Raw genomic sequence first — 230686 nt, 5'->3', positions numbered from 1 at the left:
GGTACCAAGCATTTGATCGCACAATTAGAAGCCTCATTAACAACAGGAGAATCATATCATTTTCAAGTACAGGCTACGGGTGACCTTATTCGCTTACGGGTACTTGGTGATCAGTTGAAAAACCAGATGCAGCAAAACGTTGAAAGTTTACTAAAAAAATTGGGGCTAAAGGCTACAAAACAACATGTCGCTCTTTTAAGGTTACTCATGACTGAAAAGATTCCGTTTGACAAAGAACAACTAGTAAAAGCATTTCAATTAATAGAAGCCACGAATAATAAAATCCCAGCTCGACAAATTGCTAAAGAAATGATCGCGCATAAATTGCCGCTAACAGATTCCGTTTTCCAAGCCTTATATACGAATCGTACAAGTGGATATTCTGATCAAATGAAGGCATTGTTGTTTCAGCTAAAGCAGGATACGAACCAAACGCCGTTACAACACCAGCTAATGGAACAACTATCTTCCATGACTGAGCGTCCAACTGATGGAAGGGCTGCTTTTATGAAACATATCATGAATGAGGTAGACCAAAACAGGCCGCAATTTTTTAATGTGTTAAAGCAAGCCGGAGTGGTGGACACGGAAGTTAGTTTTGCATCATGGAAAACGGAATGGAGGAAGGTTAATGAACAACCTAATCGAACTGGTAATTTAACATTTCCATTCCGAATGGATTACGAAACAAGCATAAAAAAATTAGACGCATTTAGTAAAAAAATCGGTCAGGATGTACAGCAGTTTCTAAAAAGCTGGACAAACGTAATTGGTCAGGCACAGCAAAACCATACCAACTTAACTCAGAATGAATTCGCTGTACTAAAACAGCAAATAGAGAAAACGTTGTTACCAGTACTTACGAGTAAACAAGCACAACAAATTCAAAAGCATGTACAAAATAACCCGGAATCACTTCGGCATCTTTTAACCGCTTTTGAGTCAATGAACAATGATCAAGTCAAAGCGAAAGTGGATCAATTGGTAGCGAATGCAAAACGAAATGAAGTTTTATCCTTACGAAATCCAAGAGATCAATTTTTACAACAGATTCGGCAAGTGTTGAACTTTACCGGTCTTAATTACGAAAATCAAATTCAAGATGAAAACCAATCAACGACAATAAAGTCAATGTTAATTCAACTGTTGCAACACAGTGATGGTGTGACCCATGATCGATCTCAACAGTTACTCCATTTCATCAATGGTATGCAAATTAACTCCGTTCATGATTCAGCAAATTTTATCCAGGCAAGTATCCAATTACCAGGTGAAAAATTAGCATTAAATCAGGATGTGCAACTTGATTTTACGGGAAAGAAAACAGAAAAAGGAGAAATTAGTCCGGATTATTGCCGAATCTTATTTTATTTGGATTTAACGAATTGGAAGGAAACGGTTATTGACATGAACGTACAAAAGCGATCCATAGCTATAACCATTTATAATGATCATAATCAGCTAAATGATCAAACACAAGCACTGAAACCGATATTAAAAGATTCGCTAAAGGAACTGAATTATCATTTATCGACAGTTACGTTTAAACCATTAAAAGGAATGAAATCAACAGATAGCATAACAAATAATCAATCGTTATCTACTCAAGGGGTGGATTTTCGCATATGAATACAAAACGAAAAAAGGCTACTGCATTGCGATATGACAAAACTCAAGATCATGCTCCTAGAGTTACTGCTACAGGAAAAGGTTTAACCGCGGAGAATATAATTGAAAAGGCGAAAGCGAACAATGTGCCAGTTCAAGAGGACGCCTCGTTAATCGAGTTGTTGTCTGAATTGAATATTAATGAAACAATACCAGAGGAACTGTATCAAGCAGTTGCGGAGGTTTTTGCATTTGTATATAAAGCAGATCAAAGTGCTGGCAATGCTAAGAAGGAATAATGCCTTCCGCTTTTGTGATTTTGTTCCTTATTCTTGTGAAATGTGTCGTTTTTTTATACAATGGGAATGCAGTGATTTTTGATGGGAGGATGAAGGATGAACATTCATGAGTATCAAGGCAAAGAAATTTTGCGTGGATATGGTGTAAACGTTCCAAACGGCCATGTCGCGTATACTGTAGATGAAGCTGTTGAAGCTGCAAAAAAATTAGGCACATCTGTAACAGTAGTAAAAGCACAAATTCACGCTGGTGGCCGTGGTAAAGCAGGCGGGGTTAAAGTTGCTAAAAATTTAGATGAAGTGCGTACATATGCTGAAGAAATTTTAGGTAAGACACTTGTTACGCATCAAACAGGTCCAGAAGGTAAGGAAGTTAAACGCTTGCTTATTGAAGAAGGCTGCGATATTAAGAAAGAATATTATGTAGGAGTTGTCTTAGATCGTGCTACTTCCCGTGTCGTTATGATGGCATCAGAAGAAGGCGGTACTGAAATTGAGGAAGTTGCTGCAGAAACTCCAGAAAAAATATTTAAAGAAGTAATTGATCCAGTTGTTGGCTTGTCTCCTTATCAAGCTCGCAGACTAGCATTTAACATCAACATTCCGGATGAATTGCTATCCAAAGCCGTTAAATTCATGACTGGTCTTTACCAAGTGTTTGTTGAAAAAGACTGTTCCATTGCGGAAATCAACCCACTAGTTACAACTGGTGATGGACAAGTTATGGCGCTTGATGCGAAATTAAACTTTGATGATAATGCAATTTTCCGCCAAAAAGATGTCCAAGAATTTCGTGATTTGGACGAAGAAGACGAAAAAGAGATTGAAGCATCTAAATATGACTTAAGTTATGTTGCGCTAGATGGAAACATTGGCTGTATGGTTAACGGTGCTGGACTTGCAATGTCAACAATGGACATTATCAAACATTCTGGCGGCGAACCTGCAAACTTCCTTGATGTTGGGGGCGGTGCAACTGCTGAAAAAGTTACCGAAGCATTTAAAATTATTTTGTCCGATCCACATGTAAAAGGAATTTTCGTTAATATTTTCGGTGGAATCATGAAATGTGATGTTATCGCTGAAGGTGTTGTCGAAGCTACAAAACAAGTTGGCTTAGAAATGCCATTAGTTGTGCGTTTAGAAGGTACGAATGTTGATTTAGGTAAGCAAATTTTAAACGAATCAGGCTTAAATATTACTTCTGCTGACTCAATGGCTGACGGAGCAGAAAAAATCGTTTCTATGGTTAAATAAATAAGGCTAACTAAACAAGAGATTAAACGTATGAGGATTGCGTAGAAAGGACGGACGAGAATGGGTGTATATGTAAATAAAGATACAAAAGTAATTGTCCAAGGAATCACTGGCGGAACAGCTAGATTCCATACAAAACAAATGCTTGAATATGGTACAAAAATCGTTGGTGGCGTTACACCAAAAAAAGGCGGTACAGAGGTTGAAGGCGTTCCTGTATTTAATACAGTGCAAGATGCAGTTGATGCAACAGGTGCAACTGCGTCCGTAATCTATGTGCCGGCTCCATTTGCTGCAGACGCAATTTTGGAGGCGGTAGACGCAGAACTTGACCTTGCCATTTGTATTACTGAACATATTCCGGTTATGGATATGGTTAAAGTAAAACGTTATATGGAAGGTAAGAAAACACGTCTAGTAGGACCAAACTGCCCAGGTGTTATTACTGCAGACGAATGTAAAATCGGTATTATGCCAGGATATATTCATAAAAAAGGACACATTGGCGTTGTTTCACGTTCAGGAACATTAACATATGAGGCTGTGCATCAATTAACAGAGGCAGGCTATGGCCAAACAACTGCTGTAGGTATTGGTGGAGATCCTGTTAACGGAACAAATTTCATTGATGTCTTATCAGCATTTAATGAAGATCCAGAAACAGAAGCTGTTGTTATGATTGGTGAAATTGGTGGTACTGCTGAAGAAGAAGCTGCTGCATGGGTAAAAGCAAACATGAAAAAACCTGTAGTCGGCTTTATTGGCGGCGCGACTGCACCTCCAGGAAAACGCATGGGTCACGCTGGTGCTATTATTTCTGGTGGTAAAGGTACTGCAGAAGAAAAAATCCGCGTGATGAACGAATGCGGTATTAAAGTTGCAGAAACACCTGCTGTAATGGGAGAAACGATGATTGAAGTACTAAAAGAACATAACTTAGATGAAAAATGTAAAACACATTAATTTTAGGAGGGGGTTATTGCCCCCTCTTTGTCTATAATGGAAAAATAAAGGATAGGATGTGATTGGTAGTGAATCTGAACAATTTACGAAAAAAATTAATTCACTTACATCGTTGTCGCGGGATTACTAGACGTACGATTGGAAAAATGCTTCTTTACGATTCCTCTTTGTCAAACATCTATAAGTTCTCCTCGACACAACTCAGTCAGCTTTATGGTTTACCTCAAAAGAACGCCCAACAGCTCTACACAGACCTTCATAACCAACAAGTTCATCAGTCGATTAAAAAGGATATAGATAACTATATGGTTTTAACGATAGTTGACGAGAACTATCCAACCATGTTAAAAACAATTAAAGATCCGCCATTGGTGCTTTACGCATTAGGGGATACATTTTTATTAAACCATAAACCCGCCTTAAGTGTTATTGGTACGCGGAAACCTTCACAACATGCATATAGGAAAATGGATTTTATTTTAAACCCATTAATGGAGGAAGATTGGCTTCTGGTCAGTGGAATGGCAAAGGGAATTGATAGTTATGCACACCAACTGGCATTGAGGAATAAAGGAAAGACCATTGCGGTTTTAGGTGGTGGCTTTCACCATATTTATCCGCAACAAAATACATTATTATTTCAGCAAATTGCTCAAAACGGATTAATTCTGTCCGAATACACGCCGAATACAACCCCAAAGCGATTCCATTTTCCTGAAAGAAATCGAATCATAAGTGGTCTTGGATTTGGTACACTGGTAATCGAAGCGACTGAACGCAGTGGAACATTGATTACAGTTGATCAAGCATTGGATCAGGGGAGAGAGGTATATGCTGTACCTGATTCTCCACTAATACCTCAAACGGTTGGCTGTCATCGAATGATCCAAGATGGGGCGAAACTCGTCCGGACTGCAAATGATATTGCCGAGGACTGGGAATCATTGAAAGATATTCAACTGGAAAAAATGTAAGAAAAAGTTTCGAATAAGAGAAAAATTATCTCAACATGTTTGACAAAAAGAAACTATATATTTAATATTAGTGAAGATTTCTCAGTTGAATTATGGTAACCTCATTTTGGGAGGAAAGATATAAATGTCAGATTATCTTGTAATCGTTGAGTCGCCTGCAAAGGCAAAAACGATTGAACGATATTTAGGAAAAAAATATAAAGTAGAAGCTTCCATGGGACATGTTCGGGATTTACCGAAAAGCCAGACGGGGGTCGATACAGAAAATGCATTCAAACCAAAGTATATTACCATTCGCGGTAAAGGTGATGTACTAAAGAATCTTAAATCAGCCGCAAAAAAGGCGAAGAAAGTCTATCTCGCAGCCGACCCCGACAGAGAAGGGGAGGCTATTGCATGGCATTTAGCTCATAGCTTGAAAATTGATGAGAATTCAGATTGTCGGGTTGTATTTAATGAAATTACGAAAGACGCAATTAAAGAGTCATTTAAACACCCACGTTCCATTGATACGGATTTAGTAGATGCACAACAGGCGAGAAGAATTCTTGATCGGTTAGTTGGTTATAACATTAGTCCCTTGTTATGGAAGAAAGTGAAAAAGGGTCTTAGTGCTGGCCGTGTTCAATCGGTTGCAGTGAAAATGATTATTGACCGTGAGAAGGAAATTGAAAACTTTAAACCAGAAGAATATTGGTCGATTGAAGCAAACTTTACGAAAGGTAAAGAAACTTTCGAGGGATCCTTTTATGGAATCGATAACAAAAAGCATGAATTAAAAACGGAAGATGATGTAAAAGACATCCAGAAGAAATTAAAAGGTGACACTTTTACGATTGATAAAGTAAAAAAACGTGAACGTAAGCGTAATCCAGCTTTACCATTTACAACATCATCACTGCAACAAGAAGCTGCTCGTAAGTTAAATTTCCGTGCTAAAAAGACAATGATGGTAGCGCAACAGCTCTATGAAGGTATTGATCTTGGTAAAAAAGCTGGCGGTATAACAGGTTTAATAACGTACATGCGTACAGACTCTACACGTATTTCCGAAACCGCAAAAGAAGAGGCAAAGGGCTATATTGAAGAGAAGCATGGCAAGGATTATTTAGGTCAAGCTAGAAAGACGAAACAAAAAGAAGGTGCTCAGGACGCCCATGAAGGGATTCGTCCCACTTCCGTCATGCGTGATCCAAAATCCTTAAAAGCCATTTTATCCCGGGATCAAATGCGTTTATACAAATTAATTTGGGAACGTTTCTTGGCAAGTCAGATGGCCCCAGCAGTTATGGATACGATGACTGTCCATCTGTTAAATAACGGGGTGGAATTCCGCGCAACAGGATCAAAGGTGAAATTTAAAGGATTCATGTCGGTTTATATTGAAGGAACAGACGATAAAAAAAATGAGGACGCTAAATATTTGCCAGATTTGCAGGAAGGTATGGAAGTGAAAGCAAATGAAATTGCACCGAATCAACACTTTACCCAGCCGCCACCAAGATATACAGAGGCAAGACTTGTAAGAACAATGGAAGAACAGGGACTTGGCAGACCTTCCACTTATGCACCAACACTTGATACAATCCAACGCAGGGGTTACGTTAGCGTTGATAATAAGCGATTTATTCCGACAGAACTAGGCCAAATCGTGACAGGGTTACTACAGGAGTTTTTCCCAGAGATTATCGATGTTGACTTTACAGTAAAGATGGAAGAGGACCTGGATTCAATCGAAGAAGGAAAAACGGATTGGGTTAGTATTTTAGATGAATTTTACCAAGGATTTCATAAACGGCTGGAAACTGCCGAAGAAGAAATGGAAAAAATTGAAATTAAAGATGAACCCGCTGGTATTGATTGTGAGAATTGCGGGCATGAAATGGTTTATAAAATGGGACGCTACGGTAAGTTTCTCGCATGCTCAAATTTCCCGGAATGTCGTAACACCAAACCAATTTTAAAAGAAATCGGTGTTAAATGTCCAAAATGTAAAGAGGGCAATGTAGTTGAACGTAAGTCGAAGAAAAAGCGAACATTCTATGGTTGTGACAGGTACCCTGACTGTGACTTCGTTTCTTGGGATAAACCAATTGCTAGACCGTGTCCTAAATGTGATTCACTATTGGTGGAAAAGAAAAGTAAAAAACAAACACAAATACAGTGTACAAATTGTGACTATAAAGAGAAAACGCAAGATTAAATGTGAACTGCTCGTAACTGCGGGCAGTTTTTTCTGTGACAATATTCGTAACGTGTACATGATCTCCACCTGCAAAGTTTTACTAACATGAAAAAGGGTATTATGTAAATGTGGAAGGAGGAAGACATGAAGATGGAACGAAAAACTTATTTTGTTACTGTTGATACAGAGGATATCCGTGAAGTGTCGGTTCCTGAAAGTGGAATTGAATATGAAATAAAAGCAACCCAAGAAGAAATAAAGGAAATTCAAATGCTATTTTCAAAAAAAGATAAAAACGCAAAAAATGCAGTTAAATATTTAGGAAAACCGTTTGATGAATGGGGCGCCGATGATGAACGAACAAAATACGGTAATCATTTATTTTCCATTTATCGCAAGTTGTATACATTAGGGACAGAAAAGACAAAAAAGAAGATAAATGAATTGAACTTATTTTAATGTGTTAGCTATACAATTTTTTGTCCATACTAAAATAAAAATATATTTGAATTCTTCAATTGTTGTTTGTTGACTATTTAATTTGGAAAAGCTATAATTACCTCTTGGTAAGTTTATTCACTTGACAGTGTTATGTATTAAAGTGAAGATAATCTTAGTGGTTAATATGGTCAATTCAGAATTTTATTACAATTTTGTTAAGTTTATTGCTTTCCGGATTATAATATGATATGATTTATTCGCTGTTTAGGCGAGGTGAAAATTTGAATAACTTTTCAACTAGTAGCGAGGCATTTGTAGAGTATTTGCAAATTGAAAAAAATGCCTCGCCGTATACTGTGGAGTATTATCTGAATGATCTGGAAACGTTCTTCCGCTTTTTACAACGAGAGGGGATAAATAACTTACAAGAAGTTGATACTCAAGTTGTACGTCTTTTTTTAACTACGCTTTATGATGATAACCTAAGCAGGCGGTCTGTATCCAGGAAAATTTCTAGTTTACGAAGCTTTTATAAATTTTTGGAACGTGAAGAAAAACTAACAACAAATCCTTTTCTTCATGTAACACTACCAAAAGCACAGAAGCCAATTCCAGGGTTTTTATATATGGAAGAATTAGAAAAACTATTTGAGATCAGTGATCTGACAGACCCAATAGGCCAGCGTAATCAGGCTATGTTGGAGACGTTTTATGCAACGGGAATGCGTGTAAGTGAGTGCCAAGGATTAAAAATTCAGGACATTGATTTTTCGATTGGTACCGTGTTTGTAAAAGGAAAAGGCAGGAAAGAGCGCTATATTCCTTTTGGACGATTTGCAGAAATAGCACTGGAAACTTACATAAATGAGGGGAGAAAACAACTTCTTGCTAAAGCAAAAACAACAGCAGATAATGTATTTCTTAACGCCAGAGGCACACCGATAACAACAAGAGGAATGCGGGGAGTGCTAAATAAGATGGTAGAGAAGGCAGCATTGACCGTTCATATTCACCCACATAAATTACGGCATACATTTGCAACACATTTGCTAAATGCTGGGGCGGATCTTCGTACTGTGCAGGAACTACTCGGTCATGAAAACTTATCATCTACGCAAATATATACACACGTTACCAAAGATCACTTGCGTAACGTTTATATGAACAGCCACCCTAGGGCTAATGATCAAAAATAAGGTCAAGAGGTGATGATCGTGAATAATGAAATGCATGCAACGACTATTTTTGCAATTATGCACAATGGACAATGTGCAATGAGTGGAGATGGGCAAGTAACATTGGGAAATGCAGTGGTAATGAAACATAAAGCGAAGAAAGTTCGTACATTATTTAACGGGCAGGTTTTGGCTGGTTTTGCTGGATCTGTCGCAGATGCATTTACATTGTTTGAAAAATTTGAAGGTAAACTGGAAGCCTTTAACGGAAACCTTGCTCGCGCTGCAGTTGAATTGGCACAAGAGTGGCGGAGTGATAAAGTACTTCGGAAATTGGAAGCAATGCTGATCGTGATGAATAAAGATAATATGTTTTTGGTTTCTGGGACTGGTGAAGTGATTGAACCAGACGATGGTATCTTGGCTATCGGGTCTGGGGGTAATTATGCATTGAGTGCCGGTCGAGCATTAAGAAGACACACTGAAAACTTAACCGCAAAGGAAATTGCCCAATCAGCATTAGAGATTGCAGGTGAAATCTGCATTTACACGAATGATCACATCACATTAGAAGTACTTGATTAATAAGGAGGCCTTATTAACAATGGGAATTGATTTAACTCCAAAGCAAATTGTTGATCAGTTAGATAATTATATAATTGGTCAGCACCAAGCGAAAAAATCTGTTGCTGTTGCACTTAGAAATCGTTATCGTCGAATGAAACTGGATGAATCGATTAAAGATGAGATCGTACCAAAAAACATTTTGATGATGGGCCCTACAGGGGTAGGGAAAACAGAGATTGCCAGAAGGTTAGCTAAACTTGTTGGTGCGCCATTTGTAAAAGTAGAAGCAACTAAATTCACGGAAGTAGGCTATGTTGGTCGTGACGTTGAGTCGATGGTTCGTGATTTGGTTGAAATGGCTATACGGATGGTAAAAGAGGAAAAAATGGAAGAAGTAAAAGGTAAAGCAGAAGTGGAAGCAAATAAGAAACTTGTACAGCTTTTGATGCCTCAAGCTAAAAAACAATCCAACATGAAAAATCCGTTTGAAATGCTTTTCTCTAATGGATCCGAAGACGATGATGATAATGATGAAAAAGATCAAGATAAAAGCGAGGAAATTAGAAACAAGCGAAAACGGATTGAACACCAACTTGCCCTTGGAGAAATGGAAGACCATATTGTAACTGTGGAAATCGAGGAACTTCCTCCTTCCATGTTTGATATGCTGCAAGGTTCGGGTATGGAGCAAATGGGTATGAATATGCAGGATGCACTTGGTCAATTTATGCCGAAGAAAAAAAAGAAACGAAAGCTCCCGGTTTCAGAAGCTAGAAAGGTATTAACGCTGCAAGAGGCACAAAAGCTTGTTGATATGGAAGAAGCTGCCCAGGAAGCAATTGAACGGGCTGAGCAATCCGGTATTTTGTTTATTGATGAGATTGATAAGGTAGCTGGTAAACAGGATAACCAGGCTAATGTATCACGAGAAGGTGTGCAGCGGGATATTTTGCCGATTGTGGAAGGGTCTACTGTTGTGACCAAGCATGGTCCGGTAAAAACCGACCACATGCTGTTTATTGCTGCGGGTGCTTTTCACATGTCAAAACCTTCTGACTTAATACCAGAATTGCAAGGAAGATTTCCGATTCGGGTTGAATTAGAAAAGTTGGTTGTAGAAGATTTCAAACGAATTTTACAAGAGCCATCGAACGCATTATTGAAGCAATACCATGCATTGTTGAAAACAGAAGGTATAAATGTTGCGTTTACAGACGAAGCTGTGACTAGACTAGCAGAAATTGCCTATCAGGTGAACCAAGAGACAGATAATATCGGAGCAAGACGATTGCACACGATCTTGGAAAAGCTACTTGAAGATTTATCATTTGAAGCACCAGACGTTACGATGGAGACAGTAAAAATCACCCCGGAATATGTTGATAAAAAATTAAGTACAATCGTAAAAAATAAAGATTTAAGCCAATTTATATTATAATTTAAACAATTGAAATGGAGGATTATCATGGAACTTTTAGATCGCGCAAGAAAAATTAATGCAATGTTACAGAAAGCAACAGGGAAATCAGTAAACTTTAATGAAATGTCGGCATCATTGAGAGACGTAATTCGGGGTAATGTATTCATCGTAAGCAGAAGAGGGAAATTGTTAGGATTTGCTATTAATCAGGAAATCGAAAACGAGCGTATGAAATCAATGCTTGAAGAACGTCAATTCCCTGAAGAATATACTAGAGGATTGTTCAATATTCATGAAACAACAGCGAACTTGGATATTGATAGCTCCTATACAGCATTCCCTGTAGAAAATCGTGAATTATTCCAAAATGGTTTAACAACAATCGTACCTATCATTGGTGGTGGGGAGCGACTTGGAACACTTGTACTAAGTAGATTAACAGAAAGCTTTAGTGATGATGACTTATTACTTGGTGAATACGGCGCTACTGTAGTTGGAATGGAAATTCTTCATGAAAAAACAGAGGAAATTGAATTGGAAGCTAGAAGTAAAGCGGTAGTTCAAATGGCAATCAGTTCACTTTCCTATAGTGAACTAGAAGCAATCGATCATATCTTTGAAGAATTAAATGGAAATGAAGGTCTATTAGTGGCAAGTAAAATTGCTGATAGAGTAGGTATTACCAGATCAGTTATCGTTAACGCACTTAGAAAATTAGAAAGTGCCGGTGTAATTGAATCCCGTTCATTGGGAATGAAAGGAACATTCATTAAAGTTTTAAATGATAAATTCCTTGTAGAACTAGAAAAGTTACGTTCTAGATAAGATAAAGGAAAAAAGACTAGCGGAGCGCTAGTCTTTTTTTTATGGCAGATTATTAACAAAGTCCTATATCAACTATCAAAACTCGACAAAATGTGATAAAATACTCATTGTTGCATAACTTTTTGATATAATATTCCAATGATGAGTGTTTTTTCGAGACTTAAATCCTAGTTATTTGTAACTATTTTATTTTCCTAAGTCGGAATATGTCGAAATAACATAGACATTGTTCGTTGGATAAATTACAATATTCGTATGGATAATATAGTTTATGTCCGTTAGAAAGGTTTCCATTAAATGAAGGAGGAATTGTAATGGATTTGTTTGGTGGAACATTCCGAACACTTGAAAATTCGCTTGATTATGCAAGTGTTAAAAATAGTACGATATCAAATAATATCGCGAATGTAGATACTCCGAATTATAAGGCGAAAGATGTAACCTTTAAAAATGTATTACATAAAGAACTGGGGAATTCATTAGCGGCAAAACGCACAGATCCAAGACATTTGCCATTTAACAATGGAACATCACAAAATTCCTATCAAATTAATACAAAGAACGATACCATGTACAATCATAACGGTAATAATGTTGATATTGATAAAGAAATGGCAGAACTTGCAGAAAATCAAATCTATTATCAATCATTAGTTGACAGAATGAATGGTAAGTTCCGGGATTTGCAAACAGTTGTTAGAGGGGGAAGATAATAATGTCGATTTTTAACGCGCTAAATACGAGTGCAAGTGCATTGACGGCTCAACGATTAAGGATGGATGTTATTTCTTCAAATATTGCCAATGCTCAAACGACGAGAGCCACTGTTAATGAGGATGGCGAATATGAGCCGTACCGTAGAAAAATGACCGTTGTTGAACCGAAAGAAAAAAGCTTTCAATCATTTCTACAAAAAGCATCAAATACAACTTCGTCACCAGGTTCGGGTGTCAAAGTTAGTGAAATAGTGGAAGATGATGAACCGTTCAAACTTGTTTATAACCCCAACCATCCAGATGCGAATGAGGCTGGTTATGTTGAATTACCAAATGTGGATCCCCTAAAGGAAATGGTTGATTTAATGAGTGCAACCAGATCATATGAGGCGAACATCACCTCGGTAAATGCAACAAAAAGTATGTTAATGAAAGCTTTAGAAATAGGCAAATAGGGATTAGGGAGCGTTTATTATGAATCAAAGTATAACTGGTATAGCACCATCATATTTACCCGCTAAAGCAAGCGCCAAACCTAAAATTCCAGCTGGAGAGGCACAAGCTGATTTTGCGAATACATTAAAAGCGGCAATACAGCACGTTAATGACACACAAGTCGCTTCAAATCAAAAAACGGAAAGCTTAGCAAAGGGTGAAATTAACGACTTGCATGATGTGATGATTACTGCGCAAAAGGCAAGTATTACGTTAGAAACCTCTGTTCAAATTCAGCGAAAAGTAATTGATGCCTATAACGAAATCATGCGGATGCAAGTATAGTGATTGGACGCTAGAAATAATTGTGACCGGGTCTTAACACAAACTAGTAATATAGGTATTGTATGCTCTAATAGATTTTGAATTTGGCGGGGGAATATATGAAAGAGAAAATTTTACAAATTAAAGATAAAACAAAATCTTTTTGGACAAATCGATCAAAAAGTCAAAAAGGTATACTTTTGGGTTCCATCGCTATCGTTATTGCTTTGATCATCGGTATTGTAATATTTTCATCGAATACGAAAATGGTCCCGTTGTATAATAATTTATCATTGCAGGAAGTTGGTCAGATTAAAACGGAGCTTGATACAAGAGGAGTTCCATATGAATTGGAAGATGCAGGGAAGACCATAACCGTTCCGGAAGAACAGGTAGATTCATTGTTGGTAGATCTTGCTGGTCAAGGGATTCCTAACAGCGGCAACATTGATTATTCGTTTTTTAGCGACAATGCTTCCTGGGGTATTACCGATAACGAGTTCGACATGATTAAATTGGATGCTATGCAGACGGAATTAGCCAACTTAATTAAGGGCGTTGATGGAATTAACGATGCAAAAGTAATGGTTAACATGCCTGAAGAACCGGTGTTTGTTAGTGATAATGCAGAAGAAGCGAGTGCATCAATTGTTATCAACACTCAACCAGGACAACAATTTCAAGGCAACCAGATTGATTCACTTTATCGGTTAGTTTCCAAGGCAGTACCAAACCTACCTGCTGAAAATATTGTTATCATGAATCAGTATTTCGAATATTACGACCAGGATAAGCAAACAGTTTCTGGTGGCCAAGATGCGTACACATCACAACAATCGATCAAAAAGGATATCGAACGTGATATCAAGAGAAGAGTACAGCAAATGCTTGGTGCCATGGTTGGTCCGGAAAATGTTATCGTTTCGGTCACTTCAGACATCGATTTCACGGAGGAGAACCGTGTTGAAGAAATTGTTGATCCGGTAGATGTCGAAAATATGGAAGGTGTACCAGTTAGTATCGAAACGGTTCACGAAACATATACAGGAGATAATCCTCCGGCTGGTGGTGTTGCAGGAACTGGTGAAGAGGACATAACGAACTATCAAGCCGAGGATAATGATGGAGACGGTGAGTATGAACTTGTAAAAGAAACAGTGAATAATGAGTACAATCGTATTCATAAAGAGATCGCTGAGAGCCCATATAAAATTCGTGATTTGGGCATTCAAGTTGCTGTGGACAATGTGAAAGATAAAGATGGAAAAGATGTCCAATACCTTAGTCAGCAAGAACAGAATAGTGTACAAGATGGGATATCTTCTATTTTAGATTCCATTATTACAACATCAATCGACAAAGAATATGGTGAAGTACAACAACCGGATGAAAAAGTATCGATTGTTTTCCAAGAATTTAGTGGTGACACTGCATTTCCAGAAACACCGCAATCTGCTATTCCAATGTGGATGTATATTGCTGGGGGTATTTTATTAGTCATCATTATCATTCTAGTTATTATGTTAATTCGCAGACGAAAAGATGACAGCGAAGAAGAAGAAATAGAAGAAGAGACGGTGGCAGTAGAAGAAACAGCTGCAGAAGTACCAGAACTAGGTGGAGAACCAGATACAGAATCCGTGGTTCGACGGAAGCAGTTGGAGAAAATGGCAAAAGAAAAACCAGAAGACTTTGCTAAACTTTTAAGAAGTTGGATTGCGGATGATTAGGAGGAACTATTTATGGCAAGACAAAAAGGGGAATTAACCGGAAAACAAAAAGCAGCAATTCTCTTAATTTCCTTAGGTCCAGACGTATCCGCTCAAGTATATAAGTATTTATCTGAAGAGGAGATCGAGAAGTTAAGTTTAGAGATTTCTTCAGTTAAAAAAGTAGAATCAAATTTAAAAGAGGATGTGCTAGAGCAATTTCAGCAACTTGCACTAGCACAGGATTATATTGGACAAGGTGGAATCGGCTACGCGAAGACAGTTCTTGAAAAAGCGTTTGGCTCACAAGAAGCATCCGATATTATCAATCGGCTTACATCATCACTGCAAGTTAGACCGTTTGATTTTGCGCGTAAAGCTGATCCACAACAAGTATTAAATTTTATCCAAAACGAGCATCCGCAAACGATAGCACTTGTCTTAAGTTATCTTGATGCCGAACAGGCTGGTCAAATTTTATCTGAATTGCCACAGGAAATGCAGGCGGATATAGCAAAAAGGATTGCGACGATGGATTCGACATCACCGGAAATTATTAACCAAGTTGAACAAGTGTTAGAACGCAACATATCCTCAGCACTGACAGAGGATTACACACAAACTGGTGGTATTCCAGCTGTTGTGGAAGTATTGAATGGTGTTGATCGTAGTACAGAACGAACCATTTTAGATGCATTGGAAATTCAAGATCCAGAACTTGCTGATGAAATCAAAAAACGCATGTTTGTCTTTGAAGATATTGTTATTCTTGACAATCGTGCCATTCAGCGTGTTGTTCGTGAAGTGGATAATGAAGATTTACGACTTGCACTTAAAGTTGCTAGTGATGAAGTGAAAGATATTGTCTTCAAAAACATGTCACAACGAATGGCAGAAACGTTTAAAGAAGAAATGGAATATATGGGCCCTGTTCGATTGAGAGATGTTGAAGAAGCGCAAACGAGAATTGTTTCGGTTATTCGCAAATTAGAAGAAATTGGTGAAATTGTTATCGCTCGTGGTGGAGGTGACGATATTATTGTCTAATAGCAACTCTTACAATGCGGTAAATGGCAAAGAGATTAAAATTAAACCGATAGAACAAATTAGACAGACGGAACCTAAACAGAACGATGATAATTCACTAGAAAACGAGCAGATTACATTACAACATAAATTGAATGACATGCGTGCTGAACTGAAACAGCTTGAAACAAAGAAAGTACAAATCCTCCAAGAGGCACAACAAACGATTGAACAAGATAAGGAAGAATGGGAAAAAACGAAAGAAACCTATAGGAAACAGGCGCAGGAAGAAGGATATAATGAAGGTTTTGCAACTGGAAAGCAAGAAAGCTTGGAACAATATCAACAATTGTTAGACAAAGCAAACCAAATTATTTCTTCTGCAACTGTGGACTATCACGCTACCATTGAACAAAGTGAAGAAATAATAATCGATTTGGCAATTCATACGGCCGAAAAGATCATCAACCAAACGTTAGTAGATAGTCCGGAAACATTTTTATCGATTGTAAAAGCAGCTATAAAGGAAATTAAGGATCAATCCGTTATTACTGTAAATGTAAATCCGGATAATTATGAGTTTATTGTCCAGCAAAAAGATGAATTATATCAATTGTTGCCTGAAGATACAAAACTAACGGTACATTTAACAGAGGAATTAAATCCGGACAGTTGCATTATTGAGCATCCATTCGGACAAATTGATGCAAGTGTTGATACGCAATTAAAACAGCTTCGAGAAATTTTACATGAGCTTACACTGGAGAATGAACAATGAACCTAGGAAATTATTTGGCAGCTATTGAACAAGCGGACACATATAAACGTTATGGAAAAGTACTGCGTGTGGTCGGGCTTATGATCGAATCACAGGGACCGGATGCAAATATTGGAGAAGTTTGTTTTATCCATGCATCTTCAGCGAAACAGCGTACGGTAATGGCTGAGGTTGTTGGGTTTAGTAATGAAAAAATCATTCTTATGCCATATGCGGAAGTAACGGAAATCGGACCAGGTTGTCTGGTCGAATCTACCGGAAGTGCCTTAACAATAAAAGTTGGCCGTGGTCTGATTGGTAAAGTAGTAGATTCACTAGGTAGAAGTTTAGACAATACAAAATTGCCAAAAGGATTAACAAACTATCTAACCGAGCAATCTCCACCAAATCCGTTATCCCGACCGCCGATTGATGAACCAATTCAAGTTGGTGTGAAGGCGATTGACTCCTTGTTAACAGTTGGTAAGGGACAGCGAATTGGGATTTTTGCGGGAAGTGGTGTGGGTAAAAGTACATTGCTAGGTATGATTGCTAGGAACAGTGGAGCAGATATAAATGTGATTGCCCTTATCGGTGAACGTGGTCGAGAAGTTAGAGAATTTATTGAGAATGATCTAGGTGACGAAGGATTGAAAAAATCGATTGTCGTTGTTGCAACTTCTGATCAACCAGCTCTAATGCGGATTAAAGGTGCATATACAGCAACAGCAATTAGTGAATATTTTCGTGATTTAGGTTTTCAGGTAAATTTGATGATGGATTCGGTGACAAGGGTGGCGATGGCTCAAAGGGAAGTGGGTCTTGCGACTGGTGAACCACCAACAACGAAAGGATATACACCATCTGTATTTGCTACGTTGCCAAAATTGTTAGAACGGACAGGGACAAGTAGTAAAGGAACAATTACTGCGTTTTATACCGTGCTAGTTGATGGGGATGACATGAACGAACCGATTGCTGACACTGTTCGTGGTATTTTGGACGGGCATTTTGTATTAGATCGAAAGTTAGCTGAGCAAGGTCAATTTCCTGCCATTAATACGTTAAAATCGATTAGTCGTGTAATGAATCAAATAGCAAATAAAGAACATTTAGAAGCTGCTCAAGAATTGCGCTCGCTAATGGCGAAATATGAAGAAAATAGTGAACTCATTCAAATCGGTGCATATAAGCGGGGAACAGACCATGAAATTGATAAAGCTATCGCCTATTATCCAAAAATACAACGCTTTTTAAAGCAGGCGATTTTTGAGTATATCACACTCGATGATTCGATTAAACAAATGCAAAAGCTGCTTAATGGAGGTGCTGATTGATGGCAGAAACTATGGCTTTATCTAAAATTCTGCATGTTCGAGAGCAGGAAAAAAATGACGCACATAAAGCATATCGTAATTCCATGGAACTTTTTGAAAAAATTGCCACGAAACTATATACACTGTTGCGAAAAAAGGAAGCGGCTGAAGAATCATATGAAAGTTATCTTCAGCAAACTACTCCGATTGATCAATTAAAGGAGCAAGTAAGATATATTGAAATATTAAACAAACAAATTGTTACCTTACAACATTCCGTTCAGCAGGCAAGAAGAGAAATGGAAACGAAACAAGAGAAGTTAACGAGTGCACATGTGGAAGTAAAAAAGTTTGAAAAAATCATCGAACTAAGGCAAAAGGAACAAGCGGAAATTATCCTTAAGCAAGAAAAGCAGTCAATGGACGAAATATCTATCCAGCAGTTTTTAAGCAGGAAAAATGGGTGACAGGTATGGCAAATCAATCAAAAAAATCAAAGGCACAATCAGAACATAAGACAAAAACAAATCCGATTTTATGGTTCTTCTTTGCAATTGTTATTCCAATCATTGTTGCGATTACACTAGCGATTATTATTTTTTCCGTAGCAGGGGTAAATGTCATTGACTGGGTTAAAAAGACTGGAAATGACATCCCAGTGGTATCGTCGTTGATTTCGACCGATGAAGAAAAAAATGTTCAACAAACGGAAGAAAAAATGAAAACTACTATCAAAAATAAGAATGAAGAAATTGACCAATTAAACCAAAATGTAACTGATCTTGAGGCAACAATTGATCAAATGGAGCAAGAAATTACCAAACTTGAAAATCGGACAACGCCTGATGAAGCCAATACGGCAGAAAGTGAAAACAAAGATGAGGAACAAGATACGGTTAAAACAATGTCCTCATCATTCAAAGATATGGATCGTGAACAGGCTGCATTGATTTTTCAAAACATGGACAACGATTTAGCGATTTCTATCTTAAAAGAAGTACCAAATAAAGTTCGCGGTGAAATTTTTGCAGAAATGGATCCCAAATTAGCTGCCAAATTAACAAAACTGTTTGTTAATAGTAATTAGTGGCAGAGAAACTTGAAAGGAGGTGAGAATCGTGAACGCGATCGGAATGATTTCGCAGCAAGTGACACAAGCAGGAAATATAGGGCCAAAAAACACGGGGAATAAGTCTGATAAATCATCTGTTTTTCAAGGGCTTTTAACCAATGAACAATCTTCTGTATCACCAAAGATGCAAGGATCAAAGCAGAAGGATAATGATCAACTAAACATTGCGGATTTACTAGCATTGCTTAATGGTTCATTGAAAATGATGGATTCAGAAGGTAAAGAAAAGGAACAGTTAAACATAGCAGATTTACTAGCTGTGCTTAATCAATCATCAAAAGTGCAAGGGCTTGAGAAACAAAAAGAAGGTGTGCTGAACATAGAAGATTTGACAGCACTACTTAAGGACTTACCCGGAATTGGTGAGCAGTTATCAGAGAACATATTAGACTCGGCCGATATTCAAGGTTTGAGTGGTATTGATGCATTAGGAAAGATAATCAATAAGCTTGAAAAATTACTTGGTCAAACTGCAAACGAACAAGATCATACGGAAAGTTTGACTATTAACCCTGAACTTATGAATATCCAGATGGCAGTTGCAGTAAATGATGGCACTATTGAGCAACAATTAGCAGCCATTTTCAAACAAGCGAAAGAAGTTTTAGGACACGTAACAAGCGGTGAATCTATTTCGAAAACCGATGCTTCCGCTCTATTGAAATTATTGGAACAATGGACATCATTGGCAAAAAAGCTACCGGGAGACAAAGCTGCACTTGATACACTCGTATCTGGAAAAGGTACCAGTGGAACAAAAGAACAAGCAATGTGGCGCGAATTGGTTCAGTTTTATCAAAAGCGCAACCAGTTTGTTACCAATCAGCAATATAACACCAATGCAAAAGTAACCAGTAATGATGTGGCAAAGTTATTACAGAAAGTGTTGAATGATCAAACACAGGTTGATAAGGCCCCATCACAATCACAACACATGACGGCTTCATCTATGCCAATGTCAAAAGTCGAACAATATGTTATCTATATGAATCAGAATCAAGGTTCCCAAACAGTTGATCAACAATTGATTGAACAGTTTCAAAAAGTAATGAAAACAAGCAAATTTTTCTCAATGAATAATGGGACATCACAATTATCAATTGCCTTAAAGCCAGATAATCTTGGCGAGATGATGGTTAAATTAACCCAAATCAATGGGGAAATGACTGTGAAAATCATGGTAACATCACAAGCAGCCAAAGATATGCTGGAGTCCAACATGCATCAACTGAAACACATGTTTTCGCCACAGCAAGTTGTAATTGAAAAACAGGATTTGAGCACGAACCAGGCGCAAAACTTTCAAGGTGAACAAGAGAATCAATCGATGAATGATCAAGAACAAGACCAGGGACAAGCACAGCATTCAAATGACGAAGATTCAAGTGGACAAGAGCAGAATGATTTTGAAACGCAATTCCAAGAAGTATTAATGAATGAGAAAGTGTAGGTGAGGAATGTGACGAAAATTGATCCATCGTTGTATTTACACAATCAACCTGATGCTAGAACACCAAGTCCAGATCTTGGGAAAGACGAATTCATGAAAATTTTAATGACGCAATTACAAAATCAGGACCCAACCAACCCAATGGATGACCGTGAATTTATTTCACAAATGGCCACTTTTTCATCGCTAGAGCAGATGATGAACATGACGAATTCCATTGATAAACTTGTGCAAAATCAAATGGAATCGCCAGTAGTTAAGTATAGTCATATGATTGGGAAAGAGGTTTCGTATCAAGCCTATGATCAAGAAACAGGTGAAAAGCTTGACGTAGAAACAAGTAAAGTAGCTGCAGTCAGTCAACAAGACGGATGGGCTATTCTGGAGCTGGAAAATGGTGAGAAAATATACGCAGATTCTATCTTACAAGTGAGCGATCCAGAAGCAGAGGTTGATACGGACAATACTGAAGAAAAAGTAGCAGGTCCTGAACCATCTGAAGGAAGTGAATAACATGGATCATCGCATCCATCAAACACAAGTAAATAAGCCTTTATTTCCGACCGTAAACAGGCCAGTAACAAAGCAAAGCTCTTCAGCCAACTTTAAAGATATATTATCGGATGTTCAGGTGAAAGTAAGCAAACATGCAAAAGAACGTCTGAACGAACGTAATATAACCATTCACGAAAACGAGTGGCAACAAATAACAACTAAAATGGCTGAGGCAAAACAAAAAGGTGTCACCGACTCACTAGTTCTAACAAAAGATGCTGCATTACTGGTCAGTACAAAAAATAATACAGTCGTTACGGCAATGAATCGGGATGAAGCAACAAGCAAAATTTTTACAAACATTAACGGTACGATTTTAATTAATGAATAGGCTGGACCCTTATGGGAAGCCAAATGACTGTTGAATGATCGATACAGCCAAAATGATAAAAACCAAAAAAGGGGAGAAATTATATGCTACGTTCCATGTATGCAGGTATTTCAGGAATGAAAGGTTTTCAAACAAAATTAGATGTTATCGGTAATAATATTGCCAACGTTAATACGTCAGGCTTCAAAAAAGGTCGTGTTACATTTCAGGATATGATGAGTCAGATGACATCAGGTGCGCAAGGTGCAACAGACACACGCGGTGGTGTAAATGCTAAACAGGTTGGGCTAGGATCGCAGTTGGGTACGATTGATAACATTCATACACAGGGTTTCCGTCAAACTACGAATAATCCTCTAGATTTTGCTTTAGAAGGTGACGGGATGTTTGTTGTTGCGAGTGATATTGGGGAAACGCTAGAAGAAACAAATGTGTCTTACACAAGAGCGGGAAACTTTTATTTAGACGAAGAGGGGGATGTTGTTAATCCTCAGGGGTTGTACTTAATAGCTTATGATGTTGATGATGACGGGAACCCAATTGTTGAAGATCAAAGCACAGATCCAGCCACTCAATATACGGTTGATAAAGACGGGAATTTGCTGGATTCAGCAGGCGAACCCACTGGAAATACGGTTGATGATACAGATGTAACTTATTTATATAAGCCTATCAACATACCCGACACTGCACAAAGCTTTAGTGTACAAACAAATGGGATTGTAAATTATATAGACGCTAATGGAAATACAGAAGTTGCTGGACGAGTTGCTTTAGCTAATTTTTCCAATCAAGCAGGTTTACAAAAAGACGGTAGCAATCTTTTCTTAAATACAGAAAATGCAGGATACAATGGTTTGGCTTTACCGGAATCAGACGGTGTAGCTTCCATTGTCAGCGGTGCTCTTGAAATGTCCAATGTTGACTTGTCTGAAGAATTCACGGAGATGATCACAGCCCAACGTGGGTTCCAGGCAAATACGAGAATTATTACAACATCAGATGAAATTTTACAAGAATTAGTAAATCTAAAACGATAAATAAGGGGGTAGGGGGTGCTGCTTAAGAAGCTAGCCCCCACCATAACATGATTCAACTGACACGATTAAACGATGAAACATTTACGTTGAATGCATGCATGATTGAACAAATCCAATCCCATCCGGATACAACAATTACATTATTAAATGGCAAGAAATTAGTTGTAAAAGAATCAGAGGCAAAGGTAGTAGATTTAGTAACCTATTATTACCGGGACATTGGGGTTCAACGCGTGTTAAAAGAGGCAGGTGAAGCTAATGAATAAGTTGGCTAAAACGATGATAGCAACTCTGAGTATCTTGTTAATTGCAGGTGTCGCAGCATTAATCGTTGTGTTAAATGTAAAAGATGACGAAAACAACAGCAGTGCGCAAACTTTAGATGACATGGTTGAATATTCCTATCAAACATCGGAAATTACCACTGATTTAGAAGATGGTAGCTTTGTCCGTATCCAATTCCAAATTATTACCGATAGCAAAAAGGCAAAAGAGGAAGTAGGAAAACGGGAATTTCAGTTGAAAAATATTCTCATAAAAGAATTAGCAAAAATGGAAGAAGAGGACTTTAAAAGTGGGCTTGGTTCTTTAGAAGATGTCATCAAGTTAAAGTTAAATGAAAAGATGTCAGAAGGTAAAATTACAGATGTTTACACAATCAGTAAAATTTTACAATAGCTTTAATTACTCCACAATGGAGGTGAGGATTTTTGGTAGAAGAAGTACTTTCGCAAAATGAGATCGACGCTCTGTTATCTGCTATATCATCAGGTGAGATGAATGCGGATGAATTGAAAAAAGAAGAAAAGGAAAAGAAAGTTCGGGTCTATGATTTTAAACGTGCGCTCCGATTTTCAAAAGATCAAATTCGTAGTTTAGCTCGAATTCATGAAAATTACGCACGATTATTAACAACTTTTTTCTCCGCACAACTACGAACATATGTCAATATATCGGTTGCGTCGGTTGACCAAATTCCTTATGAAGAGTTCATACGATCTGTTCCGAAAATGACAGTATTAAATATTTATAGTGTCGCCCCTCTGGAAGGTAGAATTTTAATGGAGGTTAACCCGAACATTGCATATGGAATGCTTGACCGTGTTCTTGGCGGTAAGGGGACTAGCGTTAACAAGGTTGATAATTTAACAGAAATTGAAACAATGCTGATGTCACAGCTGTTTGAGAAGGCCATTGTTAACCTTCAGGAAGCTTGGTCATCTATTGTAGAAATTGATCCGGTTTTAGAAGACTTTGAGGTGAATCCTCAGTTCTTGCAAATGGTCGCACCGAACGAGACTGTAATTGTTGTTTCGTTAAATACGACAATTGGGGAAGCAAGTGGAATGATCAATATTTGTATTCCGCACATTGTATTAGAACCGATCATCCCAAATCTTTCCGTCCATTATTGGATGCAAACAACAACGAAGAATCGAGATCCTGAGGCATATGAGAAGTTAACTAAGAATATTCAGCAAGCTAAAGTTGAGGCCAAGACATTGTTAGGAGAAACTAATATTTCCATTCAAGAATTCCTACAGCTAAATAAAAGTGATGTTATTGGTCTAGATCAAGCAATCGATCAACCGTTGACGCTGAAAATAAATAACGAACCGAAATTCCATGTACAGCCAGGTAAATTTAAAAATCGAATGTCTGTGCAAGTATTAGAGAAAATTATAAGGGGGGACGATGACGATGAATGATGGAATGCTTTCTCAAGAAGAAATTGATGCACTATTAAATGTTGGTGCAGACGAAGACGAAGGGGAAGAAAGTCAACAAGGTGAGCAAACAGAACAAACAGAGCAAACAGATGTAAATGATTATTTATCCTCCCTGGAAATCGATACGTTAGGCGAGATAGGTAATATTTCGTTTGGTAGTTCTGCTACAACATTATCAACGTTATTAAATCAGAAAGTGGATATTACCACACCAACCGTTTCCGTGATAAAAAAAGCAGATATAACGGATGAATTTACTTTTGAGCATGTCAGTATCCAAGTAAACTATGTGGAAGGTTTTAGTGGACAAAATGTTTTTGTCATTAAATCTGAAGATGCTGCAGTAATCTCAGATATAATGCTCGGCGGCACTGGAGAATCTCCGGATGATGAATTAAATGAGATTCACTTAAGTGCAGTACAAGAAGTGATGAATCAAATGATGGGTGCTGCAGCAACAAGTATGTCTACTATTTTTTCCAAGCGAATTGATATATCACCACCATCTATTAAACTGATTGACTCGGGCAGTGACGAAAATACCGAAACAATACAGGATACGGAAGTTTTTGTAAAAGTTTCTTTCCAATTAAAGGTAGGGAATTTAATCGATTCGAACATCATGCAATTAATTCCGGTTCCATTTGCTAAACAGCTGGTTGATCAATTGTTAAACGGACCTGAAGAGGAAGCACAGGAAGCACAGGAAGAAGTTGCTGCTGCTGTTGATCAATTGGACAAGCCTAAGGAAGAGGCACCTGTACAAAATATACAAACCAGTGAGCCTCAAAATGGTTCCCCACAATATTTAGGGGATCGTGTTGACCAAAAAAGTTCAACGGTTCAGCAAGCGAATTTTTCTAACTTTGAGCCCGTTGAATTGAACAAAAATGAACAACGTAATCTGGATATGTTATTAGATATTCCGTTAAAGGTTACTGTTGAACTTGGTCGAACTAAACGGACAATTAAAGACATACTGGATTTATCATCTGGATCTATCATTGAACTGGATAAACTAGCAGGTGAACCAGTCGATATTTTTGTCAATGAGAAATTAATTGCTACAGGTGAAGTAGTTGTTATTGATGAAAACTTTGGCGTAAGAGTTACCGATATTATTAGTCAATCTGCTAGATTAATGAAACTAAAATAGGGGGCGTATTAGATATGGCACAAAGTATTTTAATTGTTGATGATGCAGCATTTATGCGAATGATGATAAAAGATATTTTAACGAAAAATGGTTTTAATGTTGTTGGTGAAGCACAAGACGGAGCACAAGCAGTAGAGAAATATAAGGAATTAACGCCAGATCTAGTGACAATGGATATTACAATGCCGGAAATGGATGGCATTACAGCCTTAAAGGAAATTCAAAAGGAAAATCCTAGTGCAAAAATAATCATGTGTTCAGCAATGGGACAACAGGCAATGGTAATTGATGCCATTCAAGCCGGTGCGAAGGACTTCATTGTGAAACCATTCCAGGCAGACAGGGTAATTGAAGCTATTCAGAAGGCCCTAAGTTAAGAAACGAGTGAGTATGGTGAATAAAAAGATTTGGATAACGATCGGACTCGTTCTATTAATGTTTACAACATTTTATCAGCATGCCTATGCCGCATCACCAAATGTTAAGGACTGTATGGAGGATAAGGCAGACTGTTCTAAAGAAGAAGGGTCGACATCTAAGAAAACAGAGGATTCGGATGACACTTCATCTGACTCTTCTAGCATCAAAAATGACAATGGGTCGTTACTATTTGAATTAGTTAAAATGGTGTTTGCATTACTTTTGGTTATCGCACTCATTTACGTACTACTAAAGTTTTTGAATAAACGTAACAAACTTTTTTCGCAAGTCAAAGCTTTAGAAAATATTGGTGGTATCTCGGTTGGTCAAAATAAATCGATTCAAATCGTTCGGATTGGGACAAAAGTATATATTATCGGTGTTGGCGATAATGTCGAGATGCTCCAAGAGATAACAGACGAAGAAGTGAAAAATGATTTATTAAAAAGTAATGATACGAAAGACTTTCAAGCAGGTAATCTCGTAACATCACTTTTTCAAGCTAAATCAGATGAAGATCAAACTTCTGCTAAGCAAAAGAAAAACGAATTCAAAAAACTATTTTCTACTGAACTGGATAGATTGAAACAGGGCAGGAAGAAAATGATCAATCAATATGAACAGAAGGAAGATAAACATGAATGAATTTGTTGATATGTTTTCTGGTTCAGATCCTTCATCTGTCGCAACATCTGTAAAACTTTTATTATTAATGACCGTTTTATCACTGGCTCCGAGTATCCTTATTTTAATGACTAGCTTTACAAGGATTATCATCGTGCTGTCGTTTGTGAGGACATCGCTTGCAACACAGCAAATGCCACCTAACCAGGTTTTAATCGGGATCGCCTTGTTTTTAACATTTTTTATTATGGCACCAACATTTAACCAGGTTTATGATGATGCATTACAGCCACTCTTTGATGAAGAGATTACGTTAGATGAGGCATATGATCGTGCTAGTGAACCAATGAAAGATTTTATGGCAAAACATACAAGGCAAAAAGATTTGGCATTATTTATGAACTATGCGGAAATAGAAAAACCTGAAACAGTACAAGATATTCCAATAACTACTTTAGTGCCCGCTTTTGCAATCAGTGAATTAAAAACTGCTTTCCAAATGGGTTTCATGATATTTGTACCGTTCCTAATTATTGATATGGCTGTCGCAAGTGTTCTGATGTCGATGGGGATGATGATGTTGCCACCGGTTATGATATCTCTGCCATTTAAAATTTTATTGTTCGTTTTGGTAGATGGCTGGTATTTAATCACCCATTCTTTATTAGAAGGCTTCCAGTAGAAAGGGGTGTGTTTGTTTGAATAGTGAATTTGTTTTAGAACTAGCAGAAAAAGGAATTTATACAATTTTACTAATTACAGGTCCATTGCTTATTTTGGCACTTGCTGTTGGGCTTCTTGTTAGTATATTTCAGGCGACAACACAAATTCAAGAACAAACGCTTGCCTTTATTCCTAAAATAGTCGCGGTATTAGTTGGATTGGTGTTTTTCGGCCCATGGATGTTAACAAGAATGATCGAATTCACTGTCGATTTATATCAAAATTTAAATCAGTTTGTAGGGTAAAGCATGTTAGATATCATTAATTTAGCTAGTGTACCGGTTTTTTTGCTTATATTTGTACGTGTTGCTGCTTTTTTTGTAACATTACCGTTATTTTCCTATCGCACCATTCCGATGCAGTTTAAAATCGGATTTAGTTTTTTTCTCGCTTTAACCATGTTTTATACAGTTGATGCAACAGGAGTGGCGCTTGACGAAACTTATTTTTTATTACTTATTAAAGAAGTGATTGTTGGCCTTTTGATTGGTTTAATCGCTTATATCATTCTCGCTGCAATCCAAATTGCTGGTGGGTTTATTGATTTTCAAATGGGATTTGCAATTGCGAATGTGATAGACCCTCAAACAGGTGCACAAAGTCCATTAACAGGTCAATATTTTTATATAATTGCACTTCTATTTCTATTATCGGTCAATGGACACTATTTGTTAATAGACGGAATCTATTATAGTTATAATTTAATTCCAATTGATGCATTCGTCCCATTTCAAGATGAATCGATTATTGATTATGTAATTGATGCGTTTAATCAAATGTTTCTGATTGCATTTCAAATGTCCATCCCAATCGTTGGCTGTTTGTTTTTAGTCGATGTTGCTTTAGGAATTATCGCTAGAACAGTGCCACAGCTAAACGTTTTTGTTGTAGGTTTACCGTTGAAAATCGTTGTCAGTTTTGTCGTTATTTTGCTCTTTTTAAGTTTATATATCATGTTGGTGAAAAGTTTGTTCGCTACCATGTTTGATACGATGAGGGGTTTAATGCAATTATTCGGAGGTGTGTAACTTGCAATTAAAATTAGATTTACAATTCTTTGCAGGTGAAAAGACCGAGAAAGCAACCCCTAAAAAACGAGAGGATTCGCGGAAAAAGGGACAAGTTGCCAAAAGTCAGGATATTAACACGGCGTTTCTATTGTTGTTCTGTTTTTTGATTTTATTTGTTTTTGGCAGCTTTATGAAAGATAGCCTGGTCTCAATTTATCAGCATGCTTTTACCGAGTATATTCAATGGGATGTTACAGAAAGCACGGTTCATCAGGTTTTTACAGAATCTACAATAGAAGTAGCAAAAATGTTGGCACCAATTATGTTAATTGCTATTATAGCCGGCTTGGCTGCTAATTTTACGCAAATTGGCTTTTTATTTACAACAGAACCATTAAAGTTTGATTTAAAAAAACTCGACCCCATTAAAGGTGCAAAAAAAGTTTTTTCAGCGAGAGCGTTGGTAGAACTTGTTAAATCGTTATTGAAAATTACTTTTATTGGAGTTATTACATTTTCAATTATATGGATTTATAAAGATGAAATGATGATGCTATCCTTTAAAAACATTGATAGTGCATTAGCTTTTTTTGGCAGAGTTACGATTATTATGGGAATAGCAGCTGCCATTGCGCTACTATTCTTAGCCGTATTTGACTATACCTATCAGCGATATGATTTTGAAAAGAACATTAAAATGTCAAAACAGGATATTAAGGATGAGCACAAAAACATGGAAGGCGATCCTTTAATTAAATCAAAAATAAAAGAGAAACAGCGGCAAATGGCAACCCGAAGGATGATGAGTGAAGTTCCGACTGCGGATGTAGTCATTACGAACCCAACCCATTTCGCCATCGCGATTAAATATGATGAAGAAACAGCCAGTGCGCCGTACGTCGTTGCAAAAGGGGTCGACCACACGGCATTTCGTATCAAGGAAATTGCTAAAGCGAATGACGTAATCACAGTAGAAAACCGACCATTAGCACGAGCGTTATATGACGCTATTGAAATAGGTGACGTTATTCCAGAAGAATTTTATCAAGCGGTAGCAGAAATTTTAGCATATGTCTATCGCATGGAGAACAAAGTTTAAGCAAAAAGGGTGACATCGATGAAGGCACGTGATTTATCTGTTCTATTAGGAGTAATTTTAATAATTGTTATGTTAGTTGTGCCGCTTCCGGGATGGCTCTTAAGTATTTTGATCTTGTGTAACATATCACTTGCACTTATTGTTATTTTAGTTTCTATGAATACACAAGATACATTGCAATTTTCCGTTTTTCCAACTTTAATTTTGCTGTTGACTTTATTTCGCCTGGGACTTAACGTTTCCACAACAAGGTCAATTCTGTCAGAAGGGGAAGCTGGTGGCGTTGTTGATACATTTGGTTCATTTGTTATTGGCGGTAATCCATTAGTTGGATTTGTGGTATTTGTTATTTTGGTTATCATTAACTTCCTGGTCATTACGAAAGGATCGGAACGTGTTTCGGAAGTAGCTGCTCGTTTTTCATTGGATGCAATGCCAGGAAAACAAATGAGTATTGATGCAGATTTAAATGCTGGATTGATTTCGGAACAACAAGCGAAAGAAAGACGTGAAAAGGTAGAAGCTGAAGCAGATTTTCATGGTTCCATGGATGGTGCCAGTAAATTTGTTAAAGGGGACGCTATCGCCGGAATTATCATTGTATTAATCAATATCATTTTTGGGCTAATTATTGGGATCGTTCAAATGGATTTGTCATTCCAAGAAGCAATCAACACTTTTATGCGACTTACTGTTGGCGATGGTTTGGTTAGTCAAATTCCAGCATTGCTAATCTCGACGGCTACAGGAATTGTTGTAACAAGAGCTACAAGTGAAGGAAATTTAGGCACAGAAGTAACGGGGCAACTTTTGCAATATCCGAAATTGTTATATATTGCTGCCGGAGCTATTTTTCTGCTTGGATTAACACCGATAAACTTTTTTATTACGACTACACTCGCTGCATTATTAGGACTTAGTGGTTATTATTTACAGAAGCAATCGAGTGAACCGGAAATACCGGATATAGAGGAAGAAGAGGAAACCGAATCATCAGAAATGAAATCGCCGGAAAATGTTATCAATCTATTAAACATGGATCCAATCGAATTCGAATTTGGTTATTCTCTTATTCCACTAGTAGATACAAGTCAAGGCGGTGATTTACTTGATAGGGTGATCATGATACGAAGGCAGCTGGCGATCGAGCTTGGAATGGTTATACCGGTTGTACGGATTCGTGATAATATCCAGTTAGACCCTAATGAATACTGTCTAAAAATCAAAGGAAATGAAGTCGCCTCAGGGGAATTGTTATTGGATCACTATTTGGCCATGACACCAGATATGGATGAGGACACATTGGAAGGTATTGAAACAAAAGAACCAGCGTTTGGCCTTCCAGCAAAATGGATAAGTGAGGAATATAAGGACGAAGCTGAATTATCTGGCTATACGGTGGTAGATCCTCCATCTGTTGTATCTACCCACATTACGGAAGTAGTCAAACAACATGCACATCTATTACTTGGTCGACAAGAAACGAAGCAGCTTATTGATCACTTGAAGGAAAATGATCCAATTCTGGTTGAAGAAGTGACACCGGAACCACTTGCAATTGGTGAAGTTCAAAAAGTTCTTGCCAAGTTATTACGAGAAAATGTATCGATACGCAATTTGCCGATAATCTTTGAGACACTTGCAGATTTTTCAAAGCTGACAAATGATACTGAATTGCTCGGGGAATATGTAAGGCAAGCATTATCATCGCAAATTACGAAACAATATATAAATAATGATGTATCTGTAAAAGTAATCACGGTTTCAGGCAAGGTCGAGAAATTAATTGCAGAAAGCATCCAACAAACAGAGCATGGAAATTATTTATCCATGGATCCAGAAACACAACAGACAATTATTAAAACGATACATGAGGAAGTTGAGAAGCTGGCATTACAAGAGGAAACAGCAATTGTTTTATGCTCACCAGCAATCCGGATGTACGTAAAACAATTAATTGATCGCTTTTTACCACAGGTTGTTGTCTTGTCATATAATGAATTAGAACCAAGTGTACAGGTTCAAAGTGTTGGGGTGGTGAATGTAGCATGAAGGTAAAAAAATATGTAGCACCAACAATGCCGGAAGTAATGCAACAAATTCGTAAAGAGCTTGGTCCTGATGCTGTCATCCTTAATTCAAAGGAAATCAAACAGGGTGGGATTTTTGGCCTCCTTAAAAAACGAAAGATTGAAGTGGTGGCTGCGCTTGATCCACAGCCAAAAAAACCAAAGCAAGAAAAGCCGATCAAGCCAGTTGTTAAAGAAACTTCCTCTACAGCAGCATCGGGTAAGACGGATCATGAGGTTTTGCAAGAAATTCAACAGTTAAAAAAAATGATCGAACTGCAATCAGCGCAAACAAAAACAAATTTTTCACCGGAATACCAGGTAGTCTATCAACATTTGCTTGATCAAGAAGTCACAGAAATGCTTGCAACCGATTTGATAGACAAAATCATTGAACAACATAATGGTAATAGTGCAACGCCAGCGATTGAACAAATTTTCCGCGATACAAAGCAGGAAATTACTAGAAGATTGCATGATTTATCATTTACTGGTGTTACGTATGATAAACAAATTATTCACTTTGTTGGTCCTACTGGTGTTGGAAAAACAACAACACTAGCAAAAGTTGCAGCATCGTGTATGTTGAATGATCACAAAAAAGTTGCTTTTATCACAGCGGACACATATCGGATTGCAGCAATAGAACAGCTAAAAACGTATGCCCGAATTTTAGATGTACCAATTGAGGTTGCTTATAATAATGATGATTATAAAGCAGCAATCAACAAGTTTTCAGATTACGATTTAATTCTTGTTGACACAGCAGGTCGAAATTTCCGTGATAAACAATATGTCGAAGAATTAAAAAAGAGTATCAATTTTGACCAAAATGTGGAGACATATCTTGTCTTGTCACTGACGGCAAAACCTAAAGATATTCTTGATATTTATGAGCAGTTTCAGCATATACCGATTAAAGAGCTGATTTTCACAAAGTTAGACGAAACAAGACAATATGGCAGTATGCTGAATGTGATGTTAAACAAGCAAATTGGGATTGCCTATCTAACAAATGGTCAAGGTGTTCCGGATGATTTAACAAAACCTTCTGCTGACGTTGTTAGTAAGCTCATAGTGGGTGAAAACGGTGAAGCATGACCAAGCAGCAAGTTTACGTCGAAAATTAACCATTGCCCAAGACCCAAAACAAGCAAAAACAATTGCCATCGTAAGCGGAAAAGGTGGCGTTGGCAAGTCTAATTTTGCGTTGAATTTTTCGTTGGAGTTACGAAATAATCAAAAAACGGTTCTCCTATTTGATTTGGATGTTGGAATGGGAAATATTGATATTTTATTAGGACTACAGTCAGAAAGAACGATAGTCGACATGTTTAACGATCGATTATCGATTCATGATATTATTGAGGAAGGTCCAAACCAACTTCACTATATTGCTGCTGGTTCTGGGTTGTCAGACTTTTTTACAATGGATCAAGCCAAAATAGATTTTTTTCTTGATCAATACAATGAACTAGTACAAATGTATGATTATATTATTTTCGATATGGGCGCTGGCGCTACCCATGATAGTCTTCAGTTTGTCATGGCTTCAGATGAGTGTATCGTTATCACAACACCAGAGCCGACATCGATTACCGACGCATATGGTATGATTAAACATATTTTAAACAATAAGCAAAATATGCCGATATATGTAGTAATGAATCGATCACTGTCAACAAAACAAGGGACGAAAGCACTAGAACGATTCCAACGTGTCGTATCACAATTTTTACAGGTTAATGTTTCACTTATGGGTGTGCTACCTGATGATAAAACAGTAACTACAGCGGTAATAAGGCAAATTCCATATGTGTTACTAAATGAAAAGGCTGCTATTTCGAAAGCGGTGAAACAAGTTGCGGCTAATTACCTAGCAAAGTCATTCAGCTTAACGAAAAAGGAACCATTTTCTTTCGTACAGAAGTTAAAACAATTAATGATCGAGAGGTAACGTAAAATGAAACCCATTCGTGTTTTAGTTATTGACGATTCAGCATTTATGCGGAAAATGATCGCCGATATCATTAATAGTGATAGTCGTTTGGATGTCGTTGGTACTGCACGAAATGGAGAGGATGGAATAAATAAAATAAAGGCTTTATCACCTGATGTTATCACATTAGACGTGGAAATGCCGATCATGGATGGAATAACAGCACTAAAGATGATTATGAGTCAAACGCCACTACCTGTTGTAATGGTATCAAGTATAACAAAGGAAGGTACAACCAAAACAGTGGAGGCTATTTCAAACGGTGCAGTTGATTTCATTACAAAACCATCTGGCTCCATATCGTTAGACATTACGAAAGTGAAACAAGAAATTATTAACAAAGTGGTTACTGCAGCACATGCGCAAATGTCTAAAAAAACGGGTACAGTTACTGATTCTGTTCAACAAACAAGAACAGACCGGATAACCCAGCAGCATGCGAAGACAGTCGTTGCCATTGGGACGTCTACAGGAGGCCCAAGAGCACTACAGCGAGTGTTAACGGATTTGCCTAGCGATATTCAGGCACCGATTTTAATTGTCCAGCATATGCCAGCGGGTTTTACTAAATCATTAGCAGAACGATTAAATACACTGGCAGGCATTCATGTGAAAGAAGCAACACATGGTGAAATACTCCAACAGCATACAGCTTATATTGCGCCAGGTGATTTTCATATGAAAATACGCCAAGTAGGTACTTCACTTGCGATTGAATTAACGCAGGAAGACGGGCTAAACGGACACAGACCTGCTGTTGATGTTTTGTTCAAATCATTAGCTACAATCAATAACGTAAACAAAATTGCGGTTGTGTTAACTGGTATGGGCCATGACGGTTCAGAAGGTGTTAAACAGTTAAAAGAAATGGACAAGCAAACAATCGTAATTGCTGAAGCTGAAGAATCATCAATTGTATATGGTATGCCAAAATCAGCCATCAAAACAAACTGTGTTAACCATATTACACATTTGCACCAAGTAGGAGATACGATTACACAGTTGGTAAAAAGCTCAGGGGGGATGTAACATGGATACGACAGAATATTTAGATGTATTCATCGACGAAAGCACAGAGCATCTGGAATCATTATACAAACATTTACTAGAATTAGAGAAAAATCCGACTGATAAAACAATCATTGATGAAATTTTCCGTGCTGCCCACACATTAAAAGGCATGTCTGCTACGATGGGGTATAGTGATTTAGCGAATTTAACACATAAGTTGGAAAATGTTTTTGATGGAATTCGGTATGATAAAATAAAAGTTCAAACAGAAATGATGGACGTATTATTTGATGCAGTTGACCACTTGAATGCAATGGTAGAGGATATTGCAAATGAAGGTGATGGCAGTAGAAATGTTCGTGAAGTAGTTGATCAATTGGAAAGAATCGAAAATGGGGAAGAAACAGGTCAAGCAAAAAGCGAACAACCACAGCAACAGCTAGATACAGCTGCTTCGCTGGAAAAAGTTGCTACATTAAATGAATTCGAATTATCTATCTTAAATGAATCGGCTGATCGGGGATTCTCCAATTATGAAATAACGGTTGAACTGCGCGAAGATTGCCTATTAAAAGGTGCCCGCGTGTTCATGGTATTTGAAGTACTAGAAAAACTCGGTGAAGTAATAAAATCAGAGCCTACGGTAAATGATTTAGAAGAAGAAAATTTCGAAAATTCATTTACAGTGTTGCTCGTTTCCAATTTCGAGCAAACGGAAATAGAGGAACGAATTTGGAAGGTATCTGAGATTAATCAAGTTACCGTAAATCATTTCTCTATTTCAGCCTATAATCAAGAACAAGAGGAACAAAAGGAACAGAAGAAACAGCAAGCTGAAGTGGAACAAGAAGCAAATACGCCAGATGATCAAAATTCAGACAAACAAGTTAAGCAAAAAACAAAAGGATCAACAAGTAAAACGATTCGAGTAAATATTGATCGTTTGGATGTTCTAATGAATTTGTTTGAGGAATTAGTTATTGATCGTGGACGATTAGAACAAATTTCCACGGAATTGAATCATAATGACTTACAAGAAACGGTTGAACGAATGACGCGAGTTTCAGGCGATTTACAGAGCATTATTTTAACAATGAGAATGGTACCAATTGATCAGGTCTTTAATCGCTTCCCTCGAATGATACGGCAATTAGCACGGGATTTACAAAAGAACGTTGAAGTCGAGATAATTGGTGCAGAAACGGAACTGGACCGGACAGTTATTGATGAAATTGGGGATCCGTTAGTACATTTAATCAGGAATGCGATGGATCACGGGATTGAAACCCCTGATGTTCGTAAACAAAAAGGCAAGCCTGAACAAGGTACAATCCAACTGGAAGCTTATCATAGTGGAAACCACGTCTTTATTGAAATTTCCGATGATGGTGCTGGAATCAACCGAGACAAAGTATTGGAAAAGGCAATAGCTAATGAAGTAGTAAGCCAAAGTCAAGCGAATTCTTTAACAGATAATCAAGTTTATGAACTTATCATGGCAAGCGGTTTTTCTACTGCAGAGAAAATCTCCGATATTTCTGGCCGCGGAGTTGGGTTGGATGTAGTAAAAAATACAATTGAATCGTTAGGTGGAAATATCTCAATTGATGCCAAAATGGATAAAGGATCGACTTTCTCGATTCAATTACCATTAACGTTATCGATTATATCTGTATTGCTAATTGAATTGCAACAAGAAAAATATGCTGTTCCATTATCATCCATTATTGAAACAGCTATTATCCATAAAGATAAAATCATGCATGCTCACAATAAAAAGGTAATTGATTTTCGTGGAAACGTAATACCGCTTGTATTTCTTAAAGATATTTTTGCTGTACCGGCAGAGGATGCGCAAGAGAATGATTACGAATCCATTGTAATCGTTCGAAAAGGGGATAAACTAGCCGGTCTTGTTGTTGATTCCTTTATCGGCCAACAAGAAATCGTTTTAAAATCACTTGGGAATTATTTAACAAACGTGTTCGCCATCTCCGGAGCGACAATCCTTGGAGATGGACAAGTAGCATTAATTATTGATTGCAATGCATTAATTAAATAAGGCTGTTTGCCAAAAGATTGGGACTGCGATACTCGCCCCATCGAAAATATTTGTTGTTTTTTATACAAAAGATATAAACTGCTACATAACTGCTGGGCTCTTTTCTATAAGTATGTGCATTTCTCGTCGTCCGGGATCGCTCCGGGTGGATGCTTTCCGCGGGCACGGCCTCAGCCTCCTCGAGAAAACCACTCTGCGGGGTCTTCGGACACGTGCTGTTCCCGCAGGAGTCACCACCCCACCGCTCACCCGGACTAGTGAAGTGGTAGGATACTTTATAGAACACTTACTACTACGGTTAATGATAGTAAATACAATACCAGCGGAGGAAATACACGGAGACTCCGGCGGGAGGAAAGGCCTAGGTGAGACCCCGCAGAGCGACGAGCAAAACTCCCACCGAGTAAGCTTCGAGTTGCGAGGAACGCTACTTCATCGAATTTCCTGCTACGCGACGAGCACCCCAGCTCGAGGAGGCTCAACAGCCGCCCGCGGAAAGCGTAGTGTATTTCCGGAGCGGGTAGACGCACCAACCATCATTTCAAGTTGTGTCGCAGTTTATATCAACTACGCCTTAAATAAAAGGTCAATATCGGACACTATGTAGGAAAAATGGAAGCGAATTTTGATAAAGAAGCTAATGGAGGGATTATGATGGAAAATGAAACGGTAATGGATCATAAGGTGATTGTATTTCAACTAAAAGATGAGGAGTATGCTGTTTCGGTACAACAGGTTGGTTCGATTGAACGGATTGAACCAATCACCAGAGTTCCACAAACCGCTGATTTCGTAAAAGGTGTTATTAATATGCGTGGGGTTGTAACGCCAATTATTGATTTACGAAAACGATTTGGAATAGAAGAAACAGAATTTAGTGATTCAACCCGAATCATTATTGTATATATGGATGATATCGAAGTTGGCTTAATTGTTGATGCAGCCAATGATGTTATCGATATTCCAGAAAGCGCAATTGAACCAGCACCTGAAGTAGTAGGGTCGGTAGATGTTGACTATATCCAAGGAGTTGCAAAACTTGAAAATCGCTTATTAATTTTATTAGACCTTCAAAAAGTTTTATCAAAGAATGAAATGAATGAGTTGAAAACAGTGGAAGGATAATGCTATATGGAATTTAATAATCGTTTATCCTATGTTCAATTGGATGTTTTACGTGAGATTGGGAATATTGGCGCAGGGAATGCAGCAACATCGATGTCAAAACTGCTTGATACGAAGGTAGATATGCAAGTCCCTGCTGTTGAAGTCGTTGCCTTTGACGAAGTTATGGATATGATCGGTGGTCCAGAAGAATTGATTGTAGCGATTTTTATTCGTATCCAAGGCCCAGCACCTGGTACGGTTTATTTTATTCTGACAAAAGATGAAGCCGAATATTTAGTTAGAGCAGTGACATCAGACCCTGAATTTATTCTTAACGATGTGGAACAGCCAAATGAATTAGCGATTTCAGCTCTGCTGGAAGTGGGAAATATTTTAGCGGGATCATATCTGTCGGCATTATCTGATTTCACAAATATCAATATGCAGCCGTCAGTTCCTTCCCTTAGCATAGATATGGCTGGAGCAATTTTGACAGTGGGATTACTCGAGTTGTCACAAGTAACAGATTATGCCATTATAATCGATACGAAAATAAATCAGCAATTAGCAGAAAACGGAATTCGTGGTCACTTTTTGTTGTTACCTGACCCGTCATCGTTTGGGAGAATTTTTGCAAGTTTAGGAATTGATGACCATGAATGACACACAAACTGTTGTCAAGGTCGGAATTGCTGATTTGAATGTTGTACGTGCACCAAATACAATTCGTACGTCAGGGCTTGGTTCATGTGTAGGTGTTGTTATTTATGACTTGCCAAAACAGTTGGCTGGTCTTGCCCATGTCATGTTACCGGATTCAAAAATGGCAAAACAAAAAACGATCAATAAACATAAATATGCAGATACTGCAATGGATATATTAATGGAGAGGCTATATTCCATGGGTGCAAGAAGATTTGAATTGAAGGCAAAACTAGCTGGTGGAGCACAAATGTTTCAATTTACATCTACAACAGAAATTATGCGAATTGGTCCGAGAAATGTCGAAGCTGTTGAGCAGAAGCTTCATGATTTTCATATTCCAATTGTTGCAGCAGATGTAGGTGGGAATTGTGGAAGGACGATTGAATTTGAGCCAAGTACGGGTGAATTAAAGATACGTAAGGTGAATCAGGGGGAATCATTCATATAACGTGTAATACCGAGAACATGTTGAGGCTTTGAAGGTAACTCTTACAACTTCTTAAAGTAATGATGAGAGGAGCGAGTGATACAATGACAGCAAACAAATCTCCTCTGGAACAAAAATTATGGCATAACTGGGTAGAAAATAAGGATAATGATGCAGCAAATGAGTTAATCCAAAATTATATGTACCTGGTAAGTTTTCATGTGGAACGAATTGCTAGTCATTTGCCAAGTAATGTCAGCAAAGATGATATTAAAAGTTTCGGCTTAATGGGTTTATTTGATGCGCTAAAAAAGTTTGATCCAAATCGTGATTTAAAATTTGACACATATGCATCGTTCCGAATTCGTGGTGCTATTATTGATGGATTAAGAAAAGAGGATTGGCTCCCTAGATCTATAAGAGAAAAAACGAAAAAGATCGAAAAAGTGTCCGTGGAATTAGAACAAAAACTTCACCGCTCTCCAACTTCTGAAGAGATTGCCACCAAGGTAGGATTGGAAGCAAGGGAAGTGGAAACATTGATACGTGATACGCTATTTGCTAATGTCTTATCAATTGAAGATAAACCAAAGGAAGCAACTAATGAACATAAAGAAGGTATTGGTTACATCTTACCTGACGAGGCATCCGTTTTACCGGATGAACAAATGATGCAGTCAGAGCTAAACCAAGAATTAGCACAAGGTATTAAATCCTTGAACGAAAATGAACAAATGGTAATTAGCTTATTCTATCATGAAGAATTAACGTTAACAGAAATTGGTCATGTTTTGGGGTTAACAACATCAAGAATTTCACAAATTCACCGAAAAGCAATATTTAAATTGCGAAATACATTGCAAAAAATACATGCTTAAACAGATTCAATTCTTTTGATTCAAATGATATTATCTAATGAAGCGATTTCTGTAAAGGAGAATTAGTAGTGGGGGACTTGCAAGACTATTTTTATATCAAAATGACAACTGATCGTATGACGGCAGAATTATACCGAACAGATAAGCTAGAAGATACGAACTTCAAATGGACCGAAAATACATGGCGTGATTTTTTAATTAAAGATAAGATTCAGCAAGGTATTCTCGAAGATGCTGTTCAATCACTTGTTACGAGGATTGAAGACATTGATTTCCCAACCATGATTGCAAAAGGAGTTCCTGCTAAGCATGGAAAAGATGGAGAAATTCAATATGCGTTCAGTCTTAATCCAGAGTTTGATAAATCTGTTGAATGGAATTTTCGTGATGTGATGCGGATCCCATCTGTTCAAAAAGGTCAACGTTTAGCAACGGTCTACATGCCCACCGAGGGGACAAACGGGATAGATGTATATGGTAATGAAGTTCCGGCGTATCCTGGAAAACCTGTGTCAATTAAATCGGGTGAAAATGTAGTATATAATCAACAGGATCACTCTTTTTATGCGATAGCAGATGGGCAGGTGAGTGTAGATAGACGTTATATTATGGTTCATAACGTCTATCAAGTGAATGAAACCCTGTCAATGAAAGATGGCAATTTAGATTTCGTCGGATCGATTGTCATAAATGGAGATGTTCCAACAGGATATACGGTGAAGGCTAAAGGTGATATTAAAATATTCGGTATGGTAGAAGCAGCAACCCTAATTGCTGATGGTTCCATTTTTATTTCTGGGGGAATTGCCGGTTTGCAAAAGGGAATTGTCGAAGCAGACGGCAGTATTCATGTTGGTTATATTAATCAAGGTATTGTCCATGCAGGTAATGATTTATTTGTAGAAAGCTCTATTTTACATAGTGAATGTACTGCGAGAAGTAATATCTATTGTCAAAAAGGTAATATCATCGGTGGTGAATTATCAGCGGGTAAATCAATGGAAGCAAAAGATATTGGAAATCGAATGAGTACGCAAACAGAGATTGTATTTGGGTTAGATAAACCAATTGCTGAAAAAGAAAAAAAGTTATTTGAGGAAAAAGAGGAATTACAAGCGACGCTGGAGAAATTAGTGGTACTCGGTAATAAATTAGCTGATCAAGACGACACGCAAAATTCAAAAATACGGATCACCAAATTAAAACAACGACATTCCTACAATCAAACAGCTGAACGATTGGCAGAAGTTGATGAAGAACTTCATCAACTAAATGCGCATATAGGCAAGGAACAAGAAACTAAATTAATAGTTCGCGGACAACTTTACAGTAATGTAATGGTTGCTTTTGGTAAGTATAAGCGGAAAATAGATACGACAAATCAGCATGTACAGGTGAAGTTAGTTAACAATGAAATTACGATTCAACCACTCTAAACACGCACTTTTAGAATAAGGGAAGTGATCATTTGGGCTGGAAATCAATCGAAATGCAGGTAGCGCTTCCGAGAACACAAGATGCGGGGAAACTTCAAGATCAAATGACAAGGCAAAATCAACATTCTCAGGAGTCACTTATTGCGAATCAATTAAAGCAGGATGAACAAAAGCGAAAACGTGTTAATGAATTTGCCGAAACAGATAAAGTGAAAGTAAAAAAAGATCAAGATCACTCCAATCAGACTTCCCAAGATCAACAACAAGAAGAACAGAAACAAGAAGATCAGTTTATTGACCACCCGTATTTAGGCAATAAAATTGATTTTTCAGGATAGAAGGGGTTTTATGACAGCATTTATATTTTTAATTAGTTTTTTATTACACGTTATTACGCTTGCAGCAATTTATCAGTTATTAAAACAAATCAAGCAACTAAAACAACAAAAGCAAAATAACACGAGCGAAGTGATGGAACTATTTGATACGTATTTGCAGGAAATTAAAGAAGAAAATAGAATGCTTGAAGCCAGACTTGGCAATAATGATAGGAAGGATTTAGGTGAAGCCCAACAAGCAACAATGCGTAAAAATACACCAGATCCGATTAATCAAATGGAATATGCAGATACAACCCCTGATTTGCCAGAGGCTGAAGCCGATGACAGCTTTGAAACCTCTTTACAAGCACGGATTTTACAACTGTATGATCAGGGTTACTCACATGAAGAAATAGCTAGCAAACTCAACTGTGGAAAAACGGAAGCAGAGCTCGTTATAAAATTGCACGGAAAAAACACATAAAAATGCTTGCTTGTATGGGTACCATATGATATATTTATTTTTGGTGTAAATGCTATGTTTACTTAAAATAAGTGAGCAAGTTTAATCACACACGTTTGCTGATTTGCGTAAGGGGTGCCATACTTATTGATGGTCCTTAGCAAAAATGATTCAAACGGAGGAAAAAACCAATAGGAGGAATTTAATATGTCAGTAATTTCAATGAAGCAACTGCTAGAAGCTGGTGTACATTTCGGACATCAGACACGCCGTTGGAATCCAAAGATGAAAAAATACATCTTCACGGAGCGTAATGGCATTTATATCATTGACCTGCAAAAAACAGTTAAGAAGGTTGATGAGGCGTACAAATATGTAAAAGAACTTGCTGCTGATGGCGGCACTATTCTTTTCGTTGGTACTAAAAAACAAGCACAGGATTCTGTTCGTGATGAAGCTACACGTTCAGGTATGTTCTATATTAACCAACGTTGGTTAGGTGGTACATTAACAAACTTCCAAACAATCCGTAGACGTATCAATCGCTTGAAAGATATTGAACGCATGGAAGAAGATGGGACATTTGACGTACTTCCGAAAAAAGAAGTTGTTGGATTGCTAAAAGAAAAAGACCGTCTTGTGAAATTCTTAGGCGGAATTAAAGAAATGAACAAGCTTCCAGATGCTATGTTCGTTATCGATCCTCGTAAAGAACGGATTGCGATTGCAGAGGCTCATAAATTAAACATTCCGATTATCGGAATTGTTGATACAAATTGTGACCCTGACGAAATTGATTATGTTATTCCAGCGAATGATGATGCTATCCGCGCCGTTAAGCTACTTACTTCAAAAATGGCTGATGCTATCCTTGAAGTTAAACAAGGGGAAGAAACAGAAGTAGTAGAAACGGAAGAAACTGCTGCTGAAGCTGAAAAAGTAGAAGCAACAGAAGAGTAATTTTTAAGAACAAAGGTGCAGGCCGGACGTGGCCTATTATGCTGAAAGCTTAATAGCACCCCGAATATTATACTTTTTCATTTTTAAAAAAGGACAGGTGATAAGGGGATTAGCCTTTTATCACCTTTTTTAAAGAACTCGCAATCACAGCTAAAATTGAATAGTTTAAGGAGGATTTATTATGGCAATTACTGCTAAAATGGTAAAAGAACTTCGTGAAAAAACAGGTGCAGGTATGATGGATTGTAAAAAAGCACTTCAAGAAACAGAGGGAGACCTTGAAAAAGCAATTGACTTTTTACGTGAAAAAGGAATTGCGAAAGCTGCGAAAAAGGCAGATCGTATTGCTGCAGAAGGTTCCACACATATTGAAATCGACAATAATACAGCGGTGCTTTTAGAAGTAAACTGTGAAACCGACTTCGTAACAAAAAATGACCAATTTAAGCAATTGCTATCTGAATTGGGACAGCATATTGTAAAATTAAAGCCAGCTAGCGTTGAAGAAGCATTGCAACAAAAACTTCATGGTGAAGGTGATACAGTTGAAACTTATATCAAATCTGTAATAGCTAAGATTGGTGAGAAAATTTCGTTGCGCCGTTTTACTGTATTAACGAAGACAGACAATGATGCATTTGGTGCATACCTTCACCTAGGTGGTCGTATTGGTGTATTATCACTTCTTGAAGGTACAACAGATGAATCGGTTGCTAAAGATATAGCAATGCATGCAGCAGCTGTAAATCCACGTTATGTATCACGTGATGAAGTTGCTAAAGAAGATGTCGATCACGAACGTGAAGTGTTAACAACACAGGCATTAAATGAAGGAAAACCAGAGAAAATTGTTGAAAAGATGGTTGAAGGTCGATTAGGAAAATTCTTTGAAGAAGTTTGTTTATTAGAGCAAAGCTTTGTAAAAGATCCAGATCAAAAAGTCAAAAAATATGTAGCTGATAAAGGCGCTTCCGTCAAAGCGTTTGTTCGCTATGAAGTTGGCGAAGGTATGGAAAAACGTGAAGAAAACTTTGCGGAAGAAGTTATGAGCCAAGTGAAAAAGTAATGTAATGGTGGATAGGGGACACGAGTTGTTCCCTATTTCTCTAGAACTTATCTGATCCTCTAACTTCGTAAAATCAGCAGAAAAATAAACTTTCTCTGGAGGTTATTATGACAACAGCACGTTATCGAAGAATTGTGTTAAAATTAAGTGGAGAAGCACTCAGTGGGGAACAGGGCTATGGCATTGAACCGCAAGTCATTCAATCGATAGCTTCACAAGTAAAAGAAGTAGCCGAATTAGGTGTTGAAGTGGCCGTTGTTGTTGGCGGCGGAAACATTTGGCGTGGTAAAGTCGGCAGTGAAATGGGCATGGATCGCGCAACGGCTGACTATATGGGCATGTTGGCGACAATAATGAATTCTCTGGCACTTCAGGACAGTTTAGAAAATATTGGAATACCAACTCGTGTGCAAACGTCAATCGAAATGCGCCAAGTTGCTGAACCATACATACGGAGAAAAGCAATTCGCCATTTGGAGAAAAAACGGGTCGTTATTTTTGCGGCAGGCACGGGAAATCCTTATTTTTCAACCGATACAACTGCTGCCTTACGCGCTGCAGAAATTGAAGCTGAAGTAATTTTAATGGCCAAAAATAATGTTGATGGTGTGTACACCGATGATCCAAAAATCAATAAAGATGCGCAAAAATACGAAAATCTTTCATATTTAGAAATGTTAAATGAAGGTTTAGGAGTAATGGATTCAACAGCGTCATCATTGTGTATGGACAATGATTTACCGTTGATTGTTTTTTCCATCACGGATGAAGGAAATATTAAGCGAGTTGTTCTTGGTGAAACAATTGGTACAACTATAAGGGGGAAATAACGATGGCAAATGATATTCTGAAGCAAATGCGTGATAAAATGGCACAGGCTGTCCAAGCATTTTCCAAAAACTTAGCCACTGTACGGGCAGGTCGTGCAAATCCATCTTTGTTAGATAGTATTTATGTAGATTATTATGGTGCTTCTACTCCGCTCAATCAATTGGCTTCCATTTCTGCACCAGAAGCGAGATTGTTAGTCATTTCACCATTTGATAAATCATCTGTTGGTGATGTTGAAAAAGCAATCCAAAAAGCAGACTTAGGATTATCACCGTCAAATGATGGTCAAGTTATCCGGATTAATATTCCTGCTTTAACAGAAGAGCGTCGTAAAGAATTAGTTAAAGTGGTTGGAAAGTATGTGGAAGAAGCACGTGTGCAAGTGCGAAATATTCGCCGCGAAGCAAATGATCAGCTTAAAAAGGCGGAAAAAAATAGCGACTTGACTGAAGATGAACTACGTAGTGAGCAAGATGAAGTACAAAAAGAAACAGATAATCACATTGCAAAATTAGATGACCTTGCGAAAGAAAAAGAAAAGGAAATTATGGAAGTATAAATGTATCGGTGTATATGCAGAATCGTGAACAAAAAACGATCTGCTATCACTTGAAATTTTTATTTTTTAACATGTAAAATAAGAAGCAACCGCCCTCTTGTTTAAGGGGGCATTTGTTTTTTTATGGTAATCTAAATAATTAACTGTACCTAACGGGCGCTCGACTTTTGTTCACACGAAAATAAAAATCGTGCTATAATGAAGATTCATCTTATTAGTGGTTCCTAACTAACCACAATAAAGTCATATAATTCTTTTTTCCTTCATATTGATTATAGTTGAAAGGATTGTATAGGATAATCAACCGTACTCGGAGGACAAAATATGTCAATGAAACTTCCTTTTTTCAAAAAAAAACAAAATGATATAAATAGCCAATGTGATATTGAAGAAAAAAACATCCCAAAACACGTTGCAATTATTATGGACGGGAATGGCAGATGGGCAAAAAAACGAGGTCTTCCGCGAATAGCAGGACATAAAGAAGGTATGAATGTTGTAAAAGAAATAGTAAAGGCTGCAAGAAATAATCACGTAGAAATTCTAACGTTATATGCATTTTCTACTGAAAACTGGAAACGGCCAAAAACAGAAGTTGATTTTTTAATGAGGTTACCTAAAGAATTTTTACATATTTATTTACCTGAGCTAATTGAAAATAATGTCAGAATTGATACAATCGGTAATTTTACTGATTTACCGAACCATACAAAAGAAGCGATCCAATATGCGAAAGACAAAACAAAGAATAATAATGGATTATTATTAAATTTTGCTTTAAACTATGGTAGTAGATTTGAAATTATGCGTGCGATCAAAGAGATCACGATGGACATTGACTGCAGTAAGTTATCAATCGATGCACTAGATGAAAAGGTGTTTTCTGAATATCTTTACACGACTGGATTAAGAGATCCTGATTTATTGATCCGAACGAGTGGTGAGCAACGTCTGAGCAACTTTTTACTGTGGCAAGTAGCATATTCGGAATTTTGGTTTACGGATGTATTATGGCCTGACTTTAATGAGGAAATTTTTAGGGAGGCCCTCCATGATTATCAGCAGCGTAAAAGGCGCTATGGAGGTATATAGGTGTTGAGACAATTATGAAACAACGAATTATAACTGCAATTATCGCATTACTTGTATTTGTTCCATTTATATTGTACGGAGAATTACCGTTTACTTTATTTGTTTACTTAATGGCTACAATTGGTTTAATCGAGCTGATTAAAATGCGTGAAATGAGTAATTTTCTTATCCCATCACTTTTAGCAATTGTTTTCCTATGGATTATGTTGTGGGATTTTGATACCTATAGCATTCCAGCTATTGGATTGGAAAAATCAGAAGTAATGATGCTGTTTGTTATGTTATTATTAACATATACTGTTTTCGCTAAGAATACATTTAATTTTGAAGATGCTGGGTTTATGTTTTTGTCTGCAGTCTATATTGGAATAGGTTTTTACTACTTAATTGTGACAAGAGATGCAGGACTAAATTACATTTTTTATGCATTGCTTGTCATATGGGCGACAGACACCGGAGCATATTTTTTCGGCCGAGCTTTTGGAAAGAAAAAATTATGGCCAAAAATTAGTCCAAATAAAACAATCGAAGGGGCTGTTGGCGGAATTTTACTTGCCTGTCTTGTTGGAATTGTGTTCCAATTAGTTGATCCTTTCCCACATACAATGTTCTACATGATTGTTATCACCATTTTAGTATCCATTTTTGGACAAATTGGTGATCTTGTTGAGTCAGCATTCAAACGGCACTTTGGTGTGAAAGATTCGGGGAAATTATTACCTGGACATGGTGGAATCTTGGACCGATTAGATAGTTTGTTATTTATTCTACCGTTATTGCATATCATGTATTTTGTGTCCTAACGAATTGGACGAAGGATTTGAATTATGTATCTCAAAAAGGTTACACTTTAAATTAGTATTACAGCTCTAGGCGATTTTTTGCTTATTGGGAAGACAAGTGTTTAATCGACTCAGATTAAAGGAAGGTGCCCCTTTTGACAACAGTTATCGCGTTTATATTAATGTTTGGTTTACTTGTGTTTATTCATGAGTTCGGTCATTTAATTTTTGCAAAACGAGCTGGCATGCTGGCGCGTGAATTTGCAATTGGATTTGGACCGAAAATATATTCTTTTAAAAAAAACGAGACCGTGTATACGATTCGATTACTACCTGTTGGTGGGTATGTGCGTGTTGCGGGTGACGATCCGGAAATTGTTGAATTAAAGCCAGGACATCATATTGGGCTGGAGTTTAATGAACAAGGCAAGGTAAACAAAATTATCGTTAATCATAAATCCAAACATCCAAATGCACGAGTTATCGAAGTAGAGTATGCCGATCTGGATCATAAATTAATTATCGAGGGTTATGAAATTGATGAGGAAGATCATAAATTACAGTTTGAAGTAGATCAGAAGGCTTTTTTTGTGATGGATGAAAAAGAATCTCAAATCGCCCCATTTGATCGACAGTTTGCGTCAAAAAGCGTTGGGAAACGTGCCATGCAACTGTTTGCTGGCCCGATGATGAACTTTATTCTCGCCATTGTAATCTTCTTTATTCTTGGACTTATCCAAGGTGTTCCAGTTGATCGGGCAATTATTGACCAAGCGAAGTCTGGAACCCCCGCTGCTGAAGCTGGATTTGAGCATGGAGATGAGATTGTTCAAATCAATGGGAATTCAATCTCAACATGGGATGAATTTGATAAAATTATCAAAGAAAATCCAGAGGAAGAATTGACGATGACAGTGAAACGGGAAAATGGAGAGACAGAAGAGCTTGCTGTTGCACCAGCTAAGCAAGAGGCTCAAGGGCAGGTGTATGGTCAGCTTGGCGTTACCCGTGCCTTTGAAAAATCAATAACTGGTACATTACAATTTGGATTTGTACAAACATATGATACAACAAAATTAATTTTAACAAACTTAGGAATGTTAGTTACCGGACAGTATTCAATTGAAATGTTATCAGGTCCTGTTGGTATTTATGATGCGACAGATCAAGTTGTTCAAACCGGTTTTATGAATCTCTTAATGTGGACAGCAATTTTAAGTATTAACTTAGGAATTGTAAATTTAGTACCATTACCAGCACTTGACGGTGGCAGATTACTGTTTGTCGGAATTGAGGCTGTGCGTGGGAAGCCAATCGATCCACAAAAAGAAGGAATTGTCCATTTCATTGGTTTTGCTTTATTAATGTTATTAATGATTGTTGTCACGTGGAACGACATTCAGCGTCTGTTTTTATAAAAAGTTAGTGGTGTGTTCAATCTGGGAACCCTTGTCAGCAGACAAGGGTTCCCACGTGATTGTACTATGAATTTTCGTGTAATAGGAGGGTATGCCATGGCGATATCAAATATAGAGAAAATGAATCTATTGCTAACACAGTTGCATATGCCAGAGGAATATATGGAACATTTTCAAGATAGTCAAATGCTGCGATTAGAGGTTTTCAAAAAAGAACAGATGTGGCATTTTCATATACAAACCAAGAATGTATTGCCGAGTAGTATTTATCAAATTTTGTATGCCAACTTACAGCATACATTTAATCAGATTGCCAAAGTAGACCTTACATTATATACAGAAAATAAAACATGTGATGAGAAAACAATTTCTGGTTATTGGAAAAGTTTTATTCAATCGATTTCCAATTTGTCTCCTGCTTACAAAGATTTAGTGCATAACCAGGTCCCTAAAGTCGCCCATAATAATATTATGTTAACTGCGAGAAATGAAGCCGAAGCTAGTGCGTTAAAAAAGCGACTAGATGAACCGTTTCGCACCTACTGTAAAAAGGTTGGTGTACCATCCTATTCGCTTGTAATTGATGTTAAAACGGAAGAAGCTGATTTACAAAAGTTTAGGGAACAAAAGGCACAGGAAGATCAGCAAATTATTCTAAAAACCGTTCAAGAGAAGGAAAAACGGGAGCAAAATAAGCAAAATGAGGACCATGCTAAACCGTTTGCAATTGGTTATGGTATTCAGGATGAAGCTCTCATGATGCAAGAAATTCAGGATGAGGAACGTCGTGTTACTGTTCAAGGCTATGTATTTTCGGTTGATATTCGAAAATTGCGCTCCGGAAGAAGCTTGTTAATCGCCAAGGCTACTGATTACACCGACTCCCTCCAAATAAAAATGTTTTCCAAAGGTGACGACGATGCTGATAAGTTCGAACAATTGAAAACAGGGATGTGGATCAAAGCGCGCGGAAGCATCCAGACTGATATGTATACGAATGAATTGGCAATGATGGCGAATGACATGCATGAAGTACAAGTGGAAACTAGAAAAGATACGGCTCCTGATGAAGAAAAACGAGTCGAATTACATGCACACACCACGATGAGCCAAATGGATGCGGTTGTTTCTCCATCGCGTTTGGTTGAACAAGCTGCTAAGTGGGGACACAAAGCTGTTGCGATTACGGATCATGCCGGGGTACAAGGCTATCCTGAAGCACATGCAGCAGGTCAGAAGAACGGAATCAAGGTTTTATATGGAGTTGAAGCTAACCTTGTTGATGATGGTGTTCCAATCGCCTATAATGAGCAGGATGTCGAACTAGAGAACGGGACATATGTTGTATTTGACGTGGAAACAACTGGATTGTCGGCTGTTTATGATACAATCATTGAACTTGCAGCGGTAAAAATACATCAAGGTGAAGTTGTTGATCGGTTTGAGTCATTTGCTAACCCACATCATCCATTATCACAAACAACAACAGATTTGACAGGTATTACCGATGAAATGGTAAATACTGCTCCTGAAATTGATGATGTATTAAGAGATTTTCAAGGATGGGCTGACGATGGCATTCTGGTTGCCCATAATGCAAGTTTTGATATTGGATTTTTAAATGCAGGCTACAAAAAAATTGCTTACGAAAAGACGAAAAATCCTGTAATTGATACATTAGAACTAGCAAGGTTTCTATTTCCAGAGTTGAAAAACCACCGTTTGAATACTTTGTGTAAACACTTGGATATCGAATTAACACAACACCATAGGGCGATTTATGATGCCGAGGCTACTGGTTATTTGTTATGGAAACTAGTACAGCGACTACTGGAAAAGGATATTCGAAATCATGCCCAGTTGAATAATCATATGGGCGAAGGAAATGCATATCAGCGTTCTCGCCCGTTTCATTGTACATTAATGGCCAAGAATCAAGAAGGCTTAAAAAATATTTATAAGCTTGTCTCACATGCGCATATTGACTATTTTTACCGTGTTCCAAGGATCCCGCGTTCTAAACTACAAAAGTTTCGTGAAGGAATTTTGGTTGGGACAGCATGTGATAAAGGTGAAGTTTTCGAAACAATGATGCAAAAATCAGCTGAAGAGGCAGAAAAAGTCGCTGAATTCTATGATTATATCGAAGTTCAACCACCTGCAAACTATGTGCACTTGGTTGAAAAAGAGCTTGTCCAAAATGAAGCACAAGTATTAGATATCATTGCTAAATTAGTAGATTTAGGAAAGCGTATGGGCAAACCCGTTGTAGCAACAGGAAATACGCATTACATTGAGGAACATGATAAGTTGTATCGACAAATCTTAATTGCATCACAGGCGGGTAACCCTTTAAATCGACAAACATTACCTGATACACCATTTCGAACAACAAATGAAATGCTCGATTGCTTTGCTTTTTTAGGTGAGGAAACTGCAAAGGAAATTGTCATCACGAATACACAGCAACTTGCTGATGGCATAGAGGAAATTTCTCCTGTTAAAGATGGACTTTATACACCAACAATTGAAGGTGCGGACCAAGAGATGCGCGATCTGTGCTATACAAGAGCCAAAAAAATATATGGTGAACCAGTTCCGCAAATTGTCGTTGATCGGCTAGAGAAGGAACTGGAAAGTATTATTGGTCATGGGTTTGCGGTTATTTATTTAATCTCACATAAACTTGTTAAAAAATCATTGGATGATGGCTATTTAGTTGGCTCAAGGGGATCAGTCGGGTCGTCACTCGTTGCGACAATGTCGGAAATAACAGAAGTGAATCCATTGCCACCACATTATGTTTGTACAGAATGTCACCACCACGAATTTATTACCGATGGATCGGTCGGTAGCGGATTTGATTTACCGGATAAAGATTGTCCTAATTGTGGGGTTCCGTTAACGAAAGACGGACAAGACATTCCATTTGAGACATTCTTGGGATTTAAGGGTGATAAGGTCCCCGATATTGATTTGAACTTCTCTGGGGATTATCAACCTCGGGCACATAATTATACAAAAGTTTTATTTGGTGAAGATAATGTTTATCGCGCTGGTACAATTGGAACCATCGCGGAAAAAACAGCGTATGGCTACGTAAAAGGGTATGCATCAGACAAACAGCTTGTTTATAAAAATGCTGAAGTAGATCGGCTTGTCCAAGGATGTACAGGTGTAAAACGGACAACCGGCCAGCATCCAGGTGGAATTATTGTGGTACCGGAGGATAAGGAAATTTTTGATTTTACTCCGATTCAATTCCCGGCTGATGACCGAAAAAGCGAATGGCGGACAACACACTTTGATTTCCATTCGATTCATGATAATTTACTAAAACTAGATATTCTTGGACACGATGATCCAACAGTCATTCGGATGCTTCAGGATTTAAGTGGAATTGATCCGAAAACAATTCCAACAGACGATGCTGAAGTAATGAAAATATTTTCTGGACCAGAAACACTGGGTGTAACAGCGGAGCAAATTAATTGTAAAACCGGTACATTAGGAGTACCAGAATTTGGAACAAAATTTGTTAGGCAGATGCTTGAGGATACGAAGCCGACTACGTTTGCAGAACTTGTAATAATATCAGGTCTTTCACACGGGACGGACGTGTGGTTAGGTAATGCCCAGGAATTGATTAATGATGGCATATGTGAATTACCAGATGTTATCGGTTGCCGTGATGATATTATGGTATATCTCTTGCATAAAGGATTAGAGGCATCGCTTGCGTTTAAAATTATGGAATTTGTCCGTAAAGGGAAAGGATTACAAGATGAGTGGATTTTAGAGATGAAGAAACACGGCGTGCCGGATTGGTATATTGAATCATGTAAAAAAATAAAATACATGTTCCCGAAAGCCCATGCTGCAGCATATGTGCTAATGGCGATCCGAATTGCGTATTTCAAAGTTCATCATCCAATTCTTTTCTATGCAGCATACTTCACTGTAAGAGCGGATGACTTTGAACTAGATACAATGGTCAAGGGCTCGCAGTTGATAAAACAGCGAATCGAGGGCATTGTAGCTAAAGGAAATGAGGCACCGCCAAAAGAAAAGAGTTTATTAACTGTATTGGAAATTTCACTTGAAATGTGTGAACGTGGCTTTTCGTTTAATAAGGTTGATCTTTATAAATCAAGTGCAACAGAGTTTATCGTAGATGGAAATTCGCTTATCCCACCATTTAATGCGGTAGATGGACTTGGAACAAACGCAGCACTTAATATTGTGAAAGCACGTAAAGAAGGGGAATTCCTGTCAAAAGAAGACCTTCGTGAACGCAGTAAGATTTCGAAAACAGTTTTGGAATACCTTGATAATCATGGGTGTTTAGAAGGAATGGCAGAAAAAAATCAACTCTCCCTATTCTAGGTTTGGAAATTGATTTTTAGCAGTTGCTATTTGGTATGAACAAAAAATAGTTAGATGCTATGAGCAGTTGCAATATACGTAGACTCCCGTGGAAAGCTAAGTGAATTGCAACTGTGGCCCTAAGTAGCAACAATCATACATAAGCGCCTTGATTTAAATAGAACACGATAACCGCTCCGCCTTGCAAGATTATTTTTCTTATGATATAGTTTTTATTGGTAAGTATTGATACGAACGGTCAAAAGAGTGGGTGAAACCCACTCTTTCTTCATACTTCTATGATTTCTGCTGAGTGAAACTTCCCCCTTGCCACAACTTTCAGGCAGGGGTTTTATATTGAAAAGCAGAAACACGAGCCAATAAAGCACTCAAATGAAATTAAGTATGATTGTTCATAATAAGGAAAACGACAATTGAATAAAGGAGGATTACTTTTGAGTTCGCAAGTAATTAAAACAACGGAAGAATTAGTCCAGCCTATTTTGCGGGAAAATAATCTTGAATTAGTTGATATTGAATACGTAAAAGAAGGCAAGAATTGGTTTTTGCGAGTTTACATCGATAAAGATGGTGGCATTGATATAGCGGAATGTGGTCAGGTTTCTGAGCAATTAAGTGAAAGATTAGATGAAATCGATCCCATTAAAGAAGCCTATTTTCTTGAAGTATCATCACCAGGTGTTGAGCGGCCATTGAAATCAGAAGAAGATTTTACAAATAACGTAAATAATAATGTTTATGTAAAGCTATATGAACCAATAGATGGTGAAAAGGAATATGAAGGTATTTTAAAAGACTTTACCGATCATGTGGCAACGATTGAATATAAAATAAAAACGCGAAAAAAACAAGTGGAAATTCCATTCAATAAGATAGCAAAAGCAAGGCTTGCTGTAACATTATAAAGGGGGAAAAGAAAAGTGAGCAGTCAGTTGTTTGACGCGATTGATTATTTAGAAAAAGAAAAAGGCATTGATAAGGATATATTGTTGGAGGCTTTGGAAGCGGCTTTAATATCTGCTTATAAGAAAAATTTTAAGTCGGCAACAAATGTGAGGGTTGATCTTGATGAAGAAGCAGGTTCAATGCGTGTGTTTGCCAGAAAAACAGTTGTCGATGAAGTAGAGGATTCCCAACAAGAACTTACGTTAGAGGAAGCAAAAAAAGTCAATCCGAATTATGAATTGGAAGATGTAATCGAGGTTGAGGTAACACCAAAAGATTTTGGGAGAATTGCTGCTCAAGCTGCTAAACAGGTTGTAACACAACGAATTCGTGAAGCAGAACGTGGGGTTATTTTTAGCGAATATGCAGATCGTGAAGAAGATGTCATGACTGGTATTATTCAACGAATGGATCCACGCTTCATTTACGTGAACCTTGGTAAGATTGAAGCGAAATTAGCAGAAGCAGAGCAAATGCCAACGGAAGATTACCATGTGCATGATCGTCTTAAAGTATTTGTGACAAAAGTGGAAAACACAAGTAAAGGGCCGCAAATTTACGTATCAAGGTCACACCCTGGCCTATTAAAACGCTTATTTGAAATGGAAGTTCCTGAAATATATGATGGTACGGTTGAGATCAAGTCTGTTTCAAGGGAGGCAGGAGATCGTTCCAAAATATCTGTCCACGCGGATGACCCGGAAATCGATCCGGTTGGTTCATGTGTTGGCCAAAAAGGACAGCGGGTGCAAGCAATTGTTAACGAACTAAAGGGTGAAAAAATTGATGTGGTTGAATGGTCAGAGGACCCAGTTGTCTATGTTTCCAATGCACTAAGCCCATCTAAAGTAGTTGAGGTACTTGTGAACGAAGAAGAAAAAGCAACAACCGTAATTGTTCCTGACTATCAACTTTCTTTAGCTATCGGTAAACGGGGACAAAATGCTCGTTTAGCTGCTAAATTAACTGGCTGGAAAATAGACATTAAGAGCGAATCAGAGGCTAGAGAAGAAGGCCTGTTAACAGATGAGTTTGTCGGAGAAGAAGATGATGATGATACCTATCCTGACAATATGGACGATTTGTTCGAATAAGGGGGCTATCTGATGGCACAAAAGAGAAAAATCCCGCAAAGGAAATGTATTGTAACAAACGAAATGAAGCCTAAGAAGGATCTTATTCGGATTGTTCGTACAAAAGAGGGCGACATATTTGTTGACGAAACTGGAAAGAAAAATGGTCGTGGCGCATACTTGTCAAAGGATAAAGCAGTAATTGATAAAGCTGAAAAAACGGGTGCTTTAAATCGTCAGTTAAATGGAGAAGTAGATGCAGCTATCTATGATGAACTCAGAGAAATAGTAGATGGTAAGAAAGCATGAAAAATAATTACTTAAATATGATTGGTTTAGCTTACCGAGCCAGAAAGTGCTCGCTCGGAGAGGAAACGATTGTCAAAGATATTCAACAAAATAGAGCTAAACTAGTCCTTTTGGCGAATGATATTGGTGCCCAAACAAAAAAGAAATTAACAGATAAATGTAAGACATATGATATACCTTTTGCAATAGTTGATGATCGAGAAACGCTGTCGAAAGCTATTGGAAAAACACAGAGAGTAGCTATTGCTATTTTAGATGCAGGATTTGCCACTAAGATTAAATCGTTACTCGGGTAAATAAATTCGGGGGTGAACGTATGACTAAAATGCGTGTATATGAATATGCCAAGAAAAATAATGCAACAAGTAAAGATGTGATTGGACACTTAAAAAAATTAAATGTAGAAGTATCTAATCATATGTCCACTATTTCAGATGATGTTATCACGAAATTGGATGAGAGATTCAGCAAGAAATCATCTGATCAAAAACCAAATAAGCAAACGACAAATAAACCGACTTCCAAGAAACAAGCAAATACACAAAATAAAACAAAAAATACAAATCAGAAAAACAATAATAACAGTGGAAATAACAAAAATTCGAACCAAACATCGCAACAATCAAGACCAAAAAAGAATAATCAGCACCATACGAAGCAACAAAGAGGTAAGAAAGGAAGAAATAACAATAAAACATTTCAATCACCTAAGCAACCAGTGGTGAAGGAAACACCAAAAGAAATCAAATATAGTGGAACACTTACGGTAAGTGATTTGGCAGGAAAATTAAATAAAGAGCCATCAGAAATAATTAAAAAGCTTATGTTCTTAGGTGTAATGGCTACAAAAAACCAAGACTTGGATGATGATGCGGTTGAACTAATCTGTGAAGAATTCAATGTAGCTGTTGAAAAGGAAATTATTTTAGAAGATACGGACTTTGATAAATATAAACAAGAGGATGATGAGAAGGATTTAATTGAGCGGCCCGCTGTTGTAACCATTATGGGACACGTTGACCATGGTAAAACAACACTGCTTGATTCCATTCGCCATACAAAGGTAACAAGAGGAGAAGCTGGCGGTATTACACAGCATATTGGAGCATACCAAGTAGAAAACAATGGAAAAAAAGTTACGTTTCTTGATACTCCAGGGCACGCAGCGTTTACAAGCATGCGGTCACGTGGTGCACAGGTAACAGACATTGCTATTTTAGTTGTTGCAGCAGATGACGGCGTAATGCCACAAACAGTTGAAGCAATTAACCATGCAAAAGCAGCTGAAGTGCCGATTATTGTAGCAGTTAACAAAATGGATAAAGAAGGTGCTAACCCAGATCGTGTTATGCAAGAGTTAACGGAATATGAGTTAATTCCAGAAGATTGGGGCGGCGATACCATTTTTGTTCAACTTTCTGCAGTCAAAGATGAAGGTATTGATGACCTGTTGGAAATGATTTTGCTTGTTTCCGAAGTGGAAGAATTAAAAGCAAATCCGAACAATTATGCTTTTGGAACTGTTATTGATGCAAAGCTTGACAAAGGAAGAGGATCCGTTGCAACATTGCTTGTGCAAAATGGAACACTTCATGTTAGTGACTCCATTGTTGTTGGTAATACATTTGGACGTGTTCGTGCTATGGTCAATGATTTAGGACAACGGGTTGAAGAAGCTGGACCATCAACACCAGTCGAAATTACCGGACTTAATGAGGTACCACAAGCAGGTGATCAATTCCTAGTTTTTGCCGATGAGAAAAAGGGACGTCAAATTGGGGAAGCACGTCAACAAAAATTTATTCAGGAAAATCGTACAGAACAAACAAAAGTCAGCCTTGACGACTTGTTTGAACAAATTAAGCAAGGTGAAATGAAAGAGATTAATATCATTATTAAAGCCGACGTACAGGGTTCAGCAGAAGCAATGGCATCTTCTCTACGTAAAATTGAAGTAGAAGGTGTTAAAATTAAAATCATTCATACTGGTGTTGGAGCAATAACCGAATCAGATATTATTTTAGCATCAGCATCTAATGCCATCGTTATTGGGTTTAATGTACGTCCAGATGCAAATGCTAAGAAAGCAGCAGAATCGGAAAAAGTTGATGTACGGCTGCACCGAGTAATCTATAAAGTTATTGAGGAAATCGAATCAGCAATGAAAGGCATGCTTGATCCAGAGTTTGAAGAGAAAATCATCGGTCAAGTTGAAGTACGGGAAACATTTAAGGTATCTAGAATTGGTACGATTGCTGGTGGCTATGTAACGGAAGGTAAAATCACCCGTGACTCTGGTGTTCGCCTGATTCGGGATGGTATTGTTCAATTTGAAGGTGAAATTGATACACTGAAACGTTTTAAAGATGATGTGAAAGAAGTTGCACAAGGCTATGAATGTGGTATTACAATTGAAAAATTTAATGATATCAAAGAAGGCGACATTATCGAGGCATTTGTGATGGAGGAAATTGAACGCAAATGATTGGTTTTGTAGAGGTAGAGTGTATGTTGTATGAAGGCCATTCATTAAAGCAAAAACGATCTGTTATAAAACGCGTGATGGCAAAACTTCGCAACGACTTCAATGTTGCCATAACTGAACTTGATTTTCATGATTTATGGCAACGCACAAAGTTTGGAATTGTAACAATTTCAACTAGCAAAACACATGCTGACCAAATTATTCAGGAAGTGTTACGGGTTATTGACACGTTCTCAGAATTAGAGCGAACCATTACAAATGTTGAATGGTTATAATGCTGGAGAATATGGATGAAAAATCGACCTTGTGTCGATTTCGGTTAATCCGGATTTGGCGCGATTAACTTTCTAGAATGTACGTGATAACGTCTTCTAATAATGAGGTGATCTTAATGAGTGATTTACGTGCAAATCGTGTAGGAGAGCAAATGAAAAAGGAACTCGGGGATATTTTAAACCGAAAAATAAAAGATCCTCGGGTTGGCTTTGTGACGGTAACGGATGTGGAAGTGACAGGAGATTTACAGCAAGCGAAAATATTCATTTCCGTTCTTGGTGATGAACAGCAAAAGCATGATACATTAGTTGGTCTTGCTAAAGCAAAAGGATTTATTCGATCAGAACTGGGACAACGGATTCGCTTACGTAAAACACCTGAATTATCCTTTGAATTTGATGAAGCATTGGAACAAGGAAATCGAATTGAGACAATTTTACGTGAATTAAATAAAAAATAATGCACAAAATGCAAAAAGCGCTTCCCGCGTAAAGTAGCGGTTGGGAGGAGTAAGGAAATCTGACTCTTGAGATACGAGTAAGAGAGTCAGATTTTTCCTTGCTTTATAAAATTAGCTTATTAGCTTGCTGGAGGAAATTGGTATGGATGGTATCATCCCACTATGGAAACCAAAAGGATTAACATCACACGATTGTGTAGTTAAAATACGAAAATTATTACGCACAAAAAAAGTTGGACATACGGGTACACTTGATCCGGAAGTAGAGGGCGTTCTACCTATCTGCGTTGGACAAGCTACAAAAATTGTCCCATTTTTAACAGATACAAAGAAAACATATATAGCAGAAGTAACACTAGGTATCTCAACAGAGACAGAAGATGCAACAGGAGAAATTGTTGAACAAAAACCAGTGGAAATTCAACCAACAAAAACAAATGTTGAGGATGTCTTGCAATCTTTTATGGGTGAATCAACTCAGATTCCTCCAATGTATTCGGCTGTAAAAGTGAATGGGAAAAAATTATACGAATATGCTCGAGCAAATGAAATGGTCGAGCGTCCAAAGCGTACGATTACTATTTCCGAACTCACATTTTTGGAACATACAAGTGAACAATCTTTTCTTATTAAAGCCGTTTGTTCCAAAGGTACATATATACGAACATTGTGCGTTGATATTGGGGCTCAATTAGGTTATCCTGCACACATGTCGCATTTAATTCGGACGCGAACAGGAGCAATAAAACAGCAAGATACGGTAACGTTTGATAAGATAGAAGAGGCTATAATAGACGATCAATTGGATGATGTGCTCTTACCCATCGCCAATGGTTTAACCCATCTGGAGAGTGTGAGGGTGGATGAAGATACAAAGAAAAAAGTACTAAATGGACAAAAACTGGCAAAAACAAATATCATAAAGACGACACAACCATTTGTGATGATGCACAACAACCAAGTATTAGCAATCTATCAGATACACCCTGATCATGACGAGCAAATTAAACCTGTACGTGTATTTTCATAACATAGATGTAATAATGTAAACATATTGGATTAGGATTTTTTATTTTTAAAAAGTGTAGGTGAAATGGCTTGCGAACAATTAAATTAACATATCCTCATACATTAGCATTGGAAGAATTGCCAGAAACTGTAGCTGCTATTGGTTTTTTTGATGGTATCCATCTTGGACATCAAAATGTAATAAAAACAGCTGTATCAGAAGCAAAAGAAAGAAATATGGAAAGCGCGGTAATTACGTTTCATCCCCATCCGTCTGTTGTTTTGAAAAAAGATGTCCAACATGTTCAGTATATTACACCATTAAAAGAGAAACAGGAAGTATTACAAAAAATGGATGTGGATCGACTATATATTATTACCTTTAACAAAGAATTATCATCGTTGTCACCACAACAATTTATTGATCACTTTATAATAGGATTAAATATCAAACATTTGGTTGCAGGCTTTGATTATTCGTTTGGACATAAAGGGAAAGGTAACATGAACAATATTGCAGAATATACAAGGGAAGAATTTACATTTACAACAATCAAAAAAGTGGAATTAGATGATGAAAAGGTTAGTTCGACAAAAATCAGAGAACTATTGCACAGTGGTAAGGTGGAAGCTGTTAAATTATTGTTAGGACGACCATTAACGGTGAGTGGTATTGTAATTGAAGGTGATAAACGAGGTAGAACAATCGGCTATCCGACAGCAAATTTACAGTTGGATCAGGATGCACTGTTGCCGAAACCAGGTATTTATGCGGTAAAGGTAATTTATAAAAATGAAGCGTATGAAGGTATGGCGAGTTTAGGTACCAATCCCACGTTTACAGCAAATCGAAAGGATCTTTCATTAGAAGTAAATATTTTAGATTATCAAAATGATCTCTATGGGGAAGAATTGCAAATGGAATGGTGTAAATTTATCCGTGATGAGTTAAAATTTGACAATGTCGAGGCATTAATAGATCAAATTGCAGACGATGAAAAAGTTATTCGAGCGTATTTTTCAAACGAGCGCTAGAGAAATTACACTTGCAATTTTTATTGAAAAGATGTATTCTTAACAACGTAAAACCTTCGCTTGGCAAATCGAAACTCCGACGTTTGCTAGGGGACAGGGGATATGAACATGATATTAGGAGGTGAACAGGATGGCTATTACAAAAGAGCGTAAAAACGAAATTATTTCTGAATACAAAGTTCATGACAATGATACTGGTTCTCCAGAAGTACAAATCGCTGTCCTTACAGAGGAAATCACAACATTAAATGAGCATTTACGCGTTCACAAGAAAGACCATCATTCACGTCGTGGTTTATTGAAAATGGTTGGTAAACGTCGTAATTTACTAAACTATTTGCGTAACAAAGACGTTACACGTTATCGTGAACTAATTAAAAAATTAGGCTTACGCAGGTAATTGCAAAAAAAAGCAGGAGTAATCCTGCTTTTTTTGCAGTTATAGCTACATAAAATTTACATTTGCATCGATTAACTATAAAATGAAATGTGGAATGTTTTATTGAAAGGAGTATGAAAACGAATGGCAGAAGAAAAACAAGTATTCTCCACTGAAATTGCCGGTAAACCGTTTATCGTTGAAATTGGAGAATTAGCAAAACAGGCAAACGGCGCATGTATGATCCGTTATGGTGACACGTCTGTATTGTCTGTAGCAACCGCATCGCAGGAACCGAAAGATTTACCGTTCTTTCCACTTACAGTAAATTATGAAGAACGCTTATATGCGGTTGGAAAAATACCTGGAGGCTTTATTAAACGTGAAGGTCGACCAAGTGAAAAGGCAATATTAGCTTCACGATTAATTGACCGGCCAATTCGTCCGCTTTTCCCCGACGGCTTTAGAAATGAAGTGCAGGTAATTAGTACAGTTATGAGTGTTGATCAAGATTGTTCAACAGAAATTGCCGCAATGATTGGATCATCCATTGCTTTAAGTGTTTCTGATATACCATTTGAAGAACCAATTGCTGGTGTACATGTTGGACGAGTAGATGGTGAATTTGTTATCAATCCAACTATTGAACAGGAAGAGAAAAGCGATATTGATTTAACAGTGGCAGGTACGAAAGATGCAATTAACATGGTTGAGGCTGGCGCACAAGAAGTTCCAGAAGAAGTGATGCTTGAAGCCATCATGTTTGGACATGAAGAAATCAAACGCTTAGTCGCATTTCAGGAAGAAATTGTAAAAGCGGTAGGTCAAGAAAAATCAGAAGTAACGTTATTTGAGGCTGACGAAGCATTATCAGAAAAAGTTATTGATCAAGCAAAAGAGAAGCTGGTTTCAGCTATTCAAGTAAAAGAAAAACACGCTCGAGAACTTGCGATTGATAGTGTGAAAGATGAAATTGTCGCGTTATACGATGAGGAAGATGAAGATGTTGTTAAACAGGTAAAATCCGTCCTGGACAAAATGGTAAAAGAAGAAGTTCGTCGTTTAATTACAAAGGAAAAAGTGCGTCCAGATGGTCGTAAAATTGATGAGATTCGTCCTTTATCATCTCGAGTTGGTGTTTTGCCAAGAACGCATGGCTCAGGATTGTTTACACGTGGACAAACACAAGCATTAAGTATTTGTACACTTGGAGCATTAGGGGATGTGCAAATTTTAGATGGGTTAGATTTAGAAGAATCAAAACGGTTTATGCATCATTATAATTTCCCGCAATATAGTGTTGGTGCAACAGGCCCAATTCGTGGACCAGGCCGACGTGAAATTGGACATGGAGCATTAGGCGAACGAGCGCTTGAGAAGGTTATTCCATCGGATAAAGATTTCCCTTATACAATTCGTCTTGTTTCTGAAGTATTGGAATCAAACGGTTCAACATCACAAGCAAGTATTTGTGCAAGTACATTGGCGATGATGAATGCAGGCGTTCCAATTAAAGCTCCAGTGGCCGGAATTGCGATGGGTCTTGTGAAATCTGGTGATGATTACACGATTTTGACAGACATCCAAGGAATGGAAGACGCACTCGGTGATATGGACTTTAAAGTAGCTGGAACAGCAGCTGGTGTTACAGCATTACAAATGGATATCAAGATTGACGGTTTATCAAGAGAAATCTTAGAAGAAGCATTGACACAAGCTAAAAAAGGTCGTATGCAAATTCTTGATTCTATGCTGGCAACGATTAGTAAGCCAAATACGGAACTTTCTCAGTATGCACCGAAAATTTTAACGATGTCCATTAAGCCAGACAAAATCCGTGATGTTATTGGACCAAGTGGAAAACAAATTAATAAAATTATCGAGGAAACCGGTGTGAAAATTGACATCGAACAAGATGGAAGCGTGTTTATTTCATCAACAGACGCAAGCATGAACAAAAAGGCAAAACAAATTATTGAGGATCTTGTTCGTGAAGTGGAAGTTGGACAAACTTATTTGGGTACTGTTAAACGCATTGAAAAATTTGGAGCATTCGTGGAATTGTTCAAAGGAAAAGATGGGTTGGTTCATATTTCTGAATTAGCGGAAGAACGAACAAATAAGGTAGAAGATGTCGTATCAATTGGCGATAAAATTATGGTTAAAGTGAAAGAAATTGATAATCACGGCCGAGTTAATCTTTCACGAAAAGCTGTTTTAAAGGAAGAAAAGGAAAAAGCTGAAAAATCAAGTTTATAATTAGAAAATCAAGAAGCTGGCTAACCAGTTTCTTTTTTAATTTGGCTATTTTCTATAAGATTGCTGTTTTTATACAAAAGATATAAAATGCGACATAGTGAAAATCTTCTTTCATAACGCTTTCTGGTTCTAATGATGATTGTGCTTGGACTTTCGCTCCGTCAGAATACTTCGCTTTCCGTGGCACGGCCTCAGCCTCCTCAGAAGCAAAGAACGCTTCTTCCGGGGTCTTCGGACACGTGCTGTTCCCACTGGAGTCTACGTATTCTGACTCCGCTGGTTGTGGTGCTCTGATTTATCGACAGGAGAAATGCCATGGCTTTTAACGTTACACGGACTTTTTCTCCCTGAACCAAGAATTCACTCAACCAATAGCTGAATGTAATGAGTTTTTTAATTACAACACCAGTGGAGGAAATACACGTAGACTCCTGCGGGATGAGAGGCCTAGGTGAGACCCCGCAGTGCGTTAGCACGAGGAGGCTCAACAGCCGCCCGCGGAAAGCGAAGTGTATTTCCGGAACGGCAGTCCAACCACCATCACAACCTACGTCGCATTTTCTATCAACTATGAAATCAAACAGCAACAAACATTACGAAAAAGTCCCAGCCTGCCAGTACTGTTCCGCCTTCGTAGATCCTCCATCATTTCTTAGTCGGTAGTTTTTCTTCGCATACCTTGTCCCTCATTCTCATATAGATGATGGAGGGGGGATTTGGATGTACCGAAATCGAATAATTCATTTTTGTGTATTTATCATTATCGTTGCTATCTCTTTTAATAATGAATACAATCCGTTTATTATGAATGATACCCAAATGTTTTCTAACTCCGTTGCACATGTATCCAAACAAGAAGACAAATTATACAAGGAAATACAGGCAAAAAGTGACACATTTTCAATAGCTCCTCAAGATGCAACTATTGATAAAGTTTGGAAGAAAACACCTGGGAGAAATGGAGTGAAGGTAAACGTAAAAAAATCATATCAGCAAATGAAGAAAGATGGAATATTTGATAAAACGTTACTTGTCTATGATCAAGTGTCGCCCGAGGTTTCGCTCGCGGATTTGCCACCATCTCCCATTTATCGCGGGCACCCTGAAAAACAAATGACCGCATTCTTAATAAATGTTTCATGGGGGACCGAATATATTCCAACGATGTTAAACGTATTGAAAGAGAAAAATGTTAAAGCAACATTTTTTATTGAGGGAAAATGGGCGAAGGAAAATAGCGAATTTGTGGAAATGATTGATGAACAGGGACACGTGATTGGTAATCATGCCTATAATCATCCAGATATGGCACACCTGTCTAACCAAGAAATGACCGAACAAGTCAAACAAACAAATGAAATTATTAAAGCGATAACAGGTAAAACGCCAAAATGGTTTGCTCCCCCTAGTGGAAGTTTTAATAATCAAGTAGTAAAAATAGCAGATAATATGAATATGCAAACTATATTATGGACAGTTGATACAATTGATTGGAAGAATCCAACAGTATCTGTTATGGTGAATAGGGTAAACTCCAAACTTCATCCTGGTGCAATGGTATTAATGCACCCCACTGCTGCAACAGCAGAGGGGCTTGGCTCATTGATCACCACGGTTAAAGAAAAGGGATATAAAATAGGAACAGTTGATAAATTACTAAGTGAAGAACGATAAAAAAACGTCAATGTTAGACATAATTAGGAGGAAAAAACTTGATTCAGAAGCATACAAGCAAGAATGGTCTGCGAATTGTATTAGAGAATGTACCCGCAGTCCGTTCCGTAACAATTGGAATTTGGGTATTAACAGGTTCTCGTAATGAAACAGAACAAAATAATGGAATTTCCCATTTTTTAGAGCACATGTTTTTTAAAGGAACAAAAACAAGGTCAGCAAAAGATATTGCGGAAGCATTTGACGCTATTGGTGGACAGGTGAATGCTTTTACATCAAAAGAATACACTTGTTTTTATGCAAAAGTACTTGATACACATAAGGAATTGGCATTAGATATTTTGGCTGATATGTTCTTCCATTCTGCTTTTGACGAAGAAGAAATGGAACGAGAGAAAAAAGTAGTACTGGAAGAAATAAAAATGTACGAAGATACACCGGATGATATTGTGCATGATTTATTGGCACGTGCTTCCTATGGAGATCATCCGCTTGGATACCCTATTTTAGGGACAGAAGGACATTTAAAAACATTTCAACCAGATACACTTAGAACGTATATCAAACAATGCTATACACCTGAAAATGTTGTTGTATCAGTTGCTGGTAATGTGGATCATTCATTTATTAGCAAGGTTGAATCTTATTTTGGTTCCTATCAGTCCGATTATAAACGAGCAGAAATTTCAAAACCTGCTTTTATTGCAGGAAATATTGAGCGAAATAAAGATACAGAACAGGCACATTTATGTTTAGGGTACGATGGGTTACCAGTTGGCGATGAAAATATGTATAGTTTAATTATCATGAACAATGTACTTGGTGGAAGCATGAGCTCGAGATTATTCCAAGAAGTACGGGAACAACAAGGACTTGCATATGCAGTATTTTCTTATCACTCCTCTTTTCGAGATAGTGGTCTATTGACAATTTATGCGGGAACAGGCAAGGAGCAGTTACCGTTACTTCAGGATACCATCAAACGAACAATGGATACATTGATTACGAATGGCCTAACAGACAAGGAATTAAAGAATAGCAAGGAACAGTTAAAAGGCAACTTGGTATTAAGTTTAGAAAGTACGAACAGTCATATGAGTAGGAATGGAAAAAACGAATTGTTGTTAAATCATCATCGTACTTTGGATGAAATGATTCAGGAGATAGATGCAGTTAGCCATGAATCCATCCAAACTGTTATTGAACGCACCTTTAACCAATCCTCTGCCAAGGCATTGATTGCACCTAAATCTGATCAATAATAAGATTTAACAGCAGTGATCCACTATGCATAGGCTGTATTTTTAATCATAAGATGATAATACATACGGAGGTGTGTGCCTGTGCGGTATAAAGACATTAGCGGAAAAGAAATTGTTAATATTAACCAAGGATCAAGATTGGGTATCTTGGGACAAACAGATTTGGAAATTAATGAGAAGACTGGGAAAATCGAGTCCTTTATTATTCCTAATTACAAATGGTTTGGGCTTAAAAAAGAAGGAGAAGAAACAAGAATTCGTTGGAGCTCTATCAAAAAAATTGGTGAAGATATGATTATGATTGAATCTGAATAATTGTTTGCTCATATTTAAGGCTAGTGTCACTTCTTGTGAAACTAGCCTTTTTTTGTGTATAGGTAAAACTCCTAATCACTAAGATTACTTCCCGACATAAGCTATAACGAATAGTTAAAATTAGTTTTTATTTACATGGTGAGGGGTGTATTACTAGCATGAGTCAATCAATAGCTGTATTAGGAGGAGATGGACGATATCTTGAACTGATTCGTCAATTGCAGGAATTGCCTGATACAACGATATTCTTAGTCGGCTTTGATAAATTGGAGCAAGGCTTTACAGGATCAAAGCAAGTTGATTTTAATGATTTAGAACCTGAAAAATTAGATGTTGTTATTTTGCCGATCACGGGTACGAATCATCAAGGCGAAATTGATACGGTTTTTTCTGACCAACAGATAAATCTTTCTAAAGCATGGTTTAATCAATTACGACCATCAACATTAATTTTTACTGGTATAACGAATGATTATTTAACGTCGCTTACAAATGAATTGAATTTGCAATTAGTCGCCTTGTTTGATCGTGATGATGTTGCGATCTATAACTCAATACCTACAGCAGAAGGTACGATTATGATGGCTATCGAACATACAGATTTTACGATTCACTCTTCCCGTGTTATTGTCGTCGGTTTTGGTAGAGTCGGAAACACGGTCGCCAACAAATTTTCAGCCTTAGGAGCAAAAGTCTCTGTTTGCGCCCGCAGTATTAAAGACCTCGCTCGCATTACAGAAATGGGTTTGACAGCTATCCCATTATCGAGGCTGCATGAATACTCCGATGAATGTGATTTACTAATTAATACAATACCAGCTCAAGTTGTTACAAAAGATTCCATTCAGCAATTACCATCCCATGCATTAATTTATGATTTGGCCTCTAAACCAGGAGGAACAGATTTTGATTATGCAAAGCAGCGTGGTATTAAGGCGATATTGGCTCGAAGTTTGCCAGGAATTGTTGCGCCTAAAACATCAGGGAAAATTCTTGCCGATGTGGTTAAACAGTTTTTGAATAATGGAAAGGAGCAAAATTAAATGACTTTGAAAGGAAAACGAATTGGGTTTGGTATAACAGCTTCACATTGTACGTACGACAAGGTATTTCCTGAATTGGAGAGGTTAATGGAATTAGGTGCGGAAGTAGTTCCAATTGTTACGTATACAGTAAGAACAACAGATACGAAATTCGGAAAAGCGGCAGACCATATTAAAAAAATAGAATCCATTACTGGAAAACGTGTTATCACAACAATGCCTGAAGCTGAACCATTGGGTCCGAATTATCCATTGGATTGTATGGTAATCGCACCGCTAACAGGAAATTCAATGAGTAAATTTGCCAACGCATTGACCGATTCCCCAGTCTTAATGGCGGCAAAAGCAACCATGCGAAATCAAAAACCTGTTGTATTAGGAATATCAACGAATGATGCACTCGGTTTAAACGGAGTAAATTTAATGCGGCTAATGGCGAGCAAATATATTTATTTTATCCCATATGGGCAAGATGATCCTTATAAGAAGCCGAATTCATTAGTGGCAAAAATGGATTATTTAGCCAAAACAGTAGAAAAAGCACTTGATCATCAGCAACTTCAACCTGTTATAATACCGTATGAGGATTAAAATATGTTAAAATAGAAGAAATATTAGAACAGAAAATTTCAGGTGAGCTGAATGGAATACGAAGGGAGAACTTTTAATGGCTAATAAAACAGTTTATAATGTAGCAGTGGTTGGAGCAACAGGTGCAGTTGGGGAAAAAATCATACAAATTTTACAAGATAAGAAGTTCCCAATCGATAAGATAAAACTTTTATCTTCAAAACGGTCAGCAGGTAAAAAAATAATGTTTCATAATCAGGAGATTACCGTGGAAGAAGCTACTCCAGAAAGTTTTGCTGGGGTAGATATTGCCTTATTTTCTGCTGGTGGGTCTGTTTCGAAAAAATTAGCACCAGAAGCTGTAAAACACGGTGCAGTTGTAATCGATAATACAAGTGCTTTTCGAATGACTGAAGGTGTACCACTTGTTGTACCAGAAGTAAATGAGATTGATTTAAAATCACATAATGGGATTATCGCGAATCCAAATTGTTCTACAATCCAAATGGTTGCAGCATTAAAACCGATCCAAGAGGCTTACGGCTTAAATCGCGTTATTGTTTCAACCTATCAGGCAGTTTCTGGGTCTGGTATCGAGGCATGCAATGAATTGGAGAACCAATCTAAGCAATATTTAGATAACCAAGAGATGACTGCGGAAATATTACCGGTAAAAGGGGATAAAAACCATTATCCGATTGCGTTTAATGCGTTGCCGCAAATCGATGTATTCCAAGACAATGGTTATACGTTTGAAGAAATGAAAATGATTAATGAAACGAAAAAAATTATGCATGCTCCTGAATTGCCAGTTGCTGCAACATGTGTACGATTACCATTTTTTACATCGCATGCTGAGAGTGTTTATGTTGAAGTAGATAAAGCGGATGTAACGGTGGCTGATTTATGGAAAGCCTTGGATGGGGCTGATGGAGTCGTGTTAGAAGACGATCCAAGCACACAGACATATCCAACACCATTAAGTGCATCAAATAAAGAAGAAGTATTTGTTGGTCGCGTTAGAAAGGATTTAGATACAGCAAACGGGTTCCATTTATGGGTTGTTTCTGATAACTTAATGAAGGGTGCTGCCTGGAATACGGTACAAATTGCAGAACGTTTAATCCAGAATAACTGGTTAGTAAAATAAAATATATAATCAAATTCAATAGACTACGTAAGAGGTGTGATAATGCAGGTATTAATTCAAAAATTTGGTGGAACATCTGTACAAACAACAGAAAATAGAAATCATGTTATCAGACATATTAAGGATGCAATAATAAAGGATTATAAAGTCGTTGTCGTTGTATCTGCATTAGGAAGAAAACCGGATCCATATGCGACAGATACGCTGTTGGATCTGGTTGGCTTTCCCGCAAATCATAATTCTACAAGGGAATTGGATTTATTGATGTCTTGTGGTGAAACAATTGCTTCTGTTGTATTGTCAAACGAACTACAAAAAAATCATATAGCGGCGACAGCATTAACTGGTGCACAGGCTGGTTTTGTAACAAGTGATGATTTTAATCATGCAAAAATTAAAGAAGTTACACCAACTCGTGTATTACAAGAATTTAAGAATAATGATGTCGTGGTTGTTGCCGGCTTTCAAGGGCAGACAGAGGCCGGAGAGATAACGACAATTGGCAGGGGTGGAAGTGATACGAGTGCTGCGGCATTAGGAGCTGCACTGGAAGCGGAAGAAATAGAAATTTTTACAGATGTGAATGGGATTATGACGGCCGATCCGCGTGTTGTGAAAAGTGCTCGACCCTTGGATGTTGTCACCTATACAGAAATTTGTAATTTAGCATATCAGGGTGCCAAAGTGGTGCATCCGCGGGCAGTTGAAATTGCTATGCAAGCAAAAATACCAATGCGCGTGAGGTCTACTTATTCACAAGATCAGGGCACATTGGTTACTTCATCGAGAATTAGGGAATTAGGTAGTGATATTCCTGATCGACTAATTACTGGCATTGCCCACCTTGATAAGATTACTCAAATTAGAGTTCAATCAAAGGATGAAGCGCACAGGCTTCACTCTGAAGTTTTTAAAGCAATGGCTGAGGCTGGTATATCGGTCGATTTCATCAATATATCCCCGACAGGAGTTTTATATACAGTACCAGAAGAATTCACTCAAAAAGCAGTGCATATTCTGGAAACACTCGGATTTCAACCGGAGATAACCGAGAAATGTGCGAAAGTATCAGCGGTTGGTGCTGGAATGACCGGTGTTCCAGGGGTGGCTTCCAAAATCGTGCAAGCATTAACAAGTCAGGATGTGCAAATACTACAGTCGGCAGATAGTCATACTACAATTTGGGTGCTTATTCACGAAAAAGACTTAAAGACTGCAGTCAATGCATTACATGACGCATTTGAACTAAGCTTGGTTAAAGAAGCTAAGGTACTGTGAAAAACCATTGATCGTTTGGGGTAAGGGAGTGAGTTAAATGAATTTTGGCAAGGTATTAACCGCGATGGTAACTCCTTTTGACTCAGAGGGAAACATCGATTACGATCAAACATCTCTTTTAATTGATTATTTACTTAGCCATGGAACAGAAGGGTTGGTTATTGCAGGTACAACTGGCGAATCACCTACACTGTCGATGGAAGAAAAAATAAACCTTTTTACCCATGTCGTTAAAGTTGTTAACAAGCGAGTCCCAGTTATTGCTGGTACAGGAAGCAACAATACCGCTGCCTCTATTGCACTGACAAAAGAAGCCGAGGCCTGTGGGGTTGATGCGATTATGCTTGTAGCACCATATTATAATAAACCAAACCAACGTGGGTTATTTGAACATTTTAAAGCGATTGCAGATGAAACGTCATTGCCAGTTATGCTCTACAATATACCGGGGAGATCAGTTGTGCAAATAAGTGCTGATACGATAATCAAATTGAGCGAGATTGAGAACATTGTCTCCGTCAAAGAGGCAAGTGGTGATCTGGATCAAATAGCAACGATTATTGAAAATACAAGCGATGATTTCACTGTATATTCAGGTGAAGACGGGTTAACATTGCCGATGCTATCGATTGGTTCAATAGGTGTAATATCCGTTGCTTCCCATGTTGTTGGGGATGATATGCAAAAAATGGTTCAAGCTTTTTATACCGGTGATGTACAAAACGCGGCAGCAATTCACCGTAATATTCTACCAATTATGAATGGACTATTTATGGCCCCTTCACCTGTACCTGTTAAGGAAGCACTAAAAATGAACGGAATCGATGTTGGATCTGTTCGTCTTCCATTAGTGCCCCTTACAAAATCGGAACAACAAGAATTAAAGGAATTAATCAACAGGTAAATCGGCTGCTGCTGATTTACCTGTTTTTGTGTTTTTAAGTTAGCGTAAGAAGATTGCTCACGATATGATGAACACTTCTCCTTTCGATGCATGTTACACTTCTGTTTCGTTCATACTACAGATAGTATAAACGAAAAACAAAGGAGTGTTACGAAAATGAATAAGGATGTCTCGAAAAAAGAAGGGGAAACGCAAGATGATCAGCAAAATGGATCATCGTTGGTTCAAAAAATACAACAACTTGGGCAATCAAATGTTCCGCAAGCCCCTGATTCAAATATTCATGTTCTCTCGATTATTGGACAGGTTGAGGGTCATGTGCAATTACCACCACAAAATAAGACGACGAAATATGAACATCTTCTGCCGCAACTTATTGCAATTGAGCAAAATCCCAAAATAGAAGGGCTTATTATCTTGCTAAATACCGTTGGTGGTGATGTAGAAGCAGGCCTAGCCTTATCGGAGATGATCGCATCATTATCTAAACCAACTGTATCTGTTGTTTTAGGTGGTGGCCATTCAATTGGCGTACCAATCGCAGTTGCAACTTCACATTCGTTTATTGTTCCTACAGCTACAATGACCATCCATCCAATTCGGCTAACCGGTATGGTGATTGGTGTCCCGCAAACATTTGAATATATGGATAAAATGCAGGATCGGGTGATCAATTTTGTTGTCAATCATTCCAATATAAAGGAAGAGAAGTTTAAAGAACTTATGTTTGCCAAAGGAAATCTAACACGGGATATTGGTACGAATGTTGTCGGTACACATGCGGTTGAATATGGATTAATTGATGCGGTTGGAGGCGTCAAAGAAGCTATGGTTAAATTAAATGAATTAATTGAGGAGAACAATGGCAGAGAAGAGCAGGTGATCCAATAATGTTATATACACCATTATCGGAAACAGACATATTCCCTATTTCAGAAGAGGAATTTTCCAATCGACAATGTGTTACGTATCAGGGAAAATCATTATATGTCGAGCAATTAAATGATGGTAGCTATCAGTTGTTGCAGTTACTTTCCACGGATCCCCAAGATTTTTTAGATTCGACCTACACCCCTGGTACGATTTTACGATAATTGGTAATATCTATCGCAAATCTATGCTATAATATGGATGAAAGAGCTTGTCCGTTCTGTTAACCCTTGCCAATTTTCATGGCAGGGGTTTCTAATTCATCAAATTCCAAAGTCCAGGATGGAGGTGAACAAAGTGGCAAAGAAAAGAAAAAAGAGAAAGAAACAGCTGAAAAAACAGGTAAAATATGAATTATTAGGCTTATTATTTATTTTCTTAGCTATTTTCGGCAGTGGGGCCAGTGCTATTAGTGATGGTGCGATTCCTGGCTTTTTAGAAAATATCTTTCGTTTCTTTTTAGGAATCTGGTATTTTATAGCTTCTATATTTTTATTGATAACAGGTGTAATCCTACTAGTTAAACGACGCTATCCAGATTTTACGCATAAGAAAATAATTGGATTTTATATTATCTTTGCAGGAGTACTCCTATTAACCCAGATTCAAACATTTGAACGTTTGTTGCTGCTAATGGAAGATTCATCCATTATAAAAGCAACATGGGATAATTATTTTCTTTATTTGAATGGTGAAGGTACGGCAGCGCAAACAGGTGGCGGAATGATTGGAGCACTTCTCTTTGCGTTTTGCTATTTCTTATTCTCTGCTGTTGGTGCAAAAATTGTCGCTGTATTTTCGATTATGGTCGGTATTATATTTCTAACTGACTTCTCTATTGGTGATTTTTTCACAAATACAACAAAAAAACTAGGTTCGATGTTTCAGAGACTAAAAGCCCGTTTGGAAGATTCACGTGAGAAAAAGCAAGGTTTAAAGGATGAACAAATTTTAGAAGCTCACGAATCGATAGAGGATTCACCTCATGAAGATGAGCCAGTAATCCAGGATTTTACAGACGTTGCTTATTCATTTGAAACACAGCAAACAAATCCTGATCCAAAGCCAGCTGTTCAAGAGCCAGCAGAAGTAGATCAACATGGGTCGGAGGACATTGACCTTGCAACAATGCCAATGACTGAAACGGAAAACTATGAATATATATTACCGTCCCCTGATTTGTTAGCTGAACCAGCACATAATTCACAACAACATGAGAAATCACACATACAAGCTACTGTTAGAAAACTAGAAAGGACATTTCAAAGTTTTGGTGTGAAGGCAAGAGTAACCAAAGTACATGTTGGACCAGCTGTAACGAAATATGAAATATACCCTGAAGCTGGTGTGAAAGTAAGTAAAATTGTTAGTTTACACGATGACCTTGCACTAGCATTGGCCGCAAAAGATATTCGTATTGAAGCACCAATTCCTGGTAAATCAGCGGTTGGTATTGAAGTGCCGAACCAAGAAATAGCTATGGTTTCATTACGGGAAGTATTGGATTCATCGATGAAACAAGCTACAAAACTATTATTCGCATTAGGTAGAGATATATCAGGCGACGCAGTAGTTGGTGAACTGAATAAAATGCCACATCTATTAATTGCTGGTGCTACCGGAAGCGGGAAAAGTGTCTGTGTGAACGGCATTATTACAACGATATTAATGCGGGCTAAGCCGCACGAAGTAAAAATGATGATGATTGACCCGAAAAAAGTGGAATTAAATGTGTATAATGGTATTCCACATCTCTTGGCACCTGTTGTAACAGATCCTAAAAAAGCATCGAGAGCATTGAAAAAGGTAGTTGCTGAAATGGAGCGTCGTTATGACCTTTTTTCTGACACGGGAACAAGAAACATAGAAGGATATAATGAATACATTCGTAAATACAATCAAACGGTTGAAGAGGAAGATCATCAGCCGAATTTACCTTATATCGTCGTTTTGGTCGACGAATTAGCGGACTTAATGATGGTGGCTTCTAATGATGTTGAAGATTCTATCACTAGACTTGCGCAAATGGCTAGGGCAGCTGGGATTCATTTGATTATTGCAACACAACGACCATCTGTTGATGTCATTACGGGTGTCATTAAGGCAAATATTCCATCTCGTATTGCTTTTAGCGTGTCATCACAGACTGATTCTCGTACGATTTTGGATTCAGGCGGTGCAGAAAAATTACTAGGTAGAGGTGATATGCTTTACATGCCCGTTGGCGCTTCAAAACCTACTAGGGTACAAGGAGCATTTTTATCGGATGAAGAGGTAGAACGAATCGTTGACCATTGTATCGATCAGCAAAAAGCATCGTACCAGGAAGAAATGATTCCAGAAGATACAGCCGAGGTTAAATCGGAAGTGGACGATGAACTATTTGATGATGCCGTTCAACTTATAACTGAAATGCAAAGTGCTAGTGTTTCCATGCTGCAAAGAAGATTTCGCATCGGTTATACAAGAGCAGCTCGATTGATCGACGCAATGGAAGATAGAGGGATTGTTGGACCATATGAAGGAAGTAAACCAAGAACAGTCCTAATTTCCCAAGCCTCGGAAGAAAAATCATCTTAATGGTAACTTTGTAAAGCATAAAATGCAGGCAGCAATACCTAGATAATTGCTAGGTTTTTGCTGCTTTTTTTTAGACGTTCAGCTTTTTTTGCCAACATAAAAGATAATTTTTAAGAATTTTGTCCTATAACTGTTTATTTATCTTCAGAAAAATGGTATATTAATTTTCGGATATACGAGTCATACGTCAGAGGTCAGATCACAAGCTGAATTTTTCTGTGTTGCGTATGAAGGCGCTTTCTTTTTTACATAAGACCAGGTTTACAAAGGGGGGTAGTCATGTCAATCAAAATGGATTCGCGTCATTTGTATTTACAAGTAATTGATGAGGTTAAGCGTGATATTGAAAGCGGTAAGTATAAAGAAAAAGAGAAGCTCCCATCTGAGTTTCAATTATCAAAGCAATTAGGTGTCTCACGTGCCACATTACGGGAAGCACTTCGCATTTTAGAAGAGGAAAACGTGGTGACAAGACGACATGGCGTCGGTACATTTGTTAATCCCAAACCTATTTTCTCATCTGGGATAGAACAGTTAAATAGTGTTACGTATATGATTAGACAGTCGGGAAAAACTGCTGGATCTGAATATATATCAACAGAGTTCATTGAACCGACTGAAGATGATCGCAATCGATTTGCACCTAAAAAAATTCAAAAACTCGCAAAAATCGAGCGTGTTCGGACAGCGGATAATGACCCTGTTGTGTTTTGTGTTGACAAAATACCGGAGGGCCTTATTCCACTAGAACACGTTCATGAAGAAGACTCATTATTTAAACTTTTGGAGACCCACGCAAATAAGCGAATCACCTACGCCATTACGTATATTGAGCCGATCAGTTATCATGATCGGATATACGATATTTTGGACTGTGACCCTGAGCAATCATTGCTGCTACTAAAACAAGTACATTATACAGCAGAAGATGAAGCAGTATTATATTCTATAAATTATTTTCGCTCGGATGTATTTAGTTTTTATGTTTTGCGGAAACGCTTGTAAGGGGTATCATAAATTAGCGCCTTTGGGAGGTGATCGTGAGAACTATTAGCTTGTGATATTCTTATTTAGTTGTTAGCAAAATTCAAAAATAGGGGGTTTTTTGATTGAAAAATCGTAAATTTATTGTACTATTTGCTTTAATTTTAAGCATTGGAATGGTACTAGCTGCATGTGGCAGTTCGGATGACGACAGTAAAAGCAATGATGAAAAATCTGGTGATGAAGCAAGTAGCGAAGATTCAGATTTCAGCGCGGCAATGGTAACTGATATTGGTGGTGTAGATGATAAATCATTTAACCAATCAGCATGGGAAGGTTTGAAAGCATGGGGAGATGAACATGGATTTTCCAAGGGGGATGGAATTGATTATGCTCAATCAAATGATCAATCAGAATACATGCCTAACCTTACTCGTCTAGTCAAACAAGATTACAATTTAATCTTCGGTATCGGCTTTAATTTAAAAGAAGGTATTACCAAGGTTGCCAAGCAATATCCGGACACACACTTCTCAATTGTCGATGATGTTGTCGAGGAACCAAATGTTGCAAGCGTTACATTTAAAGAACATGAAGGATCATTCTTAGTAGGTGTTGCTGCAGCAATGAAAACGAAATCAAATAAAGTTGGATTTGTTGGTGGGGTTGATTCTCCGCTAATCAACAAATTTGAATCTGGTTTTATAGCAGGTGTTAAATCAATAAATCCGGATATTGATGTTGATGTACAATATGCCGAATCTTTCGGTGCTGCTGATAAAGGTAAATTAATTGCAACAAATATGTACAACAATGGTGTAGACATTATCTACCACTCATCTGGCGGAACTGGAAATGGTGTATTTGCTCAAGCAAAGGATATTAAACAGAATAATCCGGATAAAGATGTATGGGTAATTGGTGTTGATCGTGACCAATACGAAGAAGGACAAATTGACGATTACAATGTAACACTAACATCAATGGTAAAACGTGTAGATGTTGCAGTCCAAGACTTATCCAATAAGTCCATGAACGGCGAATTTCCTGGTGGTGAAGTATTAGAATATGGCTTGGAAGATGAAGCTATTAGTGTAGCAAAAACAAATGAGGATGCACTAACAGACGAAATTATTAAAGCTGTAGATGAATGGAAAGAAAAAATCACTAACGGAGAAATTGACGTTCCAAAAACACGTGAAGAAACGGAAGAATTCGTGGATGCACTATAAAAGTTAGGTAAAAATGGCTGGAATTACCAGCCTTTTTTACCCTTAAATTGGTAAAAATCTCTAAATGAAGGGATACATTATTTTCCAGCCTCTTCATTTGGTGATTTTCATGAAACCAGCATATTTTGTAAAAGAGGGGTGAAGAGAAGTGGATTATGTAATTGAAATGCTTCATATACGTAAAGAATTTCCAGGAATCGTTGCAAATGATGATATAACGATACAGTTAAAAAAAGGGGAAATTCATGCATTATTAGGCGAAAATGGAGCTGGAAAATCCACCTTAATGAATGTGTTATTTGGCTTGTACCAGCCGGAAAAAGGGGAAATACATGTTCATGGTGAAAAAGTGGACATTACCAATCCTAATATTGCTAACGATTTGGGAATTGGAATGGTCCATCAGCATTTTATGTTAGTTGATACATTTACGGTTACTCAAAACATCATCCTTGGCAGTGAACCGACCAAGAAAAGTGGAAAAATTAACCTGAAAAAGGCAGAAAAAGAGGTTCAGGAACTTTCGGATCGTTATGGTTTAAAGGTAGATCCTACGGCGAAAATAAGTGATATATCGGTTGGGATGCAACAACGTGTCGAAATCTTAAAAACATTATATCGTGGTGCTGAAGTTTTGATATTTGACGAACCAACTGCAGTTCTTACCCCACAGGAAATTAATGAGTTGATTGAAATTATGCGTTCGTTAATAAGAGAAGGTAAATCTATTATTCTAATTACACACAAACTAAAGGAAATTATGGAGGTTTGTGACAGGTGTACTGTGATTCGCAAAGGGAAAGGAATTCGTACAGTTGATGTTAAAGATTCAAGTGTTACGGAATTGGCTTCTTTAATGGTCGGCAGGGATGTTAGTTTTAAAACAGACAAGCAGATAGCAAACCCGAAAGACGTCGTTCTCGAAATTGAAAATTTGTTCGTTAAAGATGCTAGAAAAGTAGATTTGGTGAAAGGCTTAAATCTCGAATTACGTGCTGGTGAAATTGTTGGTATTGCCGGTGTTGATGGTAATGGACAGTCAGAATTAATTGAGGCTATAACTGGACTAACTAAATCAGAATCAGGAACAATTAAATTAAATAATAAAGACATTACGAATCTGTCACCACGAAAAGTAACCGAGAGTGGTGTCGGGCATATACCGCAAGATCGTCATAAATATGGTCTTGTGTTAGATTATCCGATTGGTGAAAATATGGTGCTGCAAACCTATTATCAAAAACCATATTCGAAGGGTTCCATTTTGAACTACAAAGAGATTTATAAAAAAGCAACCCAATTAATTAATGAATATGATGTTCGTACACCTAGTGAATATACGAAAGCGCGTGCACTATCAGGAGGAAACCAGCAAAAAGCAATTATAAGTCGAGAAGTAGATCGCTCGCCGGATTTATTAATTGCTGCACAGCCTACAAGAGGTTTAGACGTTGGGGCAATTGAATTTATTCATAAAAAATTGATTGAAGAAAGAGATAAAGGAAAAGCCGTTTTACTCGTTTCTTTTGAGTTAGATGAAATTATCGATGTAAGTGATCGCATTGCCGTAATGTTTGACGGTAAAATAGTGGCCAATGTGAAACCTGAAGAAACAAATGAGCAAGAACTAGGGTTGTTAATGGCAGGTAGTAAGCAAGAAAGTGCAGGTGATGAATAATGGCTTCTAACAAAATGTTTAATATACTAGTTCCAATCATTTCTGTATTATTAGGGTTGATCTTTGGAGCGATTATCATGCTGGCATTCGGCTACAATCCGATAAAAGGATATGCTGCACTCTGGCAAGGTTCGTTTGGTGATTTGTACTTCTTTGGTGAGACATTACGGAAAGTTGCTCCATATATCCTTACCGGTTTAGCTGTAGCATTCGCTTATCGTGCCAATTTGTTTAACATTGGTGCGGAGGGACAAGTAATAGTAGGCTGGCTAGCAGCGGTTTGGGTTGGTTTGGCTGTAGATGCGCCAATGTATATACATTTGCCGTTGGCTGTGATCGCTGCGGCAGTTGCAGGTGCAGTATGGGGATTTGTGCCTGGTTTACTAAAAGCAAAATTGGGTGTACATGAAGTAATTGTTACGATTATGATGAACTATATTGCGTTATATTGTACAAACGAAATAATCAGAAGTGTTCTAACAGATAATGCAGAAACGACAGATCAGATATCTGGAACAGCTTCATTGGCATCTGAATGGTTGCAAGGTTTAACGTATTTTTCCAGACTGCACTATGGAATTTTAATCGCATTATTTGCTGCAGCTGTTATGTGGTTTATTATTGATCGAACAACAACTGGTTATGAAATTAAAGCAGTTGGTTATAATCGGCATGCATCAAAATATGCTGGCATGAACGTTAGTAAAAACATTATCTTATCAATGGTTATATCTGGAGCCTTTGCGGGACTTGCTGGGGCTATGGAAGGACTAGGAACGTATGGAACTATTTCCGTTATGTCTGGTTTTACCAATTTAGGTTTTGATGGGATAGCAGTTGCACTACTTGGTGCGAATTCTGCCATTGGCGTTGTGCTTGCGGCGTTCTTGTTTGGAGTATTGAAGGTAGGAGCGGTTAACATGCCTACCGTTGCAGGTGTACCGACTGAACTTGTTGATATTATTATTGCGTTAATTATCTTCTTTGTTGCATCAAGTTACATCATTCGCTGGGTATTACTTCGCTTTAAAAAGGAGGAAAAGTAAATGGGAATTGTTGATCTATTACAATCCATTATTACACCTGCACTGTTCTTTTCAGCACCTCTTATTTTTACGGCGTTAGGTGGCGTATTTAGTGAAAAATCTGGTGTTGTCAATATTGGTCTCGAAGGTTTAATGGTAATGGGTGCCTTTGTTGGTATTGTGTTTAACTTAACATTTTCGGATGCATTGGGTGCTTGGACACCATGGATCTCCATTCTAGTGGCAATGGTTGTTTCCGCAATATTTTCCATTATTCATGCTGTTGCATCTGTATCCTTTCGAGCTGATCAGGTTGTTAGTGGTGTGGCAATAAACTTTTTAGCACTTGGTTTAGGTGTCTTTTTAACTAAACAATGGTATGGAAAAGGACAAACAGATATGGTCGATGAGCCGTTTTATACAACAGATGTGCCCATATTAGGCGATATTCCTGTGATTGGGCCAATATTTTTCCAGCATACGTATTTAACATCATATTTGGCCATTATCTTAGCATTTGTTGCATGGTATGTACTTTATAAAACACCTTTTGGATTACGTTTGCGTGCGGTTGGTGAACATCCGATGGCAGCTGATACAAACGGAATAAACGTTTATAAAATGCGTTATATTGCGGTAATGATTTCTGGAGCGATGGGTGGTTTAGGTGGTTCAGTATTTGCGTTAACAATCGCCTTAAATTTCTCACATTCAACGATTGTTGGACAAGGATTTATGTCACTTGCTGCGGTCATTTTCGGTAAATGGCATCCACTTGGTGCTATGGGAGCTGCCTTATTCTTTGGATTTGCACAAAGCTTAAGTGTTATAAGTGCAGGGGTTCCATTCCTTGATAACGTACCACAAATTTATTTGCTAATTGCTCCTTACGTTCTAACAATTCTCGCATTAGCTGGATTCATTGGACGTGCCGATGCACCAAAAGCAAATGGTGTACCATATATTAAAGGAAGCAGATAGAATGATTAAGTCTTAAATAAAAACTGATCCATAAGGGTCAGTTTTTATTTTTGGTAAAAATAGCCTATAATAATAACTAGAATAGAATAAACTAATATTGAGATAGTAAAAAGGATGGAAAAGTTTAGCAACATACATAAAATAGGAGGAAATCGAATGAGCAATGTTGCCGAAGAAGTTTTTCAAGAAAATGGATTTCATTTACATGTCATACCGAACAAAAAGCATAAAACGATTGCTTTTGTAGCAAAACTGAAAGCACCCCTGGATAGAGAAACAATTACCAAAAGGGCTCTACTTCCGTACGTATTGCAGCAAGGAACGAAATCGTTTCCAAACAGCACATCTTTGCAAGCAAGACTGGACGATTTGTATGGGGCAGTATTGTCCATTGACGGTGGAAAAAAAGGAAATAATCATATCATTAGTATTCGGTTGGAAATAGCAAATGACAAGTTTATCGCTGATGAATCCTCTGTAATTGATAAAGGGATTGCACTATTAAATGAAGTTATTTTTCAGCCTAATGTTACGGCTAACTGTTTTGATGAAAGAATTTTGGCGCGAGAAAAAGAAACATTACACCAAAAAATAAATGCGATCATTGATGATAAAATGAGTTACGCCAATATGAGGCTGATTGATGAAATGTGTGCTAACGAAGTATACCAATTACATGTTCATGGTTATCAAGAAGATCTTGACACCATTACGGCTGAGAATTTATATGACTATTACCAAACAGTAGTGGAAAAAGATCAATTGGATATTTATGTTTCTGGAGATATTGAAAGCCGCGAAATCAAAGAAAAAATAACAACACAATTGGGACGAAATGAGGTAGATCATCATACCGAGCAACAAACAGAATCAAAAAAAGAACGGATAGAATCGAATACAGTAATTGAAAAACAAGCAATCCAACAAGCAAAACTACATCTGGGCTATCGCACCAATATTACGTATTCCGATGATGATTACTTTGCATTACAAGTATTTAATGGCATTTTTGGCGGGTTTCCAAGCTCCAAACTCTTTATCAATGTTCGGGAAAAGAATAGCTTAGCATATTATGCTGCGTCTCGTTTTGAAAGCCATAAAGGGTTATTGCTCGTCTTCAGCGGAATCGCTCCACAGGATTATGAGCAAGCAAGAGAAATTATTGAACTACAAATGGAAGCTATGAAAAAAGGTGAATTCGCGGAAAATGAAATCGAAGAAACGAAAGGATTAATTGTTAATCAACTATTGGAAACGATGGATCATCCACAAGGAATCATTGAAATGTTGTATCAACAAGTAATCGGAAACAAAAAATTGCCACCGGAACAATTAATCGCTGACATTAATCAAGTTAAAAAACAAGATATTGTTGATGTCGCCAATAAACTGGAATTAGACACGGTTTACCTTTTAACAAAGAACGGGGGGAATTCGGATGAATAGGCAATCTTATCAAGATATTGAAGAGACAATTTATTCAGAGAAACTTGATAATGGATTAACTATATTTTTACTACCGAAGCAGGAAATGGCCAAAACGTACGGCATTTTTTCAACGAATTACGGTTCGATTGATCAAACGTTCGTACCTATTGATCAAGATGAGCAGGTTACAGTTCCAGAAGGTGTCGCACACTTTTTAGAGCATAAGATGTTTGAAAAAGAGGATCGAGATGTGTTCGCTGATTTTGGAAAACAGGGTGCTTCAGCCAATGCCTATACATCGTTTACAAAAACAGCATATTTGTTTGCAGCTACAGATCAAATCGAGAAAAATGTAGAAACGTTAATTGATTTTGTACAGGATCCGTTTTTCTCGGAACAATCGGTGGAGAAAGAAAAAGGGATTATTGGTCAGGAGATAAAAATGTATGATGATCAACCTGATTGGCAAGCGTTTATGGGAACAATTAAAGGTATGTTTCAAGAACATGCTGTAAAAGTTGATATTGCCGGAACAGTGGAGTCGATCAATTCGATTACGAAAGATGATTTGTATACGTGCTACAATACGTTTTATCATCCTGAAAATATGACATTGTTTATCGCCGGAAATTTTGACGTTGACAAGATGACAAAATTGATCAAAACAAATCAAAGCAAAAAAAAGTTTGCTAAACTGGAGAAAATTAAACGAAATTATCCGCATGAGCCCGAGGAAGTGGCAATGGCTGAAAATAAGATTGTAATGCCAGTTTCAGTTCCAAAATGTACAGTAGGTATTAAAGAATCGGCCAAAGAAATGAGTGGGGATGAATTCTTAAAGAAAGATTTATTGCAAGGTATGGTAATTGACCATTATTTCTCAAAGGGTGGACCATTTTACCAAGAGTTATATGATCAAAAACTAATTGATGCCAGTTTTTATTTTGAAACCAATTTAGAGAAAAACTTCGGCTATTCATTGATTGGCGGTAATACAGGTGAACCTGATCAGTTTGCCGAAAAGGTCAAGGAAATGCTGATGCGTACAAATAAAGCAACACTAACTGAGGAAGAATTTACGCGAATGAAAAAGAAAAAAATTGGCCAATTATTACGGGCTATGAACTCTTTGGAATTTATCGCCAATAAATTTATCCACTATCACATTGTAGGAATTGATTTGTTTAAGTTGATTCCAACCATTCAGTCTTTAACGTTAGATGAAGCAAATAATTTTATCCAAAACTGGATTAAGGCTGAGCGTTTATCGGTTTGTAAAATAGTTGCGGAGTAAGAGTAGGCGATATTATGGGGAGAAATATACTAATTGTTGGAGCAAGTGGCGATATTGGGATCGCCATCGCAAAGCGTTTAGCAACAGATGGAAACCAATTGATTTTACATTACCATAAAAATAAGCAAGCTATTGATCAATTGCGAAATACCGTAAAACGAGAACAAATTCTGCTGGAGGTTCAAGCAGACCTCGCAACGGTAAATGGGATTGATAGGTTGCTCAATCAATTGGTTTTTCCTGTTGATGCGATTGTTTTTGCTAGTGGTAATGCGCATTATGGCCTGTTTCAACAAACAACTGTTGAAGAGATGGATGACATGTTAACCTTACATGTAAAAGCACCTTGGATCATTACAAAGCAACTATTGCCGTCCATGATTCAACAACACTTTGGTTCCATTATTTTTATTACGTCGATTTGGGGAAATGTTGGAGCTAGTAATGAGGTCATGTATTCTTCGGTCAAAGGAGCACAAAACAGTTTTGTGAAATCGTTGGCCAAGGAGGTTGCTCCAAGTGGGGTCTCGGTTAATGCAATTAGTCCGGGCTTCATTGATACGAAAATGAATGCGAATTTATCACCAGCAGAAAAGGAAGAAGTCATCGCCCAGATCCCTATGAACAGGGCCGGGAAACCAGAAGAAATTGCACATACTCTCAGTTTTTTGCTGGATGAACGATCGAACTATATTCAAGGGGAAATTATTGAAATAAATGGTGGTTGGTAACGTCTTTAGGCCGGCATCGCTTCCTACATGTATAAACAATCGATGGTAAAACTTGTGCAAAATGAAGGAAATTTACATTAAAAATCTTTATAATAAAGAAGCTGAGGAGATAAGTCGGCTTCTTTATTTTTGTGTAATATGTTCATTAAATAATCTGAAAGTAACTTTTTGAACAACCTCTTTTAGCATATTTTTCTAGGAATCTGCATTTATATTGTTAATCTCCTTTTCACAATACAAAAAATCATTTATTATAGAGTAGGATGTAATTTTTAAGTATGGATTAAAAGGAGCGTACTATGGAGAAAACAGAATGGTATTTTGAATATGAAATTCAATACAACCGTCCTGGATTATTAGGTGATATTTCCTCATTATTAGGTATGTTATCCATCAATATCATTTCAATCAATGGTGTTGAAAATTCACGACGGGGTATGCTGCTTCTTTCAAAAAAAGATGAACAAATTACGCGGTTAAAATCAATTTTACAAACAATGGATACAATAAAAATAACAAAACTGAGGAAACCTAAGTTACGGGATAAATTAGCGGTTAGACATGGAAGGTATATTCACAGTGATGTTGATGATCGGAAGACATTTCGTTTTGTCCGAAATGAATTAGGTTTACTTGTTGACTTTATGGCAGAATTATATAAAAAAGAGGGACATAAATTAATCGGGATTCGTGGAATGCCACGTGTAGGTAAGACGGAATCGATTGTTGCAGCTAGTGTTTGTGCAAATAAACGCTGGTTATTTGTTTCGAGTACTTTATTAAAGCAAACCATCCGGAGCCAATTAATACAAGATGAATACAGTAGTGATAATTTATACATTATTGATGGTATTGTCTCAACACGTCGTGCCAATGAAAAACATTGGCAATTAATACGGGAAATTATGCAGCTTCCTGCTGTCAAAGTCGTGGAACACCCTGATATGTTCGTTCAATCTACTGAGTATGAGTTGGATGATTTTGACTATATTATCGAACTGCGGAGCAATGAAGAGGAAGAAATAACATACGAACCAGTTGAAAGATCCCAATTTAGTCAAGGAAACGGCTTTTCTATGTTTGATTTTTAAAATGGATGGTGTTTACGAATGGAAATAGGCACAAGACTAAAAGAAGCAAGAATGGAAAAAGAGTTGTCGTTGGATAGTGTACAGGAAACAACGAAGATTCAAAAACGATACTTAATGGCGATTGAGGAGGGCAATTTTCATATTTTGCCTGGTAAGTTTTATGCTAGAGCATTTATTAAGGAATATGCTAATGCTGTAGGATTAGATCCGAATGAACTATTGGAAGAGTACAAAGAAGAAATACCCGAAACAGATGAAGATAGCACTGCACAATATACCCGAATTCAGCGATCAAGAAAAGAGAGTAATTCAGCTAAAAATTCAGCAGTTTTTTCATTAATACCCACTATAATTGTTGTTTTGCTAGTGATAGGTATTGTTTTCGCTGCTTGGTATTTTTATAAAGAAGCAATCTCAAAGGACAATTCAGATCCTGTTGATAAACCAGATGACAATGAAATCATTTATAATCCGGATGACGAAGATCAAAATAAAGAAGCTTCAGAAGACGATACAGCTGCAGATGATGATGCAACACAGACTGAAGAAGATCAGGCGGACAATAGTGATGAGAAAACAGATACAGATACAACTGAGGCGAAGTTGACAGTCGTTGAAACTGGTACAGGCGCTAGCCCTGAATCAACACTGGAATTAGAGAATGCGGGGGATGATGTAACAATCACATTTGAATCAGAGGGTAATTCTTATCTTGGTGTAAAAAACGGGGATGGAAAATCATATTATGAAAAACCATTCACTGCTGAGGAGTCGCCAAAAGAAATTGATGTTTCCGAAGATGAACGTATTTATTTGAACGTTGGGAATGCCCCGCAACTAAAAATAACTATAAATGGTGTTGAGTTAGAATATCCAGTAGACCCTGCAGACACAGTTCACCAAAAACTTTGGATAAATTTAAAACCAACATCAGAATGACAAGAAATAGTTGGATGTAGCACAAAACCCTTCCCTCATTCCATGTGGAAGGGTTTTACAACTTGTTATCATACATAGGAGGCCAAAGCATTATGAATATACCAAACAGAATCACACTTTCACGTATTTGTCTGATCCCAATTTTTATTATCCTGCTCAGCGTTCCATTTGATTGGGGAGAGTGGCAAATCGGAGCTTCCGAATTACCGGTTGTTGACTTTGTAGCGGCATTATTATTTATCATAGCATCTACAACAGATTGGATTGACGGACATTACGCTCGAAAACATAACTTAGTTACGAATTTAGGAAAGTTTCTTGATCCATTAGCGGATAAATTACTCGTTTCGGCGGCACTCATCTTATTAGTTGAAATGGGGTTAGCTCCAGCATGGATCGTAATTGTTATCATTAGTCGTGAATTTGCTGTGACAGGTTTACGTCTTGTTGCAGCTGGTGAAGGAATTGTTCTTGCTGCTAGCAAAATGGGAAAGTTAAAAACAGTTACACAAATCGTTGCAATAGCGGCACTGCTGCTTCACAATTTTCCATTTTCCTATATGAGCTTTCCATTTGCTAGCGTCATGTTATATGTTGCGTTATTTTTTACGGTTCTTTCTGGGTATGACTATTTCGTTAAAAATTGGAATGTAATGAGGGATTCGAAATAATGGGACAAATTAAATCAGAAATAATAGCAGTTGGAACAGAACTTCTATTAGGGCAAATTGCTAATACGAACGCCCAATGGATTTCCGAACAATTGGCATTACACGGAATTGATATCTATTATCATTCCGTTGTCGGTGATAATTTACATCGCGTGCAGGAACAATTTTCACAAGCATCTAAACGCTCTGATGTTATTATTGTTACAGGGGGACTAGGCCCAACAGATGATGATATGACTAGAGAAGCATTTCAACGTATTTCTAATTTGGAAATTGTGGAGCACAAACCATCAATGGAAAAAATAATGGCTTATTTTACAAAACAAAATAGTACCATGACACCAAACAATAAAAAGCAAGCACGTGTATTCGCCGGAGCAGATGTGATCGAAAATCGTGTTGGGATGGCACCTGGGATGATAGTTACGCATGAAGGAAAAACGTGGGTTTTCCTTCCGGGGGTTCCAAAAGAAATGAAGGCAATGGTATCTGATCATGTTCTTCCATTTTTAGCTGAGCGGACTGGAAGCAACATGGTTATTCAATCAACGATGCTTCGGTTTACCGGTATCGGTGAATCGCGTTTGGAGCATGAATTACAATCGATTATCGCACAACAAACAAATCCAACTATTGCACCGTTAGCGCAGACTGAGGGTGTCGCTATTCGTTTAACAGCAAAGGCTAATACACATCACGCCGCAATTGAATTGATCAATCATACAAAAGAGAAAATCCTCAACAAAGTAGGAGAGTATTGTTACGGTGTTGATAATGAAAAACTGGAGGAAAAGGTTTTTCAGCTGTTACAGAAAAAAGGTTGGACATTGGCAGCTGCTGAAAGTCTAACTGGTGGGATGTTTTCTGATCGATTTGTAGCAATCCCGGGTGCTTCTACTGTATTTGCTGGAGGCATTGTTTGCTATGATACCAAAGTAAAAGAAAATGTGTTGCGCATCTCTTCTGAAACCATCCAGGAAAAAGGAACGGTTAGCTATGAGTGTGCAAGTGAAATGGCCACAAATATTTCGAAACTTTTAGATGCAACAATCGGGATAAGTTTTACTGGTGTTGCGGGGCCAGATACGGTAGAAAGTCAGTCAGCTGGTACCGTTTTTATTGCTATTTCTACTAAAACAGGTCAACAAGTAGAAAAATTCACTTTTCAAGGTGATAGAAAAACGGTAAGAAGCAAAACTGTAATGAAAGGGTATGAATTATTATTTCAATCGTTGAAATAATAAATTTGTCCTCAATTATCGATGAAAATTTATTTTTGAGCTGGTACAGCGTATGAAATACTAGTTTTAGACCAGTAATTTGTTGTAAAAAACAAGAACATTTATTCGGACTTTTCTTGGCAAATAACAAAAAACAATGTATGATAGAATTAGTTAATTAAAGGAGGTAAACTCGTTGAGTGATAGAAAACAAGCTTTAGATATGGCGTTAAGACAAATAGAAAAGCAGTTTGGGAAAGGTTCAATTATGAAATTGGGTGAGCAACCCCTGCAAAAGATAGAAACGATCCCTAGTGGCTCATTAGCGTTAGACGTAGCACTAGGTATAGGTGGCTACCCTCGTGGACGTGTTGTAGAAATTTATGGTCCAGAATCATCAGGTAAAACGACTGTGGCACTTCATGCAATTGCCGAAGCACAGCGAAAAGGTGGGCAAGCGGCATTTATCGATGCCGAACATGCGCTCGATCCAACTTATGCCCGTGCCTTAGGTGTTAATATTGAAGATTTGCTTTTGTCACAACCAGATACAGGTGAGCAGGCGTTGGAAATTGCGGAGGCACTTGTGCGTAGTGGTGCTGTAGATATTTTAATCGTGGACTCTGTTGCGGCTTTAGTTCCAAAAGCAGAAATTGAAGGGGAGATGGGAGACTCTCATGTAGGTTTGCAAGCACGTTTAATGTCGCAAGCATTGAGAAAACTATCAGGTGCCATCAATAAATCAAAAACGACTGCTATTTTCATTAACCAAATTCGGGAAAAAGTAGGCGTGATGTTTGGAAATCCAGAGACTACCCCTGGCGGACGTGCGCTTAAATTCTACTCATCTGTACGATTAGAAGTGCGGCGCGCAGAAACACTTAAGCAAGGAAATGAAGTGGTAGGAAATAAAGCTAGAATAAAAGTTGTGAAGAATAAAGTAGCACCTCCTTTTAAACAGGCGGAAGTAGATATTATGTATGGAGAGGGTATTTCCAAGGAAGGTGAAATACTTGATATTGGCTCCGATTTGGATATTGTTAACAAAAGTGGCGCCTGGTATTCTTATAATGAAGAACGTCTCGGACAAGGAAGAGAAAATTCTAAACAATTCTTGAAAGAAAATGAGGATATGATGGCAGAGATTCACGATGCCATTCGGGCCCATTATAATTTAGATGCAACGGATGATGAATCCGAGGAAACATTAGAAGAACAAGGAAGTCTTGATGTTTGATAATAAGTAAATACCCGTAGTCCTTTGCTAATTCACCTGCAAAGGATTATTTTTTTATTTATTTTTAACACTTAAGGGAAGTAAATTACTAGGATCTAAGTAAAAACTTTCACTCATTATGGAAGATAGGTTCAATGTCATCCATTTCTAAACAAATTTGCTTTAATTGTGACGTTTCCTTGACATTGGTTAACTTGGGAATTAAAATTAATATGTATAATTTTATAATTTTTGTTATACGATTTTTGGTTATTTATTCATTGAACATGGTACATGCCGACAATAATGAATTGTACAATTTTATAGCAATAGGAGGTGAATTCCGTGGATATTACTTTGATCATCTCCATTTTGCTTACCCTAATCGTCGGTATTGTTGTTGGTTATCTGATTCGTAAATCTATTGCAGAAGCTAAAATTTCTAGTGCAGAAAATTTAGCAAAGCAAATAGTTGATGAAGCACATCGAAATGCAGATGCCGCTAAGAAAGAGGCACTTCTTGAGGCGAAAGATGAAAATCATAAACTTCGCCAGCAGACAGAGGATGAATTACGAGAAAGACGAAACGAAATGCAAAAACAGGAAAATCGTCTGACACAAAAAGAAGAGAATCTGGACAGGAAAAGTGAAACACTGGACAAGCGTGAACTCTTGATGGAGAAAAAGGAACAATCGCTTACAGAAAAACAACAACAAATTGAAGAAATGGAAAGCAAAGTGGAAGCTATGATACAAGAGCAGCAAACGGAGCTTGAACGCATTTCAGGATATACAACTGACCAGGCAAGACAGGTAATTTTAGAGCGTATTGAACAAGAGGTGACACACGAGTCAGCATTAATGATAAAAGAAGCTGAAAATCGTGCTAAAGAAGAAGCTGATAAAAAAGCAAAAAGTATTCTTTCCCTTGCGTTACAACGTTGTGCTGCAGACCACGTTGCTGAAACAACCGTATCTGTTGTAAACCTTCCAAATGATGAAATGAAAGGACGTATTATCGGACGTGAAGGTCGTAATATACGTACATTAGAAACGTTAACAGGAATCGATTTAATCATCGATGATACACCGGAAGCAGTTATTTTATCAGGATTCGACCCAATTCGTAGAGAAACTGCTCGTATGGCTTTAGAAAAGCTCGTACAGGATGGTAGAATTCACCCTGCAAGGATTGAAGAAATGGTGGATAAAGCCAGACGCGAGGTTGATGAATATATACGGGAAGTTGGCGAGGAAACAACATTTGAAGTTGGGGTGCATGGTCTACATCCAGATTTAATTAAAATTCTTGGTCGTTTAAAATACCGTACAAGCTATGGTCAAAATGTGTTGAAGCATTCTACTGAGGTGGCATATTTAGCTGGGCTGCTTGCTGCAGAATTAGGTGAAGATGAAACACTTGCAAGACGTGCTGGCTTGCTTCATGATATCGGTAAAGCGATTGATCATGAAGTAGAAGGTAGCCACGTAGAAATTGGTAAAGAACTTGCAATGAAGTATAAAGAACATGAAGTTGTAATCAATTCGATTGCTTCCCACCATGGCGATGAGGAACCTACTTCAATCATTTCTGTCCTTGTAGCTGCAGCAGATGCACTTTCTGCAGCTAGACCTGGAGCAAGAAGTGAAACGCTTGAGAACTACATTAAGCGCTTGGAGAAATTAGAAGAGATTTCAGAATCGTTTACAGGTGTAGAAAAATCGTTTGCAATTCAGGCAGGAAGAGAAATTCGTATAATGGTTAAACCTGATGAAATCGACGACATTGAATCGGTACGAATAGCACGGGATATTCGCAAACGGATTGAAGGGGAACTCGATTACCCAGGGCATATAAAAGTAACGGTTATTCGAGAAACAAGAGCAGTTGAATATGCAAAATAACAAACGTGGAAGCGATAATCGCTGAAACTGGATAAAAAATAAAAGTGGTCATGTGACCGCTTTTATTTTTTATCGTTAATTTTGACAAAGACATATTTGTTATGAAACACTTATAATACTTATACTAGATAGGATGAATGCGACTTATGAAAATATTATTTATCGGTGATGTAGTAGGCTCACCAGGACGAGATATGGTACAAGAATACTTACCAAAATTAAAGGAAAAATACCGCCCGCACATGACAATCATTAACGGAGAAAATGCGGCATCCGGGAAAGGGATTACGGAAAAAATTTACAAGCAGTTTTTAGAATGGGGTGCACAAGTGATTACAATGGGTAATCATACTTGGGACAAAAAAGACATATTTGAGTTTATTGATGATGCCAAATATATGATACGTCCAGCTAACTTTCCAGAAGATACACCTGGAAAAGGTATCGTTTTCTATAATTTAAATGGTACGGAAATAGCTGTCATTAACATGCAAGGACGGACTTTCCTGCCGCCTCTTGATGATCCGTTTCGAAAAATAGATGAATTAATAGCGGAAGCACAAAAACGGACGAATATCATCTTTCTTGATTTTCACGCGGAAGCAACAAGTGAAAAACAAGCAATGGGCTGGTATGTTGATGGGAGAGTTAGTGCAGTCGTTGGTACACATACACATACACAAACAGCAGATGACCGCATTTTACCTCAAGGTACTGCATATATTACGGATGTAGGGATGACTGGACCATATGATGCTATTTTAGGTACAGAAAGGCAAGCAGTACTGAGTAAGTTCCTCACAAATTTGCCTGTGCGTTTTGAAGTCGATAAAAAAGGGAGAACACAATTAAATGGATTTTTAGTGACTATTAACGATAAAACAGGTTTTGCGTCCAACGTAGAGCGTATTTTAATTAATGATGACCATCCTTTTTTTAGTTGAAATTTGAATTATTTGAATTCTTCCTGCATAATAAGGTAATAAGCTATCATCTCCAAGAATATAGTAGCAGTAGAACTACATTAGCAAATGAAGGAGGTACTAGTAATGGAAATATTAAAAGTGTCAGCTAAATCAAGTCCAAATTCAGTAGCAGGTGCACTCGCAAACGTCTTACGAGAACGTGGCTCAGCGGAAATTCAAGCAATCGGCGCAGGTGCATTAAACCAAGCCGTGAAGGCAGTAGCCATAGCTAGAGGATTTGTAGCACCAAGTGGGGTTGATCTGATTTGTATTCCGGCATTTACCGACATTATGATCGATAATGAAGAACGTACAGCAATTAAACTGATTGTAGAACCTAGATAATTAATTCATTATAAGGAGTTGTTCAAAAAGATACCAAATAATAAGTGGTGAATCGCTTCGTTGGCTTGCTTTTTCGCTCCTTTTGTACCTTTTTATTGTACATTCCGGGGCCCAAAGCTACGCCGCATCGATCTGCTTGCTTCTAATTTGGCAATTTTTGAACATGATTTATAACATAAGTGTTGCGTTTAATGCGTAGCACTATTTTTATGTGCATTTTTTTGCAGCCTTCTACTTTGCAAAAGGTTTTTGTTTGCGATCATTGTTCATGTATTGTTTAATTTAAGTATAAGCTTTATACTGTAATAATGTACGAAAAATGATGGTAAATGCGTTTTTTATATAAAGAAAGGAGTCTCGTTATGAATGAACAACAACGAAAAGAGCAGGCGCAAATTAAACAAGTAGATGCCGCGGACAAAAAATCCGGACAGGACAAACCATTAAGTGAAAAAACAAGTGTGGATTTTGCGAAATACTTTGAAACAACCTATGAACCACCAAACCTTAATAAAGCACGTAAACGAGGTCGAGATAAAGTAAACGTGCATTATGATTTTGGCATTCCAGAAGACATGGAGAACATTGGAAAAGGCAAAAAGTTTCTTATCCGTACATATGGCTGTCAAATGAATGAACATGATACAGAAGTTATGGCAGGTATTTTAACAGATATGGGCTATGAGTCAACTTCTGATACAAATGAGGCAGACATTATTTTGTTAAATACATGTGCGATACGGGAAAATGCCGAAAACAAAGTATTTGGCGAGATCGGTCATTTAAAACCGTTAAAGCTGGAAAAACCAGATTTGATTTTAGGTGTTTGTGGATGTATGTCACAAGAAGAATCTGTTGTGAATAAAATCATGAAGAAGCATCAACATGTAGATTTGATTTTTGGAACGCACAACATTCATCGCCTTCCACAGTTAGTGAAAGAAGCCATGTTTGGCAAGGAAAAAGTTGTCGAGGTATGGTCCAAAGAAGGCGATATTATTGAAAACCTTCCAAAAGCACGTAAGGGAAAAATTAAAGCATGGGTAAATATTATGTATGGCTGTGACAAGTTCTGTACATATTGTATTGTACCGATGACCCGTGGTAAAGAACGCAGTCGCAGGCCAGAGGATATTATTCAAGAAATTCGCCATCTGGCTGCACAGGGCTATCAAGAAGTGACATTACTTGGTCAAAATGTGAATGCTTACGGAAAAGATTTCGAGGATATGATGTATGGGCTAGGGGATTTAATGGATGATATCCATAAAATTGATATTCCACGAGTTCGTTTTACAACGTCACACCCGCGTGATTTTGATGATCGCTTAATCGAAGTACTTGCCCAAGGCGGTAATTTGCTTGATCACATTCACTTACCTGTCCAATCTGGTAGTAGTGAAGTGTTGAAGAAAATGAACCGTAAATATACCCGGGAAGACTATTTAGAATTGGTCCGTAAAATCCGTAAGGCCATGCCAAACGCTACATTAACAACCGATATCATCGTTGGCTTCCCAAATGAAACAGAGGAACAATTTGAGGAAACAATGACACTTGTTGAAGAAGTTGGTTTTGAAGCGGCATATACATTTATTTATTCACCTCGTGAAGGTACACCAGCAGCACGCAAAAAGGATGATGTGCCGGAAGAAGTGAAGAAGCAGCGTCTCTATCGTTTAAATGACCTTGTGAATAAACAATCAGCCGAATCAATGAAACAATACGACAATAAAATCGTAAAGGTACTTGTAGAGGGTGAGAGTAAAAAAGATCCGGATGTTCTTGCCGGCTACACGGAAAGAAACAAATTGGTAAACTTTAAAGGGCCAAAATCAGCAATCGGAAAAATCGTTGAAGTGGAAATAACAGAAGCGAAAACATGGTCATTAAATGGTATAATGGTAGAAAATACAGTTGAGGTGAATTAAACATGGCTGAATATACACGTACGCAAATATTGGACCAAGCAAAAAAATTAGCTGGAATGCTTGCTAACACTGAGGAAATTGATCGTTTTAAACAAGTTGAAGCTAAGATTAATGAAAATAAAAAAGTACAACGATTGATCAATAAGATTAAAACACTGCAGAAACAAGCAGTTAATTTTCAAGCATATGAAAAAAAGGAAGCATTAAAAAAAGTAGAGGAAGAAATTGATCGTCTACAAGAAGAGATTGATGAAATCCCTGTTGTACAAGAATTTAAAGAAACACAAATTGTTGTAAATGATGTGTTACAACTTGTTACTGGTACCATTGCCAGAGAAGTAACCAATGATGTCATTGAATCAACTGGTGGTGACCTGCTTTCAGGTGAAACTGGTTCCAAGGTGAATAACGGCTCTGCATGCAGCCATTAAATTAGAAATCCAAGCGAGTTGCAGTCACACTCGCTTGGAATTTTTGTTCATAACCTTTCCCCGTTGTACCGTTCTTTTTGCTTTCATAGAATCAGTTATGCACTTTAGGTATTTGTCTTGCATAAAATGACTATGAGAAAAAGGAGGTATACGTAATTATGAGTTTTCTTGATCAAGAATATAGAGAAATCATTACGAAAGCCGTTTGTGGAAAGGGACGTAAATTCACGCAAGCAACGCATTCTGTAACACCATCACATAGGCCATCAAGCATACTCGGTTGTTGGGTCATCAATCATTTGTATAATGCCAAGAAAAAATCGGAGGATACGGTTGAGGTAAATGGTAGCTACGATATTAACATTTGGTATTCGTACAATGATAATACAAAAACAGAAGTCGTGACAGAGCGAGTAACTTACTGTGATTATATTCCGTTATCTGTTAAGGATGACAACTGTTTAAACGATGACTATGATGTAATTTGCAAAGTGGTACAACAGCCTAACTGTTTAGAATGCAAAATTGCGAATCAAGGTCACAAAATCGTTGTTGAAATTGAGCGTGAATTTGTTGTGCAAATCATTGGCGAAACAAAAGTCAACGTTCGAGTAAGTCCAAAAGGGCACGATTATGATGATGACGATGATTGGGGTTTTGATATTACGGATGATGAACTTAGTGATGTGAATCCTGATTTCCTAAACGAAAGCAGTAGTAGTAAAGACTAGATAACTTACGAGGGATAAATTCTCTCGTAAGTTTTTTCTTTTTGAACAATCTCTTATAACCCGGTGCATGTTATCCAGTCGCTTCAAACTTGCAATTTATGCTATAATGGAACAATATATATTCGGTTTTTGGAGGATTAATGATGGCAAAATATACACCAATGATGGAACAATATTTACAAATCAAGGCTGAGCATAAGGATGCTTTTTTGTTTTTCCGGCTAGGTGATTTTTATGAAATGTTTTTTGATGATGCAACAAAGGCTGCAAGGGAGCTTGAGATTACGCTAACAAAACGGGATGCGGGACAGAAAGAGCCAATTCCAATGTGCGGTGTACCCTATCATTCAGCGGATAATTACATAAAAAATTTAATTGAGAAAGGTTATAAGGTAGCAATATGTGAGCAAGTGGAAGATCCGAAAGCTGCTAAAGGTGTAGTGAAACGGGAAGTTGTGCAGTTAATAACACCCGGAACAGTTATGGAGACGAACATGCTGAGTGAACGGGAAAATAACTATATTGCTAGTCTATCCCATTTTCAGGATGGTACATTCGTCATTGTCTATAATGATTTATCTACTGGCGAAAACCGGTTGGCAATGGTTACACATGGATGGGAAGCGGTTATTCACGAATTATATAACCAACCAATTAAAGAGATTGTTATTTCGTCTAATCTCCCCGGGAATTGGCAGCACGATTTACAAGCAAAACTAAATGTAACATTATCTTTTCAGGATGAGATCACTTTTAACGGGGAATATCGCAACCTATGTGATGATTTAAATGATGAGCGTTTGATGAAGGCGTTCAGTCGGCTGTTAAATTATATCCAGCACACACAGAAACGTTCACTTGATCATTTACAGCCTGCCAAAGTGATCGAGCTAAACGATTATTTGTCATTGGATATGTACTCCAAACGCAATCTGGAATTAACGGAAACAATTATTAAAAAAGGGAAACATGGAAGCCTGTTGTGGGTATTAGATCGAACAGTTACAGCAATGGGATCGAGACTATTAAAGAAATGGTTGGAACGTCCATTGATTAATCAGCATCTTATAGATGAGCGCCTTGAGATTGTTGATGGATTTTATCAAGGATTTATGGAACGTGATTCATTACGGGAATCATTAAAGTCCGTTTATGACTTAGAACGATTAGCAGGAAGAATCGCCTATGGAAATGTGAATGCACGTGATTTAATTCAACTTAAGCAATCACTTAATAAAATCCCTGAATTACAAACTATTTTACAACAATTTCCACAACCACAGATCAAGGAATTATGTAACGCCATTCGTTGGCCAGAGCAAATTGTCACCATGCTGGAAGGTAGTTTAGTAGATGATCCGCCTATTTCAATCAAAGAGGGTGGCATCATTAAAGATGGTTATAACGAAATGTTAGATACGTATCGTGATGCATCACGGAATGGGAAAAAGTGGATTGCTGAATTAGAACAAAAGGAAAAGCAGGAAACAAACATCAAATCGTTAAAAATTGGCTATAATCGAGTGTTTGGCTATTATATTGAAGTTACAAAAGCTAACTTACATTTATTGCCTGAGGGAAGATATGAGCGTAAACAAACCTTAACAAACGCAGAGCGCTACATTACACCTGAATTAAAGGAAAAGGAGCAGCTTATCCTGGAAGCGGAAGAAAAAAGTGTTGAACTGGAATATAATTTGTTTATTGAAATTCGTGAACAATTAAAAGAACAAATCCCTGTATTACAAGAATTGGCAGATGTTGTTAGTCGAATTGATGTATTACAAGCATTTGCAACCGTTAGTGAGGAAAATAATTATAAACGTCCGCGGTTTGTTGAAAATAACCTGTCGATAAATAATGGCCGGCATCCGGTAGTGGAACAGGTCATGAAAGATGGCTCATTTGTACCAAATAATATTAAACTTGATAAGGAAACAGAAGTACTTCTTATAACGGGACCAAATATGTCCGGAAAAAGTACGTTTATGCGACAACTGGCATTAACTGTTATCATGGGACAAATTGGCTGTTTTGTACCATGTGATGAAGCTGATTTGATTATTTTCGATCAAATCTTTACTAGGATTGGAGCGGCGGATGATTTAGTCTCCGGTCAAAGTACTTTTATGGTTGAAATGCTTGAAGCGAATCATGCCATTGCAAATGCAACTGATAAAAGCTTAATCTTATTAGATGAAATTGGGCGGGGTACAAGCACTTATGATGGTATGGCATTAGCCCAAGCTATCGTAGAGTATATTCACAACAATATTCATGCGAAAACCCTTTTCTCCACCCATTATCATGAATTAACAGCGTTGGAAGATTCCTTGGATAAGTTAAAAAATATTCATGTGCGAGCAGAAGAACATGAAGGAAATGTCGTGTTTCTTCACCAGATAATGGATGGGGCAGCAGACGAGAGTTATGGAATTCATGTCGCAAAACTTGCCAATTTACCTGAAGCATTAATTAATCGAGCAAGTATGATACTGCGTGAATTTGAGGATGTTGATCAAGGGGAACAAACGGCAAAAATTCATGATTCCAATCAATTATCATTTTTTGTTGAAGAAAATCAGCCTGCGAAAAAGAAAGACATAGAAAAGCAGGATTCTGCCGTAGAGCAAGCATTAGCAAATCTAGATTTGTTTGATATGACACCATTAGATGCTATGAATGAATTATACCGATTGCAAAAGCTAACGAAGCAAAACTAAAGTGGAGGATTACGGAGTTTGGAATGCTTGAGAAAGGATAGGTAGTATGAAGATAACTCAAATGCCTGATGCGCTAGCAAACAAAATAGCAGCTGGGGAAGTAGTAGAACGACCAGCATCTGTCGTAAAAGAGCTAATTGAAAATAGTATTGACGCGAATAGTACATGGATAAAAGTAGAAATTCAAGAAGCCGGATTACAGCAAATTAAAATCACCGATGACGGGGATGGAATGTCAGAACAGGATTGTGAGACAGCTTTTTTACGTCATGCCACAAGCAAAATTAAAAATGAATCAGATTTATTCCATATCAAAACACTTGGTTTTCGTGGTGAGGCACTAGCTAGTATTGCAGCGGTCAGTCGACTGTCCGTGAAAACGTCACAGGGTGATGCAGCAGGTACAATACTAGAAATCGAAGGTGGTAACGTTACCGATAAACGAAAGAGCGATGCCCGGAAAGGATCGGAAATCGTTGTTGAGGATTTATTTTTTAATACGCCCGCCCGGTTAAAATACATGAAAACAATTCATACGGAACTCGGCCATATTACTGATTTACTAAATCGTTTAGCATTGTCACATCCATCGATAAGGTTTGAAGCTACCCATAATGGCAAGCAGCTTTTTAAAACAACTGGAAACGGGGATCTTCTGCAGGTTATCGCCCATGTATACGGGATGAGTGTGGCGAAAAAAATGTTACCAATTAAGCATGAAACACTTGATTTTACCATTGAGGGTTATATTGCCAAGCCCGAAGTTACGCGTGCGTCACGGTCCTATATTTCAACGATTATTAATGGACGCTATATTAAAAGTATCCCACTATCAAAAGCCATCATTAGAGGATATCATACGTTGTTACCTATCGGCCGCCAACCGATTGTCGTACTTTCGATCAATATGGATCCGATCCTAGTTGATGTAAATGTTCATCCAGCAAAACTTGAAGTTCGGTTTAGTAAGGATAAAGAATTATTTACTTCAATTGAAGAAACCATTCAAGCGACATTCCGGAAGACAACGTTAATTCCTGAATTAGAACGGAAGGAAAAACAACAACCACCAAAATCTATACAAAGCACGATAACATTTGATGATGTGCCAAAATCTGAATCGACAATGGATTGGAATTTGGAAAAACAGGTAAGTGAAACGCAGATGCCACTTGCCACTAGTTTTGATAAAGGTGTACCAGAATCAGAGTTGGATTTTTATCAAGACGTGAATTTTGATCAACAGCAAGAAACAGATCAATCACTTGCTCAACCAGCTGAAGAAGAGGAATTTACAATTCAAGAGCCACCAGTTAAAGTAGGGCGAGAACGTGTACCTACAATGTACCCGATCGGACAATTACAAGGGACGTATATTATGGCACAGAATGAAAATGGGCTATATATGATTGATCAGCATGCGGCACAGGAACGAATTAAATATGAGTTTTTTAAAGAGAAATTGGGAAAAACAACGAATGAATCGCAAGCATTATTAATTCCGTTAACATTTGATTTCTCCAAGCAGGAAGCTATCTTTATTGAACAATACAAAGAAGACCTGGAGAAAGTGGGCTTGTTTTTTGAACCATTTGGTAATCAGAGCTATATTATCCGCTCCCACCCAAATTGGTTTCCACGAGGTTTTGAAGAAGAAGTTATTCGTGAGATGATCGGACAAATTATGAATGAGGAAAAAATTAATATTGAAGCCATTCGAGAAGATGCGGCCATCCTAATGTCGTGTAAACGATCGATTAAAGCAAACCATTACTTGAATCAAGATGATATGTTTCGCCTATTAGAAGACTTGCGTTCAACAACAGATCCATTCACATGCCCGCATGGCAGACCAATAATTGTTCATTTTTCCTCTTACGAACTGGAAAAAATGTTCAAACGGGTTATGTAATGATGTATAAACAGAATAGATCTCGTCTAAGCTAGTGGAAAATGCGAGGTGTGTTTTGTGGATAATCAGCGTTTAATTAATTTTTTAAATCAATTACTGTCCAATTATTTTGTCATGTATGTAAAATTGCATCGGTATCATTGGTATGTTCAAGGAAGGCATTTCTTTCAATTACACGCTCAGTTTGAAGAAATGTATGGTGTAGTAGCGGATGATCTAGATGAAATTGCTGAGCGTATTCTAATGATTAATGGGAAACCTTTGGCAACAATGAGCAAATATTTGAAAGAAGCTACACTTGAAGAAGCAACTGCAGATGATAAAGAAAATGAGATCATTGCACAATTGCGTCATGATTACGAGCAATTAATTGATGAAATTAAAAAAGAAGGATTACCTTTAGCTGAAGAAAACAAAGACGAGCCAACAAGTGATCTCATGATCGGCTTACAAGCGAAATTAGAGAAATACGTTTGGATGCTTCAGGCACTTCAAGCATACGAATAATCGGATAACATAGGGGAATGAGGATGAAACAAAATGTTGTTGCAGTGGTTGGTCCTACTGCAGTTGGGAAGACAAAATTGAGTATTGAAATCGCTAAATCCTTTCATGGAGAAGTGATTAGCGGGGATTCTATGCAAGTTTACCAGGGAATGGATATTGGGACTGCGAAAATAACGAATACACAAATGCAGGGAATCCCCCATTATATGTTAGACATTAAGAAGCCAGATGAAGCTTTCTCTGTCGCTGACTATCAGACATATGTTCAGCAGTATATCGATCAGATTTCAGGAAACAGTCACTTGCCAATTATAGCAGGCGGAAGCGGTCTGTACATCCAAGCAGCCTTATACAACTACAATTTTTCCGAACAAAGAAGAGACAAGCAACTTACCGAGCAATTGGAAAAAGTTATTCAAACGGAAGGTCCATATACGCTGCACAATTACTTAAAGAAAGTTGATCCAGAACAAGCTAAAAAAATACATCCTAATAATCATCGCCGGTTGATACGGGCAATTGAAATCTATGAAACAACCGGGAAGACAATGTCAGGAAATACGCGAGAGCAGGGACAATCACCTTTTAATCCTGTTTTTATAGGATTAGAGATGGAGCGGCAATTATTGTATCATCGTATCAATGAACGAGTTGATAGAATGATGGAACAGGGACTGTTAGAGGAGGTTAAAAATTTATATTCCTTAGGATTTGAAAATGAGCAGTCAATGCGAGGAATTGGATATAAAGAGTTTATTCCTTATTTAAAAGGGGAACAAAGTCTTGAAGCTTCAATCGATGTTTTAAAACGTAATTCCAGAAGGTTTGCCAAACGACAGTATACATGGTTTAAAAATAAAATGAATGTACATTGGTATACTGTTACACCAGACTCAATTGATGAAAAATTTCGAACTATTTTAAATGATTTAGCAGGAATCTTAGAAGAAAAGTAGAAATAGTATATATACAGATAGAAAGAGGAGGAAATGCGATGGCACAATCAGTAAACATTCAGGATAATTTTTTAAATCAACTTAGAAAGGATCACATTTCGGTCACCATATTTTTAACAAATGGATTCCAGCTGCGAGGGATTGTGAAGGCCTTCGATAACTTTACTGTATTATTTGAAACAGACGGAAAGCAACAACTTATATTTAAACACGCCATTTCAACATTTGCACCTGTTAAAAACGTGGCACTAGAAAAAGAATAAAAAAGTTTAACGGACACTCTCCAGGGTGTCCGTTTTGCGTGATTTTGAACCGATATCACTTCTAATTTCTAACTTCTGTTATGGGCGTTTGTCACACCTATTTTACGATACGCGTATACTAAAGTGACGAAGGAGTGATGAAGTGGAAACGCAAATGGTACGCAATAAAAATGGGCAAATTAATATTGTGTTCAACGATAAAAAGGCCATAAAAATTGAAAATAGCACAGAAATAAATCGTGTTGAAAATGGCCCGTTTACACATATTGATCAGGAATTCTCATCCTTCATTGGAATGGAAAAATTAAAAAAAACCATTAAAGAAATATATGCCACGATTGTAATCAATGAGAGGCGAAAGCAAATGGGGTTGACCTGCACAAAACAGGTGCTGCATATGTTGTTTAAAGGAAACCCAGGAACTGGAAAAACAACAGTTGCCAGAAAGATCGCTAAGTTATACTTTGAAATGGGGTTATTGTCAAAAGGGCAATTTATTGAAGCTGAGCGGGCTGATTTGGTGGGTGAATATATTGGGCAAACCGCTCAAAAAACCCGGTCTATTATCCAAAAATCTATGGGTGGAATGCTATTTATTGATGAGGCTTATTCGTTAGCCCGTGGTGGGGAAAAGGATTTTGGCAAGGAAGCAATCGATACATTGGTTAAACACATGGAGGATAATCATAACGACTTTGTTTTAATTTTGGCAGGATATCCATATGAGATGGAGCGATTCTTATTGCTTAATCCAGGGCTTAAATCCAGATTTCCCTTCATTTTGGACTTCCAGGACTATGATGTTGACCAGCTTATGAATATCGCTAAACAGATGGTTTCACTACGGGAGTATCAGTTATCGCAAGAAGCTGAATGGAAGTTACAGACTCAATTATCTAAAAAGACACGAGAAGGGGAACGTAATTTTTCAAATGCCCGATATGTAAGAAATGTAATTGAACATTCGATACGTAGGCATGCAGTAAGGGTGCTTTGCAAAGACCACTACACAGCAGATGATTTAATCCGATTAACTGGTAGCGATTTAACTTTTACAGAGGAGCTATAGTGGTTCATTATAAAATGAAATTTACTATCCGTAAATGCTGGATAAAATTGTGATGTGCTTTTTTCTTTGCTATGATATAGGCATGCTGTAAGTGAAAGAGGTTGATCAACATGCCAGAACAAATTATAATCATCGCTGTAAAAAAGCCAGAACAAAATGATGAACGCTTTCAATCTTCTTTGGATGAATTAGTTTCTTTAAGTAATACTGCAGGTGGAACGGTGAAAAAAGTAATCACGCAAAATCGTAACCGAATTCATCCTGCCAACTATATCGGTGAAGGTAAAATGGAAGAAATAGCGGAAGAAATAATTGAGATGGAGATTGATTTAGTTATTTCCAATGATGAATTATCAGCTGGACAATTGCGAAATCTTGGAGAACGATTTGGTGTCCGAATTATTGACAGGAGCCAGCTGATTTTAGACATTTTCGCCCAACGTGCTCATACCAAAGAGGGGAAACTTCAAGTTGAATTGGCACAGTTGGAATACATGCTTCCAAGGTTACACGGGCAAGGTATAGCAATGTCTCGTTTGGGTGCAGGTATTGGTACACGTGGGCCTGGGGAAACAAAACTTGAAACGGATAGACGCCATATTAGACGACGAATTTATGATATAAAACGTCGGTTAAAACTTGTTGTTGGCCAACGTGAACAATATCGTAAACGCCGGAAATCAAATCACGTTTTTCAAATTGCGATTGTAGGATATACGAATGCAGGAAAATCGACTGTATTTAATCGGATAACAAAAAGTCATTCACTTGAGGAAAACCAATTATTTGCTACTCTCGATCCACTTACAAGGCAGATTCAATTCCCATCTGGTTTCCATGCGTTACTAACGGATACCGTTGGGTTTCTTCAAGACTTGCCGACGTCTTTAATTGCCTCTTTCCGATCGACGCTTGAAGAAGTGACGGAAGCAGATTTTATTTTGCATGTTGTTGATGTGGCACATCCGGATAAGGAACAGCAGCAAGACACGGTGCTTGATTTATTGCAAGATTTAGATGCGCATACAATTCCGACATTAACAGTTTATAATAAAAAGGATCTGCTAGAAGGGGATTTTATTCCTTCCAATCATCCAGCAATGCTTATCAGCGCTTATGACCAGGAAAATATTCAAGCATTGTTAAGGAGAATGGAAACGATACTGAGAGATGAGTGGGAATGGTATAAAACAACGCTAAATCCTGATCAAGGTAAATTACTTCAGCGCCTTAAGCATGAGACCATTATGGATGAGTGGTTTTATGACGAAGAGCTGATGAAATATAAAGTGAAGGGCTATATTCAAGAGAACCATCCATTAACAAGCCAATTAAAGGAGCAGTAATGTACGAATGATTGAACAATACGCACAGCAAGCAGAAAAAGATTGTAAAAATAAACATATACAAATTAGTAAAACGGTCGAAGTAAATCAAAAACGGGTACTTGATGCATTTAAAAATAATCGGGTAAGTGACAGTCATTTTCATTCAACAACTGGATATGGCTATGATGATGATGGTAGGGAAACTATAGAAGCAGTCTATGCGGAGGTGTTTGGTGGAGAGGAAGCATTAGTAAGACCGCAAATCGTATCCGGAACACATGCAATCTCCACCGCGCTATTTGGACTGCTTCGACCTGGGGAAGAACTAGTTTATTTAACAGGTAAACCGTATGATACGTTGGAATCGGTTATTGGCAAGCGTGGAGACAATACAGGGTCATTAAAAGATTTTGGAATTGGTTATAAGGAAGTAGACCTAAAGCAAGATGGTTCGATTGATTATGTGGAAGCAAGTCGATCCATAACATCAAAAACAAAGGTCGTAGGTATTCAACGATCGAAGGGCTATGATGATCGGCCATCCTTTACAATCCAACAAATCGCAGAAATGGTGCAATTTGTGAAGGAAATCAATGACGAAATTATCGTGTTTGTTGATAACTGTTATGGGGAGTTCGTTGAGGAGAAAGAACCATTACATGTTGGAGCAGACATAATCGCTGGATCTTTAATAAAAAATCCAGGTGGTGGAATCGTTCGGGCTGGTGGATATATCGTTGGTCGTAAAGAGCTTGTTTTACAATGTGGCAATCGGTTAACAGCTCCAGGATTGGGGAAAGAAACTGGAGCCACATTACATATGTTGCAGGAGATGTACCAAGGGTTTTTCTTGGCTCCGCATGTAGTTGGGGAAGCATTAAAAGGCGCCGTTTTTACAGCTCGATTTCTAGAGCTAATTGGATATACAACACAGCCAGACTATCAAGCGGAGCGAACTGATTTAATTCAATCGGTTACATTTGAAAGTGCGGAGCAAATGATTGCGTTCTGTCAAACCATTCAAATGAACTCACCGGTTAATTCATTTGTAACACCAGTCCCAAGTCCAATGCCTGGTTATGAAGATGATGTCATTATGGCAGCTGGAACATTTATACAAGGGGCAAGCCTTGAATTAACAGCCGACGGACCGATAAGAGCTCCCTATACGGCGTTTGTACAAGGTGGTTTGACTTACGAACATGTGAAGATTGCTTTAAAAGAAGCTGCAACAACTCTCATTAAAAAAGGTTTTCTCACATTAAAATAGGGTAAAGAAATAGAGATGGGAATCTATCTCTATTTCTTTTTGGTGCTTATGTTAGGAAACCTTACATTTATTTGACAGAGATATTAACATACGGTAAACTATTAATTATAAATGTTGAAGGGGGTTCAATAATGAACGATCAAGATAGACGTTCCATGCCCTTATTCTCGATAGGAATAGTAAAGAAATTAACGGAACTAACGGCAAGACAAATTAGAAACTATGAGGAACATGGTCTTATTCAACCTGAAAGAACATCAGGGAATCAACGGTTGTTCTCCTTTAATGATGTTGATCGGTTACTGGAGATAAAAGACTTACTTGACAAAGGCATTAACTTAGCTGGTATTAAGCATTTGCTTATCACTAATAAACAGATGCAACAGCAAAAGGAAATGTTATCCGAAAAAGAGCTTAGAATTATGTTAAAGAACGAATTACATGAAGCTGGAAGAATGGGAAAATCTAGCTTGAGACAAGGTGAATTATCTAGATTTTTTCAATAAAAATAAAGGTGATTTGAAAAGCTGGGAGGCTAACGAATGAGTTCAAAATTGTCGAAGGAACAAATTTATCAAATAATAGAGGAGGAAAATGTTCGATTTATACGCTTGCAATTTACGGACATGCTGGGGACAATTAAAAATGTTGAAATTCCGTTAAGCCAATTGGATAAAGCGTTAGATAATAAAATGATGTTTGATGGATCCTCAATTGAAGGTTTTGTTCGGATTGAAGAATCTGATATGTATTTGCATCCAGACCTAGATACATTTGTCGTATTCCCATGGACATCTGACAAAGGAAAAGTTGCGCGATTTATTTGTGATATTTACAATCCAGATGGAACACCATTTGAAGGATGTCCAAGATATAATTTGAAACGAAATCTTAAAAAAATGGAAGAATTAGGTTACTCAGCATTTAATATTGGTACAGAACCAGAATTCTTTTTATTTAAACTAGATGAGCATGGTGACCCATCATTGGAATTGAACGATCGGGGCGGGTATTTTGATTTAGCTCCAACAGATTTAGGGGAAAACTGCCGTCGTGATATAGTTCTTGAATTGGAAGAAATGGGATTTAATATTGAAGCATCCCATCATGAAAGTGCACCAGGTCAACATGAAATTGACTTCCAATATTCCGATGCAGTTAAACATTGTGATGATATTCAAACATTTAAGCTTGTTGTTAAGACGATCGCTCGAAAACATAACTTACATGCAACATTTATGCCTAAACCATTATTTGGTGTTAACGGCTCTGGTATGCATGTAAATATGTCCTTATTTAAGGATGGAGAAAATGTATTCTTTGACAATGATGGGGATATGCAGCTGAGCGAAATAGCGTATCAATTTACAGCTGGACTTATTAAACATGCTACAAGTTTCACTGCTGTGACAAATCCAACTGTAAATTCCTATAAACGTTTAGTTCCGGGATATGAGGCGCCAAGTTATGTTGCGTGGTCAGCACAAAATCGGAGTCCATTAGTACGGATCCCGTTTTCAAGAGGATTAAGTACCAGGGTTGAACTTAGAAGTGTTGACCCCGCCGCAAACCCTTATATGGCTATGGCAGTACTTCTTGCGTCAGGTCTTGATGGGATTACGTCAAAACTAACACCGCCAGAACCAGTAAACCGCAACATTTATGTAATGGATAAAGCAGAACGTGAAAGAAACGGAATCAAAGACTTACCTGCAACATTGATGGATGCACTAAGTGAGTTGGAAAAAGATGAAGTTGTTTCAGTTGCACTAGGTGAGCATCTTTATGAGCATTTTATTGAGGCTAAAGAGATTGAATGGGACATGTTCAGAACAACTGTACACCCATGGGAACGTGAACAGTATTTAGCGTCTTATTAAAAAATCCCCTTGATACGTATTCAACGTATCAAGGGTTTTTTAATGGATGTTTCGGTATAATCCAATTACTTTACCTAGAATCGTAACATTTTGATAGATTAACGGTTCCATTGTTGCGTTCTCAGGTTGTAAGCGAATATGATCTTTTTCCTTGAAGAATCGTTTTACTGTAGCTTCATCCTCATCTGTCATTGCCACAACAATATCTCCGTTTTGCGCCGTGTTTTGTTGTTTTACAATAACCATGTCACCATTTAATATACCAGCTTCGATCATGCTTTCTCCTTCGATTACTAAGACATATAAACTATCATCTGGTCCTGCGCTTGAACTTGGCAAGGGGATGAATTCTTCAATATTTTCTACAGCGGTAATCGGAATTCCGGCGGTAACTTTTCCTATAACCGGTGCATATCGGGCCTCTTCTTTCGGTATATTATTTTCTTCTGACGGATTTAAAACCTCTATTGCTCTAGGTTTCGTCGGGTCTCTCCTTATATAGCCTTTACTCTCTATTCTTGCAAGATGACCGTGAACAGTAGAACTTGACGCAAGACCAACTGCTTCAGCTATTTCTCTTACGGACGGTGGATAGCCTTTTTTGCTAACCTGGTCCTTAATAAAATCAAGAATCATTTGCTGCCTTTTGGAAAGTTTAGTCATTTAGCAAACACCTCACGCATATTATTTATTGATACTAGTTTATCACTAGAATCATTAATAAGCAAACGTTCGTTCGAAAATACATTGACAAGATCGTACGTTCGATGTACTATATTGATAGACGAACAATAGTTCTTATTTGATGAAGGAGCTGATTGATATGTTTGGAAAACTTACTAAAACAGATGTATTCTATCTTGTTACTTTTGCTTTAACATTGGGGTTTTTATACTTTTCAATGGTTACCAGCGCATAGTATACTGATATAAGTGAAGGGGTAATTGGATTGAAAGCGATTCTTTATTGTCGGGTAAGTACAGATAAAAAAACGCAGGAAACATCTTTAGCACGACAAAAGCAGGAACTCATCAGTCTTGCAACACGTTATGAATTCACTGTTGTTGAGATAATCGAAGAGCAAGCAAGTGGTTACGATATAGACCGTGATGGTATATTTCAGCTACTTGATTACTTTTCTGCCAATAAAGCGGATTGTTTACTGATCCAGGACGAAACTAGGTTAGGGAGAGGGAATACAAAAATTGCGTTATTTCATCAACTGCATAAATTGAATATATCGATATACACTGCAATTCAGGACGGACAGTTGGAACTATCCGAATCCGATTCAATGGTTTTACAAATTGTCGGAATTGTTGAGGAGTATCAGCGGAGGATTCACAATACAAAAATTAGACGGGGAATGAAAAAAGCCATTCACGAAGGTTATGATCCAAGTAAGAATTTAACACATCGCAATCAAGCGCCTGGTAGAGAAAGAAAAACATTCCCTATTGAAGAAGTTGTCAAACTGAGACAGAAGAATTTAACCTTTGAGGAAATTGCTAATACACTAAATGGCATGGGACATTCGGTTTCCAAAGCAACGGTTCATCGAAGATATCAAGAACATCAAGAACATCAAGAACATCTTAACGCTTGAAACTCTTATAAAGGAAAGGTATCATGAAAAGGCAAGAACGTGATTATTGTTCTTGCTTTTTTGCATGGTACAGGAGGTATTTTTTATGATAGCCAAAGAGAAATTAGATAGAATAAATAAATTAGCTAATAAGTCGAAAACTGAAGGGTTGACAGACAAGGAAAAAAAAGAACAAAAAGAACTCAGGCAAGAATATTTACAAAACGTTCGTAAATCCTTTAAAAATCAATTTAAAACAATGACTGTTGTTGACCGCGAAGGCAATGATGTTACACCACAAAAGTTGCGTGACCTGCAAGGAAAAAATAAAGATCAATAATTGCCAATACTATTAAAGGTAAAGTATTACTTGTGGGAAATCCATCTTCATTATAAAATGTTAAGAGGTAGAAAGTATGTAAAATGAAAGGGGAATAAATATGTCAAAAGATGTCGAGCAGTTATCCATTAATACAATACGAACGCTAGCAATTGACGCAATCGAAAACGCAAATTCAGGTCATCCAGGTTTGCCAATGGGTGCCGCTCCGATGGCGTATACACTGTGGACTGATTTTATGAACCACAATCCAAAAAATTCAAAATGGTTTAATCGAGACAGGTTTGTTCTTTCAGCTGGCCATGGTTCCATGCTTTTATATGGGTTGCTTCATTTATCAGGATATAATGTTACCATTGATGATTTAAAAGGATTTCGTCAATGGAATTCAAAAACACCTGGCCATCCTGAAGTACATCATACAGATGGTGTAGAAGCAACAACTGGACCTCTTGGACAAGGTATTGCAATGTCGGTAGGAATGGCAATGGCTGAAGCACACCTTGCTGCAACATATAATCAGGATGACCTTTCCATTATTGATCATTATACATATGCACTTATCAGTGATGGTGACTTAATGGAAGGTATTTCACATGAAACAGCTTCACTTGCAGGCCATCTTGGATTAGGAAAATTAATTGCTTTGTATGATTCAAATGACATTTCACTAGATGGTGAACTTAATCGATCATTCTCTGATAATACAGAAGAACGTTTTAAAGCATACGGTTGGGAAGTTATTAGGGTGGAAGATGGAAATGATGTAGAAGCATTGCGTCAGGCCATAAAACAAGCAAAAGAAAATACCAAGCAACCGACATTAATTGAGGTAAAAACAATTATCGGCTATGGTTCACCTAATAAATCAAATTCCGCAGCATCACATGGTGCACCACTTGGTAAAGATGAAGTCAAATTAACAAAAGAGTATTATAAGTGGGAACAGGAAGACTTCAATGTTCCAGATGAAGTATATGCTGACTTCAAAGAAAAAATTAATAAACAAGGTGCTAAATCGGAACAAGAATGGAACGACCTTTTTAACCAATATCAGGAAAAATATCCTGAATTAGCGAATGAACTCGAGCTAGCAATAAAAGGTGATCTACCAGACAATTGGGACAAAGAATTACCAATATACGAACCGGAAAAAGATAAACTAGCAACAAGGGCCTCCTCTGGTGAAGTATTAAATGCGATTGCTCAATCTGTACCAAATTTCTTTGGTGGAAGTGCTGATTTAGCAGGATCGAATAAAACAAGCATTAAGGATGAGGCGGATTTTTCACGTGATAACTATGCTGGACGAAATATCTGGTTTGGTGTACGGGAACATGCAATGGCAGCCGCATTAAATGGAATGGCATTACATGGTGGATTAAATGTATATGCTGGTACCTTCTTCGTGTTTAGTGACTATTTGCGACCTGCTGTAAGGTTATCGTCTATTATGAAGACACCAGTAACATATGTGTTCACCCATGATTCGATCGCGGTTGGGGAAGATGGTCCAACCCACGAACCAATTGAACAACTAGCAGCTTTCCGCGCAATGCCGGGACTTTCACTTATTCGCCCAGCAGACGGCAACGAAACTCAAGCTGCCTGGCGTTTGGCATTGGAATCTACAGATCAGCCAACAGCTTTAGTACTAACTCGTCAAGGGCTGCCAACATTAGAGGGAACAAAGGAACATGCATATGAAGGTGTCAAAAAAGGCGCCTATGTGATTAGCAAAGCAACAAAAGATGAACCAGATGCATTGTTGCTTGCAACTGGGTCAGAAGTTCAATTAGCAGTGAAAGCCAAAAAAGAACTTCAAGAAATAGGTATTGATGTCAGTGTTGTAAGCATGCCTTCATGGGATCGATTTAATCAACAGGACGAAGCATACAAAAATGAAGTATTACCAGCAAACGTTAAGGCTCGGGTAGGAATCGAGATGGCTTCACCATTCGGCTGGGAACGCTATGTTGGCGATAACGGTACTGTTATTGGTATCGATACATTTGGCGCTTCTGCAAAAGGTGAAAAAGTTATCGATGAATATGGCTTCACTGTAGAAAATGTTGTTGCAGAAGTTAAAAAATTATTATCTAAATAAAATGAAACTCCATGCACTTTATTTGGACGAATAAAAATGGACAGGTGGCTTACAATTAGTGAGTCACCTGTTTTTTTGCTTTTTGTTCTGTTGTCGACAAAACTAGTTGGGTTTTGCATCAGGAAGTGACATATATTGCAGCTAGAATACGTATAATAGAATAAAAGAGGAGGGGTTTCCATTGGGTAATTATTCGATCTATTGGATAAAAGAGGAATTTGCTTATCGTTATTTCCATAAGAGTGGGATATTATATCGCTTTTTAAAGGAATATCAAACAAATACTGAAAGAACAGATCTGAAAAATCAATTTAACTATATTACCAAATCGTTTCCAGCTGCTTCTTTGTTAACCCATATCAAAAATCATCTGCAAACTAGAAAAAACATAATGGTGAATGGTAAGTATATTGAAATGTTTACCAATGATTCACACTATATTACTTTACATATTCAAGAAAAACAGATAAACTTTCGATGTGAAATGTTGCATGATGCCGAAAAATTGCTATTTCCTGCACTCCGCTCGTTTCACCCGTGTTTGTTTATCGTGGGAAATGATCTGGATAATTATGGCTGGATTTCACTAGTTTCCATGGAAAGAGCATATTTGCATGGACAGGTATTGTATTCTTAACATTGATTTACTATACTGTATAAGAGACAATAAGAAGGAGGAAAGCTTGAATGAGCACGATTTGGGTCGTATTAATTGCTATTATTGCGCTTATTGCTGGAATCGCTCTTGGATTTTTTATCGCCAGAAAATATATGATGAATTATCTGAAGAAGAACCCACCAATTAATGAGCAAATGCTTCGAACGTTAATGATGCAAATGGGACAAAAACCATCGCAAAAGAAAATTAATCAAATGATGCGAGCAATGAACAATCAACAAGGTAAATAATTAGCAATTATCGTATATTGTTAGGATAATGTATTAACATCATTGCATCATACCCCTTACTACCCTGCAGGTAATAAGGGGTATTTTAACACACGATGTATCAGAAGCCTCCTGTTTTTCCGTAAAAAGGTTTGGATAATTGTCAAATTCATTTGCTTTTATATAGTGGATTATCTGTTAAAATAGATAAAGCAAATGGTTTTATAGGAGGTTTAAGATGTCTGAAATTAATATTTTCATCGCATTTGGTGCAGGTTTTTTATCCTTTATCTCGCCATGTGTACTTCCACTTTATCCTGCCTTTTTATCGTATATAACTGGTATGAGTGTAAGTGAGTTAAAAGATGATAGCAAAACATTTAATAAAAAAAGTGTTTTACATACTATTTTGTTTTTACTAGGCTTCTCAAGCGTATTTGTCATTCTAGGATTTTCCACATCTTTAGTTGGGGAATTCTTGACTACTTATCAGGATTTAATTAGACAAATAGGTGCCATTTTAATTATTTTCTTCGGATTTGTTATTGTTGGCATATTGAATTTTAAATTTCTCATGAAAGATAAAAAAATCACTTTCAAAAATCGACCTGCTGGTTATATTGGATCTTTTATTATCGGGATGGCATTTTCATTGGGGTGGACACCGTGTACTGGACCGATCTTAGGTATTGTCATTACGTTAGCTGCACAGAATCCCGATCTTGGCTTCATGTTGATGATGTGCTATGCGTTAGGATTTTCATTGCCATTTTTGATTTTATCATTCTTCATTGGCAAACTAACTTGGATCAAACGTCACAGTATGCGTTTAGTTAAAATCGGCGGTTATGTTATGATTTTTATGGGAATTGCGTTATTTTTTGATTGGATGACAGATTTAACTTCTTATCTAAATGGCTTGTTTGGGTTTAGCGGCTTTTAGAATAGATTTTATACGATAATTGTATTATGATAATAACTATATAAGCCTTAAAGGAGTCCTATAAATGTATAAACCGAATGATCTCATTCTACGGACAACGACATCAGTGATCGCATTTATATTGTTGGGATTTGCTGTATACTTACTTTTAGCTGGTCATAATTCACCTGGTGGTGGGTTTGTTGGCGGTTTAATGACTGCCTCAGCAATTGTATTAATGTATATGTCCTATGGTATGGAAGCGGTAAAGAAAATTTTGCCAATAAATTTCCGTACACTTATTCCGATTGGATTGTTAATTGCTGTATCAACAGGAATCGGATCATTTGTTTTTAATGTACCATTCCTTTCTCACACGTTTGGTCATTTTACATTACCGATACTTGGGGAAGTTGAACTTGCAACAGCTATGCTATTTGACATGGGCGTATATGTAACAGTACTAGGTGTAACAATGACGATCATTTTAACCATTGCAAATGATCGATAACTATTATTGGGGGGAATAATAGCTTGGCAAAGATACTTGTAGTAGACGATGCTAAATTCATGAGGGCAACGCTCTCAACAATATTAAAAAAAGAAAACCATGAAATTGTAGGAGAAGCACAAGACGGAAAAGAAGCAATTGAACAATACAAACAAACAAAACCAGATTTAGTGACGATGGATATAACAATGCCTGTTATGAACGGCATAGATGCCATTAAAGAAATTAAAAAATATGATGATCAAGCAAAAATAGTGGTGTGTTCTGCGATGGGGCAACAAAAAGTGGTTGTTGGAGCGATTGAAATTGGAGCTAAAGATTTTATTGTGAAACCGTTTGACGAGAATCGAGTCTTAGATACTGTGAATAGAGTATTACATAAATTTGAACAAGCAAGTTCAAATAGCTAGTCATCTAGAAAGAGTTGATTTGAATGTTTTGGATAATAGCAAGTACAGTTGTTGCTGCATGTATGGCTACTTTAATGATTTTTGTACGGTTAAAAGCTGCAAAGAAGCCGGCATCAGTTAAAAAGATAATTTTGCCACCAGTTTTTATGAGTACAGGAGCATTGATGTTTGTTGTTCCTGCATTACGCGTCCCGTGGGCACAAGTTCTAGAGGCGTTTGTTGTAGGAATGATATTTTCCATATTTTTGATTAAATCATCAAAATTTGAAATAAAGCAAGATGACATATATTTGATCCCATCGAAATCATTTGTTTTTATTTTGTTCGGATTATTGGCCGTACGAATTATTATCAAATTGGTAATTGGCAGTACAATTTCGTTGGGGGAAACGAGTGGCATGTTCTTTTTACTCGCATTTGGAATGATTTTGACGTGGAGACTTGCCATGCTCTATAAATATAAAAAGTTAGAAAGGCAATTAAAGTATCGGAACGCATAAAACGCCTGCATTACTGCGGGCGTTTTTGTTTGCGTCGATACGTTTCAGGAGAGAGTTTAAATAACGGTTCGTATGGTGTTACATCAATTTCTTTTTCACGTAATTTTTTTCTTAAAAATTTATGGTCTCTTTTTGGAGTAGCAATAATGTAGCCTTCAATTAGAACATCTTGCGTAATTTTTTTCTGGTGTTTTTGCAAAGCTACCTCACCTATTTTACTGGCGATTTTTTGTCTGGCTACATCACGGAAAAGTTCTGGAACAGGTGAGACCAGCTCTTCTAGTAATTTTTTTTCACTATTCCCCCACATGTGCTTTGTTTTATCCATATAGTATTCTTCCCAGTCAAGAGTCGAATTACCGTCCTCTTTTGGTAGACGTTTTAAAAATTTACGAAACATGAAAAATCCACCGATTGACATGAGGGTAATCAACAAAATTCCCCACAATACGATTAAATAATCCATAATGACCGACATAATATCACCTATTTCTCTTATAGTATGTATAATAAATCAATTATATAAACAGTTCCAAAGATTTATTTTTTTCAACATTTATAGTAAGATACTAATAATTGGTACTTTTTGTTTAAACAAACGTTTATATAAAACAATAAGCACTAATATAATTATAATCGGAGTTATCGTTACATACAAGTGTCATATTATCGTGTTAGAAAACATATAAGTAGTTTTAAAGGGGATATATGTTGGATTGTGCAGAAAAAAGGGGGCGATGGTTTGAAGTACGAAATAGATCATTGTAAAAACACAGGTGATAACACGATTGAGAATCAACCGGATAGCTTGTATTTTTGTGATGAGACGGAACTGCCAAAATCGATGATTGAATGGATAGAACGGAATAAAAATGATTTGATAACGGTTTGGGATGAAAATGGAATAATCCGCTTTATGTCGAAATCTGTAGAACGTCTGTTAGGGTACAAAACATGTGAGCTTCAAGGAACACGTTGGTATGAAAAAATTTCACCAGAGGATGTTTCCTACATTGAAAAACATATTCATAATACAACATATACTGGGAAAATTTTTAATATCAACATACGCAATAAGTTTGGAAAGTATATTTGGTCCGAGTGTAATGTTGCAAAAATTCTTGATGATGAAACAAATGAAAACTATTATATTTCAACATTACGAGATATTTCAGATAAAAAAGAAATGGAAGAAATGATGATTCGGTCAGAAAAAATGTCGATTGCAGGTCAATTGGCCGCGGGTGTAGCACATGAAATTCGCAATCCATTGACATCCTTGAAAGGTTTTATCCAATTATTACAAGCAGGTGTTAATCGAAAAGAGGAATACTATAACATCATGATCGATGAAATTGAAAAAATGGAAACTATTACGTCTGAACTATTATTTATTTCAAAGCCGATGACAGATAATAAAAAAAATGAGTCAATAGCAGACATGATTCGGGATGTTGTTGAGTTATTGAAACCACAAGCAAAACTAAAAAATAGCATTATAGAATGGGAACAAACGAAAGATGCTTCGATTTATTGTGATCGTTCTCAAATGAAACAGGTATTCATAAATCTAATCAAAAATGCAATCGAAGCAATGGATGACGGCGGAATTATAAACATAAACGTTTACGCTACTGACTCAAACGTTATGATCGATATAATTGATCAAGGGACAGGTGTGCCGGAAGAAATTGTACATAAACTAGGTGAACCGTTTTTCACGACGAAACAAAATGGAACAGGCCTGGGACTTATGATCACACATCAAATACTGGAACACCATAAAGCTAAACTAGAAATATCGCGTAATAAAGTCAAGGGAAGTACGTTTCGAATCGTAATACAAAGATAAATAAATTTAAAGAAGTATAATTGTTAATTGCTATTATTCATTTGATATATAAGTATTAGTTATCAATTTACATAAGTTTTTAATATATAGGATATAAAGAGAAACAGTTGCATTTTTGAACAAAAATCATTTAATATATAGTAGATGATACATGTATTTATTGTCTACTATTCTAGCATGGGGTATGGAAAGAATGGATGACAACATGAAAGGGGTAAAGCTTACATGACAAAACAAAATGCGTTTGATGCGAAAAAGCAGTTTGAGCTAAATGGAAAAACGTATAATTATTATCAATTAAAAGCATTAGAAGACGCTGGTTTAGGAAAGGTTTCTCGCCTTCCATTTTCCGTTCGTGTCTTGTTAGAGTCACTTGTTCGTCAACATGATGGTCGTGTCATTAAAGATGAACACGTAACCGGATTAACTAAATGGGGAACAAATGAAGGTCAAGGTGTAGACGTACCATTTAAACCTTCACGCGTTATTTTACAAGATTTCACTGGTGTACCTGCAGTTGTTGACCTTGCTTCATTACGTAAAGCAATGGTTGATATGGGTGGGGAACCTGATAAAATCAATCCGGAAGTACCAGTTGATTTGGTAATTGACCACTCTGTACAAGTCGATCAGTATGGAACGGCGAATGCGCTTAAGGCCAATATGGAACTTGAATTTGAGCGTAATGCGGAGCGCTATCAATTTTTAAACTGGGCTCAAAAGGCATTTGAAAACTATCGTGCAGTACCACCAGCAACAGGTATTGTTCACCAAGTAAACTTAGAATATATTGCAAGTGTTGTTCATGGATTGGAAAATGAAGATGGAACGTATGATGCATTCCCAGACACACTTGTTGGTACTGATTCACATACGACAATGATTAATGGTCTTGGCGTACTAGGCTGGGGCGTTGGTGGTATTGAGGCTGAAGCAGGTATGCTAGGTCAACCTTCTTATTTCCCTGCACCAGAAGTTATTGGCGTTAAATTTACCGGTAGCTTCCCACAAGGAACAACAGCTACAGACTTGGCGTTAAAAGTTACCCAAGTTTTACGTGAACAAAATGTTGTTGGGAAATTTGTTGAATACTTTGGACCAGGCCTACAAGATATGCCTCTTGCTGACCGTGCAACAATTTCAAACATGGCGCCGGAATATGGTGCAACATGTGGTTTCTTCCCGGTTGATGAAGAATCACTAAATTATTTACGTCTAACAGGTCGTAAAGAAGACCATATTGCATTAGTTGAAAAATATTGTAAAGAAAACAATCTTTGGTATTCACCAGATCAGGAAGATCCTGAATACACTGAGCTTGTTGAAATTAACCTATCTGAATTAGAACCGAATCTTTCAGGTCCAAAACGTCCACAAGACTTAATTGCTTTATCAAATATGAAAGAAGAATTTAATAAGGCAGTTACTGCACCAGCAGGCAATCAAGGGCTAGGATTGGATAAATCAGAATTTGATAAAGAAATAACCATTGAACATCCAACTGGAAAAACTTCTACTATGAAAACAGGTGCACTTGCTATCGCTGCAATTACATCTTGTACAAATACATCTAATCCATACGTTATGCTTGGAGCCGGATTAGTTGCTAAAAAAGCAGTTGAAAAAGGATTAAGTGTACCAGAATATGTTAAGACGTCATTAGCTCCAGGATCTAAAGTTGTAACACGTTACCTTGACGATTCTGGTTTGCAGCAATACCTTGACCAAATTGGCTTTAATTTAGTTGGTTATGGTTGTACAACTTGTATTGGTAACTCTGGTCCGTTACGTGAAGAGATAGAAGAAGCAATCTCGAAAAATGATTTAACTGTTGCTTCCGTACTTTCTGGTAACCGTAACTTTGAAGGTCGTATACATCCATTAGTGAAAGCTAACTATTTAGCATCACCACCATTAGTTGTGGCATATGCATTAGCGGGAACGGTAGATATTGACTTGACCACTGAAGCGCTTGGCACAGATAAAGACGGTAATGCTGTTTATATGAAGGATATCTGGCCAACAATGGAAGAAATTAAAGAACAAGTGGAAAGTGTTGTTAAACCAGAAATTTTCCGCAAAGAATATGAAAATGTGTTTAACTCAAATGAAAAATGGAATGAAATTGATACAACAGATGAACCATTGTTTGCATGGGACCAAGAATCAACATACATTCAAAACCCACCGTTCTTTGAAGGATTGTCAAAAGAAGCAGGTTCTGTTACACCATTAAATAATCTTCGTGCAATCGGAAAATTTGGTGATTCGGTAACAACTGACCACATCTCACCAGCCGGAGCAATTGCGAAAGATATGCCTGCAGGACAATATTTACAAGATAAAGGTGTTACCCCACGTAACTTTAACTCTTATGGTTCAAGACGTGGTAACCATGAAGTAATGATGCGTGGTACATTTGCAAATATTCGTATCCGTAATCTTCTTGCTCCTGGTACTGAAGGCGGCTATACAACTTACTGGCCAACAGAGGAAGTAATGCCTATTTATGACGCTGCAATGAAGTATGAAGAAAATGGTACAGGTTTAATCGTTATGGGTGGTAAAGATTATGGAATGGGGTCTTCCCGTGACTGGGCAGCAAAAGGTACTATTTTGCTTGGTATAAAAACAGTTATTGCGGAAAGCTTCGAACGTATTCACCGCTCAAATCTTGTAATGATGGGTGTACTACCATTACAATTTGAAAAAGGTCAAAATGCTGATAAATTAGGTTTATCAGGTAAAGAGTCGTTTAATATTGAAATTGATGAAAATGTTAAACCACACGACCTAGTAAAAGTTACTGCAATTGATGAAAATGGAAAAACTACTGAATTTAATGCGATTGCTCGTTTTGATAGTGAAGTAGAAATTGACTACTATCGTCATGGCGGTATTCTGCAAATGGTTTTACGTAACAAATTAGAAACTAGTGAACTAGTAAACTAATTCTAGAAATGGAGAAGTCCTTACATCAATTGGTGTAAGGACTTCTCTTTATTCTCCTTCATGAATAATTTTCGAACAACAGCCATATCCTCTTTACAAATATGAAAAACATCATGCATACTATATACAGCATAGTGTTAAGCAAGGAGAGTCATGTTAATGAAGCAGGTACTTGGAATTATTGTAATTGTTCTTCTGGCAGGAATCGTAATATTTAATGTAGTGGAGAAAGAGGATGAGAATACTGCGACCAATGAAGATCCGGAAAATGTTAGCCCGGATTCAGATATGGCAGGGGCGGCAATTGTTCCTCCTGGAAAAACTGGGGTTGAAACTGGGGAAAAGGCACCAGACTTTGAGCTTGAGACACTCTCCGGGGAAACAGTTAAACTATCTGAGCTAAAAGGGCAAAAGGTTTTCTTGAATTTTTGGGCTAGCTGGTGTGGACCTTGTCGTATTGAGATGCCTGAAATGCAAAAGTTTTATGAGGAACACCAAGGGGAAGTGGAGATAATTGCTGTAAATACCGATACGAACAAGGAGAAAGCAAGAAAGTTTATCGATGAGTACGATTATACGTACCCGGTTCTATTAGACAAAAAAATGAAGGTTTCTGAGCAATACATGGTATCTGCACTACCAACGACTTACTTTATTGGAAAAGATGGTAAGGTTCAAGAGTCAAAAAAAGTTGGACCAATGACATATGATTTTATGGTCGATATGTTACATTCTCTAGAATAGTTATAAATTTTTGAAGAAATGGTAATACTTCTGTTAAAGAGGTTGTTCAAAAAGTCCGGTAAAAATGACACATCGAATTTCTTCGTTGGCTTGCTTTTCCGTTCCTCACGTATTATTTAGCATACGTTCCGGTACTCAAAGCTACGCTGTCTCGAACTTCTCGGTCCTTTTTATCCTCCTTTTTGAACACGCACTTAAAAGGAGTGGATTGCTATTTCTTTAAAGAGAAGATTATCGTTTGAGGAATTGGTGAAAGAAAATCGTAAACAAATTGTGCAAGACCAATTATTAATGGACAAGATAGAGCAAAATATAGAGATAAAACGAAATGAATCGATAAAAAAAGCAAATGAAATGTAATTAATCACAAGCACCTAACTATTCTAGTAAGGTGCTTCTTTTTGTATAGAATGATTTTTATTGCAGAAAATAGAGTTGATACTTGATGTGAAAGGAGAATATAAATGGTGAAAAATAACAAACCAAAACCTGATGATCGCAGCGATAACGTAGAAAAGTTGCAAAGTGCGGTACAAGATACGATTCAAAACATTGAAGAAGCACATGAAACAATGCAATTTTCTTCAGGCGAAGAAAAAGAAAAAATTGAAGCTAAAAACAAGCGTCGTGAAGAAGCGATTGAAGGTATGCGGCAAGAAATACAAGATGAGGCAAGCGATAATCAGCTAAACCAATAATTTCAGATTACCTCAAGCCATCCTTATGGTTTGAGGTTTTTACTTACATAGGCATCGTGTCTTATTTCAATCCAAAATTGTGATAAAATGGTAGAGATGAGTAATTACAAGGAGGAAATACTGTGAATAAGGTACGTACACCAATAGAAGTAAGATACCAGGAGACAGATCAAATGGGTGTTGTCTATCATGCAAATTATTTAGTTTGGTTTGAAATAGGAAGAACAAAATATATTGAAAGCTTAGGCTTGAACTATGCAGATATGGAGGGGGACAATGTTGTGTCCCCAGTAACAGATGCACAAATTTCATTTAAAAAACCAGTTCGCTATGGTGAAGATGCAGTAGTTGAAACATGGCTGGAAAAATATGATGGATTACGTACGGTATACGGTTATCAAATAATAGATGAACAGGGCAATGTTGCGGTAAGTGGAACTACAAAACATGTTATTGTGAAAAAAGATAGCTTTCGCCCGTTATCATTGCGAAAAGCTTTTCCCGACTGGCACGATGCATATAGCAAACAAATTAATGGAGATTCTTAATGGCATTTGGATTGAAACGGCAAGAATTAATCCGATGGAAGCAAGAAGTGAGAAAAGGAAATATTGCTTTTCTCACACACTATTGGCAGGACCCAAGATTTCCAGGTTGTTATACAGTCACAAAGGTCGGATGTAGCGATATAAATAAGTTGGCAGCCTGGGGATTTCGTTATGGATTGAGAAAAGAATGGATTGATCATCATCAAGATTATCCTCATTTTGACTTATTTGGTAAAAATCAAAAAGAGATTTTACAAAAAGAACAGCAATGGGGGCAAATTAAACAATTCGACTTGTAAAAAATGGGGAAAATCACGTGTTCGTGACTTTCCCCACTTTATTAGTCATATACAAATTCTGGTTCATCTTTATTCTGGTTAAGCCTTACATATAAGTTATTGTCATCAAAATACCACGCGTCTTTTGCTTCAATAAAAAATGTCAACCCACCGGCTTTACAAGTTATAAAGGCTTCATACGGTGAATCTACACGAACTCCAAGAGAAAAGCCTGGAATACGCCCGCCAGAGCCGCCATACCTTACATAAAAGCGAAGTTGGTTGGTATCATCGATATCTAGTTCTTCCTTGTACCATTCAGCTACCTCTTCGGTTACATGTAATTTCAATCAAATCCAGCTCCTTTATAGCTACGTATGATTTTTTTCTTTTTTTTCTGGCACTAAATCAACTCCACCAGGGTGGAATGGGTGGCACTTTGCAATTCGCCTGATTGTTAAATAGGCTCCTTTAATTGCTCCAAACCGTCTAAACGCTTCTAAACCGTATTCTGAACATGTAGGGTAAAACCTGCATGTTGGTGGTTTAAATGGGCTGATCGCTTTTCGATAAAATTGAATGATAGCTATGAAAATATATTTCATTATTTTCCCTTTTTAAGCTGACGTAACATTTTTGTCATACGTCACAGATGCGATTGCGTCATGCATATGAATTGATTCTTCATTACGGCAAACAACTTTAAATTTCTGCACAGAAGCCATTTCGTATAAGTCTGCCGCAACAAGGCGGACCATATCTTCAACAAATCGTGGATTTTCGTATGCGTGCTCTGTTACCATTTTTTCATCAGGTCGTTTTAAAACAGGATGTAAACGACAGCTGGCATTACTTTCTGCAGCTTCAAGCAACATTTCTTTCCAATCCATTTTTTCCTCATCAAAATTATGATCAATTTCAGCTTCCATTGTGACACAACCGCGCTGGTTATGTGCACTATACTCACTGATTTCTTTAGAACAAGGACATAAGGTCGTAATCAGTACAGAAAGAGAAACAGTGATATTAAATCCTCTTTCCTGATCGTAGGCAACAGTAATCTCTGCATCTGCATGGTTCATTCCTGTCAGTCCTGATTGGGGACCGCGACGTTCGTAAAACCAAGGAAATGAAACAGCTATTTTAGCATCACGCTGTTTTAAACGTTCAGCAAGATCCTTTGTAAATTGTTTTAAAGTAGAGATATCTGCTGTGAATCCAGCTTCATGATACAGTGTTAGTTGCTCTGTAAAACGACTCATATTTGTACCTTTGCTTGACTTTTCAATGGCTGAAGAAAAACGAAATGTTCCAATGCTGGTTTGTGTAGTAGGATTTAGATTACTTTGGACCATTATTGGATGTTTTACATTGGAAATCCCAACTTCGTCTAAATCAAATAAAAAGTCTTTTTTTGTATTTTGTAAATCGGCCATCTTGTTTTTCTCGACCGGTTTAGTTTTTGGACCTGGCTCAACGGAACCAAATAATTTATGACGTTCTGCTTTGTTTGGTAATTGTTTTTTTGGGAGTGTATTAACTTTATCCATAACAACGATAGCTCCTCTCTGCTCTCTAACTACTAAAAATTATACTCAATCTAATAGTAATATTCAATTGTTTGGCTTGTACAAACTTACTTGACAAAACAGCCAGAAATCGGGCGCTTGCGCTTTTGTTCTTACATCCATTTAATCTTTGGTTCTGTTTTATTTTTGATGCGTTTGATGTTCTCTTTATGTCGATAGAAAACAAAGATTGTTAATGCTGCAACTACAATGATTAGCCCTATATCTTCCTGGAGAAGAAAAGCCACAATGACGGACACAATACCTGTTATCATCGAGGAAAGGGATACATATTTGGACAAATATAACGCTAGCAAAAAAGTGACGACCATACTAATAAATAATAATGGGCTTACACCTAAAATTATCCCACCAGAAGTCGCAACAGCTTTACCACCTTTAAATTTTGCAAATAGTGGATATGTATGACCAATAACAGCAAACAGTCCTATGGCTAACCGATAAACATCTGCTTCAACCAATAACGGTAGCAATGTTGCGATTGTTCCTTTAAGAATATCGGATAGTGTAACCATAATTCCTGCTTTTACACCTAATACCCGAAACGTATTGGTTGCACCTAAGTTACCGCTTCCATGTTCGCGGATATCTAATTTATATCCTAGTTTGCCGACAATTAGTGCTGATGGGATAGAACCTAAGAGATACGCAATAATAGCAAATACAATATATTCCATCTTGTTTCCTTCTCTCTATACATAATATAGTATAGTTTATTTTATCATGAACTTATGATGGAAAGAACCCAAAATAATGATTCATCGCTATTTTAATGCATTTAGCTTGCGAAATCTTAAAATGTTTTTGAAACTGGTATTGGGGGTATCTGCCAAAATGGAGGTAAAAATAGAAATTGGAAGGGATGAAAGGTTTGATTGAATTTAAAAATGTAACGAAAGTATATTCTGATGGTACAGAGGCGTTAAATGATTTTTCCCTTCAGGTTAATAGTGGGGAATTAGTAACATTAATTGGACCAAGTGGTTGTGGAAAGACAACGACAATGAAAATGATTAATCGTTTAATCGAACCTACTTCCGGATCAATTTACATAAACGGTAAAAATATTAATGACTATAACATTCATGAATTGCGCTGGAATATTGGCTATGTTTTGCAAGAAATTGCCTTATTTCCACACCTGACAATTGAAGAGAATATTGCGGTTGTGCCAGAAATGAAAAAGTGGAAACGGAATAAAATACGAGAACGCAGCATGGAATTGTTGGAAATGGTCGGACTTGATCCATCTACATATCAGAAGCGAATGCCTAGTGAGTTATCAGGTGGCGAGCAGCAACGTATCGGAGTAATCCGTGCATTGGCAGCAAATCCAGACATTATATTAATGGACGAGCCTTTTAGTGCACTGGATCCAATTAGTCGGGAACAACTGCAGCATGATATTCGAGCATTACAAAAAGAAATTAAAAAGACAATCGTATTTGTCACGCATGATATGGATGAAGCGATGGCAATCGGTGATAAAGTATGTTTAATGCGCAATGGAAAAATCGTTCAAGTTGATTCACCACAACAGTTAATCTTACATCCAGCAACACCATTTGTTAAAGATTTCATTGGTGAGCGCAAATCACCATGGCAAACAGCGATCGATGTTATTGCGGATCAATCAAATGATCGTGTTATTACCAAAAACGAATTTGAGCATCAAACATACAATGCAACTGGTACATCGATTATTAGGGATGAGCACAACATGTACTATGGTGCTACAACAAATGGGGTGTTCCATGAAACGAGAACACTTGAAAATGATCTGCCCCTCTATAAGGCAACGGAAATCATTCAATCTAGTGATCAAACATTATTTCCTGTCGTTAAAGAACAAAGATTAGTGGGAGTATTAAGCGATAAGGATATCGTGGCATTTCTAAAAAGTAAAACAAAAATGGAAAACGGGGTGATTCAATAATGGATGCGTTTATCTCTGTTTTCGAAAAAAGACAAGATACATTAGTAGAAACCATTTGGGAACATTTGCAACTATCATTATTATCATTAATTATTGCAATAGTTATCGCTGTGCCATTAGGTTTAATACTTACGAGGTACCAACGTGTTGCAGAACCAATAATCGGCATGTCAGCTATTATGCAGACAATTCCCAGTTTGGCTGTATTAGCTCTTCTAATTCCGTTCTTTGGAATTGGTACTACACCGGCCATTATCGCATTAACTGCATATGGGTTATTGCCAATTTTGCGTAATACATATACAGGGATAATGGAAGTTGACCCTGCTTTAAAAGAAGCAGCAACGGGAATGGGAATGAATTCATTTAAACGATTGACCAAGGTCGAATTACCGATTGCAATGCCTGTTATTATGGCTGGAGTTCGTACCTCAATGGTGTTAATTGTCGGAACAACAACGATCGCAGCATTAATTGGTGCTGGTGGTTTGGGTGAATTGATTTTGCTGGGGCTTGATCGTGGTGCAGATATCAATTTGATTCTATTAGGTGCGATTCCTGCCGCACTACTGGCAATTATTCTGGATTTTATTTTACGTGGATTTGAGCGAGTATCTAAACGATCCGGATTCAAATCATTCATTGCAATGCTAATTATTGCGGTACTCGTTGTAGCTTCTCCATTAATATTTCATTCAGGGAAAAAGGCGGATTTGGTTATTGGAGCTAAATTAGGTGCAGAACCAGCCATTCTAATCAACATGTATAAGTTGTTAATTGAAGAAAATACAGATTTGAATGTTAAATTGGAACCCGGCTTAGGTAAAACAGCATTTGTGTTTGATGCCTTAAAAGAAGGCAGTATCGATATTTATCCAGAGTTCACAGGTACTGCGATTGTCACCCATTTGGAGCAGAAAGCAAATAGTAATGATCCGAACGAAGTCTATGAGCAGGCGAAACAAGGTATGAAAGAACAATATGATATGGCATTACTAGCGCCAATGGAATACAACAATACATATGCTGTAGCAACTACGAAAGAATTTGCAACGCAACATGATTTAACATCGATAGGTGATTTAAATAAGGTGGAAGACAATAGTACTGCAGGCTTTACACTAGAGTTTAAAGACAGGTATGATGGGTATGTAGGGATGCAAGATATATATCAATTAGATATTGCCAATGTAAAAACAATGGAACCGGGAATTCGCCAAAAGGCATTGTCTAATGGTGAAGTTGATATTATTGATGCTTATGCAACAGATAGCTATATGATAGAATTGGGTCTCGTAACATTGGATGATCCTAAAAATTTATTTCCACCATACCAAGGTGCACCACTTTTGCGTGCAGAAACATTAGAAAAATATCCGGAGCTTGAAAAGATATTAAATAGACTAGGTGGCAAAATAACAGATGATCAAATGCGGAAAATGAATTATCGTGTAGACTATAACGATATTTCACCAGAAAAGGTAGCAAGACAATTTTTGAGCGAACATAATTTGCTTGATAAATAGGAGGTAAAAGAAATGGCAATGGAAAATCCTACAAATGATACTATAAAAGACGTGTTACAGAATGCAAAGACAATAGCTGTTGTTGGTTTGTCTGATAATCCAGAACGTACATCCTATCAAATTTCCAAACGGATGCAGGAAAACGGCTATCAGATTATTCCTGTGAACCCTAAGGTTGATGAGGTTTTAGGTGAAAAAGCGTATCCGTCCTTAACAGCTATTGATCAGAAATTTGATATTATAAATGTATTTCGTCGATCAGAATTTTTGCCAGACATAGCAAGGGAAGCCGCCCTTACAGACGCAAACGTATTATGGGCCCAGCAAGGTGTAGCAAACCAAGAGGCATATGACTATTTGCAGGAACGTGATTTTACAGTAATCATGGACCTCTGCATAAAGGTTGCACATTCTGTATTAATTGGGAATAAACAGTAAAAAGGGTGACTCATATCGGTCATCCTTTTTATTGTTGTAATAGAGGTTGTTCAAAAAGTCCGGTGAAAATGACACATCTTTCTTCGTTGGCTTGTTTCTCCGCTTCTTGGAAAAGAAAATCGCTTTTCCTTCGTGCGATGTAGTTTCAGGGGGTGTCCCTTGTGCTCATGTATCTAAATGCATACATTCCGCTACTCGAAACTACGCCGCCTCGAACTTCTCGGTCCTTTTCATCCTCCTTTTTGAACACGCACTAATAACAGTATTTCATAAGATAGCTATACAAGCAGAATTTACTTGTAGTATACTAATAAACATGTCCATTTTACAGATTTAATTTACAATAACAAACATTTGTTCTAATATAGTAATAAAGCATATGCGTGTGTGAAGGGAGTAGAGAACGAATTGGATAAACAGTCGCTACAATATTCTGATGATTCGATTCAAATATTAGAGGGTCTTGATGCAGTTAGAAAGAGGCCCGGAATGTATATTGGGAGTACGGACTCTCGCGGGCTCCATCATTTAGTTTTTGAAATAGTCGATAATGCTGTTGATGAAGCTTTAGCCGGATACGGTGATTTAATTAAGGTTACGATACATAAAGATAATAGTATTTCCGTGGAAGACAGTGGACGGGGGATACCAACAGGGATGCACAGCACCGGTAGACCAACAATTGAAGTGATTTTTACGATTTTACACGCTGGTGGTAAATTTGGCCAAGGCGGCTACAAAACAAGTGGGGGGCTGCACGGTGTCGGTGCTTCTGTTGTAAATGCTTTATCAGAATGGTTGGAAGTAACCAGTTTTCGTGATGGATACACTTATTATCAGCGTTTTGAAAATGGCGGTAAACCGGTTGGAACCTTGAAAAAGGGTGAAGCAACAAGGAAGAAAGGTTCGATTATCCACTTCAAGCCAGACAACTCTATTTTTTCGACCACTATATTTAACTTCGAAACATTATCTGAACGATTACGTGAAGCTGCATTTCTTTTAAAAGGGCTAAAAATTGAATTGATAGATGAACGGGAGAAACGAAAAGAAGCTTATCAGTACCCTGATGGATTGGAATCATTTGTTAAATTCTTAAACGAAGAAAAAGATACATTACACCCGGTTGTATCATTTGAAGGGGAGCAACAGGAAATTGAAGTAGACTTTGCTTTTCAATTTAATGATGGGTATGCCGAGAGTATGTTATCTTTCGTCAATCATGTTCGGACAAAAGATGGCGGTACACATGAATCAGGTGCTAGAACAGCGATTACCCGGATTTTTAATGATTATGCAAGAAAGACAGCTTTGTTAAAAGAAAAGGATAAAAATCTGGAAGGTACCGATATCCGAGAAGGGTTTACTTCCATTGTGTCTGTTAGAATTCCGGAAGAAAAGCTGCAATTTGAAGGGCAGACAAAAGGTAAACTGGGAACATCTGAAGCAAGGTCAGCAGTTGATGCGGTCGTTTCCGAGAAGCTTTCCTACTTTTTAGAAGAAAATCCCGACGTTGCTGGTTTATTAATTCGAAAGGCGATTAAGGCTAAAGAAGCTCGAGTAGCTGCAAGAAAAGCACGCGAAGATGCCAGGACAGGCAAAAAGAAGAAACGAAAAGATACATTGCTAAGTGGGAAATTAACCCCAGCACAATCTAAAAACCCACAAAAAAATGAACTTTACTTAGTTGAGGGGGATTCTGCTGGAGGCTCTGCGAAACAAGGGAGAGATCGTAAATTTCAGGCGGTACTTCCGTTAAGGGGTAAAGTGATCAATACGGAAAAGGCCAAGCTTCAGGATGTATTTAAAAATGAAGAAATTTCAACGATCATTCACACTATTGGTGCGGGTGTTGGTGGCGATTTTGATTTAGATGACGTACAATATGATAAAATCATTATCATGACTGATGCTGATACGGATGGTGCGCATATTCAAGTATTGTTATTAACTTTTTTCTATCGTTATATGCGTTTATTGGTTGAAACTGGAAAAGTTTACATTGCTTTACCGCCTTTATATAAAGTTTCTAAAGGTAAAGGCAAAAATGAAAAAATTGTTTATGCATGGGAAGATAATGAATTACAGGATATTTTAAAGGAATTTAAAAACGGTTATACAATACAACGATACAAAGGTCTCGGAGAAATGAATGCAGATCAATTATGGGAAACAACAATGAATCCGCAAACTCGAACTTTAATTCGTGTGACTATCGATGACCTTGCACGGGCTGAACGAAGGATTACAACGCTTATGGGTGACAAGGTGGAACCAAGACGAAAATGGATTGAAGGCAATGTTCAATTTGGGATGGACGATGCTGAAAATATATTAGAAAATGATAAAATTCATATAGATTAAATGTAAAAAAGGGGGGATTGGTTTGTCACAACCAGAGAAGTATTTGGACCTTCCACTTGAAGAAGTTATTGGTGATCGATTTGGAAGGTATAGTAAATATATTATTCAGGATAGAGCATTACCTGATGCTAGGGATGGTTTAAAACCAGTACAGCGCCGGATTTTGTATGCTATGTTTGAGGAAAAAAACACGCATGATAAAAACTTTCGTAAATCGGCTAAAACAGTTGGTACCGTAATTGGGAACTACCACCCGCATGGAGATTCATCGGTATATGAGGCAATGGTACGACTAAGTCAGGAATGGAAAGTACGTAATGTGCTAGTTGAGATGCATGGTAACAACGGTAGCATTGACGGAGACCCTCCAGCTGCCATGCGGTATACAGAAGCACGTCTGGCTAGCATTGCATCAGAATTGCTTCGCGATATCGATAAGGAGACAGTTGATTTCATTCCCAATTTTGACGACACGATACAGGAACCGGTTGTTCTTCCAGCTAAATTTCCGAATCTACTAGTTAATGGATCAACAGGTATTTCATCTGGGTATGCGACAGATATTCCACCACATAACTTAGCGGAAGTAATTGATGCTGTAATTAAAAAAATCGATAAACCTTCCGTTACAGTTGATGAGTTAATGGATGTTATCAAAGGACCTGATTTTCCAACTGGCGGGATTATTCAAGGCGTTGACGGAATCAAGAAAGCCTATGAAACAGGAAAAGGTAAAATAGTTGTTCGGGGAAAAGCAACAGTTGAATCGGTTCGAGGGAATCGTGAACAAATCGTTATTGATGAAATTCCGTATGAAGTTAACAAAGCAAATATGGTAAAAAAAATCGATGAACTTCGGATTGATCGGAAAGTAGAAGGAATTGCTGAAGTCCGAGACGAAACGGACCGTACAGGATTAAGAATTGTCATTGAATTGAAGAAAGATGCAAAAAGCGAGGGTGTTCTTAAGTACTTATATAAAAATACCGATCTACAGGTTACATACCATTTTAATATGGTAGCAATTCAAGATAAGACACCTAAATTGCTTTCTTTACCGCAAATACTTGATGCCTATATTGCACATCAAAAAGAAGTTGTGACAAGGCAAACAACTTTTGAATTAAGAAAAGCAAATGAACGATCACATATTGTTGAGGGATTAATTAAAGCCATATCTATTTTAGATGAATTGATTGCGACAATCCGGGCATCAAAAAACAAAGGCGATGCTAAAAAGCGGATTATTGCTGCCTATGGTTTTTCTGAAGCGCAGGCTGAGGCAATTGTTATGTTGCAATTGTACCGACTAACGAATACGGATATTACATCACTTGAAAAAGAAGCAGATGATTTACGAAAAAAAATCACTACATTAGAAGCTATACTGTCAAGTGATAAAAAATTACTGCAAACGATTAAAGCTGATTTAAAACAGCTGAAAAAAACGTATGCGGATCAACGTCGTACTATGATTGAGAACGAAATTGAAGAATTAAAGATTAACATTGAGGTAATGGTTGCTAGTGAAGATGTACTCGTTTCGGTTACAAAAGATGGATATATTAAAAGAACAAGTTTACGTTCGTACGCTGCTTCGAACGGTAAAGATTTAGCAATTAAAGATGAGGATCACCTGGTAGGTTTAATTGAATTGAATACAACAGATAAAATTTTATTATTTACGAACAAAGGAAAATATATTTTTATTCCAATTCACGAACTACCAGACATTCGCTGGAAGGATATTGGTCAACATATTTCTAATATTGTTACCCTTGATAAAGACGAGCGGATTATTCAATGTATTCCAGTTCGAACCTTTTCAGATGATAATTACCTCGTATTTTTCACAAAAAATGGCGTGGTAAAACGTAGTGAAATAAAATTATATGAAGCACAGCGATATTCCAAAGCGCTTGTTGCAATAAATCTAAAAAATGATGATGAGTTGGTAAATGTTTTTCAAACAAACGGTCATTGTGATATATTCGTTACTTCCAATAAAGGATATGGATTGTGGTATCATGAATCTGATGTAACCCCTGTTGGTCAAAGAGCAGCGGGCGTTAAAGCAATGCAACTTAAAAAAGACGAGTTTGTTATAAGTGGGCAAGTTTTTGATGACTTAGCTGAGCCATCAATCGCGTTAGTAACACATCGTGGTGCATGTAAACGGATGAAATTAAGTGAATTCGAGAAATCCAGTCGTGCAAAACGTGGCTTGGTCATGCTTCGTGAACTAAAAAACAAGGCTCATCGTGTACGAGGATCCTTTATTATTAATGAAAATGATACAATCTGTTTCAAAACAAGTAAAGGGGAAACACACAATTTATTCCCATTGGAGCTATCAGCTAGTGATCGATATAGTAATGGTTCTTTTGTCATTGATACAGATAATCAAGGTGAAGTGGTTGAAGTTTGGAAAGATGCTGTTTATAAGAAACCTTTTACCGATACCGATGAATAAATTAATATGCTTGTCAGGTATCAGCCTGACAAGCTATTAAAGCTTTGAAACAGATTTCAAAAGGATAGTTATCGCATTTTATTTTAAATACTTTTTATGAAAACGCTTTATTAATGCGCAAAAATATGATACTATTAAACTGAATTTTCTAAGAAGGGGGTTCTATGACGGATTTAAGAAGCAGAATCATTCAGACGGCATTACTCTTGTTTGAAAGGCATGGATTTCATGGGGTAACCGTGAATCAAATTGTAGAAGATGTTGGTACATCCAAAGGTGGTTTCTATCATCATTTTGCATCTAAAGATGAATTATTGTTTGTTATCCATGACACGTTTATTACATATGTATTGGAAAAAGCAGAGTTTGCCAATAAAACATATGCTTCACCAACAGAAAAATTACAAGCAATTATAAAAGATTTTGTAAAAGTATTTGATCTGTATAAACCGCATATTGCTGTCTTTTATCAAGAGACGATTTACTTGAAACCACGTTTTGAAACATTGGTTAAGCAAAAACGTGACCAGTTTAAACAAATTGTATTAGAAGCCCTTCGTGAAGGAAAAGCTTGTGGCGAGTTTCGTCAAGACCTACCAGTCGAAATTACCGGAATGGCAATTTTGGGCATGGTGAACTGGACTTACAAATGGTATCGACAAACTGGAACGAAGACGATCGATGAAATTGGTGATATTTTTGTAGACTTGATCTTGCATTCTGTTTTGAATAAAGGTGGTACCTCAAGAATTTCTGATGAAAACATTCGTATTTGAAATTTTTCTTTAATTGAAAGTGAGTACTTTCATTTTTTTACTCGATTAACAGACCAACCAGTCGGTCTTATTACCGCGAACTTAGGAGGCTTAACATGAATTTTGAATTATCTAAAGAGCAATTAATGATTAAAAAAATGGTTCGGGATTTTGCGGAAAACGTTATAAAACCACGGGCAATAGAAATCGATCAAGAGGCAAAATTTCCAGTAGATATTTTTGAACAAATGGGGGAACTGGGCATGTTAGGTATCCCGTTCCCTGAGGAATATGGTGGCTCAGGTGGAGATACAATATCTTATGCATTAGCTGTAGAAGAAGTAGCAAGGGTATGCGGTAGTACGGGATTAAGCTATGCTGCTGCTGTTTCGTTAGGCGCTAGTCCAATCTATTATTTTGGAACAGAGGAACAGAAGGAGAAGTTTTTAAAGCCACTTGCACAAGGAGAGGCACTAGGATCTTTCGGTTTGACCGAACCAAATGCCGGATCAGATGCTGGCGGGACGAAAACAACTGCTGTTGAAGATGGAGATGACTACATAATCAACGGTGAAAAGTGTTTTATTACCAATGCTAACTATGCTAGAACAATCATTGTTACCGCAGTTACCGGCAAAGATGATCGTGGTAAAAATGTAATTAGCGCAATCATCGTCCCAGCGGATGCAGAAGGAGTAACAACTAAAAATAATTATGATAAACTGGGCGTTCGTGGCTCAGATACAGCGGAAATTGTTTTGGATAATGTACGAGTACCGAAAGAAAATCTGTTAGGTGATCCTCAGAAAGGATTTAAACAATTTTTACACACCCTTGATGGGGGACGCATTTCCATCGGTGCCCTTGGCTTAGGAATTGCGCAGGCATCCCTTGAAAAAGCTTTGGAGTATGCGAAAGAAAGAAAACAATTTGGTAAATCTATTTCCAATTTCCAAGCAATTCAATTTAAACTTGCTGATATGGCGATGGAAGTGGAATTGGCACGGAACATGGTGCATAAAGCTGCATGGTTAAAGGATCAAGGCAAGCCGTTCACAAAAGAAGCTGCATATGCAAAACTCTATGCGACTGAGACAGCTTTTCGCTCGGCAAATCAAGCAGTACAGATACTTGGTGGCTATGGTTATATGCGCGAATATGAGGTGGAACGCTATTTACGTGATGCCAAACTACTAGAAATTGGTGAAGGTACTTCTGAGATTCAACGACTTGTAATTGCAAGACAATTAGGATGCTAAACTACGAATGAGGGGAGAAAATTCATGTCTTTATTACATGTAACTGTTGGGGAGTTATTGGAAGAACAGGTGAATTTGTAACCAAATCAAGAAGCGGTTGTCTATCCAGAGTTAAATCTTAGAAAAACATACAAAGAATTTGATGAAATGGCGAACCAAGCTGCAAAGGGGCTTATGTCGTTAGGGATTGAAAAAGGGGAAAATGTGGCTATTTGGTCTGATAATAAACCAGAATGGCTCACGTCCCAGTTTGCGACAGGTAAGATGGGGGCAGTGCTTGTTACCGTAAACACAAATTATCAGGCAAAAGAATTAGAATATCTATTAAAGCAGTCTGAATCAACGACATTAATTTTGGCAGAATCATTTAAAGGCACGTCCTATATCGATATTCTAAAAAAGGTATGTCCTGAATTTGAACATGCTGAGAAAGGGAATTTGCAATCGGACAAGGTTCCATCATTAAAGAATATTATTGTTATTAGTGACGAGGATTATGCAAATGCATACACATGGGATGAAATGATCGAAGAAGGTAAAAACGTGTCGGATGCTGCGCTAATAGAACGGAAGAATACATTACACGAAAACGATGTTATTAACATGCAATATACTTCAGGTACAACTGGATTTCCTAAAGGTGTGATGTTAACCCACCATAATATCGTAAATAATGGAAACCAAATTGCCGATTGTATGAAACTGACAAATCAGGATCGATTATGTATACCTGTTCCATTCTTTCATTGTTTTGGTTGTGTATTGGGAGTACTTGCGGCTGTTTCCAAAGGCACAACAATGGTTATTTTAGAGCAATTCGAGGCGGAAAAAGTGATGAGATCTGTATCAGATGAAAAATGTACCGGTTTGCATGGAGTTCCGACGATGTTTATAGCAGAATTAAATCATCCTAATTTTTCTAAGTATGATTTTTCTCATTTGCGGACAGGGATCATGGCTGGTTCCACATGTCCAATTGAAGTGATGAATGATGTTATGAATAGAATGGGCGCAACAGAAATCACGATTGCTTATGGACAAACTGAATCATCACCGGTTATAACGCAAACCAAAACGGATGATCCGGTTGAATTAAAAGCACGAACCGTTGGTAGAGCACATCCAAATGTTGAGGTGAAGATCACTGTACCTGGAACAAACGAGGAGCAAACCCAAGGCACCCCTGGAGAATTGTGCACGAGGGGTTACCATGTCATGAAAGGGTACTACAATAACGTGGAAGCAACAAATACCGCAATCGACAGTGAAGGTTGGCTACATACAGGAGATCTTGCGGTAATGGATGAAAACGGTTATTTAGAAATAACTGGTCGCATGAAAGATATGATTATCCGTGGGGGTGAGAATATTTATCCACGGGAAATAGAAGAATTCCTTTATCAACATCCTGATATAATGGATGTACAAATTGTTGGGATCCCAGACGCCAAATATGGAGAAGAAATAATGGCCTGGATTATTCTAAAAGATGGTGTCCTACTATCCGAAAAGGATGTTCGTTCATTCTGTGAGGGTAATATATCACGGCACAAAATTCCTAAGTATATTCAATTCGTTGATGAATATCCAATGACTGCAAGTGGGAAAATCCAGAAATATAAACTAAAAAAGCTTGCAATCCAACAACTTGAAAAATAGGGGTGATGTTTATGATTAAAAAGATACTTATCGCAAATCGTGGTGAAATTGCTGCACGTATTATCCGCACGTGTAAACGTTTAGATATTCTAACTGTTGCTGTTTTTTCAGAGGCAGATCAGAAAGCACCATTTGTCTCACTTGCTGATGAAAGTTACCTGCTTGGACCACCACGTGTGAATGAAAGTTATTTAAACGTTGACAAAATATTAGCGGTCGCAAAGGAAACAAATGCTGATGCAATCCACCCTGGTTATGGCTTTTTAAGTGAAAATGCATCGTTTGCAACAAGATGTCAGGATGCTGGATTAACATTCATTGGTCCTTCAGGTACTATTATGGAAAAAATGGGTAGTAAAATCGAGGCACGTGATACGATGCAAAAAGCGGGTGTTCCAGTGGTTCCGGGGACTGATGGGGCTGTTGCGTCTGTTGATGATGCATTAGAGATTGCTAATAAAATTGGATATCCAATCATGTTGAAAGCATCGGCAGGCGGTGGTGGAATCGGGATGCAGGTTGTGCAATCGGATGATGAATTAACCAAGGCGTTTGCTAGCAATTCCAAACGTGCTGAAAACTTTTTTGGTGATGGTGCCATGTTTATGGAGAAAAAACTGGAAGATGCCCACCATATTGAAATTCAAATATTGGCCGATCAACACGGTAATGTTGTTCATTTATTTGAACGAGAATGCTCCGTGCAGCGAAGAAATCAAAAAGTTGTAGAAGAAGCTCCTTCGCCATTTATTTCAGAAGAGACCCGTAGGAAAATGGGGCAAACTGCTGTTAAGGCAGCAAAAGCAATCGGTTATACAAACGCAGGTACAATTGAATTTCTTGTAGATGCGAAAGAAAACTTTTACTTTTTGGAAATGAATACGAGAATTCAAGTGGAACATGCCATTACAGAAGAAATTACAGGGCTCGATATTGTTGAAGAGCAAATCAAGATCGCAAATGGTAAAACATTAACTGTAGACCAAGCAGCATTAAAAATTAACGGTCATGCAATTGAGGTTCGTATTTATGCAGAAGATCCAGTAACATTTTTTCCTTCACCTGGACATATTGAAACAATACAGATTCCATCGGGTGAAAACATCAGAAACGAACTTGCAGTAACCGACAATTATGATGTGACACCTTTTTATGATCCAATGATCGGTAAACTCATCGTAGCTGGTGAAACGAGAATTGATGCGATTGAAACAATGAAAGCAGCATTAACTCATTATAAAATTGAAGGAATTAAAACAAATATTTCCATGCTTGAAACTGTTATCGATCATGAACAATTTAAAGCAGGGAAAACAACAACAGCATTTGTACAAGAATATTATTTACCAATAACTAAAACTAAAACGAAAACTAACTAGGAGGAATAACAATGCAAGAACTTAAAGCATCAATGGCAGGTAGCGTATGGAAAATTACTGTAAGTGCAGGAGAAAATGTGGAAGAAGGACAAGATGTGGTTATATTGGAATCGATGAAAATGGAGATTCCAATTGCAGCAGAACAAAATGGAACGGTTAAGGAACTAAAGGTTGCAGAAGGCGATTTTGTTAATGAAGGAGACGTTATCGCCGTTATTGAATAATGTATTTGTCAGGTTACCTATTCTCTCTGTGGCCTCGGTTTGAACGGGGCCTTTTAAAAGTTGGAAAACCATGTAAGGGGTGAAGTAATTGACCAATCTAGTAAATTATGAAACGACAAGCGATCATATTGCTATTTTAACGCTAAATCGGCCAGAAGCTGCCAATGCGATGTCAAAAACATTACTAGATGAATTGAATGAATGCGTTCACAAAATCAAACAAGATAAATCCATTCGGTGTACGATCATTACTGCTTCGGGTGAAAAAGTATTTTGTGCGGGTGCTGATTTAAAAGAACGTAAAGGTATGAACAATGAGCAAACAATCAATGCTGTTCGTTATATTGGGGAAACAGTAACAAATATTGAAAACTTACCGATGCCAGTAATTGCTGCACTGAACGGATCAGCATTTGGGGGCGGATTGGAGCTTACTTTAGCAAGTGATATAAGAATTGCTGCAGAACATGCTAAAATGGGGTTAACCGAAACATCATTAGCCATCATTCCAGGAGCTGGCGGGACACAACGATTAACGAGACTGGTAGGTTTAGGTCAAGCAAAACGGTTAATTTTCACAGCGAAACCAATTTCCGCTTCGGAGGCGAAGGAAATAGGGTTGGTTGAACAAATTAGTCAATCAGATGAATTACTAGAAAATGCAATGAAAATGGCGAGTCTTATTTCTCAGAATGGACCGGTTGCTTTACGTCAGGCCAAAATGGCAATAAATCAAGGTTTTCAAACTGATATTACAACTGGTTTAGCCATTGAGCATCTATGTTACAAAGAAACGCTTCCAACAGAGGACCGAACAGAAGGGCTAATTGCGTTTAAGGAGAAGAGAAAACCGATGTACGAAGGAAAATAATCACAGGAGGTCGACCTATGTCATACGTAGAGGACTTGCAGCAACGAATAGAAAAGATTCAACAAGGTGGAAAAGAAAAATACCACGAAAAAAATACAGAGATGGGAAAATTATTCGTTCGAAAAAGATTGGAATTGTTGTTTGATGATGGTATCAACATAGAAGATGCTTTTTTTGCGAACTGTATGGATGATTCCTTGCCATCAGATGGTGTTGTCACTGGAATTGGTAAAATAAATGGGCAAGCTGTTTGTGTTATGGCAAATGATTCAACAGTTAAAGCTGGATCATGGGGGAAGAGAACGGTCGAAAAAATCGTTCGTATTCAGGAGACAGCAGAAAAGCTTGAATTACCAATGTTATACTTAGTTGACTCAGCAGGTGCCCGAATTACCGACCAAGTTGAAATGTTTCCGGGGCGCAGAGGAGCAGGTCGAATTTTTCATAATCAAATTAAATTATCAGGAAGAGTACCTCAAGTCTGTTTATTGTTCGGCCCATCGGCGGCTGGTGGAGCATATATTCCAGCATTTTGTGATATCGTAATCATGGTCGAAGGAAATGCATCCATGTATTTAGGCTCACCACGAATGGCTGAAAAAGTAATTGGTGAAAAAGTCTCACTTGAAGAGATGGGTGGTGCGCAAATGCATTGCTCTGTTTCCGGTTGTGGTGATGTTTTGGTGAAGACGGAAGAAGAAGCCATTGACTACACACGTAACTATTTAACCTACTTTCCAGCAAATTTCAAAGAAAAACCAAAAGCAATGGAAGCAAAAGATGTGAAGGCGTTTGAGAAAACAATTACAGATTTAATTCCAGAAAATCAAAATGCACCATTTAATATGTATGATTTTATCGATCGAATAATTGATGAAGCTAGTTTTTGTGAAATCAAGAAAAAATTTGCACCAGAATTAATTACCGGTCTAGCAAGAATCAACGGAAAATCGGTCGGAATTATTGCAAACCAGCCACGTGTTAAAGGTGGAGTACTTTTCCCTGATTCAGCGGATAAGGCAGCAAAATTCATTCAATTATGTGACGCATTCAATATTTCATTATTGTTCTTAATGGACATTCCTGGCTTTATGATCGGAACAAAGGTAGAACGTGCTGGCATTATTCGTCACGGTGCAAAAATGCTTGCTTCGATGAGTGAAGCGACTGTTCCAAAAATTTCTGTTGTCGTTCGTAAAGCTTACGGTGCCGGTTTATACGCAATGGCAGGTCCTGCGTTTGAACCTGATTGCTGTTTAGCATTACCAACTGCACAAATTGCAGTGATGGGACCGGAAGCTGCGGTTAATGCGGTCTATGCAAATAAAATAGCTGAATTACCAGAAGAAGAACGTCCAGCATTTATTAAGGAAAAACAGGATGAATATAAGGATAATATTGATATTTATCGCTTGGCATCCGAACTAGTTGTGGATGCGATTATTGAACCTGAAAAGCTACGCACAGAGCTAGCTTCCCGTTTTGCGATGTATGAGTCAAAAGCTGTAACATTTACAGAAAGAAAACATGGTGTATATCCAGTTTAATAATTGTTAAAAAATGAACCGTCATAGGAGATTGCCTTAGAGCAATCCTGTGACGGTTTTATATTGGCAAGTTTTTAATTACCAATAATTATATTATGTAAACTTAAATAGTCGACCGCTTCATTACCACCTTATTTTAGTTGTTAAGAATTGTATTTCGCTAAATGGTGAAATATACTTATTATATAGACCTAATATGGGGTGATAAAATGAAGGTTAATGAATTCATGATTACCGATGTGATTACAATCACAAAAGATAAGTCAATTAAACAGTTGCTGGAAATACTTGTAAAAAGTAAGATTGGCGGCGTTCCTGTTGTTGATGAACAAAATAAATTGCTAGGGATGATTAGTGATGGGGACGTAATTCGTTACTTACAACCTAAAGCTAGAACAGTTTATGACATGTTTTCACTTGTTCTCGTAAGTGAAAAAGAGGGCTTGAAATACAAGTTGGGATATGCTGTTGATCATGAGGTTGAAAAAATGATGCGACATAAAGAAACACATACTGTTCATCCTGATGATGAGCTCGAGGTTGCACTATCCATTTTGTCTAAGTACAGATTTAAGAAAATACCTGTTGTAGATAATAACAATAAGGTTGTAGGTGTCATAAGTCGTGGCGATGTAATTCGTTACATTTCTACAAAATTAATTTAAATATAGTTTAAACAGGATAGTTAAAAGACTTCTGTCATTAGAACAGGAGTCTTTTTTGTTGGAAGAGAAAGCATGAAATTTGGCTTTCATTTGTTCTAGGGAAGGGATGAACCTACGTCCAGCGCCAGCGCTAAAGTGCTCCCTCATTTCTGTGCGACAACTTAACATCAGTTTGCTTTCGCTTTTTAAAAATTGTCGAATTATATCGTCTTGACTAAAAATTCTGCAAGTGATAAATTTAATTTATCTGCCTTATGGGTAATAAGGCCCTCTCAAACTAAAGAAACAGGGGTATATACATATGAGAATTTTATTATCTATTTTGGGGACTATTTTGCTTATCCTTGTACTTGTTGCTTTACCACTTTCAATTGATGTTTATGGTAGGGATTTGATTAATTATTCTATCATGATTGACTCTATTAAGGAATACATAACAGGGTTTGCAACAGGAGAATCATTGCATTTTATGGAGGGGAAAGATCGAAATCCTTTTTTTCCAGAAATTATTCCAAGCTACTTTTTAACATCATTTTCCTATTTGTTTGTTTCTATTATTCTAGCAATAATTTTGGGATTACTTATTGCTTCTTGGCACAGCAGGTCAAAAAAAGAGTGGATGAAAGATGTTATTGGATTTTTTGGAATGGTTCCAGATTTCATTATGGTGCTTTTTTTACAGATTGCAACGGTTTTCTTTTATCAAACGACAGGTCATCGACTTGCTCGTATTGCAACTCGCGGGATTGAGGAACATGCGATATTGCTACCCATGATAACGCTAACAATTGTCCCGACGATTTATTTAATACGATCATTATCCGAACGAACCTACGATGTATTGACAGAGGATTATATATTGACAGCAAAAGCAAAGGGCTTACGGAAAGTATATATATTTATTCAGCATGTCGTCAGAAATGTTCTTCCATATTTAAAAGCGGATTTGCATAAAGTAATCGCTATTTTAATGAGTAATCTATTTATTGTCGAATACTTGTTTAATATTAGTGGTTTGGCTGGGCTGCTATTTAATGCAGGTGGTTTCCAATATAGTTTAATGGCAAATACGCTGCTAACATTGGTTGTCTTATATATTATTTTATATTGGTGCATTCGTTTATTTATTTATCTATTAGAAAGGACCTTTGCTTATGATTAATTGGCGATTATGGCTGGGGATGGTATTGACAGTGTCTTTAGTGTTTATTGCGATTTTTGGACCAGCACTCGCACCCTATGACGAAGATTTTATGGAGCCTTCTGGATATTACTATAATGATAATGATGATTTCGGCGTTTATGCAGCACCGTTTGCCCCATCACGTGATCATTTATTAGGAACAGATCAGTATGGTTATGATATTTTAACACTGCTATTATATGGTGCGAAATATACGTTAGTTGTTGGGGTACTTGTCGCATTATTACGAATTGTGATTGGTGCTTTGTTTGGTTTGTTAAACGGAATTAGAAATAATCATGAAAAGGTTGGAAGTAGTTTTGGATTGCTTGGTAGTATACCAGCATTTATTATCATTTACTTTGTCATGATCGGTATTGTTGTTAACTCTTCATTTTCGATGATGGAACTGATTTTAATACAATCTATTTTGATGACACTTGTAGGTATCCCGGGTGTTTATGCGGCTGTTTTTAGTAAAACAAAAGAACTTAAGAAAAATTTATATATTTCCGCTTCGAAGGCATTAGGAGCACGCTCTTTTCGGATTGCTTGGAAGCATTTACTGCCACATTTAAAAGGGACATTAATGGTTATGTTTGTGAAAGAAATTATCCTCGTTCTATCCTTAATCGGTCAATTGGGTATTTTTAACGTATTTCTAGGTGGGACTATTTATCGTCAGGGAGGAGAAGACGTGTACTTATCTGTCACCCATGATTGGGCAGGCCTGATTGGACAGTGGCGCTCCTTTGTTTATGATTATCATTGGGTACTCTTTTATCCATTGCTTGCTTTTGTTCTCGTTATTTTTTCACTTTATATTCTTTCCAGAGGTTTGGAATTAAAAGATAAACAAGGATTAAAGAAATATCCGCATATCTAATATTCAGGTAGCATTGCGAAGACAAAGAACGTATAATAAATGTATATGAATTGTTAATAAGAAGGGAATTGTACATCTTGGAATCAATCACTACATTGCCATCACGACAAATCAAAACAAATCAACTAGCTGCACTTTACGAAACAATGCTAGAAAATGGTGATGAAAAAAGTGCAATAAAACTATTAGAGCTATATGAAAAAATGAAGAAAAAAGAATTCGTTGTCAGCTTTGCCGGCCATTTTTCGGCAGGGAAATCGACCATGATTAACACATTATTGGAAGAAGATATTTTGCCAGAAAGCCCTATACCAACCAGTGCAAACGTTGTAAAAATTAGTTCTGGTGATGGGGTAGCGCGTGTTTATTTTCATCATGATGCACCAATTGAGCATAAAGAACCATATGACATCGAAATGATTAAAGACTATTGTAAGGACAAAGATACCATTAAGAAAATTGAATTGAGTACTTCTCGAAAAATTGTTCCAGCTAACACAGTGATTTTTGATACTCCAGGGATTGATGCGGCAGACGATGCTGATCGATTAATTACGGAAGCATCGATGCACCTTGTTGATATGCTCGTGTACGTTATGGACTATAATCATGTCCAATCTGAGGTTAACCTGCAGTTTTTGCACACACTAAATGAAAAAGGGATACCATTTTTTGTGGTGATTAATCAAATTGACAAACATGATGAAGCGGAATTATCTTTTCAAGCATTTGAAACAAGTGTTAGCCAAACATTTGATCAATGGAACATTATACCTGAAGCAATTTATTATTCATCATTAATCAATGATCAGGCAGCACATAATCAATTTCAAACACTTAAATCAGATCTTTTTGCTTTGATGACAACAAATAAGGATACCAACCGATCCCAAATCAATTCGTTACAACAGATAGCAAATGAACATAAGCATTATTTAACGAATGAACACAATCAAAAAATAAGCTCTTTATCCGAGGTAGAGACAGATAAAGCAGAAGTGCTAGCACAAAAAAATGAGATCGAACAAAAAATTGCTTCAATTGAGGACACACATCGTCAACTTGAACAAAAGTTCCGCCACGAACTGCAAACAACATTGCAAAATGCTTACCTTATGCCTTATGAAATTCGAGAAAAAGCGGAGAATTTTTTACAAAGTCAACAAGACGATTTCAAGATAGGATTGTTCGGTTCCAAGAAGAAGACGAATGAGGAAAGAGAGAATCGTCTGCAAACATTTTTAAACGCCTTATGTGAGAACATGGAAGCAGTAGTGCAATGGAAATTACGCGACAAATTAGCTGATTTACTAAAACAATTCGGGATTACTGATCGAGAACTTGTGGAATCGGTTCAAGATTTATCCATCGATTACACTGGGGATGAGTTGCTTGTACTTGTAAAGTCAGGTGCAAAAGTAACTGGGGAGTCTGTCTTAAATTATACCAACGATGTTAGCAATGATATTAAGCAAAAATACAAAACGAAAGCACTGCAATTATGGGATACAATTGATCGAAAAGTAACACAGGAAAATAAAGCGAATCTACTATCCTATGAAAAAGAACGTGAGGAATTACATGCAATTCTTAAGCAACTAAACACGGCTGAGAATATGGAACAAACGTTGTCAGATAAGCAATCGACTGTTGATGAGATCTTACTTCATCCAGACCAAAGTCCTGCTATTTCCTTAGATGAAGAACTCCTTGGGAAATACAGCTCTATGGAACAACGCGATGTTGAACGACCAATTACATCAGACGATAAACCATCAATTACCGATGATCCTACAGAGCCTTTGGAGCAAAACGAAAAAACAAAGTCATTACAAGATGTTGAATCGAGCATTGAGCAGACAATTCAAACCCTGTCATCAGTATCTGGATTTCAAACAATTGTTGACGAACTAAAGACAAAACAGCAACAACTAGCTAATCGCACCTACACTATTGCACTATTTGGGGCATTTAGTGCTGGAAAGTCATCGTTTGCCAATGCATTACTTGGCGAACGCGTTCTACCTGTATCGCCTAATCCAACAACAGCTGCGATTAATCGAATTTGTCCAACAACAGAAAAACATGGGCATGGCACTGTCATCGTTCAAATGAAAAAAGCCACAGATTTGTATGACGATTTACGGACGATTACAAAGCATTTTTCGCCAACAGCTGGAGATTTAGCTGGATTACTTCAATGGATAAAGGAAAACGATATACATGAAAGTGAAGACCTTCAGCAAATGTATCAATCATATTTACGGGCGATGGTTACAGGATACCCGGAAAATAAAGATTTAATTGGGGAACAAGTTACGGTAACGATTGATGATTTCTCAAGGTATGTTAGTGATGAAACGAAGGCATGTTTTGTGGAATCAATCGATCTATATTATGATTGCTCCATAACAAAACAAGGAATCACATTAGTTGATACGCCTGGTGCAGACTCGGTTAATTCTCGTCATACAAATGTTGCGTTTGACTATATTAAATATGCCGATGCAATCTTATATGTTACGTATTACAATCATGCCCTATCACGTGCAGATAAAGACTTTTTAATGCAGTTAGGACGGGTGAAAGATGCGTTCCAGTTAGATAAAATGTTCTTTATTGTCAATGCAGCTGACTTGGCTAAAGATGAGAATGAGCTAAACTTAGTAACCGATTATGTGGAAGAACAATTAATCCAATTAGGAATTCGTTTTCCAAAATTATTTCCAGTTTCCAGTAAACAGGCATTAAAAGCAAAGCAAAATCATGAGTCACAAACGGAGAGAATGATTGATTTTGAACAAAAATTTTATCATTTTATTCATAATGATTTAGCTGCTATGTCAATACAATCGGCATTGCTTGATATAAAACGGGCTTATCAAGCGGTGACCAATTATATTGAATCGGCAAGTTTAAACGAACAGGAAAAGGTACAATACCGGGAGGATCTTTTTTCTAAACGGGAAATGCTAGAACAAGCGGTTAATGAAATGAACGCAGGAATATACCCGCAGCAAATCGAACAAAAAATAGAGAAACAATTATATTATGTAATAGAAAGATTGGGCATACGTTTTCATGATATGTTTAAAGAATTTTTTAATCCTACTACCATTACCGAAACAGGTAAAAAAGCTATGATTCAATTACGGAAAAACACGGATGGACTATTGGATTATATAGGGTATGAGCTTGTTCAGGAATTGCGGGCTGTTTCATTGAGAGTGGAATCATATGTGCAATCTTTAGCTCAAGATGCCTACGCTGAATTAAATGAGAAATCAACACAAATCGATAAAAAGTTAATGTTACCTGGGTTAGCTTCTTTTGATTTGACCACTCCTGAGTATCAACAGGCATTTACAGAATTGGACCAACATATCTTCCAAAAGTCATTAGCACTATTTAAAAGTACAAAAGCATTTTTTGAGAAAAACGAAAAAGAGCAGATGAAAGAGGAAATGTATCAAACATTAGCCCCATTCGCTCAACAATATATCGATGAAAATAAAGGGATAATGGTGGAATCCTATCGCAAACAATGGGATCACGTTATTAAAACTGTTCAACAAAAGACATGTAAAAATATCGATATGTACGTTGATAACTCCTTGTCAATGCTAACAGAAACGGTTGATATGGAGCTCTTAGCAGCGAAACAGGAAAAACTTGCTGCCATCATTGATAGTCACCACATTTAGGAGGTCTGAACATGGCAAGAACACAAAATGTATTATTAGTTGATGGAATGGCCTTGTTATTCAGAGGATTTTATGCAACGGCATTTCGCGGCAATTTCATGAAGACTAGTCAAGGGATACCAACAAATGGGATCTATCAATTTTTGCGTTATTTCCTTGATGCAGTGGATCGTTTTGAACCTACACACGTTATTTGCTGCTGGGATATGGGAAGTAAAACATTTCGAACTGATTTATATAATGGGTATAAAGCAAATCGCGGCGCACCACCCGAGGAATTAATCCCTCAATTTGACTTGATTAAAGAAGTCGTAGAAGCGTTTAATATGCCAAATGTTGGAATGGAAAATTTTGAGGCTGACGATTGCATAGGTACTCTTGCAAAACATTACGCAATCGAGGGAAATGATGTCATAATCCTAACGGGTGACCAGGATATATTGCAACTTGTCGATGAGGGCATTCGTGTGGCGATCATGAAAAAAGGACAAGGTAATTATGATGTATTTGACAACGTTAACTTTTACGACAAACGAGGGATTTCCCCGAGACAAGTGATTGATCTAAAAGGACTAATGGGGGACACTTCCGATAATTACCCTGGTGTAAAAGGAATTGGCGAAAAAACAGCATTAAAGCTTATTAAAGAATATGACTCGATTGATAATATTTTAGAAAATATAGATCAATTACCGAATGGAATCCAAACAAAGATTAAAACCAATCTGGAGATGCTGCAATTATCGAAGGAGTTAGCTGAAATAAAATGTGATGTCCCCATAAGTTGCCCATTGGAAACAGCAGTATGGCAATATGATCAAACGGAAGTTAATAATAAATTTTCTGAGTTAGAATTTAAGCATTTAGCAAAATTAATAGGTTAATATTATAGGCAGGCGAGTAGTTAGAAATAGTTCTAGCTACTCGCCTTTTTTCGTTATAATCAAGGACTAAATTATTTTATTCATGACAGGAGGAAATAACTCATATGATGGGGTAAGAGCCTAGATTTGACGATTTTATTTAAGAGAATGCTTGTTACTACAGAAGTTGCACAAGCGCAAAATTAACAGCGAGGGATGGAACGTGAAAAAGGTGAGAAATAATGTTTACCTGGTTTTATTCGTTATTCTATTGATTGTCACATTAAGTGCTTGTTCAGATGCAATTAATAAAGGTACGGAGGAATCTGCTGATGCTACATCTAAGGATGAATTGGTGCTCGCGCTTGGTGGAGAACCGGAAGATGGGTTTGACCCAACAACGGGATGGGGACGGTATGGGTCACCGCTCTTCCAAAGTACATTGTTAGCGTATGATCAAAACTTTTCCATTCAAAATGATTTGGCAGTGAACTATGAGGTAAGTAAGGATGGTTTAGATTGGACGATTAAGATTCGTGATGATGTGAAGTTTTCAGATGGCGTGCCACTTACAGCCAAAGATGTTGTTTTTACATATCATACCGCCAAAACTAGTGGTTCGATTATTGATTTGAACAACTTGGAAAAAGTTGAGGAAATTGACCCACATACAGTAAAATTTACGTTAAAACAACCAGAATCCACGTTTATCTATCTTCTGACAACAATTGGTATTGTTCCAGAACATGCCTATAATGATTCGTATAATGTACATCCAATCGGATCAGGACCGTTTCAATTGGTTCAATGGAATAAAGGCCAACAACTTATTGTGGAAGCAAATCCATATTATTATGGGGAAAAGCCATTTTTTAAGAAACTGACTTTTTTATTCCTATCAGAAGATGCAGCATTTGCAGCAGCTAAAGCAGGTGAAGTTGATGTTGCTTCCGTGCTACCTGCCTTAGCTAAAGAAGATATTTCTGGGATGCGGCTTATTGAACTTGAAAGTGTTGATAATCGAGGTATAATGCTTCCATATGTTCCCGCAAGTAGGGAAACAGAGGAAGGTATACCTATAGGAAATGATGTAACCGCAGATAAAGCAATTCGGAAGGCTATCAACATTGCGGTTGATCGAAAGGCTTTAGTTGATGGTGTGTTGGAAGGGTTTGGCACTCCAGCATATACTGTAGCAGACCGGTTGCCATGGTGGAATCCCGATACAGTTATAGAAGATGGTGATTTAGGGGCAGCGGAAACGATTTTAGAAGAAGCTGGATGGCAAAAAAATGAAGATGGTATAAGGGAAAAGGACGGTCTTGAAGCTACATTTACCCTGCTCTATCCGGCAGGCGATCAGAACCGGCAGTCATTATCGCTGGCATTCGCTGAAATGATGAAGCCTTTGGGGGTTGAAGTTACAACAGAGGGAAAGAACTGGAACGAGTTAGAGCGACTGATGCATGCCAACCCAGTTATGATGGGATGGGGAAGTCATGATCCACTTGAAATGTATAACATATATAGCAGTAAAACACGTGGGGAAGGATTCTACAATGCCAATTATTATTCCAATCCTGTCGCTGATGCGTATATGGAAAAAGCAATGCATGCAACAGACCAAGATCTGGCAAACACGTATTGGAAAAAGGCACAATGGGATGGAGAAACAGGCTTTTCAGCGAAGGGAGATGCACCATGGGTATGGTTGGTAAATCTTCAGCATCTCTATTTTGTGCGTGATAATCTGGAAATTGGTGAACAAAAAATCCAACCACACGGACATGGTTGGCCTGTAACAGATTTTATTGAACAGTGGCATTGGCAAGAATAGAAAGAGGGGAAGGATTTGTGCAAGAAAGTTGTTTTATATTGCTTACGTAAATCTGTAAAACTAGCAACCTTGCTCATTGCAATTTGTATTCTATCCTTTTTACTTGTTAGTTATTCCCCTATCGACCCAGTTCAGTCATATGTGGGAGCAGATATGACGAGAGTAAGTCCAGAACAACGAGAAAATATTGCGGAATATTGGGGATTGAATGACTCAAAAACAAAGCAATTTCTTACCTGGGGTCATGCAGTGTTACAAGGGAATCTTGGGACATCGCTAATCTATCGATCCTCAGTAGCTGACGTGATCGCCGAACGTTTCTTTGCTTCTTTAGCATTAATGGGTATCGCTTGGATTTTGTCAGGTGTCATTGGTTTTACCTTAGGAATCATAGCCGGAATGCGAGAAGGAACAATGATGGATCGAATCATCAAAGGATATTGTTTCACACTCGCTTCTACTCCAGGCTTTTGGTTAGGATTACTGTTTTTACTATTTTTTTCTGTATGGCTCGGCTGGTTTCCTGTTGGGCTCGGTACTCCGGCAGGCATGCTAGCAGAAAATGTTACATTTTTAGAACGGGTTAGGCACTTATTTTTACCAGCTTTGACACTAAGTGTTTTAGGTGTGGTAAATGTGGCTCTACATACAAGACAAAAATTAATTGACGTGCTAGAGAGTGATTTTGTTCGGTTTGCAAGAGCTAAGGGGGAACATGGACTCATTTTGCTGTGGCGTCATGGCTTACGAAACATTTCACTCCCAGCAATCTCGGTGCATTTTGCTTCATTTGGGGAGCTGTTTGGGGGAGCAGTATTGGCTGAGCAAGTCTTTTCTTATCCCGGTCTTGGGCAAGCTGTAGTACAGGCAGGGCTTGGTGGGGATGTGCCACTTCTCTTAGGAATTGTCCTATTTAGTACAATGTTCGTTTTTGTTGGCAATTTAATCGCTGATTCATTCTACAAAATAATCGATCCGCGGATTGGAAAGGAAGAAGTCCATTGATCGATCAAATAGGTCATATTTTAAGTGGGAATGGAAATCGTTGGATCAGATACCGAATACTTATAAGCATCACTGTCGCAATCATCTTTTTAGTGGGGATGGTTGTATGTGGTGTTTTCGTTGGATCTGAAAAACTAGGAGTGAATTTACAAATACGAAATAGCGAGCCATCATTTAGCCATCTTTTTGGAACTGATTGGTTAGGCAGGGATATGCTAGCCCGAACGCTTAAAGGACTGACACTGAGCCTTGGTGTCGGGTTAATCACTGCGTTTTTGAGTACAATGATTGCGGTGAGTCTAAGTTTGTTAGCCTCGTGGAATAGAATGCTGGATTCGCTTGCTACATGGGTAATCGATCTTTTTCTTAGTGTTCCGCATATTGTCATCCTTATTTTAATTTGTTTTTCGGTTGGAGGCGGACTTAAAGGTGTTGTTATTGCTCTTGCTTTAACCCATTGGCCAAGTTTAACACGTTTATTACGAGCGGAAATTTTACAAAATAAATCAGCTGAATACGTGGGTGTGTCAGGTAAATTAGGGAAATCTCGTTTATGGATTGCCAAACATCACATTTTGCCTCATTTAATTCCACAAATGTTTGTTGGTTTTATTTTATTGTTTCCCCATGCCATTTTGCATGAAGCAGCGATTACGTTCTTAGGCTTTGGACTATCATCGGAAGAGCCGGCAATTGGAATTATTCTATCAGAATCAATGCGGTATTTATCCACTGGGATGTGGTGGCTGGCCTTCTTTCCTGGTATCGCTTTGCTGACTATGGTTGGATCGTTTGAAATGCTTGGTCGAAATGTTCGCAAACTGATAGACCCTTTTCATGGGCAAAAAATATAAAGGGAGTAATGATGATGACTTTGAAACATCACAAACTAAAAAATGATAATACTCCATTATTTGAAGTGAAAGACCTATCTATTTCCTTCCGTACCTATCGGAATTGGTTACGTGAATCGATCGTGCAGGTTGTTAACAATCTAAATTTAACGATAAACGCTGGTAAGATTCTTGCAGTTGTTGGGGCTAGTGGTTCTGGTAAGAGTTTGTTGGCTAATGCGATTTTAGGTATTTTACCAGAAAACGCTACTTTAAATGGAACACTAATTTATAAGGGTGAACCATTGAATCAAAAAAAACTAATCACCTTACGCGGAAAAGAAATATCACTCGTTCCACAGTCCGTTAATGCACTCGATCCATTAATAAAAGCTGGTAAACAGGTACAAACAGTCGTAAGGGGAAAAGACAGAAAAGCAATCCAACAAGACGCTTTTGATAAGGTGGGCCTTCCTCTTAAAACGGGGAATCGATATCCATTTGAACTGTCGGGGGGAATGGCACGAAGGGTTTTAGTCTCAACGGCTATAATAAGTGAAGCAAACTTCATAATTGCTGATGAACCAACACCTGGATTAGATGAACTCACACTTCAGGAAACAATAAATTCCCTGAAGCAGCTTGCTAAAGATGGAAAAGGGATTTTGTTGATTACCCATGATATACATACAGCACTAAAAATAGCAGATAAAATTGCGGTGTTTTATGCGGGTCAAACGGTTGAAATTGCAAATGCAGGAGATTTTTCTGGTAAAGGTGAGAAGTTGCGACACCCATATACAAAGGCTTTATGGAACGCATTGCCTCAAAATGACTTTTTTCCATTAGTAGGATCTCAACCGTCTGTGGGAGAGAGCTTTTCCGGATGTACTTTTGCATCGAGGTGCCCAATTGCCATGGAAAAGTGTGCGAATGAACAGCCGAAAGATACAAACGTTGCCGGTGGAATGGTTAAGTGTTTTCATGCTTGAAATAAATGGGATTAGTTATCGTTACAAAGGTCGTCAATGGCTGTTTCGAAATCTACGCATGAAAATGAAACCGGGTGAAGTGGTTGGGTTGTATGGTATGAGCGGCTCCGGAAAAACCACGATGGCAAGGATTATTGCTGGCTATCTCAATCCATTGGAAGGACACGTAACAGCAGACGGACGTCCTTATCCTATAAAGGGGGTACATCCTGTTCAATTGGTTTGGCAGCATCCAGAAAAGGTTATTAATCCAAGGTGGAAAATGAGAAAGGTGCTTGCTGAAGTTGGTGGTACTTCTGATAGTGACTTACTAGGTACATTAGGCATTCAGAAAGAGTGGTTAAATCGCTGGCCTAGTGAACTCTCTGGTGGTGAGTTACAACGATTCAGTCTTGTTCGTGCACTTGGTTTTAATACAAACTATCTCATTGCGGACGAAATGACGACGATGCTTGATGCGATTACCCAGGCGCAAATATGGCAAGCTGTCCTGCAACTTGTAAAACAGCGTAATATTGGTGTACTCGCAATTAGTCATGATCAGCATTTGTTACACAGGATAAGTGATCGCATCATAAATTTCAATACCTTAATAGAAAGATAGGAAGAGAGATAAACTCTTTTGTGGCCCCAGAGGTGGTTTAGGTTTGCAAACAGATGAAAAAGAGTTCGGGAAAATGGATGCGGCCGCCACTTTCGACATCAAAAACCATCCGGAGCTTAGATCCTGTTATTTGATTCATTAGATTTTAAACGCTTGTGTTTTCGTTCATTTCTCCTGTCTCCATTTCATCAATTTCTTCATTCATTTCGTCAAATTTCTCTTCTTCTAAATATGCAATGACTTTAGAGGTAATGAGCTCTCGGATTTCAGATAGATCATCTGTGCCAGTGTCAGATAACATATCAATTAGCGATTTGTCATTCATGAGCGTTTTTATTCCATCAATTGTATTTGAATCCCCACTAACCGATCCAAATCCCTGGTTATGCTTTTTATGATTTGTAAACCCTGTTGGTTCATTTATTCCGAAGTTAACACAAGATGCTCCTTCAACGGTATGAATGTTAATATTTTTTATAAAAAAATTTGGAGTTAAATCGGATCTCATATTTTATGCTTCCTTTCCACAATCATTTTTGTCAACACGTTTTCGAACCACATGATGATTATTGAAAGAATCATTATTGCTCCCACTTATCGTACCAAAACCCTCATTCACCTTGCTTACAAAGTTCCAATCAACTTGTTGGTTCTCACCTGAAAATATACCTGATGAAAGTGACACATGATCAATCTTTAAATCCTCAAAATTTACCTTCAATTTAAGAAACCTCCAGTAGGGTAAAATAACTTTTAACCATCTAGCCTTCGATATTTTATGTAGGCATTCGCGGAGTGTGAAAGTTCTAAAATACTGGTCCTTTGTTTCCTAGGTACTTTTTCTACTGCAAAGAATAGAATAATTTTAAAGTTTGCAAGAACGTCGATTCATTTCTAAAGGAGTGTCCTTTCATGGAAAAAGCTTTCGAAGATTTTTTCAATCAGCATTTCGATACCCAAGAGAATGTTCCCAATCCCTTTGATAAAGAGGCTTTTGCTCAATTCATCTCTGATCAAATAAAGAATGCAGTTCCGAATCAAGCTAACGTTTCTGAACCCAATAATTTGCAAAACGTTCCCAATCCTTCCCAACATCGACGAAGAAACAGACCTAACCGTCAATCTAATGGATCACCCGGAAATGGTAACGCATCAAATTATGAGTATAATGTATTCGAGACACATGATTTTGTCATTGCAAGAATAGCTATGACAAATGCTAATCCAGAACAACGGTTTAGTGTTTTACTTAATAGTCATGAGCTTTTTTTAAGAGAAAAGGGGCAGCGACCTTCACTACGAATACATTTGCCTAAACCAGTTGACCCAAAAAAGACAAAAATAACGACTCGTAATGATATTCTTGAAATTCAAATGATGAAGCAACCACCTGAGCCTTTATCGGAATTTGACATTACTGAATTAAATGAGGAAGACGAAGAATGGTAAAATCACCCATGAAGAAAAGTGTAAAGAGTTGGCTAGCGTGATAATTAACGGGTTCTCTTTAAGGTTGCAAAACAACAAATAACAATATAAATGGGGTGCAAAATCACATACAGTATCGCACCCTTATTTTTGTAGTTATATCAATGCATTTGGCTATTTGTTGGTTAAAATAGCATGATAAATAGCAATAACTTTAGCAGAGTGGGAATAGATATTCTCACTCTGCTAAAGTTATTTGATAAACTACCAGTTATTTTACAAGTGGAAATCAAAAAGGCTCGGTTCCGATTGTGGATGACATAAACTTTATATTATTGACTCTCACATCCTCGCTTAATTTAGTGCTGGAAAACCGCTTCGGCAGAATACTTCGCTTTCCGCGGGCACGGCCTCAGCCTCCTTGCCCCGGCGAGGGGTATGTCGACGTTGTCCGCAAAGGACGGTTTTAGTCGACCTTCCTTTTCAAATCACTCTGCGGGGTCTTCGGACACGTGCTGTTCCCGCAGGAGTCTACGTATTCTGCCTACGCTAGTTAAGATTATCTAACTTAAAATTGTTGTCCCTGATTGCTATCCAGCGGAAGAAAAACACGGAGACTCCTGTGGGAGAAGAGGCCTAGGTGAGACCCCGCAGTGCGACGAGCATTACTCCCAACGAATAAGCTTCGAGTTGCAAGGAGCGATACTTCACCGAGTTACTTGCAACGCGACGAGCACCCAGCACGAGGAGGCTCATCAGCCGCCCACGGAAAGCGCAGTGTTTTTCTGGAGCGGCCATTTGTAGCAAAACCAGAAATCTCCCAATAAATTTTCTATCACCAACAAATATTAGAAGTTAATACTACTGTGAATTGCCCTGATGTTTTTGTTGTAAATTTTTCTGTGATTTGAGATGTTTTTCTCTTGTTTGCACCTCTAAAGAGAACCCGTTAGAGTGATAATTGGTCAACTCTTTATTTTTATCGAAAACAATTGTAGGGTGGATTAGAATAAAATACGATCCGGCTTTGATACCGGATCGCATTGTTTGTACTAAACTGATTGGAAACTTGCTCCCCATTCAGTATCTTGGTCATTGATAGTAGTATCAATTCCATCCATATCTTCTATAAAGTTAAAATTAGCACTAGTTGGAATACCCGTTCCTTTAACATAATAATTTTGGTTCATTTTAAAATGAGAATTCCAGCCAAATATTTGATTTTGTCCATTTAGTACACCTGAATTGTCGGCAGCATATTGCAGGTGATTCATATTATAAGCAATTACAATCGCCATGATGACCCTCCATTAATCAATTTTTTGTTTAAAATGATTGTCCAATGACACCTGCTGCTGCATCCTGGTCATTAATGGTCGCATCGAAACCATCATTATCCCGTAAAATATTTACATTACCTGTTGATGGGTTAAAAAATCCGGTAAGGTTAGCATTTTGGTTTTGTTTAAAATGGGAGTTCCAACCAAAACCTTGGTTCTCTCCATTAAATACACCCGCGTTATCAAGGGCTGTATTTAGTAAATTCGTATTATAAATTATTTTTAGTGCCATTTGTTCATCCTCACTTTCTCGTTTAGTACGATAGTTTATTCCAACAGCAATATGTTGTGAAACAGAACAAGAGTTAAATAGAAGATTTTAAAGACCCCACATGACGTCCTGATCGTTAATGGTGGTATCAATCATATCGTTATCATTGAGAACATTTATATTGTTTGGGGTGTGGTTAAGGTGACCACCAATCGTACCTAATGCGGAATTTGTTTTACTATGAGAACTCCAGCCAAATTGCGTATTCACTCCATTAAAGACACCTGCTCCACTTGCTGCAGAAGTGATGTGAATGGTATCATAACGAATTTCAATATCAGAAAATGCAGGGTTTTCCATTGAATCGGACTCCTTTTTCATAAATTAGGATAGTTTATGCGTGAAGATAGGCGAAGTGATTCGGACACAATAGACTTCGTACATAAAATGTTATTTAACATAAGCTATCTTTGAATAACAGGCTGAAAGGTGCTGGATTTATTTATGAATGCATACAACCCGTATCATGAGTATCCATATTTCCCATATAACCCATTACCACCCAATATGAGTCATTTACCTTACCAAACTGTTAACCCTATGCATTTAGGGCAAAGCGGACAACAGAACCCATCTCCACAAAAAGTACAAAAAGAAAAATCCTCTGAGGAACAAATGAAGCAAAGTTCACAAAAGGCCAAAAACAAACAAGGTGAGCAGCAAAAAAAGAAACAGTCACAAAAAAAACAAAACGCAATGATTAGCTTTAATAAGTTAAGTGTTGGTACAGTCTCAAGCTCTTCCGGGGTATTTAACGGTAAAAATGTACAATTTGGCTGGAGTTCCCAGAGTAAGTCAAATACAGGTTTTGGCAAGATCGGTGGACACAATAATAAAGCGAATAAGAACACAAATGTAGTATTTGATAATGATCAAGTAGATACCCCAATTGATGATCGTGATACCATGTGGGGTACGATCCCACCAACGTAAAGGAAAAATAGAGACAGTCCGGAAAATATCCTTGATCAAGAAAGGGGATACCAATGGATGATTACAATGAAAAAATAGAAAAACTTTGTGACAAGATGGAAAAAATAGAGACATTACTTAAAAAAGTCATAATTAACAATGGGGCTTCTATTGTAAACATTGAACAACTTGATTTGAAAGGACCACTAATGGAATACAAAGTCGGTGATATCGATGTTGATGAAGTTAGTGGTGCTTTAAATTTAGGAGTTAACTTGGGTGTTCCTGTCGATGGGACAAAAGCAACCAAAAGTAAGCAACCAGTCGAAGCAAAAATGAAATCAAAAACATCGTCGATAGAAGAAAGCAAGGATTCTACTTCTTCACATAAAGATTTGGAAAAGGAACACAGAACCAAATTCCCCAAGATTGAAAAGCAGATTGAAGAAAAATTGAAAGAATTATTCCCTAAAGATTCGAATCAACATGAACAGCAGTCTCCACCTGATAAAAAATCAGTTGATAATAGGGCCCCAGAACTAACGAGCCCGACTAGGAACAAAGATGATATCGAAAGTAGTGATCAAATGAAAAAAGGGGAAACAGTATATGATGTGTTAGCAAAAGAAGAACAGCCTAATTTTCAGCAATCAGAGATTACTGCAGAAAATTACCAATCAAAGTACCCAATACCTACATACGTATCAAATCAATCGAATAACAATCCCTCCATCCCTAAAAGAATCCCAGTATTTGATAATCATAAGATAAAAGGAAAAAACGATACAAAAAAACGTCAACTATCTAGATCATCAACTGGATATTGGGTTCTCGTATCTACTTTTTAGGGATATGTACAAAGTATCCCTAAAGCTTTATTTTAGTGCATAAAATGTATGGTAAATGTAGGGCCTCATTGAATAATGTGGAGGTAAATGACGTTTGTCTATTTTAATAATTGATAGTTGATGGTCTATTTCGCTCATGTTTTCCTAACATACACTAATAGCAAAACAATTTACCTTTCTAAAATTATGGACAAGTGCTTAGGAAAGGAGCCGGATAAATGATCGAAATAACAGCTAAACACACACAAATTGATTCTTCGTCTAATCGTGTTGGGGTTTTCAATGGCAGAAACAACATTATTAATTGGACAGCCCACTCTAAACGCAACAGAAATGTAGTCTATCAAACATCAAAATTGGTTGGTAATTATGTTTCCAATTCGCTTAATGTAATTGATGACAGGGATCACATCGATTTTTTAGGTAGAACAAGTAATAGGGTTTAGTAAAAAGGAAGGAGGAAATTTGTTTTGATAACTATTAACATAGAAAAAATAAAGGTCAATACAGCTAAAAATCAATCAGGAGTTTTTATTGGTAATAACTATGCACCAAATTGGTCCTATTTTTCCAAAGGTAACACGAATGTAAGTGGAAATCACGTTTCGGACAATGTCAATGTTATCCTTGATGAGGACGAGAAGGATTTTTCAGTGATGAATAACAATAATGCGAAGAAGATTGCAGACGAAGCAGAAGACCTCGTTATCAATAGGAATAAAAAACAAAGCAAGCATAAATCAATGAAAGGTCATAACAAAAAGGCAAAAAAGGCGATAAATAAAAATTTTAAACACAAACAAAAAAATTAAGAGGAAGCAAGAAGAAGGAAAGATAGCATGTACTCCTTCTTCTTTTTTGAGTAAATTATTAGGAATTAATATTTTACTCATTTGATGGCGTCGTAAATCCTTGATACCAATGCTGATGATTCGGGTAACCCGTTGTAAATCCTTCGTAATAATGAATATGTCCACCATCCTGAAGCGGGATAGCTGGCCCCGTTCTGCCGCTGATTTTATGCCGTTGCTTATCATCAAAATTTGTCCATCCTGAGTATTCATGTGTATGTTGGATCCCGTTTGGTGCTGGTCCTGTTGTTTCAATATACTGATGGGTATGATCTAATTCTATTGAGGTCGTTCCCATAAGCGAATGGATATGCTTCTTTACATATCTGGCATCATCATACAGTTTTTCCGAATACGGCTGTTGATAGGGGGGTGCCACTACACCATAAAAGGGATGGTATATCATTGCAAAACTCCTTTCTACGAGCGCTACTTTATCATATGTAAACACTAGGGAAATGACCATCTGAAACAAAATCATTTTTGGCAAAGATACGGTTTTTGAGAATATGGAATTGATTCAAACATATAGTTATTAACAGGGTGGGTGATTAGGAGGGAGAAGGATGCACCTCACAGAACGTGAAAAAGAGTCATTATTAATTGTTACGGCTGCATGGCTTGCTAAAGAAAGACTGGCAAAAGGGATGAAACTTAGTTACCCAGAAACCGTTGCGTTAATTACCTATGAGGTGATGGAAGCGGCTCGAACCGGAAATTATTCCGTCTCGGATTTACATGTGTATGGAAAAAATATTTTATCGGAAGACCAGGTTATGGAGGGCGTACCTTCCATGATCAGTAAACTTAATATACAGGCAACCTTTCCAGATGGTACAAAGCTTGTCGTTGTCTATAATCCATTTAAGCCGGTAAAACAGAAAAAGCTTGAAATTGGTGAGCACTATTATGAGGAGGAGAAAAAGAAAGAATAATAGTTTATTTGTAAGACAATAGGTATAAGGGGGGAGTGTACCGGTTGAAACCAGGAGAATACTTTTTGAAAAAAGATCCAATACCGATTAACCACGGAAGAAATACTCGAAAAATTATGGTCGTTAACAAAGGGGATCGACCACTTTTTGTAGGATCACATTACCATTTTTATGAGGTCAACCCGGATTTGTTTTTTGACAGGGAGTTAGCAAAGGGGATGCGCTTGAATATTGGTGCCGGAGAAATCGTTCAATTTCCGCCGGGTGAGAAAAAAACGGTTGAACTTGTTGAAATTGGCGGCAGAAAGAATGTTTTTGGTTTTAGGGGGTATGTAAATGGACCTGTAGACGATGTTGTAACTTCACATACAAGTGATAAATATGTATCACGAAAACATTATGTAAAGAAGTTTGGACCTACAACCGGCGACAAGGTGCGGTTAGCTGATACAGATATCATCGTAGAGGTGGAACGAGATTACACTGTTTATGGTGATGAGCTCCGGTATGGGTGGTTGAAAACAATCCGTGACGGTATGGGCATGAACCCATACGTAACTGATGAAATAGCGCCTGATTTTGTAATTACAAATGCACTTATTATCGATTATTGGGGTATTATTAAAGCGGATATTGGTATCAAGGACGGTAAAATCCATGGAATTGGTAAAGCGGGGAATCCGGATTATATGGATGGTGTTGATCCCGATTTAATCGTTGGACCATCCACCGAGGTAATATCCGGAGAAAATAGGATTGTTACGGCGGGCGGTATCGATAGTCATGTCCACGAGGTGCAGCCACAGCTTGTAAAAACAGCCCTTGACTCTGGTATTACGACTATGCTTGGTGGGGGAACTGGTCCGACAGAAGGCTCGATCGGAACAAATATTTCACCTGGTGCATGGTATGTTCATCGGATGCTTGAGGCAGTAGAAAATTTTCCGATGAATTTTGGTTTTTGGGGTCGTGGTAATGCCTCCTTTCCGCAACCAATTGAGGAACAGATTAAGGCCGGTGCAGCCGGATTAAAGGTTCATGAAGATTGGGGAGCGACGCCAGCAGTTATTGACTGTTGTTTAACAGTTGCAGATAAATATGATGTTCAAGTTTGTATTCATACTGATTCCAGTAATGAGTCCGGAACTGTTGAAACAACGACATTACAAGCGATTAAAGGAAGAACGATTCATACGTATCATACGGAAGGTGCTGGTGGAGGACATTCACCAGATATAATAAAAGTTTCCAGAGAAGAATATATTTTGCCATCTTCCACAACACCAACTCGTCCGTATACAATCAATACACCAGCTGCAAACATTCAAATGTTGTTTCAGGTTCATCATGTTAGCCGAGATGACCCAACAGGAGTTGCTATGGCTGAGGCACGAATTCGTCCGCAAACAATGGCAGCAGAAGGATTTCTGCAGGATATCGGTGCAATTAGTTGTATTGCATCTGATAGTGAAGGAATGGGCCATATTGGTGAGGTTATTATGCGGACCTGGCAGACCGCCCATGTCATGAAACAGCAGCGTGGTCGATTGCCTGAAGAAACAGGGGAAAATGATAACTTTCGTGCAAAAAGGTATATAGCCAAATACACAATAAATCCAGCCATCATACAGGGTATTTCAGAGGTAGTTGGATCTATTGAAGTTGGCAAAATGGCTGACCTCGTATTATGGAAACCAGAATTTTTCGGAGCAAAACCCGAAAAGGTGATCAAGGGTGGTTTTATTGCTGCGGCTGCAGAAGGAATGGCCGATGGTCCGGTAGCAACTGTTGAACCGGTAATGTATAGACCAATGTGGGCGGCTTTTGGGAAAGCACCTAAAAGTGTATCTTTTACATTTATGTCTAAGGCTGCTGTGGAAGCGGGCGTTCCAGAAAAGTTAGGATTGGAGAAAAAAATTTATGCAGTACGAAACACAAGAAACATCGGGAAAAAAGATATGATACTAAACAATACATTGCCACTGATAACTGTTGACCCGGATAGCTTCCAAGTATACGTTGATGGCGAACCAATTGAAAAACCTCCTGCAGTAACGATACCACTGTCCGAACGATATTTCTTATTTTAAGGTGATAAAAATGAACAATGAATGGTTATTTTTTCAACTTATCGATTCTGCTCTTCCCACAGGAGCATTTTCGCATTCATTTGGATTGGAAACAGCATACCAGGAAGGCCAAATAAAAGATCCCGACGACCTTTACAATTGGGCATACCACTATATTACTGGAGTTCTTACACCAATTGATGGAATTGCTATTTCCATAACCTATCAGACACTGAAGGATGAAATAACGAGCGGACAGATACCGGAACAAGTAAAACATAGCATGCAAAAATTAGATCAAAAGTTGACGATGTGTAAAATGTCCTCTGAATCACGTAAAGGTGGTATAAAACTTGGTAAAAGTTATTTAAAGGTAATTAATACCCTATATCCGGACTCGGGTCTATTGCAATACAGTGATTGGATTAACGGCAAATTATGTTATGGAAATCCCGCTATTGTTCATGGTTGGATATCAGCATACCTCGCAGTTTCCCTTGAATTAGCAGTATTTACGCATCTATACTCCAGTATCAATATGCTTCTGCAAAGTGCACTCAGAATGACGATAGTTGGGCAGACGGATGTTCAATTGATTTTACAAAGACTTTACCCAATGTTGACGAAATCCGCAAAAGAAATCAGCGCTGGTTCCTATTCAGAAAATGATTTATGCAGTTATTCCGTCGTTCAGGAAGTAGAAGGAATGCGACATGAAACGTTATATTCAAGGCTTTTTATGTCCTAATTTACTGATTTAAAGTTAAAAATTAGTGTGTCGCGAAATGACGCTTATGTTACGTGAAATAATGATTCAAAAAAATGATAGGAGTGGTTAAATGGGTCATCATCACGATTTTAGTTGGAGTTATCAGGGATTTAAGGAAGATCGTCCAATGCGGATCGGCATCGGTGGACCGGTTGGGTCAGGGAAAACAGCATTAGTGCGAGCGTTGGCTGATGCCCTTAAAGAAAAATATGAAATCGGAGTCATTACCAACGATATTTATACGAAAGAAGACGAACAAATTATAAGGAAAAGCAATATACTACTTGATAATCATATTATTGGTGTTGAAACAGGCGGATGTCCACATACTGCTATCCGTGAAGATGTTTCGATGAATTTTGAGGCAATAGAAGAGCTTACTGGAAATACAGCCAACCTTGATTTGATTTTTATCGAGAGCGGTGGGGATAATTTGGCTGCTGCATTCAGCCCCGAATTAGCCGATGTTTTTCTTTACATTATCGATGTAGCACAGGGTGAAGAAATCCCGAGAAAAGGCGGTCCAGGAATTACACAATCAGACATTCTAATCGTTAACAAGATTGATTTGGCGCCGCATGTGGGAGTTAATTTACATACGATGAAAGGGGATTCAAAAAAACAGCGTGGAGATAAACCGACAGTATTTTCAAATGTGTTACTTGGTGAGGGTATTTTGGAATTAACTGACTGGCTGGAAAAAGAATATCACGGGCGAAAAGAGAAAATGAAAAAATGAACGTACAGGGGGAATGGAAAGGGACTGTGAGCAAAATTGGTAATCGAAATGTTTTAGCTGATTTATCACACCGGTTTCCTATGACAGAGGCAGAATTTGAGGGTGATGACGGGGAACTTATGATATATTTATTGTCTGGTTCACCTGGCTTATTTAATGGGGACCGATTAGATATCGGTTGCCACCTGACTGATAGCGCCCAATTGTTTTTAACGAATCCCTCTGCTACCGAATTGCATCCATCTTTAACGGAATCAGAAGGTATCCAGGTACAAACATTCAAACTGGGTAAAAATAGCATTTTGGAGTATCTACCAGAGCCCCTAATTCCTTTCCAAGGATCAAATTATAATGGTAAAACAACGATATATATGGATGAAGGTTCTACAGCAATTGTTGGTGATATCTTTACTGCCGGAAGGGTTGGCCATGAAGAAATTTATGAATACCAGTGCTTCACGTCACTGTTTGAGGTTTATTGGCAAGGAGATCTTCATGTATGGGACTCATTCCAACTTGAACCTTTAACAAGTTTGAGAGGCCAGGAAATCATGCGTCATTACACACATGTAGGAACATTGTGGATTTTGTCAGAAAGAATAACATCCGAACATCTTGATTATGTCCAAACTACTATTATTCCGAATTTACCACAATTTGATTGCTATGGTGGTGCAAGTTTATTACATCAGAATGGCATGGTCATTCGTTTATTGGGGTATTCATCGCAGGTGTTACAGGAAATCATGAAAACGTGCTGGGATTACTTTCGAAAGCAGTTACTTAACTTACAGCCACTAGAGGTTTTAAAGTAATATCGAATCATCTAAGTAACGGTAAGATAATAGAAAAAGCGGTCAGTTAACCACACTGACCGCTTTTTTATGGTTACTACTTATTAAAGATATGTAACCATGTTTAGCTTCATCAAATGGAAGCGCGTGTGAAATAATGACAGTCGGGTCAATAAAAAGGTTTTAATATCTGTTCTTCATTGATTGGCTGCCTTTTTTGTAGGTTTATTTACCTTTTCCCACGTCTTCTTTAATTTTCTCCAATTTCTCATTGATTTTTTCTTATTCATAACTACTATTGTCTTACCTAATTTTTCGACTTGCTGATCCATTTTTTTATATTTTTTTCGATCAATCCGGTAACTAAGCAAATGTAAGTAATCGTCAAGTGTCTTCACTTCATCCCATGCTTTATCCCAGGAAGATTGGGTTGTATATGTCATACCTTTATGAATGCTTTTTGACACCTCTGTTTCTTTTGGCAGCCCGCAACCTGCAAGGAGAAAGACAATTAAAATGAATACAACACAAGATTTTTTCATCTAGTTTCACTCCTTCACTATTTATTATTGGATAATTCATGAGAAATTATAAATTAGGTCATACTAATGGTGAGGTGATAAGATTGGAATTTGCTTTTCTTTACATATGGACACCGATAGCGGTTTTTCTTGTTGGGTACATTTTATTACGTATTATGGGGAAAAAAGCAGTTTCTGAAATGACCAGTTTTGATTTATTAGTGGTTTTGATTTTGGGGACAGTCATTTCGGAACCGATTGTAACGAAACGGTTGGGAATTGCTTCCTATTTTGCTGTAGCCATTTCGATTGTCTATTTAATCTTTTCCTTTCTAAATTTAAATAATAAATTCAAAAGGGTGCTTACAAGTTCACCAACTGTACTGGTTAGAAACGGAGATATTGATGAACAAGGACTTCGTAAAGTAAGAATTCCAGTCGAAGAATTGCTAGGACAACTTCGTAATAAGGGATATGCGAGTGCTTCTGAACTTGCGTTGGTGGTGCTGGAAGAAACCGGACAGCTTAGTGCAATTCCAATGTCTGATAAACGCCCACTTCAACCAAGTGATTTAAACATGTCACCAAGTCCAACGTTTATACCCATTCCAATTATTATTGATGGCGAATTAGTTGAACATAATTTAAGGTATATCGAAAAAGACAAAGAATGGCTAAAAAATCAGCTACAATCCTATAATATTACACTTGAACAAATGCAACATGTAACGTTAGCAACGTTGAATCAAAAAGGGTATTTAGATGTTGATACAACAAATATAAATCATGACGAGGGTCCAATTAATTATAAACCAGGTAATGACAATTAGGTGTATGATTAGCATTTTTTTCATCAGAAACTTACTTATATAAAAAATGTTACTGGAGAAATTAAATACGGAGGGAGGTGATTTAGACATGACAGTCGGTACAAAAATGCAACAAACCATTGCAAGCTGCGAAAGTACGCTTGCTAATTTACACAGTTTCTCATTGGAAACACAAGATCAAAACGCAAAACAAATGTTTCAAAACATGGCACAGCAACAACAAACTGTTCTTGACAATCTAAATGCACGTTTGCAATATATGCAATCGGAAGAGCCTCAATATAAACAACAATAATGTATAGCAAATAAAAAGATCATCAATAGATAGTTGATGATCTTTTTATTGTTCTTGATACTTAAGGGTCCTGGCATTAGAAAACCTGTATTGCGAATGATCGAGCCATTCGCAATACAGGTTTCTGGTGTAATTATTTACGATTGTTCCGTCTGTTATTATTATCAATTCGATTATTGTTGTTATTAAAATCATTCTCGTCTAGAAATTCATTTTCATTCGCAAATTCAACATTATTAATTTCCTGATTGTTGTTGTCTTTATTGTTGTTACGATTGTTGCGATCAAAATTGTTATTGTTTTTACCCATGTTTAAGCCCTCCTCATAATTGGTGAGACAAACTCAATGGATTTGTCTACACAACTATTTTGTCCTGTTAAAAAGAAATAACCCTTTATTTTTTAGGTTTAGCATTGCCAATAAGTACCGAAGTAGTATCTTGATCAACGCATCATTCATTTTATGTTAAAGTTAATATAATGAGGGAAAATAAAAATATCGGTCAGAAGGGGATGGATCTCATGGTATTCTCACAAAAAGTAATATCTAAATGGAAAGTTAACTATCCGTTATTAAGTGAAATTATCGATTTACACCCTGTATGTTGGTTAAATCCATTTTTAAAACAAACAGCAAATTTACCGCAATTACCAGTGGAAAGAAAAGATATAAATGAAGCAGAAGATTTATGGAAGCGTTTTATTCCGTTTCTTGAAAAGGAATTCCCAGAAACAAAGAAAACAAATGGTATTATTGAATCACCATTAAGGAAGATTCCTGCAATGAAGAACGCACTTAAACGAAACAGTTCCGCCACTTTTGATGGTGAACTTTACTTGAAATGTGACAATGAACTGCCCATCGCTGGATCGATAAAAGCTAGAGGGGGGATCTATGAAGTATTGCAGTATGCAGAAAAACTGGCCATAGAAGCGGGACTAATCACTACAAGTGCGAATTATGAAGCTTTTGCCAGTGAAGAATTTAAAAGATTTTTTCAACAGTACTCTATTGGTGTTGGTTCGACCGGAAATTTAGGACTAAGCATTGGCATTATCAGTGCGAAGCTAGGATTTCATGTATCTGTTTATATGTCTGCAGATGCAAAGCAATGGAAAAAAGATTTACTTCGTGCAAATGGTGCGACAGTTATTGAATTTGCTGGAGATTTTAGTAAAGCAATAAATGAAGGCAGACAAAAAACGCTCGCTGATCCAAAAGGTTATTTTGTTGATGACGAAGATTCGAAGCATTTGTTTTTAGGATATAGTGTTGCGGCATTACGACTACAAGGACAATTGAAGGAAAAAAATATCAATGTTGATCATGAGCACCCATTATTCGTATATTTACCCTGTGGTGTAGGGGGGTCTCCAGGAGGGATTACATTCGGATTAAAACAGATATTTGGTGACCATGTTCATTGTTTCTTTGTGGAACCAACGCATTCTCCGGCAGTATTAATTGGTATTATGACGGGAGAAAAAGAGAATGTGTGTGTACAAGATTTTGGAATTGATAATCATACGGAGGCAGATGGATTGGCAGTTGGTCGGCCATCCAAGTTTGCAACATCAATAAGTGAATACTTAATTAGCGGAATTTACACGATTGAAGATGACGAATTGTATAAATTGCTCTATATGCTTGCTGACAGTGAAAATATTTATTTGGAGCCATCTGCAACGGCGGGTCTTCGAGGGCCAGAAGAGGTGGTTCAATCAAATTATATGGCGAAACATAACCTGAATCATACACAGGCAACACATATCGCATGGGCAACAGGTGGTGCGCTTGTTCCTGAGGACGATATGAAGCGTTTTTATGCGAAGGGAAAGAAGCTTTTGTAAAGTTAGTTTTTATGTATTCATAATGTTGCGATTAATTCAGCGAGAGAAAAGGGATGGGTAGACACTTCCCCCATCCCAATTTGATTGTATTTTCCATCAGTTGAATTGATTAAGCTGCTTTTGGTCCGTCATTCTTGTCATCATTTTCTTTGATATACTTCTGCTTCATTTCCCAAAATTCAATTTGTGGAAAACCCCAATAAATCCAAGAATCATGAACTAGTGTTACTCCAACAAAAACAAGCATATGCCAATCTAGATATTTCATGGACCTTCCCCCTCTCCTTATTTAAGTTATATAAGGAATAAACTTGTCTAAGAACGTTGATGGTTTATGTTTAAATAGCGGTAAGGATAGAGAAAAAATCGCATCTTTAAATAAATGAAATTTGCGTAGTTAGTTTATTCCCATTGTCAACCTCGTTTTTTCCTGATTTTTTGTTTTGCTTTACTTTGACTGGATTAACACGTAAATAATGATTGTAATCTCATATAACGGTAGATTGTCCGGGCGTGACGTCCTTCTGGAGTACGAGGGTTTATCAGCGGTTGTAGACGGTGAAGAAATTCCTGATCACATCTGCATGACGCGCCGGACTTCCGGTAACACAAATCATGCGCTTTACAGGCAGCATCAACAGCATTTACTGGAGCTCCTGGGCCACTGCAACCTGGTCCACACCAGTTGTAACCTGGAAATAGGCAAAATCGCGGCCCACCCATCCTATTTTCCCTTTCTACACGCATCATATCATCTCCTTATAGAAATCATTTGATAAGCTTTACTAGTATATGCTTGAGACAAATCCACGGTTTGTTTGTATTCCCTATTAAAAACATTTTTCCCGATTTAATTGAATAAGTATAAGAAGGGAAGTTGTCCATCCTGCAAATGAAACCTTGAGGAGGAGCCTAATGAGACAATTTTTGATAAAAAATGGACTAGTATTAGCTGGAGGAGCTATTCAAGGGCTTGGGATGGGTCTGTTCTTATTTCCTAATTCAATACCATCTGGGGGAGCAGGGGGAATAGCTATTCTGTTAAACTACTGGTTCGGCCTTAGTTATGGACTAGCACTTTGGATTGTTAATTTTTCCATGCTTCTCCTTGGTGTTAATTATTTTGGGAAGCGATTTGTTTTATGGACAATTACTGGGATTACGATGACATCTGTCTCCGTTCAGTTTTTCGAACAGTTTATTGTTTTAGATCGGAATTTAATTGTTGATCTTGTACTTGGTTCGATTCTCCTTGGAACAGGGATCGGGATGTTGATGCGCCAGGAGGTCTCCAACGGTGGTGTAGGAGTAGTGGCTCTCATCATTGCTTCTGGACGGGAGATCCTGCCTGGAAAGCCGCTCTTTTACATTAATTGTCTTGTCTTTCTTGTTACGGCAATGATTATTGACTGGAAAATTATTTTGCTTGCTTTTACTAGTCAATGGATATCAACGAGGATAGTGGATTATGTTTGTAACCTGACATTTTATCAAAGCTATACGCTTGGGTGGAGAAAGAAACCTTAAATTTTTACATATAGTTGTAACGGAAGACTGTTTTTTTATTCTCTTTTCCATCCTTTCCTTTTACATGAAGTAAGAGTAACACAAGTAAACCCACAAGCAGTGTAAATGCAGCGATTGACAGAAACATCCCAGTCTTTGACCAATCCATTAAACGAGAGAAAATTGGGGGGCCAAGTGCAACACCAAGAAAACGGACAGATCCATATAAGGATGTGACAAAGCCACGGCGCTCTTTCCCAACAGCACCGGTAATAATACTATTGACACATGGGAGAATGAGCCCTGCCCCAACACTACTAATTGCAAGTACAGCTAAAAACGGAATTAATTTTTCCAGAAATACAAGTGATCCATAGGAAATAGTCATCAGGCAAAAACCGATTACAGTAAGTTTTTTCATCCGTTCTAAGTTCTTACCGATTTTGCTCCCGGTGATATATGATGTTGTTACCATAACAAGTAACGGGATCGCTAATATAAGTCCCTTCATGAATCCGTCAATCTGATATGTTTTCTCAAGAATGTCGGATAAATAAAAAAGGATCCCAAAAAGGGTAAATAGACAAGTTCCTCCTGCCAGATACGTCGTAAAAATCCATCTTCCTTCATGTTTAAATACACTTAATAAACCGCGAACATACTTCGGAAAGGGTGGCGGTGTCTGCCGGTTGCTTTTTTCTTTAACAAAAATGAATACGAGAAGAGCCGAAATTAAACTAAGAACCGGAAACACAAAGAAGACAGAAAACCATGTGATCAAGGCAAAAAGCGACCCAAGAACAGGTGATAGAACTTTTCCTAATCCATTAGATGATTCAAAAATCCCCAGCACACGACTTTGCTCGCTTCCTTTAAATAAATCACCAGTTAAGGCCATAGCGATTGGTGCTGTCCCCGCTGCACCAATTCCTTGTATCGTTCTGCCAATTAAAATCCACATGTAAGAATGCGAAAAAAAAGCAGCACCAACCCCTGCAAGTAATCCGCCAACCCCAAATAGTACTAAGGAAGGAACAATAATAATTTTTCGTGAAAATCTGTCAGAAAGATAACCGATTATTGGAATTAAAATAGCAGCCGCAATTGAAAAAACGGTAATCGTTAAGCTAACCTGCATTTGTGTTAGCTTTAAGGAGGATTTCATTTCCGGCAGCATCGGTATTAACATTGAATTTCCTAAGGTCATAATTAATGGGATGGATCCGATAGCGATGATGGTCATGCCCTTATTTTTGGTTTTCACTTTCTTCTCCAACTCCTTGAATAGATTGTCGTTTATTTTACATTAATTGGTGGAGAAACGATCCAGCCTTTTTCCTTCATTACCTTCATAAGTTTCACCTCATACTCTTCCTTTTGTGTATGAAATTCTGCAAACATAGTTCTGATGTCCTCTCTAATAGATATTCCCATAATATAACTACAAAATATTTTCCCCGTCATTAACTCTTTTTGTACAAGGCTTGCAATTTCTTGATCATTAAACCGAGCCCCCGCCGGGATATCCTGTACTTCTACATTGGGGCGATCTGGAGGGGCGGGTGGCAGGCGAATCCCAGTTTCCTTTAATATAGCTTCAACCTGTTGTTCTTCCTGCGTAAATCCGCTTTCTAGGAGATCTTCTAAAAAGATCTTTAAATCATTATCACCTGTATGATTAATCAAAACCTGCATGGTAACAAGTACTGCTTTTGAGCTGTGTAAGTATGACCAAAGATGAAACACTTCTCCGGAGTGAAGCGGCTCCTCCTGTGGTTTACTGTTTAACATACCCATTGTATAACCCCCTGTATTTAATATTGATAGGGCGAAATCCATACGTTAAAAAATGCGTACTCCCGCCTCCGCTCATTTAGTTTTCCTAAAATGGGATAAAATATCCAAACTTGATTTAACCGGGACAGGAACCTATGCGCCATTTATACATAGGCTAAGAACAGATATAAATTCACTGATAAAAGGATGAGGATTAAGGGATATGAGAAAATGGACTTCACTACTGATCTTTTGCTTTTTATGTATTGTAGCGACAGGGTGTAACATAAGTGATAATGCTTCTGCTGATTCTGAGCAAGATCGGGTTATTCGGATTGGCTATCAAAAGAATGGTCCACTTGTTATTTTGAAGTCACTGGGAACGCTAGATGAACGGATGGAATCGCTTGGCTATACAGTGGAATGGAAGGAATTTCAGGCCGGTCCGGCACTAGTCGAGGCATTGAATGCAGGAAGTATTGATTTTGGGAGAACTGGGAATTCACCCGTTATTTTTGCCCAAGCTGCAAAGACGCCATTCCAGATTGTTGCCGCCGGAAAATCGAAATTTAGAGGAAGTGGTATCCTCGTTCCAAAAGATTCAGATATAGACAAAATTGCTGACCTAAAAGATAAAACAGTAAGCTTTGCAAAAGGATCAAGTTCCCATTATTTAATTGTAAAAGCCCTGGAAAAATCCGGTTTAGAGTACGCTGACATAACACCTGCTTTTCTAACTCCAGGGGATGCACGGATTGCGTTTGAACAAGGGGATGTAGATGCCATGGTCGTTTGGGATCCATATACAGCATCAACTGAACTCTATTCGGATGCAAGGTTACTTGTGAATGGAGAAGGTTTTACAACGGATCGAGATTTTTTTATAACGACAGAACCATTCGCTGAAGATCATCAAGATCAAATTGACGTCATTATGGAGGAGGTAAAAAAATCATCTGATTGGTCGAACAATAATCATGAAGAATTGACAGAAATGCTTACTCCAATTTTAAATATCGAGGAAGATGCGATTACAAAAGCTATCGAGCGACGCATTTACGGTGTTGATCCAATCAGCGGGGATATTATTAAGGAGCAACAGGAGATTGCTGATACGTTTTATCGTTTAGACATTATTCCGAAAAAAATTAGCGTAGCGGATGTTATGAAAGAACAATCGAAATAAGGAAGGGGGATCAGACTTGTGAGACCCAGACTAAAGGAGATGGCGATAAAAAGTATACCATGGCTTATACCAATGCTATTGTTATTCGGATGGCAGTTTCTTTCATGGATAGGAGTTATCCCAGAACGGATACTACCAGCACCAACAAAAGTTTTCGAAGCTGCAATTGGATTATTTTCAACAGGTGAATTATTCAGCCATGTTTCGATAAGTCTTACAAGAGCATTAGCGGGATTTCTTATTGGTGGTATTATCGGCTTTTTGTTTGGTTTATTTAATGGTGTATTTCGCATTGCCGACCTACTTTTTGATACTTCCATCCAAATGCTCAGAAACATTCCACATTTAGCTTTAATCCCGCTAGTTATTCTGTGGTTTGGTATTGATGAAACCTCGAAAGTCTTTTTAGTAGCATTAGGGGTTTTATTCCCAGTTTACATTAACACTTATCATGGTATTAAGTCGGTTGATAAAGGATTAATCGAAATGGGTAAAGCTTACGGGTTAAAAGGGGGAGCATTATTCTTTAATGTTATCCTTCCAGGTGCAATGTCTTCGATTCTTGTAGGCGTTCGTTTTTCGCTTGGGGTTATGTGGTTAACGCTGATTGTAGCGGAGACAATTTCTGCTCATTCCGGAATTGGTTACATGGCAATGAACGCTAGAGAGTTTATGCAGATGGATGTTATTGTGCTTAGCATTGTTTTATATGCCTTGTTTGGGAAATTATCAGACGTCATTGCGAGGTCATTAGAACGGAGGTTACTTCAATGGAATACGTAATGGATTTAGGAGCGGAAGAAGGAATGAGAGTAGTCCCTGATCAAAACCAAAAAAATCATATATTGCTACAGAACATTGGAAAGAGCTATGCGGATCGGACTGTTTTAGAGGGATTAGATCTTACCATTAAGAAAGGAGAATTTGTTGCTATTGTTGGGAAGAGCGGATGTGGCAAAAGTACGTTACTCCGATTAATTGCTGGATTAGAAGGAACCAATGATGGGGAAATCCTAGTTAATGATAAACCCCTTAAACAATTAAACGAACATGCACGGATCATGTTTCAGGATGGCCGACTCTTACCCTGGAAGCGTGTCATCGATAACGTTTGTATTGGACTGCCAAAGAATGCGAAAGAGAAGGCAAAGGTAGCTTTAAAGCAGGTCGGACTTAAGGATCGGATGAAAGAATACCCAGCAAAACTATCAGGTGGACAAAAACAGCGGGTGGCACTGGCAAGAGCGCTGGTACATGACCCATCACTCTTGTTGTTTGATGAGCCATTAGGGGCGCTTGATGCGCTTACCCGAATTGAAATGCAGGATTTGATTAGATCACTATGGCAAAAAAGTAAGTTTACGTCTATCCTTGTAACCCATGATGTAGAAGAAGCTGTTGCAATGGCAGATCGGGTCGTTCTAATTGAAAACGGAACCATAAGCTTAAATCAAACCATTAATTTACCAAGACCGCGTCAGCGTACAAATCCGGCTTTTTCCATGTATGTAGAAGAGATACTTGGGCGAATTATGGATCGCAAGCAGACGAAGAATTTTGTGATGTAGGGTATACAACTTTTATGTAATGGATCATCCGTTACTTTTTATCCCGTAAATAATAAATCCTACACCTAAAATAATCCAAAAAAACTTTCCAAATGATAGCTTGTCGGCAATTCCCAATATGCCAATTGCAGTTGTTATGGCTAAAATTAAAGGGCCAATTAGAGCAAGTGAAGTATTAATAATAAGTGCTTTTTCAATATCATTGAAGCGGATCATGAGATACGCAGCAAAAACTTCGATACATCCTGATAGTATACGTAACAGCGCCATGCCGACAATCGTTTTTTCTAAAATGGTAAACATCTTTTTCCTCCTGAACCGTACTTATTAAAATATATGCATTGCTTGTACACATAAGGACTAGAAATGAAAAAAGGTTTGTTTACTTTCAAATAACATTACTAGGGGAAGCGATTTGGCTTTACTAATTTCAAGTGAGTTAGAATAAAAAACGATCATTGTTTTTTCCTAATGATGCAATAATTTGGTTGAAAGGATACCGACATAGTTTATGAGAAAAAGCTGGGGAGAACCGTAAAAGGCTCTCCCATCTTTTGTAAACATGTCTGAAAGGGGCATTAACTTATCGACCTAAATCTTAATAACCGCCATATCCGCCACCTACATAGCTTGCTCCGACAATTATAAGCAAGATAAAGAGGACAACAATTAACGCGAATCCATTGTTACCACCGTAACTCATCTAAAATTACCTCCTTTTTCAAATGGGGTTGCTACTATTATATGATTGCCAACTGAATTCGTATCGGACATATATATAGTCAAAGCGAAATGTGCAGAAATACTATCTGTTTAGATAATAATTATTAAATGGCGATTATACATTGTTTATTTTTAACGAGATGTTACTGACAAGCCATTAAAGAAATAGCGGATGAAAAAGTTGAAATAGATATGATAGAAGCGAACGTATAAAAGAAAAAGAGCAATATTATGAGGTCTGCAATCCGTTAGGCTCATTTTATAATTGATACAACAACAATAATTAGGTAATAATATAATAAATGCTTGATTATGGAGGCTCAAAAATGCCGGAACTACCAGAAATGGAAACGTATAAGTCATTACTAACACAAAAGATAGAAGGTAACAAAGTAACTGAAGTAGCTATTAATCGAGAGAAATCAATAAATGTAGAGCCAAAAGTTTTTAAAAATATAGTACAAAATCAAAGGATTGTGGCTATTGAAAGAAGAGCTAAATATTTACTTTTTCACCTCGAAAATGGCTCTTATTTACTGCTGCATCTCATGCTTGGCGGCTGGATGTTTTATGGAACAGCAGATGAAAAACCGGATCGTACCATTCAAGTGCAGTTATCTTTTGGTGACTATCATCTTTATTTTATCGGATTAAGGTTAGGGTATCTTCATCTTTTTTCAGCGGACGAGGTAAAAGAAGAATTAAAAGATTTAGGTCCAGAGCCATTAGACGTGAATTTTTCGCTTAACTCTTTTTTGGACCTTGTTAAAGATAGAAGGGGCAAAGTGAAAACAACCCTTGTTGATCAAGAATTTTTATCAGGAATTGGGAATCGTTATTCGGATGAAATTGCTTGGTATGCACAGTTGTTGCCAGAACGGAAAATGAATGAACTGGATAACAATGAGAAGGTTCAATTGTATCAATCTATCCGCTTTGTTCTTCAACAAGCGATTCAATATGGTGGTTACATGGATCAACCTCTATTTAGGGGAGATTCCAAAACAGGTGGTTATAATACATATGTTTACAACCGTGAAGGAGAAGCATGTAAGCGGTGTGGCGGAACAATTATTAAAGATGAAATTTCGTCTCGAAAAACGTTTTACTGTACAGAATGTCAACGTTAGGTGGAGATTTCATGAAATTTGGCAGTCATGTTTCGATAAAAGATGGTTATTTAGGGGCAGCAAAACTAGCTGCATCGATCAACGCTTCAGCTTTTCAATATTTCCCGAAAAACCCAAGGAGTTTGTCTGTAAAAGATTTTAACAGGGAAGACGCAATGCTATGTAAAAAATTTTGTGTAGAGAATGGTCTTGAGTCTGTTGCACATATGCCTTATCCCACAAGTTTAACGCCAAAAAGTGATCAGAAAAGAAATGATGTTATTCAGTCGTTACGAAATGATTTAGAAATTGCTGATGCATGTGGGTCAATCGGTGTAGTTGTACACTTTGGCAAGCAGATCAGCCGGGATGATCCGTTAGCAAGTTATCGATTAATGATAGACATGTTAAATGACGTTCTGGGTGAATGGAAAGGTAATTGTAAAATACTGTTGGAAAACGATGCAGGTAAACCTGGGTCGATTGGAACGACATTAGAAGAACTTGTCCAGATTCGCAATCTATGTGACTACTCTGAAAAAATCGGATTTTGTCTTGACACGTGTCACTCTTTTGCAAGTGGATTATGGAATGGTGAAAATTGGGAGAATGTGATGGAGAAAGGAACGAAACTTGGGTATTTTAAACAGTTGAAAGTGATTCATTTTAATAACTCAAAATACGATACCGGCTTAGGAAAAGACCGTCATGCCAATATTTTTGGCCATCAAGGATACATAACCGAGGTACAATTTGACCAGCTTATTAAGACACCACAATTAGCGGAAATTCCGTTCGTTTTGGAAACGCCTAAAGAGAAGATTACTCATAAAGAAGAGATACAACAATTACAGGAAAGGTGGGGAGGGGATAGAGATGAAAGTTAGCTAATTTATACTATCTGTCTTAGCGCATGAAAATTCAGTTGCTGTTTTATCATTTTATTTACTTTTAAGCAGCAGAGGATCGTATTTTACAGTTCGTTTTGAGTTTGAATTTTACGTAGTCTGGAACCATTCTATTTGTAATGGTTTTTGTTATGTTGTAAAGATAGAGTAGAAACGTAATGATTTCTAATCTCCAAGAGGGTATACTATACTAGTACGGAGACAAGGGATCCAAACTATTACATATAAGGGAGGGAAAGGTCTGTGCACTTTTTTGTAAAGTTGGGATTAAATTTAATTAAGATGAGAAACCTGACATTATTTCTATCTACCGTTATTTTTGTTGCTTTGTGCACCTTTATTGTTTATTGGTTAGAACCAGATAACTTTGAAAGTCTACTAAATTCCTTCTACTTTGTCATGACAACCTTTGCCACTGTAGGTTATGGTGATTATTCTCCAATAACTTTATCTGGAAAACTATTTGCTGTACTTATGTATTTAATAGGGATCGGTTTATTGGGGGTAGTTATTGGAAAAATTATTGATGCATTTACTATTTTTAGACGGAAAAAGGAGGAAGGTAAAGTGGACTATACAAAAGAGAATCACATTATTATTATTGGGTGGGGAAAGAAAACGGAATCTGCTGTACGCGAAATTTTAAATTCGAATTTTTCTGTGGAAGTTGTGATCATTGATACGTTGCCAAAATCACCGATTGATATAGCGTCTGATAGAGTTCATTATGTTCAAGGGGATTTGTCGGAGGAAGAGACTTTTGAAAAAGCAAATATTGCCAAGGCAAAGTCAGTGATAATATTTTCGGATGACAACATTCAAGACCCATCCTTACGCGATGCTAGGACGTTAACCATTGCAATAATAGTGGAGCGATTAGCACCAATGGTACATACAACAGTTGAAATATTGATAGAAAAACACGTCTCAAATTTTTCGCATGTGAAAGTCGATGAGTTTATATTGTCCCAAGAAACAATCTCTAGCTTAGCAGTCCGTTCTGCAATGTATAAAGGTGTTACTAAAGTATATTCGCAATTAATTAGTAGGCAACATGGTGAAGATCTTTTCAAGCTTACAAAACAGGAAAAATGGGTAACCTATCAAGATGCGTTTCATGACTTGCTAGATCAGGGCGCAACATTAATCGCAGATCATGAGCAATTAGATATTAACAGACGATTAAATGAAAAGATACCTGATGATGCGGAATTATATGTGATCTGTAATAAAGAAACATATCAAAAGATCGTTTGAATTATCGAAACGTTACTCAGATCTGGTTATATGGATTAATCCACGGCTGTTTGCCAATTTGAGCGGTAAACTCATTTCAATTGGAGACATTACCAATTGATCAACTGAAGGACAAGAAATATAAAAAGCATAAAAATGCTTTAGCAAAAAGAAAAAAATAAAAAGAGGGCTGGTCAATATTTAGGGTAAATATATTATCCTAATTTTTTATGTCGTTTTTCTAGTAGACATAATATATATTATAGGAAGTTGTATTATAATCACTGATTCTTATCTCAATATCAAAGTATACTAGTGATAGTGAGACAAAATAAAAAATTCACGGTTTATAAACCGTGAATTTTCGCTGTATATTTTTATTTACCAATATAGTTAGCACTTGGCCGAAATATTGTATTATTGTTTGCTTGCTCAATTGCATGTGCGCACCAGCCAATAATTCTACTGGAACTAAAAATTGCTGTGAATAACTCTGAATCTAAATTTATTGATTTCATAATTGCTGCTGCATAATATTCAACATTTGTGTATAATTTTTGCCCTGGCTTATATGATTTTAATATTTCGATCGTTTCTTTTTCAGTTTTTAATGCTAATTCAACCCAATTTGGTACGTTATCTAATGTTAATATCTTTTCTTTAAGCGCTTCTGCTCGTGGGTCAATTGTTTTATATACACGATGCCCGAATCCCATAATTCTTTCTTTATTCTTGAGTTTTTTGTGAATTGTTTCACTTATGTGATTTTCCGAACTTATTTCACCTAAAAGATCAATTACTCCCGAAGGCGCGCCTCCATGTAATGGTCCTTTCATCGTACCAATTGCTGATGTGACTGCTGATATAAGATCACTTTGGGTTGATATTGTGACTCTTGCAGCAAATGTGGATGCATTCAAGCCATGTTCCATCGTCATGATCAGATATGCTTCAAGTAGGTGTACGTGATTTTTATTTACATTCCCGGTAAGCATATACATGAAATTCTCTACATGATTACGTTTGGCGTCTGGTTTAATCTCGGTCAAATCTCTTAATTTCCTGTAACGGTATGCAATAATTGTTGGGAAAATCGCAATTAATTGAACAGCGTTATCAATATTAGAAACACCATTTGTTATCGACGAAATTGCTGTTCTCAATACGTCCATCATGGATTGCTCGGCTGGTAAATTATCGATGATATATTTCATGTACATTGGTAGATCTCGATTTGCTATTAAATCAGATTGAAATATTGCTATGTTTTCTTCAGTCGGAAAAGTTCCGTGTAATAAATAAAATGCGGTTTCTTCAAAGGTATGATCGTTTACAAATTGTTGTATTGGTAGTCCGCGATAGAGCAACATGCCATTTTTACCATCAATGTGGCTTAGTGTAGTTTCTACAGCTGTTACTCCTTTTAATCCTGGTTGATACATTGTTCCCTCCCCTTTCCTTTACCTGACTATAAGTTTAAACCATAACTATAATTATGAAAATTTAATATTTTCTTGTATAATAATAAATAAATTTTATTGATTGAGGTGTCATCATGGATATGCGCACATTAGAAATGTTTATTTTAGCTGCTGAGTGTGAAAATTTTCGAATGGTTGCAGAAAAAATGTTTATCACTCAGCCGGCTGTAACGTTTCAAATAAGGCAACTAGAAAAGGAATTAGGAAACAAATTGTTTATTAAAAGTGGAAGAAATATCGCATTGACGGAGCTTGGTAGGTTGTTTTACATCGAAGCAAAAGAAATAATAGCTCAATATAATAAAAGCATCAACACGATCAATCGTTTTCAACAGGGTTATTATAAAACGATTCGTGTTGCAATCTCAGCATTGTTGGCAGATACGATTTTACCAAGTATTTTACGTCAATATACAGAGCGGTATCCCCATGTAGAACTGTCTATTCAAGTATTGGAATCAGAGCAGATTTCCAATGTAGTATTCAGTGGTGAAGTCGATATTGGATTATCGTGCCTGCCAGGACTCTCAACAGTTAATTCCGTAAAATTTTATGAAGAACCCGTTAGCCTTGTATGTAGTCACGATGGCTATGACGCAGAAACGGGCCCAATTATTGATGCTCGGGGACTCCTAGAGGGTCATATTATTTTTTCTGACAATCATCCTGCATATTGGGGCTCCATAAAGGAACAATTAAAAGCCTCTGTAAATACTTATAAACTAATGAAGGTTAATCAATCGCATATCACAAAACGTTTTGTACTAGAAGGAATTGGAGTTAGTTTTTTACCTAAATCCATCATTAATCGAGAAATGATGGAGGGAAGATTATTAGAAGTTCCGGTTCCATTTATGAATCTGCCGACCGCGAGTATGTATATTGTTTACAAATATGATCATCAGCTAGAAAGTGATTTTGTAAAATTTATATCTAATTTTCAATTTAGTTAACTAAAAAAGCAACCAATAAGGCTGCTTTTACTATTCTAGTTCAATTTTATTTAATGATTCTTTTGCTGGTCCTTCGATAACTTCACCAGTATAGGAATACCTTGATCCGTGACAAGGACAATCCCATGAACGGTCACCCGAATTCCAGTTGACTTCACAGCCTAAATGTTTGCATGTAGTATCAACTGCATAAAGTTTACTATCCATATCTTTATATACGCCTGTACGCTGACCATTTATACGGGTGACGGTTGCTTCGTCAGGTGCTAGGTCCTTTATATTATCATTGGTATATTCAAGCTTCCCTTTAATCAAATGTTTTGCGACGTCAGCATTTGTGCTTGTGAATTTTCGAATGGCAGGATCTGCTTGAAAGCGTGACGGTGAAAAAAGTTCCTCGTATAGACTTTTTTCTTTAATAATCAAGTCGCTAATAGTTTTTGCGGCAATGGTACCGCTTGTCATTCCCCATTTACGAAACCCTGTAGCGACAAAGACTGAATCCTGTTTTTCTGTGACAGGACCGATATATGGAACTTTATCCAATGTTGTTAGATCTTGTGTTGACCAACGATAAACATATTCGGATATACCAAAATGAGTTTCCGCATAATCTGCTAACGCCTGGTAATGATCCATTGTTGACTTGCCTTGACCTGTTTTATGATTTTCACCTACAATTAGCCACAGATCCTCACCATTAACATTAACATTTCGTATGGATCGTGTTGGTGATTCAGCATTAAGATACATACCGCCTGGGAACTTTTTTGGTGTTTTAATTGCAATGACATAGGCTCGTTCAGGGTACATACGAGTCGGGTAAAACCCTTGGCCATCATAAAATGGATAATGTGACGCTTCTATTACAAATCGACATGAAACACGATGACCATCACGTGTTACAATTGCTGGATGTTTGTTATATTCAACGTCAACTGCTGTTGTTTGTTCATAAATTTCCAAACCATTTTTTACAGCTTCCTCTACAAGCACTTTTAAATATTTTAGTGGATGAAACTGTGCCTGATCTTTCATAATTAATGCTGATTTAATTGGAATGTTTAAAGGGATGTTATCCGTTAATTCACTTGGTATATCAAGCTGGTCATATGCTTTTTTTTCGGCTTTTAATTGGGATAAGTATGTGTTGGAATTTGTGAAAATACAGGCATCTTCCGTTTTATAATCACAGGAGATATCATGCTCTTTTATATTTTCTTCTATTAGTTTTTTTGCTTCGATGCACGCTTGATAATATAAAGCAGTTTTTTCTATCCCAAAATGCTGGATGAATTCATCATAGATAAGACCATGCTGTGCTGTTATTTTAGCTGTTGTATGCCCTGTTGTTCCATTTAAAAGAACCCCCGCATCAAGTAAGGCCACTTTCATGTTTTGTTTTGCTAGTAAATATGCCGCTGTAATCCCAACAATTCCACCACCAACAATACCTACATCAACATTGGTCGATTCTTTTAGTTTTGGGAATGTTGGGAGGTCAACAGAATCTCGCCAATAGGGCTCAGGAAATTGTGGCATCCTAATGTTCTCCGCCATCGCTATTCGCTCCTTTTTCATCAGTCAATTCATTTTTTAGTTTCAACTAATTTGTCATCAAATATCCCTGAAACAGAGCAATTATACATTTGGATTTCTTATCTAACAGAAAAAAGAACTGGGGATTAGATTCTTCATCCTCCAGTTCTTTCATAAATAATACATAGTAACGGTTTTAATCAATTTTACTGCCCTTTTGGTACTGTGCTCTCGAGCGATATTGTTGTGGTGCTCGGTCCAAATACCGGACAGGTAAACTGTAAAAATGTACTAGTCTCGTAAATGGTATTGATGCAAACAATGCGAAAGCCGCGATAATGTGTATTCTAAAAATTAGTGGCACAGCTTCCATTAATTGATACTTGGGCTGGAATACGAAAAGACTTCTAAACCAAGGACCGATGGTAGTTCGATATTCATATTCTACAACGGTTGTATTGTAAATAATCGTCATATATGCACCTAACCCGGCAACAACAAGTAATGCGATAACAGAGAAAAAATCTGCGAATGTTGCATGTACACGAACAGGATCAATTGTCATTTTCCGGATCAGCAATATAATTAATCCAACAACAACCATTAGACCAGCAAGCCCACCGCCGAAAATAGCTCCGAGATGGTACAATTCATCTGGTATTCCTAAGGAAAGATAAAAACCTCTTGGTATAACCATTCCCATTATGTGTCCGATAAAGGCTAAGACAATTCCCCAATGAAATAAAGGGGATCCAATACGTAGCCATTTTTTTTCAAAAAACTCTGTTGAAGGTGCTGCCCATGTTAATTGCCGGAAAGCAAAGCGATAAAGAAGACCAAAGATCATGATCGCTACAGTGATATAAGGAAAAATAACCCACCAAAAAATAGAATCCATCTGTGTTCCTCCTTTTCATTACCTTATCATTTACTAGTTAGTGGTACATGATCGGATATGGTAATTCTTCTAAATCAGCCTCTTCCCTGTCAAATTCCAGTTTTTCGATTTCTTCTTTCGTTGGTTCTGGGAAAATAAACTCCATTAAAATCGAAAGTATATGAAAATATGGGTTGTTGTTAGGCAAATTGTTTAGAATTCGTTGAATAGCAACAGCTAGACGTCTTACCAAACGCTCATTTTCCTGGCTGGCAGGTGCTGCCGCCAGGAATTCAAAGAGCATCGGCATATAGTCGGCTAATTCATCATCAATTCTTTCAAACCCCGCGCTTGCGATGATGTTTTGCAATTTAATTAAGGCTGCACCCCGTTTATTGCTGTCACCTAATTCATGTGCAGTTAAATAGAGTCCATGTTTTGCTTTCAAATCAAATGTTGCTACATATAGTTCTCTTAGGTCTTGTAAGGAATAGCCATATAAAGTTGTCAATGCTGTATTCAACTTATCCCGTAATTCCGTTGATAGTATATTTTCTTCCAAACAATCATAAATATCATGTTTTTCCTCAAAAAAATGATCATCGGGATAATTTAATAATCTAGATGCGATTATTAAAAGCGCACGTTCTTGTTGTTCCATTTCCTATTCTCCTTTTCCAAATGGATATGTTACCATACCTTCTGGTGGTGCAAGGTCTTCAATACTGCACGCACCTTGTTCATAGTAAAGGTCATCATCCATCTCTCGCCGGCCAGTTGGAATAACAAATCGTTCATTATATTTAGCTACACCGAGTAAGCGTGCCATATCTTCAACTTCCTCTGGTGAAGTACCTGCTTCTTTTACTAATTCACTTTGTCTAAATTCATCTATTCCACCAACTGTTTTACCTCGCATATGAACCCGCATTGCCGTTAATTTTAGTAATACATTACGGATTACTTCTGTATCACCAGCTGACAAAATCGATGCTAAATATTCTATTGGAATACGCATTTGCTCGACAGCAGGAATATAGCCATCCGTACTCAATTCTTCCTCATTTGTTATGTGGTTCATAATTGGGCTAAGTGGTGGAACATACCATACCATTGGTAATGTGCGATACTCCGGATGAAGAGGCAAAGCAATTTTCCATTTCATCGCCATTTTATAAACGGGTGAATTTTGTGCCCCTTCAATCCATTCCTCATTAATGCCTGCTTTTCTCGCTTCTTCAATTACATCTGGATCAAATGGGTCAAGAAATACAGATAGCTGTGCTTCATATAGGTCTTTTGGATCCTCAACAGATGCAGCTGCCTTTACTTTATCTGCGTCATATAAAACAACACCGATATAACGAATTCTTCCTACACATGTTTCGGAACAAATTGTTGGCAAGCCTGCTTCTGTCCTTGGATAACAGAAATTACATTTTTCAGCTTTATGTGTGTTCCAGTTATAATATACTTTGTGGTATGGGCAACCACTCATACAGAAACGCCAGCCACGACATTCTTCTTGATCAACTAGTACAATTCCGTCCTCATCTCGTTTGTATAGCGCTCCTGATGGGCATGATGCCACACAGGATGGATTCAAACAGTGTTCGCAAATTCTTGGCAAATACATCATAAACGTTTTCTCATATTCCATTGAGATATGTTCCTGTAATTTTTCTACAGATGGATCACGTGAAACAACATCACTTCCCCCAGCAAGATCATCATCCCAATTTGGTCCCCATTCAGGTTTGTCAATATACTCACCAGTAATCATGGATTGTGCTCTAGCTACTGGAAGGTTTTCCTTTTTAGGACTTTTAATTAAGTTTTGGTAATCATAAGTCCAAGGTTCATAATAATCTTCCATATTTGCCATATTTGGGTTATAAAAAATATTTAACAATTTGGAAATTGGTCCACCGGCTTTTAATTGTAACTTACCGTTTTTCAATACCCAGCCACCTTTATAATGGTCTGAATCCTCCCATCTTTTTGGGTAACCCAAGCCTGGCCGTGTTTCAACATTATTAAACCACATATATTCCGTCCCCGGGCGATTTGTCCAGGTATTTTTACAAGTTACAGAACAAGTATGACATCCGATACATTTGTCAAGGTGCATTACCATTGCTACTTGTGCTTTAATTCTCAAGCCAATCAACCTCCTTAAGTTTTCTTATAACAGCTACCGTATCTCTTTGATGACCAGTCGGGCCATAGTAATTGAAAGCATAGCTTAATTGTGAATATCCACCAATCATGTGTGTTGGTTTTAATGATATTCTAGTAACACTGTTGTGGGTACCACCACGCTTTTTCTCTTTGTTAACTGTTGTTGCTGGTACACCTAACGTTCGGTCCTGTGCATGGTACATGTAGACCATCCCTTTTGGAATGCGATAGGTTAAAACAACTCTTGCTGCAATTGCACCGTTTCGGTTATAAACTTCGACAAAGTCATTATCACTTAAGCCAATTGATTTACCATCTTTTTCGTTCATCCAAATTGTCTGCCAGCCTCTAAACAATGTAGACATATTGGTAGTATCTGTAAACATGGTATGGATTCCCCATTTTTGGTGAGGTGTCAAATATCTTACCGTAAGTGACTTCTCGCCCTCTTCTACACCCTTTTCATGCTTAAGAAAGGGTCCGTAATTTAATGGCGGTAAATATAATGGCAAGCCTTCACCAAAGTCAAGCATCATTTCATGGTCTAGATAAAAGCTTTGACGTCCTGTAAGTGTTCGCCATGGAATGTTGTATTCGGTATTAACGGTAAATGGTGAATATCGACGATGATCTTTTTCAAGACCGCTCCAAACTGGTGTTGAAATCGCAGTTCGTGGCTGGATCGTAATATCGTGTAATGTGTGATCCTCTTCTTCCCTTGCCTTAGCGATTTCTTCAAGTTTCTGACCTGTTTTTGCCTCAAGTGATTTCCAACCAGCAACAGCTCGTTTACCATTCGTTGCACCAGACATTAATAATACTGCGTTAATAGCTTGTTTATCCGTATATAAATCAGGATTTCCCTTTCCGAGTCCCTCTCTTTTAGACTTTCCGAGACGGCTTCCTAATTCTTCGTATACTTCTTCACCTGGAATCATGACCCCTTTTCCGCCATATCCTTTTTTAATAACGGATCCAATTGTGGTCATCTTCTGATAAGTGTTTGGGTAATCACGTTCCACTATTTTCATGCCAGGCATTGTTTTACCTGGAATTGGTTCGACTTCTCCTGTTCGCCAGTCCTTAATTTGACCAAGGGCTTGTGCAACTTCACCCTCTGAATCATGTGCTAGAGGTGTGATTACTAGATCTTCTGTAGCTGGCAGGTGATCCTCAGCAAGCTCTGAAAATACTTTACTAATTTCACGGAATGTATTCCAGTCACTCTTTGCCTCCCATGGTGGGGATATTGCAGCATTAAATGGATGAATAAAAGGGTGCATATCCGTGCTGCTAAGATCGTGTTTTTCATACCATGTTGCTGCAGGCAAAACAATATCTGAGAATAAGCCAGAACTTGTCATTCGAAAATCTACACTTACCAGAAGATCGGCTTTTCCGGTAGGAGCTTCTTCACCATACGTTTTAACAGTTGACGGTTGCCATGAATTCTCTGGCTCTGCTAAAACCTGATTATCTCCACCAATTAAATGTTTAATAAAAAATTCATGCCCTTTTCCACTATCACCAAGTAAGTTAGACCGCCAATTAAAGAATACTCTTGGGAAGTTTCTTGGATCATCAGGGTTCTCAATTGCCCATTCGAGTTTATCTTCTTTGATTTGATTGACTACATCATCAATTATTTCCTGCTCGGTTGTGGCTCCTCTTTCGCGACTTTCCTTAACAATATCAATTGAGTTTTGGGTAAACTGCGGAAACGATGGAAGCCAGCCCAACCTTGCTGCAAGTGCATTTAAATCAGCAGGATGCATGATATTATATTTACTGTCCCAAGGAGTCCCTTCTTGATTTAGTTTTGTTTCATAGCGATATTGATCCGTATGAAAATAGAAATAGGATGTACCGTTCTGTAGGCGCTGTGGTTTCTGCCAGTCATTTGCAAAGGCGACTTGCTGCCATCCTTCTTGCGGACGAACTTTTTCCTGACCAACATAATGGGCCCAGCCCCCGCCGTTTACGCCTTGTGATCCAGTTAATAAGACAAGGTTAAGGATTGCACGATAGATTTGATCACTATGGTACCAGTGATTGGTTCCACCGCCCATTGCTATCATTGATTTTCCTTTTGTTCTGGCTGCATTGTCTGCAAATTCTCTTGCTACCTTAATAACATGATTTTTGTTAACACTTGTAATACTTTCCTGCCATGCAGGTGTATATGGTTTAGGATCATTATAATCAGTTGGATAATCACCAGGTAAATTACGGTTAACTCCAGTATGTGCCATCATCAGATCATAAACAGTTGTTACTTTGAATGTATTTCCATCTTTATCTTGAACATGTTTTACAGGAACACCACGTTCAACAACATTTCCTGTTTCTTCTGCAAAGTATGGAAAATTTACTAGCACCGTTTCGTCCGCACTATCAATAAAACTTAGCAATGGATCTATCGTACTTCCATCTTCTTTTTCTAATTCTAAGTTCCACTTGTTATCATGATCCCAACGAAAACCTTGACTTCCATTTGGAACTTCCAATTTATTTGTAGCTGAATCCCATACGACGGTTTTCCATTCAGCTAGATCGTGATTGTCATCAAGATCGGATGCACGTAAAAATCTGCCACTGCGGTAGTCCGTATCATTGTCATCAATGGTCACTAAAAATGGTAAATCCGTATATTTTTTTGCATAGGCAGTAAAATACGGTGTTTCATTATCAACATAAAATTCTTTTAAAATGACATGTGTCATAGCCATCGCTAACGCACCATCTGTACCCGCTCTTGCAGGAAGCCATATATCAGCGAATTTGTCATATTCCGCGTAATCCGGACTTACACCGACAACTTTTGTTCCATTATATCTAGCCTCGACCATAAAGTGAGCATCTGGTGTACGGGTTTGTGGTAAATTAGTACCCCAGATAATAAAGTACTTGGAATTGTACCAGTCTGCACTTTCTGGAACATCCGTTTGTTCCCCCCAAACCTGAGGCGATGCTGGTGGTAAGTCTGCATACCAATCATAGAAACTTAAAATTGTACCACCGATTAATGAAAGAAAACGGGTTCCTGCTGCATAACTTATCATGGACATTGCCGGTATTGGACTAAATCCAGCAATACGATCAGGACCATACTTTTTTATCGTGTGTATAGAGGAACTTGCAATGATTTCACACATATCTTTCCATGTTGCCCGGACAAATCCGCCTTTTCCTCGAGCACTGACATATTTCGCACGTTTTTCTGGATCACTTACAATGTTTTCCCAAGCTTCAACCGGATCATGACCTTGGTCACGCTCGCTTTTCCATAGTTCAAATAAATCGCCACGAACATAAGGGTATTTCACCCTGATTGGACTATATGTATACCAGGAAAAGCTTGCACCCCTTGGACAACCTCTAGGCTCATATTCAGGAAAATTGTCGCCAGTACTTGGATAGTCGGTTTGTTGCGTTTCGGAGGTGATAATTCCATCTTTAACGTAAATTTTCCAACTACATGAACCAGTACAATTGACCCCATGTGTGGAACGAACTATTTTATCATGCTGCCATCGTCTGCGGTATATATCTTCCCAATTTCGTGGACGAGGGCTTTCTTCTGTCCAATCATCATTAATCCGTTTACCATGATTGATATGTTTCAATGATCCAAGTAGCTTGTTTTTATTTTTATTCACTTCATACCACCCTTTTCACTTAATGAATTAATTGGATTAAAGCGTTCACCTAAAATACGAAAACTACCTGAACCTTCTTCTAATTCTTCAAGGAATATCTTTAATGTAGGTGCATTTGCTGCAACTAAAATAAGTCGTTCTAATGTATTCATATCATTTGTTTTATAAATTGCATCGATAACGCCAGATGGGATTTCGCCAAATCTCATTTTAAGAACCGCAATCAAGTCTTCGCGATCTTGAACAAAATTAGCATCTTCTTCAAATGAAAACATCACATTTCTTCCTTTCTATTAAGGTCTCTCAGAAAGATAATTTCTCTAGTAGCCTATTCTTTATTAAAAATGTAACAGGACTCCTGAACCAGTTTCCTTATTATATTTTCATCATTTTAAAGTAGTCGGCAATCATTACTTCTTTACATTCCTCACCGAGCTCTTTGATAAATTCAGTAATAGGCGTGTCTAATTTATTTATTGCGTCGATAGTGAACAACTGTGACTTTGTATGAGCAAATCCATCACCAAAGTGGATAAGAATTCGGTAATTTGATCCCTCTTCTGCTATATTTGCTTGAACATCGTAAGCGTGAACATGCAAACTTTCCAATTCAGTTTCGATATATTCGTAAAGCTTCGGGAATAATACCCTTATTGGCTGTTCATTTTCTAGTTTCTTTCCCTTTTGTTCCAAGGATTTTCACCTCCAAATGCTGTCTAATTAATGATCAATGATGTGGTAATATTTTCTCTTCTGCTTGATTATGAAGCTGATCAACTAAAATGAGAGCCTGAAATCGTTGAACAACTTCGTCACTTATACCATCTTCGTTTAACATCGTTCTAATTTCCTTTACCAAAAGTCGTAACAGGTTATGATCACGTGTTAATTCAATAATCGACTCCTTCAAATCTGGTGTCGCTTCAACCAATTCTTTATATAATCCTTCTTCTTCTGAATCCGCATGTCGAAGTGTTCGGTTTTCCCAGTGTTCCACTACGACAAAAGCAACTTCCAACGCTTTATCGTAATGCTCATCTTTAACAAGACGATCAAGTAATTCAGTTAACTCTGCAGCCTCATGTAATGCTGCTTCGTGAATGGCGGAATGGCTATCCGTATGTTTTAAAGCTGGACCTGACATATAGGCTTCACTCCTTTGTTTAGAATTAAATATAGTTACAATTACATCTACAAAATTCGTCAAATTCATTTAAAATAACTGTTGATATTTCTAAGAATACCATGGATAAAATTGTATAACAATAGACTTTCAAATTAGTGTGATAACGATCACAATGTCATTTTTTTGCCATAGATTAGATGGAAAATGATCACAAATCTTTTAGCTGCAAGCGATTTCAACGACGTATAGATCATAGCCTATTTTAAAATATGGAATGATGTAAATTGTCTTCCCTGATTATCCTTTATCAGCATTCCATATTATCTAATTTTTTACACCCTTTCTATTCCATTTTTTACTTTTTAATTACATGTATGTTTCTGTGTAAATAAACAAGCTATTATTTATCATCTTCCCAATTTACAGAAAAATAAAACTAGCAATGATTATATTTCTTTCTATGTTTAAATTATTCATTTAAGGTTAAATAGAATGGTAATAGTAATGTAAGGAGATGTCGTGGTTTGCTTGCACATATTATTGTTAGTGGACGTGTTCAAGGGGTTGGGTTCAGGTATTCAGCAAAGCAATCAGCAATAAAACATCAATTAGTTGGTTGGGTACGAAATAACTCTAATGGCACAGTAGAGTTAGAAGTCGTTGGAGATGAAAGCCAGGTGAAACATTACCTAGACATACTTAAATCTGGATTTAATCGATTTATTCGTGTTGATGATCTACAACTAGAGACTTCAGAAAAGACAACCAAGGAATTTGACTCCTTTTCCATTAGATAATTCCATAGTTAAAGCCGCTATCATAGGGTAGCGGCTTCCGGTTATCGGTCTTCATAAAATTTTCGGTTTAATTCTATATATTCATTTTCTTCCTCTGGTACTTCGTCTTCCATATAAATCGCTTCAACCGGACATACTGCTTCACAGGCTCCACAGTCAATACAGATGTCGGGATCAATGTAGAACATATCTTTACCTTCTTCTATACAATCAACCGGACATACTTCCACACATTCCCCTGATTTTTCATTTTTACAAGGTGATGTAATAACAAATGCCAAGCAAATCTCCTCCTTTTACCGTTTTGTTTCTAGCATATATTGTACAAATCCGCTTTTATGTAAATTTGTATATTATTTATAGTACCGAACAACCCTGTTTCTTTCAAGCATTTCGGCATAATAATTCATTTTTTAAACAGCACAATCATAATATTTTTAACAGGGGAATTTTTTGCATATATACGGAAAAAGACGGCCGATCACATGGTAAGGGGCGATTGCAAATGAAGGTAACGATTCGGAACAAGGATTCTTTTTGGTATTTTAGCCAATTATTCGATATTCCACTAGTATTGATCGAAACCTCAAACCCAGGACTTGATCCCACCAATTTACATGTTGGACAACGTGTCAATATTCCTGGTTATATATTAAGTAACTATACAATCAAAAATGGTGACACGTTATGGAAAATAGCAATTAACCGAAAAATTCCAATGGATGCATTGTTTTTAGTAAATCCATTTGTGAATCAATACAGTTTACTTGTTGGGCAGCAGATTTTCATACCGGAGCGTTTACAGGACTACATTGTACAGGATGTGAATCATTATACATACGAAAAAATGTGCCAAGATTTAGAGCAATTGATTGACGTTTACCCATTTATCGTAAGACAAACAATTGGACACTCGGTAATGGGAAAAGATTTAGTCGAACTGCAACTTGGAATTGGTGACAAACAAGTTCACGTGGATGGTTCATTTCATGCGAACGAATGGATTACGACTCCAGTGATTATGCGATTTTTAAATCAATATGTGTTATCACTTACCAATAACGTATCAATTCGTGGTATTTATATGCTTCCAATGTATATTGATACAAGTTTTTCACTTGTTCCCATGGTTAACCCTGATGGAGTGAATCTTGTATTAAACGGTTCAGATGCAGCAGGTTCCTATAAACAGTTCGTCTTGAATTTAAATAATCAACAGGATGATTTTTCAAATTGGAAAGCAAATATTAAGGGAGTTGATCTTAATAATCAATATCCAGCTTTGTGGAACATAGAAGCGGATCGAAAACCTACAACGCCACAACCACGAGATTATCCAGGACCACATCCATTATCAGAGCCTGAATCTATTACAATGGCTGAATTAGCAAGAACACGGAATTTCACACGGTTAAATGCTTTTCATACACAGGGAAAAGAATTTTATTGGGGATTTGAAGGATCTGAGCCACCAATTTCAGCTATCATTGCTGAAGAATATGCCCGAGTTAGCGGATATACTGCCGTACGGTATCTAGACAGTTATGCAGGTTATAAAGATTGGTTTATCCAGGAATTTAAAAATCCAGGGTTCACAATTGAGCTAGGAAGTGGGATGAATCCATTGTCCATAAAAAAATTTCCAGAGATATATCAGGAAAGTTTAGGAATCATGTTGGCAAATTTATATTTATGAGTAGTAATCTACGGGTAATTTCAATTCCACAGACATTCCACTGTTCTTGTGTCGTTTCTTTCGCAAATTAAATAAACATCAGGATTTCTAAGTGCTTTCCACTGTTCAAATCCAAACGTTTGGTCAAATTGTTTTAACAGCAATGTGATTAAATTCCCGTGGCTAACGATAATTGTATTTGATGCTGTATCATCAGCGAAAACAGTGTCGAGCACTGCGTTTGCCCGGTTTATTGCATCATTACCTGATTCGCCACCAGGCAAAGTAAAGTCAAGATCAAGAAAAGATTGCTCTAATACATCTAGCCAATCATCAATTGGTTCATTACTCAAAATTCGCTCCGTTAAATTTTCATTAATGTCAATCCGAGTATTTATCTGTTCGGCAAATGGTTTGATACTCTCAATTGCTCGTAAATATGGACTGGAAATAATTTTATCAACATGAATTTTCTGTTCACTAAAAAATCTTGAAAGTAGCTGAGCTTGTCTCATTCCTTCGTATGTTAGTGGTGAATCTTTATGTTGACCATCAGCGGAACAATGACGAACCAAAAATATATTTTTCAATACTGTTCAGTCCCTCTTTTTAGGATTGTGTGCAGGCTTACATAAGTTGACTATCGAATGATTAGAAATTATGAATTAATTATAGCACTAATTGCTTCGATAAGAAACATTTTTCATTTCATCTTTGACAAATAATTGCAAAATTATGCATACAAAAAAATAACAGGGTATTTCCCCTGTTATTTCACCTCTTCGAAATAAGTTTTTAGAAATCCGCCAATCCGCTCGCTGTTATCAATAATAAAATAAAATTCATCTGTTTCATTTTTAACATCGTACATTTTTCCAGGTGTTAATTTATTATTTACAACGAATTTTTTGGCATCAGCATGTACGCATTTAATTTGCTTGATCGTTTCTCTATTTTCCCAATCTAAATGAATCATTTTCCACTCTCCACCATCGTTATTAAGTTTACATAATAATATTATTATCAACTTGTAGTTTACTGAAATAAGTACAGATATTTTTCATATCCTTCTTGAATCATTTTTTCTTTTGGAATAAACCGCATGGCAGCTGAATTCATGCAATAACGTAACCCGCCTTGTTCTTTTGGACCATCATTAAAAACATGCCCTAAATGGGAATCCCCTTCTTTACTTCTTACTTCTGTTCGAATCATTCCATGTGTTGTATCTGTATTCTCCTTTACCTGGTAATGATCAACTGGTTTTGTAAAGCTAGGCCAGCCGCAACCGGCATCGAATTTATCGTGGGATGAGAACAATATTTCTCCTGATACAATATCGACGTAAATTCCATCTTTTTCATTATTCCAATATTCATTTTGAAAAGGTCGTTCCGTGCCATTTTCCTGAGTAACATTATATTGGATTGGTGTTAACTGTTCTTTTAGTTTCGATTTATCACTAGATTTCGTCCAGTTATTTTTAATAAAATCAGCTCTCCCCGATCCTTTTTTATACATTTTATAATGAAATGCGTGTGTTTTATAATAATCCTGATGCTCGTCTTCAGCTGGATAAAAAGCTTTAGCGGGAATAATTTCTGTTACAATTGGTTTTGTAAATTTCCCGCTATCTGCTAATTTTTGTTTTGATGCTTCGGCAATTTCTTTTTGTTTTTCATTATGATAAAAAATCACCGTTTGGTATGATGCTCCCCGATCATTAAATTGTCCACCAGCATCTGTTGGATCTATTTGCTGCCAAAACGTTTCAACAAGCTGCTCATACGTCATGATTGATGGATCGTACGTTATTTTTACAGCTTCAACATGACCAGTTGTATTAGAGCAAACTTCTTCATATGTCGGGTTTTCCGTTGTCCCACCAGTATAACCAGACACCACATTGATAATCCCTGGCCGTTTATCAAATGGTTCTACCATACACCAAAAACATCCACCGGCAAAAGTAGCTACTTCTTGATTTACTACCATTTCATTACCTCCACTAAACTGTATTTGTTTCTATTTTTTCGTCTTTCCGGATAAAAATCAAGTTGTGCGACTCATTATATCAAATAAATAATTTCGGTTTCGATTCTCCGTTATTTTGGTTGGTCTCCGTTTTTATTTGCTCCGTAGAATTACTGGATTCGCCTTGTGTTGTTGTATGATGTTGTTCCGTTGATGGTGAAGTTGTCTCTCCATCTGCATCTCCATCTCCATCTGGTTCATTATCAATATCTTTAAATGCCTTCATCATTTTAAACATAACTGGAATGTTTTTTACCATTGGTCCGTATTGTTGCACCATTGGGGCTGCAGACTGAGCTATTTTTAAAACTTGCTGTACATTATTTAACGTACTTGAGAGCCCCCCTGCTGCACGTGTTGGCAATGATCCTTGCTGTAACGTCTGAGGCTGGAATATCCGGCCAATTATATTCTGCATCGGGTTACCACGGGACTGTGGTTGCTGACCAGTTATCGCTCTATTTGAAAACATTGGATGGACCGGGTTGCGTTGTAAAGGATTTGGTCTCATTTGATTAGGTGGTAAATTTGGTGGACGTTGGGTTGGGAATACCATAATTACCCCTCATTTCCATAATTGTTTCTAGATTATTGTACGTATTTTTCTATAAAGAGTGTAGGCCATCTGATTGAAAAAGTCTTTACCTTACTTTTGATAAAAATTTTAAAAGTAGAATCAAATATGTTGTACGGTTTTTCACGACATATTTTAAGGTTATGAGGAAATAATTACACGTGTATTTCCCGGGAAACCGCAGTATACAACAAATTTTTATATTTATATGGCAGTTTTTGACGAACAGTAAGGAAACACGGAGCAATCCCCCTATAGTTCAGCTAATTCTCCAATGGAATAATAGTCATATTGTTCGTAAGCTTGTTGGTATTTTTGACTAATTTTTTCCCAACTGGATTGCTGTTGTTGAAAGGTTGTTTCCATCTTAGCTATTTGTTTTTTATAGTTAGCAGCATCTGCAATATTATCCATTATCCGGCAAGTGTTTTGCCAATTCCTCTAATTTTGTCTCGGTTACTGCTTTATTTGTGATTGTCTGATAGCTTTCTAAAAGTTGATCAAACGTTTGTTTAAATTCCTTCTTCCTCTTTTTAGCTCCTGATCGCTGTTTTTTTAAATTCTCCAAATGCACCAATTTAGAATCACCGGCTACAATGATCAGATCAGGCGTCTCTTCTTTTACAATTTCGATTAATTGCTGAAGTATATTATCCTGTTCTCGGTCATATGAACACTATTTCAAATGCCAATCAGCTTTATGTAAAAGTTTCATTCGTTATCCTCCTGAGTTTCTATTATTTATTAAAAAACTCTGGATATGCTCCAGAGTTTTAATCTTCGTGTGTTTTATATAAATCCCATACCTCATCAAATACTTGTAATGCATTTGTAAATGGACTATTCCATTCTAGGTAGTTACTTATTTCAGCGTAATTTGTTGAATGTTTTGGGAAATCATGATCGTAAAAAATCCAATCCGCAAGACGACTTTTAGCTTCGGGTTGTTTTACACCACGAAAAGTCATTATATAATGGTAAAATGAACGCATGAACAATCCCCCTAATCATAGTTCTCCTGCTCCATAAATTCCTGATGTTTTTTTAGTTTTTTTCGATAGACGATACCGGAAAGGTAAATGCTTATTTCATATAAAATAATTAATGGGACTGCCACAATAATTTGTAAGACAAAATCTGGTGGTGTAACAATGGCCCCAATAATAATTAACACAAAATAGGCATACTTTCTTGTTTTCCGCATAAAATCAGGGGTCAAAATTCCGAGACTAGTTAAAAACATGGAAATAATTGGAATTTCAAACAATACTGCGAACGGGATTGTTACACGAAGTAAAAATTTAAAATATTTATCTACGGTAAACAATTCATTAAACATGCCATTATTCAATGAAAGTAAAAATGGTAAAATTAGTTTGATAAAAATAACGTAGCCAAACACTAATCCCCCGATAAATAGTAAAAATACGGCTGGAATATAGGCCAACGAGGCTTTTTGTTCGGAACGCGTAAGTCCGGGTTTTATAAAGAGCCAAATTTGTAGAAACAAAATCGGAATAGTGCCAATCACGGCAACTAAGCCTGCCATGGTGAAATAAATCCAGATGATTTCACCAGGACTTATAACATTTAGTGAAAAATCCAAATCATTAACGAAAAACCCATAAATTTCCTTTACATAAATAAATCCCAAAGTAAAGAACAAAACGAAAAATACAGCAGTAACGATCAGCCTATTTCTTAATTCTGATAAATGTCCAGTTACATTCATTTCTTTTTCATTTGTGGTAACAGATTGTTGATCTTCAGACATTGATTCACTCTCACTTCCTGGAGCTTAAGCACAAAAGAAGATGCAAGGTTATTGCCCTTACACCTTCATATGGTCATTTTATCCCGCATGAACGGGCAGTAAAACTTCACCGAATGAAGTTTTTATACTAGGTATTATTTGTTTTTATCTTTATCATCATCAGAGACAATATCTTTTGTAGCATTTTTAAACTCCTTCAACGAACTCCCAAAAGCTTTTCCGATTTCCGGTAGCTTTGATGGACCAAAAATGACTAACGCGACGATCAATATTAAAATTAATCCTGGTATACCGATATTGCTAAACATAATGTATCACTCCGAATGATTTTATTGGTTTTCTTTCCCATTAATAATTTCTTTTGTTTCTTTCACTTCATCGGTAACGTCACTTGTAAGCTCTCGTGCAGAGTTTTTAAATTCACGTAATGAATGACCTGCAGCTTTCCCGATTTCCGGAAGTTTTTTCGGCCCGAAGATGACTAAAGCAATAATTAAAATTAAAATCAATCCTGGGAATCCTATATTTGATAACATAAGCACACCTCTTTGTAGTTAATTATAAAGCTATTCCTATTAACTTGAAAACAATTTGCGAAAAAAATACTCACAACGTTCATAAACTTAATTATGTAGCTTGTAAACGTATATAGTTTAACATGATTACCGTTGTAAGGACAACTTATACTTTCTTAGCTTGATCATATTGCATGGGATAATTCATGTTAAAAAAATGTTTTGTCAGTATTTCTGCTGAAATCGTTGCAAAATGATGAACATAATTTACTTGAATATGATCAAGAATACCACGTACTTTCCGGTTATCATTCATTAACTGATGCTGAATTGTAGGCAATACTGATTTTCGATAAATACCTGCGAGCGGATGCATTTGGTTCTCAAAAATAGGAACAACAGCATCGTATTGATTTAATTGGTCAATTAAATATGCATATACATACTGATTTATAAATGGCATATCACAGGCAGCAATTAAGAAAATATCCGCTTCCTGGTGGTATAAAGCTGTATCGAGTCCTGCTAATGGTCCTTTGTTTACATACCTGTCTTCAATCAATGGTACATGAAGAAATTTATATGCGGATGGTTCATTTGTTACAACAACGACCTCATCACTACACTTCATTAATTCTTCGGCAACATGTTCAATTACGGGTTTGTTTTGAAGTGGTAACAATGATTTATTTTTTCCCATTCTTGTTGATTTTCCACCTGATAGAATCACACCACAGCTTTTCACATTATCTCCTTACCTTCGATCATATTGTAAAAAGTAATAATCATAAGGATTCTTTTCGTTCTTTTCTCCTTGTGCTTTTGAGGTCAATGACCAATCCTCCATTGTGAAAATTGGAAAATGGGTATCTCCTTCAAAGGAATGATCAATAAATGTAATATACATGCGATCAGCAATATCGATTAATTCCTCGAAAATGGTCCCTCCACCTATGATGAAAATTTCTTCATCTGGAGTTTCTTCCTTCCATTTAGCTACAGTATCCAAATCATGAATGACGTGAACACCTTCTGGAAATTTACTGGGATCCTGCTTGGTAATCACAATGTTTTTCCGTTTAGGCAGTGCCTTACCAATCGATTCGAATGTTTTTCTTCCCATAATAATCGTATGATCTGTTGTAAGTTCTTTAAAAAACTTTAAATCGTTTGGTAGATGCCATGGCAAGTCTTTGTCAGAACCAATCACTTGATTATGGCTCATTGCGACGAGTAATGAGATCAACGTTAAATTCCTCCTTCATTTCATCAATTAAACAGCTATGGGGGCTTTAATGGCCGGATGTGGATCATAGTCCACTAATTCAAAGTCCGTTAGTTCAAAATCAAAAATAGACGCTTTCTCTGTATTTAGTTTGATTGTTGGCAGGTTCCTTGCTTCTCTTTCCAATTGTATGTTTACTTGCTTTACATGATTGGAATAAATGTGTGCATCACCGAGCGTATGAATGAATTCGCCAACTTCTAAATTACATTCGTGGGCGATCAAGTGTGTTAATAGTGCATAGCTTGCGATATTAAATGGTACTCCTAAAAAGATATCCGCACTTCGCTGATACAACTGACAAGAAAGTTTTCCATCAGCTACGTAAAATTGAAACAATGTATGGCATGGTGGTAATGCCATGTTTCCTGGAACGTCTTCAGGATTCCAAGCCGTTACGAGATGACGGCGTGAATCCGGGTTTGTTTGAATCGATGTAATCACTTGCTTTAATTGATCGATCGTTTCATTTTTTGATGTTTTCCATGCACGCCATTGCTTACCATAAACAGAACCAAGGTCACCGTATTTTTTTGCAAATGTGTCATCATGAATAATATTATCCTTAAAGATAGCCATCTGCTCTTGGTAAAGCTTATTAAATTCTGGGTCCTGCAGACTGCGATTACCAAAGTCTGTCATATCTGGACCTGTATAATCAGAGCTTTCCACCCATTTTTTAAATGCCCATTCATTCCAGATGTTGTTATTATTCTTAACTAAATAGCGAATATTTGTGTCCCCTTTAATAAACCAAAGCAATTCACTTGCTACAAGGCGAAAGGGAACTTTTTTTGTCGTCAAAAGCGGAAACCCATTTTTTAAATTAAAACGCATTTGATGACCAAATACAGAGTAGGTTCCCGTATTGGTACGATCATCTTTATTTGTTCCATTTTGCAGTACATGTTTACATAAATTTAAGTATGCTTGTTCATCTTTCAGCATGTAATCTCCTCCGGTTTTTGATACTAATAACATGATTAAATGTATTATTAAATTTCCGTTAACTGAAGTTTTCACTTTACCCCATTGTAACATAAACGTAATCCGTAGTAGATCATAAACCATTCATTATCGCATAAAACTGTTTAAGAAGAATGAAACATGAAAGGGGACATTCTTGTGAATGGAACTGTTGAACATGTTATGAAACAATCTGTTCTTTATAGCTTCATGTTAAGCCAACCGCTTGCTACCTATGTTGATGCATATCCAATGCTTCAAAATGATTTATTAATCGAAGCGGAACTTGCAGAATATGGTGAACACAGTGAAACAGTTCGCGTATTACAACAAAAATTGAATAAGCTAGCTTATTATGATGATCATATTGATGGTGACTTTGGTATTTTGACAGAACATGCACTAAAAAAGTTTCAAACAGATCATAACATTACAGTAACTGGGCAAGGTGATATCAAGACAATATATGCATTGATTGAAGCCGAAAAGGAGAAGTATATGGAGCAAATAAAAGATTTGTCCGAAACGATTTATCCTGGTTTGCATAGCAATGATGTAAAACTTGTACAGCAAGCCTTACATTATTTTGGCTATTATGAGGGAGAAGTGGATGGGATTTTCGGACCACGTACAATGCAAGCCTTAAAAATTGCCGAGGATGAACACAATATCGAACTCACAAATGGAATAACGCAACAAAAACTGACAGTACTGTACGAAAAGGCCGACGATAAACAGGAAAAGACGCCAGAAATAAAGACGGCTACCAAAGACAACGAACAAAAGGTGAAGCAGGTAGACGTTAAAGGAACAAATAATGCTCAAATAGCCCAAGTCGCCACCCAATACATTGGTACCCCTTACGTATGGGGTGGTGAAACGCCGGGTGGTTTTGATTGTAGTGGATTTATTCAATATGTTTTCCAAACCCAAGGTATCACAACACCAAGAACAGTTGGTGATATGTGGAATTTTTCCCAGCCTGTGGGTAGTCCATCAATTGGGGATCTTGTCTTCTTTGAAACCTACAAACCCGGGCCATCACATATGGGAATTTATCTAGGTAACGGGGAGTTCATTCATGCTGGGGAATCTCGGGGTGTAGAAATAAGTGAAATGAACAATTCATATTGGGAATCCAAATATATTGGGGCAAAACGAATCAATTAGTTGTGTGGCCACTCATTTTATAATAATCACTTGAACAATGAGAAATACTAGGCATATTAAAGCCAAAAAGGTGGGATTAAAATGAGTGGATTCATCGTAAAATTAATTGTATGTCCAATAGGTGTCATCCTTGCATCGTGGATTTTTCCTAATGTTGATTTTGCTTATTGGTACCAGCCAATCATCATTGGTGTTGTATTAGCAGTTATTGGTTATTTTATGGAAGTTTTAATGCTAAAGGAGAGCACGAACTGGTTAAGTACAGGATTGGATTTTATTGTCACGACACTTGTTGTCTATTACGGTTCCATGTTCTTCACAGATTCAGCTGTCACCTTTTGGGGAGCAGTCTTGACTGGACTTCTCATTGCAGTAACAGAAATATTTCAGCATTACTGGTTATTGGAAACTGGAAAAACAGAAAAAGGACCTGTTAGCGACTAAATTTACAAAGGCCGATTATAGGGTATCATATCTCTGTAATCGGCTTTTGTATGTTTCTACCATTCACGAAAGAACTGCTCTAAATACGTTTCCATAAATTTGTGTCGCTCACATGCGATTTGTTTTGCTGTTTTTGTATGCATGCATTCCTTCAATGTCAATAATTTATCATAAAAGTGTTGGATGGAAGTGTTATCTTTATATGTATCATGATAAATAAACTGGCCTTTTGCTCCTCCATATGCAAAGGTTCTGGCAATTCCAATCGCACCAATTGCATCAATTCGATCTGCATCTTGAACAATTTTGCCTTCTAATGTCGTCGGAACTGCTCCTTTACTGAACGAAACATCTCTCATAGCCGTTTTTATCTGTTTAATATTGCTGGTTGCTAAACCAATCGATTCGAGAAATAAATCCAATTCTTGAAGGGCTTTTGTTGGGTTAGTAAAAAGTTTATGATCGCCAATATCATGTAGCCATGCGGCTGCTTCACAAATGAATAAATCGGCAAATTCTTGTTCCGCGATCATCCTTGCTGTTTTGGCTACACGCTTCATATGAAAAAAATCATGTCCAGTTGTGTCCTCTTGAAAGTGATTCATTACATAAGTCTGTATTTTCTTTAGTTGTTCATCTTTTCTCATTTTTATACCCCACTCCCAAATTACTCGCTTTCCTCTTAAACGTTTTCATTATAACCCAGTTTATGATAAAAAATATAGTTAAAAAGTTATGATTTTTAGTGGCTATTTCTTGACGGAGAAGCTAAAATAAGCTATGATTTAGACAAGCAAAGAAGATGTATGGAATCATTAATGACAGGCAGCTTCTATAGAAGTGGATGTGACTTATGATCCTACGCTTCTATAGGAGCTGCCTTTTTTCCGGATCATCCAGCTTTGTATTATTAACACGTGTTAAAGAATGTTTAAACACATACTTTTGCGTGAAAGTTTTTAGGAGGATTAATCACAATGGAAAACGGAGTAGTAAAATGGTTCAACGCAGAAAAAGGTTATGGTTTCATTCAAGTTGAAGACGGAAATGATGTATTTGTTCATTATTCTGCAATTCAAGAAGAAGGCTTCAAATCTTTAGAAGAAGGACAAGAAGTTACTTTTGAAATCGTAGAAGGCGAACGCGGACCTCAAGCTGCTAATGTAGTTAAAAAATAATTTATCAATATATAAAGCGGTAATCTCTCATTAGATTACCGCTTTTTTTGGTCTTTTATCATACCATAATCAAGTTGCCCTCGTTAAAGCTTTTTCTTCACGTGGTATCCGTAATCGCAGGAGACCTAGATGCAGCAACGGGAATAAAACAGCTGTAAAATAAGCCCCTAACATAAGCGGAATGATAAACAATTCAATTAACACAATCAGATAATTTGGATGTTTGATATATTTATACGGACCTTTCTTAATCAAGGATACCCCTGGCAATACGATTATTTTCGTATTCCAAAACTTTCCTAAGGTTCGAATACACCACACTCGGCCAATTTGGGTAGCGATAAAGATTAGGAACAAAAAGTAATTTAATTGTTTACCTGCAATATCACTTAATTCAACCTCAAAAACAATCGTAAAGAAAAATAAGCTATGGAGAATGATAAACCATTTATAATGTTTTTTCCCTTTCTCAATTCCTCCCCTTTCTTTCATCCACTTTTCATTTCGTTTTGCTATCATTAGTTCCAAAAGACGCTGGCACACGATAGCTCCCAATAAAAAAATCATCCATGTCGTCATTCGCTCCACTCCAATAATAATAGTTCTGAGCTAAATCCTGGTCCTAAAGCAGATAAAATGCTATATTCCCCTAGACTAACTTCTTCCTCTTTCATCCATTCATTTAATACATAAATGACTGTACTTGAAGACATGTTTCCATGATTCTGCAACACATTATACGAATGGGCTAATTGTTCACGGGAAATATGTAATGTATCTTCCATTGCCTCCAGCACTTTTTTACCACCAGGATGCGCAATAAAAGAATGAATGGACTTCTCGGTTATGTTTCCATTTTTTAAAAACGCATTCATATGATCTTTCCAAAGTGTTTGTACGAGGTTCGGAATACTTTTGGAAAAAATCACTTCCAACCCATTGTTAGTAATGTCCCACCCCATTACGGAAAGACTATCTTTTTTTGTAAATGAACTTGTGGTGACTAGTTTGGGTAATACTTTTCTGCGTTTTTGACGGTAGATAGAATCCTTCCCGCTCATAAAAACGGCTCCTACTCCATCCCCAAATAAAGCGGTCCCAACTAGGTTGCTTTTCTTATAATCATCTTTTTGAAATGTTAAACTACACAATTCCGCACATACAACGAGTGCTGTCTTGTTCGGGTGTGCCGTGAGAAAGTCATATGCACGCGCCAACCCAATGGCACCCCCAGCACAACCAAGTCCCCATAATGGCATACGTTTAACATCTTCACGAAATGGACGTTCATTAAAAATGTGGGTATCAAGCGAAGGTGTGGCGATACCTGTACTTGATACAAATATAATCATATCAACAGCCTCATACGGGATTGATTCTGTTAATAATTGCTCATTTGTTAGACAATGATCAATCGCCTTTAAGGCATAATCGCAAGCATGGAGTTGATATAAATTATTTTTTTCTTGAAAAGTATGGCTCGTCTTAAACCAATCTTTTTCCACTGCGAATTGTCGTTTCACAATTTCAGCATGATCAAATACCGGTAACAATCTTGCTAATTGTCTTTCGGTGTATGGAAATAACTCCCCAACCATTTCTTTAATTTCTTGTTGGCTTATTTCATACTTTGGAATGCCAACACCTGCAGAACAAATATATGTCATCAGATTCACCTTTTTTAAGATAGTTTGTGTTGTTTGAATTAAAATATGAAAAATTTTTCCTAGCAGATTAGAAATACTAGGCACTCGCCACGTGTCTAGCAATTGCTGAAGTTTTTTTTATAAAATTTTATCCTTTTAAAGTGTAAAAAAACAGGAGCTTAATGCAGCCCCTGTTTTTTTATAGCTTATAAATATCCGTGTATTTATTCGTTAAATATTGTACTAAATAATCAGGATTTAATGATTCATTTGTGACATCTTGAATAATTTCCAATGGTTTTTTCATTTTTCCATATTGGTGAATGTGACTTGTTAACCATTGTCTAATGGGATCAGAATTACCTTTTGCAATCATGTCATCTAAGTTCATTTCTTTTGCCATGGTATGCTGAAATTGTGCTGCATACATATAACCGAGTGCATAGGATGGGAAGTAGCCAAAGTCTCCTCCAGCCCAATGGATATCCTGTAAGACCCCTTCTCGATCTGTTGGTGGTTCAATTCCTAGATAATCTACCATTTTTTCATTCCATAAATGTGGTAAATCACGAACGCTTATCTCATCGTTGATTAATGCTTTTTCTAGTTCATATCTGATCATAATATGAAGAGGATACGTTAATTCATCTGCTTCTATGCGGATGAATGATGGCTTCACTTCATTTACGGCACGATAAAAATCATCCAATGGCACATGATGAAACTGTTGTGGTGCAAATGATTTGAATGAATCATAGTGTGATTGCCAAAAGGCTTCACTACGGCCAATAAAATTTTCCCAAAACAATGACTGTGATTCATGAATTCCCATTGAAGTTCCTGTGGCTAGAGGTGTGCCAGCAAGTTGTTGACTGATGTTTTGCTCATACAATGCATGTCCACCTTCATGAATCGTGCCAAATACAGCCATACGGAAATCTTCTTCATCGTACCTCGTTGTTACCCGGACATCATTCAAATTTATTCCAATTGCAAATGGATGAATCGTTTCATCAAGTCGGCCGGAATCAAAGTCATACCCCATTTGCTTTAGAACTTCTAATGTAAATGCTCGTTGATCTTGTTTCGGAAAATGCCCTGTCAATACAGTAGGATCAGGTTTTGCATTACTTCGATTAATATCATCAACTAAGGAACTTAAAGATTTTCGAAGTTTGGGAAACACGTTATCTAATGTTTTGGTTGTAACCCCAGGCTCATAATTGTGTAAAAGCGCATCATAGATGTTTGCTTTATATCCCCAATAGTTAGCAAACTTTTTATTATAGTCCACGAGTTTTTCCAAGTAAGGTTGAAACAATGAAAAATCGGCTTTCTCTCTTGCTTCTTGCCATATCGCTTCAGACTTCGATTGAAGCATCACATATTCCTTGAATTCATCATGAGGAATTTTTTTATTGCGCTCATATGTTTCCTGACAATCTTCAGCAGTTTTTCGAATTATCTCGTCTTTGGTCGATTCCATTAACATATCGGTAATGTACTTCATTTTTTCAGATGTTTCCAATTGATGAAGCTTTTCCGATAGTAACCCTACTACCTCTGAGCGCTGTCCCACACCTTTTTTGGGGATCTTTGTGCGCATATCCCATTGTGTAAGCGTAATTGCCTCCCGATATGCATTTTGTTCTTGAAGTAATTCGTGGAAGTCTTTCTCTAAAGCTTTTGTATTGTCTCCCATTTTGATCTCCCCTCTCTATCTCTTCCCAAAGTACTGATAGTAATCAGTACGAATGAACCCATTAAAAAGTTTTCGCTTTTTCGTTGCTTTTTGTCCATACTGTTTCTCAAATTCTTCAAAAGCTGTCAGGATATAAACACTCCAACTTGGATGTTCTTTCATGATGCTGCCAAGGTCTTGATAAAGACTTGCGATCGTTTTTTTGTCTCCAAGCCGTTGTCCGTATGGTGGATTTCCGATGATATAACCATTTTCTTTGCGGATGAACAAATCCTTCACTTGCATTTGCTTCCATACGAGTAAATCGCCTAATCCCGCTTCTGTCGCATTGTCCTTTGCGATCTTTATCATATTATGATCGATATCGGAGCCGACAATATCAAGTTGTTGACCATAATTCGCTAGATCCTCTGCCTCTTCAAAAGCTTGTTCCCAATAACTATTTTTAATAAAACCCCAATTTTCAGATGCAAATTCACGATTAAATCCCGGTGCAATATTTTGTCCAATTAATGCAGCCTCGATTGGTATTGTGCCTGACCCACAGAAAGGGTCAATAAATGTGTATGTAGGCTGCCAATTTGTCAACAAAACAAGTGCAGCTGCCATGGTTTCTTTTAATGGTGCTTCACCTTGACCTACACGGTAGCCACGTTTATGTAAACCAGCCCCAGACGTATCTAATGTTAGAGAGGCGACATCTTTATGTATGGCTACTTCTACTTTATAAAATGCACCTGATTCTGGCATTTTTGAAGCCAATCCGTATTTTAGTTTTAAACGTTCGGCAATTGCTTTTTTTACAATAGCTTGACAATCTGGGACACTATACAATGTGGATTTCACTGATTTCCCAGAAACGGGAAATTGCCCGTCCTCTGTAATAAAACTTTCCCATGGCAATGCTTTTGTTCCTTCAAATAATTCATCAAATGTTGTCGCGTTAAATTCACCAATAAGTAATTTAACCCGATCCGCAGTTCGAAGCCATAAGTTACAACGCGGGATGGCTGTAATTGGTGCTGTGAAAATAACTTTCCCATTCTCCACCTCAGCATCATAGCCAAGGTCCTTCACTTCACTTGCAACAACCGATTCTAATCCCATCGCCGCTGTTGCTATTAATTTTACATCTTGAATCATAATCTCACTCGTTTCCTTTAACTAAATTACGTTTAGTGTACCACTTAAGAGGAAAAAATAAAAAACCTTTCACTTGGCATGTTACCATGTGAAAGGTTTATCTATTAATTGTATGGACCATTGAATACTTCATAAGCCATGTTCTGTTCCATTGTACTCCAAACGGTGGTCAACCTTGTACTTTGGTCGTAATCATCTATCTGCAAGCATTAGCTTGTCCCTTTTTCAGTTTGATTCCCTAATCAAGGGTGCCCCTACCTTATTTTGGGTTGCTCACTCGTGGGGTTTACCTCGTTCCACTCTGGATGTTTCCATTCAGACTACGTCACTGTGGCACTTTCAAGAAGTTTTTTCCATATCTTAAAAAGACTTAGGAATTCCTTCTGCCGTTAACCAATCGGCTACCTTGACTTATGGTTTCGTCAAGCACGATCACTACAAACATCTCAGTTTGTGTGAGCATGGACTTTCCTCTGCATTATTTATGCAGCGATTACATCAGTATTCAACATCATTCTAAAAGAGTATACCACAAATTTTGTATAATTGCATTGGTAAAAAAAGCTAGACATTAGGAATCAGCATATTTTTTGCCAAAAACAGTTTTTTCTAAGTTGGATAAACGTTTGAGAATATCATAATTCACTTGATGATTTGGTGCTTGAGATCGGGTTCTTGATTGATCTGTTTGTTTTCGTAAGCGTTCATTTTCTTGTTGTAGTTTTTCAATTTCTTGTTGGAATGCTTCATAATCCTGTATGATCGAGTCTAAAAATTCATCTACTTCTTCTTGGTTATATCCGCGCATGGCAGTTTTAAAGTTTTTTTCAAGGATGTCTTTTCCACTGAGTTGGATGTTCGTTCCGTTCATTGTTATCATCACCTCATATTCTTCACGAGTACATCTATATTTTTTCAAATAAACAAGGGAATGTCAATTTTAATTGTATTATTGTTATATGTATATATGCTTGTTTAGGAAAACTTTATGTAAAATAGTTTTATAAAAGATTGTTATTTTTTAAACAATAGATATAAACTGCGAAGTAAGTAGGGTTCAAAATTGCCGCTACGGAAAATACACTGCGCTTTCCGCGGGCAACGCTTCAGCTTCCTCGGAAGAAAAGCACTTCCTGCGGGATCTTCAGCTGTTGCTTTTCCCGCAGGAGTCTACGTGTATTTCCTTCGCTGATGTTGTGCTTTATCATATTATTACAATTATTTAATGCTTGATTACAGGGAAATATTAAACCATGTATTTCCTTGCAAGCAGCCCGGATACACGTAGACTCCTGGGGGAAGAGAGGCATCGGTGAGACCCCGCAGTGCGCCAGCACGAGGAGGCTCTCCAGCCGCCCCCGGAAAGCGAAGTGTATACGGGCTGCGGGGCAGAAAGCAACAAATATTACGAAAAGAGCCTAAATAAAGAAGCTGCGAATTCCAGCTTCTTTTATTCTTTGTTATGCAGGTCATCTGGTTGAAAGGAAAACGGTAATAATTCTTCCACCGAAACCGTTTTTGTGTTGTTATGTAGATTTGTTAAATGAACCGTCATTGTTGGTTTGAAAAACTCGCTCATTACTTGACGGCAGGATCCGCATGGTGGTACGGGTCTTTCTGTATCTGCGACAACTGCCATTTCGCTAAATTCCCTTTCCCCATCCGCAATAGCTTTGAAAATAGCCACTCGTTCTGCACAGCAGGTAACTGGAAATGCCGCATTCTCGATATTACAACCTGTATATACTTTCCCAGACTTGGTCGTTAAGGCTGCCCCAACCGGAAATTCTGAATATGGCACATAGGCTTTTTCCCTTATTTTCTTTGCCTCATTGATTAAACTTTCTTTATTCATCTTGCCTTCCCCTTTCATACTAGGTGGAAGGCAATTATACGGAATTAAATGGTTATTGTAAAGGCTTTATTTTTGTAATTCTCGTATTAACTGATCAAAAACGTAATGAACTGATTTATTTAATTCCATGTACCGTTTACGTTTTACATCGATATAGAAGCTGTGCATTAACAGCAATTCCATGTTTTCTCGTGTCGATGTAACTTGTTGTGGATGAACATTTACTTCTCGTTTTTTTACAGATTTTAGTGCTGCTTCTTCCCAATTTGCTAAAAGCTGATAAATAGGTTCTGTTGTTTCCTTCACAGTTAAAAAAAATTGTTTATCCCGTTTATCTTCAGGAGGGTCGTTATGTTCATATCTCTCTGTTAATTGATTTAAATGATGTTTTAATTCCTTTGTTTGCTCTGTTAATTCCATGTCTAAAAACCGCCTTTTATTCTATGTCTCCCATATACTGTACCACCTATGAAGGCTTTTTTGCACGGCTTTTTATTCGATTCACGGTCGACTGTGCTACTCTAATCGTATTCTGTTGGTAATAAAATGATTGAATGATTTCATTATCAACCTTCATTGTTAATTTTTGATCTGCCCACCTTAATTGGTCAGACATATTTTGGAGCGAATTCACAAATGCCTGCTTATCTATTCCCTCGTTCGAATACGATAACTTTTGAGCTAAAATAGTCACATTACTCACCCTCATCAAAGTATTTTATCTAACTAATTCGGCAAAAGTTTGGAACGACCTTCTTGTTCGACAAAACTAGAAAAAATGAGGCAAAACAAGTGCAAGCACTCATTTTTTCTTTGAAATTTGACAAACTAAGAACAAAGGAGGTATAAGTATGAAGAAACAGACGAAACAAAAAGCTGAAGAAAAGCAAAAGAAAGATGTACGGGGTTACGGCAATAAAAAATTAGACGGCCCGGATCGTCCATCAACTTAAATAGCCAGCTATATATTCTAAAAAAATCGGCCCTTGAGCCGATTTTTTTGGTTACGAGAACATTTTCTTAATGTGATAAGACGCATAAAGCAAATGCCTTTTTTTGTAAAAAGAAGCACCAACGTTCGAATGAATTGAATGGTTTTGTACATCTTGAAACCATTTAGACTTTATCCCCCCTAATTTGTACCAGTCTTTACGAATAATATCTTGATGGGATATTGTAGGGTAAACGACACGTAAAAGTGGACTTCTAGGCAAATGTAACTGTAAGAATCGCTCATAATCACGTCGAGAACCGGTGTGCTCCATTGTAGTGGCGAAATCAAGCAGGTTTTGATAAATGGTTGGATCGTATATAATTGCAGCAAGATGTTTTCCTAATGTTATCCTGTTCGTTACATTCGTGAAGTCATGTACAAAAGCACCATATAAATTAGGTGATCGTGTAGGCAAAATTACTGCATTCATGAATAAAAAATCTTGTATTAGGTATGGAAGTCTGGAAAATACCTGATACTTGAAATAAGCCTGTTTCATGACTGGACGTTGAATCACATTTTGCTCATTAATGATCAAAGCAGTCATTAACCTGTTCTGGTCATGATGCTGCCAAAATTGATACCATTCGTGAACCATGAATGTTGAAACTCGTAACCCTGTTAATAAATCAAACAAAGGCATATTCAATTTTCTCGATAACTTATATACTAATAATTGTGGATAAGCGTCGGAGAAAATCAGCCAATTTGCCCGTTCGTATGTCATGAATAACTGTTGACGCTTTTTATGACTAAGAAGTTTTTTGAATGGCGGTAAATAAAGATCTGTCATGTTCCATCCAGCATTTCTGGAAACTAAACTTGCAACAAAGGCCCATTTGATTTCCGGAAAGCGAAGATAAAAGTTTTGATATGCTTTCGTACGGGTAATGTTATCGAGATTATGTTCTTTTGTCTTCTTTATTATATAATGGAGATAATCTTGGCTTCCTAGCATGAATTGTCGCACGCTCCCAGATGCATTGAATTACGATAACTATTAGGATTCGTATTTACAGTACATATTATGCATTTGTTTATTATCAAGTCCGCTTTTTTTGTGGTATGATACTGTAATATGCAAGGGGGAATTTGGATGAACTATCCGAATGGAAGAAAGCATACAATCCCGCAAAATAATAGAAATCAAGCGAAAAACAGCTTTAGTAATCGGGGGATGACATTAGAAGAAGATATTAATGAAACAAACACGTGTTATTTAGAAATGAATAAAGCAGTGATCCATAAGAAACCAACACCTGTACAAATAGTAAAGGTTCACTATCCTAGAAGGAGTGCTGCTGTTATTACTGAAGGGTATTTTAAACAAGCCTCAACAACGGATTACAATGGATTATATCGTGGAAGATATATTGATTTTGAAGCAAAGGAAACAAAAAATAAAACACTGTTTCCATTAGCTAATATCCACGATCATCAGATAAAACATATGCAATCCATTGTGGAACATGATGGGATTTGCTTTATGTTAATTCGATTCGCCACATTTAATGAAACTTATTATATGCCTGCTGAAAAGATTTTTCCATATTGGCAAAACAAACTAAATGGTGGTCGTAAATCGATTCCCTATCAAACAATTAAACAAGATGGATACCAGATCCCCTTTCATTTTCAAAAGAGAGTGGATTATTTGCAGGTAATTGATCAGCTTTATTTTTAGAGACGGAGGAATGGAGCTATGGCAGAAAACGGCCAATCTCGCATGGCAAGAAGAAAGCAAAAGAAAACGAAAAAGAAACCGTTATGGAAAAGGATTTTTCTCTATACTGGAATCATAATTTTGGCTTTAGCAATTGGTGTCGGAGCATTGTTCACCTATTATATCGCTACTGCGCCTGATATTGATGCATCCAAACTAACAGATCCATTTTCATCAAAAATTTATGATAAAGATGGGGAATTGTTTGCTGATTTGGGAGCAGAACAGCGAACGAAAATTAGTTATGATGACTTACCGCAAGTTTTAATTGATGCGGTTGTTGCAACAGAGGACTCGCGTTTCTTTGAACACCATGGGATAGACCCTAAGCGAATTGGTGGTGCAATTATCGCTAATATTACGGATGGTTTTGGTTCTCAGGGTGCAAGTACCATAACACAACAGGTGGTAGAACAAGCCTTCCTGAAACATGATAAAAAAATAAGTCTCAAAGTACAAGAAATGTGGTTAGCACTGCAATTAGAGCAAGATTATTCAAAAGAAGAAATACTCGAGATGTATTTGAATAAAGTTTATTATGGTAGTGGCGCCTATGGGGTGGCTAAAGCCGCACAAATTTATTATGGTAAGACAGACTTGAACGATTTAACATTACCTGAGGCTGCCATTTTAGCCGGTTTACCGCAACGTCCGACTGGTTATGACCCGTATAATCATCCTGAATTAACGAAGGAACGGATGGATACGGTCCTCGATTTAATGGTCATGCACGGTAAAATAACGGAGAAAGAAGCGGATGAAGCAAGGAAAGTTGATATTCCATCATTATTAACAGATACACATCCTGATACATCACCGTATGAAGGATTTTTACAAAAAGTTAAAAAAGAAGTAAAACAAAAACTTGATGGTGCAGATATTTATACAGATGGGCTAAAAATATATACAACGTTGGACACAGACATGCAAGACCATGTTGAGTTCCTATTTTCGGATAGTGATGATAATCCAATTCCGTATCCAGATAAAGTAGAAGACACGAAAGGTAATATGGTCGATATGCAAGCTGGAATGGTTGTATTAGATACGAAAAATGGGGCAATACGTGCAATTGGCGGTGCTCGTGGAGGACTTGAAAACGGTGGCTACAACTATGCCATTCAGGGTGGCCGTCAAGCCGGGTCTACTATGAAACCGATCGCTGCTTATGGTCCTGCCATTGAATATGAAAAATGGTCAACATATCATCAACTAAACGATGATAAACCTTTTGAAATTGCGGGTACCAATAAAAAAGCAGGCAACTGGAACGGCAAATATCAAGGCTGGATGTCAATGCGTTATGCATTAGCTCAATCATTGAATGTTCCAGCACTAAAAACAACTGATGAAATCGGCACAGGAAAAGCACAGGAATTTGCTGAAGGTTTAGGAATAGATTTTGGTGATAAAAATATGACCATTTTGGATACCATTGGTGGAGCTTCATTAGAAGTTACCCCACTTGAGCTTGCAGGTGCATACCGGGCATTTGGTAATGAAGGGATATCGAATGAACCATACGCTGTTACTAAAGTAGAATTCCCTGATGGTAAAACGGTTGAATTAAAACCAAAACCAGAGCCTGTTATGTCAGACTATACGGCATATATGATAACTGATATGCTCAAATCAGTTATGACGGAGGGTACAGGAACGTTAGCCAACATTCCTAGTCTTCCAGTAGCTGGGAAAACAGGAACAACAAACCTTGAAGATAAAGACGGTAGTCCTGATTCATGGTTTAGTGGTTATTCAACTAATTACACTATCTCCATCTGGACTGGATATAATGATCAAAAAGTGGTTTTACCTGATACCAAAATTCCACACGCATTGTTTAAAAATACAATGTCTTATATTTCTGATGGTATTGAAACAGCTGATTTCACAAAACCAAGCTCGGTTGTGGAGCTCGGTGTAGAAAAAGGATCGAATCCTGCACGGTTACCAAGTGACTATACACCAGAATCGGAAATTGTTTCGGAGTTATTTGTAAAAGGAAATGAACCATCAAAAACGTCGGAGAAATACGATAAACTTGATCCTGTCAACGATTTAACAGCAACTTTTAACGAAGATGAAAATACAATTGATGTGGAATGGGATTATGATGAAGATCAAGACGTTTCCTTCCAAGTAAGTGCAGGTATTGACGGCGGACAGATGCAAGAACTATCAACAACAGATGATACAGACATGGAAATCACAAGTGTTGAACCGGGTGCTGAATATACGATCCAAGTCGTGGTTGTTAGTAATGATGATGAGGCAAATACGAGTGAGGCAAAATCAACAAAAGTGACAACCGATGGAGAAGCTGAAGAAGATGAGGACGAAGCTGAAAATGATGGCGAGATGGAACCCGTTAATGGATTAAATGCTACCTATAAAAATAATACCATTGATGTTTCATGGAAATATAATGGTCCTGCGGCAACGTTTGAGGTGACCGTTACACCAAGTGGTGGCGCACCTCAACAACAAACAGTTAATTCAAATGGCCTTAAAATTGACAATGCTCAGCCAGGTATTACCTATACGATTGCTGTTACACCAATAGGTAAAAATGGAGAAACAAGCGGTATTCGAGGTGAATCACAGAGTACTACCATTCAAATACCTGGTGAAGATGAAGAAACTGGTGGTCCAGGAGAAGATCATGGGAATGGACATGGAAACGGCCACGGGAATGACCAAGAAGATGACGAAGACCAAGACAACGACGAATAAAAATAAAAAAAGACCGAGGCAGCTCATTTTAAAGTGAGCTGCCTCGGTCTTTTTAAATAGCATTTCGTTTCTTCATTCGTTTCTGACCTTCCCTGCAAACTTCTAACAGAGGACATTCAGGGCAATTTGGATTTTTAGCCTTGCAATGGTATCTACCAAAGAAGATCATCCGGTGGTGTGTTTCACTCCACTCATTTTTGGGAACTTTTTTCATTAATGTTTGTTCTACTTCTAATACGGAACCCTTCCATCGGCAAAAGCCTAGTCGTTTAGCAACCCGTTCGACGTGTGTGTCAACTGCAATCGCAGGTTCATGAAAAGCAACCGAAGCGACAACATTAGCAGTTTTTCGTCCAACACCTGCCAATTTCATGAGTTCCTCCTTTGTTTCCGGAACTTCCCCACCATATTCATCAATCAACATTTGGCAAAGTTTGCGAATATTTTTTGCCTTGTTCCGATAAAGTCCAATTGATCGGATGTCCTGTTGTAATTCCTCTAAAGTGACAGCTAAATAATCTTCAGGTGTTTGATATTTTTTAAACAATTCTTTTGTCACCTTATTGACCAACACATCGGTACATTGAGCAGATAAAAGTACAGCAATGACTAATTCAAATGGATTGGCATGATTCAGTTCGCATTCGGCATGTGGGAACATTTCACGCATGCGATCCAGACAAAACTGGACCTGTTTTTTAGTTAGCACCGTTTAATCCTCCCCTTCTAGCCAGTTATAGTAAAACGATGTATCCCTCTTTTTGGTTGGTGCTGTTGGTTTACTCGTTTGTTTATTATGAAATGATTTGGTTGCCTCTCTTGCTTGTTCGACTGTTTTTATCCCTTTCTTCTTCCAATCTCGGAGAATTCGATCGATATATTTAAAATTAAGTTTTCCCATTAAAACCGATTCCCTTAATGCTGCTTTAATTAATGACGGTGCTAATTCGTCTTCATCTAACCATACATTGATGGTTTCGATTTCAAATGGTGACAATGGCCTGCCGAATTCTTGCTCAAATAGAATAAAAATGGAGCCATCTTCCTGTTCTGTTTCCGGCTTGACGGTCGAAAATATTTTTTCCCAAAGCGGGTCTAAGGAGTATAGTTCACTCCATTGATTTTGTTCATTTTTTGTTTGCTCAATTGCCAAAAATCCCTTTTGAATCAGCTTGCGCAATATAGTTGAACATTCTTGTTCGTCTATCGTTAGAAATGATGTCAGTTCGGCCGGTGTTGGAAATTCATTTTCATCAAAAATAAATCGATATATTTGTAATAACAGCATAACGTCCTTTTCGTCTAGTCCGAGCGATTTATAATTTGTTAACAACCTCGTTGGCACTTGCAACTGGTTTAGTAATATTTGTTGGATTTGGATTGATTTACGCAATGTATGCACCTCACTCCTAGTATAGCATGGAAAAGCTTTGATAACGTTTAAAATCCCTCGCTTTTACACAAGGGATTTTAACTACGAAACGAGTTCGATTAATCAAGGATATAGTCTGTTTAATAGTCTTGGGAATGGAATTGTCTCCCTTACGTGTTCAACACCTGACAGCCATGCTACTGTTCGCTCAAGGCCAAGTCCAAATCCGGAATGTGGAACACTCCCATACTGACGAAGTTCCAAATACCATTTGTACGCCTCGCCGGTCAAGTTATGTTCCTCATAACGTTGTTTCATCAATTCTAAATCATCGATACGTTGTGAGCCACCAATGATTTCGCCATACCCTTCTGGGGCAATTAAATCAGCACATAAAACGACATCATCGCGGTTTGGATCTGGTTTCATGTAGAAAGCCTTAATATCTTTTGGATAGTTTGTGATGAACACTGGTTTATCAAAACTTTCGGCAATTGCTGTTTCATGCGGTGCACCAAAATCTTCTCCCCATTCAATATCAGTAAATCCCTTTTCTTTTAGTAGTTCGACCGCATCGTCATATGAAATCCTTGGAAAAGGTGCCTTAATTAACTCAAGTTTTGATGTATCACGTTCCAATATGCCAAGTTCCAGTTTACAATTATTTAAAACGGATTGTACGATAAAGCTTACATATTGTTCTTGGATTTGTAAACTTTCATCATGATCAACAAAAGCCATTTCTGGTTCAATCATCCAAAATTCAATGAGATGTCTTCTTGTCTTTGATTTTTCCGCACGAAATGTTGGACCAAAAGAAAATACTTTACCGAAAGCCATTGCTGCTGCTTCCATGTACAGTTGTCCGCTTTGTGATAAATAGGCTTCTTCATCGAAATACTGAGTATGGAATAATTCAGTAGTTCCTTCGGCGGATGATCCTGTTAGGATTGGGGGATCAATTTTAACGTAGCCACTTTCATTATAAAATTGGTATGTAGCCCGAATAATTTCATTACGAATTTTCATAACTGCATGTTGTCGCTTAGAACGAAGCCAAAGATGACGATGGTCCATTAGAAATTCTGTACCATGCTCTTTTGGTGTGATTGGATAATCAACGGCTTCATGAATTAATTCAATCTGCTGTACTTGCATTTCATAGCCAAATGGTGACCGCTTGTCCTCAACAATCGTTCCAGTTATGTACATGGACGTTTCTTGTGACATGTTTTTTGCAAGTTGAAAATCATCTTCACTTACATCATTTTTAGCAACTACTGCTTGAATGAACCCCGTTCCATCACGCAATTGCAAAAAGGCAATTTTACCACTTGAACGCTTATTGGCAAGCCATGCGCCGATTGTTACTTGTTGTCCTTCATGTTTGGGTACTTCTGATATCGTTGTTTTCAAAAAAATTCCCTCCAAAAACTATGATTGATGGTTTAAGACAAACCGTTTTATTCGTTTTGCTGCTTCTGATAATAATTCAATTGATGTTGCATAAGATAGGCGTACATTATGTTCTGCTCCAAAACCGGATCCTGGAACAAGGGCAACTTTCTCCTCTTCTAATAATGCGGTAACCCACTCGTCGACACTTGTAAATCCAGTCATATTAACTGCTTCCTGTACATTAGGGAACAAATAAAAGGCTCCCTTTGGCTTTATACAAGTTACGCCTGGTATATCATTTATTAGGTGATACATCTGTTCTAATCGCTCTTTAAATGCACGTTTCATTTCATCCGTAGCATCATCATTTGCTGAATATGCAGCAAGTGCGGCATACTGTGCGATTGACGTCGGGTTTGATGTCGAATGTGACGCAAGATTTGTCATTGCTTTAATGATTTTCTCATTTCCAGCTGCATAACCAATCCGCCAGCCTGTCATTGCGTGTGATTTAGACACACCATTAATAATAATAGTTTGTTCTTTTAGCACATCAGAAATTTGCGCAATCGAGACATGCACATCATCAGTGTAAATTAATTTTTCATAAATCTCATCGGAAATGATCATAATATTATGTTTTAGACAAACGTCACCAAGTGCTGCCAGCTCTTTTTCATTATACATCATACCGGTTGGGTTGCTCGGTGAATTGATAATAAATGCTTTTGTCTTTTCTGTAATAGCTGCTTCTAATTGATCAGGTGTTAATTTAAATTGATTCGTTTCTTCTGCTGTAACAAAAACAGGTTTACCACCGGCTAGTTTAACCTGTTCTGGATAGCTTACCCAATATGGTGTTGGAATAATTACTTCATCTGCTGGGTTTAATAGTACTTGGAATAACGTATATAGTGCATGTTTCGCACCGGTTGTAACAATGATTTCACTTGCATTATAGGACAAATGATTATCGTTTTTTAGTTTATTTATGATCGCTTTTTTAAGTTCCACTGTTCCGCCAGATGGTGTATATTTTGTCATCCCTTCACGCATCGCTTTTTCTGCTGCGTCGATAATATATTTTGGTGTATTAAAATCTGGCTCGCCTGCTCCCAATCCAATGACATCATAGCCCTGCTCTTTTAATTCTTTCGCTTTAGCTGTAATAGCGAGAGTTGAAGATGGTGTTAATGTTTTAACTCTATTTGCTAATTCCATGAAATCACCTTCCTTGTAGGGTTGTTTAACATATTGAAATCTTCTGGTTTACCTGTTTAATTAAACATACTCTTTAACCGGATTTGCTGAAAACGCGAACCATCGTAAATAGATAAATAATCAAACGTATAGCGATCTGAACTATCTTTATATGTGACTTCCCATAAGGCTTTGTTCTCAATCATTGCTGGGGTAACGTCGATAAGTTCACATTTTTTACATTGCTCTTGCCATTGATCAATAACATTTTGCTCGTGTAATATGTCAGATGCATCGATGATTGTTATATTTTCTGATTTAGAAGACGGAATCGGTACGAAAACAATCTTTTCATCCTGATCGTTTGTACTACCAAATAAAATGTGGTATGTTTTTTTACCCTGAAATTTCGAAATACGATCAATTTCTGTCAATTCCGTGTTTTTCAATACACGTTCTTTTGTGTCATTAAAACCAGCATTTTTACTTTCCTGGATACTATGGTATAAAAAGCCGATATAGATCAAACAAGAAATGAGGACAAGACAAATAATCAACAAAATCCATTTTAACCAACTAGGTACGATAGATTGTGAATACTGCTTGATTTTCATCAGTTTTATCTAATGCCAAACCAAACATTAGATCTTCCTTTTTTAGTGTTCGATTTAAGCAATCGACAATTTTGTACAAATCTGCGGAATAGTGGATTTTTAATGTTGATAATGTCTCCATATTGTTCAATTGTAATCCCTCCATAAAAAAAGCTTCTTGTTTTATCAATTTTTGCTACACATAGTACACTTACCATGGTAAAAACTAATAGTACGCTTGAGATAAATATATTTTGTCTGACCCTATACAGTATAACAAGCTTTTTAATGTTTTGTATTTATTTCAACAAAAAATTTTCCAGGCCCATACCATAATAACTGATGCATCGATTGGTGCATCAGTATTTTTAATTAATTTTCACTAAAACCATTGTTCTGCCTTATCCATTAACCGTTGTGTCGAATCAAATGTTGTTGGCACATTTGGAATTGAGTCGGTAAAATAATTGCCATAACGAGCCTTCATTAATCGCGCATCACAAACAAATACAATCCCCCGATCATTTGTTGAACGAATTAACCGTCCAAATCCTTGTTTAAACCGGATGACAGCATTTGGCAGTGAAAGTTCCATAAATGCATTTTTACCATTACTTTTTAAGTCGCTGGCTTTTGCTTCATATATGGGATGGTCCGGCGGCTGAAAAGGTAGACGAACAATGACTAGACATGATAAATCTTCACCAGGTATATCGACACCTTCCCAAAAAGAACTTGTTCCGAGTAAAATGGCTTGTTCATAATTAATAAAGTTTTTCTTTAACCTTGCACGACTTCCACTTGAAATTCCCTGGGCAATCAGGACATACTTCGTTAAATCCAGTGTTTCCTTCAGTACGGTGTATGATTTCTTCAACATGTCATACGATGTAAACAGGATTAACATACGGCCTTTGGTAATCTCTGCCAATGATAATATTGCTTCACTTGTTGCATAAATATAATCGTCCAAATTTCCATGCTTTATATCGGGAAAGTCATTCGGAATCATTAACTGAACTTGATCTTGATACGAAAACGGAGATTTAATTTTTGCTGTCATCAATCGATCATCCATTAATCCTAAACGATTTTGAATAAAGGCGAACGAATTTTTCATCGTTAACGTGGCACTTGTTAATATAACACTTTGCTTTTGTTCAAAAAAGTCATCTGCTAATAATGTAGACATATTAATTGGTTCACTGTAGATATAAACAGCATTTTTTGCTCCAAACGCTTCGATTTCAATCCATTTAACGTTACTTCCCCCATCATCATCGATTAGAAACAGTTGCTCAATATGATCAATAAATGTTTGCAATAACTCAATCGTGATATCTATTTCATCTTTGTCATTTTTTGTAAGTAGTTCACTTTTTTCCAAATATTGTTCTGTATATGCCAAAATATGAATAAGATCGCGAAAATAAAAGGTTAATCTCGTAGCCATTTCCCTTATTGTACTCCACTTGTTTGGATGTTCCTGATCGTTTTCAAATCGGTACTGAATGCGCCCGATATCGCTATAAGATTTTTTGTTTTTTTGCTGATCAACTACATATTGAAAAAGATAGCGAAATAAATCGTCAACCTCATATTTCGCATTTTCATAAATATTATTCCATTTATCCATCGGTGTATTTTCAATCGAATAGGTTGTCGCTATTTTTCCAAGCAAATTCGCTTCATCCGTTCTACCGATATGATTTAAACGATAATGGATTGTTGCATAATCAAGCTTCAATCCATAATGTTTGGAGGCTGTTTCTTCTAAATGATGGGCCTCGTCAATGATTGCTTTGTCGTATGCGGGTAAAAACTGATACCCATTAAACATATCTGTACATAATAATGCATGATTGGTAATAACGATGTCGGCTTTTTGTGCTTGGCGTTTGGCATGCTGGTAAAATGACCTGGTAAACCATGGTGATGTTGGATCAGCATATCCTTCTGTATCTGTGGAAATGCGTTTAAAAAATAAAAAACCACTCGATGGCAACTGAATTTCATCGATATCCCCTGTCTCGGTTTCCGTTAACCAAACTAGAAGCATGGCTTTTGTTAGGACGATATCATAGTTGTCTTGTTGTTCGGATGATAATTCATGTTCAAATTTTTCCAAGCTTATGTAATGCTGCTTTCCTTTTAACAATGCAACATGAAATGGAAATGAAACTAATTTATGAATTAGTGGAATTTCTTCATCTAGCAGCTGTGATTGTAATTGGGTTGTATAGGTACTAATTACAATTCGTTTGTTCGTCTGAATCGCTTCATAAACAGCTGGAAGCAAATAAGCCAATGACTTACCGGTTCCTGTCTCTGCCTCTATCAACCCATGTTTTTCAGAGCGAAATGCATCATAAATATGTTCAGACATTTCTCGTTGCCCGTTTCTTTTTTCGTAACGACGCATTTGTTGTTCCATCGTTCCATTATGTTCATATATATCATCAAGATAATTACCATAGGGAGAATCTATTTCAGTGTTTGCTTTTTTATATTCCGTCATTTTCTTGAAGGCCAATCCACGATAAGAAACAATGTCTTGGTTATCTTCTGTTGAGAATGCCAATGCTTGCTGTCTAGCATTTAGCAGCTGGTATAAATCCGATTTTAACATTGGTTCAAGTTTTAAAAGATGATCAATTGTTTCGTAAGGCAATGATTCTAGCTTTTCTTTTAATTTTAACAATAATTTTGCCGTTACAAAGGCATCTGACAATGCACGATGTGGATCATCGTGTTTAATTTGAATATAATCTGCCAATTGACCGAGTTTGAAACTTGGGGCTTGCGGATAAAGGATTCTTGCAAGTTCAACCGTATCAATAACTGGGTTTGTTAGTTTTTTCTTGTTATTAAAAGCAAGTTCCTCATTTAAAAAGCCTAAATCAAACGGTACATTATGGGCAATTAAATAACTGTCCTGAAACATTGCAACAATCTCATCTGCTTTTTCTGAAAAAGTAGGTGCATCTATGACATCTTGATCAGCTATTCCCGTTAAATTTGCGATAAAAGGAGGAATTGGTTTCCCTGGATTTAGCAGTGTGGAAAACTCATTTGTTATTTCATTATTTTCGATCGTCACAATTCCTACTTCAATAATTTTGTCTTTGTTTGCTGGTGAATGACCTGTCGTTTCGAGATCAATAACGACAAACTTATCCATCCATTACACCCCCTATCACAACGTAATTATTCCCTTATAACTCACTTTCGCACCAATAAAATGAGATCAAACAGTTAGCTGAGGCAAACTTGAAACATTTCTAATAATTGCCTTGACAACCTTTGTAAAACATAAAGACCTACTCGCTTCATTGAAAGCATTTGTTGAAGTTGATTTATATATAAAATGCGAAGTAAACTAAGAAATTGCTCCCTCGCCGTTCCGGAAATACACTACGCTTTCCGCGGGCGGCTGCTGAGCCTCCTCAAGCTATCGCTTTCCGGGGTCTCCCCTAGGCCTCTCTTCCCGCAGGAGTCTCCGTGCATTTCCTCCACTGGTATTGCATTTACGATCATTAGCCGTAGTGGTAATTGTTCTATAAGTATCCTACCACTTCACTAGTCCGGGTGAGTGAATGGTGGTGACTCCTGCGGGAATAGCACGTGTCCGAAGACCCCGCAGAGTGGTTTGAAAAGGAGGGTCGACTAAAACCGTCCTTTGCGGACAACGTCGACATACCCCTCGCCGGGGCAAGTAGGCTGAGGCCGTGCCCGCGGAAAGCATCCACCCGGAACGATCCCGGACGGCGGTAAATGCACGTATTTATAGGGAAGAGCAGTCGCAGTTTGTTTAAAAGTGATTAAATCCAAAGTCAACTTGAGCAGTGAATCTCCATCCTTCCTTATTTTATCAAGGTTTATTTGTCCATTTCACGCTGCGAAAGTTGAGCTTATAAGTAAAACTCTTATCAGCATCCATGATAAGAGTTTACACCTTTTACATCCATCATCAACTTAGCGAATCGGCATCTTTCCATCGTGAATTTCAGTCATTGGTGGCTCTTGTTCGATAAGCTCGGTGATGTCATTTTTTTCATTCATAAGTGCAACCTTTGGCTTAAATGATGCTAACTCTTCTTCTGAAACAATTGCATACGATACAATGATAACTGTATCATCAGGTTGAACAAGCCGTGCTGCGGCACCATTTAAGCAGACAACTCCAGATCCTCTATCACCTGATATAACGTAGGTTTCCAGCCGTGCTCCATTATTATTATTTACGATTTGGACTTTTTCGTGTGGCAAAATACCAACTTGATCCAAAATATTTTGATCAATCGTTACACTTCCAACATAATTCAGATTTGCTTCGGTTACTCGTGCACGATGAATTTTCGCTTTCATCATGGTGCGAAACATAAATCCTTCCCCCTACTCGATCCGTTTGACTAAACTTCCATTTTTATCAAAAATCAGGTTATCGATTAACCGAGCTTGTTTAAACTTAACTGCTGTTGCTAAAATCACTTGTTGATCTACAAGTGAAACAGGCTGTAATGCAGGGTAGCTCAATAATTCGACATAATCAATTGTCCCATTTGTTTGTTTGTCAATTATGTCCATAACCTCTTTTACAATGATAGCAGGATTTTTTTCTCCGTCAACTACTAATTCCCGACCATATTGCAATGCTTTGTATAAGAACACTGCTTCTTCTCGTTCATTTTCATCAAGGTTAACATTTCGGCTGCTCTTCGCTAAGCCGTCATTTTCTCGAATCGTTGGTAGAGCGATTAAATCGACCGGAAAATCTAAATCCTTGATCAGAGCATCCACAACTGCAATCTGTTGGGCATCTTTCATCCCAAAATATGCTTTTGAAGGTTGAGTAAGATGAAAAAGTTTTGATAATACCGTTAAAACTCCTTCAAAATGGCCAGATCGTGTGCGTCCACATAAAACATTTATCCGTTCTTCAATAGCCATAGAAATTAGCATTTTAGTTGGATACATATCCTTAGCATCTGGAATAAAAACAATATCTACACCCGCTTTTTCTGCTAGTGCAATATCATTTTCTTCATTTCTTGGATATCGCTCATAGTCTTCGTTAGGTCCAAATTGTAATGGATTAACAAATATACTGGTGATAACGAGATCATTATCCCGTTTCGCCTGTTCCATTAAAGCAAGGTGTCCTTCGTGAAAGAATCCCATCGTCGGGACGAAACCGATTGTCTTATTAGCACGGATATAGTTAAATGACTTCCTTTGCATGTCTGACTTGGCACGAATGATTTCCATTTTGTATCGACCTACTTTATTCTTTTGGTAAAAAGTCTTTATTTTTAATAGCAAAACTGTATTGTTCGGTTGGGAAATGTTCTTGTTTCACATCATCATGATACGTCGTTATTGCTTGTTTGATAGTCGAATTAACATCGGTATATGATTTAACAAACTTTGGCAAGCGATCAACACCATATTGGATAATATCATGATAAACAAGGACTTGACCATCACACTTTGCTCCGGCACCAATTCCAATTGTTGGGATAGTTAATTGCTCCGTAATGATATTTGACAGCTCCATCGGCACACATTCAAGAACTACCGCCATTGCACCGTGTTCCTCTAATTGTTTGGCATCGTGTAATAACTTTGTACCTGCCTTCTGGTCCTTTCCTTGAACTTTAAAACCACCCAAAACATTAACGGATTGTGGTGTTAGACCAATATGGGCTACAACGGGTATGCCAGCATCTGTTAATCTTTGCGTCAAGGTAAGAATCTCATCAGAAGCCCCTTCTATTTTAAGTGCTTGAGCATCTGTTTCCTGGAATATTTTTCGTGCATGATATAATGATTCCTCAAGCGAGATGTGATAAGACATAAACGGCATATCAACAACAACAAATGTATCACTGGCCCCACGTTTAACGGCTTTAGCATGGTGAATCATATCATCGACGGTTACTTTTATCGTGGAATCATAGCCAAGTACAACCATTCCAAGTGAATCACCTACTAAAATCATGTCTATTCCTGCTTGTTCAGCTAATTTTGCTGCTGGATAGTCATAGGCAGTTATCATAGTTATCTTCTCATTTGCCTCTTTCATCTTCTGCAAATTCAATTTAGTTAGCAAAATCGTCCCCTCCTTTTTCATACCAATCAATTTCAGCCGAATATAGTTTTTTCATTTCCCCGTCGAGTGTTTTTGTTAATAATGCACCGTCTTCGGCAATTCCTAAAAATACAGCGTTCCATTGTTCCCTCATCGTTTTAATATGAATGGTTTCACCAATTTTAAATCCATAGCTTTCCCACTTGCTTTTAACATCTGGAAATCCATTCGCAATATATGCATCATACGCTTTTTCAAATGTCATTAAAATGTTTTGGATGAGTGTTTGCGTGTCCCATTCTTTGTTGGTCTCCATTAGTAAGGATGTTGCTTTCTTTTTAATATCAGATGGTATCTCATCATGTGTTTGGTTCACATTGATCCCAATTCCAATCACAACATACTGAATTTGATCTTGTTCTGCCTGCATTTCCGTTAAGATACCTGCTGTCTTATTATGGTTGATTAAAATATCATTTGGCCATTTAATTTTTGGGTTTGTGTGTGTATCTTTAGTCAAAACATCCGCCAGAACAGTAGCAGTTAACAGTGTTAATTGTGGGGCAAGGTAAGGCAATATATTAGGTCTCAAAATGATACTCATCCAAATACCTTTCTGTTTTGCTGAATGCCATTTACGGTTCATTCTACCTTTTCCTGCTGTTTGTTCGTCTGCCACAATGACAGTTCCATGATCCACGTTTTCCTGTGCCAATTGATGGGCAATGTGTTGGGTTGATGTAGTTACTTCTTTATGTATGACTGTTTTACCTAACCATTGTGTACCTAATCCCCATAAAATTGTGTTTTCACTTACTTTATCAGGGAATTTCAATATTCGGTAGCCCTTTTTTGACTTCCCTTCAATCTGGTAGCCATCTTTCTCTAATTCTTTCATGTGTTTCCAAATGGCAGCTCTTGAAATAGCCAGTTTTTCAGATAATAATTGACCGGAAATGTAGTGATCACCACTGCTCGCCAAAAGTTTTATTAATTTATTTCGGGTGGATTCCATTTTACCCAGTCCTTTAAGTCATTTTTGTTATTTGCTAATTCTCCGTACACAACTTTTTTCTCAAGTATCATTAAGTACCGCTTTATCCAGGGGCCTTTCTCATATTCGGGAAATAATCTATGGAGGTCATTTCCATTTAACGCGACATCCCTTTTGCTATGAATCGGCAAGTTAGTTTTTAATTTCTGAAGGTTATCCAGGCTAACTGGAAACACGTCAAATAAAATCTTTCCTAGCCGAATAAACCCTTTATGGAAGCTTGTGTCTAAACGGTATGCGAGCCATTGATCCAATCCATGTCGTTGATAATAAAACAAAGCATCGGCCAATTGCATGGCTTCTTGTTTGATTTTATTTGAACACTTCCATTCTTTTACCCAGTAGATGATATTAATTTTAGGTTCAAGGAAATGAAAAAGTGCAATGACTTCACCAAACGATTGTAATGGGTTTACTGGTTGTGGTAATCGATGAATGATATATGGATATTCTATCATAACTGGCAATTGTTTATATATTTCTGTGCTTATTAAATAGTCGATACCTATATTAACGAATTCCCCTGCAAATAGTTTCGTGATTTCGGTTGCCATTCGTTCGACTGCAAGCCCACTAATCTGTTGCTTCAGACGCATCATGTTGTCAAGCGTTTTCCGTTCAATGGTGAATCCTAATTGACTGGAGAAACGTAATGCGCGAATGATTCTCAGTGGGTCTTCACTGAATCGCTCGTAACCGTCTCCAACAGTACGAATTAGTTTTTGTTGTAAATCCTGTCTACCAGCAAATAAGTCAATAATATTTCCATGTATATCCATTGCGAGCGCGTTTATTGTAAAATCGCGGCGTTGTAAATCTTCATCAATTTTTTGTATAAATGCTACACTATCTGGATGTCTATTATCACTGTATTCACCTTCGCGACGAAACGTTGTAACTTCATAGGATTCATGCTCATGGCGGACGATAACCGTTCCGTGTTCGATTCCAACCGGGATGACTTTTTCAAATATGTCCTGAACCTCACTAGGTTGAGCTGATGTTGCAATATCAATGTCACCAATTGAACGGTTAAGCAGCAAATCCCGAACACAGCCCCCAACGTAAAAAGCTTGGTACCCATGCTTTTCAAGTTTCTCCAATATTGGTCTTGCTTGTTCGAACAAGTTTATCTGCATCGTTATCACCATTTCTATTTTGCTAATACATCATCATATAGAGCGATGTACTCTCCAACAATTTTCTCGGAAAGAAATTCAGTTCTCGCACGTTGTAACGCTTGTTTAGAAAACTTATCTAAGAGAGCATCATCCTGCAATAAGCGTACAGCATATGCTGCAGCTTCCTCGACATGTCCAAGTTCTACAATAAATCCTGTTTCATCATGATCGATTACTTCCGGGATACCACCAACGTTTGTTCCAATTCCGGGTACGCCACAAGCCATTGCTTCAAGTAATACAAGACCGAAACTTTCCTTTTCGGAGAGTAGTAACTTTAAATCTGAAATTGATAGTAATTCACTAACATTCTTTTGCTTTCCAAGAAAAAGCACCTTATCATTGAGATCGAGTTTATCAACCAACTGGCGGGAATCCGAATATTCCGGTCCATCACCAACTAAAAGGAGTTTTGCTTTAACATGTTTGTTAATCATTTGAAATGTATGAATCACATCAGCTACCCGTTTTACCTTGCGAAAATTGGATATATGGATAATTACTTTTTCATCGGCTTTAATTCCGTATTGTTCTTTCACATTTGATAATTCTTTTTTATGGTACTCTTTCTCATTAACAAAATTATAAATTACCGATATTTCTTTGTTTACACCAAGCATATCAACGGTTTGCTTGACTAGGCTATGGGAAACTGCTGTAACTGCATCGGATTGTTCGATTCCGTGTCTAATCATTTTTTTAAAAGTTCGATCAATACCTAATACAGTAATATCCGTGCCATGCAACGTTGTGACAATTTTTACATCGCGATTGGCGATTTGTTTGGCTAAGATAGCACATATTGCATGTGGCATTGCATAATGGACATGTAATACATCTAATTTTTCTTGATCGATTACTTCTGCCATTTTACTGGCTAATGCTAGATCGTATGGTGGATACTGAAATACTGGATAATGATTCAACTCTACCTCATGATAATAAATGGAAGGATGAACATGATCAAGCCGAAAAGGTAAACTTGATGTAATAAAATGGATTTCATTTCCGAGCTCAGCAAGTTTTATACCTAGTTCAGTAGCAATGACACCTGATCCACCAACTGTTGGGTAACATGTAATACCGATTTTCTTCATTGTGATTGATCCCTTTTCATTTTTGCGATTTCTCTCCATTGAAAATCGCCACGATCTAAGGCATGAATAGCAATCTCAGCAGCGGCAAGATTAGTTGCTAATGGAATCAAATGAACATCACATACACGCATTAAAGCACTAACATCTGGCTCATGTGGTTGTGCAGTTAATGGATCACGGAAAAAAATCACCATATCCATTTCATTGTTTGCAATCATGGCGCCGATTTGCTGATCTCCGCCAAGCGGACCTGATTGAAACCTGTGAATACTCAAATTTGTTGCTTCGCTAATTAATTTCCCAGTTGTTCCTGTGGCGTAAAGATTATGCATACTAAGGATTTGTTTATAGGCTACGCTAAATCCAATAATGTCCTGTTTCTTTTTGTCATGTGCAATTAGTGCGATATTCATCTGTTACACCTACTCCAAAATATTTTCTAATCCGTATACGAACTCGTCCAAATTTATCACTTTATTAATCGCAAATTTGATGCCAGCCATAAATGATTCACGATTATAAGAATCATGCTTAATCGTTAATGTTTGTCCAGAACCACCGAACAATACCTCTTGATGTGCGACTAATCCTGGTAAGCGGACACTATGAATATGCATGCCATCCATTTCTGCCCCTCTTGCTCCAGCAATTGTTTCTTCTTCTTTAGGATGTCCTTGATGTTTGGCTTCCCTTGTTTCTTTTATAAGTTGTGCAGTTTTGACAGCAGAGCCTGATGGAGCATCCAGTTTTTGATCATGGTGTTTTTCAATTATTTCTACATCTGGGAAGTGTTTGGCTGCCATTTTCGCAAATTGCATCATTAAGACAGCTCCAACAGCAAAGTTTGGGGCAACGACACACCCTGTTTTTACTTCCTTGGCAATCTGCCTCAATACTTCTAATTGTTCATCTGTAAGCCCAGACGTACCAATTATAGGCCGCACCTGATGATTTAGTGCCTGCTTGGCATGTTCAAAAGCTGCTTTTGGAACAGTCAAATCAATAAAAACATCTGCTTGTATCTTTTCAAAGCATTCATTGATGTCTTCGAAAATAGGAACAGCTAAATCCGGTAATCCATCGATGTCTTGAAGTGTCTTTCCATTATTTATTCGATCTACACATGCAACTAATTCAAAATTTGGTTCATTCGTAACCATTTGAATGGCCTCAGACCCCATTTTACCCCTTGGTCCAGCGATAATGACATTAATACTCATTCATGTTTCCTCCTCCAGTAGTTTAAATCGTAGGCTCTTTTCGATGTTTGTTGCTTTTAAATTTCGTGATATAGACTGCGACGTAACTTTTTACGTGACTTCCTCCCGTCCTTTACAAGGTGAGTGGTAATTCGTGGCTTGGGGAAAATACTCGCTTTCCATTGGGAACGCTTCAGCCTCCTCGGAAGAAAACCACTTCCTTTGGTGCCTTCAGACTGTTCCTTTCCCATAGGACTTGAAGAGACATCCTTGAATCTTCACCGCACGAAGAAAATGTGTATTTCATTTTCGAGGAGTCTCGCATTTTCCCCAAGCCTTAACAAGTCTTTCTATTCATGCGAGAAGAAAACCGTGTGTAACATTGAAGCAATAACTACTTTATAGCCAGAAAATCACTGCTAGCGTAGGCAGAATACGGAGACTCCTGTGGGAACAGCACGTGTCCGAAGACCCCGCAGGAAGCGCACTTTGCTTCCGAGGAGGCTGAGGCCGTGCCCACGGAAAGCGAAGTATTCTGCCGTAGCGAGGTCTAGCATTCATCCCACTTTAGAGTGCGAGAAAACGTCACAAGAAAAGCATTGTCACTGTGTCGCAGTTTATATCTATTGTGTAAAAAACAACAATCATTTAGAAAACAGCCAAATCGTAATTAATCTTTTTTTGTCCAGCGATCCTTATCTCTTGTTTCAATTTTGCTGATCGACTTATCAAATGCCTCCGATAAATCGATATTAAGTGAATTTGCAAAGCACGTCAGAACAAAGATAATGTCGCCAAGTTCTTCTTCTACCGTATTTTCTGCTTCACTTGCCTTTTTAGGTTTCTCACCATAGAAATGGTTCACTTCTCTTGCCATCTCTCCAACTTCTTCAGACAGTCGTGCCATTAAACTTAATGGTGAGAAATACCCCTCTTTAAACTGTGATATGTACGAATCAACACGTTTTTGGATGTCTACCGTATTATAAATAGGTTTCTTATTTTCCATCAGAAATCTCCTTTAAAGTGGTTATCCTTACTTAATGTTAGCTAAAACGTACTGATTTGACAAATTATTTATTTTCTTATTTACATTGTTTAGATGGTATTATTTGTCTATAATAATAAAAGTGTAAGCTTTCGCCTTTATACAAACGTTATAGATAGATGAGGAGGTAATGAAATTGATTTTTGGTCTAAAAATAAAAAATATCTTATTTATCCTTTTAGGTTCCGCTATTTTCTCATTTGGAATTGTTCATTTTAATATGCAGAATAATTTGAGTGAAGGCGGATTTACCGGGATTACACTGCTTATGTATTTCTTGTGGAATTGGGATCCAGCGATTACAAATTTAGTTCTTAATATTCCGGTGTTTTTTGTCGGATGGAAGTTTCTAAGCCGGAATACGTTTTTATATACGATCATCGGAACAGTTGCGGTATCACTATTTTTAAGTATTTTTCAAATTCATCCGTTTCCTGTTCATTTAGAATCTGATATGACGTTGGCAGCACTGTTTGCCGGTGTTTTTATTGGGATTGGGCTTGGGATTATTTTTCGTTATGGTGGAACAACTGGCGGGGTTGATATTATCGCACGGATTGTTCATAAATACGCAGGTTGGAGCATGGGCAAGACAATGTTCTTGTTTGATTTCATGGTCATTACCTCATCCGTAATCGTGTATTTAAACCTTGTCGAAGGGATGTATACACTTGTTGCAGTTTATATTGCTGCACGGGTAATTGACTTTATTCAAGAAGGTGCCTATTCAGGGCGTGGAGCAACTATTATTTCTAGCCAGAGTGACGAAATAGCAAAGAAAATTAACATCGATATGGATCGTGGCGTTACGGTACTAGCGGGGAAAGGGAGCTTTACAGGCGAAACACGGGATGTACTCTATTGTGTTGTTGGCAGAAACGAAATTGTCCGTCTGAAAGGGATTATAGAAGATATTGATCCCCACGCGTTCGTCGCCGTTGGTTCTGTCCATGATGTGGCTGGAGAAGGATTTACCCTCGACGAAAATAAAAACCCGATAGATGATTAATTTATAAGAAAAAGGGATGACAAGTGGATGTCATCCCTTTCTATTAATCTTCATTTGCTCCTACAAACATTAACACAAATCGCAATAGTTCTGCTACAGCAACTAATGCAGCAGCAACGTATGTCAGCGCCGCGGCATTTAAAACTTTTTTCGTTTCCCGTTCTTCGTTATTGCGGATAACACCGGTAGAAACCAATTGTTCCATTGCGCGACTTGATGCGTTATACTCGACAGGTAATGTTACCAATTGGAATAATACTGCAGCAGACATGAAGATAATCCCTAACAGTACTAAGTTCATCATCCCCATGAAAATCCCCGCCAAAATTAGGATGAAGGACATATTAGATCCTAAATTAGCTACAGGAACTAACGCGTGTCTGAAACGTAAAAAAGCATATGATTCTGCATCTTGAATAGCATGTCCTACTTCATGGGCTGCGATTGCTGAAGATGCCATCGAGTGACCATGATAATTATCACTAGAAAGTCGGACAACTTTTTTCCGTGGATCATAATGATCGGAAAGAAATCCTCTAGTTTCCTCAA

Annotated in this window: 242 protein-coding genes, 1 other RNA gene and 1 pseudogene (2 of these 244 cut by a window edge); 172 read left to right on the top strand and 72 right to left on the bottom strand. The window is 37.5% G+C overall.

The window, feature by feature from the left end; genetic code table 11:
* From C8270_RS15160 to pnp, 65 genes are all read left to right on the top strand, one after another.
* A protein-coding gene (locus tag C8270_RS15160) for a hypothetical protein (RefSeq protein WP_106497639.1) crosses the window boundary here: on the top strand, window positions 1-1629 show its 3' portion. 132 nt of this gene lie to the left of the window's left edge; only the last 1629 of its 1761 coding nucleotides appear in the window; its start codon lies off the left edge, out of view; its stop codon occupies window positions 1627-1629.
* Window positions 1626-1907 carry an EscU/YscU/HrcU family type III secretion system export apparatus switch protein gene (locus C8270_RS15155; RefSeq protein ID WP_106497638.1) on the top strand — a complete coding sequence of 94 codons (282 nt, stop codon included), beginning with the start codon at window positions 1626-1628 and terminating at the stop codon, window positions 1905-1907. The genes C8270_RS15160 and C8270_RS15155 overlap by 4 nt, the downstream gene beginning before the upstream one ends.
* A 96-nt stretch (window positions 1908-2003) precedes the next feature.
* A complete protein-coding gene (gene sucC, locus C8270_RS15150; RefSeq protein ID WP_106497637.1) occupies window positions 2004-3164 on the top strand; it encodes an ADP-forming succinate--CoA ligase subunit beta in 1161 nt (386 codons plus the stop codon).
* 60 nt (window positions 3165-3224) lie between these two features.
* Complete coding sequence (gene sucD / locus C8270_RS15145) at window positions 3225-4127, top strand: succinate--CoA ligase subunit alpha (RefSeq protein WP_106497636.1); 903 nt, start codon at window positions 3225-3227, stop codon at window positions 4125-4127.
* 68 nt (window positions 4128-4195) lie between these two features.
* The gene (dprA, locus tag C8270_RS15140; protein WP_325034785.1) at window positions 4196-5101 is read left to right on the top strand and encodes a DNA-processing protein DprA; all 906 of its coding nucleotides are present in this window, start codon (window positions 4196-4198) and stop codon (window positions 5099-5101) included.
* Window positions 5102-5225: 124 nt separating this feature from the next.
* On the top strand, window positions 5226-7304 hold the full coding sequence (topA, locus tag C8270_RS15135; RefSeq protein ID WP_106497635.1) for a type I DNA topoisomerase: 2079 nt from the start codon (window positions 5226-5228) through the stop codon (window positions 7302-7304).
* A gap of 126 nt (window positions 7305-7430) precedes the next feature.
* The gene (locus C8270_RS15130) at window positions 7431-7745 is read left to right on the top strand and encodes a hypothetical protein (protein ID WP_234028578.1); all 315 of its coding nucleotides are present in this window, start codon (window positions 7431-7433) and stop codon (window positions 7743-7745) included.
* Between the two features lie 263 nt (window positions 7746-8008).
* Window positions 8009-8923, top strand: coding sequence for a tyrosine recombinase XerC (xerC, locus tag C8270_RS15125; protein WP_234028577.1), 915 nt, complete (start codon window positions 8009-8011; stop codon window positions 8921-8923).
* Between the two features lie 18 nt (window positions 8924-8941).
* On the top strand, window positions 8942-9487 hold the full coding sequence (gene hslV, locus C8270_RS15120; RefSeq protein WP_106497633.1) for an ATP-dependent protease subunit HslV: 546 nt from the start codon (window positions 8942-8944) through the stop codon (window positions 9485-9487).
* A 19-nt stretch (window positions 9488-9506) separates the two neighbouring features.
* On the top strand, window positions 9507-10907 hold the full coding sequence (gene hslU / locus C8270_RS15115) for an HslU--HslV peptidase ATPase subunit (RefSeq protein WP_106497632.1): 1401 nt from the start codon (window positions 9507-9509) through the stop codon (window positions 10905-10907).
* Window positions 10908-10934: 27 nt separating this feature from the next.
* Window positions 10935-11714, top strand: coding sequence for a GTP-sensing pleiotropic transcriptional regulator CodY (gene codY, locus C8270_RS15110; RefSeq protein WP_106497631.1), 780 nt, complete (start codon window positions 10935-10937; stop codon window positions 11712-11714).
* 314 nt (window positions 11715-12028) lie between these two features.
* Window positions 12029-12427: a flagellar basal body rod protein FlgB gene (gene flgB, locus C8270_RS15105; RefSeq protein ID WP_106497630.1), complete on the top strand. Its 399-nt coding sequence runs from the start codon at window positions 12029-12031 to the stop codon at window positions 12425-12427.
* Between the two features lie 2 nt (window positions 12428-12429).
* Window positions 12430-12885, top strand: coding sequence for a flagellar basal body rod protein FlgC (gene flgC / locus C8270_RS15100; protein ID WP_106497629.1), 456 nt, complete (start codon window positions 12430-12432; stop codon window positions 12883-12885).
* Between the two features lie 19 nt (window positions 12886-12904).
* A complete protein-coding gene (fliE, locus tag C8270_RS15095) occupies window positions 12905-13210 on the top strand; it encodes a flagellar hook-basal body complex protein FliE (RefSeq protein WP_106497628.1) in 306 nt (101 codons plus the stop codon).
* A gap of 98 nt (window positions 13211-13308) precedes the next feature.
* Entirely contained in the window at window positions 13309-14919 is a 1611-nt protein-coding gene (gene fliF / locus C8270_RS15090; RefSeq protein ID WP_106497627.1) for a flagellar basal-body MS-ring/collar protein FliF, read from the top strand.
* Between the two features lie 12 nt (window positions 14920-14931).
* Window positions 14932-15945, top strand: coding sequence for a flagellar motor switch protein FliG (fliG, locus tag C8270_RS15085; RefSeq protein WP_106497626.1), 1014 nt, complete (start codon window positions 14932-14934; stop codon window positions 15943-15945).
* A complete protein-coding gene (gene fliH / locus C8270_RS15080; protein ID WP_158701743.1) occupies window positions 15938-16702 on the top strand; it encodes a flagellar assembly protein FliH in 765 nt (254 codons plus the stop codon). The genes fliG and fliH overlap by 8 nt, the downstream gene beginning before the upstream one ends.
* A complete protein-coding gene (fliI, locus tag C8270_RS15075; RefSeq protein WP_106497624.1) occupies window positions 16699-18018 on the top strand; it encodes a flagellar protein export ATPase FliI in 1320 nt (439 codons plus the stop codon). Before fliH ends, fliI begins: the two co-directional genes overlap by 4 nt.
* Window positions 18018-18464 carry a flagellar export protein FliJ gene (gene fliJ, locus C8270_RS15070; protein WP_106497623.1) on the top strand — a complete coding sequence of 149 codons (447 nt, stop codon included), beginning with the start codon at window positions 18018-18020 and terminating at the stop codon, window positions 18462-18464. Before fliI ends, fliJ begins: the two co-directional genes overlap by 1 nt.
* 5 nt (window positions 18465-18469) lie before the next feature.
* A complete protein-coding gene (locus C8270_RS15065; protein WP_158701742.1) occupies window positions 18470-19084 on the top strand; it encodes a MotE family protein in 615 nt (204 codons plus the stop codon).
* A gap of 31 nt (window positions 19085-19115) precedes the next feature.
* Window positions 19116-20579: a flagellar hook-length control protein FliK gene (locus tag C8270_RS15060; protein WP_106497621.1), complete on the top strand. Its 1464-nt coding sequence runs from the start codon at window positions 19116-19118 to the stop codon at window positions 20577-20579.
* 9 nt (window positions 20580-20588) lie between these two features.
* The gene (gene flgD, locus C8270_RS15055) at window positions 20589-21092 is read left to right on the top strand and encodes a flagellar hook assembly protein FlgD (protein WP_106498558.1); all 504 of its coding nucleotides are present in this window, start codon (window positions 20589-20591) and stop codon (window positions 21090-21092) included.
* A 1-nt stretch (window position 21093) separates the two neighbouring features.
* Window positions 21094-21465 carry a TIGR02530 family flagellar biosynthesis protein gene (locus C8270_RS15050; protein WP_106497620.1) on the top strand — a complete coding sequence of 124 codons (372 nt, stop codon included), beginning with the start codon at window positions 21094-21096 and terminating at the stop codon, window positions 21463-21465.
* 83 nt (window positions 21466-21548) lie between these two features.
* Window positions 21549-22505: a flagellar hook-basal body complex protein gene (locus C8270_RS15045; RefSeq protein ID WP_106497619.1), complete on the top strand. Its 957-nt coding sequence runs from the start codon at window positions 21549-21551 to the stop codon at window positions 22503-22505.
* Window positions 22506-22552: 47 nt separating this feature from the next.
* Window positions 22553-22771 (top strand): flagellar FlbD family protein, encoded by a 219-nt coding sequence (locus C8270_RS15040; RefSeq protein WP_106497618.1) that lies wholly within the window; start codon window positions 22553-22555, stop codon window positions 22769-22771.
* On the top strand, window positions 22764-23183 hold the full coding sequence (gene fliL, locus C8270_RS15035) for a flagellar basal body-associated protein FliL (RefSeq protein WP_106497617.1): 420 nt from the start codon (window positions 22764-22766) through the stop codon (window positions 23181-23183). Before C8270_RS15040 ends, fliL begins: the two co-directional genes overlap by 8 nt.
* 32 nt (window positions 23184-23215) lie before the next feature.
* Window positions 23216-24214, top strand: coding sequence for a flagellar motor switch protein FliM (gene fliM, locus C8270_RS15030; protein WP_106497616.1), 999 nt, complete (start codon window positions 23216-23218; stop codon window positions 24212-24214).
* Complete coding sequence (fliY, locus tag C8270_RS15025) at window positions 24207-25391, top strand: flagellar motor switch phosphatase FliY (protein ID WP_106497615.1); 1185 nt, start codon at window positions 24207-24209, stop codon at window positions 25389-25391. The genes fliM and fliY overlap by 8 nt, the downstream gene beginning before the upstream one ends.
* 14 nt (window positions 25392-25405) lie before the next feature.
* Window positions 25406-25768 carry a response regulator gene (locus C8270_RS15020; RefSeq protein WP_106497614.1) on the top strand — a complete coding sequence of 121 codons (363 nt, stop codon included), beginning with the start codon at window positions 25406-25408 and terminating at the stop codon, window positions 25766-25768.
* 16 nt (window positions 25769-25784) lie between these two features.
* A complete protein-coding gene (locus C8270_RS15015; RefSeq protein WP_106498557.1) occupies window positions 25785-26456 on the top strand; it encodes a flagellar biosynthetic protein FliO in 672 nt (223 codons plus the stop codon).
* Window positions 26449-27117: a flagellar type III secretion system pore protein FliP gene (gene fliP / locus C8270_RS15010; protein ID WP_106497613.1), complete on the top strand. Its 669-nt coding sequence runs from the start codon at window positions 26449-26451 to the stop codon at window positions 27115-27117. The genes C8270_RS15015 and fliP overlap by 8 nt, the downstream gene beginning before the upstream one ends.
* Before the next feature lie 16 nt (window positions 27118-27133).
* On the top strand, window positions 27134-27403 hold the full coding sequence (fliQ, locus tag C8270_RS15005) for a flagellar biosynthesis protein FliQ (RefSeq protein ID WP_106497612.1): 270 nt from the start codon (window positions 27134-27136) through the stop codon (window positions 27401-27403).
* Window positions 27404-27406: 3 nt separating this feature from the next.
* The gene (fliR, locus tag C8270_RS15000; RefSeq protein WP_106497611.1) at window positions 27407-28186 is read left to right on the top strand and encodes a flagellar biosynthetic protein FliR; all 780 of its coding nucleotides are present in this window, start codon (window positions 27407-27409) and stop codon (window positions 28184-28186) included.
* A 1-nt stretch (window position 28187) separates the two neighbouring features.
* On the top strand, window positions 28188-29267 hold the full coding sequence (flhB, locus tag C8270_RS14995; protein ID WP_106497610.1) for a flagellar biosynthesis protein FlhB: 1080 nt from the start codon (window positions 28188-28190) through the stop codon (window positions 29265-29267).
* 18 nt (window positions 29268-29285) lie between these two features.
* The gene (gene flhA / locus C8270_RS14990) at window positions 29286-31319 is read left to right on the top strand and encodes a flagellar biosynthesis protein FlhA (RefSeq protein ID WP_106497609.1); all 2034 of its coding nucleotides are present in this window, start codon (window positions 29286-29288) and stop codon (window positions 31317-31319) included.
* Window positions 31316-32437 carry a flagellar biosynthesis protein FlhF gene (flhF, locus tag C8270_RS14985; RefSeq protein ID WP_106497608.1) on the top strand — a complete coding sequence of 374 codons (1122 nt, stop codon included), beginning with the start codon at window positions 31316-31318 and terminating at the stop codon, window positions 32435-32437. The genes flhA and flhF overlap by 4 nt, the downstream gene beginning before the upstream one ends.
* On the top strand, window positions 32427-33293 hold the full coding sequence (locus tag C8270_RS14980; protein WP_106497607.1) for a MinD/ParA family protein: 867 nt from the start codon (window positions 32427-32429) through the stop codon (window positions 33291-33293). Before flhF ends, C8270_RS14980 begins: the two co-directional genes overlap by 11 nt.
* Window positions 33294-33299: 6 nt before the next feature.
* A complete protein-coding gene (locus tag C8270_RS14975) occupies window positions 33300-34364 on the top strand; it encodes a protein-glutamate methylesterase/protein-glutamine glutaminase (protein ID WP_106497606.1) in 1065 nt (354 codons plus the stop codon).
* Window position 34365: 1 nt separating this feature from the next.
* Complete coding sequence (locus tag C8270_RS14970; RefSeq protein WP_106497605.1) at window positions 34366-36408, top strand: chemotaxis protein CheA; 2043 nt, start codon at window positions 34366-34368, stop codon at window positions 36406-36408.
* Between the two features lie 654 nt (window positions 36409-37062).
* Window positions 37063-37533, top strand: coding sequence for a chemotaxis protein CheW (locus C8270_RS14965; protein WP_199794684.1), 471 nt, complete (start codon window positions 37063-37065; stop codon window positions 37531-37533).
* Window positions 37534-37539: 6 nt separating this feature from the next.
* Window positions 37540-38178, top strand: coding sequence for a chemotaxis protein CheC (locus tag C8270_RS14960; protein ID WP_106497604.1), 639 nt, complete (start codon window positions 37540-37542; stop codon window positions 38176-38178).
* A complete protein-coding gene (locus tag C8270_RS14955) occupies window positions 38171-38668 on the top strand; it encodes a chemotaxis protein CheD (protein WP_106497603.1) in 498 nt (165 codons plus the stop codon). The genes C8270_RS14960 and C8270_RS14955 overlap by 8 nt, the downstream gene beginning before the upstream one ends.
* A gap of 83 nt (window positions 38669-38751) precedes the next feature.
* Window positions 38752-39525: a FliA/WhiG family RNA polymerase sigma factor gene (locus C8270_RS14950; RefSeq protein ID WP_106497602.1), complete on the top strand. Its 774-nt coding sequence runs from the start codon at window positions 38752-38754 to the stop codon at window positions 39523-39525.
* A 68-nt stretch (window positions 39526-39593) separates the two neighbouring features.
* The gene (locus C8270_RS14945; RefSeq protein WP_106497601.1) at window positions 39594-40961 is read left to right on the top strand and encodes a DUF342 domain-containing protein; all 1368 of its coding nucleotides are present in this window, start codon (window positions 39594-39596) and stop codon (window positions 40959-40961) included.
* 32 nt (window positions 40962-40993) lie between these two features.
* Window positions 40994-41299 carry a hypothetical protein gene (locus C8270_RS14940; RefSeq protein WP_106497600.1) on the top strand — a complete coding sequence of 102 codons (306 nt, stop codon included), beginning with the start codon at window positions 40994-40996 and terminating at the stop codon, window positions 41297-41299.
* 10 nt (window positions 41300-41309) lie between these two features.
* The gene (locus C8270_RS14935) at window positions 41310-41765 is read left to right on the top strand and encodes a DUF6115 domain-containing protein (protein WP_106497599.1); all 456 of its coding nucleotides are present in this window, start codon (window positions 41310-41312) and stop codon (window positions 41763-41765) included.
* Between the two features lie 186 nt (window positions 41766-41951).
* Complete coding sequence (gene rpsB / locus C8270_RS14930) at window positions 41952-42704, top strand: 30S ribosomal protein S2 (RefSeq protein ID WP_106497598.1); 753 nt, start codon at window positions 41952-41954, stop codon at window positions 42702-42704.
* Between the two features lie 181 nt (window positions 42705-42885).
* Window positions 42886-43770 carry a translation elongation factor Ts gene (tsf, locus tag C8270_RS14925; protein ID WP_106497597.1) on the top strand — a complete coding sequence of 295 codons (885 nt, stop codon included), beginning with the start codon at window positions 42886-42888 and terminating at the stop codon, window positions 43768-43770.
* A 107-nt stretch (window positions 43771-43877) separates the two neighbouring features.
* Complete coding sequence (gene pyrH, locus C8270_RS14920; RefSeq protein WP_106497596.1) at window positions 43878-44600, top strand: UMP kinase; 723 nt, start codon at window positions 43878-43880, stop codon at window positions 44598-44600.
* A gap of 2 nt (window positions 44601-44602) precedes the next feature.
* Complete coding sequence (gene frr / locus C8270_RS14915) at window positions 44603-45160, top strand: ribosome recycling factor (RefSeq protein ID WP_106497595.1); 558 nt, start codon at window positions 44603-44605, stop codon at window positions 45158-45160.
* A gap of 324 nt (window positions 45161-45484) precedes the next feature.
* Window positions 45485-46252, top strand: coding sequence for an isoprenyl transferase (locus C8270_RS14910; RefSeq protein ID WP_106497594.1), 768 nt, complete (start codon window positions 45485-45487; stop codon window positions 46250-46252).
* A gap of 14 nt (window positions 46253-46266) precedes the next feature.
* Window positions 46267-47055, top strand: a complete 789-nt coding sequence (locus C8270_RS14905; protein WP_106497593.1) for a phosphatidate cytidylyltransferase — start codon at window positions 46267-46269, stop codon at window positions 47053-47055.
* Window positions 47056-47189: 134 nt separating this feature from the next.
* Window positions 47190-48452, top strand: a complete 1263-nt coding sequence (gene rseP, locus C8270_RS14900) for an RIP metalloprotease RseP (RefSeq protein WP_106497592.1) — start codon at window positions 47190-47192, stop codon at window positions 48450-48452.
* Between the two features lie 96 nt (window positions 48453-48548).
* Complete coding sequence (locus tag C8270_RS14895; protein WP_106497591.1) at window positions 48549-52838, top strand: PolC-type DNA polymerase III; 4290 nt, start codon at window positions 48549-48551, stop codon at window positions 52836-52838.
* Window positions 52839-53272: 434 nt separating this feature from the next.
* Complete coding sequence (gene rimP / locus C8270_RS14890) at window positions 53273-53743, top strand: ribosome maturation factor RimP (RefSeq protein WP_106497590.1); 471 nt, start codon at window positions 53273-53275, stop codon at window positions 53741-53743.
* Between the two features lie 15 nt (window positions 53744-53758).
* Window positions 53759-54877, top strand: a complete 1119-nt coding sequence (gene nusA / locus C8270_RS14885; protein ID WP_106497589.1) for a transcription termination factor NusA — start codon at window positions 53759-53761, stop codon at window positions 54875-54877.
* A gap of 12 nt (window positions 54878-54889) precedes the next feature.
* Window positions 54890-55165 (top strand): RNase P modulator RnpM, encoded by a 276-nt coding sequence (gene rnpM, locus C8270_RS14880; protein WP_106497588.1) that lies wholly within the window; start codon window positions 54890-54892, stop codon window positions 55163-55165.
* Entirely contained in the window at window positions 55162-55461 is a 300-nt protein-coding gene (locus C8270_RS14875; protein WP_106497587.1) for a YlxQ family RNA-binding protein, read from the top strand. Before rnpM ends, C8270_RS14875 begins: the two co-directional genes overlap by 4 nt.
* A gap of 20 nt (window positions 55462-55481) precedes the next feature.
* Window positions 55482-57650 carry a translation initiation factor IF-2 gene (gene infB / locus C8270_RS14870; RefSeq protein WP_106497586.1) on the top strand — a complete coding sequence of 723 codons (2169 nt, stop codon included), beginning with the start codon at window positions 55482-55484 and terminating at the stop codon, window positions 57648-57650.
* A complete protein-coding gene (locus C8270_RS14865; RefSeq protein WP_106497585.1) occupies window positions 57647-57925 on the top strand; it encodes a DUF503 domain-containing protein in 279 nt (92 codons plus the stop codon). The genes infB and C8270_RS14865 overlap by 4 nt, the downstream gene beginning before the upstream one ends.
* Before the next feature lie 116 nt (window positions 57926-58041).
* The gene (rbfA, locus tag C8270_RS14860; RefSeq protein WP_106497584.1) at window positions 58042-58386 is read left to right on the top strand and encodes a 30S ribosome-binding factor RbfA; all 345 of its coding nucleotides are present in this window, start codon (window positions 58042-58044) and stop codon (window positions 58384-58386) included.
* Window positions 58387-58528: 142 nt separating this feature from the next.
* Complete coding sequence (gene truB / locus C8270_RS14855) at window positions 58529-59416, top strand: tRNA pseudouridine(55) synthase TruB (protein WP_106497583.1); 888 nt, start codon at window positions 58529-58531, stop codon at window positions 59414-59416.
* Between the two features lie 68 nt (window positions 59417-59484).
* Window positions 59485-60429, top strand: coding sequence for a bifunctional riboflavin kinase/FAD synthetase (locus tag C8270_RS14850; RefSeq protein ID WP_106497582.1), 945 nt, complete (start codon window positions 59485-59487; stop codon window positions 60427-60429).
* Between the two features lie 130 nt (window positions 60430-60559).
* On the top strand, window positions 60560-60829 hold the full coding sequence (gene rpsO, locus C8270_RS14845; RefSeq protein WP_106497581.1) for a 30S ribosomal protein S15: 270 nt from the start codon (window positions 60560-60562) through the stop codon (window positions 60827-60829).
* A 123-nt stretch (window positions 60830-60952) separates the two neighbouring features.
* Window positions 60953-63067, top strand: coding sequence for a polyribonucleotide nucleotidyltransferase (gene pnp, locus C8270_RS14840; RefSeq protein WP_106497580.1), 2115 nt, complete (start codon window positions 60953-60955; stop codon window positions 63065-63067).
* Window positions 63068-63119: 52 nt separating this feature from the next.
* Here the strand turns inward: pnp and C8270_RS20695 are convergent, their stop codons facing one another.
* Window positions 63120-63254 carry a hypothetical protein gene (locus C8270_RS20695; RefSeq protein ID WP_267894849.1) on the bottom strand — a complete coding sequence of 45 codons (135 nt, stop codon included), beginning with the start codon at window positions 63252-63254 and terminating at the stop codon, window positions 63120-63122.
* A 533-nt stretch (window positions 63255-63787) separates the two neighbouring features.
* Here C8270_RS20695 and C8270_RS14835 point away from each other — a divergent pair.
* From C8270_RS14835 to glnA, 40 genes are all read left to right on the top strand, one after another.
* Window positions 63788-64741 carry a polysaccharide deacetylase family protein gene (locus C8270_RS14835; RefSeq protein WP_106497579.1) on the top strand — a complete coding sequence of 318 codons (954 nt, stop codon included), beginning with the start codon at window positions 63788-63790 and terminating at the stop codon, window positions 64739-64741.
* Window positions 64742-64779: 38 nt separating this feature from the next.
* Window positions 64780-66003, top strand: coding sequence for a M16 family metallopeptidase (locus tag C8270_RS14830; RefSeq protein WP_106497578.1), 1224 nt, complete (start codon window positions 64780-64782; stop codon window positions 66001-66003).
* Window positions 66004-66084: 81 nt separating this feature from the next.
* The gene (locus C8270_RS14825; RefSeq protein WP_106497577.1) at window positions 66085-66318 is read left to right on the top strand and encodes a YlmC/YmxH family sporulation protein; all 234 of its coding nucleotides are present in this window, start codon (window positions 66085-66087) and stop codon (window positions 66316-66318) included.
* A 158-nt stretch (window positions 66319-66476) separates the two neighbouring features.
* Window positions 66477-67361: a dipicolinic acid synthetase subunit A gene (gene dpaA / locus C8270_RS14820; protein ID WP_106497576.1), complete on the top strand. Its 885-nt coding sequence runs from the start codon at window positions 66477-66479 to the stop codon at window positions 67359-67361.
* Entirely contained in the window at window positions 67362-67952 is a 591-nt protein-coding gene (gene dpaB, locus C8270_RS14815) for a dipicolinate synthase subunit B (RefSeq protein ID WP_106497575.1), read from the top strand.
* A gap of 76 nt (window positions 67953-68028) precedes the next feature.
* Window positions 68029-69081, top strand: coding sequence for an aspartate-semialdehyde dehydrogenase (asd, locus tag C8270_RS14810; protein ID WP_106497574.1), 1053 nt, complete (start codon window positions 68029-68031; stop codon window positions 69079-69081).
* A gap of 42 nt (window positions 69082-69123) precedes the next feature.
* Window positions 69124-70359, top strand: a complete 1236-nt coding sequence (dapG, locus tag C8270_RS14805) for an aspartate kinase (protein WP_106497573.1) — start codon at window positions 69124-69126, stop codon at window positions 70357-70359.
* A 37-nt stretch (window positions 70360-70396) separates the two neighbouring features.
* The gene (gene dapA, locus C8270_RS14800; RefSeq protein ID WP_106497572.1) at window positions 70397-71263 is read left to right on the top strand and encodes a 4-hydroxy-tetrahydrodipicolinate synthase; all 867 of its coding nucleotides are present in this window, start codon (window positions 70397-70399) and stop codon (window positions 71261-71263) included.
* Between the two features lie 156 nt (window positions 71264-71419).
* Window positions 71420-72154, top strand: a complete 735-nt coding sequence (locus tag C8270_RS14795; RefSeq protein WP_106497571.1) for a ClpP family protease — start codon at window positions 71420-71422, stop codon at window positions 72152-72154.
* Window positions 72154-72357, top strand: coding sequence for a YlzJ-like family protein (locus C8270_RS14790; RefSeq protein ID WP_106497570.1), 204 nt, complete (start codon window positions 72154-72156; stop codon window positions 72355-72357). Before C8270_RS14795 ends, C8270_RS14790 begins: the two co-directional genes overlap by 1 nt.
* A gap of 118 nt (window positions 72358-72475) precedes the next feature.
* Window positions 72476-74773: an FtsK/SpoIIIE family DNA translocase gene (locus C8270_RS14785; protein WP_106497569.1), complete on the top strand. Its 2298-nt coding sequence runs from the start codon at window positions 72476-72478 to the stop codon at window positions 74771-74773.
* A gap of 279 nt (window positions 74774-75052) precedes the next feature.
* Complete coding sequence (locus tag C8270_RS14780; RefSeq protein WP_106497568.1) at window positions 75053-75778, top strand: GntR family transcriptional regulator; 726 nt, start codon at window positions 75053-75055, stop codon at window positions 75776-75778.
* Window positions 75779-75882: 104 nt separating this feature from the next.
* The gene (locus C8270_RS14775) at window positions 75883-76989 is read left to right on the top strand and encodes a BMP family lipoprotein (RefSeq protein ID WP_106497567.1); all 1107 of its coding nucleotides are present in this window, start codon (window positions 75883-75885) and stop codon (window positions 76987-76989) included.
* Between the two features lie 148 nt (window positions 76990-77137).
* Window positions 77138-78667, top strand: coding sequence for an ABC transporter ATP-binding protein (locus C8270_RS14770; protein WP_106497566.1), 1530 nt, complete (start codon window positions 77138-77140; stop codon window positions 78665-78667).
* Complete coding sequence (locus tag C8270_RS14765; RefSeq protein WP_158701741.1) at window positions 78667-79713, top strand: ABC transporter permease; 1047 nt, start codon at window positions 78667-78669, stop codon at window positions 79711-79713. Before C8270_RS14770 ends, C8270_RS14765 begins: the two co-directional genes overlap by 1 nt.
* Window positions 79714-80673: an ABC transporter permease gene (locus tag C8270_RS14760; RefSeq protein WP_199794683.1), complete on the top strand. Its 960-nt coding sequence runs from the start codon at window positions 79714-79716 to the stop codon at window positions 80671-80673.
* Window positions 80674-80829: 156 nt separating this feature from the next.
* A complete protein-coding gene (gene yfmF / locus C8270_RS14755; RefSeq protein WP_106497564.1) occupies window positions 80830-82119 on the top strand; it encodes an EF-P 5-aminopentanol modification-associated protein YfmF in 1290 nt (429 codons plus the stop codon).
* Window positions 82112-83395 (top strand): EF-P 5-aminopentanol modification-associated protein YfmH, encoded by a 1284-nt coding sequence (yfmH, locus tag C8270_RS14750; RefSeq protein ID WP_106497563.1) that lies wholly within the window; start codon window positions 82112-82114, stop codon window positions 83393-83395. Before yfmF ends, yfmH begins: the two co-directional genes overlap by 8 nt.
* Window positions 83396-83409: 14 nt before the next feature.
* On the top strand, window positions 83410-84126 hold the full coding sequence (gene ymfI / locus C8270_RS14745; protein WP_106497562.1) for an elongation factor P 5-aminopentanone reductase: 717 nt from the start codon (window positions 83410-83412) through the stop codon (window positions 84124-84126).
* A gap of 299 nt (window positions 84127-84425) precedes the next feature.
* Window positions 84426-85217 carry a DUF3388 domain-containing protein gene (locus tag C8270_RS14740; protein ID WP_106497561.1) on the top strand — a complete coding sequence of 264 codons (792 nt, stop codon included), beginning with the start codon at window positions 84426-84428 and terminating at the stop codon, window positions 85215-85217.
* An 18-nt stretch (window positions 85218-85235) separates the two neighbouring features.
* Complete coding sequence (locus C8270_RS14735) at window positions 85236-86156, top strand: helix-turn-helix domain-containing protein (RefSeq protein ID WP_106497560.1); 921 nt, start codon at window positions 85236-85238, stop codon at window positions 86154-86156.
* A 92-nt stretch (window positions 86157-86248) separates the two neighbouring features.
* On the top strand, window positions 86249-86827 hold the full coding sequence (gene pgsA / locus C8270_RS14730) for a CDP-diacylglycerol--glycerol-3-phosphate 3-phosphatidyltransferase (protein ID WP_106497559.1): 579 nt from the start codon (window positions 86249-86251) through the stop codon (window positions 86825-86827).
* Window positions 86827-88068 carry a competence/damage-inducible protein A gene (locus C8270_RS14725; protein ID WP_106497558.1) on the top strand — a complete coding sequence of 414 codons (1242 nt, stop codon included), beginning with the start codon at window positions 86827-86829 and terminating at the stop codon, window positions 88066-88068. Before pgsA ends, C8270_RS14725 begins: the two co-directional genes overlap by 1 nt.
* Before the next feature lie 175 nt (window positions 88069-88243).
* Entirely contained in the window at window positions 88244-89284 is a 1041-nt protein-coding gene (gene recA / locus C8270_RS14720; RefSeq protein ID WP_106497557.1) for a recombinase RecA, read from the top strand.
* 324 nt (window positions 89285-89608) lie between these two features.
* On the top strand, window positions 89609-91168 hold the full coding sequence (gene rny, locus C8270_RS14715) for a ribonuclease Y (RefSeq protein ID WP_106497556.1): 1560 nt from the start codon (window positions 89609-89611) through the stop codon (window positions 91166-91168).
* Window positions 91169-91314: 146 nt separating this feature from the next.
* Window positions 91315-92112: a TIGR00282 family metallophosphoesterase gene (locus C8270_RS14710; protein WP_106497555.1), complete on the top strand. Its 798-nt coding sequence runs from the start codon at window positions 91315-91317 to the stop codon at window positions 92110-92112.
* Window positions 92113-92217: 105 nt separating this feature from the next.
* Window positions 92218-92478 (top strand): stage V sporulation protein SpoVS, encoded by a 261-nt coding sequence (spoVS, locus tag C8270_RS14705; RefSeq protein WP_028782854.1) that lies wholly within the window; start codon window positions 92218-92220, stop codon window positions 92476-92478.
* Between the two features lie 362 nt (window positions 92479-92840).
* Window positions 92841-94409 carry a tRNA (N6-isopentenyl adenosine(37)-C2)-methylthiotransferase MiaB gene (gene miaB, locus C8270_RS14700; RefSeq protein WP_106497554.1) on the top strand — a complete coding sequence of 523 codons (1569 nt, stop codon included), beginning with the start codon at window positions 92841-92843 and terminating at the stop codon, window positions 94407-94409.
* Between the two features lie 2 nt (window positions 94410-94411).
* On the top strand, window positions 94412-94840 hold the full coding sequence (locus tag C8270_RS14695; protein ID WP_106497553.1) for a RicAFT regulatory complex protein RicA family protein: 429 nt from the start codon (window positions 94412-94414) through the stop codon (window positions 94838-94840).
* Between the two features lie 158 nt (window positions 94841-94998).
* Window positions 94999-95571, top strand: coding sequence for an outer spore coat protein CotE (cotE, locus tag C8270_RS14690; RefSeq protein ID WP_106497552.1), 573 nt, complete (start codon window positions 94999-95001; stop codon window positions 95569-95571).
* Between the two features lie 143 nt (window positions 95572-95714).
* Window positions 95715-98294: a DNA mismatch repair protein MutS gene (gene mutS / locus C8270_RS14685; protein ID WP_106497551.1), complete on the top strand. Its 2580-nt coding sequence runs from the start codon at window positions 95715-95717 to the stop codon at window positions 98292-98294.
* A gap of 46 nt (window positions 98295-98340) precedes the next feature.
* A complete protein-coding gene (gene mutL / locus C8270_RS14680; RefSeq protein WP_106497550.1) occupies window positions 98341-100206 on the top strand; it encodes a DNA mismatch repair endonuclease MutL in 1866 nt (621 codons plus the stop codon).
* A gap of 57 nt (window positions 100207-100263) precedes the next feature.
* Complete coding sequence (locus tag C8270_RS14675; protein ID WP_106497549.1) at window positions 100264-100713, top strand: Dps family protein; 450 nt, start codon at window positions 100264-100266, stop codon at window positions 100711-100713.
* 23 nt (window positions 100714-100736) lie between these two features.
* Entirely contained in the window at window positions 100737-101669 is a 933-nt protein-coding gene (gene miaA / locus C8270_RS14670) for a tRNA (adenosine(37)-N6)-dimethylallyltransferase MiaA (RefSeq protein ID WP_106497548.1), read from the top strand.
* A gap of 38 nt (window positions 101670-101707) precedes the next feature.
* Window positions 101708-101932, top strand: coding sequence for an RNA chaperone Hfq (gene hfq, locus C8270_RS14665; RefSeq protein ID WP_106497547.1), 225 nt, complete (start codon window positions 101708-101710; stop codon window positions 101930-101932).
* 154 nt (window positions 101933-102086) lie between these two features.
* Window positions 102087-103001 carry a stage V sporulation protein K gene (gene spoVK, locus C8270_RS14660; RefSeq protein ID WP_106498554.1) on the top strand — a complete coding sequence of 305 codons (915 nt, stop codon included), beginning with the start codon at window positions 102087-102089 and terminating at the stop codon, window positions 102999-103001.
* Window positions 103002-103111: 110 nt separating this feature from the next.
* Window positions 103112-104347 carry a GTPase HflX gene (gene hflX, locus C8270_RS14655; protein WP_106497546.1) on the top strand — a complete coding sequence of 412 codons (1236 nt, stop codon included), beginning with the start codon at window positions 103112-103114 and terminating at the stop codon, window positions 104345-104347.
* A 7-nt stretch (window positions 104348-104354) separates the two neighbouring features.
* Complete coding sequence (locus tag C8270_RS14650) at window positions 104355-105599, top strand: methionine gamma-lyase family protein (protein ID WP_106497545.1); 1245 nt, start codon at window positions 104355-104357, stop codon at window positions 105597-105599.
* Window positions 105600-105730: 131 nt separating this feature from the next.
* Window positions 105731-106105, top strand: a complete 375-nt coding sequence (locus C8270_RS14645; protein ID WP_106497544.1) for a MerR family transcriptional regulator — start codon at window positions 105731-105733, stop codon at window positions 106103-106105.
* A 36-nt stretch (window positions 106106-106141) separates the two neighbouring features.
* Complete coding sequence (gene glnA, locus C8270_RS14640) at window positions 106142-107479, top strand: type I glutamate--ammonia ligase (protein WP_106497543.1); 1338 nt, start codon at window positions 106142-106144, stop codon at window positions 107477-107479.
* Between the two features lie 39 nt (window positions 107480-107518).
* On the opposite strand, the gene lexA is transcribed toward glnA, so the two are convergent.
* A complete protein-coding gene (gene lexA / locus C8270_RS14635) occupies window positions 107519-108142 on the bottom strand; it encodes a transcriptional repressor LexA (RefSeq protein WP_106497542.1) in 624 nt (207 codons plus the stop codon).
* Window positions 108143-108428: 286 nt separating this feature from the next.
* On the opposite strand from lexA, the gene C8270_RS14630 reads away from it, so the two are divergent.
* The 9 genes from C8270_RS14630 to C8270_RS14590 all read left to right on the top strand — a co-directional run bounded on the left by C8270_RS14630 (window position 108429) and on the right by C8270_RS14590 (window position 114742).
* Complete coding sequence (locus C8270_RS14630) at window positions 108429-109085, top strand: YneB family resolvase-like protein (protein ID WP_106497541.1); 657 nt, start codon at window positions 108429-108431, stop codon at window positions 109083-109085.
* An 85-nt stretch (window positions 109086-109170) separates the two neighbouring features.
* Window positions 109171-109404, top strand: a complete 234-nt coding sequence (locus C8270_RS14625) for a DUF896 domain-containing protein (RefSeq protein ID WP_106497540.1) — start codon at window positions 109171-109173, stop codon at window positions 109402-109404.
* A 100-nt stretch (window positions 109405-109504) separates the two neighbouring features.
* Window positions 109505-111511 (top strand): transketolase, encoded by a 2007-nt coding sequence (tkt, locus tag C8270_RS14620; protein WP_106497539.1) that lies wholly within the window; start codon window positions 109505-109507, stop codon window positions 111509-111511.
* A 181-nt stretch (window positions 111512-111692) separates the two neighbouring features.
* Window positions 111693-112148 carry a sporulation inhibitor of replication protein SirA gene (gene sirA, locus C8270_RS14615; RefSeq protein WP_158701740.1) on the top strand — a complete coding sequence of 152 codons (456 nt, stop codon included), beginning with the start codon at window positions 111693-111695 and terminating at the stop codon, window positions 112146-112148.
* A gap of 50 nt (window positions 112149-112198) precedes the next feature.
* Window positions 112199-112420: a YneF family protein gene (locus tag C8270_RS14610; protein ID WP_106497537.1), complete on the top strand. Its 222-nt coding sequence runs from the start codon at window positions 112199-112201 to the stop codon at window positions 112418-112420.
* Window positions 112421-112637: 217 nt separating this feature from the next.
* Window positions 112638-113342: a cytochrome c biogenesis CcdA family protein gene (locus C8270_RS14605; protein WP_106497536.1), complete on the top strand. Its 705-nt coding sequence runs from the start codon at window positions 112638-112640 to the stop codon at window positions 113340-113342.
* Between the two features lie 64 nt (window positions 113343-113406).
* Complete coding sequence (locus C8270_RS14600) at window positions 113407-113832, top strand: Na(+)/H(+) antiporter subunit B (RefSeq protein WP_106497535.1); 426 nt, start codon at window positions 113407-113409, stop codon at window positions 113830-113832.
* 23 nt (window positions 113833-113855) lie between these two features.
* Window positions 113856-114242 (top strand): response regulator, encoded by a 387-nt coding sequence (locus C8270_RS14595; RefSeq protein ID WP_106497534.1) that lies wholly within the window; start codon window positions 113856-113858, stop codon window positions 114240-114242.
* 23 nt (window positions 114243-114265) lie between these two features.
* Entirely contained in the window at window positions 114266-114742 is a 477-nt protein-coding gene (locus C8270_RS14590) for a CcdC family protein (protein ID WP_106497533.1), read from the top strand.
* Between the two features lie 10 nt (window positions 114743-114752).
* Here the strand turns inward: C8270_RS14590 and C8270_RS14585 are convergent, their stop codons facing one another.
* Complete coding sequence (locus C8270_RS14585) at window positions 114753-115208, bottom strand: DUF2621 family protein (protein WP_234028576.1); 456 nt, start codon at window positions 115206-115208, stop codon at window positions 114753-114755.
* A gap of 276 nt (window positions 115209-115484) precedes the next feature.
* On the opposite strand from C8270_RS14585, the gene C8270_RS14580 reads away from it, so the two are divergent.
* The 7 genes from C8270_RS14580 (at window position 115485) to C8270_RS14550 (ending at window position 121835) form a co-directional block, all read left to right on the top strand.
* Window positions 115485-116594: an ATP-binding protein gene (locus C8270_RS14580; RefSeq protein ID WP_234028575.1), complete on the top strand. Its 1110-nt coding sequence runs from the start codon at window positions 115485-115487 to the stop codon at window positions 116592-116594.
* A gap of 225 nt (window positions 116595-116819) precedes the next feature.
* Window positions 116820-119546, top strand: coding sequence for an aconitate hydratase AcnA (gene acnA, locus C8270_RS14575; protein ID WP_106497531.1), 2727 nt, complete (start codon window positions 116820-116822; stop codon window positions 119544-119546).
* A 159-nt stretch (window positions 119547-119705) separates the two neighbouring features.
* Window positions 119706-120290, top strand: coding sequence for a TlpA family protein disulfide reductase (locus C8270_RS14570; RefSeq protein WP_106497530.1), 585 nt, complete (start codon window positions 119706-119708; stop codon window positions 120288-120290).
* A gap of 207 nt (window positions 120291-120497) precedes the next feature.
* Window positions 120498-120650: an FbpB family small basic protein gene (locus C8270_RS14565; RefSeq protein ID WP_442785830.1), complete on the top strand. Its 153-nt coding sequence runs from the start codon at window positions 120498-120500 to the stop codon at window positions 120648-120650.
* A gap of 104 nt (window positions 120651-120754) precedes the next feature.
* The gene (gene tlp / locus C8270_RS14560; RefSeq protein WP_106497528.1) at window positions 120755-120988 is read left to right on the top strand and encodes a small acid-soluble spore protein Tlp; all 234 of its coding nucleotides are present in this window, start codon (window positions 120755-120757) and stop codon (window positions 120986-120988) included.
* A gap of 122 nt (window positions 120989-121110) precedes the next feature.
* A complete protein-coding gene (locus tag C8270_RS14555) occupies window positions 121111-121536 on the top strand; it encodes an acyl-CoA thioesterase (protein ID WP_106497527.1) in 426 nt (141 codons plus the stop codon).
* The gene (locus C8270_RS14550; protein WP_106497526.1) at window positions 121536-121835 is read left to right on the top strand and encodes a hypothetical protein; all 300 of its coding nucleotides are present in this window, start codon (window positions 121536-121538) and stop codon (window positions 121833-121835) included. The genes C8270_RS14555 and C8270_RS14550 overlap by 1 nt, the downstream gene beginning before the upstream one ends.
* A gap of 41 nt (window positions 121836-121876) precedes the next feature.
* Here C8270_RS14550 and C8270_RS14545 read toward each other — a convergent pair whose 3' ends face one another.
* The 4 genes from C8270_RS14545 to plsY form a co-directional block, all read right to left on the bottom strand.
* On the bottom strand, window positions 121877-122164 hold the full coding sequence (locus C8270_RS14545; RefSeq protein WP_106497525.1) for a HesB/YadR/YfhF family protein: 288 nt from the start codon (window positions 122162-122164) through the stop codon (window positions 121877-121879).
* 21 nt (window positions 122165-122185) lie between these two features.
* The gene (gene yidD / locus C8270_RS14540; RefSeq protein WP_106497524.1) at window positions 122186-122419 is read right to left on the bottom strand and encodes a membrane protein insertion efficiency factor YidD; all 234 of its coding nucleotides are present in this window, start codon (window positions 122417-122419) and stop codon (window positions 122186-122188) included.
* 12 nt (window positions 122420-122431) lie between these two features.
* Entirely contained in the window at window positions 122432-123364 is a 933-nt protein-coding gene (folE2, locus tag C8270_RS14535) for a GTP cyclohydrolase FolE2 (RefSeq protein WP_106497523.1), read from the bottom strand.
* Window positions 123365-123495: 131 nt separating this feature from the next.
* Entirely contained in the window at window positions 123496-124080 is a 585-nt protein-coding gene (plsY, locus tag C8270_RS14530) for a glycerol-3-phosphate 1-O-acyltransferase PlsY (protein ID WP_106497522.1), read from the bottom strand.
* A gap of 194 nt (window positions 124081-124274) precedes the next feature.
* Between plsY and C8270_RS14525 the strand changes: the two genes are divergently transcribed.
* The 22 genes and pseudogenes from C8270_RS14525 (at window position 124275) to C8270_RS14420 (ending at window position 152406) form a co-directional block, all read left to right on the top strand.
* Window positions 124275-125339: an ABC transporter ATP-binding protein gene (locus C8270_RS14525; RefSeq protein WP_106498552.1), complete on the top strand. Its 1065-nt coding sequence runs from the start codon at window positions 124275-124277 to the stop codon at window positions 125337-125339.
* Entirely contained in the window at window positions 125339-126865 is a 1527-nt protein-coding gene (locus tag C8270_RS14520) for an ABC transporter permease/substrate-binding protein (protein WP_106497521.1), read from the top strand. Before C8270_RS14525 ends, C8270_RS14520 begins: the two co-directional genes overlap by 1 nt.
* Before the next feature lie 18 nt (window positions 126866-126883).
* Window positions 126884-127303, top strand: coding sequence for a CoA-binding protein (locus tag C8270_RS14515; RefSeq protein WP_106498551.1), 420 nt, complete (start codon window positions 126884-126886; stop codon window positions 127301-127303).
* Between the two features lie 408 nt (window positions 127304-127711).
* Window positions 127712-129667 (top strand): DNA topoisomerase IV subunit B, encoded by a 1956-nt coding sequence (gene parE, locus C8270_RS14510; RefSeq protein WP_106497520.1) that lies wholly within the window; start codon window positions 127712-127714, stop codon window positions 129665-129667.
* A 22-nt stretch (window positions 129668-129689) separates the two neighbouring features.
* Window positions 129690-132140: a DNA topoisomerase IV subunit A gene (parC, locus tag C8270_RS14505; protein WP_106497519.1), complete on the top strand. Its 2451-nt coding sequence runs from the start codon at window positions 129690-129692 to the stop codon at window positions 132138-132140.
* Window positions 132141-132304: 164 nt separating this feature from the next.
* Entirely contained in the window at window positions 132305-132916 is a 612-nt protein-coding gene (locus C8270_RS14500) for a TetR/AcrR family transcriptional regulator (protein ID WP_106497518.1), read from the top strand.
* Window positions 132917-133011: 95 nt separating this feature from the next.
* Window positions 133012-134154: an acyl-CoA dehydrogenase gene (locus tag C8270_RS14495; protein ID WP_106497517.1), complete on the top strand. Its 1143-nt coding sequence runs from the start codon at window positions 133012-133014 to the stop codon at window positions 134152-134154.
* A gap of 24 nt (window positions 134155-134178) precedes the next feature.
* Window positions 134179-135813: pseudogene (locus C8270_RS14490) on the top strand (AMP-binding protein).
* Window positions 135814-135824: 11 nt separating this feature from the next.
* A complete protein-coding gene (locus tag C8270_RS14485) occupies window positions 135825-137192 on the top strand; it encodes an acetyl-CoA carboxylase biotin carboxylase subunit (RefSeq protein ID WP_106497516.1) in 1368 nt (455 codons plus the stop codon).
* Between the two features lie 11 nt (window positions 137193-137203).
* Window positions 137204-137416 carry an acetyl-CoA carboxylase biotin carboxyl carrier protein subunit gene (locus C8270_RS14480; RefSeq protein WP_106497515.1) on the top strand — a complete coding sequence of 71 codons (213 nt, stop codon included), beginning with the start codon at window positions 137204-137206 and terminating at the stop codon, window positions 137414-137416.
* 88 nt (window positions 137417-137504) lie between these two features.
* Entirely contained in the window at window positions 137505-138287 is a 783-nt protein-coding gene (locus C8270_RS14475; RefSeq protein ID WP_106497514.1) for an enoyl-CoA hydratase, read from the top strand.
* A gap of 17 nt (window positions 138288-138304) precedes the next feature.
* A complete protein-coding gene (locus tag C8270_RS14470; protein ID WP_106497513.1) occupies window positions 138305-139834 on the top strand; it encodes an acyl-CoA carboxylase subunit beta in 1530 nt (509 codons plus the stop codon).
* A gap of 209 nt (window positions 139835-140043) precedes the next feature.
* Window positions 140044-140499, top strand: a complete 456-nt coding sequence (locus tag C8270_RS14465) for a CBS domain-containing protein (RefSeq protein ID WP_106497512.1) — start codon at window positions 140044-140046, stop codon at window positions 140497-140499.
* Between the two features lie 301 nt (window positions 140500-140800).
* The gene (locus C8270_RS14460) at window positions 140801-141661 is read left to right on the top strand and encodes an ABC transporter permease subunit (RefSeq protein ID WP_106497511.1); all 861 of its coding nucleotides are present in this window, start codon (window positions 140801-140803) and stop codon (window positions 141659-141661) included.
* Window positions 141654-142568 (top strand): ABC transporter permease, encoded by a 915-nt coding sequence (locus C8270_RS14455; RefSeq protein ID WP_106497510.1) that lies wholly within the window; start codon window positions 141654-141656, stop codon window positions 142566-142568. The genes C8270_RS14460 and C8270_RS14455 overlap by 8 nt, the downstream gene beginning before the upstream one ends.
* A gap of 77 nt (window positions 142569-142645) precedes the next feature.
* Window positions 142646-146272 (top strand): dynamin family protein, encoded by a 3627-nt coding sequence (locus C8270_RS14450; protein WP_106497509.1) that lies wholly within the window; start codon window positions 142646-142648, stop codon window positions 146270-146272.
* 11 nt (window positions 146273-146283) lie between these two features.
* A complete protein-coding gene (locus C8270_RS14445; protein ID WP_106497508.1) occupies window positions 146284-147156 on the top strand; it encodes a 5'-3' exonuclease in 873 nt (290 codons plus the stop codon).
* A gap of 202 nt (window positions 147157-147358) precedes the next feature.
* On the top strand, window positions 147359-148972 hold the full coding sequence (locus tag C8270_RS14440) for an ABC transporter substrate-binding protein (RefSeq protein WP_106497507.1): 1614 nt from the start codon (window positions 147359-147361) through the stop codon (window positions 148970-148972).
* Window positions 148973-148987: 15 nt separating this feature from the next.
* Window positions 148988-149977 carry an ABC transporter permease gene (locus C8270_RS14435; RefSeq protein WP_106497506.1) on the top strand — a complete coding sequence of 330 codons (990 nt, stop codon included), beginning with the start codon at window positions 148988-148990 and terminating at the stop codon, window positions 149975-149977.
* A complete protein-coding gene (locus C8270_RS14430) occupies window positions 149974-150831 on the top strand; it encodes an ABC transporter permease (RefSeq protein WP_234028574.1) in 858 nt (285 codons plus the stop codon). Before C8270_RS14435 ends, C8270_RS14430 begins: the two co-directional genes overlap by 4 nt.
* Window positions 150832-150845: 14 nt before the next feature.
* Window positions 150846-151802, top strand: a complete 957-nt coding sequence (locus tag C8270_RS14425; RefSeq protein WP_106497505.1) for an ABC transporter ATP-binding protein — start codon at window positions 150846-150848, stop codon at window positions 151800-151802.
* Complete coding sequence (locus tag C8270_RS14420) at window positions 151744-152406, top strand: ABC transporter ATP-binding protein (protein WP_234028573.1); 663 nt, start codon at window positions 151744-151746, stop codon at window positions 152404-152406. Before C8270_RS14425 ends, C8270_RS14420 begins: the two co-directional genes overlap by 59 nt.
* Before the next feature lie 145 nt (window positions 152407-152551).
* On the opposite strand, the gene C8270_RS14415 is transcribed toward C8270_RS14420, so the two are convergent.
* Both C8270_RS14415 and C8270_RS14410 read right to left on the bottom strand, forming a co-directional pair.
* Window positions 152552-152914 (bottom strand): hypothetical protein, encoded by a 363-nt coding sequence (locus C8270_RS14415; protein WP_106497503.1) that lies wholly within the window; start codon window positions 152912-152914, stop codon window positions 152552-152554.
* Window positions 152915-152917: 3 nt separating this feature from the next.
* The gene (locus tag C8270_RS14410) at window positions 152918-153127 is read right to left on the bottom strand and encodes a hypothetical protein (RefSeq protein ID WP_106497502.1); all 210 of its coding nucleotides are present in this window, start codon (window positions 153125-153127) and stop codon (window positions 152918-152920) included.
* A 191-nt stretch (window positions 153128-153318) separates the two neighbouring features.
* On the opposite strand from C8270_RS14410, the gene C8270_RS14405 reads away from it, so the two are divergent.
* Window positions 153319-153855: an Hsp20/alpha crystallin family protein gene (locus C8270_RS14405; protein ID WP_106497501.1), complete on the top strand. Its 537-nt coding sequence runs from the start codon at window positions 153319-153321 to the stop codon at window positions 153853-153855.
* A 1031-nt stretch (window positions 153856-154886) separates the two neighbouring features.
* Here C8270_RS14405 and C8270_RS14400 read toward each other — a convergent pair.
* From C8270_RS14400 to C8270_RS14390, 3 genes are all read right to left on the bottom strand, one after another.
* Window positions 154887-155132 carry a hypothetical protein gene (locus C8270_RS14400; RefSeq protein WP_106497500.1) on the bottom strand — a complete coding sequence of 82 codons (246 nt, stop codon included), beginning with the start codon at window positions 155130-155132 and terminating at the stop codon, window positions 154887-154889.
* Between the two features lie 28 nt (window positions 155133-155160).
* The gene (locus tag C8270_RS14395) at window positions 155161-155406 is read right to left on the bottom strand and encodes a hypothetical protein (protein ID WP_106497499.1); all 246 of its coding nucleotides are present in this window, start codon (window positions 155404-155406) and stop codon (window positions 155161-155163) included.
* A gap of 87 nt (window positions 155407-155493) precedes the next feature.
* The gene (locus C8270_RS14390) at window positions 155494-155745 is read right to left on the bottom strand and encodes a hypothetical protein (protein WP_106497498.1); all 252 of its coding nucleotides are present in this window, start codon (window positions 155743-155745) and stop codon (window positions 155494-155496) included.
* A 240-nt stretch (window positions 155746-155985) separates the two neighbouring features.
* Here C8270_RS14390 and C8270_RS14385 point away from each other — a divergent pair, with 240 nt between their 5' ends.
* The 4 genes from C8270_RS14385 to C8270_RS14370 all read left to right on the top strand — a co-directional run bounded on the left by C8270_RS14385 (window position 155986) and on the right by C8270_RS14370 (window position 158017).
* Window positions 155986-156378, top strand: coding sequence for a hypothetical protein (locus tag C8270_RS14385; protein WP_158701739.1), 393 nt, complete (start codon window positions 155986-155988; stop codon window positions 156376-156378).
* Window positions 156379-156431: 53 nt separating this feature from the next.
* Entirely contained in the window at window positions 156432-157205 is a 774-nt protein-coding gene (locus C8270_RS14380) for a hypothetical protein (protein WP_106497496.1), read from the top strand.
* A gap of 218 nt (window positions 157206-157423) precedes the next feature.
* Window positions 157424-157651 carry a hypothetical protein gene (locus C8270_RS14375; RefSeq protein WP_106497495.1) on the top strand — a complete coding sequence of 76 codons (228 nt, stop codon included), beginning with the start codon at window positions 157424-157426 and terminating at the stop codon, window positions 157649-157651.
* A 24-nt stretch (window positions 157652-157675) separates the two neighbouring features.
* On the top strand, window positions 157676-158017 hold the full coding sequence (locus tag C8270_RS14370) for a hypothetical protein (RefSeq protein WP_106497494.1): 342 nt from the start codon (window positions 157676-157678) through the stop codon (window positions 158015-158017).
* 73 nt (window positions 158018-158090) lie between these two features.
* Here C8270_RS14370 and C8270_RS14365 read toward each other — a convergent pair whose 3' ends face one another.
* Complete coding sequence (locus tag C8270_RS14365; RefSeq protein WP_158701738.1) at window positions 158091-158462, bottom strand: YmaF family protein; 372 nt, start codon at window positions 158460-158462, stop codon at window positions 158091-158093.
* A gap of 160 nt (window positions 158463-158622) precedes the next feature.
* Between C8270_RS14365 and ureA the strand changes: the two genes are divergently transcribed.
* The 5 genes from ureA to C8270_RS14340 all read left to right on the top strand — a co-directional run bounded on the left by ureA (window position 158623) and on the right by C8270_RS14340 (window position 163383).
* Window positions 158623-158991, top strand: a complete 369-nt coding sequence (gene ureA, locus C8270_RS14360; protein WP_106497492.1) for an urease subunit gamma — start codon at window positions 158623-158625, stop codon at window positions 158989-158991.
* Between the two features lie 44 nt (window positions 158992-159035).
* Window positions 159036-161081, top strand: coding sequence for an urease subunit alpha (ureC, locus tag C8270_RS14355; protein ID WP_106497491.1), 2046 nt, complete (start codon window positions 159036-159038; stop codon window positions 161079-161081).
* A 10-nt stretch (window positions 161082-161091) separates the two neighbouring features.
* Entirely contained in the window at window positions 161092-161808 is a 717-nt protein-coding gene (locus C8270_RS14350) for an urease accessory protein UreF (protein ID WP_106497490.1), read from the top strand.
* Between the two features lie 91 nt (window positions 161809-161899).
* Complete coding sequence (ureG, locus tag C8270_RS14345) at window positions 161900-162568, top strand: urease accessory protein UreG (RefSeq protein WP_106497489.1); 669 nt, start codon at window positions 161900-161902, stop codon at window positions 162566-162568.
* A gap of 26 nt (window positions 162569-162594) precedes the next feature.
* Window positions 162595-163383 (top strand): urease accessory protein UreD, encoded by a 789-nt coding sequence (locus tag C8270_RS14340; RefSeq protein ID WP_158701737.1) that lies wholly within the window; start codon window positions 162595-162597, stop codon window positions 163381-163383.
* Window positions 163384-163559: 176 nt separating this feature from the next.
* On the opposite strand, the gene C8270_RS14335 is transcribed toward C8270_RS14340, so the two are convergent.
* A complete protein-coding gene (locus C8270_RS14335; RefSeq protein ID WP_106497487.1) occupies window positions 163560-163904 on the bottom strand; it encodes a hypothetical protein in 345 nt (114 codons plus the stop codon).
* 38 nt (window positions 163905-163942) lie between these two features.
* Between C8270_RS14335 and C8270_RS14330 the strand changes: the two genes are divergently transcribed.
* Together C8270_RS14330 and C8270_RS14325 are read left to right on the top strand one after the other, a co-directional pair.
* Entirely contained in the window at window positions 163943-164713 is a 771-nt protein-coding gene (locus tag C8270_RS14330; protein WP_106497486.1) for a DUF421 domain-containing protein, read from the top strand.
* Window positions 164714-164759: 46 nt separating this feature from the next.
* Window positions 164760-165008, top strand: coding sequence for a DUF1657 domain-containing protein (locus C8270_RS14325; protein WP_442785808.1), 249 nt, complete (start codon window positions 164760-164762; stop codon window positions 165006-165008).
* A gap of 133 nt (window positions 165009-165141) precedes the next feature.
* On the opposite strand, the gene C8270_RS20300 is transcribed toward C8270_RS14325, so the two are convergent.
* A complete protein-coding gene (locus tag C8270_RS20300; RefSeq protein ID WP_199794682.1) occupies window positions 165142-165318 on the bottom strand; it encodes a hypothetical protein in 177 nt (58 codons plus the stop codon).
* 212 nt (window positions 165319-165530) lie between these two features.
* Between C8270_RS20300 and C8270_RS14320 the strand changes: the two genes are divergently transcribed.
* Window positions 165531-166859: a D-serine ammonia-lyase gene (locus tag C8270_RS14320; protein WP_106497484.1), complete on the top strand. Its 1329-nt coding sequence runs from the start codon at window positions 165531-165533 to the stop codon at window positions 166857-166859.
* A gap of 109 nt (window positions 166860-166968) precedes the next feature.
* On the opposite strand, the gene C8270_RS20080 is transcribed toward C8270_RS14320, so the two are convergent.
* Together C8270_RS20080 and C8270_RS14315 are read right to left on the bottom strand one after the other, a co-directional pair.
* On the bottom strand, window positions 166969-167127 hold the full coding sequence (locus C8270_RS20080) for a hypothetical protein (RefSeq protein WP_158701736.1): 159 nt from the start codon (window positions 167125-167127) through the stop codon (window positions 166969-166971).
* 194 nt (window positions 167128-167321) lie between these two features.
* Complete coding sequence (locus C8270_RS14315; RefSeq protein WP_325034783.1) at window positions 167322-167582, bottom strand: phospholipase; 261 nt, start codon at window positions 167580-167582, stop codon at window positions 167322-167324.
* Between the two features lie 192 nt (window positions 167583-167774).
* Here C8270_RS14315 and C8270_RS14310 point away from each other — a divergent pair, with 192 nt between their 5' ends.
* Window positions 167775-168386 (top strand): YitT family protein, encoded by a 612-nt coding sequence (locus C8270_RS14310; RefSeq protein ID WP_106497482.1) that lies wholly within the window; start codon window positions 167775-167777, stop codon window positions 168384-168386.
* Between the two features lie 4 nt (window positions 168387-168390).
* Here C8270_RS14310 and C8270_RS14305 read toward each other — a convergent pair whose 3' ends face one another.
* Both C8270_RS14305 and C8270_RS14300 read right to left on the bottom strand, forming a co-directional pair.
* Window positions 168391-169608 (bottom strand): MFS transporter, encoded by a 1218-nt coding sequence (locus C8270_RS14305; protein WP_106498550.1) that lies wholly within the window; start codon window positions 169606-169608, stop codon window positions 168391-168393.
* A gap of 53 nt (window positions 169609-169661) precedes the next feature.
* Complete coding sequence (locus tag C8270_RS14300) at window positions 169662-170162, bottom strand: DUF3231 family protein (RefSeq protein WP_106497481.1); 501 nt, start codon at window positions 170160-170162, stop codon at window positions 169662-169664.
* Window positions 170163-170364: 202 nt separating this feature from the next.
* On the opposite strand from C8270_RS14300, the gene C8270_RS14295 reads away from it, so the two are divergent.
* Genes C8270_RS14295 through C8270_RS14285 form a run of 3 tightly spaced genes read left to right on the top strand, consistent with a single transcriptional unit; the run spans window position 170365 to window position 172895 of the window.
* Window positions 170365-171327 (top strand): sulfonate ABC transporter substrate-binding protein, encoded by a 963-nt coding sequence (locus tag C8270_RS14295; RefSeq protein ID WP_106497480.1) that lies wholly within the window; start codon window positions 170365-170367, stop codon window positions 171325-171327.
* Window positions 171328-171366: 39 nt separating this feature from the next.
* The gene (locus C8270_RS14290) at window positions 171367-172110 is read left to right on the top strand and encodes an ABC transporter permease subunit (RefSeq protein ID WP_106497479.1); all 744 of its coding nucleotides are present in this window, start codon (window positions 171367-171369) and stop codon (window positions 172108-172110) included.
* Window positions 172111-172133: 23 nt separating this feature from the next.
* Window positions 172134-172895 (top strand): ATP-binding cassette domain-containing protein, encoded by a 762-nt coding sequence (locus C8270_RS14285; RefSeq protein ID WP_106498549.1) that lies wholly within the window; start codon window positions 172134-172136, stop codon window positions 172893-172895.
* Window positions 172896-172919: 24 nt separating this feature from the next.
* On the opposite strand, the gene C8270_RS14280 is transcribed toward C8270_RS14285, so the two are convergent.
* Together C8270_RS14280 and C8270_RS14275 are read right to left on the bottom strand one after the other, a co-directional pair.
* Complete coding sequence (locus C8270_RS14280) at window positions 172920-173198, bottom strand: YqhV family protein (protein ID WP_106497478.1); 279 nt, start codon at window positions 173196-173198, stop codon at window positions 172920-172922.
* Between the two features lie 295 nt (window positions 173199-173493).
* Complete coding sequence (locus tag C8270_RS14275) at window positions 173494-173598, bottom strand: YjcZ family sporulation protein (RefSeq protein ID WP_106497477.1); 105 nt, start codon at window positions 173596-173598, stop codon at window positions 173494-173496.
* 346 nt (window positions 173599-173944) lie between these two features.
* Here C8270_RS14275 and C8270_RS14270 point away from each other — a divergent pair, with 346 nt between their 5' ends.
* From C8270_RS14270 to C8270_RS14260, 3 genes are all read left to right on the top strand, one after another.
* A complete protein-coding gene (locus tag C8270_RS14270) occupies window positions 173945-174748 on the top strand; it encodes an Fpg/Nei family DNA glycosylase (RefSeq protein ID WP_106497476.1) in 804 nt (267 codons plus the stop codon).
* A gap of 11 nt (window positions 174749-174759) precedes the next feature.
* Window positions 174760-175614, top strand: a complete 855-nt coding sequence (locus C8270_RS14265; RefSeq protein WP_106497475.1) for a deoxyribonuclease IV — start codon at window positions 174760-174762, stop codon at window positions 175612-175614.
* 264 nt (window positions 175615-175878) lie between these two features.
* Window positions 175879-176892, top strand: coding sequence for a potassium channel family protein (locus C8270_RS14260; protein ID WP_106497474.1), 1014 nt, complete (start codon window positions 175879-175881; stop codon window positions 176890-176892).
* A gap of 356 nt (window positions 176893-177248) precedes the next feature.
* On the opposite strand, the gene C8270_RS14255 is transcribed toward C8270_RS14260, so the two are convergent.
* Complete coding sequence (locus C8270_RS14255; protein ID WP_106497473.1) at window positions 177249-178313, bottom strand: citrate/2-methylcitrate synthase; 1065 nt, start codon at window positions 178311-178313, stop codon at window positions 177249-177251.
* A 113-nt stretch (window positions 178314-178426) separates the two neighbouring features.
* Here C8270_RS14255 and C8270_RS14250 point away from each other — a divergent pair, with 113 nt between their 5' ends.
* Window positions 178427-179305 (top strand): LysR family transcriptional regulator, encoded by an 879-nt coding sequence (locus C8270_RS14250; RefSeq protein ID WP_106497472.1) that lies wholly within the window; start codon window positions 178427-178429, stop codon window positions 179303-179305.
* 30 nt (window positions 179306-179335) lie between these two features.
* On the opposite strand, the gene C8270_RS14245 is transcribed toward C8270_RS14250, so the two are convergent.
* From C8270_RS14245 to C8270_RS14210, 8 genes are all read right to left on the bottom strand, one after another.
* Entirely contained in the window at window positions 179336-180865 is a 1530-nt protein-coding gene (locus C8270_RS14245) for an FAD-dependent oxidoreductase (RefSeq protein WP_106497471.1), read from the bottom strand.
* A gap of 175 nt (window positions 180866-181040) precedes the next feature.
* Window positions 181041-181742: a respiratory nitrate reductase subunit gamma gene (gene narI / locus C8270_RS14240; protein ID WP_106497470.1), complete on the bottom strand. Its 702-nt coding sequence runs from the start codon at window positions 181740-181742 to the stop codon at window positions 181041-181043.
* A 37-nt stretch (window positions 181743-181779) separates the two neighbouring features.
* Window positions 181780-182382, bottom strand: a complete 603-nt coding sequence (narJ, locus tag C8270_RS14235; RefSeq protein ID WP_106497469.1) for a nitrate reductase molybdenum cofactor assembly chaperone — start codon at window positions 182380-182382, stop codon at window positions 181780-181782.
* 3 nt (window positions 182383-182385) lie between these two features.
* Window positions 182386-183882 (bottom strand): nitrate reductase subunit beta, encoded by a 1497-nt coding sequence (narH, locus tag C8270_RS14230; RefSeq protein WP_106497468.1) that lies wholly within the window; start codon window positions 183880-183882, stop codon window positions 182386-182388.
* Window positions 183872-187561 carry a nitrate reductase subunit alpha gene (locus C8270_RS14225; RefSeq protein ID WP_106497467.1) on the bottom strand — a complete coding sequence of 1230 codons (3690 nt, stop codon included), beginning with the start codon at window positions 187559-187561 and terminating at the stop codon, window positions 183872-183874. Before C8270_RS14225 ends, narH begins: the two co-directional genes overlap by 11 nt.
* Window positions 187558-187836 (bottom strand): hypothetical protein, encoded by a 279-nt coding sequence (locus C8270_RS14220; RefSeq protein ID WP_106497466.1) that lies wholly within the window; start codon window positions 187834-187836, stop codon window positions 187558-187560. The genes C8270_RS14225 and C8270_RS14220 overlap by 4 nt, the downstream gene beginning before the upstream one ends.
* A 100-nt stretch (window positions 187837-187936) precedes the next feature.
* Window positions 187937-188254, bottom strand: a complete 318-nt coding sequence (locus C8270_RS14215) for a hypothetical protein (protein WP_106497465.1) — start codon at window positions 188252-188254, stop codon at window positions 187937-187939.
* A gap of 34 nt (window positions 188255-188288) precedes the next feature.
* The gene (locus tag C8270_RS14210) at window positions 188289-188705 is read right to left on the bottom strand and encodes a hemerythrin domain-containing protein (protein ID WP_106497464.1); all 417 of its coding nucleotides are present in this window, start codon (window positions 188703-188705) and stop codon (window positions 188289-188291) included.
* A 506-nt stretch (window positions 188706-189211) separates the two neighbouring features.
* On the opposite strand from C8270_RS14210, the gene C8270_RS14205 reads away from it, so the two are divergent.
* Complete coding sequence (locus tag C8270_RS14205; RefSeq protein ID WP_106497463.1) at window positions 189212-189484, top strand: acylphosphatase; 273 nt, start codon at window positions 189212-189214, stop codon at window positions 189482-189484.
* Window positions 189485-189525: 41 nt separating this feature from the next.
* Here the strand turns inward: C8270_RS14205 and C8270_RS14200 are convergent, their stop codons facing one another.
* Window positions 189526-189765 carry a DUF362 domain-containing protein gene (locus tag C8270_RS14200; protein ID WP_106497462.1) on the bottom strand — a complete coding sequence of 80 codons (240 nt, stop codon included), beginning with the start codon at window positions 189763-189765 and terminating at the stop codon, window positions 189526-189528.
* Between the two features lie 224 nt (window positions 189766-189989).
* On the opposite strand from C8270_RS14200, the gene C8270_RS14195 reads away from it, so the two are divergent.
* Window positions 189990-191180 carry a M14 family metallopeptidase gene (locus tag C8270_RS14195; protein WP_106498548.1) on the top strand — a complete coding sequence of 397 codons (1191 nt, stop codon included), beginning with the start codon at window positions 189990-189992 and terminating at the stop codon, window positions 191178-191180.
* A gap of 20 nt (window positions 191181-191200) precedes the next feature.
* On the opposite strand, the gene C8270_RS14190 is transcribed toward C8270_RS14195, so the two are convergent.
* The 13 genes from C8270_RS14190 to C8270_RS14140 all read right to left on the bottom strand — a co-directional run bounded on the left by C8270_RS14190 (window position 191201) and on the right by C8270_RS14140 (window position 198289).
* A complete protein-coding gene (locus tag C8270_RS14190; RefSeq protein WP_106497461.1) occupies window positions 191201-191749 on the bottom strand; it encodes a histidine phosphatase family protein in 549 nt (182 codons plus the stop codon).
* Between the two features lie 179 nt (window positions 191750-191928).
* Complete coding sequence (locus C8270_RS14185; RefSeq protein WP_106497460.1) at window positions 191929-192135, bottom strand: DUF6501 family protein; 207 nt, start codon at window positions 192133-192135, stop codon at window positions 191929-191931.
* 59 nt (window positions 192136-192194) lie between these two features.
* A complete protein-coding gene (msrB, locus tag C8270_RS14180; RefSeq protein WP_106497459.1) occupies window positions 192195-193154 on the bottom strand; it encodes a peptide-methionine (R)-S-oxide reductase MsrB in 960 nt (319 codons plus the stop codon).
* A gap of 79 nt (window positions 193155-193233) precedes the next feature.
* Complete coding sequence (locus tag C8270_RS14175) at window positions 193234-193749, bottom strand: YqfQ family protein (protein WP_234028570.1); 516 nt, start codon at window positions 193747-193749, stop codon at window positions 193234-193236.
* 270 nt (window positions 193750-194019) lie between these two features.
* Complete coding sequence (locus tag C8270_RS20075) at window positions 194020-194181, bottom strand: hypothetical protein (RefSeq protein WP_158701735.1); 162 nt, start codon at window positions 194179-194181, stop codon at window positions 194020-194022.
* Window positions 194174-194335, bottom strand: a complete 162-nt coding sequence (locus tag C8270_RS20070; protein ID WP_158701734.1) for a hypothetical protein — start codon at window positions 194333-194335, stop codon at window positions 194174-194176. The genes C8270_RS20075 and C8270_RS20070 overlap by 8 nt, the downstream gene beginning before the upstream one ends.
* 205 nt (window positions 194336-194540) lie before the next feature.
* Window positions 194541-194759: a YozE family protein gene (locus C8270_RS14170; protein ID WP_106497458.1), complete on the bottom strand. Its 219-nt coding sequence runs from the start codon at window positions 194757-194759 to the stop codon at window positions 194541-194543.
* Between the two features lie 11 nt (window positions 194760-194770).
* Window positions 194771-195541, bottom strand: coding sequence for a twin-arginine translocase subunit TatC (gene tatC, locus C8270_RS14165; protein ID WP_106497457.1), 771 nt, complete (start codon window positions 195539-195541; stop codon window positions 194771-194773).
* Between the two features lie 134 nt (window positions 195542-195675).
* The gene (locus C8270_RS14160) at window positions 195676-195849 is read right to left on the bottom strand and encodes a twin-arginine translocase TatA/TatE family subunit (protein ID WP_106497456.1); all 174 of its coding nucleotides are present in this window, start codon (window positions 195847-195849) and stop codon (window positions 195676-195678) included.
* 21 nt (window positions 195850-195870) lie between these two features.
* Window positions 195871-196077, bottom strand: coding sequence for a twin-arginine translocase TatA/TatE family subunit (locus tag C8270_RS14155; protein ID WP_106497455.1), 207 nt, complete (start codon window positions 196075-196077; stop codon window positions 195871-195873).
* Between the two features lie 145 nt (window positions 196078-196222).
* Window positions 196223-196801, bottom strand: a complete 579-nt coding sequence (gene mobA, locus C8270_RS14150; protein WP_106497454.1) for a molybdenum cofactor guanylyltransferase — start codon at window positions 196799-196801, stop codon at window positions 196223-196225.
* 9 nt (window positions 196802-196810) lie between these two features.
* Window positions 196811-197302, bottom strand: a complete 492-nt coding sequence (locus C8270_RS14145) for a dihydrofolate reductase (RefSeq protein ID WP_106497453.1) — start codon at window positions 197300-197302, stop codon at window positions 196811-196813.
* 27 nt (window positions 197303-197329) lie between these two features.
* Window positions 197330-198289: a thymidylate synthase gene (locus C8270_RS14140; RefSeq protein WP_106497452.1), complete on the bottom strand. Its 960-nt coding sequence runs from the start codon at window positions 198287-198289 to the stop codon at window positions 197330-197332.
* A gap of 177 nt (window positions 198290-198466) precedes the next feature.
* Here C8270_RS14140 and C8270_RS20770 point away from each other — a divergent pair, with 177 nt between their 5' ends.
* Both C8270_RS20770 and C8270_RS14130 read left to right on the top strand, forming a co-directional pair.
* Window positions 198467-199477 (top strand): C40 family peptidase, encoded by a 1011-nt coding sequence (locus tag C8270_RS20770; RefSeq protein ID WP_325034782.1) that lies wholly within the window; start codon window positions 198467-198469, stop codon window positions 199475-199477.
* 81 nt (window positions 199478-199558) lie between these two features.
* Window positions 199559-199921: a DUF2512 family protein gene (locus tag C8270_RS14130; RefSeq protein ID WP_106497450.1), complete on the top strand. Its 363-nt coding sequence runs from the start codon at window positions 199559-199561 to the stop codon at window positions 199919-199921.
* A gap of 56 nt (window positions 199922-199977) precedes the next feature.
* Here the strand turns inward: C8270_RS14130 and C8270_RS14125 are convergent, their stop codons facing one another.
* Window positions 199978-200568, bottom strand: coding sequence for an HD domain-containing protein (locus tag C8270_RS14125; protein WP_106497449.1), 591 nt, complete (start codon window positions 200566-200568; stop codon window positions 199978-199980).
* 330 nt (window positions 200569-200898) lie between these two features.
* On the opposite strand from C8270_RS14125, the gene C8270_RS14120 reads away from it, so the two are divergent.
* The gene (locus C8270_RS14120; protein WP_106497448.1) at window positions 200899-201099 is read left to right on the top strand and encodes a cold-shock protein; all 201 of its coding nucleotides are present in this window, start codon (window positions 200899-200901) and stop codon (window positions 201097-201099) included.
* 69 nt (window positions 201100-201168) lie between these two features.
* Here the strand turns inward: C8270_RS14120 and C8270_RS14115 are convergent, their stop codons facing one another.
* The 10 genes from C8270_RS14115 to C8270_RS14070 form a co-directional block, all read right to left on the bottom strand.
* A complete protein-coding gene (locus tag C8270_RS14115) occupies window positions 201169-201678 on the bottom strand; it encodes an isoprenylcysteine carboxyl methyltransferase family protein (RefSeq protein ID WP_106497447.1) in 510 nt (169 codons plus the stop codon).
* Entirely contained in the window at window positions 201675-202868 is a 1194-nt protein-coding gene (locus tag C8270_RS14110) for a type III polyketide synthase (protein ID WP_234028569.1), read from the bottom strand. Before C8270_RS14110 ends, C8270_RS14115 begins: the two co-directional genes overlap by 4 nt.
* Window positions 202869-202944: 76 nt before the next feature.
* Window positions 202945-204447, bottom strand: coding sequence for a carboxypeptidase M32 (locus C8270_RS14105; RefSeq protein WP_106497445.1), 1503 nt, complete (start codon window positions 204445-204447; stop codon window positions 202945-202947).
* 15 nt (window positions 204448-204462) lie between these two features.
* Complete coding sequence (locus C8270_RS14100) at window positions 204463-205590, bottom strand: THUMP domain-containing class I SAM-dependent RNA methyltransferase (protein WP_106497444.1); 1128 nt, start codon at window positions 205588-205590, stop codon at window positions 204463-204465.
* A gap of 127 nt (window positions 205591-205717) precedes the next feature.
* Window positions 205718-206095, bottom strand: an RNA gene (gene rnpB / locus C8270_RS14095) — RNase P RNA component class B.
* A gap of 66 nt (window positions 206096-206161) precedes the next feature.
* Window positions 206162-206461: a cell division regulator GpsB gene (gene gpsB, locus C8270_RS14090; protein WP_106497443.1), complete on the bottom strand. Its 300-nt coding sequence runs from the start codon at window positions 206459-206461 to the stop codon at window positions 206162-206164.
* Between the two features lie 579 nt (window positions 206462-207040).
* On the bottom strand, window positions 207041-207445 hold the full coding sequence (locus C8270_RS14085) for a cytidine deaminase (RefSeq protein WP_106497442.1): 405 nt from the start codon (window positions 207443-207445) through the stop codon (window positions 207041-207043).
* Between the two features lie 66 nt (window positions 207446-207511).
* The gene (locus C8270_RS14080; RefSeq protein WP_106497441.1) at window positions 207512-207865 is read right to left on the bottom strand and encodes a DUF1798 family protein; all 354 of its coding nucleotides are present in this window, start codon (window positions 207863-207865) and stop codon (window positions 207512-207514) included.
* 46 nt (window positions 207866-207911) lie between these two features.
* Window positions 207912-208139 carry a hypothetical protein gene (locus C8270_RS14075; protein WP_106497440.1) on the bottom strand — a complete coding sequence of 76 codons (228 nt, stop codon included), beginning with the start codon at window positions 208137-208139 and terminating at the stop codon, window positions 207912-207914.
* A 310-nt stretch (window positions 208140-208449) separates the two neighbouring features.
* Window positions 208450-209397, bottom strand: coding sequence for a DUF2515 family protein (locus tag C8270_RS14070; RefSeq protein WP_106497439.1), 948 nt, complete (start codon window positions 209395-209397; stop codon window positions 208450-208452).
* A 138-nt stretch (window positions 209398-209535) separates the two neighbouring features.
* Between C8270_RS14070 and recU the strand changes: the two genes are divergently transcribed.
* Together recU and C8270_RS14060 are read left to right on the top strand one after the other, a co-directional pair.
* The gene (gene recU, locus C8270_RS14065) at window positions 209536-210123 is read left to right on the top strand and encodes a Holliday junction resolvase RecU (RefSeq protein ID WP_106497438.1); all 588 of its coding nucleotides are present in this window, start codon (window positions 209536-209538) and stop codon (window positions 210121-210123) included.
* Window positions 210124-210141: 18 nt separating this feature from the next.
* Window positions 210142-212895 (top strand): PBP1A family penicillin-binding protein, encoded by a 2754-nt coding sequence (locus tag C8270_RS14060; protein ID WP_106497437.1) that lies wholly within the window; start codon window positions 210142-210144, stop codon window positions 212893-212895.
* Window positions 212896-212947: 52 nt separating this feature from the next.
* Here the strand turns inward: C8270_RS14060 and nth are convergent, their stop codons facing one another.
* The 16 genes from nth to C8270_RS13980 all read right to left on the bottom strand — a co-directional run bounded on the left by nth (window position 212948) and on the right by C8270_RS13980 (window position 229089).
* Complete coding sequence (gene nth, locus C8270_RS14055; protein ID WP_106497436.1) at window positions 212948-213604, bottom strand: endonuclease III; 657 nt, start codon at window positions 213602-213604, stop codon at window positions 212948-212950.
* Window positions 213605-213607: 3 nt separating this feature from the next.
* Window positions 213608-214288 (bottom strand): DnaD domain-containing protein, encoded by a 681-nt coding sequence (locus C8270_RS14050; protein ID WP_106497435.1) that lies wholly within the window; start codon window positions 214286-214288, stop codon window positions 213608-213610.
* Between the two features lie 102 nt (window positions 214289-214390).
* A complete protein-coding gene (asnS, locus tag C8270_RS14045; protein WP_106497434.1) occupies window positions 214391-215683 on the bottom strand; it encodes an asparagine--tRNA ligase in 1293 nt (430 codons plus the stop codon).
* An 18-nt stretch (window positions 215684-215701) separates the two neighbouring features.
* The gene (locus C8270_RS14040) at window positions 215702-216886 is read right to left on the bottom strand and encodes a pyridoxal phosphate-dependent aminotransferase (RefSeq protein WP_106497433.1); all 1185 of its coding nucleotides are present in this window, start codon (window positions 216884-216886) and stop codon (window positions 215702-215704) included.
* Between the two features lie 56 nt (window positions 216887-216942).
* The gene (locus C8270_RS14035; RefSeq protein ID WP_158701733.1) at window positions 216943-217479 is read right to left on the bottom strand and encodes a cell wall elongation regulator TseB-like domain-containing protein; all 537 of its coding nucleotides are present in this window, start codon (window positions 217477-217479) and stop codon (window positions 216943-216945) included.
* Entirely contained in the window at window positions 217442-217600 is a 159-nt protein-coding gene (locus C8270_RS14030; protein ID WP_234028651.1) for a YpmA family protein, read from the bottom strand. Before C8270_RS14030 ends, C8270_RS14035 begins: the two co-directional genes overlap by 38 nt.
* A 240-nt stretch (window positions 217601-217840) precedes the next feature.
* On the bottom strand, window positions 217841-220639 hold the full coding sequence (gene dinG, locus C8270_RS14025; RefSeq protein WP_106497430.1) for an ATP-dependent DNA helicase DinG: 2799 nt from the start codon (window positions 220637-220639) through the stop codon (window positions 217841-217843).
* Window positions 220640-221433: 794 nt separating this feature from the next.
* Window positions 221434-221841, bottom strand: a complete 408-nt coding sequence (panD, locus tag C8270_RS14020; protein WP_106497429.1) for an aspartate 1-decarboxylase — start codon at window positions 221839-221841, stop codon at window positions 221434-221436.
* A gap of 12 nt (window positions 221842-221853) precedes the next feature.
* Window positions 221854-222726 (bottom strand): pantoate--beta-alanine ligase, encoded by an 873-nt coding sequence (panC, locus tag C8270_RS14015; RefSeq protein ID WP_106497428.1) that lies wholly within the window; start codon window positions 222724-222726, stop codon window positions 221854-221856.
* A 16-nt stretch (window positions 222727-222742) separates the two neighbouring features.
* A complete protein-coding gene (gene panB, locus C8270_RS14010) occupies window positions 222743-223570 on the bottom strand; it encodes a 3-methyl-2-oxobutanoate hydroxymethyltransferase (protein WP_106497427.1) in 828 nt (275 codons plus the stop codon).
* On the bottom strand, window positions 223560-224564 hold the full coding sequence (locus tag C8270_RS14005) for a biotin--[acetyl-CoA-carboxylase] ligase (protein ID WP_106497426.1): 1005 nt from the start codon (window positions 224562-224564) through the stop codon (window positions 223560-223562). Before C8270_RS14005 ends, panB begins: the two co-directional genes overlap by 11 nt.
* Window positions 224540-225754 (bottom strand): CCA tRNA nucleotidyltransferase, encoded by a 1215-nt coding sequence (locus C8270_RS14000; protein WP_234028568.1) that lies wholly within the window; start codon window positions 225752-225754, stop codon window positions 224540-224542. Before C8270_RS14000 ends, C8270_RS14005 begins: the two co-directional genes overlap by 25 nt.
* A 2-nt stretch (window positions 225755-225756) precedes the next feature.
* Window positions 225757-226881: an N-acetyl-alpha-D-glucosaminyl L-malate synthase BshA gene (gene bshA / locus C8270_RS13995; protein ID WP_106497424.1), complete on the bottom strand. Its 1125-nt coding sequence runs from the start codon at window positions 226879-226881 to the stop codon at window positions 225757-225759.
* Window positions 226878-227294 (bottom strand): methylglyoxal synthase, encoded by a 417-nt coding sequence (gene mgsA / locus C8270_RS13990; RefSeq protein WP_106497423.1) that lies wholly within the window; start codon window positions 227292-227294, stop codon window positions 226878-226880. Before mgsA ends, bshA begins: the two co-directional genes overlap by 4 nt.
* 9 nt (window positions 227295-227303) lie before the next feature.
* Window positions 227304-228101, bottom strand: a complete 798-nt coding sequence (dapB, locus tag C8270_RS13985; RefSeq protein WP_106497422.1) for a 4-hydroxy-tetrahydrodipicolinate reductase — start codon at window positions 228099-228101, stop codon at window positions 227304-227306.
* A gap of 649 nt (window positions 228102-228750) precedes the next feature.
* On the bottom strand, window positions 228751-229089 hold the full coding sequence (locus tag C8270_RS13980; protein ID WP_106497421.1) for a nucleotide pyrophosphohydrolase: 339 nt from the start codon (window positions 229087-229089) through the stop codon (window positions 228751-228753).
* A gap of 169 nt (window positions 229090-229258) precedes the next feature.
* Here C8270_RS13980 and C8270_RS13975 point away from each other — a divergent pair, with 169 nt between their 5' ends.
* The gene (locus C8270_RS13975; protein WP_199794681.1) at window positions 229259-230137 is read left to right on the top strand and encodes a YitT family protein; all 879 of its coding nucleotides are present in this window, start codon (window positions 229259-229261) and stop codon (window positions 230135-230137) included.
* Between the two features lie 43 nt (window positions 230138-230180).
* Here the strand turns inward: C8270_RS13975 and C8270_RS13970 are convergent, their stop codons facing one another.
* Window positions 230181-230686, bottom strand: partial view of a zinc metallopeptidase gene (locus C8270_RS13970; RefSeq protein ID WP_106497420.1) — the 3' portion only. The gene runs 184 nt beyond the window's last position; the window shows 506 of its 690 coding nt (coding positions 185-690); the start codon falls outside the window, past its right edge; its stop codon occupies window positions 230181-230183.

This window comes from Lentibacillus sp. Marseille-P4043 (genome assembly GCF_900258515.1).
Taxonomy (GTDB): Bacteria; Bacillota; Bacilli; order Bacillales; family Amphibacillaceae; genus Lentibacillus_C.
The sequence above is the reverse complement of the archived record's forward strand: the minus strand, read 5'-3'. Positions and strand labels throughout refer to the sequence as shown.

What these genes read in the sequence shown, in the direction of transcription:
- spoVS (WP_028782854.1), top strand. Translation starts at nt 92,218, where the DNA reads ATGGAAATATTAAAAGTGTCAGCTAAATCAAGTCCAAATTCAGTAGCA.
- flgC (WP_106497629.1), top strand. Translation starts at nt 12,430, where the DNA reads ATGTCGATTTTTAACGCGCTAAATACGAGTGCAAGTGCATTGACGGCT.
- C8270_RS14420 (WP_234028573.1), top strand. Translation starts at nt 151,744, where the DNA reads ATGAACAGCCGAAAGATACAAACGTTGCCGGTGGAATGGTTAAGTGTT.
- C8270_RS14105 (WP_106497445.1), bottom strand. Translation starts at nt 204,447, where the DNA reads ATGGGAGACAATACAAAAGCTTTAGAGAAAGACTTCCACGAATTACTT.
- infB (WP_106497586.1), top strand. Translation starts at nt 55,482, where the DNA reads ATGACTAAAATGCGTGTATATGAATATGCCAAGAAAAATAATGCAACA.
- miaB (WP_106497554.1), top strand. Translation starts at nt 92,841, where the DNA reads ATGAATGAACAACAACGAAAAGAGCAGGCGCAAATTAAACAAGTAGAT.
- fliI (WP_106497624.1), top strand. Translation starts at nt 16,699, where the DNA reads ATGAACCTAGGAAATTATTTGGCAGCTATTGAACAAGCGGACACATAT.
- spoVK (WP_106498554.1), top strand. Translation starts at nt 102,087, where the DNA reads ATGGTACGCAATAAAAATGGGCAAATTAATATTGTGTTCAACGATAAA.
- C8270_RS14585 (WP_234028576.1), bottom strand. Translation starts at nt 115,208, where the DNA reads ATGGATTATTTAATCGTATTGTGGGGAATTTTGTTGATTACCCTCATG.
- pgsA (WP_106497559.1), top strand. Translation starts at nt 86,249, where the DNA reads ATGAATATACCAAACAGAATCACACTTTCACGTATTTGTCTGATCCCA.
- C8270_RS14210 (WP_106497464.1), bottom strand. Translation starts at nt 188,705, where the DNA reads ATGTCAGGTCCAGCTTTAAAACATACGGATAGCCATTCCGCCATTCAC.
- C8270_RS13980 (WP_106497421.1), bottom strand. Translation starts at nt 229,089, where the DNA reads ATGGAAAATAAGAAACCTATTTATAATACGGTAGACATCCAAAAACGT.
- C8270_RS14500 (WP_106497518.1), top strand. Translation starts at nt 132,305, where the DNA reads ATGACGGATTTAAGAAGCAGAATCATTCAGACGGCATTACTCTTGTTT.
- C8270_RS14445 (WP_106497508.1), top strand. Translation starts at nt 146,284, where the DNA reads ATGGCAAGAACACAAAATGTATTATTAGTTGATGGAATGGCCTTGTTA.
- C8270_RS14905 (WP_106497593.1), top strand. Translation starts at nt 46,267, where the DNA reads ATGAAACAACGAATTATAACTGCAATTATCGCATTACTTGTATTTGTT.
- C8270_RS14470 (WP_106497513.1), top strand. Translation starts at nt 138,305, where the DNA reads ATGTCATACGTAGAGGACTTGCAGCAACGAATAGAAAAGATTCAACAA.
- C8270_RS14185 (WP_106497460.1), bottom strand. Translation starts at nt 192,135, where the DNA reads ATGATTCATTTAGATTGGGAAAATAGAGAAACGATCAAGCAAATTAAA.
- C8270_RS14465 (WP_106497512.1), top strand. Translation starts at nt 140,044, where the DNA reads ATGAAGGTTAATGAATTCATGATTACCGATGTGATTACAATCACAAAA.
- C8270_RS14950 (WP_106497602.1), top strand. Translation starts at nt 38,752, where the DNA reads ATGACAGCAAACAAATCTCCTCTGGAACAAAAATTATGGCATAACTGG.
- C8270_RS14005 (WP_106497426.1), bottom strand. Translation starts at nt 224,564, where the DNA reads ATGGAATCCACCCGAAATAAATTAATAAAACTTTTGGCGAGCAGTGGT.
- C8270_RS13975 (WP_199794681.1), top strand. Translation starts at nt 229,259, where the DNA reads ATGAAATTGATTTTTGGTCTAAAAATAAAAAATATCTTATTTATCCTT.
- C8270_RS20300 (WP_199794682.1), bottom strand. Translation starts at nt 165,318, where the DNA reads ATGGGTAAAAACAATAACAATTTTGATCGCAACAATCGTAACAACAAT.
- rpsO (WP_106497581.1), top strand. Translation starts at nt 60,560, where the DNA reads ATGGCTATTACAAAAGAGCGTAAAAACGAAATTATTTCTGAATACAAA.
- C8270_RS14935 (WP_106497599.1), top strand. Translation starts at nt 41,310, where the DNA reads ATGACAGCATTTATATTTTTAATTAGTTTTTTATTACACGTTATTACG.
- C8270_RS14955 (WP_106497603.1), top strand. Translation starts at nt 38,171, where the DNA reads ATGAATGACACACAAACTGTTGTCAAGGTCGGAATTGCTGATTTGAAT.
- C8270_RS14395 (WP_106497499.1), bottom strand. Translation starts at nt 155,406, where the DNA reads ATGGCACTAAAAATAATTTATAATACGAATTTACTAAATACAGCCCTT.
- C8270_RS15045 (WP_106497619.1), top strand. Translation starts at nt 21,549, where the DNA reads ATGCTACGTTCCATGTATGCAGGTATTTCAGGAATGAAAGGTTTTCAA.
- plsY (WP_106497522.1), bottom strand. Translation starts at nt 124,080, where the DNA reads ATGGAATATATTGTATTTGCTATTATTGCGTATCTCTTAGGTTCTATC.
- C8270_RS14080 (WP_106497441.1), bottom strand. Translation starts at nt 207,865, where the DNA reads ATGGAATTAACAGAGCAAACAAAGGAATTAAAACATCATTTAAATCAA.
- hslU (WP_106497632.1), top strand. Translation starts at nt 9,507, where the DNA reads ATGGGAATTGATTTAACTCCAAAGCAAATTGTTGATCAGTTAGATAAT.
- C8270_RS15065 (WP_158701742.1), top strand. Translation starts at nt 18,470, where the DNA reads ATGGCAAATCAATCAAAAAAATCAAAGGCACAATCAGAACATAAGACA.
- pyrH (WP_106497596.1), top strand. Translation starts at nt 43,878, where the DNA reads ATGACAACAGCACGTTATCGAAGAATTGTGTTAAAATTAAGTGGAGAA.
- truB (WP_106497583.1), top strand. Translation starts at nt 58,529, where the DNA reads ATGGATGGTATCATCCCACTATGGAAACCAAAAGGATTAACATCACAC.
- C8270_RS14170 (WP_106497458.1), bottom strand. Translation starts at nt 194,759, where the DNA reads ATGCGTTCATTTTACCATTATATAATGACTTTTCGTGGTGTAAAACAA.
- C8270_RS14300 (WP_106497481.1), bottom strand. Translation starts at nt 170,162, where the DNA reads ATGGGTATGTTAAACAGTAAACCACAGGAGGAGCCGCTTCACTCCGGA.
- fliL (WP_106497617.1), top strand. Translation starts at nt 22,764, where the DNA reads ATGAATAAGTTGGCTAAAACGATGATAGCAACTCTGAGTATCTTGTTA.
- fliF (WP_106497627.1), top strand. Translation starts at nt 13,309, where the DNA reads ATGAAAGAGAAAATTTTACAAATTAAAGATAAAACAAAATCTTTTTGG.
- C8270_RS20075 (WP_158701735.1), bottom strand. Translation starts at nt 194,181, where the DNA reads ATGGATAATATTGCAGATGCTGCTAACTATAAAAAACAAATAGCTAAG.
- C8270_RS14590 (WP_106497533.1), top strand. Translation starts at nt 114,266, where the DNA reads ATGTTTTGGATAATAGCAAGTACAGTTGTTGCTGCATGTATGGCTACT.
- C8270_RS14280 (WP_106497478.1), bottom strand. Translation starts at nt 173,198, where the DNA reads ATGTTTACCATTTTAGAAAAAACGATTGTCGGCATGGCGCTGTTACGT.
- hflX (WP_106497546.1), top strand. Translation starts at nt 103,112, where the DNA reads ATGCCAGAACAAATTATAATCATCGCTGTAAAAAAGCCAGAACAAAAT.
- glnA (WP_106497543.1), top strand. Translation starts at nt 106,142, where the DNA reads ATGAGTTCAAAATTGTCGAAGGAACAAATTTATCAAATAATAGAGGAG.
- mutL (WP_106497550.1), top strand. Translation starts at nt 98,341, where the DNA reads ATGAAGATAACTCAAATGCCTGATGCGCTAGCAAACAAAATAGCAGCT.
- C8270_RS14795 (WP_106497571.1), top strand. Translation starts at nt 71,420, where the DNA reads ATGAATAAGGATGTCTCGAAAAAAGAAGGGGAAACGCAAGATGATCAG.
- C8270_RS14155 (WP_106497455.1), bottom strand. Translation starts at nt 196,077, where the DNA reads ATGTTATCAAATATAGGATTCCCAGGATTGATTTTAATTTTAATTATT.
- C8270_RS14325 (WP_442785808.1), top strand. Translation starts at nt 164,760, where the DNA reads ATGTTACTGGAGAAATTAAATACGGAGGGAGGTGATTTAGACATGACA.
- yfmH (WP_106497563.1), top strand. Translation starts at nt 82,112, where the DNA reads ATGAATAGGCAATCTTATCAAGATATTGAAGAGACAATTTATTCAGAG.
- C8270_RS14835 (WP_106497579.1), top strand. Translation starts at nt 63,788, where the DNA reads ATGTACCGAAATCGAATAATTCATTTTTGTGTATTTATCATTATCGTT.
- yidD (WP_106497524.1), bottom strand. Translation starts at nt 122,419, where the DNA reads ATGAAATATATTTTCATAGCTATCATTCAATTTTATCGAAAAGCGATC.
- C8270_RS14515 (WP_106498551.1), top strand. Translation starts at nt 126,884, where the DNA reads ATGGAAAATCCTACAAATGATACTATAAAAGACGTGTTACAGAATGCA.
- dapG (WP_106497573.1), top strand. Translation starts at nt 69,124, where the DNA reads ATGCAGGTATTAATTCAAAAATTTGGTGGAACATCTGTACAAACAACA.
- C8270_RS14385 (WP_158701739.1), top strand. Translation starts at nt 155,986, where the DNA reads ATGCATTTAGGGCAAAGCGGACAACAGAACCCATCTCCACAAAAAGTA.
- C8270_RS14265 (WP_106497475.1), top strand. Translation starts at nt 174,760, where the DNA reads ATGAAATTTGGCAGTCATGTTTCGATAAAAGATGGTTATTTAGGGGCA.
- ymfI (WP_106497562.1), top strand. Translation starts at nt 83,410, where the DNA reads ATGGGGAGAAATATACTAATTGTTGGAGCAAGTGGCGATATTGGGATC.
- C8270_RS14330 (WP_106497486.1), top strand. Translation starts at nt 163,943, where the DNA reads ATGAGAAATTATAAATTAGGTCATACTAATGGTGAGGTGATAAGATTG.
- C8270_RS14965 (WP_199794684.1), top strand. Translation starts at nt 37,063, where the DNA reads ATGGAAAATGAAACGGTAATGGATCATAAGGTGATTGTATTTCAACTA.
- C8270_RS14650 (WP_106497545.1), top strand. Translation starts at nt 104,355, where the DNA reads ATGATTGAACAATACGCACAGCAAGCAGAAAAAGATTGTAAAAATAAA.
- rbfA (WP_106497584.1), top strand. Translation starts at nt 58,042, where the DNA reads ATGAGTGATTTACGTGCAAATCGTGTAGGAGAGCAAATGAAAAAGGAA.
- C8270_RS15020 (WP_106497614.1), top strand. Translation starts at nt 25,406, where the DNA reads ATGGCACAAAGTATTTTAATTGTTGATGATGCAGCATTTATGCGAATG.
- mgsA (WP_106497423.1), bottom strand. Translation starts at nt 227,294, where the DNA reads ATGAATATCGCACTAATTGCACATGACAAAAAGAAACAGGACATTATT.
- C8270_RS14480 (WP_106497515.1), top strand. Translation starts at nt 137,204, where the DNA reads ATGCAAGAACTTAAAGCATCAATGGCAGGTAGCGTATGGAAAATTACT.
- C8270_RS14085 (WP_106497442.1), bottom strand. Translation starts at nt 207,445, where the DNA reads ATGAATAAAGAAAGTTTAATCAATGAGGCAAAGAAAATAAGGGAAAAA.
- recU (WP_106497438.1), top strand. Translation starts at nt 209,536, where the DNA reads ATGAACTATCCGAATGGAAGAAAGCATACAATCCCGCAAAATAATAGA.
- C8270_RS14285 (WP_106498549.1), top strand. Translation starts at nt 172,134, where the DNA reads ATGAGAGTAGTCCCTGATCAAAACCAAAAAAATCATATATTGCTACAG.
- C8270_RS14130 (WP_106497450.1), top strand. Translation starts at nt 199,559, where the DNA reads ATGAGTGGATTCATCGTAAAATTAATTGTATGTCCAATAGGTGTCATC.
- C8270_RS14865 (WP_106497585.1), top strand. Translation starts at nt 57,647, where the DNA reads ATGATTGGTTTTGTAGAGGTAGAGTGTATGTTGTATGAAGGCCATTCA.
- C8270_RS14035 (WP_158701733.1), bottom strand. Translation starts at nt 217,479, where the DNA reads ATGAAAATCAAGCAGTATTCACAATCTATCGTACCTAGTTGGTTAAAA.
- yfmF (WP_106497564.1), top strand. Translation starts at nt 80,830, where the DNA reads ATGAGCAATGTTGCCGAAGAAGTTTTTCAAGAAAATGGATTTCATTTA.
- C8270_RS14125 (WP_106497449.1), bottom strand. Translation starts at nt 200,568, where the DNA reads ATGAGAAAAGATGAACAACTAAAGAAAATACAGACTTATGTAATGAAT.
- narJ (WP_106497469.1), bottom strand. Translation starts at nt 182,382, where the DNA reads ATGGAACAACAAGAACGTGCGCTTTTAATAATCGCATCTAGATTATTA.
- C8270_RS14100 (WP_106497444.1), bottom strand. Translation starts at nt 205,590, where the DNA reads ATGATTCAAGATGTAAAATTAATAGCAACAGCGGCGATGGGATTAGAA.
- codY (WP_106497631.1), top strand. Translation starts at nt 10,935, where the DNA reads ATGGAACTTTTAGATCGCGCAAGAAAAATTAATGCAATGTTACAGAAA.
- C8270_RS14485 (WP_106497516.1), top strand. Translation starts at nt 135,825, where the DNA reads ATGATTAAAAAGATACTTATCGCAAATCGTGGTGAAATTGCTGCACGT.
- C8270_RS14875 (WP_106497587.1), top strand. Translation starts at nt 55,162, where the DNA reads ATGAAAAATAATTACTTAAATATGATTGGTTTAGCTTACCGAGCCAGA.
- acnA (WP_106497531.1), top strand. Translation starts at nt 116,820, where the DNA reads ATGACAAAACAAAATGCGTTTGATGCGAAAAAGCAGTTTGAGCTAAAT.
- C8270_RS14735 (WP_106497560.1), top strand. Translation starts at nt 85,236, where the DNA reads ATGGAAATAGGCACAAGACTAAAAGAAGCAAGAATGGAAAAAGAGTTG.
- C8270_RS15050 (WP_106497620.1), top strand. Translation starts at nt 21,094, where the DNA reads ATGGATCATCGCATCCATCAAACACAAGTAAATAAGCCTTTATTTCCG.
- C8270_RS14380 (WP_106497496.1), top strand. Translation starts at nt 156,432, where the DNA reads ATGGATGATTACAATGAAAAAATAGAAAAACTTTGTGACAAGATGGAA.
- cotE (WP_106497552.1), top strand. Translation starts at nt 94,999, where the DNA reads ATGAGTTTTCTTGATCAAGAATATAGAGAAATCATTACGAAAGCCGTT.
- C8270_RS14725 (WP_106497558.1), top strand. Translation starts at nt 86,827, where the DNA reads ATGGGACAAATTAAATCAGAAATAATAGCAGTTGGAACAGAACTTCTA.
- frr (WP_106497595.1), top strand. Translation starts at nt 44,603, where the DNA reads ATGGCAAATGATATTCTGAAGCAAATGCGTGATAAAATGGCACAGGCT.
- tatC (WP_106497457.1), bottom strand. Translation starts at nt 195,541, where the DNA reads ATGTCTGAAGATCAACAATCTGTTACCACAAATGAAAAAGAAATGAAT.
- panC (WP_106497428.1), bottom strand. Translation starts at nt 222,726, where the DNA reads ATGGAAATCATTCGTGCCAAGTCAGACATGCAAAGGAAGTCATTTAAC.
- C8270_RS14120 (WP_106497448.1), top strand. Translation starts at nt 200,899, where the DNA reads ATGGAAAACGGAGTAGTAAAATGGTTCAACGCAGAAAAAGGTTATGGT.
- C8270_RS14315 (WP_325034783.1), bottom strand. Translation starts at nt 167,582, where the DNA reads ATGGGTGGGCCGCGATTTTGCCTATTTCCAGGTTACAACTGGTGTGGA.
- tsf (WP_106497597.1), top strand. Translation starts at nt 42,886, where the DNA reads ATGGCAATTACTGCTAAAATGGTAAAAGAACTTCGTGAAAAAACAGGT.
- bshA (WP_106497424.1), bottom strand. Translation starts at nt 226,881, where the DNA reads ATGAAGAAAATCGGTATTACATGTTACCCAACAGTTGGTGGATCAGGT.
- C8270_RS14570 (WP_106497530.1), top strand. Translation starts at nt 119,706, where the DNA reads ATGAAGCAGGTACTTGGAATTATTGTAATTGTTCTTCTGGCAGGAATC.
- C8270_RS14030 (WP_234028651.1), bottom strand. Translation starts at nt 217,600, where the DNA reads ATGGAGACATTATCAACATTAAAAATCCACTATTCCGCAGATTTGTAC.
- dapB (WP_106497422.1), bottom strand. Translation starts at nt 228,101, where the DNA reads ATGAGTATTAATGTCATTATCGCTGGACCAAGGGGTAAAATGGGGTCT.
- msrB (WP_106497459.1), bottom strand. Translation starts at nt 193,154, where the DNA reads ATGGTAGTAAATCAAGAAGTAGCTACTTTTGCCGGTGGATGTTTTTGG.
- C8270_RS14195 (WP_106498548.1), top strand. Translation starts at nt 189,990, where the DNA reads ATGAAGGTAACGATTCGGAACAAGGATTCTTTTTGGTATTTTAGCCAA.
- fliR (WP_106497611.1), top strand. Translation starts at nt 27,407, where the DNA reads ATGTTAGATATCATTAATTTAGCTAGTGTACCGGTTTTTTTGCTTATA.
- sucD (WP_106497636.1), top strand. Translation starts at nt 3,225, where the DNA reads ATGGGTGTATATGTAAATAAAGATACAAAAGTAATTGTCCAAGGAATC.
- fliP (WP_106497613.1), top strand. Translation starts at nt 26,449, where the DNA reads ATGAATGAATTTGTTGATATGTTTTCTGGTTCAGATCCTTCATCTGTC.
- C8270_RS14765 (WP_158701741.1), top strand. Translation starts at nt 78,667, where the DNA reads ATGGCTTCTAACAAAATGTTTAATATACTAGTTCCAATCATTTCTGTA.
- rpsB (WP_106497598.1), top strand. Translation starts at nt 41,952, where the DNA reads ATGTCAGTAATTTCAATGAAGCAACTGCTAGAAGCTGGTGTACATTTC.
- C8270_RS14495 (WP_106497517.1), top strand. Translation starts at nt 133,012, where the DNA reads ATGAATTTTGAATTATCTAAAGAGCAATTAATGATTAAAAAAATGGTT.
- pnp (WP_106497580.1), top strand. Translation starts at nt 60,953, where the DNA reads ATGGCAGAAGAAAAACAAGTATTCTCCACTGAAATTGCCGGTAAACCG.
- C8270_RS14975 (WP_106497606.1), top strand. Translation starts at nt 33,300, where the DNA reads ATGAAACCCATTCGTGTTTTAGTTATTGACGATTCAGCATTTATGCGG.
- rnpM (WP_106497588.1), top strand. Translation starts at nt 54,890, where the DNA reads ATGGCACAAAAGAGAAAAATCCCGCAAAGGAAATGTATTGTAACAAAC.
- ureA (WP_106497492.1), top strand. Translation starts at nt 158,623, where the DNA reads ATGCACCTCACAGAACGTGAAAAAGAGTCATTATTAATTGTTACGGCT.
- fliJ (WP_106497623.1), top strand. Translation starts at nt 18,018, where the DNA reads ATGGCAGAAACTATGGCTTTATCTAAAATTCTGCATGTTCGAGAGCAG.
- C8270_RS14625 (WP_106497540.1), top strand. Translation starts at nt 109,171, where the DNA reads ATGATAGCCAAAGAGAAATTAGATAGAATAAATAAATTAGCTAATAAG.
- C8270_RS14455 (WP_106497510.1), top strand. Translation starts at nt 141,654, where the DNA reads ATGATTAATTGGCGATTATGGCTGGGGATGGTATTGACAGTGTCTTTA.
- C8270_RS14060 (WP_106497437.1), top strand. Translation starts at nt 210,142, where the DNA reads ATGGCAGAAAACGGCCAATCTCGCATGGCAAGAAGAAAGCAAAAGAAA.
- C8270_RS14780 (WP_106497568.1), top strand. Translation starts at nt 75,053, where the DNA reads ATGTCAATCAAAATGGATTCGCGTCATTTGTATTTACAAGTAATTGAT.
- hfq (WP_106497547.1), top strand. Translation starts at nt 101,708, where the DNA reads ATGGCACAATCAGTAAACATTCAGGATAATTTTTTAAATCAACTTAGA.
- C8270_RS14275 (WP_106497477.1), bottom strand. Translation starts at nt 173,598, where the DNA reads ATGAGTTACGGTGGTAACAATGGATTCGCGTTAATTGTTGTCCTCTTT.
- asd (WP_106497574.1), top strand. Translation starts at nt 68,029, where the DNA reads ATGGCTAATAAAACAGTTTATAATGTAGCAGTGGTTGGAGCAACAGGT.
- C8270_RS14220 (WP_106497466.1), bottom strand. Translation starts at nt 187,836, where the DNA reads ATGTTTTCATTTGAAGAAGATGCTAATTTTGTTCAAGATCGCGAAGAC.
- C8270_RS14760 (WP_199794683.1), top strand. Translation starts at nt 79,714, where the DNA reads ATGGGAATTGTTGATCTATTACAATCCATTATTACACCTGCACTGTTC.
- C8270_RS14295 (WP_106497480.1), top strand. Translation starts at nt 170,365, where the DNA reads ATGAGAAAATGGACTTCACTACTGATCTTTTGCTTTTTATGTATTGTA.
- C8270_RS14320 (WP_106497484.1), top strand. Translation starts at nt 165,531, where the DNA reads ATGGTATTCTCACAAAAAGTAATATCTAAATGGAAAGTTAACTATCCG.
- ureG (WP_106497489.1), top strand. Translation starts at nt 161,900, where the DNA reads ATGGGTCATCATCACGATTTTAGTTGGAGTTATCAGGGATTTAAGGAA.
- C8270_RS14710 (WP_106497555.1), top strand. Translation starts at nt 91,315, where the DNA reads ATGAAAATATTATTTATCGGTGATGTAGTAGGCTCACCAGGACGAGAT.
- C8270_RS14520 (WP_106497521.1), top strand. Translation starts at nt 125,339, where the DNA reads ATGGATGCGTTTATCTCTGTTTTCGAAAAAAGACAAGATACATTAGTA.
- C8270_RS15155 (WP_106497638.1), top strand. Translation starts at nt 1,626, where the DNA reads ATGAATACAAAACGAAAAAAGGCTACTGCATTGCGATATGACAAAACT.
- lexA (WP_106497542.1), bottom strand. Translation starts at nt 108,142, where the DNA reads ATGACTAAACTTTCCAAAAGGCAGCAAATGATTCTTGATTTTATTAAG.
- C8270_RS14290 (WP_106497479.1), top strand. Translation starts at nt 171,367, where the DNA reads ATGGCGATAAAAAGTATACCATGGCTTATACCAATGCTATTGTTATTC.
- topA (WP_106497635.1), top strand. Translation starts at nt 5,226, where the DNA reads ATGTCAGATTATCTTGTAATCGTTGAGTCGCCTGCAAAGGCAAAAACG.
- dinG (WP_106497430.1), bottom strand. Translation starts at nt 220,639, where the DNA reads ATGGATAAGTTTGTCGTTATTGATCTCGAAACGACAGGTCATTCACCA.
- fliY (WP_106497615.1), top strand. Translation starts at nt 24,207, where the DNA reads ATGAATGATGGAATGCTTTCTCAAGAAGAAATTGATGCACTATTAAAT.
- C8270_RS14400 (WP_106497500.1), bottom strand. Translation starts at nt 155,132, where the DNA reads ATGGCGATTGTAATTGCTTATAATATGAATCACCTGCAATATGCTGCC.
- C8270_RS14740 (WP_106497561.1), top strand. Translation starts at nt 84,426, where the DNA reads ATGGAGAAAACAGAATGGTATTTTGAATATGAAATTCAATACAACCGT.
- C8270_RS14600 (WP_106497535.1), top strand. Translation starts at nt 113,407, where the DNA reads ATGTATAAACCGAATGATCTCATTCTACGGACAACGACATCAGTGATC.
- C8270_RS14070 (WP_106497439.1), bottom strand. Translation starts at nt 209,397, where the DNA reads ATGCTAGGAAGCCAAGATTATCTCCATTATATAATAAAGAAGACAAAA.
- C8270_RS14895 (WP_106497591.1), top strand. Translation starts at nt 48,549, where the DNA reads ATGGCGATATCAAATATAGAGAAAATGAATCTATTGCTAACACAGTTG.
- C8270_RS14610 (WP_106497537.1), top strand. Translation starts at nt 112,199, where the DNA reads ATGAGCACGATTTGGGTCGTATTAATTGCTATTATTGCGCTTATTGCT.
- mutS (WP_106497551.1), top strand. Translation starts at nt 95,715, where the DNA reads ATGGCAAAATATACACCAATGATGGAACAATATTTACAAATCAAGGCT.
- C8270_RS14140 (WP_106497452.1), bottom strand. Translation starts at nt 198,289, where the DNA reads ATGCTGAAAGATGAACAAGCATACTTAAATTTATGTAAACATGTACTG.
- C8270_RS14970 (WP_106497605.1), top strand. Translation starts at nt 34,366, where the DNA reads ATGGATACGACAGAATATTTAGATGTATTCATCGACGAAAGCACAGAG.
- C8270_RS14305 (WP_106498550.1), bottom strand. Translation starts at nt 169,608, where the DNA reads ATGACCATCATCGCTATCGGATCCATCCCATTAATTATGACCTTAGGA.
- C8270_RS14425 (WP_106497505.1), top strand. Translation starts at nt 150,846, where the DNA reads ATGACTTTGAAACATCACAAACTAAAAAATGATAATACTCCATTATTT.
- tkt (WP_106497539.1), top strand. Translation starts at nt 109,505, where the DNA reads ATGTCAAAAGATGTCGAGCAGTTATCCATTAATACAATACGAACGCTA.
- C8270_RS14160 (WP_106497456.1), bottom strand. Translation starts at nt 195,849, where the DNA reads ATGTTTAGCAATATCGGTATACCAGGATTAATTTTAATATTGATCGTC.
- C8270_RS14375 (WP_106497495.1), top strand. Translation starts at nt 157,424, where the DNA reads ATGATCGAAATAACAGCTAAACACACACAAATTGATTCTTCGTCTAAT.
- C8270_RS15130 (WP_234028578.1), top strand. Translation starts at nt 7,431, where the DNA reads ATGAAGATGGAACGAAAAACTTATTTTGTTACTGTTGATACAGAGGAT.
- fliG (WP_106497626.1), top strand. Translation starts at nt 14,932, where the DNA reads ATGGCAAGACAAAAAGGGGAATTAACCGGAAAACAAAAAGCAGCAATT.
- C8270_RS14335 (WP_106497487.1), bottom strand. Translation starts at nt 163,904, where the DNA reads ATGAAAAAATCTTGTGTTGTATTCATTTTAATTGTCTTTCTCCTTGCA.
- C8270_RS14000 (WP_234028568.1), bottom strand. Translation starts at nt 225,754, where the DNA reads ATGGTGATAACGATGCAGATAAACTTGTTCGAACAAGCAAGACCAATA.
- C8270_RS14460 (WP_106497511.1), top strand. Translation starts at nt 140,801, where the DNA reads ATGAGAATTTTATTATCTATTTTGGGGACTATTTTGCTTATCCTTGTA.
- sucC (WP_106497637.1), top strand. Translation starts at nt 2,004, where the DNA reads ATGAACATTCATGAGTATCAAGGCAAAGAAATTTTGCGTGGATATGGT.
- dapA (WP_106497572.1), top strand. Translation starts at nt 70,397, where the DNA reads ATGAATTTTGGCAAGGTATTAACCGCGATGGTAACTCCTTTTGACTCA.
- C8270_RS14605 (WP_106497536.1), top strand. Translation starts at nt 112,638, where the DNA reads ATGTCTGAAATTAATATTTTCATCGCATTTGGTGCAGGTTTTTTATCC.
- flgB (WP_106497630.1), top strand. Translation starts at nt 12,029, where the DNA reads ATGGATTTGTTTGGTGGAACATTCCGAACACTTGAAAATTCGCTTGAT.
- C8270_RS14390 (WP_106497498.1), bottom strand. Translation starts at nt 155,745, where the DNA reads ATGGAAAACCCTGCATTTTCTGATATTGAAATTCGTTATGATACCATT.
- C8270_RS14695 (WP_106497553.1), top strand. Translation starts at nt 94,412, where the DNA reads ATGGCTGAATATACACGTACGCAAATATTGGACCAAGCAAAAAAATTA.
- narI (WP_106497470.1), bottom strand. Translation starts at nt 181,742, where the DNA reads ATGGATTCTATTTTTTGGTGGGTTATTTTTCCTTATATCACTGTAGCG.
- folE2 (WP_106497523.1), bottom strand. Translation starts at nt 123,364, where the DNA reads ATGGATAAAGTTAATACACTCCCAAAAAAACAATTACCAAACAAAGCA.
- C8270_RS14115 (WP_106497447.1), bottom strand. Translation starts at nt 201,678, where the DNA reads ATGACGACATGGATGATTTTTTTATTGGGAGCTATCGTGTGCCAGCGT.
- gpsB (WP_106497443.1), bottom strand. Translation starts at nt 206,461, where the DNA reads ATGAACGGAACGAACATCCAACTCAGTGGAAAAGACATCCTTGAAAAA.
- C8270_RS14645 (WP_106497544.1), top strand. Translation starts at nt 105,731, where the DNA reads ATGAACGATCAAGATAGACGTTCCATGCCCTTATTCTCGATAGGAATA.
- C8270_RS15040 (WP_106497618.1), top strand. Translation starts at nt 22,553, where the DNA reads ATGATTCAACTGACACGATTAAACGATGAAACATTTACGTTGAATGCA.
- miaA (WP_106497548.1), top strand. Translation starts at nt 100,737, where the DNA reads ATGAAACAAAATGTTGTTGCAGTGGTTGGTCCTACTGCAGTTGGGAAG.
- C8270_RS20080 (WP_158701736.1), bottom strand. Translation starts at nt 167,127, where the DNA reads ATGAAATATCTAGATTGGCATATGCTTGTTTTTGTTGGAGTAACACTA.
- C8270_RS14040 (WP_106497433.1), bottom strand. Translation starts at nt 216,886, where the DNA reads ATGGAATTAGCAAATAGAGTTAAAACATTAACACCATCTTCAACTCTC.
- C8270_RS14405 (WP_106497501.1), top strand. Translation starts at nt 153,319, where the DNA reads ATGGAAAAAGCTTTCGAAGATTTTTTCAATCAGCATTTCGATACCCAA.
- fliE (WP_106497628.1), top strand. Translation starts at nt 12,905, where the DNA reads ATGAATCAAAGTATAACTGGTATAGCACCATCATATTTACCCGCTAAA.
- C8270_RS14175 (WP_234028570.1), bottom strand. Translation starts at nt 193,749, where the DNA reads ATGGTATTCCCAACCCAACGTCCACCAAATTTACCACCTAATCAAATG.
- C8270_RS14415 (WP_106497503.1), bottom strand. Translation starts at nt 152,914, where the DNA reads ATGAGATCCGATTTAACTCCAAATTTTTTTATAAAAAATATTAACATT.
- tlp (WP_106497528.1), top strand. Translation starts at nt 120,755, where the DNA reads ATGGTGAAAAATAACAAACCAAAACCTGATGATCGCAGCGATAACGTA.
- C8270_RS14960 (WP_106497604.1), top strand. Translation starts at nt 37,540, where the DNA reads ATGGAATTTAATAATCGTTTATCCTATGTTCAATTGGATGTTTTACGT.
- flhF (WP_106497608.1), top strand. Translation starts at nt 31,316, where the DNA reads ATGAAGGTAAAAAAATATGTAGCACCAACAATGCCGGAAGTAATGCAA.
- C8270_RS14270 (WP_106497476.1), top strand. Translation starts at nt 173,945, where the DNA reads ATGCCGGAACTACCAGAAATGGAAACGTATAAGTCATTACTAACACAA.
- C8270_RS14310 (WP_106497482.1), top strand. Translation starts at nt 167,775, where the DNA reads ATGAGACAATTTTTGATAAAAAATGGACTAGTATTAGCTGGAGGAGCT.
- C8270_RS14365 (WP_158701738.1), bottom strand. Translation starts at nt 158,462, where the DNA reads ATGATATACCATCCCTTTTATGGTGTAGTGGCACCCCCCTATCAACAG.
- C8270_RS14250 (WP_106497472.1), top strand. Translation starts at nt 178,427, where the DNA reads ATGGATATGCGCACATTAGAAATGTTTATTTTAGCTGCTGAGTGTGAA.
- C8270_RS14350 (WP_106497490.1), top strand. Translation starts at nt 161,092, where the DNA reads ATGAACAATGAATGGTTATTTTTTCAACTTATCGATTCTGCTCTTCCC.
- panD (WP_106497429.1), bottom strand. Translation starts at nt 221,841, where the DNA reads ATGTTTCGCACCATGATGAAAGCGAAAATTCATCGTGCACGAGTAACC.
- dpaA (WP_106497576.1), top strand. Translation starts at nt 66,477, where the DNA reads ATGAGTCAATCAATAGCTGTATTAGGAGGAGATGGACGATATCTTGAA.
- C8270_RS14245 (WP_106497471.1), bottom strand. Translation starts at nt 180,865, where the DNA reads ATGGCGGAGAACATTAGGATGCCACAATTTCCTGAGCCCTATTGGCGA.
- C8270_RS14785 (WP_106497569.1), top strand. Translation starts at nt 72,476, where the DNA reads ATGGAGGTGAACAAAGTGGCAAAGAAAAGAAAAAAGAGAAAGAAACAG.
- C8270_RS14790 (WP_106497570.1), top strand. Translation starts at nt 72,154, where the DNA reads ATGTTATATACACCATTATCGGAAACAGACATATTCCCTATTTCAGAA.
- flhA (WP_106497609.1), top strand. Translation starts at nt 29,286, where the DNA reads ATGAAGGCACGTGATTTATCTGTTCTATTAGGAGTAATTTTAATAATT.
- C8270_RS14910 (WP_106497594.1), top strand. Translation starts at nt 45,485, where the DNA reads ATGTCAATGAAACTTCCTTTTTTCAAAAAAAAACAAAATGATATAAAT.
- C8270_RS14255 (WP_106497473.1), bottom strand. Translation starts at nt 178,313, where the DNA reads ATGTATCAACCAGGATTAAAAGGAGTAACAGCTGTAGAAACTACACTA.
- C8270_RS14550 (WP_106497526.1), top strand. Translation starts at nt 121,536, where the DNA reads ATGGCATTTGGATTGAAACGGCAAGAATTAATCCGATGGAAGCAAGAA.
- dpaB (WP_106497575.1), top strand. Translation starts at nt 67,362, where the DNA reads ATGACTTTGAAAGGAAAACGAATTGGGTTTGGTATAACAGCTTCACAT.